We start from the raw sequence: 226544 nt of genomic DNA, 5'->3' as shown, positions 1-226544 counted from the left end.
AAGCTGGAGCGCAACGCCGCCAACGAGGCCACGGTGAACCAGATCTACGCGCAGGGCGCGGCGTCGGTGGCGCGCCAGGAAAACCCGCGTCGGCTGGAAACCTATCTCAACACGCTGCTGCCGCCGACGGAGCGCGTGAGCTACTTCGACTGACGGGTGACGCCATGCGACTGCTGATCGTCGGATCGCTCGAAGGCCACATCGCCACGGCCGGCCAGATCGCGCTCGACAAGGGCGCGAAGGTGGCGCACGTCGACGACGTGCCGGCCGCGCTGGACGCGCTGCGCAAGGGCCAGGGCGCGGATCTGGTCATGGCGGACGCCGCGCTCGACATCTCGGAGCTGACGGAGGCGCTGAAAAGCGAGCGCATCTCGGTACAGGTCGTCGCTTGCGGCATCGGCAACGACAGCCAGCGGGCGGTCCAGGCGATCAAGGCGGGGGCGAAGGAATACGTGCCGCTGCCGCCGGACCCGGAGATGATCGGCGCCGTGCTGGCGGCGGTGGCGGAGGAGACGACCTCCTTCCTCACCCACGACCCCAACATGGTGAAGGTTCTGCGCCTGGGCGAGCGCGTGGCCCCGGCCGACGCCAGCATCCTCATCACCGGCGAGAGCGGCACCGGCAAGGAGGTCATGGCGCGCCACGTCCACGCCAAGTCGAAGCGCGCGGACAAGCCCTTCATCTCCATCAACTGCGCGGCCATCCCGGAAAACCTGCTGGAAAGCGAACTCTTCGGGCACGAGAAGGGCGCCTTCACCGGCGCCGTCAGCCGGCGCATCGGCAAGTTCGAGGAGGCCCACGGCGGCACCTTGCTGCTCGACGAGGTGTCCGAGATGGACCCGCGCCTGCAGGCCAAGCTGCTGCGCGCGATTCAGGAGGGCGAGATCGACCGCGTCGGCGGCAACAAGCCGGTCAAGGTCAACATCCGCCTGATCGCCACGACGAACCGCGACCTGGAAGAAGCGGTGCGTCAGGGCGAGTTCCGCGAGGACCTCTACTTCCGCCTCAACGTGGTGACGCTGGACCTGCCGCCCCTGCGCGAGCGCCCGCAGGACATCGAGCTGCTGGCGCGGCACTTCATCGAGAAATACGCCGCCGCCAACGACCTGCCCGAGCCGGAGCTGGCGGAGAGCGCGCGCGAGGCCATGCGCGAGCACGACTGGCCCGGCAACGTGCGCGAGCTGGAAAACGCCATGCACCGCGCCGTGCTGCTGGCACAGGACGACCAAATCACCGAGGACTGCGTCATGCTCAAGCCGCGGCGCGAGCGCGAAAGCACCGACACGGCCAGTGCCGCGGCCGAGCAGCCCGCCAGCCAGCAGGGCGACGACGACGCCGGGGCCAACGCGGTCGCGGCGGCCGGCGGCGGCGCAGCGGCAAACGCGGACGACGGCGAAGACGGCGACGTTCGCGGGCTCGTTGGCCGCACGGTGGCCGACGTCGAGCGCGACCTCATCCTGAACACCCTGGAGCACTGCCTGGGGAACCGCACGCACGCGGCCAACATCCTGGGCATCTCCATCCGCACGCTGCGCAACAAGCTGAAGGCGTACAGCGAGGAGGGTGTGAAGGTTCCCTCGCCCAACGAAGCCGACCGGGCCTCGGCCTAAGGTCGAGCGCCGCCCGGCGCACCCTTCTGACCGCGCACGCACCGGCAGCGAACGGGGATCATGGCGGAGCAAGGCACCGGCCAGACGGGCACCCTCGCCAATCTGCTTCAGCCGAAGACGCTGCTGGACACCCTGCGCCGCAGCGACATCGCGCTGGGGCTCGGGGTGGTGGCGATCCTCGTCATCCTCATCATCCCGCTGCCGCCGTGGCTGTTGGACATCGCGCTGGCGCTGTCCTTCACCTTCGCGGTGCTGGTGCTGATGACCTCGCTGTTCATCGAAAAGGCGTTGGATTTCAGCGCCTTTCCCACGGTGCTGCTGATTGCGACGCTGCTCAGACTGTCGCTGAACCTGGCGTCCACCAGGCTGATTCTGAGCAACGGCAACGAGGGCACCGACGCCGCCGGCGAGGTCATCCAGGCCTTCGGCGGCTTCATCATGCAGGGCAACTTCGTGATCGGGATCATCGTGTTCGCGATCCTGGTGATCGTGAACTTCATCGTGATCACGAAGGGCGCGGGCCGCATCGCCGAGGTCACGGCGCGCTTCTCCCTGGACTCCATGCCCGGCAAGCAGATGGCGATCGACGCCGACCTGTCCTCCGGGCTGATCGACGAGCAGGAGGCCAAGCGCCGGCGCCAGGAGCTGGAGGACGAAAGCAACTTCTTCGGCGCCATGGACGGTGCCGCCAAGTTCGTGCGCGGCGACGCCATCGCCGGCCTGCTGATCACCTTCATCAACGTGATCGGCGGCATGATCATCGGCATGGCGCAGCAGAACATGGCCTTCACCGAGGCCGCGCAGACCTACACGCTGCTGACGGTCGGCGACGGGCTGGTGACGCAGATCCCGGCCCTGGTGGTGTCCACCGGCGCGGGCCTCTTGATCTCCAAGTCCACGGAGAAGGGCTCGGCCGACAAGGCGCTGTTCGGCCAGCTCGGCGGGCATCCGCGCGCGCTGGGCGTGGCCGCCTTCCTCACGGCGCTCCTGGCGCTGCTGCCCGGCCTGCCCTTCATCCCCTTCATGCTGCTGTCCGCCGGCGCCGGGACGCTGGCGTTCTTCAGCTACAAGCGCCAGCAAGAAACGACGGAAGCCGCCGGCACCGCCGGCGAGCAGGGCCAGGTGCCCGCGGAAAGCGGCGGCCAGGAAGGCCAGGGCGAGGAGTCGATCGCCGACGCGCTGGCCATCGACCAGGTGCGCCTGGAGATGGGCTACGGCCTGCTGACGATGGTGAACCGCGAGGGCGCGCGCCTGACAGAGCAGATCCGCGCCCTGCGCAAGCAGCTGGCCCAGGAGATGGGCTTCGTCCTGCCCTCGGTTCGTATTCAGGACAACCTGCAGCTGCCGGCGAACACCTACGTCATCCGCATCAAGGAGATCGAGGCGGCGCGCGGGGACATGCAGCCCAATCAGTTGCTGGTGATGGACCCCGGCGGCAAGGAGATCCCGCTGGAGGGCCAGAAAACGACGGAGCCGACCTTCGGCCTGCCCGCCATGTGGGTGGAGGAGTCCCAGCGCGAGGAAGCGCTCTTCCGCGGCTACACCGTCGTCGACCCGCCCACGGTCATCACCACCCACCTGACCGAGGTGGTGAAGGACAACATGGCCGAGCTGCTGTCCTACGCGGAGACGCAGAAGCTGCTGGACGAACTGGACCGGGACCAGCAGAAGCTGGTCAACGACCTCATCCCCAGCAGCATAAGTGTGGGCGGCCTGCAGCGCGTGCTCCAGAACCTGCTGTCGGAGCGCGTGTCCATCCGCGACCTGCCCTCCATCCTGGAGGCCGTCGCCGAGGCCACCGGCTATACGCGCAACATCAACATGATCACCGAGCACGTGCGCTCGCGCCTGGGCCGGCAGATCTGCAACGACCACACCAGCGAACAGGGCTACATCCCGATCATTACGCTGTCGCCGCAGTGGGAGCAGGCTTTCGCGGAATCCATCGTCGGCGACGGCGAGGACAAGCAACTGTCCATGGCGCCGTCCAAGCTCCAAGATTTTATTAACCAGTTGAAGCAAACATTCGAGCGGCAGGCCATGATGGGCGAGCTGCCGGTGCTGCTGACGAGCCCCGGCATCCGGTCCTATGTTCGCTCGATCGTGGAGCGCTTCCGCCCGCAGACGGCGGTGCTGTCGCAGAACGAGATCCACCCGAGGGCCCGGATCAAGACGCTGGGACAGATCTGATGGCAGGTAAGGCCTGACGCCCATGCGCCTGAAGACGTTCACAGCCGAATCCCTGCCCGCGGCCATGGAGCTGGTGCGGGAGCGTCTGGGCGACGACGCCGTCATCCTGTCGTCCCAGCCGGACCCCGACGGCGGCGGCTTCCGGGTCACCGCGGCGCTGGAAGGCGAGCAGGCCCAGACGGGCTTCTTCGACGGCGAAGCGGGGCTGGAAGCCTTCAACATCCTCTCGGAAACGCTGGACTACCACCGCGTTCCCACCGAGCTGATGGACGCCCTGCTCGACCACTGCGGGCGCACGCACGCCAACTCCCCGACGGAGGCGCTGGCGGAAGCGATCGCCACGGAGATGAGCTTCACCCCGCCGCCGCAAAAGCCCATGAAGACGCCGCTGCTGCTCATGGGGCCGCCGGGCGCGGGCAAGACCGCCACGGCGGCCAAGCTCGCCGCTCAGGTGCGCGTGCGCGGCGGCGGCGCCACGATGATCACGATGGACACCGGCAAGGCGGGCAGCCTGTCGCAGATCCAGGCCTTCGCGGAGGCCCTGGGCGCCCGCCTGAAGCAGGCGCACGACGCCGACTCGCTCAAGAAGGCGCTCCAGGGGGCGGGGCGGAACCACTTCGTGGTGATCGACGCCATCGGCGCCGGCCCCTTCGACCATGACTCCATGCAGGAGCTGGAGGAGTGGCTGGGGGTCAGCGGCGCCACGGGCGTGCTGGTCAAGCAGGCCGGCACCGACCCGGTCGAGGCCGTGGAGACCGCCCTGGCCTACGCGGATCTGGGCGTCTTCTACTACATTCCGACGAAGACCGACGCCACGCGGCGGTTGGGCGATGTGCTCAGCGCGGCCCACAGTGCCCGGCTCACGCTGATGGGCATGGGGGTGGCCCCCACGATCGGGGCCGGCCTGCGCGCTGTGGACGCACACCATCTGGCGAGGATGCTTCTGCCCGAAGACGTCGCCGCCGAGGAGGACGCCATCTCCGGCAATGGAGCCAGCGCATGACGGAGACCCCTGCAGCCCAAGCCACGAAGGCAGCCCACAGCCCGGCCGGCAACAACGTTGTCGCCGTGGCGTCGGGCAAGGGCGGCGTTGGCAAGACGTGGTTCGCGATCACCCTGGCCCACGCCATCGCCCGCTCGGGCAAGCGCAGCCTACTGTTCGACGGTGACCTCGGGCTGGCGAACGTGGACGTGCAGCTCGGGCTCAACCCCGAGAAGGACCTCAGCCGCGTGCTCACCGGGCGGCAGCCCATCACCCAGGCCGTGCAGGCCGTGACCGCGGGCGGCTTCGACGTCATCGCCGGCCGCTCCGGCTCGGGCACGCTGGCGTCGATGGCGCCGGGCCAGCTCGACACCCTGGGCCGCTCGCTGACCGACATCGCCCCGCGCTACGACCGCGTCATCCTGGACCTGGGCGCGGGCGTGGACCGCACCGTGCGCTCGCTGACGGGCCGCGCCGGGACGCTGATCGTGGTCATCACCGAGGAGCCCACGGCGCTCACCGACGCCTACGCTTTCATCAAGCTCACCAAGCGCCGCCGGCCCGACGTGGACGTGAAGATCGTGGTCAACCTGGCGTCCTCGCAGAAGCAGGGCGAGCAGATCTTCGGCGCGCTGCGCAAGGTGTGCGACAGCTTCCTCAACGTGCAGCCCGAGTTGCTGGGGGTGATCCGCCGGGATGCCTGGGTGCGCGATTCCATCAAGCGCCAGAGCCTGATCTTCGAGCGCCAGCCCAACGCCGCGGCGGCGAGCGACGTGGAAACCATCGTCAACCGCCTGCAGGACGAGGCGTGACCGGCCGCATCCTGCCGCCCATCCCCGGCACGGCCACGATCGACTCCCTCCCCGTGGCCGCATCGGCGCGCGTAACCGCCGACGTCCCCGAAGCCCCGCAGGAGCTGCGCAGCGCCCCCACGGGCCGCACGGTCGAGGGCACCGTTCTGGGCCGCAACAACCAGGGGCACCTCCTCGTGCGCACCCAGGCGGGCGTGGTCAACCTCGCCACGCGCTACGACCCGCCGCCGGGGACGCAGGTGATGCTGCGCCTCATCACCAACGGCGCCACGTTGCAGGCCCGCATCACCGCGATGACGACGCCGACGCAGGCGGCGCTCCTGGCCGCCTCGCGCGCGGGTGGGCAGCCGCCCGCGCAGAACCTGCTGGACGCGGCCAGCCTGACGCGCATCTGGCCGGCCCTCGACCGCGCGCTGGCGACGCCGGAGACCGCCCGCACCCTCAGCGGGGCGCGCACAAAGGGGAGTTCCGCGATCCCCACCGCCGGCACCGGCATGGCGGGCGGGCTCGCAGCCTTCCTGCAAGCGCTGTCCGCGGGCGAGGTTCGCGACTGGCTGGGATCGGCGCTGGACCGGCTCGCGCAGGCGGACGGGACGCTCGCCCGGCAGCTGGAGCGGGACTTCGGCCAGCTCAGCCAGCTCGCCCGCGAGCCCCAGGGCGACTGGCGGGTGTTCGCCTTCCCCGTGGCGGCGGAGACCGGGGTGCACCAGATGCGCCTCTTCGTGCGCGAGCACGACGGCGAGCACCCGCTGCCGGAGACCACCCATCACTTCATTGTCGAGGGCGAACTGCCCGCGCTGGGCGAATTCCAGCTCGACGGCCTGATTCAACCGGGCCGTTTCGACATGATTCTGCGCACACGCGCGGCCCTGGCGGATTCCGTCCAGTCGGACCTGACGGCGATCGCGGCGGAAGCGCGGCGCACGGCGCGCCTGGACGGCAGCTTCCAGCTCGCGGCGGGGCCGGACTGGCGGATGATGGCGGTCCCCGGCCAGGGCGGCGCCAGCATCGAGGTGTGACGCGACGGGTTCAGCCGCTGTTGTTGCGCTGGTGCAGCTGCAGGCCAATTTCGTCCATCTGCTTTTCCTCGGCCTTTTTCAGGCGCTCGGTCTCGCGCTGATCCTGGTTGGCCTTTGCCATCTCGTACTTCTTCAGCTCGCGGAAGGCCTCCGCGACCTCCTCGCGCGCGCTTTCGATCTCGCTCTGGACGTTGGCGATGGATTGCTCCAGCCGGCCGCGGCGCTCCATTTCCGCCTTGATGTAGGCCGAATAGGTTTCGCGGGCGCTGGGGTCCTCCTGCACCACGCGCTGTTCGTGCGCGATGGTGTCGTCCAGCTTGCGCAGGTCGTCGCGCAGGCGATCCGCGAGGCGCTCCAGATCGCCGAGTTTCTGGCGCTTTTCATCCAGATGCCAGCGGCTGATGCGGACGAGTTCGCTGAGCGCCGTCATGCGGCGTGCCCTCCTGGCAGCAGCCCGCGCGATTCGCGCGGTCCCGCGCGCCGGATCGCCCGGACCCGATGCGCTTGGGCCTGAACGGCCCGGGCGCTTCGATCAATCACCCCTGACGATCGCGTCGGCGCGCCTTCCGGCCACCACCCTGCGCGGCGCCCTGCTGGCCGGCCTGGCCGCCGCCCGCGGGCTGGCCGGCGCCGCCGGAATCGTTCGGGTCGTTCTTGGCGTCACCCCACGGCATGTCGAGCGCGCGCGCCAGCATGGCGTAGCCGTCGTCCAGACTCGTGCGCTCCTGCTTGTCCTGGTGGAGGAAGGACTCGATGCGGTCGACGTACTGGATGGCCTCGTCGACCTTGGGGTCGGAGCCCTTCTTGTAGGCGCCGATGCGGATCAGCTCGCCCATGTCCTCGTAGGTCGACAGCAGGCGCCGCGCGCGCTGGACCAGGTCCGTCTGCTCCTGGGTGTTGCAGGCCGGCATCGTGCGCGAGATGGAGCGCAGCACGTTGATCGCGGGATAGCGCCCGCGCTCGGCGATCTGGCGGTCCAGCACGATGTGGCCGTCGAGGATGCCGCGCACGGCGTCGGCGATGGGCTCGCTGTGGTCGTCGCCCTCGACCAGCACGGTGAACAGCCCGGTGATGTCGCCCGCCGTGGCGCTTGTGCCCGGCCCCGCGCGCTCCAGCACCTGCGGCAGCTCGCCGAAGACGGAGGGTGTGTAGCCCTTGCTCGCGGGCGGCTCCCCCGCCGCGAGCCCGATCTCGCGCAGGGCCATGGCGAAGCGCGTCACCGAGTCCAGCATGCACAGCACTTCGCCGCTGTGGTCGCGGAAGTACTCGGCGAGCGCCAACGTCATGTAGACGGCCTGGCGGCGCATCGGCGGCGGCTCGTCCGAGGTCGCGACCACGACCACCGAGCGCGCCAGCCCCTCGGGACCGAGTTCGTCCTCCAGCCACTCCTGAACCTCGCGCCCGCGCTCACCGATCAGGCCGATGACGTTCACATCGGCCTCGGTGTAGCGCGCCATCATCGACAGCGTGACCGACTTGCCCACGCCGGAGCCGGCGAAAATGCCCATTCGCTGCCCGCGGCAGCAGCTCAGGAAGGTGTTGATCGCGCGCACGCCCAGGTCGAGCTTGCCGCCCACGCGCCGGCGGCCGTGCGCCGAGGGCGGCTGCGCGCGCAGGGGATAACTCTCCCGGCCCTGCGGCAGCGGGCCCTTGCCGTCCACCGGCTCGCCGAGCGCGTTGACCACGCGCCCCAGCCAGGCATTGGTCGGGCGCACCGTGGGCTCGGCGGTGCTCAACTCCGCGGCGCAGCCCAGGCTGACGCCCTCGAGCGCACCGAAGGGCAACAGCAGCGCCCGGCCCTCGCGGAAGCCCACGGCCTCGCACGGCACGCGCCGGTTGTCGCGCGTCAGGATGTCGACGCGCCCGCCGATGGAGAGCACGCGCTCCAGCCCCGCGACCTCGACCAGCATGCCCAGCACCGAAGTCACGCGGCCGTAAAGCCGCTCGGCGGGCAGATGGTCCACGTCGTCGAGGAAGGTCTTGAGTGCGGAAGCTTCGCTCACGCCGTCCACTCGCCTGTCGTTGGTCGGCGCGCCGTCGCGCCGTGGGCACTGTGGGATCGCGCCTTTTAAGGTTGGGTTAAACCGCGAAACCGGCAGCCCGGCGAATTCTTGGCGGACACTCAGGGGTTTGCGCGCCATGCGACCACGCGCCGCGCGTTCCCCCTTGCGCACGGGACGGCGGCGTGGTCGGCTCGCGCGTGCACGGGTGGTTCCCCGTCCCGGCGACGGGGAGCGGCGCTGCGGCCTCTTAGGAGGTGGCGGCGTGAAGAGGGAACGCGGTGAGGCCCCGCGATGGGCCGAGTCCGCGGCTGCCCCCGCAACTGTGAGCGGCGAGCCGGCGCTCATGCCAGGGCCACTGGATCGCCCGCGATCCGGGAAGGCCGAGCGCCCCGGTGCACGGCACCGGGCTACGGCGACGACCCGCGAGCCAGGAGACCTGCCACCCGAGCGTCACCAAGCCCGGCGGACGGGGGTCGATCCACCGGGGCGGCGTTTTCGCTGGGGTGATGCACGATCACTTGGGGCTGTCGCGGCGCTCGGCAAGCACCGCCGGCGCCGGCCGCGCGCGTCGATCCACCGCGCGCGGTGTCCCGTTCGTGCCGCCGGTTCGCGCTGCGCCATCCCGCCCGATCGTGCCGCCGTTTGCCGGGGCGTGCGCACACCGAGCGGGAGGCTCACCCCATGCGATTCCAGTCCCGGCAGGTCCACGGCCTGCCCCTCACGGCCGCCGCGGCCGGCGTTGCCCTGACGGCCACGGCCCTTTCGCCCGACCCGGCTGCGGCCCAGGAGCAGCTTCAAGAAATCGTGGTCACGCCCACGCGCACCCCGACAAGCATCGAGCGTGTCGGCACCTCGGTTAGCGTCATCGACCGCCGGACCATCGAAGACCGGCAGTACCGTACGGTCGGCGAGGCGCTGCGCAGCGTCCCCGGCCTGCGCATGGTGCAACAGGGGCCACGCGGCACGGCGACATCGATCTTCATGCGCGGCGCCAACTCCAACCAGACGCTGGTGCTGCTGGACGGTCAGCGCATCGCCGACCCGAGCACACCCGCCGGCGCGTTCGACTTCGGCGGGCTGACGACCGAAAACGTCCAGCGCATCGAGGTGGTGCGCGGCGCGCAGAGTTCGCTCTACGGCAGCGGCGCCATCGGCGGCGTCGTCAACATTATCACGCGCGAGGCCAAGCAAGACGGCGTGCGCGGCGGCATCCGCGCCGAGGCCGGCACGCGCGAAACCATCGACGGCAGCGCCGAGCTGCGCGGCCGCTCGGGTGAGGTTTCCTTCGCCGCCACGCTCAGCGGCGTGGACACCGACGGCGACACCGTCACCCCGGCCCGCCTGCGCCCGGGCGGCGCCGGCAGCGAGGACGACGGCCACCGCCAGGTGAAGGGCACCGCGCGCCTGGGCGTGGACCTGACCGAGCGGCTGGAGCTGTCGATCTACGGTGAAATCTCCGACTCCCGCACGGAGCTGGACACCAGCCCCGAAGATCCCAACAGCGAGGGCGAAACGCGGCGCTACATCACCAATGCCGAACTCGCGGGGAGCTTCTGGGACGGTCGCTACCGGCCCACGGTGCGTGTGAGCTACAGCGACTTCACGCGCGACGACACCAACCGGCCGGACGCGCTGAGCCAGACCGAAACGGATACCCGCAACGAGGGCAGCCGCGCCGGCCTCAGTCTGGAAAACGAACTGGACGTGCACGCCGACCACACCCTCGTCTTCGGTGCGTCGGTGCGCGAGGAAAGCTTCGAGGCGAGCGGCTTCCGCGACTTCGGCGGCTTGCGGCAGACGCTTCAGTCCGACGCCGACGCCACCACCGCCGCCGCCTACGTGCAGGACGTGTTCCAGCTCACCGAGCGGCTGTCGGGGACCGTGGGCGTGCGCTTCGACAAGCCCGAGGACTTCGACGGCCAGGCCACCTGGCACCTCGCGCCCAGCTACACCATTCCGGCGACCGGCACGCGGCTGAAGGCCAGCGTGGGCACCGGCTTCAAGACGCCGTCGCTGTTCCAGCGCTTCGGCTTCACGCCCACCAACACCGGCACGGCGTTCCGCGGCAACCCGAACCTGGATGCCGAGGAGAGCTTTTCCTGGGAGATCGGCGTCGAACAACGCGTCTTGGACGAGCGCGTGCGGGCCGGCGTCACCTACTTCCAAAGCGACGTGGACGACGGCGTGGTGACCGTCTTCGACGCCAACTTCAACTCCACCACGGTGAACAACGAGGACCTGGACATCCAGGGCGTGGAAAGCTTCCTCGCCGTCACGCCCGTGCCGGCGCTCAACGTGCGCGTGGACCACACCTACCTCGACGCGGAAAACGCGGACACGGGCCAGCGCCTCGTCCGACGGCCGCGCCACAAGTTGAACCTCGAAGCGCGCTGGCAGCCGGGCGCGCGCTGGACGCTGACGGGCGGCCTGCGGGCGATCGCCGGCGGCACGGACATCGGCTTCACCGGCGGGCGCGTGGACCTGGACGACCACGTCGTCGCGCGCGCGGCGGCCCGCTACCGCCTGAACGACCGCGTGGCGCTGACGGCGCGCGTGGAGAACCTGACCGACACCGACTACGAGGTCGCCGACGGCTTCAAGGGCCCCGGCGTGGAAGGCTTCGTCGGCACCCGCGTGAGCTTCTGACCGCGATGACCCGCGCCCGGCGCACAGCGGCAGCCTTGCTGCTGACCCTGACGGTTGCCACGGCGGCCCCGGCGGGATCGCCCGCCGTGGCTGCGCCGGGACGCGTGGTCTCGCTCAACCTGTGCACCGACCTGCTGGCGTTGCGCCTGCTGCCGCGCGAGCGCATCGCCTCGGTGTCGGCGCTGGCGGCGGATGCGGGGTATTCGCCCATGGCCGAACGGGCCCAGGGCATCCCCGTGAACCACGGCCGGGCCGAGGAAGTGCTGCGCTTCGAGCCGGATCTGGTCCTTGCTGGCGCGTTCCGGCAGCGCAGCACGGTGCGCCTGCTGCGGCGGCTTGGCCACGAGGTGGTGACGCTGGCGCCGCCCCGAAGCATCGAAGACGTGCGCCGCCAGATCCGGCGCGTTGCCAAGGTGCTGGACGTTCGCCCGCGCGGCGAGGCCATGATCCGGCGCTTCGACGCACGGATCGCGCATGCAAGCCCGGCGACCGCCGCAGCCGGGGCGACAGCGGCGATCTACCAGCCCAACGGCGTGACCGTGGGTGCGAACCAACTGCCCCACGCCGCCCTGAAGGCGGCCGGCTTGACGAACGTGGCCGCCGAGATGGGCCTGGACGGCATGGTGCCCTTGTCCCTGGAAAAGCTGGTCACGGCCGAGCCAGATGTCCTGGTGTTGCCGGCATCGGCGCAGAACGCGGCCTCGCAGGCGGCGGCGGTGCTCGACCACCCCGCTCTTCGGGCCGTGCGCGCGCGGGCGCGCGTTGTGCGTATCCCTCGGCGGCTGTGGACCTGCGGCGGGCCGCAGCTCGCCGAGGCCGTAACGCGCCTCGCCCGCGCCCGGCGGGAGGTTCCCTAGCATGGCCGACCGCGCGCGCATCCTGCTCCCCTTGCTGGCGGTCGGCACCATGCTGGCGCTGGCGGGCTCCCTGCTGATCGGGCCGGCCGGGCTGATGCCGCGCGCGGTGCTGGGCGCGCTGGTGGACGCCGATGCCGGGACGGCGGCCGTGGTGGTGCGGGAGATCCGCCTGCCGCGCACGCTGCTGGCGGCGGCCATCGGGGCGACGCTCGGACTGTCGGGGGCGGCGCTCCAGGGCTACCTGCGCAACCCGCTCGCCGAGCCGGGGCTGATCGGCGTCTCCGGCGCGGCGGCCCTGGGGGCGGTGCTGACGCTCTACACCGGGGCCGCGGCGGCGTTCGCGCTGGCCCTGCCCCTGGGCGGGATCGCCGGGGCGATCGCGGCGGTGCTGCTGGTGCTGCTGCTTGCGGGGCGCCACGCTGACACCCTGACGCTGATCCTGGCGGGTGTGGCCGTGACCTCGCTGGCGGCGGCGCTGACCTCGCTGGCGCTCAATCTGGCGCCGAGCCCCTACGCGGCGCTGGAGATCGTGTTCTGGCTGCTTGGCTCGCTCTCCGGCCGCTCGATGGAGCACGTCGCCCTCGCCCTGCCCTTCATGGCCGTCGGCTGGGCGCTGCTGGCGAGCGTGGGTCGGGCGCTGGACGCCCTGGCCCTTGGCGAAGAGGCGGCGCAGAGTCTGGGCTTCCACCTGGCCGGCGTGCGCGTGCGCCTCGTGCTCGGCACGGCGCTTTCGGTGGGCGCGGCGACGGCCGTGGCCGGCACGATCGGCTTCGTCGGGCTGGTGGTGCCCCACGCGCTGCGCCCGCTCGTCGGCCACCGCCCCCGCGCACTGCTGCCCGTGAGCGCGCTGGGCGGCGCGCTGCTGCTGGTGCTGGCGGACATCCTGGTGCGCGCGGTGACGCCGACGAACGAACTCAAGCTGGGCGTGGTGACGGCGTTAATCGGCGCGCCCTTCTTCTTCGCCCTGGTGATCCGAACGCGGCGGGGGCTGGCGTGAACGGACGGCACCACACCGGCGAAGGGCTCGCGGCGCGCGGGCTGACGGTCGATCTCGGGGGCCGGCGTGTGCTCACCGGGGTCGATTGCGCCCTGGCCCGCAGCGAGATGGTGGGCCTCATCGGGCCCAACGGCGCGGGCAAGACCACGCTGCTGCGCGCGCTGGCGGGGCTGATCGCCCCCACCGCTGGTGAGGTCGTGCTGGACGGCCGCCCTGTGCGGCGGATGGACCGGCGGCGGCTGGCGGCGCAGCTGGCGCATCTGGCGCAGGGCGAACGCCCGCACTGGCCCATGGCCGTGCGCGAGCTGGTGTGGCTGGGCCGCGCCCCGCATCGCCGCGCCTTCGGCCGCGTGACGGCCGACGACCGAGCCGCCGTGGCGCGGGCAATGGCCGCAACGGGAACCGATGCGCTGGCGGACCGGCCGGCGAGCGACCTCAGCGCCGGGGAAACGGCGCGCGTGCTGCTGGCGCGCGCGCTCGCGGGGGAGCCGGACTGGCTGCTGGCGGACGAGCCGGTCGCGGGACTCGACCCCTACCACCAGCTCGACGTCATGGCGAAGCTGCACGGCCTGGCGGCGAGCGGGCGCACGGTCGCGGCGGTGCTGCACGACCTGACGCTGGCGGCCCGCTTCTGCGACCGCGTGATCGTGCTCACGGACGGGCGCATCGCCGCGTCCGGCCCGCCGCGCGAGATCCTCACCGACGCCCGCCTGCGCGCGGTCTACGGCGTGCGCGCGGTCACCGGGGAGCAGCACGGCGAGCCCTTCGTGCTGCCCTGGGCGCGCGCGGACCTGGGCACCCCCTGTTAATTCCCGTAAAAGGCCGAGAAAACGCGAAGAAGTCGGGACTTGATGAAAAAGCTGTTTGTAAACCAGACGTTAATGCGGCATACTCCTTACGGTTAACACAGCGGCGTTTACCACGCCGGCGCGATCGAACGGGGGAGCCACGATGCGAGTCCTCCTCGTGGAAGACGACAGCGCCATGGCGCAGAGCATCGAAACGATGCTCCGTTCGGAAAACTACATCTGCGACACCACGGACATGGGCGAGGACGGTCTGGAGATCGGCAAGCTCTACGACTACGACATCATCGTCCTCGACCTCATGCTGCCCGACATCGACGGCTACGAGGTGCTGCGCCGCATGCGCGCCTCGCGCATCCAGACGCCCATCCTGATTCTCTCCGGCCTTTCGGGCATGGACGAGAAGATCAAGGGCCTGGGCTTCGGCGCCGACGACTACCTCACCAAGCCGTTCGACAAGCGCGAGCTGGTCGCCCGCATCCAGGCCATCGTTCGCCGCTCGCGCGGCCACTCCGATTCCGTCATCCAGACCGGCAAGCTGAAGGTGAACCTGGACGCCCGCACCGTGGAGGTGGACGGGCAGCCGCTTCACCTCACCGGCAAGGAATACGGCATCCTGGAGCTGCTCTCGCTGCGCAAGGGCACCACGCTGACCAAGGAGATGTTCCTGAACCATCTCTACGGCGGCATGGACGAGCCCGAGTTGAAGATCATCGACGTCTTCGTCTGCAAGCTGCGCAAGAAGCTGGCGAACGCGACCGGCGGCGAGAACTACATCGAGACGGTCTGGGGCCGCGGCTATATGCTGCGCGATCCCGAGGAAGCTGAAGCTGGTTCGGATGTGACGGAAGAGGACGCCGCGCCCGCCGACCAAGCTCCCGCGCGCGTCAGCCCTGAGGCGGTGTGATCCCGGCGACGGGGCCTGAGCCCCCTCGCCGCGTCGGGTCAGGCCGCGTTGTCGCGCGCTTGCGCTTACCGCCCCGGCGCCGCGGCTTTCTTCTGCGCTGACGTGGGCGCGAAAAGCCCGCGATAGCCGGAGACGGCCTGGAATTTGTCGGTCAGGCCCAGCACCGTCTCGGCGCCGCCCAACGTCAGATAGCCGTCCGATGCCAAGACTTCCGAGATGTTGTCCAGCACCTGCCGCTTGGTGTCCTGGTTGAAGTAGATGAGGACGTTGCGGCAGAAGACGATGTCGAACTTGCCGAGCGGCCGGGCGCTGTCCAAGAGGTTGTGCGCGCGGAAGGTCACCATGTCGCGGATGTCGCGCTTGATCCGCCAGCGGTCGCCTTCCTGCTCGAAGTACTTGGCGAGGTACTGGATGGGCAGGCCGCGCTGCACCTCGAACTGGGTGTAAACGCCGTCCTGCGCCCGGTTCATGATCTGCTTCGACAGGTCCGTGGCCAGGATGTCGAAGCGCCAGCCGCTCACCTTCGCCCCCAGCTCTCGGATCGCCATGGCGAGCGAATACGGCTCCTGGCCGCTGGAGCACGCTGCCGACCAGATGCGGATGCGGCGCGTATCGGCCCGCGCCTTCATCAGGTTGGGCAACATGACGTCGCGGAACTGGTCGAAGGGCGTCTGGTCGCGGAAGAAGAAGGACTCGTTGGTGGTCATGGCCTCGACCACCGCCGAGAGCAGTTCCTGGCTCGCCCCGCTCCCCGTTCGGCGGACCAGCGCGCGCACCAAGTCGGTGGGACTGTTGAATCCCCAGCTGCGGGCGACCGGCGCCAAGCGGCTTTCCGCCAGGTACTCCTTGTCCCGGCCGAGCACGATGCCCGTGCGGTCCTTCAGCAACTCGGCGAGACGGCTGAACTCTTCGGGGTTCATGCGGCCGACCTCATCGCGATCTTGCGCATGTGATCGGCGATCTCCCCGAGGGGGAGCACAGCCGAACACAGCCCAGCCTTTGCCACTGCGCCCGGCATGCCCCACACAACCGAGCTTTCCTCGTCCTGCGCGATGACTTGGCCGCCGGCCTGCACGACCGTCTGGCAGCCGTAGTAGCCGTCGTGTCCCATGCCGGTGAGGATCACGGTGAGGAGCCGCCCGCCGAAGACGGTCGCCAGACTGCGCAGCATCGGGTCCACCGAAGGCTTGCAGAAGTTTTCCGGCGGGTCGTCGGAGAGTTTCAGGTGCAGGCCGTCACTGCCGCGCTCCACGACCATGTGCGAGCCGCCCGGCGCGACGTGCACGCGCCCGCCGACGAGGGACTCGCCCCCGGCAACCTCGATCGCGTCCAGCTTCGTCTGCCGCTTGATGTGATCGGCCAGCAGCGCCGTGAAGGTCTTGGGCATGTGCTGCGTGACCAGAATCGGCTGGCGCACCGGCCCCAACTCCGTCAGCACCTGGAACAGCGCCTGCGGCCCGCCCGTCGACGAGCCGATCGCGATCACCTCGGGTGTCTGGTTGCTGGCGGCGCGCTTCTGCACCGTGGCCGGCGCGGCGCTGGCGGCCGGCGCGCTCGCGGGCTTGTCCCGGCCGGTGCGCGCGGCCGTGCTCGACCCGACCGACGCTCGGTCTGTGGCCGGTCCCGGGCGCTCGCGCGCGCTCGCGCCGCCGGCCTTGCCGCCGCCCGCGCTGCGGCGGCGCGCGGCCCCCAGCGTCTTGACCTTGCTGCGCAACTCCTCCTGGAACTCGTCGGCCGTGTGCAGGCCGCTGTTCCCCGGCTTGGTGACGTAATCCGCGGCGCCCGCGCGCAGCGCCTTCAGCGAGATGTCGGCATTGGACTTCGTCAGCGTGGAGGAGACGAGAACCTGAACGTCGCCCTGCTTTTCCAGCAGCTTCGGCAGCGCCGTCAGCCCGTCCATCACGGGCATTTCGATGTCGAGCACGACCACGTCGACGGGCGCGTGGCGATCCAGTTGACTGATGGCGCGCTGGCCGTCGCCGACGGACGAGACGATCTGGATATCGTTGTCGCGCTCCAGAAAGCGCGTGGTCATGCCGCGAACGACGGCGGAGTCGTCCACGACCATAACACGATAAGGGTCGTTGCCCGCGGCGCCGCCGCGTGCCTCGCCGCGTGTCGACCGGCTCATCTCAGAGCAATCCCACCTGTTCGAATTTCGATTGGACGACGTCGCTGTCGAACGGCTTCATGATGTATTCGTTCGCACCCGCGCCCAGGGCTTCCTGAATGTGCTGCATGTCCGTTTCCGTCGTGCAGAACACGACGATCGGCCCGTCACCGCCATCCATTTGACGCAGGGCGCGGAGAAACTCGATACCCGACATGACCGGCATGTTCCAGTCGAGCAGGACAGCGTCCGGCAGCCCGCGCTGGCAGATCTCAAGGGCCTCCTGCCCGTCGCTCGCCTCCCAGATCTCGAACTCAAGGCCTTCGAGGATCTTGCGGGCGACGGAGCGGACGACCTGGGAGTCGTCGACAACCAAGACTCGTTTCATCGGACACCCGGGCTAAGCGGCCTGCGATACCTCGTAATCGAGCAGCCGTTCCACATCCAGCACGACCATGAGTTTCTCGTTGCGCCGGTAGATACCGGCCGAGAACTCGCGGATCTTCTGATCCAGCGTGGGCGGATTCCGGTCGAACGTGGTCGGATCGATGCTGTACACGTCCCCGACATCGTCCACCATCAGGCTGTAGAGTTCCCCGCCGTGGTCCACCACGAGCGACATGTCATCGCTGCGGCGCTCGCGCGGGGGCAGCCCCAGGCGCAGGCGCACGTCGATGGCCGTCACGATGCGCCCGCGCAGGTTGAGCACGCCGGCGATTTCCTTGGGCGCCAACGGTATCCGCGTGATCGTGCCGCCGGAGAGCACGTCCTGCACCTGCTTCACCGGGATGCCGAAAAGCTGGTCGGCGATCGTGAAGGTGACGTAGTCCGTGGCGTTTTCCGAGTTGTGCACGCGCGCCAGCGCCGTGTGCTCGGACCCGGCCGCCGCGTTCGTGTCGTCGCCTGCCTCGGTCATGCGGCCCCCCGCTGAGGTAGCTTTTCCTCGTTCAGAATCTCGCGCAGCGTATCAAGCAAGGTCTCGCGGTCGAACTTGGCCACATAGTCGCGGAAGCCCGCGGCGCGGCCGCGCTCCATGTCCTGCGGCTCGGCGTAGGAGGACAGCGCGATCATGGGCGTGCTGGCCCAGTCCGTCTGGTTCTGCACGTACTCGGCGAACTCGTACCCGCTCATGCCGGACATCTCGATATCCGAGATGATGACGTCGTACATCCGGCCTTCGTTGTGCAGCTCCAGGGCGCGCTCGGCGCTTTCCGCCGAGGTGACGTCGTAGCCGGCTGTATCCAGCACAGGCACGAGCATGTTGCGGAAGAAGGGGCTGTCGTCGACGAACAGCACCCGCCGTCCCAGGCCCCGCCGGCTCTGGCCACGGCGCTCCTCGCCGCGGAACCAGTCCGGATAGGCCTTGGTCAGGTAGTAGCCGGTATCGATGATGTCCGTGGCCTTGCCGGCGATGACCGCGCTGCCCAGGAATCCGGCCCGCTCGCCGCTCAGCTCGATATTCATGCTCTCCTGAACGATGTCGACGATCTCGTCCACGACCAGACCCATGGAACGGTTCTGGTCGGTGAAGACCAGCACGGGCTGCTTGCCCTGGCTTTCCAGGCCCTTGGCGCCGTCCATCAGGATCAGCGGCATCAGCTTCCCGCGGTACTGGATCACGCGCTGGCCGTTGGAGACCTCGACGTTCTCCAGGTCGATTTCCTCCAGGCGCGACACGAGGCCGAGCGGGACGGCCTTGGGCGCGTCGTCCACGGCACGGAAGATCAGCATGGACACGGCCTCGTCCTCGCTGACGGCACGCTCCTCCTCGCCCATGTCCTGGCCTTCGGAGACGGTGATCTCGCCACTCGCCTGGGCGATGCCGTTCGGGTCCAGGATCATGACGACGCGGCCGTCGCCCAGGATGGTGTTGCCCGAGAACAGCGGAATGTTGCGCAGGATGCGGGCAACCGGCTTCACCACGATTTCCTCGGTGTCGTAGACCTGATCCACGATGATGCCGAAGTGGTAGGTCCCCACCTGGCTGACGACGATGAAACCGTCGCGCTCCTCGCTCTGAGGATCGCCACTCTGTGTCGCCGTTTCCTGGCCCGCGCCGGCGGGGGATTCCAGCTGCGGCTGCTGGTCCTCGCCGTCGAGGCGCAGCAATTGGCGCAGGTTGATCAGCGGCAGCAGCCGGTCGCGCAGGCGCAGCACCGGCGTGTCCTTGATGCGTTCGATGGACTTCTCGCTGTCGCCCTTGGCGCGCACCAGCTCCTTCACGGAAAGCTGCGGGATGGCAAAGCGCTCGCCGCCGCATTCCACGATCAGCGCCGAGGCGATCGCCAGGGTCAGCGGGATCTTCACCGTGAACTTGCTGCCGCGCCCCAGCTTCGAGGACAGCTCGATGGTGCCGCCGATTTCCTCGATGTTGTTGCGCACGACGTCCATGCCGACGCCACGGCCGGACACGGCCGTGACCGCCGCTGCGGTGGAGAAGCCCGGCTTGAAGATGAACTGAAGGATCTGCTGCTCGGTCAGGTTGGCGCAGTCGGCCTCGGTCGTGAGGCCGTTGCGGATGGCCTTGTCCTTGATCTTCTCCGGGTCGAGCCCCTTTCCGTCGTCGGCGATCTCGATGATGATGTGACCGCCCTCGTGGTAGGCGTTGAGGGCGATCGTGCCGACCTCGGGCTTGCCCGCCTCGCGGCGCTCGTCCGGCGTTTCCAGGCCGTGGTCGCAGGAGTTGCGCACCATGTGGGTGAGCGGATCCTTGATCAGCTCGAGCACCTGACGGTCGAGCTCGGTGTCCTCACCCTTCTTCTTCAGCTCGATCTTCTTGCCCAGATCGGCGGAAAGGTCGCGCACGATGCGCGGCAGCTTCGACCATGCGTTGTCGATCGGCTGCATGCGCGTCTTCATGACGCCTTCCTGCAGCTCGGACACGACGTGATTGAGCCGCTGCAGCGGCGCGGCGAACTCGCTTTCGTTGTACTGGCGCAGGATCTGCAGAAGCTGGTTGCGGTTGAGCACCAGCTCCGAAACCGTGGTCATGAGGCTTTCCAGCAGGTCGACGCTGACGCGGATCGACTGCGGGCCGCTGTGGCCGCCGCCACCGCCGCCGCCCTGACGGCCACTGTCACCGCCGGACTTGCCGCCGCCTTGGCCGCTGCCGCCGCCCTGGCCGCCGCCACCGCTGCTGGCCGCCGGGGGCTGGCTCTCGCTCGTGGTTGCTGGCTGGGTCTGCGACGCCGGCGCGGGTGGCCCGCTGCTTTCCGGCTGGCTCTCCGAGTCCCCGGCGGGCGCGTCACCCTCGCCGCCCTGACCGGCATCCCCGGATTCCGCGGCGTCGGACTCGGCCTCGGCTTCGCTCGAGTCTTCGGCCTCCATGGCGGCCATGGCCGCCGCCATGTCGTCCTCTTCCGCGCCGGCGCCGGACTCCGCCTCGGCTTCGCCGCCGGCGGCCGCCTCGCCGCCGCTGTCGCCGGTATCCCCGGCTTCCGCCTTCTCGATCAGGGCGTTGAGCCGATTGATCAGCTCGGTGTCGTCGCCTTCCGGCTCTTCGCCGTTTTCCTCGAGCGCGCCGACGATGTCGCGAATGCGGTCGAGACATTCCAGGACGATGGAAACGCGGTCCTGGTTGATCTCCAGCTCGCCGTCGCGAACCTTGCCCAGGACAGTTTCGCCCGAGTGCGCCACCGCCTCAAGCCGCGGGAGCCCCAGGAACCCGCAAGTCCCCTTGATGGTGTGCATGACACGGAAAATGTTGTGCAGCAGATCCGGATTGTTCGGATTCTGCTCCAGGGTCACGATCTCCGTGTCGAGGACCTGAAGGCTTTCGTTCGTTTCCGTCAGGAACTCGCTGAGCAGGTCGTCCATCGATGCCCTCGATCGTGGCTTGGTCCTGCGCCAGCCGCAGGCGTCCCGCCCGGCGCAATGGTCGCTCGCCAATCAGCCTGACACGCTTCGATTAAAACTCCGTTGATTTCGCGGCCCGCTGACGCGCTCCGGCCGAGGCGATGCATGGGGTTGCGACCGCGCGCCGCTGCCAGACGAAATTGCGAGCCATTTGCATTCACAGACGGCGTTTCCAACTTTAAGAGTCGGCCCGACACGAACGGCAGGCGCGCATGACCGAAAGCACCTTCGACAGCTCCTGGGCCGCGGGCGAGCCGGCCGACCTTTCGCAGGTTCCGCAGCGGCGCGGCGGGCGCTCGCGCGGCAGCCGGGCGACGGCCGTGCTGGGCTGGGCGTCCGTGCTGATCGCGGCGGTGCTGAGCATCCCGGTGATCACGGTGGTCGCCCAGCTCGTGCTGCCCACGGACTCCGAGGTCTGGGGCCACCTCGTTCAGACGGTGCTGCCGCGCTATCTGTTGAACACGCTGTGGCTGGTGCTGGGCGTGGGGATCGGCGCGCCCGTGATCGGCACGCTCACGGCGTGGCTGGTGACGATGTACCGCTTCCCCGGCCGGCCGATCTTCGAGTGGGCGCTGATCCTGCCGCTCGCGGTGCCCGCCTACGTCATGGCCTACGCCTACACCGACTTCCTCCAGGTCACGGGGCCGGTGCAGACGGCGCTGCGCACACTGTTCGAGCTGGAAGCCGGGGCGATGTGGTTCCCGCAGGTGCGCTCGCTGCCGGGGGCCATCGCCATGATGACCTTCGTGCTCTACCCCTACGTCTACCTGCTGGCGCGCGCCTCCTTCCTGGAGCAGTCGGTGTGCGCGCTGGAGGTGGGGCGCACGCTGGGCTACGGGCCGTGGCGCAACTTCCTGCGCGTGGCGCTGCCGCTGGCGCGGCCGTCGATCGCGGGCGGCACCGCCCTCGTGCTGATGGAGGCGCTGTCGGACTTCGGCACGGTGAGCTACTTCGGTGTGCAGACCTTCACCACCGGCATCGTGCGTGTGTGGTCGTCGTTCGGCGATCCGGTCGCGGCCTCGCAGCTCGCGGCCCTGCTGCTGGCCGTGGTGTTCGCCGTGCTGCTGCTGGAGCGCCTGAGCCGCGGGCGGGCGCGCTACCACCACACCTCCGCGCGCTACCGCCGGCTGCCACGCACGACGCTGTCGCCCGGGAAGCAGGCGCTGGCCACGCTGGCGTGCGCGCTGCCCATCTTGGCGGGCTTCCTCCTGCCTGCAGGCATCCTGCTGGGCATGGCGATCACTGCGGCACAGCGCTCCTATTCCCTGAACTTCCTGGAGATGGCCGGGAATTCCTTTTCCCTGGCGGCGGTGACGGCGGTGCTGGCGGTGGTGCTGGCGACCGTGATGGTCTACGGCCGCCGGCTGCGGCCGGGCCGCGCCAGCCTGCTGGCGAACCGCGTGGCGGGGCTGGGCTACGCCGTGCCGGGGACGGTCATCGCCATCGGCGTGCTCGTGCCCTTCACCGCCGCGGAGAACGCGGTGGACGCGTGGCTGCGCGCCAACCTGGGCGTCTCCACCGGCCTGCTGCTGACGGGGACGATCGCGGCGCTGGTGTTCGCCTACCTCGTGCGCTTCCTGGCCGTGGCGCTCAACACCATGGAAGCGAGCCTCGCGCGCGTCCGCCCGACCATGGAAGACGCGGCGCGCACCCTGGGGCACGGGCCGACGAGCACGCTGCTGCGCGTGCACGCGCCGCTGGTGTCCGGCTCCATGCTGACAGCGGGACTGCTGGTGTTCGTGGACGTGCTCAAGGAACTGCCGGCAACGCTGGTGCTGCGGCCTTTCAACTACGATACCCTTGCCGTTCAGGCCTTCAACCTGGCCTCCGACGAGCGCCTGACCGAGGCGGCGACCCCGGCGCTGACGATCGTGGCCGTCGGCATCCTGCCGGTGATCATCCTGTCCAAGACGATCGCCCGTTCACGGCCCGGCGCCTGACGCGCGCACGAAAAACCCCGCGCCGGGCGAACCGGCGCGGGGTTCTGCGTCGAGGCAGGATGGACGGGGCTCACTTCCAGCCGACACGGTCAAAGATCTTCTGCGCCTGCGGCTGGTGTTCGCCGTAGAGCGCCACGTTGACGTCGTCGATCTTCACCGAGCCCAGCTCCTTGAAGGCTTCCAGATCCTCGGTGATGCCGGCGTCGGCGACGACGGGGTACTCGTTGTTGCCGGCCGGGAAGTAGCGCTGGGCGAAATCCGAGGCCAGGAACGCCAGAAAGCGGACGGCGTTCTGGCGGTTGGGGCCGTGCTTGACGACGGCCGCGCCCGAGACGTTGGCGTGCACGCCCCGGCCGTCCTGGTTGGGGAAGATCACCCCGACCTTCTCGGCGAGATCCGGATTCTTCTCCAGCATGCGCAGGTAGTAGTAGTGGTTGGCGACGGCCACGCCACACACCCCGGCGGCCACGCCCGCGATCTGGTCGGTGTCGCCGCCCTGGGGCTCGCGCGCGAAGTTGTCGACCACGCCGGCGGCCCAGGTTTCGGCCTTCTCCGCGCCGTGGTGGGCAATCAGGCTCGCCAGAAGGGACTGGTTGTAGACGTTGCCGCTGGAACGGATGCAGACCTCGCCGGCCAGCTTGTCGTCGGCCAGCCCTTCGTAAGTGGTCACGGGCGGCGCGTCGTAGTGCTCCTTGCTGTAGAAGATCAGCCGCATCCGGCGGGAAAAGCCGAACCACGCGCCCTCGGGATGGCGCACGCTGGCCGGCAGACGCTCGGAGAGGCGCTCCGAGTTGACGTTGGACAGGATGCCCGCCTGCTCGGCACGCCAGAGGCGTCCGGCATCCACGGTCACCAGCACGTCGGCCGGCGTGTTGCGGCCCTCGGTCTTGATGCGCTGGATCAGTGCGTCGCTGCCGCCCGAGAGCGTGTTCACCTCGATTCCCGTGCGCTCGGTGAACTCGCTGAACAGCTTTTCGTCCTGGGGATAGTGGCGGGCGGAATAGATGTTCACCGCCCCATCGGCCGCCGCCACCGCGCTCGTGGAAAGCGCCAGCGCGGCCGTGGCCAGGACCGTCCGGAAAGCGCGCGTCGCCATGGCTGTGTCCTCCCCGTGGCGCCAAGAGTGCATCCACCACCCCCAATAATGCAAATGATTTGCACTTGCAAGCCGTCAACGCCGCCGGTGGGCCGTGGAGAACCCTGTCCCGCCCATGCAAACCAGCGTCGCCCATGAAAAAAGGCCCCGCCGCACGTGGCGACGGGGCCGTGACAGAGACGGGAGAGATCGGTGCGTGCGCACCCGCTCCCGGGGCAGTGCGGCGGGCGGGTCGACCCGATCGGCGGGTGCGGGCCGCGCACGACACGGCGGAGCCTAGCCGCACCGCGCATCGGATGCAAATGCAAATCACTCGCATTAGTTGGTTTGCCGCCTTCAGTCGATGGGCGTCACGCCCGCTGCCGGGAGCGCAGCGGCCAGGCCGATCTCGTCGACGCCTTCGTCCACCGTCAGCCGCCCGCCGGCGCGGTGGGCCAGCACGGCCGTAAAGTGGGCGTGCACGGCGCGGGGCGAGAGGCTCGCGGGGTCGGCATCCGTGTCCAGGGCCGCACGCGCCTCGCCCCGTAGCGCCGCCCCCTGCCCGCGTGCGGTGACGCGGACCACCAGCGTTTCGCCGGGCTCGGCCGCGGCGGTGACCCTGCCCCCGCGCGGCAGCAGTTCCACGCCCAGCGCGAGCATGTTCAGCACCAGCTTGGCGCTGCCGGCGACGGGGGCCCGGCGCAGGCCCTGCAGATCCCATTCGGCGCGGCACTTGTGGAGGGTGGCGAAGGGCTCGCCAACGTCCGCCACGCGGCCCGGCTGGCCGTCCATCTCGTCGCCCGCCCGGCCGTAGGCGGCGCGGTAGAACTGCAAAACATCGGCGGCGCGGCGCGCCGAGGTCTGGGCCAGGGACACCGCATCCGCCATGTCGTCGCCGTCCGGGTCGTCGGCCAGCAGCTCCATGCCGTTGTTGACCGCGCCGACGGGGCCGACGAGATCGTGACACAGCCGCGATGCCAGCAGCTCCGCGACGCGCAGATCGATCGGAACGCTCATGACGGCTCCGGCTCGGTGGGTGGGACACAATGTCCCCAACTTTCTCGGGGCTGTGGTGTCGCTTCAACCCCCGGCGATGTCGGTTTGGGGCTGATCCTCGCGCCGGACGCCCGCCTAGACTGCTGGCGACCCGGCAAACGGGGGGGGGGGGGAATCACCACGGGATGGCCGGTGGGCAGCCCCGCCTCTCCGCCGCGCACGTGCCGCAGGCAACGGGATGGAAGCGGATGACGGACCATCTGGCGCCGGGTATGCTGGTTCGGAATCCGGACGCCCCCGAGTGGGGTGTCGGGCAGATCCAGTCGGTGATCGGCAACCGCGTGACGGTTAACTTCGAGCACGACGGCAAGCATCTGGTCGATGTGACGCACGCGCGCCTCCAGCCCGTGGACGACGAGCGCGAGCCCTGACGCCGGGCCGGCGCGCCGCGTGCACACACAACAAGACGGCGGGCCCAGCGGCGGCCGCCACGACATGCTAGGGGAAGGGACGGGAAAGCCAGACATGGCCGATGGCAACGCCACACCCACCACGAACGGCAGTGGTCAGGCGGGCGACAAGCGCCCCTTTGAGCGCCTGATCCATCCGGGCGGCAAGGGCAAGACCCGCAACACGCCCAAGGGGCGCCAGCTGCCGCCCGAGGCGCAGGACGAAATCCGCGAGCTGCTGGGCGACCGCTCGCGGCAGGGCGACATGCTCATCGAGCACCTGCACCTTATCCAGGACACCTACGGCTGCATCCACTACCGCCACCTGCACGCCCTGGCGGAAGAGATGCGCCTGCCCATGGCCGTGGCCTACGAGGTCGCGACCTTCTATGCCCACTTCGACGTCATCGAGGACGGCGAGCCCGCGCCGCCGCCGCTCACCATCCGCGTGTGCGACGGCATCGCCTGCGAGATGGAGGGCGCGCACGAGATCCTGAACCTGCTGCCCCGCGAGGTCGGTGAGCACGTGCGCGTGGTGCGCGCGCCCTGCGTGGGCCGCTGCGACACCGCGCCCGTCGCCGAGGTGGGCCACCGCTTCGTCGACCGGTGCGACGTGCAGACGCTCGCCCGAGCCGCCGAAAGCGGCGAGCAGGAGCCCGAGGTTCCCGAGCACATCGATTTCGACGACTACGTCGCCGGCGGCGGCTACACCGTCCTGCGCGAGTGCCTGAACGGCCAGCGCGCTCCCGACGACGTCGTCCAGGCCTTGTCGGATTCCAAGCTGCGCGGGCTCGGCGGCGCCGGCTTCCCCACGGGCATGAAGTGGGGCATCGTGCGCAAGCAGACCTACCCGCGCTATGTCGCCATCAACGCCGACGAGGGCGAGCCCGGCACCTTCAAGGACCGCTGGGTGATGGAGCGCGATCCGCACCGCTTCCTGGAAGGCGTGCTGATCGGCTGCTGGGCCACCGACGCGAGCGCCTGCTACATCTACCTGCGCGACGAGTACCCGCAGTGCTACGAGATCATGGAGCGGGCGATCGAGCGCGCCGTCGCCGAGGGGCTGAACGGCACCTGCGCCGTCTACCTGCGCCGCGGCGCAGGCGCCTACATCTGCGGCGAGGAGTCCGCGATGCTGGAAAGCATCGAGGGCAAGCGCGGCCTGCCCCGGCACAAGCCGCCGTTCGCCGCCGAGGTCGGGCTGTGGGGCAAGCCCACGCTCACCAACAACGTGGAGACGATGTACTGGGTCCGCGACATCCTGGAGCAGGGGGCGGACTGGTACGCCGGCCACGGCCGGCACGGCCGCCAGGGGCTGCGCCTCTTCTCCGTCTCCGGGCGCGTGAAGGACCCCGGCGTGAAGCTCGCGCCCATCGGCATCACCGTCCGCGAGCTGGTCGAGGAATACTGCGGCGGCATGCAGGACGGCCAGCAGCTCAAGGCCTACCTGCCCGGCGGCGCGTCCGGCGGCATCCTGCCCGAGAGCATGGCCGACATCCCGCTGGATAAGGGCACGCTGGAGGAATACGGCTGCTTCCTGGGCTCGGGCGCCATCGTCGTGCTCTCCGACCGCGACGACGTGAAGGCCGCCGCGCTCAACCTCATGCGCTTCTTCGAGGACGAGAGCTGCGGCCAGTGCACGCCCTGCCGCTGCGGCACCGAGAAATCGCGCAAGCTCATGGAGCGCGGCGAGTGGAGCCGCGACAAGCTGGGCGATCTCTCCACCGTCATGCACGACGCGTCCATCTGCGGCCTCGGCCAGGCCGCCCCGAACCCCGTGGACTGCGTCTTCAAGTTCTTCCCGGAGGACGTTCGATGAGCGATCGGGTGCGCTTCGAACTCGACGGCCGCGAGATCGTCGCGGAGCCCGGCGAGACGATCTGGACCGCCGCCGAGCGCGCGGGCTACGACATCCCCCACCTCTGCCATCGCCCCGAGCCGGGCTATCGGCCCGACGGCAATTGCCGCGCCTGCATGGTGGAGATCGAGGGCGAAGGCGCGCTCCAGCCCTCGTGCTGGCGCGAGCCCAAGGAAGGCATGAAGGTCAAGCTCGACACCGAGCGCGTCCGCAAGTCGCAGGAAATGGTGTTCGAGCTGCTGCTTTCCGACCAGCCGGAACGGGAGCAGCATCCCGATCCCTCGTCGAAGCTGTGGCAGTACGCTGACACCCTGGGCGTGTCCGGCAGCCGCTTCGACGCGCGCGGCGGCTGGCAGGCGGACCCGAGCCACCCGGCGATGGCGGTCAACCTGGACGCCTGTATCCAGTGCAACCTGTGCGTGCGTGCTTGCCGCGAGGTCCAGGTCAACGACGTCATCGGCATGGCCTACCGCGGCCACGACGCCAAGGTCGTCTTCGACTTCGACGATCCCATGGGCGAGTCCACCTGCGTGGCCTGCGGCGAGTGTGTGCAGGCGTGCCCGACGGGCGCGCTCATGTCCGCCAGCCTGATGGACGAAAGCAAAACCGTCCGCGAGAACTACGCCGAGGAGTCCGTCGACAGCGTCTGCCCGTACTGCGGGGTGGGCTGCGAGGTCACCTACCACGTCAAGGACGACTCCATCCTCTACGTGGAAGGCCGCAACGGCCCGGCGAACCAGAACCGCCTGTGCGTGAAAGGCCGCTATGGCACGGACTACTCGCGCAGCCCGCAGCGCCTCACCGTGCCCATGATCCGACGCGAGGACGCGCCCAAGGGCGCCGACGTCCAGGTCGATCCTGACAACCCGTGGACGCACTTCCGCGAGGCCAGCTGGGAAGAGGCGCTGGACAAGGCGGCGAACGGCCTCAAGACCATCCGCGACCGCGACGGCGGCGGCGCGCTGGCCGGCTTCGGCTCGGCCAAGGGCACGAACGAGGAGGCATACCTCTTCCAGAAGCTCGTGCGCGCCGGCTTCGGTACCAACAACGTCGACCACTGCACGCGGCTGTGCCACGCCTCCTCGGTGGCGGCGATGATCGAGAACCTGGGCACTGGCGCGGTGACGGCCCCCTTCACCGACGCCGAAAAGGCCGAGTGCATGATCGTCATCGGCGCGCGGCCGAACGAGAACCACCCGGTCGCGTCCAGCTACATGAAGCAGGCGGCCAAGAAGGGCACCAAGCTCATTGTCATGGACCCGCGCTACAATGAGCAGCTCGGCCGCTACGCCTACGCCAACGTGCAGTTCCAGCCGGGCACGGACGTCGCCCTGCTGAACGCCATGCTCCACGTCATCTTCGAGGAAGGGCTGGAGGACACGCAGTACATCCAGGCGCACGTCAACGGCGTCGAGGAGCTGCGCGAGAAGGCCAAGGAATTCCCGCCCGAGAAGATGGCCGACCACGTGGGCGTGTCCGCGGAAACCATCCGCGACATCGCGCGCACCTACGCCACCGCGCAGGCCTCCATCATCTTCTGGGGCATGGGCATCAGCCAGCACGTCCATGGCACGGACAACGCACGCTCGCTCATCAACCTCTCGCTCGTGACCGGCCACATGGGCCGGCCCGGCACGGGCCTGCATCCCCTGCGCGGGCAGAACAACGTCCAGGGCGCCTCGGACGTCGGCCTCATCCCCATGGTCTACCCGGACTACAAGCCCGTCACGAACAGCGACTTCAAGGACTACTACGAGGACTTCTGGGGCGCCGAGCTGGACGGCCAGGCCGGTCTGACGGTCGTGGAGATCGTCAACGCCATCCACGAGGGCCGGATCAAGGGCATGTACATCATGGGCGAGAACCCGGCCATGTCCGATCCGCACCAGAGCCACGCCCGCGAGGCCCTCGCCGATCTGGAACACCTCGTCGTTCAGGAAATCTTCCTGACCGAAACGGCGTACCAGGCCGACGTGATCCTGCCCGCCAGTTCGCAGCAGGAGAAGGACGGCACCTACACCAACTCCAACCGTCAGGTGCAGATCGGCCGCGCCGCCATCTCCACCCCGGGTCAGGCCCGACAGGACTGGGCGCTGGTGCAGGAGATCGCCAACCGCATCGGGATGGACTGGAATTACACGCATCCGCGCGACGTCTTCAACGAGATGGAACAGGTGATGCCCTCGTTGACGAACATCACCTGGGAACGTCTGGAACGCGAGGGCGCCGTCGCCTACCCGTGCGACGACCCGAAGTCCCACGGCAATCTCGTCATCTTCGACGAGGCCTTCTACACCTCCGACGGGCGCGGCACGGTCCGCCCGGTGGACATCGTCCCGCCGGACGAGATGCCGGACGACGAGTACCCCATGATCCTGTCCACGGGCCGGCAGCTGGAGCATTGGCACACCGGCGCCATGACCCGGCGGTCCGATGTCCTCGACCGCATCGAGCCCGAGGCGGTGTGCATGATGCACCCGCGCGAGATGCGCAAGCAGGGCATCCAGATGGGCGACTATCTGCGGGTCACCACCCGCCGCGGCACGATCGAGATCAAGGTGCGCGCCGACCGCGACGTGCCCTCCAACATGGTCTTCATCCCCTTCTGCTACGCGGAAGCCGCGGCCAACGTCCTCACCAACCCGCAGATCGACCCCTACGGCAAGATCCCCGAGTTCAAGTATTGCGCCGCCAAAATCGAGCGCATGCCCATGGAGGTCGCCGCCGAATAAAACGGGAGGCCGTTTTATCCCATCTGTCATTTGACACCAGCGTCAAATGGCAGATGGGTGGGGGCTCTCACGACCAAGAATGATTCTTGGAACCCTGTGTCATTCGACGTCGGCGTCACGCGGATATGAATGGGTCACTCACGACCGAAGATCATCCCTGGAGCCGTCTATCACGCGCTGCGCCTCCCCCTCTTCGGCGGAAGAGGGGGAGGTCGGCGGCCGACAGGCCGCCGGGTGGGGGTGATGGCCGGCAACGCCCTGGCGTGACGGACATCCGAACGCGCGGCGATTATACGACCGAGCCGACAAAATCAGGTGCGCCAGGACCGGACAGCTTTTCAGAAACAAGGCGTGGATTACCCGGATCAAGTCCGGGCACATGGGCCGTTACCACCGGATCGGGCTCCGGTGGCAGGCTCGGAACGGCCATGACGTGATGGTGCGGATTTTCCCGCCGCGTCACGCCCGCACACCGTTGCGGGCGTCCACACACCTGAACACGAATAAGTGTCCGGTCCTGGCGCAACCGAGTTCATAAGCGTGCTGGTATTATCCCACGATCTCGCGCAGCTCGCTCAGGCTGCTCAGGCGGTGATCCGGCGCGCCGCCGAACTTTTCCATCTGCATGCGCAGCATCTTGAACACCGTCGAGGGCGGCGTGGTCGCCTGCCCCGCCAACTCCTTGTGAAGCGCCGCGGCGGGCACGCGCTCGATCCACGCCACCTGCAACCCGTTCGCCTTGGCCGAGCAGGCGTCGAAGGCGTTGGCGGAGACGAACAGCGCCTCGTCCAGCGCCACGCCCAGGCGCGAGCGCACCAGCTCGTACACCGCCGGGTCGGGCTTGTAGCGCTGCACGCCGTCCACCGTGATCACGTCGTCCAGCACGGTGTCGAAGCCGGTGTGGCGCACCAGGGTGTCCAGGCTGCGCTGTTCGCCGTTCGACAGGATCGCCAGGCGGTAGCCCGCGTCCTTCAGCGCCTTCAACGCCTCGAACGCCTCGGGAAACGGCGCCAGCTCCAGATACTGGTTCAGGATCGTCGCCACCTGATCCGCCGTGTAGGCGACGCCCGCCGCGTCCAGGGTATATTCCAGCGATTCCCGCGTGACCGACCAGAAGTCGCGGAACTCGCCCATCAGGCTGCGCAGCCAGGTGTATTCGAGCTGCTTCTGCCGCCACACGGCGGTGATCAGCTCGCCGCGGCCTGGAAAGGTTTCTTCCGTCAGCGCCGCGACCGATTGCGTGTCGTAGAGTGTGCCGTAGGCGTCGAAAACAAGCGCGTTCACGGCCATGCCGCGCCTCCCCTGCTCTCTCGTTTTGACCACGCGGTCCAAGCTACCCGCTGACCGCGGCCAACGCATCCGCCGGGCCCATCACGATGCCGCGCGCGGCGCGCCCGAGCGCTCGCGCAGGCGGGTTTCGCGCAGCTCCCCGGCGGCTTCCAGCAGCGGGTAGGCCGTGGCGGTGATGTGGCTGTTGATGCGCTTCAGATCGCGCAGGACGTCGAGGTGCAGGCCGCTGCTCTCCACGCTTTCCGGCTTGCCCTCGCGCAACCGGTTCACGTGCGCGTCGGAGGCCGCGCGCTCTAGTTCCCGCAGGTGCGCCTTTTCGTTCACCAGCTGGCGGGCGCTCGCCACGTCGCGGGACACGAAGACGTTAATCGCGAGGCCCATGTTGGCGACCACGCGCTGATGGATGCGCTGAACCTCGGCCCAGCCGGCATCGGAGAAGTGCAGCCCGTGGTGCATCTTCTTGTAAGCCAGATCCATGAGGTTCGTTTCCACGATGTCGCCGATGTGCTCCAGGTTGATGGCGAAGGTCAGCAGCTCGGTGCAGCGCTCGCTTTCGCCGCTGTCGGGCGTGCCCTCGTGCGTGATGCGCGTGATGTAGAGCTTGATGGCGTCGAACAGGCGATCGACGGAATCGTCGCGGGCGACAATGTCGGACATCAGCTTGGCGTCGTCCTCGCGCACCACGCGCAGGCTGTCGCGCAGCATCCCCTCGACCAGATCGGCCAACCGCATGACCTCCCGCGTGGCGCAGGCGATGGCGACGGCCGGGGTGTCCACCGCGCTGTCGTCCAGGTAGCGGGGGCGCCCCGGATCGGTTTCGTCGCCGTGCCGCCGCCCGCGCACAGCGTACGCGGTCAGCCGCGCCACGCCGCCCACCAGCGGCAGCGCCACGGCCGCAAGCACGAGATTGAAGCCGGTGTGGAAGTTGGCGACCAGCCGCGCCGGCTCACCGCCCAGGGCGGCGAGATGCGGGGCCGCCAGCTGTACCAGCGGCAGCACCGCCACCGCGCCCAGCGTGCGCACCAGCAGGTTGCCGATGGGAATGCGCCGCGCGGGCGCGCGCTCGCCGAGCGTCAGGGGGATCGGGATCAGGCCGGAGCCCACGTTCGCACCGAGCACGAGGGCGAAGGCCAGCGGCGGCGCGATCGCCCCCGAGGCGGCCATGGACATGATGACCAGCACGATGGCGACGCTGGAATGCGCCCCCCAGGCGACCAGCGCCCCCAGCACCACGGCGAACACGGGGTCCGCGGCCAGCGGCGCGATCACGGCGGCCAGGGTGTCGCTGCCAGCCAGCGGCGCGGTCGCGGCGCCGATCAACTCCAGTGCCAGGAGCATCAGCCCCAGGCCGAGCAGGATGCGCCCGCTCTGCCGCCATCGTGTCGCGCCCGAGGGCATGAAGATCAGCACGCCGAACAGGATGAGTCCGGGCGCGATCACCGCGATGTCGAAGGACAGCACCTGCACGATCAGCGTGGAGCCGATGTCGGCGCCCAGCATGGCCGCCAGCGCCGGGGCGACGCCGATCATCCCGCGCCCGGCAAAGCCCGTCAGCAGCAGCGCCGTCGCGGCCGAACTCTGCAAAAGCGCCGTGACGCCCAGGCCGACGCCGAACACGCCCAGGCGCGAGCGGCTTGCCCCGGCGAGCAGGCTGCGCATCTCGCTGCCGAAGGCGCGCAGGACGGCCGTGCGCACCATGCGCGCCGCCCACACCAGCAGGGCGACCCCGCCGGCGAGCGTCAGCAGCAGCGTGTGCGGCGATGCGGCGGCGGGATCGAACAGCGCGGCACCTCGGTCGTCGGGTGGCGGGAATCGGAATCCTGAACGCGCCGGGCGCTAACTCTCCGGGTCGCCGGAATCACGCGGCAGGCCGTCGGCGAGATGGACCCAGGGAAGCTGCTCGTCGGCGAGGACGTGTTCCTGCGGCTGGAAGCGTTCGGGATGGTCCAGCGTGGCCGCGAAGAGGGCGATCTCATCCGGGGCGGTGTCCCGCTCGTAGCTCATGGGACTGCCGCAACGGGGACAGAAGGACCGCCGCACGCCCGGCGAGGACTCGTAGACGCGCACGGCCTCACCGGAGAAGCGCACCTGATCGCGCGCGACGCCGAAGGCGCTGATGAAGGGCGCCGAATGAAACCGCCGGCAGCTTTCGCAGTGGCAGTGCGCCGCCCACAGAGGCTCGCCGCTGCATTCGTAGCGAACGTCGCCGCACAGACAGCGGCCGGTCGTCACGGTCATGATGCCTCCCCTCGCCTGGAACCGAGCCTTTCCGCGGGAATGATCGCGCGACGGGATGCCGTGCGTCGAGACGGCGATGTGGTCGGCCGGCCAGTCCCTACGCCCCGGCGATGCGGGCATCCAGCGCCGCCACGCGCGCCTGCAACGCGCGCACGGCCCAGATCAAGCCCTTACACGGCGCCTCCCCGGCCGCCGAAGCGCGGTCGTGCATCGCCGCCTGCGCCGCGCGCTCGTCCACCTCGCGCGCCAACACCGCCACGGCCTCCGCGATCCCGCGCAATTCGACGATCTCGTTCTCCAGCGCCGTGAGCACGGTGTGGGATTCGTCGGCGTCGCCCTGTCCCGTCCGATCACGATTCGCGGACCCGGCACGCTCGCTCGCTTCACTCATGGCCCTCCCCTGAAAACGTTTTTCGTTGGCCTCACACTAATTCATTTGTCGCTAATGTCAACGAAAGGCATTGAGATTGACGGTCCACAGCGGCGACGCCAATCTCCGCGCATGTTGCGCAGGGACCAATGCCGGGCGGCACGCGGCTTTCTCGACTGGTCGCAGCAGGATCTGGCGGACGCCGCGAACGTGAGCCTCTCCACCGTCCGCGATTTCGAGAAAGGCCGCCGCGACCCGATCAGCAACAACCTCAACGCGATCCGGGCGGCGTTCGAGCAGGCGGGACTCACGTTCAGGAACGGCGATACGCCGTGCGTCTGTCGCGCCGCCGCCCAAACCGGCGACGCCCAAACACATACGACGACCACATGATCCGCCGCGACCAATGCCGGGCGGCACGCGGCTTTCTCGACTGGTCGCAGCAGGACCTGGCGGAAGCCGCGAATATCAGCCCTTCCCCCCTTACCTGATCACGCGCTTGTAGCTGCGATTATTCCCACAACCCTCGAAACAGTTCCACCAACTCTTCGTCACTCACCTTTTCCGGCTCTCGCAATTGCCTACTTCGCAAACCACCTTCATTCAGCTCTTGCTCGCCAGATTCCATCTCGGCTAGCTTCTCATTTAAAGTTTCAATACTCTCAGTCAGGCCCAATCCATATCGTTTTTCTAGCCTATCAAGTTGCTCCCCCAATTCTACAAGAGCATTTTCATCATCACATAACCTAATCTCTTCAACCGCACCTTCACGAACGTAATGTTCGACAGCACTATAAACAACTTCTTCTCCAATATAACGCTCGATCACATTCATATAATCACCTTCAAGAACGATCTCCCAATCTCCTGCACTCGTTTCGTTTAAATTATCTTCAATCGCACTTGTTATTCGTTCCTTTGCATCTACAATTCTATCGCTCTCAATATAACCTATTTCATCCATAAGACTTGTACAATCCACTAGAACATACTGAAAATGCGTCCAGTAATTAATTTCTTTCAATACCCGCTCTACTAAAAGTTCTACAATTTTATCAATATTATTAAGGCTGACCTCTCTTGTTAATCCTTTCAGGAATCCAATCTTATCTTCTGCATCGTCATCCACGACACTAGACAAAACACTACCATCTTTTTGCTCTATTTTAATCGGACTTTCATTTATAACTTCTACTAGCTTCTTGGACACATCGGACTTCTTTTCCCTAAACTTTTCTACAATACGGGCTCCATTGTATTTTTTCCTTAAATTCCATAAAACTCTCAACTGTTTCGTAGCAACACACGATTTAATAATATCATCAATATTTCCCGTATTCTCGACTAATCGGTATTCAATAAAGTCTTCTACCGACGGATTAATAAACGAGACCTCCTTTTTTCCTGTTTTTGTGAACGACCCTTCTATTTTTTTTATTCCAGACGAAAAATCATTTTTCCTCCAACTACAGTTGTATTGCTCTCGACAATATTTATGCAAACTTATGAACGCATGTTCTAAATGTTCGAGTGATGCTGTCGAATCCAAGGTGTAAAGGGTGAAAAGAATATTACGCGATGCATCATCAATTTGATGGTCAAACGCATGGTTCCATATCCTCTCGGGATAATCCATTAAATTTTTAATATGAGATTGATAATTTTTCAGGCCTACAGCATGCGCCTCCTCATAGTTTGATAGCCACTCAATCACACGAGGATTGAAATTTGGATGATCGATAATTTCCAAGAAAAAATTGTCTCGCATTATTTCTTCTAGAAACTGCGGTGGCACAGAACTGAAATATAAATGATTAAACAACATTTTTCCTTTATGCCATCGATCATAATCATCCAATGTAATTACACATTTCCGCTTTGACAAATTAATATGCGCGAATCGGTCCGAAATGCCAAGTGCATCTCGAAAAATATGCTCTCGGCTCGTAAGTATAAAACGCTTATTAGAGCTTCTTTGTACTATATCAATAAATCGTGAAACAGACTGGTCTTCATTTTTTCCAAGATACTCTTTTCGTTCGCCCAAAAATGTTCTTCCTAAAAAATCATCAAAATATATAACTTGTCTTTTGTCTTTCTTATACATATTTTTAGCCTCCTTTATATCAGATTCTACAATAATAGGCTCATAATTCATTTGTATATGACTTAATATAAGCATATCGGCCAAAGTACTTTTGCCAATTCCAGGCGCACCGGTAACAACAACAACATTATTTTCTTCAAGCTTTGTGAGCGCACGGCCGTACGCGTCAGTTTGGACCAAGACCGGTAACTTTTCCTGTATTCGCTCAATTTCAGAACTTATGTTGAAGCTCTCTGCCGCGTGAACTATATTCTCTAAGACTGCTGTGCTCGTTAGCCAAAGTTTATAATGCTTCTTTTCCACGTCCGGGTTTTGCCGGATCAGCGCCTCTATCTCGTCTCGTCCGTATATATCTTGGGGAGATTGTACGTACGGCTCTAACGATTCCTTAATCTCGTCCTTCTTATGCGGGGTTAGCGGTACAGACGTAACCACTATATATTGCTCTGGATTCAATGCTTTTATTTTCTTATACTCGTTTTCAATCAAATTGTTCAATAGCCGTTTATATCCAGATCTCTCGTAGTGCTTACATTGAACGATTACGGAACCACCTTTTAGAGAAGTATGGCGAAGATCGATTCCTTTGTCTTTTCCGGACGTAAAGGATTCGATTCGCACACTCCATTCTGCTTTCAGAAGATCAAGGATCAACTCCTCGAAGTCTAATGATGAAAGCTTTGATAAGTTATAGTCACTCATGTTGTCAGCCCTTTAGAAACCGCTTCTGGATCTTTTGGGTATGGAAAACAAAGATGCGCTCGTAGCGTCAATCTTATTTATCGCCCAACACCCGCTCCGCTTCGGCCAGATCGTCGGGGTGGTTGGTGTTGAAAAAGGGGTCGAGGGGGCCGGTGGGTGTGTCGATAAGGGGGAAGTCCACGGTCGTCAGGCGGTGGCGGGCGGTCCAGACGTCCACCTTGCGGATCTCTTCGTCCACCACGGCCGCACGCAGGTCGTCGCGCAGGCGCACCGGCCACAGCCCGAACACGGGGTGGCTGCGGCCCTGGCTGGCGGCGCAGGCGAGGTCCGCGTCCTCGCGGTCCACCGCGCGCAGCAGGCGGTCCACGATGTCCGGCGGGAAGAAGGGCGCGTCGCAGGCGAAGGTGGCGATCCAGCGGCAGTCGGGCGCGTTCGCTGCCGCCCATTCCATGCCCGTCAGCACGCCCGCGAGCGGGCCGGCGTAGCCCTCGACCACGTCCGGCGTCACCGGCAGGCCGTAGCCGTCGAAGCGCGCCGGATCGCCGTTGGCGTTGATGACGAGGCGGTCCACCTGCGGCGCCGCGCGGTCGCGGATGCGGGCCAGCAGCGTTTGGCCGTTGAGCTCGCGCAGGGCCTTGTCGCCGCCCCCCATGCGCCGCGACTTGCCGCCCGCCAGCAGCACGCCGCAGACCTTGTCCAGCCGTTCAGCCATCGCCGCGCCCCGCCTTGCGCTGGTGCTTGGGGTCTTCCTCGCTCACCTGCGACGGGTCGGCGTCGCGCACGATTCGGTGCTCGCCCGCCAGCGCCATGAAGCGCTTGCCCTTGGCGCGCCCGATCAGCGTCAGGTCGGCTTGGCGCGCCAGCTCAACGCCCCAGGCGGTGAAGCCGGAGCGCGACATCAGCACGGGAATGCCCATCTGCACCGTCTTGATCACCATTTCCGAGGTCAGCCGCCCCGTGGTGTAGAAGGTTTTGTCGCCCGCGGAAATCCCGTGCCGGAACATGTAGCCGGCGATCTTGTCGACGGCGTTGTGGCGGCCGACGTCCTCCATGTAGAGCAGCGGCCGGTTCTCCTTGCACAGCACGCAGCCGTGGATGGCCCCGGCTTCCAGGTAGAGGCTGGGCGTGGCGTTGATCGTCTTCGTCAACTCGTAGAGCCAGGAGGTGCGGATCTCCGTGTTCGTCGGCAGCGCGATGGACTCGAAGCTCTCCATGATGTCGCCGAAGACGGTGCCCTGGGCGCAGCCGGAGGTGCGCGTCTTCTTCTTCAGCTTTTCCTCGTAGTTCGTCGCGCGCTGGGTGCGCACGACCACCACCTCCAGCTCGTCGTCGTAGTCCACGCCCTCCAGCACGTCGTCGGGGCGCAGCATGTTCTGGTTCAAGAGAAAGCCGACGGCGAGGTATTCCGGGTAGTCGTTGACCGTCATCGCCGTGACGATTTCCTGGTCGTTGAGGAAGATCGTCAGCGGGCGCTCGATCACCACCGGCGTCTCGATGGGCTGATCGTCCTGGTCGACGCCGTGGACCCATTGCGTGAGCCTCGGATCCTGCGGCGCCGGCCGCACCCAGTACTGGTCCAGCGTGGCCTGATCGACCGTCTTGGGCTGGGCGCGCTTGACCGTGCGCGCCTCCGCCTCGCTGCGGCTGGCGGCGTCGTCAGGCATGGCGGCCTCCCCGCATGTGTCTCGTTGCCCCGCATATGCGCCCTGAGCGCCGGTGCGACAAGTTGTGCCGGCGCGTCGCCGCGCCCCCGTGCGAAATGCTAAGCTCTGCGGTGTTCGGGTGTGAGTCGCTGGAGGATGGCCGCCATGCGCGCGATGGTGCTGCACGACCAGGATGAGCCGCTTGCGGCGGAAGACGTCGCGGTTCCCGAGCCGGCCGCGAACCAGGTGCGCGTGCGCATTTCCGCCTGTGGAGTGTGCCGCACGGACCTGCACGTCCTCGACGGCGACCTGGCCCACCCCAAGCCGGACGTCATCCCCGGTCACGAGATCGTCGGCACCGTCGATGCCGTCGGCGCGAATGTCGCGGGCTTCGACCAGGGCCAGCGCGTGGGCATCCCCTGGCTGGGCTGGACCTGCGGCGAATGTGTCTATTGCCGCGCGGGCCAGGAAAACCTGTGCGAGAACGCGGGCTTTACCGGCTACACCCTGGACGGCGGCTACGCGCAATACGCCGTGGCGGACGCGCGCTACGTCTTCGCCATTCCCGAGAGCCAGCAGTCGGACGCCGAGATGGCGCCGCTGCTGTGCGCGGGGCTGATCGGCTACCGGTCGCTGCGCAAGGCGGGCGACGGCAAACGGCTGGGCCTCTACGGCTTCGGTGCCGCCGCGCACATCATCGCCCAGGTCGCCACCTGGCAGGGCCGCACGATCCACGCCTTCGTGCGCCCCGGCGACGCGGGTGCCAAGCGCTTCGCCAAGGACCTGGGCGCGGCCACGGCCCAGGACAGCGATCAGCCCGCGCCCGAGCCGTTGGACGCCGCGATCATCTTCGCGCCCGTGGGCGAGCTGGTGCCCGCCGCGCTGCGCGCCGTCCGGCCCGGCGGCACGGTGGTCTGCGCCGGGATTCACATGAGCGACATCCCGAGCTTCCCCTACGAGATCCTGTGGCGCGAGCGCGAGGTCGTCTCGGTCGCCAACCTCACGCGCCGGGACGGCGAGGAATTCCTACAGATCGCGCCCAAGGTGCCCGTGACCACGCAGGTGGAAACCTTCCCACTCGACCAGGCCAACGAGGCCCTGCGCCGCCTGCGCGAGGGCGAGCTGCACGGGGCGGCGGTTCTTGTAATGGAAATGCCTACAGAAGAGCCGAATAGAATTTAGAGCATCGTGCATGAAATCGTGTCTGCCGAGAAGGCCGGAAACCTCACGCTAGGTTCCTGTCTTTCCTGTGCGAGCAGATTCACGCACGAGCAAGCAGAATCACGCGGGTGATTCTGCTTTACGGCGATCTGCTCTAGCGAGTGCGCATCACATGAATCTGACATATAAAATAAGGCTTTTTAGGTGAATTTTGGATTGCATTTTTCCAGATATTGCCACAACGATTTAGCGTCCTTTGTGGTCAATATCCGAACCTCCCACTCACCTAGATTGTTTTCAGTGCATCCGAAAATATTATTTATTTTGTCAAAATCATAAAATCCGGAATCCAAAGCTGGCTTTCTTATATAAAACAAAATGGATTCTCTATTAACAATAAATGAAAATTCATCCTTTTCCGTTTTTACATTACGGATTTTGAAGCTTTTCTTATTTTTATCGTTTTTGACGGCTTTCGGTATACATTTGTATTTTTCTAACGAGGCAGAAATTCCAATAAGATAAAAAAACGCATCTCGAACGTCTTCTTGATTTATATAATCCGAGAACATTTTGACAAGCTTCGGATCAGCACGCTCGTCAATCATATCCAAACCCTCCATACTGCTTTATAGTATAATTTATAATTCTATAATAAAGCCGTGGGCAGCCGCAACGGAAGGCGACCGTAAAGAATTAAGAACGTCCGCCCCAAACCGTCATGGCCGTGTTATCTGGCTTTCAGGCGATGAATGCGTGTCGTCATAGCCCCCCACGCCTGTTTCCGAAAAAGAAGCCCGATACTGTAAAGGAGAAAGAACCCTGACGAGATCCCGCTGATACATCCCCGGCTTGTTGTCGTTGCCGCTCGGTGAGCACACCTATGAGGGACGGCGGATTGCCGCCTTGCGGCGGCGACGCCGCAGGCGGGCCTACGGCCAATCCGCCCTACCCCGGAATCGGGTTCAGAAATCCTTGGTTTCGCCCGGCTCCATGACGACGACCTCGCCGTCGTAGTCGCGGTCGTCGAGGGCGTTTTGGAACGCTTCGGGCGTGCCGGTGAGCATGTCGAAGGCGCTGTGGTGGATAGGCACCACGGTGTCCGTGCCGAGCAGCTCGGTCACGGCCGCGGCGCCATTGCCCGGCCCCATCGTGAAGCGGTCGCCGACGGGCAGGAAGGCCACGTCGGGCTCGTGCTGCGCGGCGATCCAGCGCATCTCGGCGAACGGCCCGGTGTCGCCGGCGTGGTAGAGCGTCGTCCCGTCCGGCAGGTCGATGACGTAGCCGGCCGGCTCGCCGCCGGGGAAGTTGTGCTTCTTGGCGCTGTCGTCGGCGCCGTACATCACGTTGGAGCTGTGCTCGGCCGGCACCATCGTCACCGAGACGCCGTCCAGCGGGGTGATTGTGCCGCCCTTGTTGAAGCGGATGAGCTGCTCGCCGGGGATGATGCCCTCGGTGCGGAAGGTGTTGCCCATGTCCGCGTTCAACGCCACGTCCGCGCCCGTTTGCTCGGCCAGCGCCGGCGCGTCGGCGATGTGGTCGAAGTGGCCGTGCGTGAGCAGGATCAGGTCCGTTTCGCCGTGGGTGCTCAGGTCCTTCGCCGCCTCCGGCGTCACCGGGTTCTTGCGCACGAAGGGATCGACCATGATCGTCTGATCGTTCTGCGTCTTGATCTTTAGTGTCGCCTGGCCAAGGAACTGGACGTCGGCCGCGTGGGCGGACGCGGCGAAGAGGCCGGCGGCGGCCACCAGACCCAGATGGCGCATCGCGTGCTTCAGCATCGATCCACTCCTTCTTGATCGCGAGCGCCAAGCTAGCAAACGGGCGCGGCCGCAACCACTCACGGGCCGTTCACCTGAACCGTTCCGAGAGACGCGATGTCGTAGCCGCCCAGGCGGGTGGCCTCGGCGCGAAACCCCGCCGAGCGCGCGAAGGCGAACAGCGCCTGCAGCGGCGGCTCGAAGGCGGCGCGGCGATCCAGCAGCAGGTCGAAGCGCTCCCAGGTCAGCGGCACGAAGCCCAGGCCCAGGCCGCGCGCCGCCGCTTCCACCGCCAGCCCGGCCCGCGCCCGGCCCTGGAGAACGGCCATGCCGACCTCGGTTTCGCCGTGGGCCGTGTCCTCGACAAAGCGCGGCGCGTCGACGCTGTAGCCGAGGTCCGCCAGCATCCGGCCGAGCAGCAGCCCGCTGCCCGAGTCCGCCTGCCGGCGCGCCAGCGGCAGGCCGCGCTCGACCACGTCCGCCAGGCCGGTGACGCCGTCCGGATTGCCCGCCGGCAGCACCAGCCCCTGCCGCCGCCACGCCCAGGTGAGCAGGACGCAGCCGCGCACCGCCGCGCTCGTGCGCACGGCGTGGACGTTGAAATCGCCGCTGTCGGGATCGTGCAGATGCAGCCCCGCCGCGGCTGCCCGCCCCTGCTCCACCTGGCGCAGGCCGTCCGTGCTGCCGCCCGGCATGAGCGCCAGCCCGCTCTCGCTGGCGCGCACCGCCCAACTCAAAAGCGGGTCGTGGCTGCCCGCGAGCACGTTCGCCGGCCGGGCCGCGCCGGGATCGGGGCCTTCGAGCTGCTCCACCAGCCAGCGGTCCACCATGGGGCGCGGAAACAGCCACTTGCCGGTGGCGCGCGTGCATGGAATGGCGCGCTGGCGCACCAGCTCGTAGACGCGGCGCTCGGTGATGCGCAGGTAGGCGGCGACCTCGCGCGTGGTCAGATAGGCGTTCACCCGCACCCTCCCGGGGTCGGTCCGCGGCCTGTTTGGCGCGGTGCGGCAAAGGCCCACATCGGCTATGGGCGACGTGCGCGCGCGGGCGCGTTAAAGTCAAGGCGTACACCCACGCTGCTGACCACCTGAGCCGCTGCAAGGGCGAGGCGAACCATGAGCCAGCTGGTCGATCCCTTCGGCCGCGAGATCACCTACGTGCGCGTGTCCGTGACGGATCGCTGCGACTTCCGCTGCGTCTACTGCATGGCGGAGGACATGACCTTCCTGCCCAAGCGGGAAATCCTCTCGCTGGAGGAGCTGGACCGCCTGTGCTCCACGCTCGTGCGCCTGGGCGTGGACAAGCTGCGCCTGACGGGCGGCGAGCCGCTGGTGCGCCGGAACATCATGTGGCTGATCGAGCGCCTGAGCCGCCACCTGGACAGCGGCGATCTGCGCGAACTGACGCTGACCACCAACGCCAGCCAGCTGGAAAAGCACGCCCACCGGCTGCGCGAGCTGGGCGTGGAGCGCGTCAACGTTTCCTTCGACAGCCTGGACCGCGAGAAGTTCAAGGCGATCACGCGCTGGGGCAACTACGACAAGGTGATGCGCGGGCTGGAAGCGGCGAAGGACGCCGGCCTGCACGTCAAGCTCAACACCGTGGCGCTCAAGGGCGTGAACGACGACGAGTTCGAGACGCTCATGCACTGGGCGCACGAGCAGGGCTGGGACATCACCTTCATCGAGGTCATGCCGCTCGGCGACGTGGGCGAAAGCCGGCTGGAGCAGTTCTACCCGCTGTCGATGCTGCGCGGCGAGCTGGCGAAAAAGTACACGCTCAGCGACATCCCCTACAAAACGGGCGGCCCCGCCCGCTACGTGCAGGTCGCGGAAACCGGCGGGCGCGTGGGCTTCATCACGCCCATGACCCACAACTTCTGCGAAAGCTGCAACCGCGTGCGCGTCGACTGCGTGGGCACGATGCACATGTGCCTGGGCCAGGAAGATTCGGCCGACCTGCGCACGCCGCTGCGGCAGAGCGACGACGACGGCCCGCTGATCGACGCCATCCACGAGGCCATCGCGCGCAAGCCCAAGGGCCACGACTTCGTCATCGACCGCCGCCACCAGCGCCCCGCCGTCAGCCGCCACATGAGCGTGACCGGCGGGTGATGGACTGGGCAAGCTACGCGCAACATGACGCCGTTGGCCTGGGCGAGCTGGTCGCCCGGCGCGAGGTCCACCCGCGCGAGTTGCTGGACGCCGCGCGGGATGCGGCGGACCGCCTGAACCCGGAGTTGAACGCCGTCGTCGCACGCCTGGACGACCGTGCCGAGCGCGCGGCGGATGTTGTCGACCCCGGCGCCTCGCCGCTGGCGGGCGTGCCCTACCTCCTCAAGGATCTTGGCGTGGGCATCGAGGGCGTGCCCACCAGCCACGGCTGCGGGCTCTTCCGGGACACGCCCATGCCGGAGACCAGCACCGCCGTCGCGCGCAGCAAGGCGGCCGGGCTGGTCATCTTCGGCAAGACCAACACCCCGGAATTCGGGCTGTCGCTGTCGACGGAGCCGCGCGCCTTCGGCCCCACGCGCAACCCGCACGACCTCCGGCGCAGCGCCGGCGGCTCCAGCGGCGGCTCGGCCGCGGCCGTGGCGAGCGGCATCGTCCCCGCCGCCCACGCGTCCGACGGCGGCGGCTCCATCCGCTGCCCGGCCTCGGTGTGCGGGCTCTTCGGGCTCAAACCCACGCGCGCCCGCGTGCCCATGGGGCCGACCGCCGCCGAGGCGTGGAACGGCATGGCGACGATGCACGCGATCACGCGCAGCGTGCGCGATTCCGCCGCCCTGCTCGACGTCGCCGCCGGCCCGGAACCGGGCGATCCCTACGCCGCGCCGCCGCCCGACCGGCCCTACCTGGATGAGGTCGGGCGCGACCCGGGCACGCTGCGCATCGCCCTCACCCGCGACGGCGACGTGCCCAGCGACGGCGCCTGCCGGGCTGCCGTCGAGCGCGTGGCGCGCATGTGCGAGGACCTGGTCCACCGCGTCGAGGAAACCGCGCCGGCCTTCGACCACGACGCGCTGCGCACGGCGCTGCTGACGCTCGTGACCGTGCATTCGGCCGCGCAGCTCGATCAGATCGCCGAGCTGCTGGGCCGCGAGCTTCAGCCGGGCGAGCTGGAGGCCTTTACCGAAGCTCTCGCCGCGCAGGGCCGGCCCGTGCCGGGCACGGAGATGGTGCGCATGCGCGACACCATCCTGGGCCTGGGCCGACGCTTCGGGCGCTTTTTCCAGGGCTTCGACATCTGGCTCACGCCCACCCTGGCGCAGCCGCCGGCCAAGCTGGGCTGGCTGGACCCGGACGGCGTGGACGCCGAAACGCTGCTGACACGGCACACGCTCTACGGCCCCTTCCTGCCCCTGGCGAACGCCACGGGCTGTCCGGCCGCCAACCTGCCGCTCGTGTGGTCGGAGGACGGCCTGCCGCTCGGCGTCATGGCGATGGCACCGTTCGGCCGCGAGGATCGGCTGCTCCGGCTCGCGGCGCAGCTGGAGGCGGCGCATCCGGACGCATGGGGGATCACGACGGCGCAGTAAGCGGTCCGGCGTCAGCGCCCAAGCGTGCGCTTGGCGAAGCCCATGGCCAGGTTGAGGCCCGACGCCGCCAGCTTGCGCGGCACGAAGTAGGGTGTCAGGACCGCCCGGCTGCCGGCGCCGCAGACGTGGACGGTGTGGCGGCCGAGCGCGCGCAGCCCCTGTTTCGCCACGTCCTCGGGCTCCGCGGCGAAGGGAACCTGACCGCGCAGCCCGGCGCGACCGGCGATGGCGGTGCGCGTAGCGCCGGGACACAACGCCAGCACATCCAGCGGCTGGCGGCACACCTCCTCCGCGAAGGCTTCCGTCCAGCTCAGGATGAAGGCCTTGCTGGCGCTGTAGGTCGCCACATAGGGCACGGGCGAGACGGCGAAGGTGCTGGAGACGTTGATGAGCCCGGCGTTGCGCCCCGTGACGCGGGCGCGCTCCAGCATCGTCGGCAGCAGCCGCACCGACAGCTCCACGGGCGCGGTGCAGTTGAGCACCGTGGTGTCGATCTCGGCCTGCGGATCGTTGTCCAACACCGCGCCGAACTGGCCCATCCCGGCGTTGTTGACCAGCAGATCGACAGCGTGCGCCTCGGCGCGCTCGATCAGGCGGGCACGGTCCGCGCCGCGCGTGAGGTCGGCCTGGAGGGTGTCCACGATGCGCTCGCCGACCTGAAGCTCGGCCCGCATCTGCTCCAGCCGCTCGGGGCTGCGCCCGGTCAGCAGCAGGTTGGTTTCGGCGGGCAGCGTGCGCGCGAACGCCGCGCCGATGCCGCTGGTGGCGCCGGTGACGAGGGCGAAGCGGTGGGCTGATGCCATGACGGTCCCCGCAGCGTGGCCGAGTGTCCGATCACAAGATCGCGCCGCGCAGGCGGGTGTCAAATGCGCCGCCGGGTGGCCGCCCGCCCGCGCGCCGGTTAGGGTCACGCGCACGCACCGAGGAGATGCCCATGCGCCGACGGCACATCGGCTTCGTCGCCTCCGAGGCCGAGGAAGCCCAGGACGCCCTGGCCGAGCTGCAGGCCCGCTACACCCATGTTCCGCCCGAAGAGGCCGACGTCATCGTGGCGCTGGGCGGCGACGGGCTGATGCTGGAAAGCCTGCACACCTACATGGACCAACAGATCCCGATTTACGGGATGAACCGGGGCACCGTCGGCTTCCTGATGAACGAATACAGCCCCGACAACCTGCGCGAGCGCCTGGACCGCGCCGACGAGGTGCAGCTGCATCCGCTACGCATGCTCGCCGAGCGCACCGACGGCACCGAGCGCGACGCCCTGGCAATCAACGAGGTGTCGCTGCTGCGCGAAAGCCGGCAGGCGGCCAAGATCGACGTGCGGATCGACCACGTCACGCGCCTGGAGGAGCTGACCTGCGACGGCATCATCGTGGCCACACCAGCGGGCAGCACGGCCTACAACCTCTCCGCCCACGGCCCCATCATCCCCATCGGCGCGCCCCTGCTGGCGCTGACGCCCATCAGCGCCTTCCGCCCGCGCCGCTGGCGCGGCGCCCTCCTGCCCCACAAGGCGCGCCTGACCTTCAACATCCGCGAAGCCCGCAAGCGCCCGGTGAGCGCCACGGCGGACTACACCGAGGTGCGCGACGTGCGCTCGGTGACGGTGTATGAGGACCGCGACATCACCTCGCACCTGCTCTTCGACCCCGAGCACAACCTGGAAGAGCGCATCCTGAAGGAACAGTTCCTGCCCTGATCCCGTCACTGGCGGAGCGCCTTCGGCGCTCTCCATGCGCCGGAAGCGCACCGGCACGTTACAAATTCAACCCTTTTTATGCGCTGGCGGTTGTCGTAGCGTGGGGTGCGGCGTCAGGGTTAAGACATTGTTACGGGTCGCGAGCCGCCGGCTTTGAGGTCATCCGAATACCCCGTGGATCTTGCCGAACAGGAGGTCCGCTCGCCCAGCATCCACGAAGCGCTGCGGTACTGGCGCGGCCGGATTCCACCGGGTCAGCGCGTGCCGCCGCGGCGCCACATTGATCCACTGGACATGCCGCGCCTGCTGCCGGCGATCATCATGCTGGACGTCCACCGGGACCCGCTGCGATTCGAGATCCGGTTGGCCGGCACGGCCATCCGAGAGATTTACGCGGCGGAACTGACCGGTATCACGATCGCGGCCGATGACGCGTCGCCGTTATCGACCGACGCCTACCCGCGCCTCATGCACGCTGTGAACGAAGCCGCACCGGTCTTCGCCCGCAACGCGGTGCACTGGCAGGGCCGCGACCACGTCCGCTACGATGTCGCCCATCTCCCCCTGGGCGCGGACGACCGCATCGAAAAGATCCTGACGCTGATCGAGCGGGTGTAGCCGGCGGCAGATATCGCCGAAAAACGCCTCCGCAACCGGGTCAGCGGTAACGTCGAGCAGGTCCCCGGACAAAAGCGGGCGGTGCCTGGGGAGCCCAGACACCGCCCGAGACATGGCTGAAGCCGCCGCAGCGTCAGTTCGGTTGCGGCTCGGGTTCCCAGCCGCCGGAGGTGCGGCCCGAGGTGGGAACGGACGAGCGGCGGCCGCGGGCCGGGGTGTCGTCCGGCTCGTCGCGGTCGATGGGCTCGTCGTTGATCACCTTCTGCACCTCGTCGGCACTGAGCGTCTCGTATTCCAGGAGCGCCTTGGCAAGCTTGTGCAAGTCGTCCAGGTGCTCGGTCAGGACCTCGCGCGCGCGCGCCTCCGCCTCGTGGATGAAGCGGTGGACCTCCTCGTCGATCAGGCGCGCGGTGTGCTCCGAAAGGTTCTTGTGCTGGCCGACCTGCTGGCCGAGGAAGATGTCCTGCTGGTTCTCGGAGTAGCGCAGCGGGCCCAGGCGCTCGCTCATGCCCCACTCGGTCACCATGCGGCGGGCGAGCTGCGTCGCCTGCTTGATGTCGTTGCCGGCGCCCGTGGTGACGTGGTCCGTGCCGTAGATCAGATCTTCGGCCACGCGGCCCCCGAACATCATCGCCAGCCGCCCGGTGATCTCGCTCTTCTTGTAGCCGTAGCGGTCCTTTTCGGGCAGCGACATTGTCACGCCCATGGCCTGCCCGCGCGGGATGATGGTGACCTTGTGCAGCGGGTCGTTGCCGCGAACGAAGAGGGAGACGATGGCGTGGCCGCCCTCGTGATAGGCGGTGAGCTCCTTCTCGTCCTCGGTCATGACCATCGAGCGCCGCTCGGCGCCCATGAGCACCTTGTCCTTCGCCGCCTCGAAGTCGTTCATCGTCACCACGCGCTTGTTGGCGCGCGCGGCGACCAGCGCCGCCTCGTTGGTTAGGTTGGCGAGATCGGCGCCGGAGAAACCGGGCGTGCCGCGCGCGATCACACGGGCGTCCACGTCGGGCGACAGCGGCAGCTTGCGCATGTGCACGCGCAGAATGCGCTCGCGGCCCACAACGTCCGGGTTGGGCACGGTGATCTGGCGGTCGAAGCGGCCCGGCCGCAGCAGCGCGGGGTCGAGCACGTCCGGGCGGTTGGTGGCGGCGACGAGGATGATGCCCTCGTTCGACTCGAAGCCGTCCATCTCCACCAGCAGCTGGTTGAGCGTCTGCTCGCGCTCGTCGTTGCCGCCGCCCAGGCCGGCCCCGCGCTGACGGCCCACGGCGTCCAGCTCGTCGATGAAGACGATGCAGGGCGCGTTCTTCTTTGCCTGCTCGAACATGTCGCGCACGCGGCTGGCGCCCACGCCAACGAACATCTCCACGAAGTCCGAGCCGGAGATGGTGAAGAAGGGCACGTTGGCCTCACCGGCGATCGCACGGGCCAGCAGCGTCTTGCCGGTGCCCGGCGGGCCGACGAGCAGCAGGCCCTTGGGGATGCGGCCGCCCAGGCGCTGGAACTTCGCGGGCTCGCGCAGGAAGTCGACGACCTCCTCCAGCTCCTGCTTGGCTTCCTCGATGCCGGCGACGTCCTCGAAGGTCACCGTGCCGGTCTTCTCCGTGAGCATCTTGGCCTTGGACTTGCCGAAGCCCATGGCGCCGCCACGGCCGCCGCCCTGCATCTGGCGCATGAAGAAGATCCACACGCCGATCAGCAGCAGCATCGGGAACCAGGAGATCAGCACCGACAGCAGCGGGTTCATCTCCTCCTTGGGCTTGGCGGAGATGTGCACGCCGTTGTCCTTGAGGGTCTGAACCAGACTGGAGTCCTCGGGCGCGTTCGTCTTGAACTGGCGGCCGTCCTGGAACTGCCCGGTGATGGTCTGACCCTGGATCGTCACGCTGTTCACACGGCCGTCGGTCACGCGCTCCATGAAGTTGGAGTACGCGATCTCCTGATGCGGGCCGCGCTGTTGCGAGCCCTGGAAGAGATTGAACAGGGCGAACAGCAGCAGGACGACGATGATCCACAGGGCCGCATTGCGCGAGAAGTTCACGGTTCCCGATCCTTTTCAGCCGTTTCGCGGCCGGCGCGCCCCGGAGCGGCGCCGCCATGATGGCTCACGTCTCTAGACATAATGTCGACAGGTCGCGGAGCAACTGTAAAGGCTGGCGGGGCCAGCCCGCACGCGGGGCTGTGACACCACGCCGCCAGCTCCCCGGCGCCGGCATCCGCGCGCGTCCAGCCCAGATCCGGGACGTGCCGCGGCCCGTGTTCGTCCCGCACGGCCATGAGCGCAGGCCGCGCCGGCGGGGGCACGGCCGTGGCGCGCAGCGACGGCGCATCCGCCGTGAGCCGCACCCAGCCGTCATGGCCGAGCGGCGCCGCAACCAAGCCGTCCGGCGCGTCCGGGGACAACCGTACGGTGAAGCGCCCGTCGACCCGGGTCGTCCGCCCGGGTTCGAGCGGCGTCGCCGGGGTCCGCCCGACCTCGCGCACGACCAGCCAGCCGTTCCGGTGCGGCACGATGCGGCAGCCGCCGAGCGTGCGCGCCTGTGTGAATCCCTCGGCCAGCGCCCCCGCCAGCCGGTCGAGCCGCTGTGCGCGCGGCGCCTGCGTCCGCCCGCCGACCGCGCAGATAAGGCGCGCCAGCGCGTCGCGGGCGAGCGGCAGCGGCGGCTCGCCCCATTCCTCCGCGTCAACGACGGCGTAACCCGAGGGTTCAAGGCGCGCCGCCCCAGCGAGCAGCTCGGTGCACGCCGTTTCCACCACCTGCCGGGCGCGGCCCATGCCGTGCGCGATCTCCGCCAGCGTCGCGGCGTCCAGGCCAGCCTCGGCGAGCGCCGGCATGGCGTGGCGGACGCGCGTGCGGGTGAAGCGGCGGTCCGCGTTGCTCGGGTCGCGCACCCAGTTTAGCCCGCGCGCCCGGAGCGTGGCTTCCAGCCGCGCCCGCGCCACCGGCAGCAGCGGCCGGATCAGGCGCACACCATCCCGCCGACGCACCGCCGGCATCCCGGCGAGGCCCGCCGGGCCGGTTTCGGCGCGCACGCGCAGCAGGACGGTTTCCGCCTGATCGTTCAGGTGGTGGGCCAGCGCCAGATCCGCCAGCCCGGCGTCCCGGCACGCGGCGATGAGCGCGGCGTAGCGCGCCTCACGGATCGCGGCCTGACCCGCATCAGGCGAGAGCGCCGGATCGGGATGCAGGATGGTATGCGGGATGCGGTGGGCGGCGCACACCTCGCCAACCCAGCGGGCCTCGGCGGCGGCCTCGGCACGCAGGCCGTGATCGACCGTGAAGGCGTGGATCAACCGGCCGTCCGCCACCGCCCAGTCGGCCAGGAGCGTCAGAAGCGCGAGGCTGTCCGCCCCGCCGGACACGGCGACCCCGATGGGCGCCCGGGCGTCATCGGGCGCGAGAGGCGCCATCAGGGAATCGAAGGTGTCCGGGCCGAGCGGCTCGGCGGTCCCGACCCGGCCGGGATCAGGACTCACGCCTTGGGACAGTCCAGCTTCTGTTGCTCGCGCTTGGCGCGCTGGCGGATGTTCGCGGGCGCGTCGGGGTAGCGCTTCATCAGTTCGCGGAAGATCCCGCACGCGTCCTCGGTGCGTTCCAGCGCGGCCAGCGACATCCCGAGCTTCAAGAGATTGTCGGGTGCCTTGTTGCCCTCTGGATAGGTCTTGTAGCCCTCCGCGAAGGTCGCGGCGGCCTTCTTGTAGTTCCCGCGAACGTAGTAGGTCTCGCCCAGCCAGTACTTGGCGTTGCCGGCGAGGTCGTGCTCGGGATGCGCCTTGACGAAGGCCTGGAGCGCCGTTTCCGCCTTGCCGTAGTCGGCCTGCTGCAACAGCCGGAAGGCATGCTGGTACTGCTTGCCCGGCGCCTTGTCGGGAAGGACGTCGCTGGCGTCGTTGCTCGGCCCGCTCGGCTGCTCGCTGCGCAGATCGTCGACCGTCTTCTGCGACACGCTGCCGAGCGTCTGCGTGTCCCCCTCGCCGTTCTGCTGGCCGCCGGCAGCCGAGGCCGAGCCGGCCTGCCCGCTGGCAGACGCCGTCTGCGCGCCGCCACCGACCGGCACGGCGGGCTTCTGGACGCCGCCGACCGACCCCGCGGCGGTGCCGCCGCTCACCTGCTTCTCCAGACGGCTCAGCCGGAAGTTCACGTCCTTTGCCAGCCGGTCGACGCGCTGGCTGAGCTTGCGCAGCTTGAAGCCGGTTTCCTCGATCTGGCCCGTGAGCCGCTGGAGCTGCTCGGTCAGGCTGGAGACGCGGCTTTGCAGCTGCGCCGCCGCGGCGGACGGCATGCCGCCGCCCTGCCCGCCGGCGTTTGCCTGCGATTGCGACGGCTCGGGCTCGGGCGGTTCCTCGCCCTTGTAGACGGCGCGCTGCAGCGTTTGAACCTCGCGCTGCAGGCGCTCGATCTTCTGCACGAGGTTCTGGAGGTTCCCGTCGCTCTGCGCCCCGGCCGGCATGGGCGCCAGCAGCGCCAGCACAACCGGCGCCGCCAGCACGAGCCCGCATCGGCCAACCGTGCCCCGTCGACTGCGTGGCATCGTCGTCACTCCTTGCCTCCGAGCCGTTTCAGGACCGGCGTGGCCGATCTTCATGGCACAAATGTGGACGCCAAGCGGCGCTCACCGCGATCAGGTCGTGCCCGCGGCCGTGTCGTCCACCTTGAAGACGGCGCGCCGGTTTTTCGCCCAGGCCTCTTCATTGGAGCCGAGCACCGCCGGGCGCTCCTCGCCGTAGGAGACCGTCTGCAGGCGATTGGGGTTGATGCCGAGCGCCACGAGGTAGTCCTTGACCGCGCTGGCGCGGCGGGCGCCCAGGGCGAGGTTGTACTCGCGCGTGCCGCGCTCGTCGGCGTGCCCCTCGATCGTGATCGTGGTGTCGGCGTTCTCGCGCATCCACGCGGCCAAGCGCTCGATCGTCTGCTTCGCCTCATCGCTCAGCGAGGATTTGTCGAAGGCGAAGAAGACGCGGTCGCCAACGTCGACGACGAGATCCTGCTGCGTACCCGGCTCGGGGCCCTCGTCCAGCTCCTCCTGCTGGACGTCGCCGGTCTCGGCCTTTTCACCCTGCGTCGTGCCCGACTGGTCGCCGCTGCTCTGCGTTTCGACCTGGGTTTCCGTGTTCGTGCTGGTCTGTTCGGCCTGCTTGTCCGGCGTGGTCGAGCACGCCGCCAGAAGCAGCGCGGCGGTCAGCGCGGATGCGAGTCGCCACATGGTTGTCCCCTTTGCGATCTGTCCCCGGCGGTTGGTGTGGTGAGCGCCCGCGATCCGGGTCGGCCCCCTTGGATGTGCGCCCTCGGGATGGCGGTGCGGCGCCCGACGCATCCACCGGTCCCCCGGTCCGATGGGCGGCGGGCACGGATGTCAGTCGGGCAGAGCCTAGCCACACCGCCAAGTCGCTTCAAGATCACCTGGAAGGCACCGGCACCCCGGTTTCGCGTAAACGACAAATCGAACCATTCGTCGGATCGCGCGCACCGGGGTGAATCCATGTCTTTCATCGAAAAAACGCTGCGCTTTCGACGGGCCCGGGCGACGCGCCGCGCTTACGGCAGCGGCGGCGACCAGGACGGATCGGAGGCATCCATGGGGGTTTCCAGCTCCTGTTCGTTGAAGCCGGTCAGATCGATGGTGCGCAGCGAACTCTTGAACTCGCCTTCGTCATTCGCCCGATCGCGGCGGAAGAAGCACAGCACGCGGCCGTTGGGCGCCCAGCTCGGCCCTTCCACGCGGTAGCCCTTGGTGAGCATGCGCTCGTCGGAACCGTCGGGGCGCATGACCCCGATGTAGAAGACGCCATCCGCCTGGCGCGTGAAGGCGATCAGGTCGCCGCGCGGCGACCACACGGGGGTGGCGTAGCGCCCGTCGCCGAAGGAGATGCGGGTCACGTCGGTGCCGTCGGCGTTCATCGTGTAGAGTTGCAGGCTCCCGCCCCGGTTGGAGTTGAACACCAGCCGATTGCCGTCGGGCGCATAGGACGCCGAGATGTCGATCGAGGGTCCTTCGGTCAGGCGCCGGCGCTCGCGCGTGCGCAGATCCAGCTCGTAAAGGTCGGCGTTGCCTTCGGTGTCCAGCGCCATGACGACGTGGTTGCCGTCGGGGTGGAAGCGCGGCGCGAAGGTCATGCCCGGAAACTCGCCGATCACCTCGCGCTGGCCGGTGTTGAGGTTGTAGAGGTAGACGCGCGGCATGCGCTGGACGTAGCTGACGTAGGTGATTTCCTGCGTCGTCGGCGAGAAGCGCGGCGTGAGCACGAGGTTGGCGCCATCCGTCAGGTAGCGGTGGTTGGCGCCGTCCTGGTCCATGATCGCGAGCCGCTTGGTGCGGTCGGTCTGCGGTCCCTCGGCGGCGATGTAGACGATGCGCGTGTCGAAGTAGCCCTGCTCGCCGGTCAGCTCGCGGTAGATGGCGTCGGAGATGATGTGCGCCACGCGCCGCCAGTTGTCCGGCTGCGTGGTGTAGGCCAGCCCCGTCATCTGCTGCTCGGCGAAGACGTCCCACAGCCGGAAGGCGACTCGCAGCTGGCCGTTCTCCGCCTCGCGCATGGAGCCGCTGACCAGCGCCTGGGCGTTGATCTGGCGCCAGTCGGAAAAGCGCGGGCCGCCCTGCAGGCTCGCCGGTTCCTGGATGAAGGCGCGCTGGTCGATGGGCTCGAACAGCGCCGAGCGTTGCATGTTCTGCGTGATGACGTCACGGATCCGCCCGCCGCGCTCGTGCAGCGCCGCGCTGGACCCGTGAAAGTCGGTCACCGCGATGGGCAGCGGCTCCACCTGCCCGCGCGTGATGTCCAGCTTCAGCGCCGCCCTGACCGCGGGTGCGAGCGTCATCGCCGGCGCGGCCGCGAGGGCGGTGCGGAAACTGGTCGAGAGAAAGCGTCGGCGGCTCCACGGCGCCATGGTGTCTCCGTTTGCGGCTCGGTCCCCGCGGCCGGGTGCGCCGGCCTTGGGCAAGGGATGGGGCACGGACGGGGCAAAAGTTTGGCCCGGCGCCAACGTTTTTGTGGTCACCCGCCATCAGGATGGCAAGCGACGGTCATGAGTCCAGCATCTCCTTGGGGTCAAAGGTCAGCTCCATGACGCGCCACGTGTCGTACGCATCCGGCGGGAGGCTTTCCAGCGGCGAGCAGATGTGCACCGCGCGCGCGGCGCTACGCGCGGCGGCGGAGAAGAAGGAGTTGTCCATGCGCTCGTCGTTCCGGATCTCGATCGAGCCCACCGAGCGGTCCGGGTTGAAGGTGACGCGCAGCTTCACCACCAGCTCTTCAGCGTCGCGCGCGCCCGCCGGGACGTTCCAGCACCCCTCGATCTCGCGGCGGATGGCCTGGCGCTGGCTGGCCGTGACGCGGTCGCTCTGCTTCTCGGCCGCGGCCTGCTGCTCGCGCGGTTCCTCGGGCGCCGGCTCGTCGGCCTTGGCCTGATCCGGTTGCGACTCGTTCCCCAGGGACTTTTCCACGTCCTTGAGGATCGAATCCAGGTTGCGTTCCGAGGACTCCTCGGACTTTTCGGCCATTTCCACGCGCGGCTTTTCCGGCGGCTGCGCGGGCGTGGGCTCGGGCTGCTGGTCCTGCGCTTCCGGCGCCGACTCCTCGGGCTCGGGTTCCGGATCGGGCTGCTCGGCGGGCTCCGGTTCCGGCTTCTCCGGGCGCTGCTGCGGCGTCGGCGGTGCTGGCTCCGCCTCCGGTTCCGGTTCGGGCGCGGGGTCCGGGGTCTCCGCCGGCTGCACCGCCGCCTGCTGCTTGGGCTCGGGCTCCGGTTCCGGCGCGGGCTCGGGATCGGGCTGCTGCGCACTTTCGGGCACGGCCGGCGCGCTCGACGTATCGGCCTGCTCCTGTGGCGGCTCAGGGGCGGGCTCCGCCGGCTCCTCCGGCGGATCGGGGGCCTGCTCTTCCGGCTCCTCGGGCTTTGCCTGCTTTGGCTCGCTTTCTTTCGGTTCCGGCGGCGCCTCGCCGAGCTGCTTCGCTAACTCCTCCTCGCTGACGACGCTGACGGGCACGGGCTGCTCCGCGGGCATGGGATCGCCGAAATCGGGGGCGCCCACGGTCAGGCCGACGGCCACCGCCAGGTGAAGCAACAGCGAATAGACCAGCGGCGAGCGCATGGGCTCACTGGCCCTTGCGGTTGGACACGAGCGCGACGCGCGTGAAGCCGGCGTCGTTGATGATCCCCATCACCTCCATGATCTCGCCGTAGGCCAAGCGCTCGTCCCCGCGCACATAGATGCGCGTACCCGGCTTGCGCTCGGTGATGGCGCGCAGCCGCGGGACCAGCTTGCCCGGTTCCACCTCGGTTTCCTGCAGGAAGATGGTGCCGTCCTGCTTGACCGTGACCACCAGCGGCTCGACGGGCTCGTTCACCGTCTGCGCATCCGTACGCGGCAGCTGCACGGGCACGGCCACGGTGATGAGCGGCGCCGTCACCATGAAGACGATGAGCAGCACCAGCATGACGTCCACGAAGGGCGTCACGTTGATCTGGCTCATGGGCGTGTGGCCGCGCCGGCGCCGCCCCCGGCGCCCGAGCTTGGGCCCGCCGTTCATGTCGCCGCCGGCCATGGCTTACTGCATCTCCTCGAGCTGACGCGACAGGATCGCCGAGAACTCCCCGGCGAAGGCCTCGGTGCGGTCGCCGAAGCGCGTGATATCCGTCGTCAGCTTGTTGTAGGCCACGACCGCCGGAATCGCCGCCACCAGGCCGAGCGCCGTGGCGAACAGCGCCTCCGCGATGCCGGGCGCCACCACGGCCAGCGAGGTGTTCTGCGACGCGGCGATCGAGGTGAAGGAATTCATGATCCCCCACACCGTGCCGAACAATCCCACGAACGGCGCGGCCGAGCCGACCGAGGCCAGGAAGATCATCTGGCGTTCCAGGCGCGACATCTCGCGCCCCATCGTGACGTCCATGACGCGCTCGACGCGCTGCTGCAGGCTCTGCACCGTCTCGTCCCTGGCCGAGGACGCGCGCGCGGTGAAGCGCCGCCACTCGCGCATGGCCGCCACGAACACCGCCGACAGCGGGTCCGTCGGCGCGAGCGCCACGCGGTCGTAGAGATCATCGAGCGAGCCGCCCGACCAGAAGATTTCCTCGAAGGCGTCGGCACGCCGGCGCAGACGGCGCAACGTCACGGCCTTCTCGAAGATGATGGCCCAGGTCCAGACGGACGCCGCGATCAGCAGCAGCATCACGAACTTGACCACGATGTCGGCGTCCACGAACAGCGACCACAGGGTCAGGTCGTTGGCCGCGGCGGGGCCCACGGTCTGTGCGGTCTCGACAGCGGCGTTCGCCATGGCGTGTCCGGCTCTTTCGTGTCGGTGGAACGGGATGGCTGCGGCCGGGTCAGCTTTCGGCCGGCGGCAGCGCGGTCAGCAGGCGCTCGGCGATGACCTCGGGGATGCGCGTCGGGCGTCCCTCGGCGTTCACCGCCACCACGCGCACGTCGACGGCGACGCGCGGCTCCGCCTCGCCGCTGGGGCCGATGGCCTGGTGCAGGCGCAGGCTGGTGCGCGAGCGCTGCGCGATCGTGGTGCGCACCTCCAGCAGCTCGTCCAGGCGGCAGGGGCGGCGGTAGTCCAGGCTGATGGCGCGAACCGGCAGGATGATCCCCGTGCGCTCGCGCAGCTCCGTCTGCTCGAAGCCGCACAGGCGCAGCGCCTCCGTGCGCCCGCGTTCGGCAAAGTGCAGATAGGCGGCGTGGTAGACGATTCCCCCGGCGTCGGTGTCCTCGTAGTAGACGCGCACCCAGAAGCGGTGCGCGCCGTTCTCCAACCGGCCCGACAGGGCCGCGTCGCCGGGCCCGCTCGCGTTATTTCCCGGTGCCGAAGGCGTGGTCACGAAGCGCTGTCCTCCGATCCGCTGAACAGATCCCGGGCCGGCGCGGCATCGCCCGGCGGCGCCAGCCCCATGTGTTTGTAGCCCGCGCCCGTGAGCAGCCGGCCCCGCGGCGTGCGCTGAACCAGCCCCTGCTGGATCAGGTAGGGCTCGATCACGTCCTCCAGCACGTCGCGCTGTTCGGACAGCGCGGCGGCCATGGTTTCCACGCCCGCCGGGCCGCCCGTGTAGGTCTCCGCCAGGCAGCGGAGGTAGCGGTGATCCATGGAATCCAGCCCCTGGGAATCCACCTGCAGCCGCCGCAGCGCCCGGTCGGCAACGGCCCCGTCGATCTCGGCCGCGCCCTCCACGGCGGCGAAGTCGCGCACGCGCCGCAGCAGGCGCCCGGCCACGCGCGGTGTCCCGCGTGACCGCCGGGCCACTTCGGCGGCGCCGTCGGCGGTCATCGTCGCGCCCAGCAGCTCGCCGCTGCGCCGCACGATGCGCTCCAGCTCCGCCGGGGTGTAGAACTCCAGGCGCAAGGGGATGCCGAAGCGCTCGCGCAGCGGGTTCGTGATCAGGCCCGAGCGGGTGGTCGCGCCGACGAGCGTGAACGGCGGCAGGTCGATGCGCACCGAGCGCGCCGACGGCCCCTCCCCGATCACAAGGTCGAGCTGGAAGTCCTCCATCGCTGGGTATAGGATTTCCTCCACTTGCGGCGAGAGGCGGTGGATCTCGTCGATGAAGAGCACGTCGTGCGGCTGCAGGTTGGTCAGGATCGCCGCCAGATCGCCCGGCTTGGCGATTACCGGGCCGGAGGTATGGCGGAAGTTCACCCCCAGCTCGCGCGCCACGATCTGCGCCAGCGTGGTCTTGCCCAGCCCAGGCGGGCCGAAGAAGAGGACGTGGTCCAGCGCCTCCCCGCGCGAGCGCGCCGCCTCGATGAAGACCTGCAGGTTGGCGCGCAGTTCCTGCTGACCGACGAAGGCCTCCAGGTGCTGCGGGCGCAGCGTGGCCTCGGCGGCGTCGGCCTCGGTGGCTTCCGGTTGCACCTCGCGGGCCTGCTGCTCGCTCATGCCGTCAGCTCCTTCAGGCCCTCGCGGATGATCGCGTCGAGCCCGGCGTCATCGCCCAAGCGCGTGCGCGCCGCCGAGACGGCGCCGAACGCCTGCGCCCGCTGATAGCCCAGATTGACCAGCGCGGAAACCGCGTCCTCGCTCACGCCGCCCCCGTCGTCGGCCGCCGCCTCGGCCGCACCGGCCTCCGGCGCCGCGGCCGCGGCCGGGGCCGCGAGGCCGGGCGCCTTGTCCTTCAGCTCGGTGACGATGCGGCCGGCCAGCTTCGGCCCCACGCCGTTCGCGCGCGAGACCGTGCGCTTGTCCTGGGCCGCGATCGCCTCCGCCAGCTTGCCCGGAGCCAACACGGACAAGATGGCAAGGGCGTGACGAACGCTGACGCCCTGCACCGTGCACAGCAGGTTGAACCAGTCGCGCTCCGCCCGGTCGGTGAAGCCGTAGAGGTGGATGTGGTCCTCGCGCACGTGGGTGACGATCACGAGCGTGGCGGTGTGCCCGCGCGGCGGCAGGTCCGCCAGGGTGCGCGAGGACGCGAAGACGAGGTAGCCGACGCCGCCCACGTCGAGCAGCAGGGATTCCTCGTCGATCTCGTCGATGGCGCCGCGCAGCTTGCCGATCATGACGCCCGCCCCTGCTGTGCCACGCTCGCCCAGCTGGTGCGCGTGCCGGCGTGGTGAGCGTGGCAGATGGCCACCGCCAGGGCGTCGGCGGAGTCCTCGTTGTCCACGGCGCAGCCGGGCAGCAGGCGCTGGATCATGGGCGCGATCTGCTGCTTTTCCGCGTGGCCCGTGCCCACGACCGCCTTCTTCACGATCATGGGCAGGTACTGCGTCACCGGCAGGCCCGCCTGCGCCGGCGCCAGGAGCACGACCCCGCGCGCCACGCCGAGCTTCAGCGAGGTCTTGGCGTTCTTGTTGGCGAGCGACTCCTCCACGGCCGCGGCGTCCGGCCGGTAGGTGCCGAGCACGGCTGACAGCCCCTCGTGCAGCTCGACCAGCCGCTGGGCCGTGTCCAGCGTGTTGTCCGTGGTCACCACGCCGTTGGCCAAGTGCGTCAGGCGCGTGCCCGCGCTCTCGATGACGCCCCAGCCGGTGCGGCGCAGGCCCGGGTCCAGGCCGAGCACGCGCATCTCAGGCCGTCAGCCGCTGCATCACGTCCGCGGACACCTCGAAGTTCGAGGTCACCTGCTGGACGTCGTCGCTGTCCTCCAGCGCGTCCAGCAGCTTGAAGAGGGTCTGGGCGTCCTCCTCGCTCACCGGCTGCGTCGACATGGGCCGCCAGCCGAGCCGCGCTTCGCGCGGATCGCCGAACTGCTCGCGCAGCGCCTCGCGCACCTCGGAGAAGTCCTCGGCCTCGCAGATGATCTCGTAAGCGCCCGTGGTCTCGTCCTCGCCCGTGGGCGGGGTGTGCTCGACGTCCTTGGCGCCGGCTTCCACGGCGCCCTCGAAGATGCTGTCGTAATCCGCCACGTCGTCGCCGTAGACGATGCGGCCGATGCGCTCGAACATGATGGCAGCGGTGTTCTGCTCGCCCATCTTGCCGCCGTACTTGTTGAACGCGGCGCGCACCTCGCTGGCGGTGCGGTTGCGGTTGTCCGTCAGCCCGTCGACGATGACCGCGACGCCGCCGGGCCCGTAGCCCTCGTAGCGCACCTCCTGGTACTCGCCGCCGGCATCCGCGCCGGTCGCCTTCTTGATGGCGCGCTCGATGTTGGTCTTGGGCATGTTGTTGTAGAGCGCCGTGGCGATGGCCTGGCGCAGGCGCGGGTTGGATTCGGGCTCGGGCCCGCTTTCGCGCACGGCGACGGTGATTTCGCGGTTCAGCTTGGTGAACAGCTTGGCGCGCTTTTTGTCCTGCGCGCCCTTGCGGTACATGATGTTCTTAAACTGCGAGTGGCCCGCCATGTCTCTCGATCTCCCTGCGCCTTCGGGTGTGCTCGCGCGGCGTGCGGCGACGGGCGCCGCCAGCGTGTCGCGGGCGGATGCGGCGGCGTCGCCGGTGCGCGCGTGTTCCTCGGATATTCCGCCCTATGCTGTAACAACACGGCGCACCGGGCGGAAAGGCCCGCACGCCGCCGATTAACCGGTGATTAATGCCAAACCCGGCACGGTCGCGGCGTGCTGTGCCACATGGGAGGACGGCACCATGGCCTCGACGACGAACGGCGGGCTGCAGCTTGCGGAAACCCTGCCGGCCGACCCCGTTGCGGCGGAAGCCACGCGTACCCGCGCGGCCGGAATCGTGGAGTCCTATGTGCAGGAAAACGCCGTGCCCGCGCTGGACGGGGTGCTGGCCGCGGCCGAACCGTCGCGCGCCAGCGGCTACGCCCGCGCCGCCCGCGATGCGGCCGCGTTGGTGGACGCCGAGGTGCGGCGATTCCGCGCGCTGGAGCGGTCCGGCTAACCGCCGTCACACCTCGGGCACGTGCTCGCCGAGCCGCCCGCCGAGGCGCACCGGCTCCGCGCGTTTGGCCAGGCCGGTGCGGTCGTCCGTTTCCACGAACAGCCCGCACAGCGTCGCCTCGCCCATCGCGGGGCCGAGCCGGTCCGTCGGCAGCTTCTTGGTGAAGCGGGCGATGGGGGCACGCTTGTCCATCCCGATCACCGAGTTGTAGTCGCCCGTCATCCCGGCGTCGGTCTGGTAGGCCGTGCCGCCGTCGAGGCGCATGACGTCCGCCGTGGGGACGTGGGTGTGCGTGCCCACGCATAGGGAGGCGCGGCCGTCGACGTAGTGGCCGAAGGCCATCTTTTCGCTGGTCGCCTCGCCGTGGAAATCCACGACCACCGCCGAGACGGTGTGGCCCAAGCGGTGACGCGAGAGGATCTGGTCCACGCCCGCGAAGGGGTCGTCCAGCGGGTCCATGAACAGCCGGCCCATCAGGTTGATGACCAGCACCGAGCGCTCGCCCGTCGTCTTGAACACCGAGGCGCCGCGGCCCGGCGTGCCCGCTGGGTAGTTGTGCGGGCGCAGCAGGCGCGGCTGGCGCTCGATGAAGCTCAGGGCCTCGCGCTGGTCCCAGGAGTGGTTGCCGCCCGTGATCACGTCGGCGCCGGATTCGAGAAGCTGCGTGCAGATCTTCTCGGTTATCCCGGCACCGTGGGCCGCGTTCTCGCCGTTGACCACGACGAAGTCCGCCTGCAGGCGCCGCCGCAGGCCGGGCAGCTCGCTGGCCACGAGGTCGCGGCCGGCGCGGCCCATCACGTCGCCGACGAAGAGGATGCGCATGGCGGCGGTCAGCCCTCCGCCTGGCGCAGCGGCATGGGACCGATTTCCGTCACGATGGCGTCGAGCGGCTGATCGTACGGCCCCACCGGCAGGTCGTCGACGCGCTGGCCGCTGTAGGCCAGCCCCACCGCCAGCGTGGCCGGGTTTTCGCCGCGCAGCTTTTCCAGGGTGCGGTCGTAGAAGCCGCCGCCGTAGCCCAGGCGGTAGCCCGCGCCGTTAAAGGCCAGCAAGGGCACCAGCAGCACCTCGGGCGTCACGACGGGCGCGGCCTCGGTGGGCATGCGCGTGCCGAAACCGCCGTCGGCGAGCGGCGCGTCCGGCCACCACTGGCGGAAGACCAGCGGCGTGTCCGCGCCCTGCATCACCGGCAGGCCGATGGTGTGACCGCGCTCGTACAAGGCCGTGATCGCCGGGCGCGGGTCGATTTCGTCCCCCATGGGCCAGTAGGCCGATACGGTGGCGCCCGGCCGGTCCGCGACCATCGCCAGCACGTGCGCCACCAGCCGCTCGCCCGCGTCGGGATGCGCGGCGGCCGCTTCCGCACGCTGGTGCTTGGCCTGCTTGCGCAGCGCCTTTTTCCGGCTGGCGGGATCCTGCCCGGAGGCGGGATCGGGGGCCGGCGTCTCGGCCATGGCGGGCTCCGGCTGGCTGGCGGATGGAAAGGGGTGGGCGGTGCCGCGCGGGCCGTCGGTCTGCCAGCCTCCTCAACGGGCCGGTCGACCAGGTGGGTGCCGTGCTACCGAGACCCGAGGGGTCCCGGCAGGGACAGCTCCCGTTCATTCAAGTAACGCCCCCGGGAGTCGCTCGACCGGTCGAACCCCGCAGCACGCCCACGCGGGAACTTAGGTGCCCTCGAAGCGCGCGGCAACACGCTCGACGCGCTCGGCGACCGCATGCAGGCGCTCGACGGTTTCTGCGTCCTCCGCGGAGGGCTGCCGCGCCGGCGTGCGGCCGGTCACCTGCCCCGTCTGCTCGTCGAGATCGTCGGCAAGCAGCAGCCCGGCCATGACGAGCAGCCGCATCTCGCCCACTTGGCCCACGGAGTCGACAAGCCGGCGCACGCGCTGGTCGATCTCCGCGCCCAAGGCGCGCAGGTGCGGTTCCTGCCCGTCGTCGCAGGCGACTTCGAAGCGGCGGCCGTTGATGTCCAAGGCGACCTGGGCCAAAGCTAGGCCTCCAGCACGTTCTTCAGGCGACCGATCGCAGCGTCCAGCCGGGCCGCGATGTCGTCGTTGGCTTCGCGCAGGCGCTCGTTCTCGCTCTTCATCGCGGAGAGCTGGCGCTCCAGCTCGTCCTTGTCCGTGTCGTGGGCGAGATGCGTCTCGCTGGCGCGTTCCAGCCGGTCCACCGCGGTTTCCAGCCGTTTCAGCGCTTGATCCAGCGTTGCCATGCGATCGTGGGATCCTCAGCCGCTCGCTTCGCGGAGCAAACTACACCAACGTGGGGCGGAATGGTCAATTGACAGCGGCGCACCCGTGTCGCCGTCACGCCACGCGGCTGTGTTGACGGCGCACGCCCCCGGCGTCATGGTCCGCACGCACGCCGCGGCCCGCTGGCCGGGGCGCGTTCGTGCGTTTTCCCAATATTCCAATGGGACGAGAACGGGGATATCCACCGTCATGGACGCGTCCACTCCCGCCCAGCCGGCCGCCGACGGCGCCGGCACCCCGCACGCCACCCACGACGAGATGGCCAACGCCATCCGCGCGCTGGCGATGGATGCGGTCCAGCAGGCCAACTCCGGCCACCCCGGCATGCCCATGGGCATGGCCGATGTGGCCACCGTGCTGTTCTCCAAGTTCCTGCGCTTCGACCCGCAGCGCCCCGACTGGCCCGACCGCGACCGCTTCGTGCTGTCCGCCGGCCACGGCTCGATGCTGCTGTACGCGCTGCTGCATCTCACCGGCTACCCGGAGATGACGCTGGACGAGTTGAAGCGCTTCCGCCAGCTCGGCAGCCGCACCGCCGGCCACCCCGAATACGGCGACGCGCCCGGCATCGAGACCACGACCGGCCCGCTCGGCCAGGGGCTGGGCAACGCCGTGGGCATGGCCCTCGCCGAGCGGCTGCTGAACGCGCGCTACGGCGACGATCTCGTCAGCCACCGAACCTTCGTGCTGGCCAGCGACGGCGACCTGATGGAGGGCATCAGCCACGAGTCGGCGGCGCTCGCCGGCCACTTGGGGCTGAGCCGGCTGGTCGTGCTGTTCGACGACAACCACATCTCCATCGACGGCGACACCGAGTTGGCCGACACCCAGGATCAGGTGGCGCGCTTCCGGGCCTACGGCTGGGACGCCGAGCGCGTGGACGGCCACGACCCGGCGGCGGTGGAAGCGGCCATCGCGCGCGCCTGCGAGAGCGACAAGCCCACCCTGATCGCCTGCCGCACCACGATCGGCTTCGGCGCGCCCACGCTCGCGGGCAGCGAGAAGGCACACGGCGCGCCGCTGGGCGAGGACGAGATCCAGGCCACGCGCGAGCGCCTGGGCTGGCCCTACGGCCCCTTCGAGATCCCGGACCACATCTACGCGGCCTGGCGCGGCGTCGGCGCCGGCGGCGGTGAGTTGACGGCGGCCTGGGACCGGCGCCTCGCGGCGGCGGACGAGGCCACGCGCAGCGAGTTCGAGCGCCGCCAGCGCGGCGAGCTGCCGGCGTCCATTGCCGACGCCATCCACGAGCTCAAGGAAAAGGCGGCCGAGGAGAAGCCGGAGACGGCGACGCGCAAGGCCTCCAACAAGGTGCTCGCCCGCATCGTCGACGAGATGCCGGAGCTGATCGGCGGCTCGGCGGACCTCTCGGGCTCCAACAGCACCAAGGTGGGCGCGCACCGTGCGGCCAGCCGGGGCCACTTCGACGCCAACTACATCCACTACGGCGTGCGCGAGCACGGCATGGCCGCGGCCATGAACGGCATGGCGCTGCACGGCGGCGTGGTCCCCTACGGCGGCACCTTCCTGATCTTCTCCGACTACTGCCGGCCGTCGATGCGCCTGGCCTCGCTCATGGGCGTGCGCTCAATCTTCGTGATGACGCACGATTCCATCGGCCTGGGCGAGGACGGCCCGACGCACCAGCCGGTGGAGCATCTCGCGGCCCTGCGCGCCATGCCGCGCCTGCGCACCTTCCGCCCCTGCGACCTCGTGGAAACGGCGGAGTGCTGGGAGCTGGCGCTGAACAATCACGACCGGCCCTCGGTGCTGGCGCTGACGCGCCAGAACGTACCCACGCTGCGCACGGACGGCGGGCGCGAGAATTCCTGCGCGCACGGCGCCTACATCCTGCGCCCGGCCGCGCAGCAGCGTGAGGTGACGCTGCTGGCCTCGGGCTCCGAGGTGCAGATCGCCGTCCAGGCGCAGGAGCAGCTCGCCGAGCAGGGTATCCAGGCAGCCGTGGTGTCGATGCCGTGCTGGGAGCTCTTCCTGGAGCAGCCCGCCAACTACCGCGACGAGGTGCTGGGCCCCAGCTCGCTGCGCGTGGCCGTCGAGGCCGCCGGCGGCTTCGGCTGGGAGCGCTGGACCGGGCTGGACGGCACCTTCGTCGGGATGAAGGGCTATGGCGCTTCCGGGCCCTACAAAGAGCTGTACCAGCACTTCAACATCACGCCCGAGGCCGTGGTCGCCACGGTGAAGGACTGGCTGTAACCGCGCCCGATCCGGGTGGACGCACACGACCCTGGCAGCTGGGAGCCGACGCGGGGAGACGGAGACCATGAACGTCGAGCGCATGAACGATACGGCGCGGGCCATCGTTGCCGACGGCAAGGGCCTGCTGGCCGCCGACGAAAGCACGAACACGATCAAGAAGCGCTTCGATCAGGTGAACGTCGAGTCCACCGAGCGCACGCGCCGGGACTATCGGCACATGCTGTTCTCCACGCCGGGGATCGGCCAGTTCATCTCCGGCGTGATCCTGTTCGACGAGACCATCCGCCAGGAAGGCCCGGACGGCCAGCCGCTCGTGAAGCAGATCGAGCAGGCGGGCATGATCCCCGGCATCAAGGTGGACCGCGGCGCCAAGCCCCTCGCGCCCACGGGATCGGAGAAGGTCACCGAGGGGCTGGACGGCCTGCGCGAGCGCTTCGCCGAGTACGGGGAGATGGGTGCGCGCTTCGCCAAGTGGCGCGCGGTCTTCTCCGTGGACGACGACAAGCCCAGCGAGAAGTGCATCCGCGCCAACGCGCACGCCCTGGCCCGCTACGCCGCGCTGGCCCAGGAGGCCGACATCGTGCCGATCGTCGAGCCCGAGGTGCTGATGGACGGCACCCACGCCATCGCCGACCACGCCGCGGCGACCGAGCGCGTGCTGCGCGGCGTCTTTGCGGAGCTGGCCGAGCAGGGCGTCGCCCTGGAGGGCATGCTGCTCAAGCCGAACATGGTGCTCTCCGGCAAGGAGGCGAGCCAGCAGGCCGGCGCGGCCGAAGTCGCGCGGACCACGCTGCGCACCTTCCGGCGCGTCGTGCCGGCGGCGGTGCCGGGCATCGTCTTCCTCTCCGGCGGGCAGACCGACGAGCAGGCGACGCGCAACCTGGACGCGATCAACAAGCTGGCGCAGGAAGACGGCGCGCCCTGGCCGCTCAGCTTCTCCTACGGCCGCGCGCTTCAGCAGGCGGCGCTGAAGACCTGGGCCGGCAACAACGACAACGCCAACCAGGCACGCGAAGCCTTCATGGCGCGCGCACAGCAGACCAGCGCGGCGGCCCAGGGCCGCTACGCCGCGTAGAACCGGGGCGCCTCACGCCCCGACAGGACGCCGCACTGGCCGCGGCCGGCCGGTGCGGCCACTTCCCCCGGACGCGATCATCCCAGGATGTGAGGATCAAGGAGGGCATCGGCCGTCATGGCGACGCGCGTGGCGATCAGCGGCTTCGGTCGCATCGGCCGGCTCGTGCTGCGGGCAATCCGCGAGCAGAGCCGTCAGGACGTCGAACTGGTGGCGGTCAACGACCGCTCGGGCCTCGACATCAACAGCTTCCTGCTGCAGCACGACAGCACGCACGGGGCCTATCCGGGCCCGGTCGAGCAGGTGGACGGCGGCCTGGACGCCGGCCTGGGCGCGCCGGTCCGCTTCTTCCAGAAGGAAGACCCGGCCGAGCTGCCCTGGGGCGAGCTGGACATCGACGTGGTGCTGGAGTGCACCGGCAAGTTCACCAAGCGTGAGGACGCCGGCAAGCACCTGGAGGCCGGCGCCAAGCGCGTGCTCGTCTCCGCGCCGTCCAAGGGCGCCGACCTGACGGTCGTGATGGGCGTGAACGAGGACAAGCTCGCGCCCGAGCACCGCGTGATCTCGAACGGCTCGTGCACCACGAACTGCCTCGCGCCCGTGGTGAAGGTGATGCACGACACCTTCGGCATCGAGCGCGGCTACATGACGACGGTGCATTCCTACACCGGCGACCAGCGCCTCGTGGACGCCACGCACAAGGACAAGCGCCGCGCCCGCGCGGGCGCCAGCAACATGATCCCGACCACCACGGGCGCCGCCCGCGCCGTGGCCGAGGTCATGCCCGAGTTGAAGGGCAAGCTGGACGGCGGCGCCATCCGCGTGCCCACGCTCAACGTCTCGCTCGTGGACTTCACCTTCGACGCCAAGCAGCCCGCGTCCATCGAGTCCGTGAACCACGCGCTGCGCGACGCCGCGGCGTCCAACAGGATGAAGGGCATCCTGGGCATCGCCGAGGAGCCGCTGGTGTCCGCCGACTTCAACCACACGGCCGAGTCCTCGATCGCGGACATCCCCGAGACGAACGTGATCGACGACAGCCTCGTGCGCGTCGTCGCCTGGTACGACAACGAGTGGGCCTTCTCCGTGCGCATGCTCGACGTCGCCGCGGAGATCGGCAAGCTCGACTGACGGGCATTTAGAGCAGATCGCCGTAAAGTGGAATCAGCTCTTTCGGACGCCCACTCCGCCGTGGCCGTCCCGGCGTGATTCTGCTTGCTCGTGCGTGGACAGCCGCAAGGCTCGCGCGCCGCAGGCGCGCAAACTGCTCGCACCGGAAAAGCACGAACCTATCCCTAGATTTCCGGCTTTCTCGGCAGACACGATTTCACGCACGATGCTCTAACGGTGGCAGCCGCCGAGCGCGGCTGCCGCCTATCCCGCCTGCCGCTGGCCGCGGGTTGTCACGAAAAGCTGCCCGCCGGTCTGGGGCGCCGGCACGCCCGTCGTCGCCGGCAGGGACATCGGCCAGCCGCGCAGCGAGCGCACCGCGAGGTAGGCGAAGGCCTCCGCTTCCAGCGCGTCCCCGTTCCAGCCCGCCGCTTCCACCGGCTCGACCGGCACGCCCAGCCGCTCGCGCAGCGCCCCCATGAGGGTCGGGTTGTGGCGCCCACCGCCGCCGACCAGCCAGCGGGCGGGCGCTTCCGGCAGGTGGTCGCGCGCCCGGGCCACGCTCGCCGCCGTGAAGGCGGTCAGCGTCGCCGCCGCGTCGGCCAGCCCCAGGGTGTCGGCGTGGCTGGCGTCGAAGGCGTCGCGGTCCAGCGCCTTGGGGGGCGGCCGGTCGAAGAAGGGGTCGGTAAGGAACCCGGCGACCATCTGCTCGTGCACGGTTCCCGCCGCGCCCAGCCGCCCGTCGCAGTCGAACCAGCCGTTGGCGCGCTGCCGGACCAGATCGTCCAGCAAGGCGTTCCCAGGCCCGGTGTCGAAGGCGATCACACGGTCGTCGCGGCCGATGAAGGTGACGTTGCCGACGCCGCCGAGGTTGAGCACCGCCAAGGGGCGCTCAAGCTGTTCGGCCAGCGCCCGGTGATACAGCGGCGCCAGCGGGGCGCCCTGTCCGCCCGCCGCCACGTCGGCGCTGCGGAAGTCCGCCACCACGTCGATGCCGATGCGCTCGGCGAGGCGCAGCCCGTCGCCCAGCTGGTGCGTCATGCCGCGCGCGGGATCGTGGGCGAGCGTGTGCCCGTGGAAGCCGGCGACGCGGACGGCATCGAGCCTGACGCCGGCCTGGTCCAGAAGCTGCTCGACCGCATCGGCGTGGCGGTCCGTCAGGTCGCGCGCAACCTCACCCCGATCCGCGTCCCCCGCGACCGCCGCGGCCAGGTGTGCGCGGAAGGCGTCGTCGTAGGCCCGTGTCGTGGCCGCCAGCGGGGCGACCGCGCGGTCGCCGTCCGTGCGGATGAGCGCCGCGTCCACACCGTCGCGCGACGTCCCGCTCATCAGGCCCAGCGCCAGGACCGGCTCCGCCCCCGGCATGTGTTCTCCCCCGGCTTTGGCAGACGCGCGGCAGTGTGCTAATGCCCCGTCATCGCCGCAACCCGAGCCCGCAAGATCCAGACCCGCCATGAGCCAGACCCAGATCGACCCGCCCGCCTCCACCTTCCTGCGCGACGCGCAGGCGCGCGGCTACATCCACCAGACGACCGACCAGACCGCGCTGGACGCGCTGCTGAGCCAGCACGCCCCGGTGGTGGCCTATGCGGGCTACGACTGCACGGGGGATTCCCTGCACGTCGGCCACCTGCTGTCGATCATGCAGCTGCGCCTGCTGCAGCGCCACGGCCACAAGCCGATCGTGCTCATGGGCGGCGGGACGACCAAGATCGGCGACCCCTCCGGCAAGGACGAGCAGCGAAAGCTGCTGGACGAAGGGCAGATCGAGGCCAACAAGGCCTCCATCAAGAACATCTTCCGCCAGTTCCTCACCTTCGGCGACGGCCCGAGCGACGCCGTCATGGTGGACAACGCGGACTGGCTGGACTCCCTCAACTACATCGCGTTCCTGCGCGAATACGGGCGGCACTTCTCCGTCAACCGCATGCTGGGCCACGAGTCCGTGCGCCAGCGCCTGGACCGCGAGCACCCGCTGAGCTTCCTGGAGTTCAACTACATGGTGCTCCAGGCCTACGACTTCCTGGAGCTGTACCGGCGCTACGGCTGCCGGCTCCAGCTCGGCGGCTCGGATCAGTGGGGCAACATCGTCGAGGGCATCGACCTCGGCCACCGCATCGAACACGCCGAGCTGCACGGCGTCACCTGCCCGCTGCTCACCACGGCCTCCGGGCACAAGATGGGCAAGACCGCCGACGGCGCGGTGTGGCTGAACGAGCGCAACTTCTCCAGCTACGCATACTACCAGTTCTGGCGCAACACCGAGGACGCGGACGTGGGCCGCTTCCTGCGCCTGTTCACCGAGCTGCCGCTGGAAGAAATCGCGCGCCTGGAAAACCTCCAAGGCGCCGAGATCAACGAGGCCAAGAAGGTGCTCGCGTACGAGGCGACCAAGCTGTGCCGGGGCGAGGACGCGGCCGAGCGCGCCGCCGAAGCGTCGCGCAAGGTGTTCGAGCAGGGCCAGCTCGCCGAGGACCTGCCGCAGGTCCGGGTCGAGCGCGAGCGGCTGGCCGAGGGCGTACACCTGTACGCCCTGCTGCACGAGGCGGGGCTGGCGGACTCGAACGGCGCCGCGCGGCGGCTCATCAAGGGCGGTGGCGCCCGCGTGAACGACGCCAAGGTCGGCGATCCCTACGTCACCGTCAGCACTGCGGACTTGCGCGACGACGGCGCCATCAAGATCTCCGCTGGCAAGAAGAAGCACGCCCTGGTGACGGTGCCATGAGGAACGGACGCCCATGACCGCCCCCGGCGTGTACGCCCGCGAGCCCGACGGCGGCTGGACGCCGCTGTACGCGGACGCGGGCGGCGAAACCTACCACCTGCACGACATCAAGGCGGTCGGCGGGGTCGGCACGCGCGGCCAGGACCCGGACGGCACGCCGCTGCTCGCCCTCTCGCGCACGGACGTGGAGATGGTGCTGCTCGATCCGCCGGACGCGCTGGACGAAATGCTACTGGCCCTCATCGCTGCCGTGCGTGAGCACCTGCGCGCCACCGGGCAGAAGCAGGTGACGCTGCGGCAGGTCTTTCCGGCCAGCGGGTGAGCACGGGCCCTGCTCAGGGCTCGCGCGGCACGTCGAACGGCCAGACCTCGAAGTCGTGGGCGTCGTAGATCCGGGCCAAGGTGCCGTTCGCCAGCAACGCCGGGATGCGGCGGTCCCAGATCGCGGCGAAGCGCCGACCCGCCTCCGTTCGCGCAAAGCCCGGATACAGCTTCAGATTGAAGGCGTGTTCCACCGTGAACGTGGAACGGCTCAGGTCGTCGGGCAGGCTTTCGAGGCTGTTCTCGATCTCGTAGGCGGCGCCCAGGAAATAGTCGATTCGCCCGGCCTTCAGCATCCGCAACGCGCTCACGTGCGAGGCCACGGCCGAAACGTGGTCCACCGGAACGTCGAGATACTGGTCCATGTTGTAGGCGGGCATCCAGGCGACCCGCCGGTTGCGCAACGCCGCCACGCCGGTCCAGGCGGCCGCCTCGGCCCGCATCATCACCGCGCTGACCCGGTCGGCGTCGTAGTGCCAATCCGGGTAGATCACGCCGGTTTGCTCGTGGGCATAGGACGCCAGCCAGGCGTCGGCTTCGCCGTTTTTCACCCGCACCACCGCGCGTTGGTAGGGCACGGTGTGGAAGCGCACCCGCACGCCGGCCGGCTCGTACACCGCGCGGACGACCTCCCATCCCATGCCGCTGCCGTCGGGGTTCGTGTAGCCCTCCCAGTGCGGGGCATAGACGTCGAGGGTCGGCGTGCCCGCTCGGGCGGGAACGGCCAGGGCCAGGGCAAAACCGGCGGCCAAGAGCAGTCGGGCCCAGTTGCCAAGCATCCCAAACCCCGCTGCTGGTCCCGCGGCGGTGGCGCCGCGCGTTTCGCGGGCGCACCCGGCTCGTGCCCGCGGCAGGCAGTGGGCCGAAAAATAACCCGGACGTGAACCCCTGATCGATGAATGAACGGTTGCGAAAGCGCTCTAAGCCGACACGCCTCCGCGCCGGGTCCGGCCGTTCGACGCCGACGCGGGTCAGGACGCCACGGCCGTGCGGGCCGCCTGGCCGCGCAGCTTTTGGCGACGGCGCTGGTTGGCGTAGATGCCGCCCAGCAGCAGCAGCGCCGGGATGTAGAACAGCTGCTTGGGCGGCTGATCGCCGGGTACCTGCAGGGCGGTCACGCGCCAGTCGAGCGAGATGCCCTTTTTGTCGGCCGGCGAGCCGAAGCGCACCCGCTTCACCACCACGCCCGCTTGCGTGGTTTCCACGGTCAGGCCGGCGCCCTGCCGCAGGCGCTCGGCGCCGTTGGCCCCGGTGTCGTCGCCGAGCGGGATAAGCACCGTCTTCGTGGCTTCCGTGCCCTCGATCGTCATGCCCTCGACCACGAGGCGCAGGGTGCCGCCCGCCGGCTGCTTCGCCGCCATCGTGTGGATCCGGCTCGGGTCCACGGTCCGCATCGAGGGGACGATCTGCTCCATGAAGTAGCCCGGCCGCAGCAGCGTGAAGGCCACCAGCAGCAACGCCAGCCGCTCCCACACGCGGCTGTGCGTGACCATGTAGCCCTGAAGCGCCGCGGCGAAGACGAGCAGCCCGGCCGTGCCCGCCGCGACGACGAGCGTGAACTCCAGCGGCCCCGCCACGTCGATGAGCAGCAACTGCGTGTTGAAGATGAAGATGAACGGCAGCAGCACGGTGCGCAGCGAGTAGAAGAAGGCGGTCACACCCGTCCGGATCGGATCGCCGCCCGACACGGCCGCGGCGGCGAAGGACGCCAGCCCCACCGGCGGCGTCACGTCCGCCATGATGCCGAAGTAGAAGACGAAGAGGTGGACGGCGATCAGCTCCACGACCAGCCCGGCTTCGGAACCGAGCTGCACCACCACCGGCGCCATCAGCGAGGCGACCACGATGTAGTTCGCCGTCGTCGGCAGCCCCATGCCGAGGACGAGGCTGAGCAGCGCGGTGAAGACCAGCATCAGGATGACGTTGCCGCCCGACAGCGTTTCCACGAACGCCGTCATCACCTGCCCGACGCCCGTCAGCGTCACCGTGCCCACGATGATGCCGGCGGCGGCCGTGGCCACGCCGATGCCGATCATGTTGCGTGCCCCGGTGACGAGGCCGTGCAACAGCTCGACGCCACCCCTCCGCGTTGCGGCGAGGATGTCGCCGCTGCGCAGGAAGAGCGCCCGCAGCGGCCGCTGGGTGAGCAGGATCAGCACCATGAAGGCCGCGGCCCAGAAGGCCGCGAGGCTGGGCGACAACCGCTCCACCATCAGCGCCCAGACCAGCACGCCCACCGGCGGCAGGTAGTGCAGACCCGCTTTGAGCGTGAGCCCGACGTCCGGCAACTGGTCGCCGTAGGCGCGAATGTCGTGGGCGAGCTCGGGCACGCGCGTCGACACCGCCACCAGCGCCACATAGACCGCCAGGACCAGCGCGGCGATGACGTAGACCGCCGCCGGGCCGGTCCAGGCGACCAGCAGCTGGACGAGGCCGTAGACACCCGCCGCGCCCAGCACGACGTTGCCGAGCACGAGCGCGCCGCCGGAAATGACGCGCCAGCGGCTTTCGGCGGGCACCGCGCGGCGCACGCCCAGGTACACCAGCGCCTGGAGCGCCACCACCGCGATCGCGCCCCAGAACAGGTTGCCGCCCTGGGCCAGCATGCCCGCCAACTCGAACAGCCACACCATCCCGCCGGCGAGCGCCGCGATCGAGGCCAGCGTCAGCCCCGTTGAGAGCAGCGTCCACACCAGCGGCTTGGGTGGGTGGCGGCGCGGCAGCCCCTCCATGCCGCCCTTCAGTGCCTCCAGGTGGACCATGTAGAGCAGCGCCACGTAGGAGATCACCGCCGGCAGGAAGGCGTGCTTGATGACCTGGAAGTAGGGGATGCCGACGTATTCAACCATCAGGAAGGCGGCGGCGCCCATGACCGGCGGCATCAGCTGTCCGTTGACCGAGGACGCGACCTCGACCGCGCCCGCCTTCTCGCGCGAGAAACCCACCTTGCGCATCAGCGGCACGGTGAAGGTGCCGGTCGTCACGACGTTGGCGATGGAGGAGCCCGAGATCAGGCCCGTCAGGCCGGAGGACACCACCGCCGCCTTGGCCGGCCCGCCGCGCATGTGGCCCAGCAGCGCGAACGCGATCTGGATGAAGTAGTTGCCCGCGCCCGCGCGCTCCAGCAGCGAGCCGAAGAGCACGAAGAGGAAGACGAAGCTGGTCGACACCCCCAGCGGCACGCCGAAGACACCCTCGGTCTGCAGCCACTGGTGCCACATCGCCTTGCCGAAGGACGCGCCCTTCCATTGCAGCGTGCCGGGCACGATGTCGGCGTCGCCGAAGAAGACGTAGCCCAGGAACACCAGGGCCACGACCATCAGCGCCGGGCCGAGCGCGCGGCGCGTCGCCTCCAGCAGCAGCACCAGGCCCGTCGCGGCGACCGCCTGATCGTACCAGGTGGGCACACCCACGCGGCCCGAGAGCGTGTCGTAGAAGAGGAACTGATAAGCCGCGCAGAAGGCGGCCACGGCAGCGATCAGCCAGTCCACCGCCGGCACGGTGTCGCGGCGCTGACCCTTGAACGCCGGATAGGCGGAAAACGCCAGAAAGATCGCGAAGGCCAGGTGGATGGAGCGCGCCTGGGTGCTGTTGAGCACCACCGGCCCGACCAGGAACGGCAGCGGCGAGGCGTACCAGAGCTGGAAGAGCGACCACAGAAGCGCGACGCAGAGCAGCACGCTCTTCGCCAGCGTGTTGGACGGGTTGCGGCCGCCGGTGTCCATGTCGGCGACCAGATGCTTCAGGTCCGTCTCGCTCGATGCCGTGCTCATCCGCCCTGCCCCGCCGGCTGGACCGTGCCGCAAGCCATCGTCATGTGCCGGATACACTGCGGGCGGCGTCCGAAACCGGACACCGCCCGCCGAGGAGCCTTACATCAGGCCGGCTTCCTTGTAGTACTTCTTGGCGCCCGGATGCAGCGGCGCGGACAGCGCCTCCGTGGCCATCTCCTCCTTGTCGAGGACCTTGAAGGCCGGGTGCAGGCTCTTGAACGTCTCGAAGTTCTCGAAGACGGCCTTCACCAGCTCGTAGACCGCCTTCTCGGACATGTCGGCGTGGGTCACGAAGGTGGCGCGCACACCGAAGGTCTTCGTGTCCTCGTCATTGCCCTTGTACATCCCGCCGGGGATCGTGGCCCAGCTGTAGTAGGGCCGGTTCTCGACGAGACTGGCCACTTCGTCGTTCTTCACGTCCACCAGGTTGGTGTCGCAAGTGGTCGTGGCCTCCTGGATGGAACCGGAGGGGTGGCCGACGACGTAGACGAAGGCGTCGACCTTGTTGTCGCACAGCGCCGAGGCTTGCTCGTCCGCCTTCAGCTCGGAGGCGAGCTGGAACTTGTCCGGCGTCCAGCCGAGGGCGTCCATCACCACGTCCATCGTGGCGCGCTGGCCCGAGCCGGGGTTGCCGATGTTCACGCGCTTGCCGGCGGTGTCCATAAAGGTCTCGATGCCGCTGTCTTTCCGGGAAACGACCGTGAACGGCTCCGGATGCAGCGAGAACACCGCCCGCAGGTCCTTGAACGGCTTGTCCGAGAAGCGCTTGGAGCCGTTGTAAGCGTGGTACTGCCAGTCGGACTGGACCACGCCGAAGCTCAGCTCACCGGCCTGCATGGTGTTCAGGTTGTAGACGGACCCGCCGGTGGATTCCACGGAGCAGCGGATGCCGTGGCGGTCGCGGTCCCGGTTCATCAGCTTGCAGATCGCGCCGCCCGCCGGGTAGTAGACCCCGGTCACGCCGCCGGTGCCGATCGTGACGAAGGACGTCTCCTCGGCGGCCCGGGCGTCGCTCGCCGGGTTCACCAGGGCGAGGGACGCCGTCATGGCCGCGCCCAGCGTGGCCGTCAGCAGTTTTCGCATTGTGGGTGCCTCCCTGTGGATTCGCCTGTGTGGCAGGTCGATTTTGCACGTGGTCCGATAACACGAGTGACCATCAGGGTACCAGATATTGACACCCACAATGGGCCTCCGCCGCACGGGTTATAGCCGGGCGGCGAGGTCAGCCACCGGCGCCGGGGTGCGCCCGATGGCGGTGGCTGCCCGCGCCGCCGCCGCGACCAGTGCGGCGTTGTCCGGTGCCCGCGCGCCATCCGGCAGGGTCAGGTTGTTTTCGAAGCCGACACGCACATCGCCGCCGAGCGCCATCGCCACGGCCGCGCAGGCGGTTTCGCGCGCGCCGAAGGCGCACACCATCCACGGCGCCCCGCTCCCGGCATCCGCCTGGCGAAAGGGGAAGAGATCGGCCGGGTCGGCCTGCGCGCCCGCATAGCTGCCCAGCACGTACAGCCGCGGCAGTCCGGCGATGCCGGGGAACCGCGTTTCCACGGCCCGCCAGCGCGCCACCTCGTCGGGCGTGTAGAGGATGATCTGCACGCGGATGCCCCGCGCCCGGCACCAGCGCAGGAAGGCGATCGCGGCGCGCTCGTGGCGGGCGTCCGGCGCCAGCTCGCGCCAAGCGACGCTAACGGCCTCCGGGCGCACGGCGCGCACCGCGGCGATCTGCTCAACGGGGCGGAAGCGCCCCGCCGATTCCGTCGTGATCTGGATGACGAGATCGTCGCCCACCCGCGCGCGCACGGCCGCGATGGCCTCGCGGTAGGCCGCCGGATCGAGCGTGTGCCGGCCCTCGCGGTCGCGGACGTGCAGGTGCAGCATCGCCGCGCCCGCGTCACGGCAGGCCGCCGCCGTCTCGGCAATGGCGTCCGGCGTCACGGGCAGCGCCGGGTGGTCCGCCGGCGTGCGCCGGGCGCCGTTGGGCGCCGCCGCGAGCAGCAGCGGCGGCCAGGTCACGCCCCGATCTCCGTGAGTGCACCCCCGATCGCGTCCGCCAGCTTGTCGACCAGCTCGGCGCGGTGCTCGTCGCCGATGATGAAGGGCGGCGCGAGCAGCACGTGATCACCCGCCTGCCCGTCGGCCGTGCCGCCGCCGGGGTAGCAGATCAGCCCGCGCGCGAAGGCCGCCTTCTTGATACGCGCGTTGAGCGCCAGGGCGGGGTCGAAGGGCCGCTTGCTCTCGCGGTCGGCCACCAGTTCAATCCCGAGAAAGAGCCCGCGCCCGCGGATGTCGCCGACATGCGGGTGGTCGGCGAACCGCGCCGCCAGGTCATCGCGCAGTGCTGCGCCCTGGCGGGTCACGTTCACCAGCAGGTCGTCGCGGTCGATCACGCGCTGCACCGCCAGCCCCGCCGCGCAGGCCGTGGCGTGGCCGACGTAGGTGAAGCCGTGCGGGAACGGCCGCGAGGCGGTTTCGATGGACTCCGCGATGGCACGGCTCATCAGCACCGCGCCCAGCGGCTGGTAGCCGCCCGCCAGCCCCTTGGCACAGGTCAACAGGTCCGGCGCGGCGCCGTCGTGGCTGCACGCGTAGCGCACCCCGGTGCGGCCCATGCCGCACATCACCTCGTCGAAGATCAGCAGCACGCCGTAGCGGTCGCAGATCTCGCGCACGCGCTTGAGGTAGCCCGGCACGGCCGGCACCGCGCCCAGGGTCGCGCCGACGACGGGCTCGCAGATGAAGGCGAGCACCGTCTCCGGTCCGGCCCCCAGGATGGCGTCTTCCAGCTCGGCCGCCATGCGCTCGCCGTAGGCGCCCTCGTCCTCGTCCGCGCGCTGGCCGCGATAGGGGTAGCAGGGCGAAATCCGCGTTACGCCGTCGGGTAGCATGGCGTCGAAGGGCACGCGCCGGCCCGGATTGCCGCTCGCCGCCAGGGCGGCAAGCGTGTTGCCGTGGTAGCTCTGGCGGCGCGCGATCACGCGCCGGCGCATGGGCTCGCCCCGGTTCACCGCGTGCTGGCGGGCCAGCTTGAGCGCGGTTTCCGTCGCCTCGGACCCGCCGGAGACGAAGTGCACCCGGTCCAGACTCCCCGGCGCGTCCGCGACGAGGTGCTCGGCCAGGGCTTCCGCCGGCTCGTTGGTGAAAAAGGCGGTGTGGCCGTAGGCCAGCCGCGCGGCCTGGTCCTGGATCGCGGCGACGACCTCCGGGTGGCCATGGCCCAGGCAGGACACGGCCGCGCCGCCCGAACCGTCGAGGTAGCGCGTGCCGTCGCGGTCGAAGAGGTACGGCCCCTCGCCGCTCGCGGCGACGGGATAGCTCGCCGCGGGGCTGCGGTGGAGAACGCGGGACATCGGCTCGATTACAGGTGCGGGCCGGGTTCGGCGATGCTGTAGGCCGAGAGCTGCTCGGTGATGTGGGCGTACGCCTCGTCCACGGAATCCGTGATCAGCATCAACTCCTTGTCCTTGGCGTCGATCGTGCCGTAGCGCACCAGCGCGTCGAAGTTCACCACCTCGTTCCAGAACGCGCGGCCGAACAGCACGATGGGCAGGTGCTTGCGGATCTTGTGCGTCTGCAGGAGCGTCAGCATCTCGAACAGCTCGTCGAGCGTGCCGAAGCCGCCCGGGAAGAACACCGCCGCCTTGGCCAGGTAGGTGAACCAGAACTTGCGCATGAAGAAGTAGTGGAACTCGAACCCGAGCTCACGGGTGACGTAGGGGTTTTCGTACGGCTCCGCCGGGATTGAGATCGACAGCCCGATGTTCATGCCCTTGGCTTCGGAGGCGCCGCGGTTGGCGGCCTCCATCATGCCCGGCCCGCCGCCGGTGCAGACGACGAAGCGGCGCTCGCGCGCGTCGAGCTGCTTGGACCAGGCCGTGAGCTGGCGCGCCAGCTCGCGCGCCGCCTCGTAGTAGGCGGACATTTCCAGGTCGCGCTCGGCCGTCTCGACATCACCGCCGTTCGCCTTGGCCTCGGCCAGCGCCGCCTCGGCCACGTCGCGCGGCTTGAGGCGGGCCGAGCCCATGAAGGCGATGGTGTCGTCGATCCTGTGATGCTCGAAGCGGCTGCGCGGTTCCAGGTACTCGGCCAGGATGCGCAACGCGCGCGCGTCCTTGCTCTCCAGAAAATCCTTGTTGGCGTAAGCCTTCACCGGGGTGCGGTAGGTGGATCGGTCGCCGGTTTTGGTCATCGTGCATCCGTGGTCGCAGGAGTGTTGGGCGGAACGGCGACGCCGCCATGCGGGCGCCGAGGAGATCAGTCTGCCACTGGTGAGCGGTCTGCTACCAGGGCGTTAAGCGGCGGGCCCCGCAGCTTCCGGGTAGGCGAACAGCCCCGGCAGGCCGCCCGTGTGCACAAAGACGACGGCGCCCTCGCCGGCCAGCGCGCCGGTGTCGAGCCCGTGCAGCAGCCCGGCCATGGCCTTGGCGCTGTAGACGGGATCGAGCACCAGGCCCTCGGTCCGCGCCGCCATGCGGGCCGCGGCCAGCGTGGCATCGGTGGGGATGCCGTAGGCGGGCCCGGCGTGGGCGCCTTCGATGTGCAGGCGCTCGCCCGGCGGCGGCTCGACGCCGAGCCGCCGGGCCGTGGACGCCGCCAACCCCGCGACCGTGCGCCGGGTCGTGGCCGCATCCGCCTCCACGTCGATCCCGATGACGCGGGCCGAATGGTTCAGCGCGTGCAGCCCCACCAGCAGGCCCGCCAGCGTGCCGCCGCTGGAGGCCGGCACCACGATCGTGCCGATGGCCAGATCGCGGTCCACCGCCTGGTTAACCAGCTCCAGCGCCGCGCGCACGTAGCCCAACGCGCCGGTTTCCGTCGAGCCGCCCGTGGGAATGACGAAGGGCGTGTGCCCCTGGACCCGCCGCCGCGCGGCGACGGCGTCCATGGCCTCGCCGCGGTCCGTGCCCACGGGATGGATCTGCACGTGCGCGCCCAGCAGGTGGTCGAGCTGGACGTTGCCGGTGGACTCGTAGCCCGCGTCGCGGTCGGGCACGGCGCGCGTCAGCACGAGATCGCAGCCCATTCCCAGGCGCGCCGCCGCGGCGGCGGTCTGGCGCGCGTGGTTGGACTGCACCCCGCCCGTGGTGACGAGCCAGTCCGCGCCCGCGGCCTTCGCCTCGGCGGCGAGATATTCCAGCTTGCGCGTCTTGTTGCCGCCGCCGGCGAGCCCCGTGGCGTCGTCCCGCTTCACCCACACCGCCCGCTCGGTGCCGAGCGCGCGGCGCAGGCGGTCCATGGGCTCCAGCGGCGTGGGCAGGTGCGCCAGCGGCACGCGCGGCCATGCGCCGAGATCCATGAGCACGTCTCCGACCCGTGTCCCGGGAGCCTATCCGCGTACGGGCCGGCGCCGAAACCGTCCCCAACCGAAAACGCCCCGGCCGCGATGGGCCGGGGCGCCTCCGTCCAGCCGTGTCGCCCGTGTCAGACCGCGAGCGCGGCCAGAAGCAGCAGCGCGACCACGTTGGTGATCTTGATCATGGGATTCACCGCCGGGCCGGCCGTGTCCTTGTAGGGATCGCCCACGGTGTCGCCCGTGACCGCGGCCTTGTGGGCCTCCGAGCCCTTGCCGCCGTAGTTGCCGTCCTCGATGTACTTCTTGGCGTTGTCCCAGGCGCCGCCGCCGGCCGTCATCGAGATGGCGACGAACAGCCCCGTGGTGATAACGCCGAGCAGCATCGCGCCCACGGCGGACAGGCCCGCGCCCATGCCGGCGATGGCCCAGATGATGACGAAAAGGACGATCGGCGAGAGCACCGGCAGCAGCGAGGGGACCACCATCTCCTTGATGGCCGCCTTGGTCAGCATGTCCACGCAGCGGTGGTAATCGGGGCGCGTCGTCCCCTCCATGATGCCGGAAACCTCGCGGAACTGGCGCCGCACCTCTTCCACCACCGAGCCCGAAGCGCGGCCCACGGCCGTCATGCTCAGCGCGCCGAAGAGATAGGGCAGCAGCCCGCCCAGGAGCAGCCCGACGACCACGTAGGGGTTGGACAGGGAGAAATCGACGCTGCCCTCGGCCACGGTGATCTGCCCGGCCTCGGCGAAGTGTGCCAGGTCCGCGGTGTAGGCCGTGAACAGCACCAGCGCGCCGAGCCCGGCGGAGGCGATGGCGTAGCCCTTGGTGACCGCCTTCGTGGTGTTGCCCACGGCGTCCAGGGTGTCGGTGGTGTCGCGCACGCTTTCGTCCAGGTCGGCCATCTCGGCGATGCCGCCGGCGTTGTCCGTGACGGGGCCGAAGGAATCCAGCGCGACCACCATGCCGGCCAGCGCCAGCATCGTCGTCACCGCGATGGCGATGCCGAACAGCCCGCCCAGCAGGAAGGTGGCGACGATGCCCGCCGCGATCACCAGCGCCGGGAGGGCCGTCGATTCCAGCGACATCGCCAGGCCCTGGATGATGTTCGTGGCGTGGCCGGTCTGCGATGCCTTGGCAACCGAGCGCACGGGCCGGAAGTCGGTGCCGGTGTAGTATTCCGTGATCCACACCATCGCGCCCGTGATCGCCAAGCCGATGAGGCCGCAGAAATACAGGTCCAGCCCGGTCACGGGGACGCCGCGCACGTCCAGCGTGGTGCCGAAGCCGACGATCCACTGCGTCACGGGAATCAGCAGGATCAGCGAAATCACGGCCGAGGCGATGAAGCCCTTGTAGAGGGCCTTCATGATGTTCTGGTCCCGGCCCAGCCGGACGAAGAAGGTCCCGGCGATCGAGCCCAGGATGCAGGCCCCACCGATCGTCAGCGGGTACATCATCATGTTCGCGGCCATCGCGGTGCCGGCGAAGAAGATCGAGGCCAGCACCATCGTCGCCACCACGGTCACCGCGTAGGTTTCGAAGAGGTCGGCGGCCATGCCGGCGCAGTCGCCCACGTTGTCGCCCACGTTGTCGGCGATCGTGGCGGGGTTGCGCGGGTCGTCCTCGGGGATGCCGGCCTCGATCTTGCCCACGAGGTCGGCGCCGACGTCCGCGCCCTTGGTGAAGATGCCGCCGCCCAAGCGGGCGAAGATGGAAATCAGCGAGGCGCCGAAGCCGAGCGCCACCAGCGGCTCCACGATGTCGCGCCCGCTCGCGTCCATGCCGAGCAGGATGGCGTAGTACCCACCGGCTGCCAGCAGCGCCAGGCCCGCCACCAGCATGCCGGTGACCGCGCCCGACTTGAAGGCGACGCGCAGCCCGTCATCCAGGCTGGTGCTGCAGGCGTGGGCGGTCCGCACGTTGGCGCGCACGGCCACGTTCATGCCGATGTAGCCGGCCGCGCCCGAGAGAATGGCGCCGATGAGAAAGCCGACAGCCACCTTCCACCCGAGCAACAGCCAGATGAGGATGGCGATCACCACGCCGACACCGCCGATCGTGGTGTACTGCCGGTTCAGGTAGGCGCGTGCGCCCTCCTGGATCGCGTCCGCGATCTCGCGCATGCGCTGCGTGCCCGCATCCGCGGAAAGCACGGAGATCGACGCCCAGACGCCGTAGGCCACGGCCAGAAGACCGCAGACCACGACGAAGACCATGGCAAGCGACATTGGAAGCCCCCCGTCGCACTTGGCCGCCGTGCGTGCCGGGATACGCACCCCTGCCCGGCACACCGGCGCTTGTTCTCACACGCGGACGCTGATACGTGGTGCGTTTTTTGTGCGTCCGCCGCGAATCAGCATGCCACGCTGACGGCGAGCGCCCAATGCACAGCGTTTGAGGACGCAACCAAAAGCACGGGCGCGAGAGGGTTCCCGCGCCCGCGCTGAGCGGGTGAATCCGCGTTGTCGGGGGGCGTCCGGGCCGGCGTCAGGAGGCGAGCTTCTGGGCGTCCCCGTTGAGCGCCTGTTGAATCAGCCGCGCCGCCTCGTGCTGGTCGCCCCAGCGGTCGACGCGCACCCACTTGTTGTCCTCGAGATCCTTGTAGTGCGCAAAGAAGTGGGCGATGCGCTGGAGCGTGAAGCCCTTGATATCGTCGAGGGATTCCACGTGCTTGAAGTCCGGGCAGAGCTTGGCCGGCGGCACCGCGATGATCTTCTCGTCCTGGCCTTCCTCGTCCTCCATGACGAGCACGCCCACGGGGCGGACGCGCACGACCGCGCCGGCGGCGACCGGAACCTTGTTGGGAATGCAGACGTCCACCGGATCGCCGTCGTCGGCCTCGGTATGCGGGATGAAGCCGTAGTCGCAGGGATAGTGCATCGGGGTGTGCAGGAAGCGGTCGACGAACAGCGCCCCCGACTCCTTGTCGATCTCGTACTTCACGGGGTCGCTGCCCATGGGCACTTCGACGACCACGTTCACGTCCCACGGCGGGTTCTTGCCCGCGGGAATCTTGCTGAGATCCATTGCGCTCCCCTTTCATGCTGCGCTGCGGCGTTCTCCGGGGGTGCGGAGCCTGCCGCCGGGGGCGCTTTCGTGCAAGGGTCGGCGTCAGTGTTCCCGTGCCCAGTAGCGCACCAGGGCGTCTTCCAGGTCCTTCGCCCGGCGCGTCCACGCCGAGGCGGACGCCTGCACGCTGCGCCGCCGCCGGTCGGGATCGCGGTCGTACGCGCGGCGAGCGGCCTTGTCGTTGACGAAGAGCGCGAACGCCAGCCGCCGCCCGCTTTCGGGATAGAGGTAGCCAGCCAAGCCGCTGGCGTAGAACATCGTCCCCGTCTTGGCCCACACCTTGTAGGCGGTCGCGGGGCCGTCGAGCCGCTCCGCCATGCCCGCCGAGCCGCCGCTGGCGGGCAGCAGCGACGGCAGGCCGCGCGAGACCCCGTCCGTGTGGCCGAGCGCCACGGGATCGCGAAGCATCGCCGCCACCTGCGCCGGCGTCAGGCGCGCGTCCGCCGACAGCCCCGAGTGGTTCGCCAGGTGCATCGTCGACCAGTCGATGCCGGTGCGGCGCTCGCGCCACCACGCCGACACCGTGGCGGCGGAAGCGCGCAGCGAGAGCTGCTTCCCGACCAACTCGCGCGAGGCGGCAAGCCCCAGCAACTCGGCCACGAGGTTATTGGAATACGCGAGCATGGCCTTGGCGATCTCGCGCACTGGCCGGCTCCGCACCCGCGCCAGCGGGCGGGCGTCCGCCGGTGTCTCGCCCTGGCGCGGTGCGGGCAGACGCACACCGGCCTGCTCGCACATGCGCTGGAAGACCTGCGCGGTGACGCGCCCCGGGTGCTTCACCGGGAGGTTGGCGCTCCCCCGCCGCGGCGCGTGGGGGTCGAGCTGCCAGACCGTGCGGCTGCCGTTGACCTCGGGCTGCCAGAGCTGGCCGGGGCCGTTGCCGCGTTCGGCCCGCGTCAGGTCGATCACGGGCACCGAGGGAATCAGGTTCGCCGCCACGGTCCCGTTGGCCCCTTTGGGGCGCCAGTCCACCCGGATCTGGTTGAAGCCCATCGTCAGCCCGGAAAGGCCGGGATTGTAGCGCGCGTCCGCGGGCTGGTCGGCGGCAATGTGCTGGCGGCGGCGAACGACGCCCGGGTCGTAGCGGAACGCCCCCGCGATGCGGCGGATGCCGGCCGCGCGGACGCGGCGGCAGAGCGCCATGAGATCCGCCGGTTCGAGCAACGGGTCGCCGCCGCCCACCAGCACGAGGTCGCCGCCCAACTCGCCCTTCCGCACCGGGCCGGTGCCGAACACCCGAGTCGTGAAGCGGTGATCCGGCCCCAGGGCGGCCAACGCGGTGACGGCTGTGGGGATCTTGGCCACGGAGGCGGGAATAAAGGGCGTGGCCGCGTTGTGCGCCGCGACGACCTTGCCGCTGTCGAGCTCGCGCAGGATGTAGCCGACGTTGCCGGGCTCGAAGCCGTGCTGCGACATGACGGCGCGCGGCGAGGACGCGGTGGGGTCCGGCGGCTCCGGCACCACCTCGTTGATCGCCGCGGCGGGCGTCCAGGCCGCCGTCAACGCCGCCACAAGACCACCGCGAATGCCCATCCGGCCGCCCATGTGCGCGCCCCGTTTACCCGGTCGCGGTGCTTCCACCGAACCTGTCTTCTGTATGACCGGGAAGGACGGCTGCTGGCAAGCGTCTTTGGAGGTACAACACAGCCGCGCGACGGGCTGGGCCGCCACGCCGCAGAGCGGTGAACCGGCCGCAGATTGATGGTCGCCGGGATCGACGCGGCAGGAATCAGATCATTGGCGCGAGTTCGAGGATGCCGAAGACGATCAGGAAGATCGCGACCAGATAGTGGGCCATCTTGGGTTGCAGCAGGATCAGCAGGCCGATCGCGATCGCCAGGATCGGCTGAACCATGTGCAGGGAAATGTACATTGCCTCCACTCCGTCCTGTGGTGCGAGGACGCGGGCGCGCGCTCGCGGCCCGCTTGGCGGTATGACGCGTGCTGTGGCAGCTTTTGCCACGCGCGGTAAACACCCGATGGGCGTTGTACGGTACCGCGCCCGTTCCGGCGAGCCATCGAGACAGCAGATCAGGCCACAAGGAGAGCAGCATGGCGCGTGTGAGCGAGTCGGCGCGGCTTTATGCCCCCGCCGAGCGCGTGTGGGAAGCAATCGGTGAGTTCGGGAGTATCGCGAACTGGCACCCGGGGGTGCTGGCGTGCGAGCTAGACAGCCACGGCACGCACACCGTGCGCAAGCTGGACGTGGGCGCCGACGAACCGGTGGTGGAGCGGCTGGACGTCCACGACACCAGGGCCATGCGCTACAGCTATTCGCTCGAAAGCGGACCGTTGCCCGTGCGCGACTACCGCGCGACGCTTAGCGTCCACCGCGACGATGGCAACAGCTGCACCGTGGAGTGGAACAGCGAATTCCAGCCCACCAGCGACGACCCCGGCGAGGCCGTCGAGGCCGTGCGGGACATCTACCGCAAGGGGCTCGAGCACCTGCGGTTCACGCTGGGCGCCTGACCAGGCCGCTTGGCGACCAAGCGGCCCGCCCCGCCCGCACCAGCGGGACGCGGGGCGGGCCTGATCGGTGTTACCCCGTGGACCGGCGCCACCACCCGCGGCGGCGCGGCCGGGGCGACTCCTTGACCTCGTCGACACCGGTGGGCGCCGCAACCTCCTGCGCCGCCGGCTCTTCGGCCTGCGCCGGTTCGGCGCGGCCAGCGGCCGGGTCCGCTCCGGCCTGGTCGTCAGCCGCGCTTTCCCCGGTATCGCCCCCGTTCGATGTAGCGGCCGTCGCGCCGCCGTCGTCCCGGCTTTCCATCGCGGGCTGGGCCGGCGCCACCGGTTCGCTGGCGTCCCGCGCCTCCACGGCGGACTCCGCCTCGGGGGCGGTGTCCGTCTGGGGTGCGGTGTCCGACTGAGCCGCTCCCCCGCTCGTTTCGGCGTCTGCAGACGCTGTGTCGGCCGCTGGGGACTGGGCCGGCGCGGACTCGCCCGCCGACCCGGTATCCGCCTGTTCGGACGCCGTCGTGTCAGCGACCTGGCCGCTCTTGCGGCTGCGGCTGGACCGGCTGCGCCCGCCGCTGGCGCGGCTGCTGCGCTTGCGGCCGTTCGACGACCGGCGGCTCTTGCCGCCGGTGCCGGATTGCGTCGCCTCGCCCTGCGCTTCGGTTTCACCGGCTTCCGTGGTCGTGGCCGCCGCCTCGTCAGGTGCCTGCGTCGTGGCCACCTCGGTTGTCGACGTTTCCGCACCGGTGGCTTCGGCCGGCGCGGTCCGGGCAACCGGTTCGGCTTCGGCGGCTGCCGTTTCCACCTCGGCCGCCGGGGCTTCGGCAGGCGTCGCGCTGTCGCCGCTCACCGGATTCGAGGCCGCCTCGGCGGACGCATCCGGTGCGGACGCCGCGAGTTCGGGCCCGGACCCGGCCGATTCCTGCGCCTGGACAGCGGCCTCACCGCCGGTTTCGCCCGGCTGCTCCTGGCGGCGCTTGGAGCGGCGCTGGCCGCCCCGCTTGCCGCGGCGGCGCCGGCGCGATTCCTCGCCTGAGCCGCCGGACTCCGCCTGCTGCGCGGCCTGCTCGCCGGAATCGCTGGCCTGGGCGGACTGCTGGCCGGCAGCTTCCTCCGCCGGCTCCGCCTGTCTCTTGCGGCCGCCGCGCTGGCCGCGCTTGCGGCCGTCCGTCTCGCTGTCGCCGCTCGCCGCCTGTCCGGCGTCGGCGTCGGCCGACTCCTCTTCGCTTTCCGCACGCTGCGTGGCGATGCGGTCCAGGCGGTACTGCGGCGGCACCAGATGGTCGTCGGTCTGGATGCGGGCGCGGAAGCCGTAGCGCTGCTCGATCCCGATGAGGCGGTCGCGCTTGTCGTTAAGCACGTAGAGCGCGACCTGCGTCGGGATCGTGAGCACCACCTCGCCGCCGCCGCGCTTGATGCCCTCTTCCTCCAGCGCGCGCAGAACGTGCAGCGCCGTGGAATCCTGCGAGCGCACGAAGCCGCTGCCGCCGCAGGTCTTGCACACGTCCGTCGAGGTCTCGTGCAGGCTGGGCCGCAACCGCTGGCGCGACAGCTCCAGCAGGCCGAAGGGACTGATGCGGCCGAGCTGGATGCGTGCCCGGTCCTGCTTCATCGCCTCCTTCAGGCGGTGCTCGACCTCGCGGTTGTTGCGCGCCGCGTCCATGTCGATGAAGTCGATGACGATCAGGCCCGCCAGGTCGCGCAGCTTCAGCTGGCGCGCGATCTCGTCGGCGGCTTCCAGGTTGGTCTTGAGCGCCGTCTCCTCGATGTGGCGCTCCTTGGTCGCCTTGCCCGAGTTCACGTCGATGGCGACCAGCGCCTCGGTCTGGTTGATGACGACATAGCCGCCCGACTGCAGCTGGACCGCCGGGTTGTGGATGTTGTCCAGCTGCGTCTCCACGCCGTGCTTGTGGAACAGCGGCACGCGCGGGTCGTCGTGCTTCTGCACCTTCTTGGCGTGGGAGGGGATGAGGGAGCGCATGAAGGACTTGGCGGCACGGTAGCCCTCGTCCCCCTCGACGATCACCTGCTCCATCTCGCGCGTGTAGAGGTCGCGGATGGTGCGCTTGATGAGGTTGGCTTCCTCGTAGATCAGGCACGGCGCGAGCGACTGCAGCGTTGTCTCGCGGATGTGGTCCCACTGGCGCAGCAGGTGCTCGTAGTCGCGCCGGATCTCCACCTTGGAGCGGTCCGCGCCGGCCGTGCGCACGATCACCGACATGCCGTCCGGGATGTTCAGCTCGGCCAGCACGCCCTTCAGGCGCTTGCGGTCCTTGGCGCTGGCGATCTTGCGCGACACCCCGCCGCCGCGGTCGGTGTTGGGCATGAGCACGCAGTAGCGCCCGGCGATGGAGAGGTAGGTGGACAGCGCCGCGCCCTTCGTGCCGCGCTCCTCCTTCACCACCTGAACCAGCATGACCTGGCGGCGCTTGATCACCTCCTGGATCTTGTAGCGCCCCAGCATGGCCGCGCGGCGGCGCGCGGCATCCTCCATCTCGTCACCGGTCAGCGTCTCGACGGCGTTGGCCGTCTCCAACTGCTCGATGTCGGCGTCCGCGCGCGGATCGCCGTCGCCCTCGTCCTGGGCGGTGCGCCGCTGCGCGCCCTCGGCCGCGGCCTGCGCGGCTTCATCGGGCTCGCCGCCGTCCCCGGCGGTGCCGTCGTCTTCCCCCTGCAGCCGCTGCTGCCGGGCCGCGCGCTCCTCCTCCATGAGCGCCTCGCGGTCCGCGACGGGCAGCCGGTAGTAGTCGGGATGGATTTCCGAGAACGGCAGGAAGCCGTGCCGGTTGCCGCCATAGTCCACGAACGCGGCCTGGAGCGACGGCTCCACCCGCGTCACCTTGGCGAGGTAGATGTTTCCCTTAAGCGGCTTGTTGTCGCGGCTCTCGTAGTCGAATTCTTCCAGGCGGTTGCCAGAAAGCGCGACCACCCGGGTCTCTTCCGGGTGGCCGGCATCGATGAGGATGCGTCTGCTCATCAGCCGGAATCCTTGTCTCGCGCTCGGCGGTTACGGCCATCGGGGCCGTCCGCGGCGCGCTGTGTTCACGGCGTGTGGGATGCAGGCACGTGCGCAGCCGGCCGCAGGGCGCGCCCACCGTGCGCACACTGGGTGCGAAGGGGTCGCGGACTGCCGCCGGCACACGCATCGTTGGGACGGGCACGGGCGCCTCGCCTGCCTTGCGATCGTGGGGCTGCGCGCCGCTCACGGGCGGCGCGCCATCGTGGTCCTGCGCGGTTGCAGCGGCGGCCGGCCGCCGGGGACGCGACGCCGGGCGGTGGAAATGACCGGGGGATGGCCATGACCGGCCGGTGGCCGGTTCGACCCGGCCGGATCGCCGTTTGCCGGTCCAGCCCGCCGAGCGGGCGGCTCGCTCCGGTCTTTCCGCGCCCTGATCGGGCGGCCTCGCTGTCGCCCGGCGGCGTGTGCGTCGAGCCATCGTGCAGGTGACGGCAAAATAAGCGAAAGCGCCACACAGCACAACGACGGACCCGCATGTGCCCGATCCGCGTTGACCGCGGCGGATTTGTGGTATTTTCTTAACCCTGACCCAATAGGCTCGCACCCGGCGCCGGTATCGTGCCCGGGGCGTCAACAGACGCGAAGGAGGCGTTCGTTTGGCGCGTGTGCTGCACCGCATGCGAGAGATGGCCGTGGCCCTGGCGGCCGCCGCCGCGCTGCTCGCAGCGACGGCCGCGGCGGCCCAGCCCCGGGTGAGCGCGGTGCGCCTTGGCGAGCACCCCGACAAGACGCGCTTCGTCGTGGAACTGTCGCAAGCCGCACCCTACCGCGTCTTCACGCTGGGAAAACCCTATCGTGTGGTGATCGACCTGCCTCAGGTAACCTGGAACATTCCCGAGCACCGCCAGGGGGAGGTCGATACCGGCGCCATCGAATCCTTGCGCTACGGGTTGTTCGCCCCCAACCGCAGCCGCGTGGTGCTGGACGCCAAGGGTCCGGTGCGGATCACGGACGTGTTTCGGCTGCCGCCGCAGGACGGCTACCCGCACCGCCTAGTCGTGGACGTAACGCGGGTGTCGCCGGAGAACTTCCTGCAGCCGCGCGAACGCGACCCCATTGCGTCGGCGAACCCGCTGCCGGAAGCCGAACAACGCCAGCGCGACGTTGCAGAAGCTGACGACGACCGCCTGACCATCGTCATCGACGCCGGCCACGGCGGGCCGGACCCGGGTGCGATCGGGGTGGACGGCACCTACGAAAAGGATCTGGTGCTGACCTATGCGCGCCACCTCAAGGAGCGGCTGGAGCAAGCGGGGCCCTACCGCGTCGTGCTCACGCGCAAGCGCGACATCTTCCTGAAGCTGAACGAGCGCGTGGAGATCGCGAACGAGGTGAACGGCGACCTCTTCATCTCGCTACACGCCAACGCCACGCGCAACGGGCGCGCCAGCGGCGCCTCGGTGTTCACGCTGTCGGAGACCGCCTCCGACGAAGAGGCCGCCGAACTCGCCGCCAAGGAGAACAAGAGCGCCGTCGTCGCCGGCATGGACCTGGAGGGCACGACCCAGACGGTCAGCCAGATTCTCATCGACCTCGCCCAGCGCGAGACGATGAACACCTCCAAGCGCTTCGCCGGGATGCTGGTGGACGAGTTGCAGAACGAGGTGCGGCTGCTGGAGAACAGCCATCGCCATGCCGGCTTCGTCGTGCTCAAATCCCCGAACGTGCCCTCGGTGCTGCTGGAGATCGGGTTCCTCTCCCACGAAGAGGAGATCCAGGAACTCAAGACCGCCTCGCACCGGCGCACGGTGAACAGTCAAGTGGTGGACGCGGTGAAGCAGTATTTCCAGTGGCGGCAGGCGCGGCGGTGAAACACCTTGGCACCGCATCAAACCGAGATCACATTCCCGTCGTGACATGGCCCCGGATGAGGCCGGACCGGCGCCGGTCCACGGCGAAGGAGTGAGTCCCACCCGTGCGCACGCTTGGCTACACGCTCGTCACGCTGGTCCTGCTGGGGGTGATCGCGACCGCCGGCGCGGTCAGCGTGATGTGGTACTTCGGCCGGCACCTGCCGGACTATCAGGCGCTCGCGCAGTACGAGCCGCCCACGGTCAGCCGCGTGCATGCCGGGGACGGCCGCCTGCTGGCCGAGTACGCCGAGGAAAAGCGCATCTTCGTGCCCATCGAGTCCATTCCGCGTAAGGTGGTGCACGCCTTCGTCGCGGCCGAGGACCAGAACTTCTTCGACCACGCGGGCGTGGATCCACTGGCGATCGTGCGCGCGGGCGTGACGAACCTGAAGCGGATGGGCACGAACCAGCGGCCGGTGGGCGCCTCCACGATCACGCAGCAGGTCGCCAAGAACTTCCTGCTGTCCGACCGCGTGTCGATCCGTCGCAAGATCCGCGAGGCCATCCTCGCGCTCAAGATCGAGCACACCTTCGACAAATCGCGCATCCTCGAACTCTACTTGAACGAGATCTACCTGGGCGCGGGGTCGTACGGTGTTGCCGCCGCCGCGTTGAACTACTTCAACACCTCGCTTGACGAATTGACGATGGCGCAGGCGGCGTATCTCGCGGCGCTGCCCAAGGGACCGGCCAACTACCATCCGCGCGAGGACCACCGCGCGGCGCTGGCCCGGCGCAACTGGGTGATCTCGCGCATGCACGAAGAAGGCTACATCACCGCGGACCGGGCACGGGAAGCGCGCGACGAGCCGCTGCGCATGCGCGAGCGCGCGCCGGCGGAGGTGACCGATGCCCCCTACTTCGCGGCCGAGGTGCGCGACAAGCTCGTAGAGCGCTACGGGCGGGATAAGCTGTTCACCGGCGGCCTTTCCGTGCGCACGACCGTGGACCCGGACCTTCAGGACGCCGCGACATCCGCCCTGCGCGAGGGCCTGATCGCCTACGACCGCCGGCACGGCTGGCGCGGGGCGCAGCGCTCCATCGAGCTGCCCGCCGACTGGGCCGCGCGGCTGAGCGAGATGACGCCGCCCGAAGGCCTGCCGGACGAATGGCGGCAGGCCGCGGTACTCAAGGTGCGCGCGGAGGACGCGCTGCTGGGCTTCGCCGACGGCACCACCGGCCGCTTGCCCATGTCGGCGATGCGCTGGGCGCGCCCGGCGCTGGACGAGCAGTACGTGGGCGAAAAGCCGGACAGCCCAGGCGATGTCGTTTCCCAGGGCGACGTGGTGCTCGTCTCGCCGGCCGAGGCAGAGAAGGCCTTCGCGCTGGAACAGATGCCGGCGGTGAACGGCGGCATCGTCGCGCTCGACCCGCGGACCGGGCGCGTGCTCGCCATGCAGGGCGGTTTCGATTTCGCGCGCACGCAGTTCAACCGCGTCACCCAGGCGAAGCGCCAGCCGGGCTCGGCGTTCAAGCCCTTCGTCTACCTGACGGCGCTGGAAAACGGGCTCACGCCGGCAACGATGGTGCTCGACGCCCCCTTCGTTATCGATCAGGGCGACGGCCTGGGCAAGTGGAAGCCCGCGAACCACACGGAGCAGTTCTACGGTCCCACGCCCATGCGCGTCGGCATCGAGCAGTCGCGCAACCTGATGACGGTGCGCATCGCCCAGACCGTCGGCATGAAGAAGGTGGCGAAGACGGCGGAGAGCTTCGGCCTCTACGACGACCTCCCCGAACAGCTCTCCATGTCCATCGGCGCCGGGGAGACGACGCTGTTGCGGCTGGCCAGCGCCTACGCCAGCTTCGCCAACGGCGGGATGAAGGTGACGCCCAAGCTGATCGACCGTGTGCAGGACCGGCGCGGCAGCACGATCTACCGCCCCGCCTACGCCGAGTGTCCGGACTGCAAGAACATCGAATGGTCCGGCCAGGAACCGCCGACGATTCGCGACACGCGCAAGCGCCTGACCGACCGCGCCAGCGCCTATCAGGTGGTGTCCATGCTGCGGGGCGTGGTGGAACGCGGCACCGGCCGGCGCATGCGCGCGCTGGACCGGCCCGTGGCCGGCAAGACGGGCACGACCAACGACAGCCACGACACCTGGTTTATGGGCTTCACGCCGAACTTGGTCGCGGGCGTCTACGTCGGCTTCGACTCCCACCGCACGCTGGGCGCGCACGCCTACGGCTCGAACGTGGCCGGTCCCATCTTCAAGGACTTCATGGCGCGCGCGCTGGAGGGCGAGCCGGCGATCCCGTTCCGCGTGCCGCCGGGCATCCATCTAACCCGCATGGACCTGGACACCGGCCGCCCGGCGGGTCCGGATTCCGAAACGGTGGTGCTGGAAGCCTTCAAGGCCGGCAACAGCCCCTCGGGCGAGCGCCGCGTGCTGGATGCCGGAACGCCCGGCAGCTATTCGAACGGCGGCAACGGAAGCAGCGGCGGTTCCTCCGGCGGCACCAGCGGGCTGTACTGACGGCCCGGGCTTGAAGGCACCACCCCGCGCCGACTAGGTCTGACACGGTGTATGGCCCGGCGGGCCGAACACACACCCACCCATCTCAAGCAACGAGCGAGGTTCACACGCATGCGTGCGGAAACCGAAAGCTTGGCGGGCGACATCCGTGAGTCGCTTGCCTTGCTGAGGAGGCATCTTTGACTGGGATAACGCGCTTCGCCGCCTCGATGAGCTGAACGCGCTCATCGAAGATCCCAGCATCTGGAACGACACCGGCCGCGCCCAGGAGCTGATGCGCGAGCGCCAGCGCCTGGACGAGGCCATTTCCACCGTCCGCGAGCTGGAAAGCGACATGGACGACGCCCTCACCCTCGCCGAGTTGGGCGAGAGCGAGGGCGACGAGGACTCCGTGGGCGAGGCCCAGGAGCAGCTTCGCCAGATCCGCGAGCGCGCCCGGCGCCAGGAAAAACGCGCCCTGCTGTCGGGCGAGGCGGACGCGAACGACTGCTACATCCAGGTCAACGCCGGCGCCGGCGGCACCGAGGCCCAGGACTGGGCGCAGATGCTGCTGCGCATGTACGTCCGCTGGTGCCAGCGCCAGGGCTACAAGACGGAGGAGATGGACGAGACGGAAGGCGAAGAGGCCGGCATCAAGTCGGCGACGGTGCGCGTCTACGGCGACAACGCCTACGGCTGGCTCAAGGGCGAGTCGGGGGTGCACCGGCTGGTGCGCATGTCGCCCTTCGATTCCGGCGGGCGCCGCCACACCTCCTTCGCCAGCGTCTGGGTGACGCCGGTGATCGACGACCGGATCGAGATCGACATCCAGGACAAGGACATCAAGGTCGATACCTTCCGGGCGTCGGGCGCGGGCGGTCAGCACGTCAACACGACGGACTCGGCGGTGCGCATCCACCACCTGCCGAGCGGCATCATCGTCCAGTCGCAGAGCAGCCGCTCACAGCACTCGAACCGGGCGGAGGCCTTCGCGTTGCTGCGCTCCAAGCTGTATCAGCAGGAACTCAAGCGGCGCGAGGAAGAGGCCAAGGGCATCCAGGAGCAGAAGTCCGACATCGCCTGGGGCAACCAGATCCGCTCCTACGTCCTGGAGCCCTATCGCATGGTCAAGGACTTGCGCACCGGGATCGAGCGCAGCGACACCGAGCGGGTGCTGGACGGCGACATCGACGAGTTCCTGGAAGGCGCCCTGGCCCAGCACGTCGCCCCCGGTCAGGGAAGCGACGGCGACGAGGCTGGAGCGCGATGAGACGACGTAGAATCGTCTTGCGATCCGCATCGCGCTCTATGCCTTTCGTTTGCGGGCATGATTTAGAGCCCGGGCCCTTTCGGTCCGATCTCATCATGCCCTAGGGCCTGATCCCGTTCACGGGGCCGGCCGGCGCGGCCGGCCCCTTCTTTGTGCGGCTCGACCCGTCAGAAATCGTAGCAGATGCCGCCGCGTTCCCAGTCGCCGTAGCGCGTGGGCTCGGGACCGTCCGGGCCGCCGACCTCGCCCGTCTCCGGGTTCACGCGGCGGCTCTTGTCCTCGCCCTGCGCCGACTGCGCGGGTTGGACGGTCTGCTGCTGCGCGTGCGCTGTGCGCGAACGCTGCTGCTTGGGCACGAAGCTGCGGAACACCTTGGTCATGGCGGAGATGGTGGCGCGCGCCCAGGCCGCTGGCAAGGCGTGGTGGGGTCGCAGGCCCGCCGGCGGCTCGCTTGATTTGCGCACGCGCCGCGCCCAAATTCTGTCCCGCAAACCAGCGGGATGCGGACACCCATGAACACGCTTCGCACCTTCACCCTGCTCGCGGCGCTGACGGCGCTGTTTCTCGGCATCGGCTGGCTGGTCGCCGGCACGACCGGGATCGTCATCGCCTTCGTCATCGCGGTGGCGATGAACGCGTTCAGCTACTGGAACGCCGACAAGATCGTGCTGCGCATGTACCACGCCAAGGAGGTGGACAAGGCCAGCGCGCCGGCCTTCTACGGCATCGTCGAGCAACTGGCCCACAACGCCGGCCTGCCCATGCCGCGCGTCTTCATCATCGAGACGGACCAGCCCAACGCCTTCGCCACCGGCCGCAGCCCCGAGCGCGCCGCCGTGGCCGCGACGAGCGGCCTCTTGAACCGCCTGAACGACCGGGAGATCGCGGGTGTCATGGCGCACGAGCTGGCGCACGTGAAGAACCGCGACACCCTGACGATGACGATCACCGCCACGATCGCGGGCGCCATCTCGATGCTGGCGAACTTCGCCATGTTCGCGGGAATGTTCGGCGGCGTGGGCGGCGACGACGAGGAAGGCGGCAGCCCGCTGGGCTTCGTCGGCATGCTGGTGATCGCCATGCTGGCGCCGCTGGCGGCCTCGCTGGTGCAGATGGCGATCTCGCGCACGCGCGAATACGCGGCCGACCGCGGCGGCGCGGAGATCTGCGGGCATCCCGAGTGGCTGGCCTCGGCGCTGGAGCGCATGAGCCGCTCGGCGGAGGAGACGGTGAACCGCGACGCCGAACGCAACCCGGCGACTGCGCACATGTTCATCGTCAACCCGCTGAGCGGGCGCGGCAGCTTCGCCTCGCTCTTCTCCACCCACCCGGACATGGAAGAGCGCATCCAGCTGCTGCGCCAGATGGCCGGGGAGACGGGCGGCGGCAGCACAGCACGCGCGGCCAGTCCCTGGGCCTGAATTCAAGCTCCCGCCGACTTTGTGCGCGCCGGCAGGCCCACCTGCCTGCGCGGGTGTTTCCTTGGCCGCCAAACGCCGCTAAACAGCGCCGCATGAGTGAACCGGAGTCCCCCGAGCCGGCGCCCGGCCGCGAGTCCCGCCGCGCGGCGCTGGAGTTGCTGCGCGGCGTGCTGCGCAAGCACCGCACGCTGGAAGACGCCATCGGCCACACGCCCCGGTGGCGGAACCTGGAGGCGCGCGACCGCGCCTTCGCCCGCCACCTCGCCGCGACGACGCTGCGGCGGCTGGGCCAGCTGGACGCCGTGATCGCGCGGTGCCTGGACCGCCCGCTCAAGCCCAAGCTGGCGGCGGTGCAGGATCTGCTGCGCCTGGGGGCGGCGCAGGTGCTGTTCATGGACACACCGGCCCATGCGGCCGTCGGCGAAACCGTGGCGCTGGCCGTGGGCGTGCGCGTGGGCGCGCACCGCAACCTGCTCAACGCCGTGCTGCGCCGCATCGCGCGCGAGGGCGACAGCCTGCTGGACGGCCTGGACGCGCCGCACCTGAACACCCCCGACTGGCTGTGGCAGGGCTGGACCGCCGCCTACGGCGAGGCAACGGCGCGCGCCATCGCCGAGCAGCACATGCAGGAGCCGCCGCTCGACTTCACCGTGGTCGAGCAGACCGACCGCGAAGCCTGGCGCGAGCGGCTGGGCGCGCGCGAGCTGCCCATGGGCACGCTGCGGCTGCCGCCCGGCACGCGCGATCCGCGCCGCCTGCCCGGCTACGACGACGGCGCCTGGTGGGTGCAGGACGCCGCCGCGGGCCTGCCGCCGAAGCTGCTGGGCGAGGTGCGCGGCAAGCGCGTGGTCGAGCTGTGCGCCGCCCCCGGCGGCAAGACGGCCCAGCTCGTCGCCCAGGGCGCGGAGGTGCTGGCGGTCGACCGCTCGACCGAGCGCCTGCGCCAGCTCGTCGACAACCTCAACCGCCTGTCGCTTGGGGCGGCCACGGTCGCGGCCGACGTCACGCAGTGGCAGCCGCCGGAAAAGCTGGAAAACATCCTGCTGGACGCGCCCTGCACCGCCACGGGCACGCTGCGCCGCCACCCCGACATCGCGCGCCTGAAACAGCCGGCCGACGTCCCGGCGATGGCCGAGCTGCAGATGGCGCTGCTGCGCTCGGCCGCGCGCATGCTGGCGCCCGGCGGCACGCTGGTCTATGCGGTGTGCTCGCTGGAGCCGACGGAAGGCGTGGAGCTGGTGGACACCCTGCTCGCCGAACACGGCGACATCGAACGCGTGCCGGTGGACCCCGCCGAGATCGGCGGGCTGCCCGAAGCGGTCACGGCCGCCGGCGACGTGCGCACCCTGCCCCACCACCTCGGCGAGCAGGGCGGCCTGGACGCATTCTACATCGCCCGGCTGCGCCGCAGCGCCTGAGCACTCGCCGCTTGCCGCACCCCGAGCCCGCTTGCCGCAACCCCAACCCGGTGGTACCGCGAAAACCATGCAGAACACCGTCCGAATCGCGCCATCCATCCTCGCCGCCGACTTCGCCCAGCTCGGCGCCGAGGTGCGCGCCGTGGCCGACGCCGGCGCGGACATGATCCACGTCGACGTCATGGACGGGCACTTCGTGCCCAACATCACCATCGGCCCGCAGGCGGTGGGCGCGCTGCGCCCGCACACCCGGCTGCCGCTCGACGTGCACCTGATGATCGCGCCGGTGGACGCCTACATCCCGATGTTCGCGGAGGCGGGCGCGGACATCCTGACCATCCATCCCGAGGCCGGGCCGCACCTGCATCGCTCCCTCCAGCTCATCAGGGACGCCGGAGTGAAGGCGGGCGTCGCGCTCAACCCGGCGACGCCGGTGTCGCTGGCGCTGGAGGTGCTGGACGAGGTGGATCTGGTGCTCGTGATGAGCGTCAATCCGGGCTTCGGCGGGCAAAAATTCCAGGAGCGCGCGCTCGCCAAGATCGCGGAATTGCGCCGCGCCATCGACGCCGGCGGTCACGACGTGGCGCTGGAGGTGGACGGCGGCATCAAGGCCGAAACCGGCGCGCGCGCGGTCACGGCCGGCGCCGACGTGCTGGTCGCGGGCTCGTCCGTGTTCAAGGGCGGGCCGGACGCCTACGCCGCCAACATCGCGGCACTCCGCGCCGGGGGCTGACGCGGTGGCGGGCGCGGACGGCCCCAAAGCCGCCGCGCGTCCGGGCCTCCCCGGCCGGTCCGCGCTGGGCCGGCGGGTGCGGGCCGAACTCGCCCTGCCCGGCGAGATGCTCGCCAGCCGCGCCGTCGAGGCGGCCAAGCGCCCCTGGCACACCAGCAAGCTCTACCACGCGACACTCGGCCGCAATCCGCCCGATTCCCTGCGCCTGGAGCCGACCGATCCCTGGCCCGGCGACGCCGAACGCGGCCGCCGCTTCCTCACCGACCGCATCGAGCTGGCCAACAGCGCCCTGGCCGCGCCCACGCCCTTCTGGGCGCCGCCGGAGGCGGAACCGGTGTGGCTCCGCGAGCTGCACGCCTTCACCTGGGTGCGCGACCTGCGCGCCTTCGGCAGCGAACAGGCCTGCCGCCGCGCCCGCGAGCTCCTGGCCGACTGGCTGGCGCGGCATCCCGGCCCCGGCGAACCGGCGACAGCCTGGCACCCCGTACCCATCGGGCGGCGCATCGCCATCTGGCTGGGCAACCAGCCGTTTCTGCTGCACGGCGCGGGCACGGCCTTTATGGCCGCGGTGCTCCTGTCCATCGGGCGGCAGGGGCGCCACCTGTACCGCGTGCTGCCGGGCAGCCTGCGCGGGGCGGAGCTGATCGCCGCCATCAAGGGCCTGATCCTGGCCGGGGCCTGTTTTCCCGACGGCTGGGTGTGGCTCAAACGCGGGCTGGCGCTGCTGGAGGAGGAGCTGGACCGCCAGCTGCACGCCGACGGCGGCCACATTGCCCGCAGCCCCTCCGAGCATCTAACCGTCCTGGGGGATCTGACGGACATCCGCGCGGTGCTGACCAGCGCGCAGACGGGCGTGCCGGAATCGCTCACCACCGCGATCGAGAGCATGGCGCCGGTGCTCAAGATGCTGCGCCACGGCGACGGCGGGCTGGGGTGCTTCAACGGCGGGCGCGAGGAGCGCTCGGCCGTGGTGGACGTGGCGCTGCAGCGGGCGGGGGTGCGGGCACGCACGCAGGACGCCGCGCCGCAGTCCGGCTTCCAGCGGCTCAACGCCCAGCGCACCGTGCTGATCGCCGACGCCGGGCCGCCACCGCCGCCGGGGTACGACCGGCACGCCCACGCCGCGCCGCTGGCGTTCGAGCTGAGCGACGGCGCCGACCGCGTCATCGTCAACTGCGGCGCCTACCCCGGCCATCCGGCGTGGCAGCTCCCCCAGCGGGCCACGGCCGCGCATTCCACGCTGACGCTCGCGGAAACCAACGCCGCCGAGATCCTGGCGCCGGGCGGCGGCCTGGGGCGCAAGCCCGAGCACGTGACCTGCCGCCGCGAAACCGGCGAGGGCATGGCGTGGCTGGCGATGAGCCACGACGGCTATCGGCCGCTGTTCGGTGCGGTGCACCAGCGCCGGCTCTTCCTCTCGCCCTTGGGCGACGACCTGCGCGGCGAGGACACCCTGACCGGGCCGGCGGACCTGCCCTTCACCGTCCGCTTCCACATCCACCCGGCCGTGCGCGTCGGGCTGGCGAAGGACGGCGAGACGGTTCAGCTCGTCACCTCGACGGGCGCCAACTGGAACCTGCGCGCCTCGGGCGCCGCGCTGGCGCTCGCCGACAGCGTCTACCTGGGCGGCCGCGGCGTGCAGCGCACCAGCCAGATCGTGCTGTCGGGCACCACGCGCAAAGGCGACACCGTCGTGAAGTGGGCGCTCAAGCGCGGGTGACGGCCCGGCGCGTCAGGTGTCCCGCACGTAGCCGAGTTCGCGCAGGCGGTCGAGGATGTCCTCGACGCACTCGGTCAGGCTGGCTTCAGCGGTGTCCACGCGCACGTCGGGCGCTTGCGGCGGCTCGTAGGGATCGTCGATGCCGGTGAAGTTGGTGAGCTGCCCCTGCCGCGCCTTCGCGTACAGGCCCTTGGTGTCGCGCGCCTCGCACACCGACAGCGGCGTCGCCACGTGGACCTCGACGAAGCCGCCCACGCCGGCGATCAGCTCGCGCACGTCCTGGCGCGTGTCGGCGTAGGGCGCCACGGGCGCGCAGATGGCGATGCCACCCGCCTTGGTGATCTCGCTGGCGACGTAGCCGATCCGGCGGACGTTGATGTCGCGGTCGCGTTTGGAGAACCCGAGCTCCGAGGACAGGTGCGTGCGCACGATGTCGCCGTCCAGCAGCGACACCGAGCGGTCGCCCTGCTCGCGCAGCTTGACGTGGAGCACGTTGGCGAGCGTGGACTTCCCCGCCCCGGACAGGCCGGTGAAGAACAGCGTGAAGCCCTGGCGGTGGCGCGGCGGATAGGTGCGGCGCAGCTCGCCCACCACCTCCGGAAAGGAGAACCACTCGGGGATGTGCTCGCCCTGCCGCAGCTTTTGCCGGAACTGGGTGCCCGAGATGTGCCGGACGGTGTGGTGCGGTTCCACCCGATCCGCCGGCAGGTAGGTGTCCAGCTCGGCGACGTAGCTCATCAACTGGAACGGCACCATGCGGATGCCGATCTCGTCGCGGTGCGCGTCCACCAGCTCCTGGGCGTCGTAGGGGCCGTACGGCTCGCTGCCGTCGCTGAGCTTGCCGGGCCCCGCGTGGTCGCGGCCGACGATGAAGTGGGTGCAGCCGTGATTGCGCCGGATCAGCGCGTGCCACAGCGCCTCGCGCGGGCCGCCCATGCGCATCGCCAGATGCAGCAGGCTCATGGTCGCCTGCCCCGGCTCGTACCGCCGCACCACGTGGTCGTAGCAGCGCACGCGGGTGTAGTGGTCCACGTCGCCGGGCTTGGTCAGCCCGACGACCGGATGCAGCAGCAGCCCGGCGCCGGTTTGCTCGGCCGCCTGGCGCGTCATCTCGACGTGCGCGCGGTGCATGGGGTTGCGCGTCTGGAACGCGACGACACGCTGCCACCCCAGTTCATCCAGGTGCTCCCGCAGCTGGCGCGGGCTGTGGCGGTAGCCCGGGAAATCGTGGTGGACCGGCGGTGCCACGCCGTTGAGCCGGCCGCCGACGTAGACCGGCTGCGACCACGAGAGCACGTGGTGGACGCCAGGATGCGCGTGATCGCCCGTGCCGAAGACGGCCTCCGCCTCCCACGGCCGGTCGGGCTCCCAGAGCTCCGCGACGTCGAGCGTCGCCACCAGCTGCCCCTCGGGGCCGCGCAGCGCCAGGCCGTCGCCCGGTGCCAGCCGCTCGGCCAGCTCGCGCGGGATGTCGAGCGTGATGGGCATGGGCCAGAGCGTGCCGTCGGCCAGCCGCATCTCGCGTACGCAGCGCTCGTAATCGGCGCGCGTCATAAAACCTTCCAGCGGCGAGAAGCCGCCGTTGAGCAGCAGTTCGGCGTCCGCCAGCTGGCGCGCCGTCAAGGTCAGTGACGGCAGGGAGAGAGCGCGCTCACGCTCCGCGGCCAGCGCGTCACCGCTCAGATAGCGCTCCGTGAGCACGCCGCCGTAGGGGGCGATCGGGCCGGGCAGGCTCATGAAGCGTCTCCTGGTCGTGCCACACACGCGTCGACGGTGGTAGCCGAGCCCCGCCAGCCCTTCAACCATATGGCGGTCGGACCGCGCGAAGTCTTCCGCGTTCGCTCAGAAGAGAGGCGGCGAGGTGCACAAACCCGTTGCACCACCGGGCGCGCTCGGTCTTCCTTCGGCGGCGGCGACCGTGAACCGGACAGCGACGGGAGCGACGATGACGGATCAGGAAACAAGCGTGCGCGTCGAGACGGACTCCCTGGGCGAGATGCAGGTTCCCGCCTGGGCCTACTGGGGCGCGCAGACGCAGCGCTCGCTGCAGAACTTCCGCATCGGCGGCGAGCGCATGCCCTCCCAGATCGTGCGCGCGCTGGGCATCCAGAAGCTGGCCGCCGCGCGCGCCAACATCGCCCTGGGCGTGCTGGACCGCGAGGTCGGCGACGCGCTGTGCACCGCGGCGCTGGAGGTCGTCGAGGGCAAGCTGGACGAGCACTTCCCGCTGGTGGTCTGGCAGACGGGCTCGGGCACGCAGTCCAACATGAACGCGAACGAGGTCATCGCCGGGCGCGCCAACGAGATCCTGACCGGCCAGCGCGGCGGCAAGCAGCCCGTCCACCCGAACGACCACTGCAACTACGGCCAGTCCTCCAACGACACCTTTCCCACGGTCATGCACATCGCCGCCGGGCGGCTGATCGTGAACGACACGCTGCCCAAGCTGGCCGCGCTGCGCGACGCGCTGCACGAGAAGGCCGAGGCGTTCGAGGCCATCATCAAGATCGGCCGCACCCACATGATGGACGCGACGCCGCTGACGCTCGGCCAGGAGTTTTCCGGCTACACGCAGCAGGTCACCAACGCCCTCGCTCGCATCGAGGACGCCTTCCCGCGCCTGCGCCACCTCGCCCAGGGCGGCACGGCCGTCGGCACGGGCCTCAACGCGCCCGACGGCTTCGCCGCGCGCTTCGCTGAGGAAGCGGCAACCATCACCGGGATCGAGTTCCGGCCCGCCGACAACACCTTCGAAGCGCTGGCCGCCCACGACGCCGTGGTGGAGATGTCGGGCGCGCTCAACACCGCCGCCGGCTCGCTGTTCAAGATCGGCAACGACATCCGCATGATGGGCTCCGGCCCGCGGGCGGGCTTCTTCGAGCTGCTGCTGCCGGCGAACGAACCCGGCTCCTCCATCATGCCCGGCAAGGTGAACCCCACGCAGTGCGAGGCGCTGACCCAGGTGTGCGCGCAGGTGATGGGCAACCACACCGCGATCTCGATGGCCGGGACTCAGGGCCAGTTCGAGCTGAACGTTTTCAAGCCGGTGATGATCTACAACCTATTGCAGGCGGCGCAGCTTCTCGGCGACGCGGCGCAGAGCTTCGCCGACAACCTCGTGCGCGGCATGGCGGCCAACGAGGCCCGCATCGGCGAGATGATGCGCAATTCGCTGATGCTGGTGACGGCGCTGAACCCGCACATCGGCTACGACCAGGCCGCCAAGGTCGCCAAGAAGGCCTACGCCGACGGCACCTCGCTCAAGGCCGCCGCCGTCGAGCTGGGCGTGCTCACCGAGGAGCAGTTCGACACCTGGGTGCGCCCGGAGCAGATGCTCGGCCCCACGCAGCGCTCGTGAGCGCGGAGCTGGACACGCGGCCCCGCAAGCGGTCCGTCACGGTTGCGGGGCACCGCACCAGCATCAGCCTGGAGCCGGCCGTCTGGGACGCGCTCTTCGCCCTGGCGCGCGCCCAGGGCCGGCCCGTCAACGCCGTCATCGCCGAGATCGACGCCGCGCGCACCGGCCCATTGTCGAGCGCCGTGCGCGTATGGGTGCTTCACCGGCTGCGCGAGCGCGCCGGGATTTGACGGATTCGGCGGCATACAGGCCTGGCTGGCGTGGTTAATACTCGCGCGGCGTGCCGACCCTGTCGAAATATGTTTCTTATGATTGTACCACTTTCGCGAAAGTGGCATTGTGTTCCTTGCGAACACGGGAACGGGTTCAAAGCCGCGCGATCAACGGTGGGATGGGGCTGCATGCAGGGCGAACTTCACGATCTGGTCGATGCGAAGGTTGGCCAAAAGGTCCGCGAGCGGCGGGCCATGCTGGGCCTTTCCCAGCGCGATCTGGCACAGTCGCTGGGGATCAGCCCCCAGCAGATGGCCAAATACGAACGGGGGACGTCCTCGTTGAGCGCCGGCCGGCTGTACCAAGTTGCGGAACGGCTGAACGTGCCGATCGCCTTGCTCTTCGCCGACGTCCACGAGCCAGCGGAAACACCGGCGACGGACGGCGGATCGGTGGCTGACGGCGAGGTTTCGCGCGAGCTTTTCGACATCGTGCGGACCTACGCCAGCCTGTCGGACGGCGGCGTTCAGACGGCCGTGCGCCACTTGCTGCGCGCCGTGGCCAGCGAAGATCGCGCACACCGGCTGAGGCGCGCGCAAGAGGGCTGACAGCCCTCGTTTCGCCTCGCAGGCCGTCGACGCGGGATTGCTCCTGAAGGGTCAGTCGGGTGCGTCCGGCGCATCGGCCTGGCGTGCCCTCGCCCCCTCACTCTCGGCGCGGACCAGGATACGCCAGATTTCCGACGCCTGCGCCAGGGAGAAGCCGTCCTTGAGAAGCGTGGCGATGGCGTCGCGCTCCGTGACGAGGTCGGGCTTACGGCGCGAGGGGTCGTTGTCGTTGTCCGGACGTCCGATCGGCACGTGCGTGTGACAGGTATCCGGCGTCATGCGCGTATCCTGCGATCAGCGTATGTCGTGCGGGGCGCGTGTCGGAGTCTGCCCGCGCCACGGCAGGCGTCGGTCGGGTAGCTTAAAGCCGCTTCGCGCGTCGCGCGCCGTCACCCACCCGCCACACGTCGACGGCGATGCGCGAATATGATAGCAAACTCTACACCACGTGCGAGGTACGTAAAACCACGTAGGCCAGTGCGGGACAGACGCCATGCACATGCCGGACGCGCTCGCACGCGCGAGCACTGCGTCAACCCTCGCGGAAATCGACGCGGTCTTTCGTGACTTGGCCGAAGCTATCGGCGGATGCGCCTGGGCATACGCGGACATCGCTCTTCTCCCGGACCAGCCAGGGGAGTACGTTGCCGCCTGTCGAGACACGATACCCGAAGACTTTCAGAAGACGTACGTCCAGAATAAATGTTTTTTTATTGATCCATGTATACGTCGAGCATATATCGGGTCGAATTTGTTCACATGGTCGCAACTTGCCGAATGGCGTATGGGTCACGCCCGTGGAAATTTACCAGATCGCCATGGCGCATCTGTCATGCGACTCGCTTTTGATCATGGTTTTTCAGACGGAATAGTGATTCCGTTGCATGGAGACACCGCTGACATTCGACCTTCCTGTGCATTACTCAGTGTTTTTTTGGATAGCTATGCTCAAGACGACGTTGACCCCAGCATTCGGGCATGGTTACCGGTCGTCTCGCAAGCAGCACATACGCGTCTTGGCGAGATCATGCCGGAGCGACTCGGCGCGATCCGCCGGGTCGCTGACTTGAGTGACCGGGAACGTGACATCCTGGGGTGGGCTGCGCAAGGCTACACAGCCGAAGAAACGGCTACCGGACTGACCATCAGCGCGCGCACGGTGGAAAAGCATCTCCAAATTGCAATGCAGAAACTGGGGGCCGCACACAAGGCGCATGCCGTCGCCCTGGCCCTCTCGCGCGGCCTGATTTCGCTTTAGATCGCTGCGGCGCCCCTCACCCGTCGGAACGATGCGGTGCATCACCCCGCTTGCACCGTGTCCGGCCAGCCGGGCGCGGCGCTATCGTGCCGGTCTCACACTTGGCCTTTGTGGAGATCGGACGATGACAGCGGTGGATGCGGACCGCCTGGACCATTTGCTGCACAAGATGGTCGGCGACATGGGCGCGGCGGTGAACGGGGCCCTGGTGGTGCTGGGTGAGCGCCTGGGGCTGTTCCGCGCGCTCAGCGGCATGGAGCGTGCAACGCCCGCCGAGTTGGCGGAAGCGGCCGGCGTGGGCGAACGCTACGCCCGTGAGTGGCTCGGCGCCATGACGGCGCAGGGCTATGTGACGCCCGACGAGACAGCCACGCGGTATCACATGACGCCCGAACAGGTGGCCGTGTTCGCGGACCCGGAAAGCCCGGTGCTGCTGACCGGTGGATTCGAGTCCGTGGGCGCGATCTACCGGGATCTCGACCCCCTGCAAGCGGCCTTCGCGCGCGGCAGCGGCCTGGGCTGGGGGGAGCACAACGCCTGCCTGTTCTGCGGCACGGAAAAGTTCTTCAAGCCCAACTACAAGGCGCATCTGGTGCCGGAATGGCTGCCAGCGCTGGACGGCGTGACGGAGAAGCTGGAAGCCGGCGCGCGCGTCGCGGACGTGGGCTGCGGCCACGGCGCCTCGACGGTCTTGATGGCGGCGGCCTACCCGGCCAGCCGGTTCGAGGGCTACGATTTCCATACGCCCTCGATCGCCACGGCGCGGGAGCGTGCCGACGCGGCGAATGTCGACAATGTCAGCTTCGAAGTCCGCGCGGGCAAGGAAATTCCGAACGGCGGCTACGATCTGGTGTGCTTCTTCGACTGCCTGCACGACATGGGCGATCCCGAAGGCGCGCTGCGCCGGGCCCGCGAAGTGCTGAAGCCGGACGGCGCGGTGATGTTGGTGGAGCCGATGGCTGGCGACACCGCAACGGAGAACCTGAACCCGGTCGGCGCGGTCTACTACGGCTTTTCCACCAGTGTGTGCGTGCCCTGCTCGCTGGCGCAGGAAAAGGGCGCGGCCCTGGGGGCACAGGCCGGCGAGGCGCGGCTGCGCGACGTCGCTGAAAACGCGGGCTTCGGCCAGTGGCGCCGGGCCACCGAAACGCCGTTCAACATGATCCTGGAAGCGCGGCCGTAGAAACGAACAGGCGGGCCCGAGGACCAAGCCCCTGCCAATCGACCGAAACGGAAAAGGCGGGCTGCCGCGTTCGCGGCGAGCCCTACAAAACGACTTGGAATGGCTTGGCCAAAAGGATGGCCTCATCCCCCTCTGACTTTCGCGCAGCGTGTGCGCGAACGTCATCTCCCCCTTCTCCTCGAAGGAGAAGGGGGAGATTGTAGAGCGGCTCAAAGCGTGCGCCTTTATCAGCGCCAGTGTGTCAGAAGCCGTCGCAAGCGACATTCGTCCCCGAGATCGTAACGGGCGGCGCGGACGAGTCCGCAAAGGCTTCCCGACACCGGTTTCCAAAGATCATCTTTGGTCGTGAGAGGCCCCATCCGTTCGCCACGCGACGCCGGTGTCGCGTGACAGGTGGTTCCAAGAATCATTCTTGGTCGTGAGAGACCCATTCATATCCGCGTGACGCCGATGTCGAATGACACAGGGTTCCAAGAATCATTCTTGGTCCAAGGATCATCTTTGGTCGTGAGAACTCCCACCCGTCCGCCACGCGACGCGGGTGTCGCGTGACAGATGGTTCCAAGGATCATCCTTGGTCATTCTTGGGTGAGCTTGCCCTCTTTCATCCAGGGCATCATGGCGCGGAGCTTTTCGCCGACCTGCTCGATCTCGTGCTCGGCCCAGCGGCGGCGCTCGGCCTTGAACTGGGGCTGGCCGGCCTGGCATTCGAGCACCCACTCCTTGGCGAAGCGGCCGGACTGAATGTCCTCCAGCACGCCCTTCATGCGCTCCTTCACGCCCTCGTCGATGACGCGCTGGCCGCGCGTGTAGTCGCCGAACTCGGCCGTGTTGGAGATGGAGTAGCGCACGTTGCGCAGACCGCCCTCGTACATGAGGTCGACGATGAGCTTCACCTCGTGCAGGCACTCGAAGTAGGCCATCTCGGGCTGATAGCCGGCCTCGACGAGCGTCTCGTAGCCCGCGCGGACGAGCTGGGAGATGCCGCCGCAAAGCACGGACTGCTCGCCGAAGAGGTCGGTCTCCGTCTCCTCGCGGAAGGTGGTCTCCAGCACGCCGGCGCGCGCGCAGCCCAGCCCGGCGGCGTAGGCGAGCGCGACGTCGTGCGCCTGGCCGCTGGGGTTCTGCTCCACCGCGATCAGGGCCGGGGTGCCGGCGCCGCGCGTGTACTCGTTGCGCACGGTGTGGCCGGGGGCCTTGGGCGCGATCATGAAGACGTCGAGATCGGGGCGCGGCTCGATCAGGCGGTAGTGGATGTTGAAGCCGTGCGCGAACGCGATCGCGGCGTGTTCCTTCATGTTCGGCGCGAGCTTCTCGGTGTAGAGCGACACCTGCAGCTCGTCCGGCACGAGGACCATGACGAGGTCGGCCCACTCGGCGGCCTCCTCGGGCGTGACCACGGTGTGGCCGGCCTGCTCGGCCTTCTGCGCCGTCTTGGAACCCGGCCGCAGGGCGACGCGGAGCTGCTCGACGCCGCTTTCCTTGAGGTTGTTGGCGTGGGCGTGGCCCTGGCTGCCGTAGCCCACGATGGCGACCTTCTTGCCCTTGATCAGGTTCAGGTCGGCGTCCTGGTCGTAGTAGGCGCGCATGGTGTGCTTCCCCTTCTAGCGCTCCCGCCGCCGGTGGGCGATCCCGACCGCGGCGGTTCTCGTCGATGAAACGGCGCGGCGGCACGCCCGGCCGTGCCGCGCGTTACAACGCCTCCGGCCCGCGCTGGATGGCGACGACGCCCGTGCGCGAGACGTCGGTGAGGCCCAGCGGACTCATCAGCTCGATGAAGGCGTCCAGCTTGTCGCTGCGGTTGGTGAGCTGGAAGACGAAGTGCTCCAGCCCGGTGTCCACCACCTCGGCGCCGAAGATGTCGGCGATGCGCAGCGCCTCCACGCGCTTGTCGCCGGCGCCGCGCACCTTCACCAGCGCCAGCTCGCGCTCCACGTAGGGGCCTTCGCGCGTCAGGTCGGAGACGCGGTGCACGGGCACCAGCCGGCCGAGCTGCGCCTTGATCTGCTCCAGCACCATGGGCGTGCCGCTGGTGACGACCGTGATGCGCGAGAGGTGGTTTTCCGGGTCCACCTCGGTCACGGTCAGGCTTTCGATGTTGTAGCCGCGCCCGGAGAAGAGGCCGATCACGCGCGCCAGCACGCCGGGTTCGTTGTCCACCAGCACCGCGATCGTGCGCGATTCCGTATCCGTCCTCGAGCGCAGCTCGTCCGGGCTCTCCGCCATCGTCCCCGCCTGCGTTTTCGAATGGGCCCTCACCGCGGCGCGCGCGGACGCACCGGCGGGCGGAGAGAAAACGACCGGCGGTCGGGCGTCAAGGCGGGAAAACCGGGCGCCCGGGGCCGATCATCCGACGGGCCGTGTCAGGATCCGGATCCCTTCGACGCTGGCACTGCTGCCGCCCTCGCGGAAGGTCGCCGGCGCGCCGTCACGCAGGTAGCAGCCGAGCACCTGATCCGTGGCGCCGCCGTCGGCGCTGAGCGGCACGGCCAGCGCCTCCACCGGCGCCCACTCCTTGCCCGGAACCCAGACCGCGCGCCCCGTTAAGCCGAGCGGCGCGCCCGAGGCAAGCACGCGCTGGAAGAAGGCGTTCACCAGCGGCGCCACCGGGCCGTGAAGGTCTTCGCTGACGTACTTGCCGGTCGGGTCGTCGCCGCGCAACTCCACAAGGCGCGTGCCCACGAGCCGCATGTAAAACGCGTCGCAGGCCGGATCGTGCTGGACGATGTAGATGTGCGGCAGCAGCCGCGGGATGTCGATCGGATCGATGTCCGCGCGGTGGGGGATGCTCCCGCGCGCCTCGGCCTTGTGCGACCAGTAGGCGTGCAGCTCGTGCAGCATCGGCTGGCTCAAGCGCTCTTCAGCCGATTCCGCAACCTGTGCGAGATCGCCCTCAATCATGACGCTACCCTGTCCCGGCGGTTAACGGATTGTCAATCGTCCCGCGCCCCTGGCCGCGCCGGGTGGACCCACCCTACATTCCCGGCAGCCACCACCGGAGCCACGTCCATGGCGAGCGACACCCCGACGCAGGACACCGCGGCCGCCGACACCTCGCTCGGCGACACCGTCGCGATTCCGGGCACGCGCATGCCCGCGGGCGAGAAGCCGGAAACGCGGCCATTCCAGATCCAGTCCGAGTATGCGCCGGCCGGCGACCAGCCGCAGGCGATCGAGGAGCTGTCCGAGGGGCTGAACCAGGGCGAAAACGGCCAAGTGCTGCTGGGCGTCACGGGCTCGGGCAAGACCTACACCATGGCACAGGTGATCCAGCGCGTGCAGCGGCCGACGCTGATCCTGGCGCCGAACAAGACACTCGCCGCGCAGCTCTACGCGGAGATGAAGGGCTTCTTCCCCGAGAACGCGGTGGAGTACTTCGTCTCCTACTACGACTACTACCAGCCCGAGGCCTACGTCCCGCGCACCGACACCTACGTGGAGAAGGAATCCTCGATCAACGAGCAGATCGACCGCATGCGCCACGCCGCCACGCGCGCGCTGTTCGAGCGCGAGGACGTGGTGATCGTGGCCTCGGTGTCCTGCATCTACGGCATGGGCGCGCCCGAGACCTATTCGCGCATGACGGTCGAGCTGCACACCGGCGACGTCATCAACCGCGACGAATTCCTGCAGAACCTCGTCGCGCTCCAGTACAAGCGCAACGACATCTCCTTCACGCGCGGCACCTTCCGCGTGAAGGGCGACACCATCGAGCTCTTCCCCGCCCACCTGGAGGACACGGCCTGGCGCATCTCGCTGTTCGGCGACGAAATCGACAAACTGTCGCAGTTTGATCCGTTGACTGGGAAATCCGCGGGAGACCTCGACCGCATCAAGATCTACCCGAACAGCCACTACGTCACGCCGCGCCCCACGCTCCAGCAGGCGATGAAGGACATCCGCGCGGAGATGAAGGAGCGCGTGAAATACTTCCACGACCAGGGCAAGCCGCTGGAGGCGGAACGGCTGGAGCAGCGCACCACCTTCGACCTGGAGATGATGGAGGCCACGGGCTCCTGCCCCGGCATCGAGAACTATTCGCGCTACCTGACGGGGCGCAATCCGGGCGAGCCGCCGCCAACGCTGTTCGAATACCTGCCCCAGGACGCGCTGCTTATCGTGGACGAAAGCCACGTCACCGTGCCCCAGATCCAGGGGATGGTGCGCGGCGACATGTCCCGCAAGGGCACGCTGTCGGAATACGGCTTCCGCCTGCCCTCGTGCATGGACAACCGGCCGCTGTCGTTCGAGGAGTGGAACGCCATGCGGCCGCAGACGGTCTACGTCTCAGCCACGCCAGGCCAGTGGGAGCTGAACCAGACCGGCGGCGTGTTTACCGAGCAGATCATCCGCCCCACCGGGCTGATCGATCCCGTCACGCACGTGCGCCCGACCTCGGATCAGGTGGACGATCTGATCGCCGAGGTGCAGCAGGTCAAAAGCGAGGGCTACCGCGCGCTCGTGACCACGCTGACCAAGCGCATGGCGGAAGACCTGACGGAGTATCTGCACGAGGCGGGGCTGAAGGTGCGCTACATCCACTCCGACGTGGACACCCTGGAGCGCATCGAGATCATCCGCGACCTGCGGCTCGGCGAGTTCGACGTGCTCGTCGGCATCAACCTGCTGCGCGAGGGCCTGGACATCCCAGAGTGCGCGCTGGTCGCCATTCTGGACGCCGACAAGGAGGGCTACCTGCGCTCCGCCACGGCGCTGATCCAGACCATCGGCCGCGCGGCGCGCAACGTGGACGGGCGCGTCGTGCTCTACGCCGACAAGCGCACCAAGGCGCTGCAGCAGGCGATCGACGAGACCGAACGCCGGCGCGAGAAGCAGCAGGCCTACAACGCCAAGCACGGCATCACGCCGGAGACCATCCGCAAGCAGATCTCCGACGTCATGGAGAGCGTCTACGAGCGCGGCGACCACGTGGACGTCTCCACCAGCACCGAAGCGGAGCCCGCCAGCGGCCACAGCCTCCAGCAGACCATCAAGGATCTGGAAAACCGCATGAAGGAGGCCGCCGCCAACCTGGAGTTCGAGGAAGCGGCGCGCCTGCGCGACGAGATCAAGAAGCTGGAGGAAGCCGACCTGGGCGTGCCGCAGGGCGATGACGGCAAGGGCGGCGCGGACCGCTTCGCGCAGCAGGTCGCCAAGGCGGACGCCGCCAGCAAGAGCCGCAAGCAAAGCGGCACGGGCGCCGACAAAGGCAAGAGCGGCAAGGCCAAGGGCAAGACCCGGTCCGGCAAACCAAAGGGCGGGCGCGGCTCCCGATAAGCACGGGCGTGGAACCCGATGCGTGTGGGCGTGGGGCGCGGCCGATCCCGACGGCGCGCTCTACCGCGGTGCGAACGGCACGCGGCTGTGCCGTGCCGGCGCCGCCGACCGTCCGGCCGATGCATCCCCACGCCGCGACGGGCCGCTTCCGGCCAGGGGCCTGATTCCCGCAACCCTTTGACTGCGAAATGCTTTTGGCTATGCGCTGCTTGCAGTTCTGCCTTGCGCCTCGCGAGGGGCTACGCTATCGTGCCTCCGGTTTTCGCAGCGCACCACGCCTGCGGTAACCTTTTCCGAGCATGCCGGCACCGCTCCGGTGCCAAGAGGCAAAAGACATCAGGGAGGTTCGATGTCCGTGGCGAAGCGATTCACCGCTGTCGCTGGCGCCCTTGCGCTGGGCAGCGCGCTTGTGGCCGGCGCCACCGGTGCCCAGGCCGAGCAGATCCGCTGGAAGATGCCGATCGCCTTCCCGTCGGACCTGCCGGGGCTGGGCACGCCGTCCAAGTTCGTGGAAAAGCGGCTCAAACAGATCAGCGGCGGCCAGACGCAGGTGCGCGTCTTCGAGCCCGGCAAGCTGGTGCCGCCGTTCGACATCCTGCAGGCCGTTGATTCCGGCAAGGTTTCGGCCGGCTACACCTGGATCGGCTACGACCAGGGCAAGATCCCGGCGATCCCGCTGTTCGCGGCGACGCCGTTCGGCCTGAAGCCCTGGGCGTTCACCGCGTGGTACTACTATGGCCCCGGGCACGAGATGCTGCAGGAGGTGTACGCCAACAAGGGCTACAACGTGCACGCGCAGCTGTGCGGCATCATCGGCCCCGAGACGGCCGGCTGGTACTCCTCGCCGATCGAGAGCCTGGAAGACTACAAGGGCATGAAGATCCGCTTCGCCGGGCTCGGCGGCAAGATCCTGGAGAAGCTGGGCGCGTCCGTCACCATGATGCCCGGCGGCGAGCTGTATCAGGCGCTGCAGCAGGGCACGATCGACGCCACCGAGTTCTCCATGCCCGCGATCGACCAGAACCTCGGCTTCAACGAGGTCGTGAAGTACAACCTCTTCCCGGGCTGGCATCAGCCGTTCACGGCGCAGTACATGCTCATCAACGGCGATGACTGGAAGGCCGCCAGCGACATGCAGAAGGCGCAGATCAAGACGACCTGCACCGCGGCCACGATGCGCGGCCTGGCCGAGGGCGAGTACAAGAACCCGAAGGTGCTCGCCGGCTTCCGCGACAAGGGCGTGACGCAGTCCCTGATCCCGCGCAAGACCCTGGCCAAGCTCCAGGAGACGGCCGACGAGGTGCTCGCGACCGAGGCGGAGAACGACGAGGACTTCGCCCGCGTCTACGAGTCGCAGCAGAAGTTCCAGGAACTCTACCAGGAGTGGGAGCGCCGGGCTTACCTGCCGCCCACCCTGGGCGAGAACAACTAAGCTGACCTCTCGCCAGCAGCGCCGGTGGATGGTACGCCGTCCACCGGCGCCTTGTGCCTGTCCGGCAGCCGGTGCGGCCCGGTTGCCCGGCGCGCGCCGCCGCGCAGCCCGACCGCATCCGATCTAGGGTTCCCAGGACCAGGGGACGGACGCCATGACGGACACCACCCACGACGCCCCACACGGCGGTCCCGGCGACCTCAGTCACCACACCGAACTGCCCACGACCCGCCCGTCGGCCGCCGTGGACCGCGTGGTCCAGGCGATCGGGCACGCGTTCTCGTGGCTCTGGATCGTCGTCGTGGTCGCCATCCTGGTCGGGGTCTTCGGTCGCTACGCCTTCGGCATGGGCTCGGTGCTCTGGGAGGAGATCCGCTGGCACATCTCCAGCGCCGTCTGGCTCGTCGGGCTGGGCTACACCCTGGTGCACGACGCCCACGTGCGCGTCGACGTGCTCCACGAGCGTTTCGGGCTGCGCACCCAGGCGTGGATCGAGCTGCTCGGGCTGGCGGTTCTTTTGCTGCCGTTCGTCGCCGTGGGCATCTGGGAATCCTTCCCGTACTTCTTGAACTCCTACAACGTCGGGGAGACGTCGCAGTCGCCCGGCGGCCTACCCGCGCGCTACGTGCTCAAGTTCTTCCTGTCCGTGTCCTTCGCGCTGATCCTCGTGGCCGGGGTCTCACGCCTGTTGAAGTGCACCGCGCTGCTCTTCGGCGTGCCCAGGCCCATGAAGCGCCGCCAGCAATAAGCCCAACAACGAGCCGCCGTCCGGGGGGAAGGCGCCGTGCTGCTGTCCGAAATCTTCGTCGCCGGTATGTTCCTGACCTTCGGGATCCTGCTGTTCACCGGCTTCCCGGTGGCCTGGGTCCTGGGAGGCACGGCCGTGATTTGGACCGTGGTCGGCATGATCGCGGTGAACTGGTTCGGCGCGGGGCTCTGGTTCGACTGGGGCAGTTCCCTGGGGCTGCTGCCCGAGCGCATCTGGGGCATGGTCAGCAACGACGTCCTGGTCGCGCTGCCCATGTTCATCTTCATGGGCATCATGCTGGACCAGTCCGGCGTCGCCGAACGCATGATGAACAACATCGTCAAGCTGTTCGGCGTCGTGCGCGGCGGCTACGCCATCACGGTCGTCGTCATCGGCGTGCTGCTCGCCGCAACCACCGGGATCATCGGCGCCGCGGTGGTGCTGCTGGGCATGCTGTCGCTGCCGGTGATGATGAAGAACGGCTACGACAAGTCGCTGGCCGTGGGCACCTCCTGCGCCACCGGCACGCTCGGCATCCTGATCCCGCCGTCCATCATGCTGGTGCTGATGGCCGACCGCCTGGCGACGCCCAAGGCCTCGGTCGGCGACCTCTTCCTGGGCGCGCTCTTCCCCGGCCTGCTGCTGGGTGCGCTCTACATCGCCTACATCCTGACGATCGGTGTCATCAGCCCGCGCAAGGCGCCGCTGCCGGCGGACCTGCCCAAGATCACGCCGCGCGTTTTCCTGGACGTGCTGGTGGCGGTGCTGCCGACGGTGGCGCTGATCCTCGCCGTGCTGGGCACGATCTTCTTCGGCATCGCCACGCCCACGGAGGCCTCGGGCGTGGGCGCGGCCGGCGCCACGGTCCTGGCCGCCTTCAACCGGCGGCTGAACTGGGAGGTCCTGCGCCAGTCCGTGACGCAGACCACGCGCACGGCTTGCTTCATCTTCGCCATCTTCGTCGGCGCCACGGCGTTCTCGGTGGTGCTGCGCGGGCTGGGCGGCGACCGCGTCATCGAGGAGCTGCTGCTCGGCCTGCCCTTCCCGCCCGTTGGCATCCTCGCGACCATTCTGATCGTGGTCTTCTTCCTCGGGTTCTTCCTGGACTGGGTGGAGATCACGCTGATCATCCTGCCCCTGGTGGCGCCGGTGGTGACCGACCTGGGCTTCGACCTGGTGTGGTTCACCATCATGTTCGCCGTGACGCTGCAGACCTCCTTCCTCACACCGCCGGTCGGCTTCGCCATCTTCTACGTGAAGGGCGTCTGCCCACCCGAAATATCGGTGAAGGACATCTACAAGGGCGTGGTGCCCTTCATCCTGCTGCAGCTGCTCGGCCTGCTGCTGGTGTTCATGTTCCCGTCGATCGTCACTTGGCTGCCCAGCGTCGGCGCGGTCTGAGCCAACGCCGGCGCCGCCCGGCGGAACCGCGTGGGCCGGGCTTGGCGCGCGACCGTGACCGCCCATATTCGTGGTGGCAACCAGGGGAGCGAGCGATGGCCCAGGACACCACGAACAAGGTTCACAAGAGCGACCGGGAATGGCGCCAAGTGCTGACCGAGGAGCAGTACCGCGTCACGCGCAAGGGCGGCACCGAGCGCCCCTTAACCGGCGCCTACCACGCCACGAAGACACCCGGCACCTATCACTGCATCTGCTGCGGCCAGGCGCTCTTCGGCTCGGACACGAAGTACGACAGCGGCACGGGCTGGCCGAGCTTCACCCAGCCCGTCAGCGAGGATGCCGTCGCCTACCGCGACGACCGCAGCCTGTTTCAGCGCCGCACCGAGGTGCTGTGCAGCGGCTGTGACGCCCATCTGGGCCACGTCTTCGACGACGGCCCCGCCCCCACGGGCAAGCGCTACTGCATGAACTCCGCCGCCTTGAAGCTGGACGCCGAGGACGCGTGAGCACACCCGCGCCCACGGACCGACCCGGCGCGCTCGTCACCGGCGCCGCCCGGCGCATCGGGGCGGCCATCGCGCGCGATCTCGCCGGCCAGGGCTGGGCGGTCGCGGTCCACTACAACTCCTCCGAAGCCGAGGCCGCGGAAACCGTGGCCGCCATCCGCGCCGCCGGCGGCGTGGCGGCGGCCGTTGCCGCGAATCTGTCCGACGAAGCCGAGACGCAGGGCCTCGTCCCGCGCGCGGCCAACGCCCTCGGCCGCCCGCTGACGTGTCTGGTCAACAACGCGTCCGTCTTCGAATGGGACGACGTCCACACGGCCGGCCGCGCCAGCTGGGACCGCCACCTGGACCCCAACCTGCGCGCGCCCTTCGTGCTCACGCAGCGCCTCGCCGAGCAGCTTCCCGACGACGCCCGCGGCGCTGTCATCAACATCCTCGACGCCAAGGTGTGGAACCTGGCACCCGGGTTCACCAGCTACACCGTCTCGAAGGCGGGGCTGTGGGCGCTGACGCAGACTCTGGCGCTGGAGCTGGCGCCGCGCATCCGTGTGAATGCCGTCGGCCCCGGCCCCACCCTGCCTTCGGTTCGCCAAACCCCCGCCGATTTCGCCCGCCAGGCCGGGCAGATGCCGCTCGGCCACGGCAGCTCACCCGAGGAGATTTGTCAGGCCGTGCAGTTCATCCTTGCCGCGCGGAGCGTGACCGGGCAGATGATTGCGCTCGACGGGGGCCAGCACCTCGGCTGGGCTCAGCCGGGCGCCGACCCCACGGTGGAGTAACCGGGTCCGCAGCCGAATCAGGAGGGGCGATGCCGGCGGAATCCGCGCGGATCCCAACGCAAGTCAGCGATCAACGCATCCTGGTGCGCGATCTCGTGGTCAGCGGCCACCTCGGCGTCACGGCGAGCGAGCAGGCCAAGGCTCAGCGCATCCGCGTCAACGTGGACCTCACGGTGCGGCCCGAACATCCGGCCGACGACGACCCCGCGCACGTCGTGGACTACCGCGACATCGTTCCGACCATCCGCCACCTGGTGCGCACCGAGCGGCCGAAGCTGCTGGAAACCCTGGCCGAGCGCATCGCCCAGGCCTGTTTCCACGACCCGCGTGCCCGCAGCGCCCGCGTGCGCATCGAGAAGCTGGACCTCTACGCCGACACCAGCTCCGTCGGCGTCGAGGTGGAGCACACCCGGAGCGACTGATCGCGGCGTTCCCAGCCGCCTTTCCACCGCCGGGCGGAAGCCGTCCCGCCCCGGCCCTATTGGGGCTTCGGGGGTACGTCGTGCGTGTGTCGCAACGTCGGGGCGCAACCGCCTGAGCGCGCTCGTTTTCCACACAACACCCGGATTTTGTCCACAGCCCGGGCGGAAGCGGGACGGCGCTCATACCGGTGGTTCAAATTCGCAGGCGCATCCCGCCCAAACCCGCTTGACGCCCCCATAATTTCCGTTTTTCAGGGACTTGGAAAATCTGCCCAGTGATTGGGCACGCCAGCGCGAACCGCCGCACACCGGGGGCTTGGCGGTTTCATCACGCAGCTTTCCACACGTTTGTCCACAACTTCCGTGGATGTTTCCACCGCGTGACAGGAATCGGCGCAGCGGCCCGATTCACACGAACGGCTGAGCCAACGCGAGCCTGCGCGTTGACGCCGTGCCCCGGACAGCAAAAATAGCGATGCGATGACGCGACCCACCCAACAGCGGCGGCCCGACGACCCCTCGGCCGGCGGCAAGCGCTCCGGCATGCGCCCCGAGGAGGACCCGGGCGATTCTTTCACCCAGATCGCCACGCTCGACGGCTCGACGGAAGCCGGCGGCGAGCACCCGGCCGTGTCCACCGAGCGTGGCCTGGATGTGCTGCGCCGCGCGGTGAAGACGCTGCCCACGGGGCCGGGCGTCTACCGCATGCTCAGCCGCACGGGCGAGCCGCTGTATGTGGGCAAGGCGCGCAACCTGAAGCGCCGCGTCACCACCTACACGCAGCTGCAGCGCCTGCCCTACCGGCTGCGGCGCATGGTGGCGCAGACCGCCAGCCTGGAGATCGTCACGACCCACACCGAGGTCGAGGCGCTGCTGCTGGAAAGCAACCTGGTCAAGCGCTTCTCGCCGCCGTTCAACGTCCAGCTGCGCGACGACAAGTCCTTCCCCTACATCCTGCTGACAGGGGACCACGACTTCCCGCGCATCGTGAAGCACCGGGGCGCGCAGACGCAGCCGGGCGACTACTACGGCCCGTTCGCCTCCGCCGGGGCGACCAACCGCACGATCACGGCGCTGGAAAAGGCCTTCCTGCTGCGCTCGTGCACGGACCACGTTTTTTCCAACCGCCAGCGCCCGTGCCTGATGTACCACATCAAGCGCTGCAGCGCCCCGTGCGTGGATTACATCTCCAAGCCCGAGTACGAAGCCCTGGTGCAGCAGGCGCGCGACTTCCTGGCCGGGCGGGATCAGGCCATTCAGCAAGACCTCAAGGCCGCCATGGACGCCGCGGCGGCGGAGCAGGACTTCGAGACGGCGGCGATCTACCGCGACCGCCTGCGCGCCCTCGCCCACATCCAGGCCCACCAGGACGTCAACGTCACGGGCGTCGATGACGCCGACGTGGTGGCGCTGCACCAGGAAGGCGGGCAGACCTGCCTCCAGGTGTTTTTCGTGCGCGCCGGGCGCAACTACGGCAACCGCGCCTACTTCCCCGCCCACGACGACGACATGCGCCCCGGCGCCATCCTCGCGGCCTTCCTGGCGCAATTCTACGACAACAAGCCGGTGCCGCGCCTGCTGCTGCTCAGCCACGGGCCGCACGACCGCGAGACGCTGCGCGAGGCGCTGAGCCAGCGGGCGGACGCCAAGGTGGACATCCGCGTGCCCCAGCGCGGCGACAAGCGGCGGCTGGTGGACCACGCCCTCACCAACGCGCGCGAGGCCCTGGCGCGCCAGCTCGCGGAAAGCAGCAGCCAGCGCAAGCAGCTCGACGGCCTGGCGGAGCGCCTGGGCCTGCCGGCCACGCCCGAGCGCATCGAGGTCTACGACAACAGCCACATCCAGGGCAGCGAGCCCTACGGCGCCATGATCGTCGCCGGGCCCGAGGGCTTCATGAGGAAGCACTACCGCACCTTCAAGATCAGGGGCGAGGGTGGCAGCGACGCCGAGCAGGGCGACGACTACGCCATGATGCGCGAGGTGCTGACCCGGCGCTTCCGTCGCGCGGTCAAGGAGGACCCGGACAACGAGCGCGGCAGCTGGCCCGACCTTGTGCTCGTGGACGGCGGGCGCGGCCAGCTCAACGTGGCGCTGGAGGTCTTCGCGGAGCTGGGGATCACCGACGTGGCGGTGGCGGGCGTCGCCAAGGGGCCGGAGCGCGAGGCCGGGCGCGAGGAGATCGTGCTGCCCGAGCGCGAGCCCATGCTGCTGCCCAAGGACGATCCCGTCAGCTACCTGATCTCGCGGCTTTCGGAAGAGGCCCACCGCTTCGCCGTGGGCACGCACCGCTCGGGCCGCCAGAAGGCGCGGCTGCGCTCCAGCCTGGACGACATCCCCGGAATCGGCGCCAAGCGCAAGCGCGCGCTGCTGCTCCACTTCGGCTCGGCGCGCGAGGTGGCGCGCGCGGGCCTGGCCGACCTGGAGGCCGTGGAGGGCATCAGCGAGACCGTGGCGCGGCGCGTGTACGACTTCTACAACAGTGGCTGAGCGGGCGGCGCTTGGCCGGCGGGGCCGTGCTGGCTACAACGGGGCGGACCGCCGCCACCGACGCGGAGCCCGCCCCATGACGCTGACCCTGCCCAACACGCTCACCCTCTCGCGCATCGCCGTCATTCCGCTGCTCGTGGGGCTTCTCTACTTCACGGGCTTCTGGGCGAGCTGGCTGGCGCTCGTGCTCTTCGTCGCAGCGGCGGTGACTGACTGGCTGGACGGCCACCTGGCGCGCAAGTACGGCGACACCTCGCCCGTGGGCCGCTTCCTGGACCCCATCGCCGACAAGCTGATGGTCGCCGCCGTGGTGGTGATGCTGGTGGCGAGCCAGCGCGTCACCGGGCTGGTGGTGCTGCCGGCGCTGGTGATCCTGTGCCGCGAGATCCTGGTGTCCGGCCTGCGTGAGCACCTGGCCGAGATCCGCGTGCCCATGCCGGTGACGCGCATGTCCAAGTGGAAGACCACGCTGCAGATGGTGGCCCTCGGCGTGCTCATCGTCGGCGAGGCCGGGCCGGGGTTCCTGCCCGTGCGCCTGCTCGGCGAGATCGGCCTCTGGGCGGCCGGGGGCCTGACGCTCGTGACCGGGGCCGACTACCTCATCAACGGCCTGAAGCGCATGCAGACCGCCCACGGCGCCTGAGGCGCCCGCACGGCCGCCGCGCAGCGCTCACGCCGTCCGCTCGGGGACGTGCTGGTAAAGCCAGGTTTCCGTTAAGGCGCGATCCCCCTGCCGGAGATACAGCCGCAGCTCCACGGGCGCGGTGCCGTTGGCGGCCAGATCGAAGATGGCTCGCCAGCGCCCCGTCTCGGGCACGTGTTCCGCGCGGATGTTCAGGAGCTTGCCCCGCGAGGCCTCGACGATGCAGCGGGGCTGCGCGTAGCTGCCCAGGGTGTCCAGCACCCCGCCCGCGAAGGCCACGGCAAATCGCGTCGTTCCCACCAACGCCGGCGCGCCCCGCTCGCCGCCGGCCCCGACCCAGGTCCCGACACAGCGCGCCAGGGACTCGCTGGGATGGGGATGGTCGGCCACCCAGTGCAGCCGGTACCGGAAGGTCAGTTCGTCGCCGGCCCGGATGGGCTGCGCCGGCCGCCATGCCGCGACGATGTTGTCGTGGATTTCGTTGTTCGTCGGCAGTTCGATCAACTCGACCGCGCCGTCTCCCCACGGCGCCAAGGGCTCGACCCAGGCGCTGGGCCGGCGCTCGTAGTGGACGCCGTCGCGGTAGTTGGCGAAGTCGCGGTCGCGCTGAAACAGGCCGAACCCGCGCGGGTCCGTATCCTGAAAGCTCGAAACCCGCGGCTCGGCCGGATTGTTCAGCGGCCGCCAAATGCGCTCGCCGTTGCCGCGCCAGAGACACAGTCCGTCGGAATCGTGGACCTCGGGTCGCCAGTCCGCCCGATACGGCTTATCGTGTTGCGCGTACCAGAACATCGAGGTCAGCGGGGCGATCCCGAGCCGCGTGACGGCTCGCCGAAGGAAGAGATGCGCCTCCACATCCATGACCACGCCGGCCGTGCGGGACAGCTCGAAGCGGTACGCCCCGGCGATGCTCGGCCCGTCGAGCAAAGCATGCACCGTGACCGGGTCCCGCGGCGTCGGCGCCGGTTCGATGTGGAACTCGACGAAGGCCGGGAATTCCTCGCCCGTGGCCGTGGCCGTGTCGACGGCGATCCCCCGCGCGGACAGGCCGTACTGCTCCAACGCCCCGATGGCGCGGAAATACGAGGCGCCCAGAAACGCCGCCCAGTCCGTGTGCGCCCAATCGCCGCGCTTGCGCCACTCGTGAACGCGGAAACCCGCGAACCCGGCGTCCGCCGGCATCCGCCGGGCCGGATTGTCCTGCGGAATGTCGAAATATGCCGGATCGTACCGGATTGCGGCGCTCCGGCCGCCGTCGACGACGTGCATCTGGACCGGTTTCTGGAAAAGTCGTCCCAGATGAAAGAAGGTCACCGGAAATGCCCCCGTGCCGTCGGCAAACAGGGCCGCATCACGGCGATAGCCGATTTCGCCGTGCGCGTCGTAATCGATTTTCGACGCAATATCCGATGCCGGCGTCGCGCGCGGTGAAAAGGGTGCATTGGCCAGATCGCGTGCTCGGGCTTTCAAGCGTTCAAAGCTGAACGGCGTCCCGGCGCCCAGGGTGGGCGCGGTGCCCGCCCCTGCCACCGGCACGGAGAAGCTTTGGGACGAAGCCACCAGCAGCGTCCCGAGCACGCGGCGTCGCGTCCAAGCTGTCATGATCGGAGATCCATTCGCCCGCGGGTCGGCGGGTCCGGTTGTCGTCGACGATCCAACAGCGCCGGCCGCACGCGGTTCCGTGCCCGACAGGCCGGATCGCTGGCCTGTGGATCGGTTCGTGTGCGTTGCTCGGCTGCCACACGCCGATCGTGCCGGGCCGGCGGCCGGGCGCAACGAGGCGGTGGGGCGGACCACGGCTCGGCCCGATGACCGTGGAACGTCCATTCGCGTGACATTTTCATGGCATTAACGAAATTCCTTTAAACGAATAACATTTCCAATCTGCACACGGATAAGATCTATATTGACACCCATTCGATTACACACGCAATAAACACAAAGACGCATTCGGCCCGGCAGCCGCATTCTTCCTTAACGACTTGAATATTCTGGGTATCCCTTTTGTTGACCGAGGGGCCCAAATGCTTCGCCACCGTTGGGGGCACCCGCACAGACCGGTCCGGGTGACGCAGCGGCGCCGAGGGACGCTGTGTCCGGCGGCGCGTCGGTATGGTTCTCCGAGACGGCCAAGTCGGTTCGCCGCGCAGCTTCTTCGCACGCGGCGACCAAGCGGCATCTGCCGGATACGGAACACATCCCGCGGCGCCGATGTTGCTGTGGAAAAGCGGTCCGTTGCGGTCGAACGTCTCTTCGCGCGCCTCGCGACAGCCCGGGAGCAATCCTGATGACCCTGCTCGATTCCGCATCGCCGGTTCGGGACACGTGGCGCGGCCAGCCGGATGCCGGTGCGATGGACGCGTATCTGGTCGCGCTGGACGTCCACGACAGGGAGGTTCGCACCGCCTTGATCGCAAGCGTCGCGAGCACGGACGCGCACGGGTCGGGAGATGATGCCCGCACCATGGCCGTTCGGCGGCTGCTCGCCCTCCGCTGTGCCCGCGCCCTGGGCCGCCCCGCCCCGCGGTCCGGGGCCGAGGAAGCAGAGGTCATTCTCGCGCTGGTTCTCTCCGGCACGATGCGGCGGCATCCCAGAGCCCTCCTCGACGCCCACGGCCCCGACGCCCGCTGCGCGCGGCGGCGGGCGGCTGGCGTGTCCGTCGTCGTGCCGCCGGAACGTCGATGCCCGATGCCGCGGCAACGCCTGCATCCCATTTCGGTGCGACAGCCCTTTGCGCGGGGGCTCGCGCACCTTGGCCGCACGCTGGGCAGCGTTTTCCGTCGGGCTTGGTGATGCGGAAGGGCCGAGACCGTCTGCTCGCGCTCGCATTCGCCGGCTTGCTCGCGGTATCGACCGCTTTGGCGGCGTGGATGTTCCGCTGCGAACTCGCGGTCACGGGCACCACGGGCGCGGAATGGTTGCTGCTGGTCTTGTACACCACGCTCATCGCCTGGATCGGGTCGAGTTTCTGGATTTCCGTGATCGGCGCCGGGCACATCCTGGCGCGGGGGCGCGATGCGCACGCCCCATCCGCGACGGCCCTTTCGGCGAAAACCGCGCTGGGCGCTCCCAGGGTGGCGGTGGTGATGCCGATTTTTCACGAGGATGCCGACCGGGCGTTGGACGGGCTTCGAGCCATGTACGAGCGGCTCGAGGCCAGGGACGTGATCGCGGGGTTTCACTTCTTCGTCCTCAGCGACAGCCAGGACCCCGCCATCTGCGCGCAGGAACAGGCTGCCTGGATCCGGTTGTGCCGCCGGCTGGAGGCGGGCGGCCGGCTCTTCTACCGCCGGCGCGTGGAGAACGCGGGCAAGAAAGCGGGCAATCTCGCCGACTTCTGTGAGCGGTGGGGCCGCCGCTACGACTACATGGTCGTCCTGGACGCGGACAGCCTGGTCGCCGAGGAGACCCTGCTCGGGATGGTCGAGCGCATGGACCGCGAACCCGAGTTGGGCCTGCTGCAGGCCTGGCCCGTGCCGGTGAACGGAACGACGCTGTTCGCCCGGATGCAACAGTTCGCCGCGGCGGCCCACGGCCGCCTGATCGCCGCGGGATTGGCGGCGCTGATGGGGCCGTCCGCCACCTATTGGGGCCACAACGCGATCGTTCGCGTCAGCGCGTTCGTGGAAAGCTGCGGCCTGCCTCAGCTTCCGGGCCGCGAGCCACTCGGGGGCGACATCCTCAGCCACGACTTTGTCGAGGCGGCGCTCCTTCGCCGCCGGGGATGGCGCGTGCGGATCACGGTGTCGCCCGAGGGCAGCTATGAGGAGGCGCCGCGCAACCTCCTGGATCACGTCAAACGGGACCGGCGCTGGTGCCAAGGCAATCTGCAACACGGCCGATTGCTGTTCGTCGAAGGCTTCACGACGGCCAGCCGATTGAACTTCGTGCTCGGCATCATGTCGTATTGCGCCTCGCCCGTGTGGCTCGCGTTCGTCGTCACGGCCGTCGTGGTCGCGGCGGATGCCACGCACGCCCAGCCGGACGCGCTGCGGGCGTGGGCGGCGACGGTGGGGGACGTGGCGATTCCGCACGGCGCTGTCTGGCTGATCGGGCTGACGGCGATGCTGCTCGTCGGCCCCAAGCTGCTCGGCATCATCACGCTGGCAGCGGCCCCTTCGCGCCGCCGGGCCGCGGGCGGGGTGCTGCGGCTCACGGTCGGCGGCTTGGTGGAAATCGTCTTCACGGCCCTGATCGCGCCCACCATGATGCTGCTCCACACGGAATTCGTGGGGGCGATCCTGAGCGGCCGGTCGATCCAATGGACCCCGGCGTGTCGCGACGGACGGGGCGTGGACTGGCCGACCGCGATGCGGGCCCTCGGCCCGCGATGCCTCGTCGGGATCGGCCTGACCGCCGCGGCATCCTGGTGGGCCCCGGCCCTCGTCTGGTGGATGACGCCGCTCGTCGCCGGCTTCGCGACGACCGTGCCGCTCGCGGTCTGGTCCAGTCGCGACACGGTCGGGCACTGGTGTCAGCGGATCGGAGTGTTGCGAACACCCGCCGAGGCGCTGCCGGATGCGACGCTGCACCGCCTGATCGAGTTGCGGCGCGCCGGACATCGCCAGAGCCCAACGGATGCGCATCCCCTGGTGCAAGAACTGCGAACACTCGGGGACACCGGCCCGACCGCGTCGGACTCGTGACCGGCGCAGCCAGGCTACGGGCACACGCACCGGCCCCGCTCCCGTGCGGTGCCCGCCCGCGCCACGATCGGCCCGCTGGCGGCCACCCATGAAAGGCTTCAGCGATCGCGGCGTGCGTGACTCTCGCCCGCCGAGCTTCCACAGTCCCGCACGAGACCACCGGAGCGCAGGCAGATGTCCCACCTCCCGCCCGTGTTCGGCATCACGGGCTATTCCGGCAGCGGCAAGACGGCGCTGGTGCGCGCGCTGCTGCCCGAGCTGACGGGGCGCGGGCTGCGCGTCTCGACGCTCAAGCACGCCCACCACGGCTTCGAGATCGACCAGCCCGGCAAGGACTCCTACGAGCACCGCGCCGCCGGGGCGCAGGAGGTGCTGGTGGCCTCCGCCCGCCGCTGGGCGCTGGTGCACGAGCACAGAGACGACGCCGAGCCGGGCCTTTGGGATCTTCTCGGCAAGTTCGCGGCGTGCGACCTCGTGTTGGTCGAGGGCTACAAGCGCGAAAGCCACCCCAAGGTGGAGGTCCACCGGCCCAGCGTCGGAAAGCCGCTGCTGCTCGACGAGATCCCCAACGTGCTCGCGGTCGCGAGCGACGAAAGCATCCAGCGCGTGGACGTGCCGGTGTTGAACCTGAACAACGTGGCTGCCATTGCCGATTTCGTCCTGATGCAGACCAAGGCGGCCTGAGATGGCGCAGCTGAGCAGCGACTGCTTCGCCCACGGCGGCGCGCTGATGACCGTGGACGAAGCCATCGCCGCGATCCGCGAGCGCGTGACGCCCGTGGCGGACCCGGAAACCGTGGCCCCGCGGCACGCGCTCGGCCGCATGCTGCTGCGCGACGTCGTCGCCGGGCACGACGTGCCGCCGCACGCCAACTCGGCGGTGGACGGCTTCGCCGTCCATTTCGACGACCTGAAGGCCGAGGGCGAGACGCGCCTGCCCGTCACGGCGCGCGTCACGGCCGGGCACCCGCTCGACCGCCCCGCCCGGCGCGGCGAGGCCATCCGCATCTTCACCGGCTCGCGCATGCCCGACGGGCCCGACACCGTCTACATGCAGGAGGACACGCGCGCCGAGGGCGACGAGGTCGTGCTCATGCCGGGCATCGCGCGCGGCGCCAACGTGCGCGGCCGGGGGGAGGACATCCGCACCGGCGACACCGTGCTGGCCGCCGGCCGGCGCCTGCGCCCGCAGGACCTGGGGCAGGCCGCCGCCGTCGGCTGCACGGGGCTGACGGTCGCGCGGCCCCTGCGCGCGGCCCTCTTCTCGACGGGCGACGAACTGCGCGAACCCGGCCAGCCGCTCGATGCCGGCTGCATCCACGATTCCAACCGCTACACGCTGCACGGGTTGCTGCAGGCCGCGGGCTGCACGGTGACCGACCTGGGCATCCTGCCCGACCACCACGACGCGGTTCACGACGCCCTGGCCGGCGCGGCGGCGGATCACGACGTGATCCTGACCTCCGGTGGCGTTTCCGTCGGGGAGGAAGACCACGTCAAGCAGGCCGTCGAGGCCCAGGGGTCGATCCACACCTGGAAGCTCGCCATCAAACCGGGGCGGCCCATCGCGCTCGGTCAGCTCGGGCGGACGCCCTTCGTGGGCATGCCCGGCAACCCCGTGGCCGTCATGGTCACCTTCATCACTGTCGTGCAGCCGATGCTGGAACAGATGCTGGGCGGCACGGCGGATCGCCCGCGCGGCTACCGCCTGCCCGCCGCGTTCGACCACCGCAAAAAGCCCGCCCGCCGCGAGTGGCTGCGCGCGCGCCTCGTGCCGGGGGCCGACGGCACGCCGGCCGTGGAGAAGGTGGAGCGCCAGGGCTCCGGCGTGCTCTCGGCCGTGGTGGAAAGCGACGGGCTGGTGGAACTGGCCGAGGACACCACCCATGTCGAGGCGGGCAGCGTCGTGGATTTTCTGCCCTACAGCGAGGTGGCGGGATGAAGGTGCTGTATTTCGCCTGGCTGCGCAGCCACACGGGCGTCGGCGAGGAAGCCGTGACGCCCCCGGCGGAGGTGGCGACCGTGGACGCCCTGCTCGACTGGCTGGCCGGTCGGTCCGAGGGACACGGCGCGGCGCTGGCCGACCGCGGCCGCATCCGCGTGGCGGTGAACCAGGAATACGCCGGCCCGGACGACGGCGTGGGGCCGGACGACGAGATCGCGCTCTTTCCGCCCGTCACCGGGGGGTGACGCCATGATCCGCGTGCAGCGCGAGGCCTTCGACGCGGGCGCGGAGATCGCCGCCGCCACCGAGGGCAACCCGCGCATCGGCGGGGTGTGCAGCTTCATTGGCCTGGTGCGCGAGATGAACGACGGCGCCGGCGTCAGCGCGATGACGCTGGAGCACTACCCCGGCATGACGGAAAAGATGCTGACGCGCGTCGCCGAGCAGGCGCGCGAGCGCTGGCCCCTGGAAGCCGTGCGCATCGTTCACCGCTACGGGCGCATGGAACCCACCGAGCCCATCGTGCTCGTCGTCACCGCCAGCCCCCACCGGCACGCCGCGTTCGAGGCGTGCCAGTTCCTCATGGACTGGCTGAAGACCCAGGCCCCCTTCTGGAAGCGCGAAGAGACGCCGGACGGCCCGCGCTGGGTGGACGCCCGCCGCAGCGACGACGAGGCCGCCGCCAGGTGGCTGATGCCGGAGTCCGGAAGCGGCACCTAAAGCTCGCACCCCCGACGCCACAGCGCTCCGCTGACGCCCCAACCGCCCGTTCGCATTTGATGCGAAATAATCTTCATCGATTGTGCGAATTCGTCCGGTATGCTATCCAAATTTATGTGAACGAGAGGAAGGAGGGGCGCTGATGCGCTGCTTTGCCATCGCCAGCGGTCAGGCGGCCCCGGAAGCGGGTGAGCACGCGGTCCCGGCCCCGGACGAGATGCAGCCCTTCGACGACCCGAAGCTGGCAGCGTTTTTCGCGCACTGGCGGACGCGGCTGCGCGGCTCGGCCTGGCCGCGCCGGGCGGACCTGGAGCCGACCGAAATCCCGAAGCTCCTGCCGCACCTGATGATCACGCAACGCACGCTTGAAGGCGGCGAGCGCCTGCGCCTGGTGGGCACGCACATCGTCGATCATCTGGGCTTCGACCCGACGCGCCGCGACCTTTGTGAAATGGCGGGCGACGGCAATTTCGCCGACCTGTGTCTGGAGCTTTTGGCCGAAACCCGGCGCACCGGCACGGTCCTGCACGCTGGCGGTCGCCACCTCAGTCCCGGCGGCGCCACACGGCTCTGCCAACGGATCGTCTGCCCGCTCAGCGACGGCGGCCACGGGATCGACGCCACGGTAAGCTGTGTCGTGTTTTCCGCCTCCCGCGATGGCGCGCCGATCGGCGACGGCGGCCCGGCCTACCTCGAGTTCACGGCACCCGTGCCCCTCCACGTCCTGGCCTAGAGGTTCGTTCAGCGGCCTTCGGACAAAACACCGACCGGTCTTTGGGCCGGACCGATAAGAAACGTGTTTCCTATCTTTGGTTGTGCGCAGATCACCCGGATGTTATCCAAATTCGAACGATCGGGCGCGGCGCCCACGCTTGGCCGGCGCCCCGCATCACGGGACAGGCCGCTGATGTGAAAGCATGTTTGCGTCCGGAACGCGATGAATCGGCCGGCACCATGCTTTCGTGGTCCGGGATGACAACGGCACGGGCGGTGATGACGGTGCTGAACGGTCCCAATCCGACGCAGGCGAGCACCAGCGGGGCGGCGGCCACGGCGTCCGACGACGTCGTTGCGGAGGCCGACCTCGCCGCGTTCCTGGCCTACTGGCGCAAGTTGCTGGCCGGGGACGCCTGGCCGCGCCGCGCGGACCTGGACCCCGTGGCGATCCCGCGTCTGCTTCCGCATGTGATGATCACGAAACTGACGCCGGACGGGCGCGACCGCGTCCGCCTCGCGGGGACGCGGATCGTCGATCACCTCGGCTTCGATCCGACGGGAAGCGACCTGCACGACGACCGCGACGGGCGGCGCTTCACCGACATGTGCCGCCGCCTGAATCGGCACATGTATCAGGCCGGGGCGCCCATCTACGCTGCCGGGCGGCACGTCTCCGCGCTGGGAGCGGCGCGCGAATCCCGTGAAGTCGTCTGCCCGCTCAGCGATTCCGGCGACCGGGCCGACGCCGCCGTGCGCTGCGTGGTCTTCCTGGGCAGCAACGACCCGACGGCAGGGCGACGCGATCCGGCCGGCGAGATCGTGTTCGTGCACCCCCTCGCCCTCGCCGCCTGACGTCACCGCCACATGTGCGCGCGCAGATCCGCGGCCGTGTCCACGTCGGACAGCGTTTCCAGATAGCCCACGCGCAGGCCGGCGTTTTCCAGGTTGGCGGCCGTGTCCGCCAGGGCGTGCGGTCCGCCCCAGCGCACCCCGTCGAACGGCGCCCGCACCACCGGGCGGCGCTTGAGCCCGATCAGCCAGTAGCCGCCGTCGTCCGCCGGGCCCAGAACCGCGTCGTCGCGCCCCAGCCGGTCGAACGCGCGCGCCACGTGGCGCGGCCGGATGTCGGGCACGTCGGCGCCGATCACCACCATCGGCCCCTTGGGCAGGGTATTCGCGGCCCGGGCCAGGCGGTCGCCCAGATCGCCCTGCCCCTGCGGCATCACACTGACGGGCGCGCGCCACAGGCGGCCGGGCCGGTTCACGGCGCTGTCCGGCGTCACGGCCAGCCAGGTGCGCCAGCGCGGATCGCCCGCCAGCCGGCGCAGCAGACGCGCGGTGGTCAGGCGGTGAAAGCGCCACGCGGCCACGTCGCCGAGCTCGCGGGCGAGCCGGCGCTTGCCCTTGCCGAGCCGCGGCTCGCGCGCGAAGAGAACCAGATGCTGTTCCAGGCTCATCCGTACAATCGCTTCAGGCGGTCGGGCGAAACGCCGAGAAGGTGGAGCGTGAGAATGGAAAGGTTGCGCAGCGGGCGCGCCCACCAGCCGTCGCGCTCGTAGCGCGCCCCGGAGGTGACGGCGTCGGCGTCCAGCACGCGCACGCGCGCCCGGCCAAGCTGGCGGACGAGCATGACGTCCTCCATCAGCGGCACGTCGGGGAAACCGCCGAGCGCGTCGTGGGTGGCGCGGCGGATGAGCAGCCCCTGATCGCCGTAGGGCAACCCCAGCCAGCGCGTGCGCCGGTTGGCCCAGCGCGCCACGCGCCGCGCGCCCGGCGTGTCACGGTCGTAAGCGAGGCGGAAGACGCCGGCACGGTCGCGGTTCGCCGGATCGGCCACGAAGGCGCGCACGGCATCCGCCCATCCCTCGCCGAGCCGCGTGTCCGCATGCAGGAACAACAGCCAATCCCCTTCGGCCGCTTCGGCCCCTGCCGCGAGCTGCCGCCCCCGGCCCGCGCGCGTTTCCACGAGGCGGCAGCCGTGCCGGCGCGCGAGATCGGGCGTGCCGTCGCTGGAACCGCCGTCCGCGACGAGGACCTCGCCCACCAGATCCTCGCCTTCCGCCAGCGCGGCCAGACACGCCGGCAGACCCGCCGCCGCGTTGAGCGTGGGGATCACGACCGAGAGCGAGGGCGCGTCGGGATCCGCCATGCCCGTCTATTCCGCCGCGCGCGGGGCGCGGTCGGTATCGCCCGTCTCCGGCAGACTGAAGAAGGACCGCAGCGTGGGTTCGTCCATCGTCTCGTCCTGCAAGAGCCGCTGCGCCGCCGTATCCAGCTCGTCCTTGTGGCTGCGCACGTACGCCAGCGTGCGGTCGAAGGCGTCGTCCACAAGCGTGCGCACCGTGGCGTCGATCTCGCGCGCCGTGGCCTCGGCGTAGCTCGGGCCGCTCTCCTGCGGCATGGGCAGCCCGCCGACGGACTGGCGCTTGCGCTCGTAGGTCACCTGCCCCAGCGCGTCCGTCATGCCGTACTGCGTCACCATGGAGCGCGCAACGTCGGTGCACTTCTCCAGATCGTCGGAGGCGCCCGTGGAGACGTCGTCGAAGAAAACGTTCTCGGCCGCGCGCCCGCCGAGCAGCACACACATCTTGTTGGTCAGCTCGGCGCGCGTCATCAGATAGCGGTCACCCGTGGGGCGCTGCATCGTGTAGCCGAGCGCCCCCACGGAACGCGGGATGATGGAGATCTTCTGCACCGGGTCCACGCCGGGCAGCACGAGCGTCATCAGCGCGTGGCCGAGTTCGTGGTAGGCGACACGCCGCCGCTCCTCGTCGGAGAGCACGCGGTTCTTTTTCTGCAGCCCGGCGACGACGCGCTCGATGGCGTTGGTGAAATCGCTCATCGTCACGGCGCGGCCGTCGCGCCGGGTGGCGAGCAGCGCCGCCTCGTTCACGAGGTTCTCCAGGTCCGCGCCCGTGAAGCCGGGCGTCAGCTCGGCCAGGCGCTCGATGTCCACGTCCTCGCCCAGCACCACCTTCTGGGCGTGGACGCGCAGGATGGCGGCGCGGCCCTTCTTGTCCGGCCGGTCGACGATAACGCGGCGGTCGAAGCGGCCCGCGCGCAGCAGCGCCGGGTCCAGAATTTCCGGGCGGTTGGTGGCACCGATCAGCACCAGGCCGCTCGTGGGATCGAAGCCGTCCATCTCCACGAGCAGCTGGTTGAGCGTCTGTTCCTTCTCGTCGTGGCCGCCGCCGCCCATGCTGCCGCCACCGCCGCGCACACGGCCGAGCGCGTCCAGCTCGTCGATGAAGATGATCGCTGGAGCCTTCTCCTTCGCCTGGTTGAAGAGGTCGCGCACGCGGGCCGCGCCCACGCCGACGAACATCTCCACGAACTCGGAGCCGTTGATGTAGAAGAAGGGCACTTCGGCCTCGCCCGCCACGGCGCGCGCGATCAACGTCTTGCCGGTGCCCGGCGGTCCCGCCAGCAGCACGCCCTTGGGCACCTTGGCGCCCAGGCGGCCGTAGCGCTCGGGCTCGCGCAGGAACTCGACGACCTCCTCCAGCTCCTCCTTCACCTCGTCGATGCCGGCGACCTCGTCGAAGGTCGTGCGCGTCTTCTTCTCGTAGTAGACGCGCGCCTTGGACTTGCCGATCTGCATCAGCCCGCCGCCGGCCTGGCGTTCGATGACGCGGCGAAAGACGAAGTACCACACCCCCAGCAGCAGGGCGATCGGGATCACCCACGACAGGATCTGCTGCAGGAAGGTGTTCTCGACCTGGCCGTTGTACTCCACGCCGTGCTGGCGCAGCGTCTCCAGCACGTCGCCCTCGACGCGGCGCGTGGTGAAGCGCTGCTTGCCGTCCACGGGCTCGGTGAAGGTGCCCGTGATGGTCTCGCTGCCCACGCGCACGCTTTCGATGCGCCCCTGGTCCAGGTACTCTTCGAAGGCGGAGTACGGGATGTCGGCGACCTGGGTGGTCTCGACGTAGATGTACTGAACGATGAAGACCGCGAACAGCGCGGCCGCCAGATAGCCCAGGTGCCAGCGCTGCTTGCGCGCCTGTTCGTCGTTCGGGTCGTTCGTGCCGCCAGCCATCCGACGGACCTCCGGTTCACCGCGCCAATCGGTACGCCCCTAAAGCTGGGGAGTCGCCCCGCTCAGGTGGAGAGGCCCACCAGCGCGCGGGCGTAGTCCTCGGCGTCGAAGGGCCGCAGATCGTCGGCCGTCTCGCCCACGCCGATGGCGTGGACCGGCAGGCCGTAGCCGTCGGCCAGCTGCACCAGCACGCCGCCGCGCGCCGAGCCGTCGAGCTTGGTGAGGACCAGCCCCGTGACGTTCACCAGCTGCTCGAACACCTGGACCTGGTGGACGGTGTTCTGGCCGATCGTGGCGTCCAGCACGAGGACGGTGTCGTGCGGGGCTTCCGGGTCCAGCTTCTGGATGACGCGGATGATCTTTTCCAGCTCCGCCATCAGGTTCGCCTTGTTCTGCAGGCGCCCGGCGGTGTCGATCAGCAGCACGTCCTCGCCGTTCGCGCGCGCGGCTTCCAGCGCGTCGTAGGCCAGCCCGGCGGCGTCCGCGCCCGTGTCCTTGGCCGTGACGGGGCAGCCCGTGCGCTCGCCCCAGATCTGGAGCTGCTCCACGGCGGCGGCGCGGAAGGTGTCGCCCGCCGCCAGGCGCACGCTGTGCCCGGCCTCGCGGTAGTGCTGGGCGAGCTTGCCGATCGTCGTGGTCTTGCCGCTGCCGTTGACGCCCACCACCAGCACGACGTGCGGTTTGCACGCGGTGTCGATCTCCAGCGGCTGCGCCACGGGGCCGACGATCTCGGCGATGATCTCGGCCAGCGCCTCGCGCACGCTCTCGGCGTCCACGTCCTTGGCGAAGCGCTTGCCGCGCAGGCGGTCGATCACCTTGGTCGCCGTCTCCACGCCCAGGTCGGCGGAGATCAGCAGCTCCTCCAGTTCGTCCAGCGTCTCGTCGTCCAGCTTGCGCTTTGTGACGATCGAGCCGATGCCGTCGCCGACCTTGCTGGAGGAGCGCGACAGCCCCTGCCGGAGCCGGCGCAGCCAGCCGCCCTTTTCCGTGCCGTTGTCCTTGCTCATGCCGGGCTCGCGGTCGTTGGGATATCCGATGTGTCGGTGTTGGCGGGTGTCGACGCCGCGCGCACCACCCCTCACGCGGGGGCGAGCGCCTCGCCCGTCAGGTGGCCGTCCGCCACGCCCGTGAGGCGCACGCGCACGATCCCGCCGGACGTGCCCCCGTCCGGGTGCACAGGATCGACGCGCACGGGGGCGAAATGCTCGGTGCGCCCCTTGAGGCGGCCGTCGCCGTCCGTCTCCTCCAGCAGCACCGTGGCCTCGTGGCCGACGCAAGACTCGAGGAAGCGGCCCACGGCGGCGTGGCCCTGCTCCCGCAGCTCGCGGGCGCGCGCCTTGCGCGTGGGCTTGGGCACCTGCGGCATCTTCGCGGCGGGCGTGCCGGGGCGCTCGTCGTAGGGGAAGACGTGCAGGTAGGTCAGCCCAAGCCGCTCGATGGTGCCCAGCGTGCGCGCGTGCGCCTCGGCGTCCTCCGTCGGGAACCCGGCGATCAGGTCGGCGCCGAAGACGACGTCGCTACGGCACTGCCGCGCCCGCTCGACCGCGCGCTCGGCGTTGGCAACGGAATGCCGCCGCTTCATGCGCTTGAGGATGAGGTCGTCGCCGGCCTGGAGCGAGAGGTGCAGGTGCGGCATCAGCCGCGGCTCGGATGCCAGGAGCGCGAACACCTCGTCGTCCAGCTCCGCCGGGTCCACGGAGGACAGGCGCAGGCGCGGCAACTCCGGCACGTTGGTGAGCAGGCGGCGGCAGAGCTGGCCCAGGCGCGGCCGGCCCGGCAGGTCGTCACCGTAGGCGGTGATGTCGACGCCCGTCAGCACGACCTCGCGCACGCCGTCGGCGACCATGCCGCGCACCTGCCGCACCAGCTCCCCGATGGGCACGGAGCGGTTGTTCCCGCGCGCGTAGGGAATGATGCAGAAGGTGCAGCGGTGGTCGCAGCCCTGCTGGATCTGCACGAAGGCGCGCGTGCGCGTCTCGAACGCCTCGACGAGGTGGGAGGCGGTTTCGCGCGCTTCCATGATGTCGTCGACAACGACGCGCTGCGGCGCCTCCGGCGCGAAGCTGTCGGGGCGCAGCTTGGCTTGGTTGCCCAGCACGCGGTCCACGCCGGGCATGTCCGCGAACTGATCCGGGTGGAGCTGGGCGGCGCAGCCGGCGACGACGATGCGCCGGTCCGGGTGGTCGCGGTGCGCGCGGCGGATGGCCTGGCGCGCCTGCTTTTCCGCCTCCCCCGTGACGGCGCAGGTGTTCACGATGACGGCGTCGCCGAGCCCCTGCTCGCGCGCGTGGCGCAGCATGACCTCGGACTCGTAGGCGTTCAGGCGGCAGCCGAAGGTCACGATCTCGGGCTGCGCGTCCTCGCGCGCGTCGGCTGTCTCGGGCGGTGTCGCGGTTGTCATGCTGCGATCGCGCTTTCGTCGACCTGGCCGGTGAAGCTGACGGCTGCCGGGCCGGTTTTGATGACATGGCCGTCGCGCTCGCGCCACGCAAGCTCCAGCGGCCCGCCGTCGAGGTGGACCGTCACCTGACGCCCCGTCAGCCCGCGCCGCACCGCCGCCACGCAGACCGCGCAGGCCGCGGTGCCGCAGGCCCGCGTGATGCCGGCCCCGCGCTCCCAGACGCGCAGGCGGATGGTTTCGCCGTCCAGCACGGTGGCGAAGCTCGCGTTGGCGCGCTCGGGAAACATGGCATGGTGTTCGACCCTGGGGCCGAGCGTGTCCAACGCCACCGCTTCGGCATCGGGCACGAAGGCGACGGCGTGCGGGTTGCCGACGTTCACGGCCACGACCTCGGGCACGCCCGGCACGCCCAGGTCGAGGTGCAGCGTGTCCGCGGGCTCGGCCAGCGGGATGGCGTCCCAATCCGTGCGCGCGGGGCCCATGTCGACGCTGATGCGGCCGTCGCCGCTCGGCCAGGCGGTCAGCACGCCCGCGCGCGTCTCGATGAGGAGCGGGCTGCTGGCGCCGTGCGCGAACAGCCGGGCGGCGACGCAGCGCGTGGCGTTGCCGCAGGCGCTCACCTCGCCGCCGTCGGCGTTGTAGATGCGCATGAAGACGTCGCCGGTGTCGTCGGCCGGCTCGATGACGATGAGCTGGTCGAAGCCGATGCCCTCGCGGCGGTCGGCCAACGCGCGCACGCGCGCCGGCGACGGGGCGAACGGCTCCTGACGGGCATCGACCACGACGAAGTCGTTGCCCAGCCCATGCATCTTGACGAAATCCCGGCGCGCGCTCATGGCGCGGATATAGACCGCGCGCGCGGGTGGTGTCCACCGCGCCGCACACCGGCGGTCGGGCCCGTTGTCATGCCGGGGGCTCGGTGCTAGCGTCCGCGCCGCTTCAGCGGCCGGGGTATGCCGGACCGCGCGAACCCGATTCCAGAACCGTCAACGGAAGACGCGCAGCCATGCCGAAGATCGAGGGCAACGACATCCGCGTCGGCAACGTCCTGGAGCACAAGGGCCGCGTGTGGCGCGTGATGAAGACGGATCACGTCAAGCCCGGCAAGGGCGGCGCCTACATGCAGTGCGAGCTGCGCGACCTCTTCGACGGCTCCAAGACCAACGAGCGCTTCCGCGCCCAGGAAACGCTGGAGCGCGTGCGCCTGGAGCAGCGCAACTACCAGTTCCTCTACCAGGACGGCGACGAGTTCGCCTTCATGGACCTGGAGACCTTCGATCAGATCACGGTCGGCCGCGAGCTGATCGGGGAGCCGGCGCGCTTCCTGGTCGAGGGCATGCAGTGCGAGATCGAGTTCTACGAGGACAAGCCGCTCAACGTCACCCTCCCCGACACCGTGACGCTGGAGGTCACCTACGCCGAGCCCGTCGTGAAGGGGCAGACGGCCACGGCCTCCTACAAGCCCGCCGAACTGTCCACCGGCGCGCGCGTGATGGTGCCGCCCCACGTGGAGACGGGCGATTGGGTGACGGTGAAGACGGCCGACGGCAGCTACGTCGAGAAGAAGCGTCAGTAAGGCGCATCGCCACGACACCCGGCGCCGCCGCGAGCGGCCGCGTCCGCCCGCGCCTCGCGCGGCGCGGACGCGACGTCGTTTGACGGCGCCCGCGATCAGCCCGAAGCGGAGCACGCCATGGCGACGCGTTCGCCCGTTCTCAACGTGATGATGCGCGCCGCCGACAAGGCCGCGCGCGGGCTCAAGCGCGACTTCGGCGAAGTCGAGAACCTTCAGGTTTCGCGCAAGGGTCCGGCCGACTTCGTCTCCGCCGCCGACCGCCGTGCGGAGGAAACCATCCGCCGCGAGCTGACGCGCGCCCGCCCCGAGGCCGGGCTGCTCATGGAGGAAGGCGGGGGCGAGCCGGGCTCGGACGAGCGCCGGAGCCGCTTCATCGTCGACCCGCTCGACGGCACCAGCAACTTCCTGCACGGCCTGCCCCACTTCGCCATCTCCATCGCCCTGGAACAGCGCGGTGAGCTCGTCGCGGCCGTGGTCTATGATCCCATCAAGGAAGAGCAGTTCTACGCCGAGAAGGGCGGCGGCGCCTTTCTCAACGACCGGCGCCTGCGCGTCTCCGCCCGCGACCGCCTGGACGCGGCGCTGATCGCGACGGGCGCGCCCTACAAGGGTCACGGCGACCGGCCGACCTTCCTCGCCGAGGTGGACGCCGTGATGGCGGAAACCGCCGGCATCCGGCGCATGGGCTCGGCCGCCCTCGACCTCGTCTACGTCGCCGCCGGCCGCTACGACGGCTACTGGGAGCGCGACCTCTCGCCGTGGGACACGGCCGCGGGGGCCCTGATCGCGCGCGAGGCGGGCGCGGTCGTCACGCAGATCGACGGCAAGCCGTTCAAACCGGAAAGCCAGAGCATCCTGGCCGCCAACGTGGACCTGGAGGTGGCCCTCCAGCGCCTCATTTACGCGGCCAGCAAGCGCGCGAAGTCGGCCTGAGCTTGCTCGTGCCGTGCGCGACGGCTACGCTCGCGGCCGATGCGCATCCGCTATCTGCCCGAGTTAACCCGATGACGCACCGGCTCACCGTCTCCCCGCGCCGTCTCGCGGCGGGCTTCGCGGGCGTGTGCCTGCTCGCGGCCAGCCCGACGGCCGCCCAGGAAACCACCTACATCGGCGGGTCCGGCGAAGGCGGCAGCGACAACGTCAGTGTTAATCTGGACGTGATCGGGGGCGACGGGGGTGGCAGTACGCGCGAACGCGCGGGGCCAAGCGGCGGCTCGGGCGAGCTGCAGCTCCGCATGCCCGGCGATGGTGACGACGGCGGTGAGCGCCCCGAGAAGCCGGACATCAAGCCCGGGGAGGTCGTGCGCGCCCCGGGCGGCGCCCGCTTGCGCTTCCCGCTTCTGGACGAGCCGCAGAGCCGCCTGACCGTCGATATGGCGCAGTTCCAGGCGCGCCAGCAGCCCGAGCGCCAGCCCACGGAAAAGCCCGAGGAACGCGGCGGCGAACCGGCCGGCGAGCCGATGGTCGAGCAGCAGGAGCCCGACCGGAAGCCCGAGACGGCCACCACCGCGGTCGCCGGCACGCGCGAGACGGAGGCGCAGACCGACACGGCCACCGCGGACACCGGCAGCGAATCGCAAGCCACCGCCGGCGCCGAGGAATCGACCGCCGCGGCGACGGACACCGGAAGCCTGGACACAAACACCGGAACCCTGGACGCGGACACCGGCGGCGCGGCCGAACCGGAGCGCGACCAAGAGGCCGCAAGCGCCGCCGCGGAGCGCGGCGAGCGCGACGAGGGCGAGCCCGTGGAACTTCAGCCCGGCACGAAGCCCGACGACGAGACGCGAACCCGGACCGCCGCGGCCGAAACCGGTGAGGCGGGCACGCAAAGCGCCGACACCAGCGCGGACACGCAGCCGGATACGGGCGGGACCGCGTCGGACACCGGAACCGGCCAGACGGCCGGGGAGGAGCCGGCGGAAACCCAGACCGCCACACGCACCGACACAACCGACGGCGCGCCGTTGGAAACGCAGCTCACCTTCGCCACCGGCTCGGCGGAGCTGGGCAGCGAAACCCGCCGGCAGCTGGACCGCGTGGTCGCGGCGCTGAAGAAGGACAGCGACAGCCGCATCGAGCTGACCGCCTACGCCGACGTGCCCGGCGATTCGCCGAGCCGCTCGCGGCGCTTGTCGCTGTCGCGGGCACTGGCGGTGCGGTCCTACCTGATCGAAAAGGGCGTGCGCTCCACGCGCATCGACGTCCGCGCGCTGGGCAACGCGGTGGAAAGCGGTCCCGCGAACCGCGTGGACATCGCGCCGGCGTCGCGCGGATGATGTCACAGTTTCGTCGCGTTTCCCCGCGAGCGTCACGGTGCCGCCTGCCGGACCCCAACACCCCTGCATGACGTGAGGCCGCCAGCATGAGCCTACGGCGCTACATCATCCGGATGGTCATCTTCCTGGTGATCGTGGCGGCGGCCTGTGGCGCGCTGCTGCCGCAACTGCGCGACGCCTTCCTGGCGAACCCGCTGTTCAACGGCCTGATCCTGGGCGTGCTGCTGCTCGGCATCCTGTTCGTCTTCCGCCAGGTCATCTCCCTGCGCCCCGAAGTGGCCTGGATGGAGAAGATCCGAAGCCAGGCCGGCGGCGGGCTGCAGTTCCCCGGCGCGCTTCAGGACGAGAAGCCACCCCGCCTGCTGGCACCGCTGGAGCGCATGGTGGGCGAGCGCAAGGGCCGGCTGACGCTCTCCGCCACCTCGATGCGCTCGCTGCTGGACAGCATCCAGAGCCGCATCGGTGAACAGCACGAAATCTCGCGCTACCTCGTCGGCCTGCTGGTCTTCCTGGGCCTGCTCGGCACCTTCTGGGGCCTACTGGAGACGGTGAACGCCGTCGCGGGCGCGATCTCGGACATCGAGGTGACGGGCAACGAGCCCGCCGCGATGTTCAGCCAGCTCCAGGCCAGCCTTCAGGAACCGCTGTCCGGCATGGGCACGGCCTTCTCCTCCTCCCTCTTCGGCCTCGCCGGCTCGCTCATCCTGGGCTTCCTGGAACTCCAGGCCGGGCAGGCGCACAACCGCTTCATCAACGAGCTGGAGGAGTGGCTGTCCTCGATCACGAAGCTCTCCGGCGGCGGCGCGGCCGAGGGCAGCGGCGAGTCCGTGCCCGCCTACATCCAAGCCCTGCTGGAGCAGACCGCCGACAGCCTGGACAGTCTGCAGCGCACGATCGCGGGCGGCGAGGAAGACCGCGAGAACATCAACAAGAACCTGATGCAGCTCACCGAGCGCGTCTCCACGCTCACGGACCAGATGCGCACCGAGCAGTCCGTACTGATGAAGGTGGCGGAGACGCAGTCGCAGCTGAAGCCGTTGCTGTCGCGCATCGCCGACGCCAGCGAAGGCCAGCAGCAGGCCGGCGGACTGGACGAAACGACCCGCGACCACATCCGCAACCTTGACGTGCGCCTGGAGAAGCTGGTGAGCGACAACGCGCACGGCCGCGATCAGGTCATCCGCGAGATCCGCAACGAGATCCGCCTGCTCGCCCGCACGATCGCCGCCATGGCCGAGGAAGGCGAGACGGAGCGCCAGAGCTAACCCCATGCAGCCGCTCGGGCGCCGCGACCGGCAGCAGAACACCGTCAACATCTGGCCCGGCTTCGTCGACGGCCTGGCCAGCCTGTTGCTGGTCGTCATCTTCGTGCTGATGGTCTTCTTCGTCGCGCAGTTCTTCCTCTCCGTGGCGCTGTCCGGACGCAACGAAGCTCTGAGCGACCTGCAAAGCCGGGTGAGCGAGCTGTCGCAGCTGCTCAGCATGGAGCGCGACGCCAACCAGGAGTTGCGCAGCAACATCGAGGAGCTGTCCAGCGAACTCCAGGCCTCGATCCGCAAACGCGAGCAGCTGTCCGATCAGCTCTCGCAGGTGAAGGAAGAGCGCGCCAGCCTCAAGCAACAGCTGGCCGCCGCGCGCGACGACCTGCAAAGCACCGAGCAGGACCTCTCGGCCGCCCGTCAGGAGCTCTCCAGCACCAAGGAACAGCTGGCCGACGCGCAGGACAACGTGAAGGCCAACAAGGACACGATCGAGGCCCAGCTCCAACAGATCCAGGCGCTCAAAAGCCTGCGCGAGGAGCTGCGCCGCGAGGTGGCGTCGCTGGAGTCCCGCCTGAACGCGGCGCAGGAAGAGGCCAAGGAGCGCAAGGAAGAGCTGGCGAACCTTCGCCAGACCGCCGAGCAGCGCCAGCAACGCATCACTACGCTGCAGGACAAGCTGCAAGCCGCGCGCGAGACGGCGGTAGAGCGCAAGGAAAAGGTGGCTTCCCTTCAGACGACGCTGTCCAACCAGCGCGATCAGGCCAAGACGCTGGAAAGCAAGCTGGAAAAGCAGCAGAAGCTGACCGAGGAACAGGCCGCCAAGATCGACGTCCTCAACAGTCAGCTGTCCTCGCTGCGCCGGCAAGTCGCCCGCCTCAACGCCGCGCTCAACGCCGCGGAAGCGACCATCGAGGAAAAGGACGTGCGCATCGCCAACCTGGGCGAGCGCCTCAACACTGCCCTCGCCCAGCGTGTTCAGGAGTTGGCCGAGGCGCGCTCGGAGTTCTTCGCCGAGCTAAAAAAGGTGCTGGGCGACCGCGAAACCATCCGCGTGGTGGGCGACCGCTTCGTCTTCCAATCGGAGGTGCTTTTCCCTTCTGCTTCCGCGCAGCTCGACGAGGACGGCCAGCAGCAGATCCGCCAGCTTGCGGACACGCTTCAGAACATCATCCCGCAGATCCCGGACGACGTGGACTGGGTGCTGCGCGTCGACGGTCACACCGACAAGCGCCCGATCGACACCGAACGCTTCCCCTCCAACTGGGAACTCTCCACGGCGCGCGCTGTGGAGGTGGTCAAGACACTGATTGCCGAAGGCATTCCCGCGCGCCGCCTCGCCGCCACCGGCTTCGGCGCCAACCGTCCCCTCGCGGAAGGCAATTCCCCCGAAGTCTACCGCCGCAACCGCCGCATCGAGTTCAAGCTCACCCAACCCTGAACTGTCGGCAGTTCAATCCCATCAGTTGGCCATAAATGGGGGCTTGTCAGGCACCAGGCCCTTTCAAAAGCACCCAGGGTCGGCCTTCCGCCAGGGCTTCGGCGTTTGGTTGGCCGTGGTCGTCAGCCACACGCACAACATACCCTTTCCTTCAGCAGAGGGTCGCCCAGCCAGCGAGCAAGCTCGCTGGCTGGGCGGGGTAAGGCGCTGCCATTCGCCCAACCACGCGTCGTCGCCGCAGCGCGTGGAAAGCGTGCTCACTTTGCGGGGCTGCCGCCGCGCTGGCCGCTCTTGCCAGCGCCGCTGCCGCCGGAACCGCCGATCCAACGGTCGAGTTCGCGGGCGGCAAGGTCGCGCCCGCCCAGGCCGAAGGCCACGGCCGCGGCCACGGCGACGGCGCCGAGCAGCAGCCCGAAGGCCAGATTGATGATCTGATCGGCCAGCCCCATCTGCTGCAGGCCCATGGCGCCGGCCAGCGCGATCACGGCAACGCGCGCGATCAGTGCCAGCCGCTCCGCCTGCCAAGCCTTGCTCGCGCGGATGGTGTGGGCGGCGACGCCGGACAGGAAGATGCCCACGCCGATGACGATCAGGCCCATCAGGATCTCCCCGAAGAAGACCAGCAGCTGCTCGATCAGCCCGGCCAAGTTGCCGAATTCCAGCAGCGCCAGGGCTTCCATCGCGGCGAAGAGAAGCACCGCGACCACCACCAGATAGCCCGCCACCTGCGAGGGCGTGCGGCCGGTCTCCGGCACCTCCTGTGTTTCCATGCCCAGGCGCACGAGCACGCGGTCGAACCCGATGGCCTGAAGAAGCTGGCTGACCAGCTTCCCGGCGATGCGCGCGGCGAAATAGGACAGCCCGAGCAGCACGGCCGCCGCGAAGATGCGCGGAATCGCGGCGATGATCAGGTCCAGCATGTGCTCCGCCGGGCCCGTAACGGCCGCGATCTGAAGCGCGTTCAGCGCCGCCACCACGATGGGCAGCAGGATCAGCACGTGCACGACGATCCCGATCGCCTGGGACGGCGTGGTGCCGCGCCCGACAACGGTGTCCACGCGGTAGGTGCGGGCCGCCCCGTCGAAGCCGGCCGACGCCAGAAGCTGGGTGACCAGCCGCTGCACGAGGCGCGCCACCAGCCAGCCGACGGCCAGGATGAGGCCCGCGACGGCGACGTTCGGCAGATAGCCGAGCACCTTGTCCACCATGCGCTCGACCGGCCCGAGCAACCCCTCGATTTGGAGCACGCCCAGCACGGCCGGCACGAACAGCAACAGCACCAGCCAGTAAACCGTGTTGGCGATGGTCTGCGCCAGCGTCGCCTGATCGGCGGGAAGCGCGTCCTCACCCAGGCGCCGGTCGAGCTTGAGCGCGCCCAACCCCCCCGCGGATGAACGCACGGAACACCGTCGCCAACAGCCAAGCCACCGCGATCACGGCCGCCGCACCAGCAATACGCGGCGCGTAGTCCAGCACCACGGTCAGCATTTCGCTCAGCGGCGCGGTGATGGATTGCAGCAGCAGGGCCTCGAAAACGGCGATGAGCACGAACACCATCAGCACGATGAACACAGCCCGCGCGATCCAGCGATCCAGCGTGACGGCGCGATCCGGCGACTCCCCCGTGACCTCGCCCGCCACCCATTCGTTCAGGCGTGTCCGCCGCAGCCCATTGCGAACCAGCGCGGCGATGATCCAGGCCAACACCCAGCCGACGACGAGAATCACGACCGCGGCGGCGACGTTGAGCGCATATGCCGTCGCGGTCTCGACGAAGCCGCTCCAGGTCTCCATGTTCAATCTCCACGAAAATGTCACAGACAATTAGTGCAATTCTCACCTTACATGCGCGAACTGCAAAATACTCCTTCGTGGTAAACCGCGGACCGGTTGGTGGACTCCCAATCGGATTGAATTGCCGGTGCCCTGAACCGTGGAAGGACAGCACCGGGGCTGGCGGGGTCGCGGGCGCCGTCCGCGGCCTCCGGGTGTCATCGAAGCGTCATTGCATCTGGAAAAAGGTTTAACCGTCGCGGTGCAGGCTCGGAGCCGACCCAGCCGGACTTTGACACAATCGACGCTGTTCCCGGTCGGCGCGATCCACACGCGGCCACGGGCGGCGTTCGTGGCGCTGTACGAGATGGAACGGGGAACTCGCGCCATGTTGATCGGTTCGATCGCCCACCCGCTGCCCGCGATTTCCAGCGACATGGCATGCAGCGACGTCCTCGCGCTCATGCACGAGCTGGATGCGACGGCCGGTCTGGCCGTGGTCGAGGACGGCCGCCCCATCGGGATGGCGGGGCGCACGGCGCTGATGCGCAACCTGGCGCATCCCGTGACCTACGCGCTTTATGAGCACCGGCCCATCTCGCTGTTGATGCGCGGCAACCCGCTGGTCGTGGAGAGCGGCACCACGATCGACCGCGTCAACGAGCTGATCGCCACGGAAAAGCAGTGGGCGCTGGAAGAGGGCTTCATCGTCGTCGAGGGCGGCCGTTACGCTGGCGTCGGCACGATCCAGGCCCTTCTCAAGCGCTCGGTCAGCGACGCCCGCACCCAGATCGCCGAGCTCGACCACGCGCGCAAGCAGGCGGAGCGCGCGAACGAGGCGAAGACGACCTTCCTCGCCAACCTCAGCCACGAGCTGCGCACGCCGCTGAACGCCATCATGGGTTTCACCGATATGCTGGCCGCCGGCGCGGCGGGGCCCGTGAACGACAAACAGGCGGAATACCTGCGCGACATCCACGGCAGCGGCAAGCGTCTGCTCGACCTCATCAGCGACCTGCTGGACCTCTCCCGCGCCGAGGCCGGACGGATGGAGCTCGACGAGGGCGAGGTGGACGTCCCTGCGGTGGTCGAGGAGGCCGCCCGCATCCTTCAGGTTCGCGCGCGGGACAAGCAGGTCACGCTCACCACGCAGCTGCGCAGTCGCACCCGGCTGTGGGCGGACGAAGGCAAGCTGCTTCAGATCATCCTCAACCTGGGCAACAACGCCATCAAATTCACCCCCGCGGGCGGCCGCGTCGCGCTAACAGTGGACGACGCAGCCGACTGCGGCGTGGTGCTGCACATTTGCGACACCGGCCCCGGCATTCCCGAACACGAGATCCCGCGCATCAAGGAGCCGTTCGGGCGCGGCCGCACCGCCCGGCGCCAGAAGATCGAGGGCGCCGGCATCGGGCTGGCCCTGACGCAGACCCTCACGGCCATGCACGGCGGCCACCTGGACATCACCAGCACGCCCGGCGAGGGCACCTGTGTTCACGTTCACATGCCCGGCGGACGAGCCGTGGCACGGGTTGAAACCGAACCGCCGGCGGCACGCCTCGCGGCCGAGTAGCATAGCGACTCGCAAAAAGGGCTTGCAGGTGCTTTCCGGTTTTCTCAGAATACCGCTATCGCCGCACGCAGCCCTCCCCGGCAGCGGCGATATCGACCCTTTGCTCCCAGGCCCCGGCGCATGCGCCGGGGCCAACCTTTTTCGGCCACCTGGTGTCCGGGCCATATCGAGCGGCGCGCGCTTGACGCCGCGTCCGGATCGGCGCGGGATCGCACGCCACGGCGCGCGAGCGGGAGGCAAACACGATGTGGCCGGCCACCGACCTCACCGAGGAACTGGGCGTGCGCGCCCCCATCCTGCAAGCACCCATGTGGGGCGGGATCGCCACGCCCGAGTTGGCGGCCGCCGTGGGTGAAGCCGGCGGCGTCGGCGCGCTCGGCACCGCGGACATGCCCTCCGACCGCATCGCCGACGCCGTTGCCGCGGTGCGCGCCCGCACCGACGCGCCGCTGCACCTCGACCTCGCGCTGGCGCCGCCCACCGGCGACGGGGCGCCGGTGGCGCGTGCGTCGGCCGCGCTCCACCCCTTCCGCGAGGAGCTGGACCTCGACGCGCCGGATGTGTCGCCCGAACCGGAACCGCCGACGCTCGAGCGCCAGGTCGAGGCCGTGTGCGGCGCGCGGCCGGCGGTCGTCTCCGTCACCGGCGGCGTGCCGCCGGAGACCGTGCTGCGCACCGTGCGATCCACGGGCGCGCTCGTGCTTGCCACCGCCACAACGGTGACGGAGGGCATCATGCTGGCGGACACGGGGCTGGTCGACGTGATCGTGGCCCAGGGCGCGGAGGCCGGCGGGCCGCGCGCCACCTTCGCGGTTCCGGCCGACCACGGCCTGGTGGGCACGCTGGCGTTGGTGCAGGGGCTGCGCGCGGCCGTGCGCCGGCCGGTGATCGCCGCGGGCGGCATCATGACCGGTGAAGCCATCCGCGCCGCGCTCGCGCTCGGCGCGGTCGGCGTGATGATGGGCACCGCCTTCGTGGCGGTGGACGAAAGCGGCGCCGACGGGACCTACGCGAACGCCGTGAAGACGGCACGCGACGACGGCACCGTTGTCACCCGGGCCTTCACGGGGCGGCCGGAGCGCGTGGTCCGCAACCGGTTCGTGATGGAAGTGGCGGATGCCCCCATCGCCGATTACCCTGCGCAGGCGGCGTTGACGGCGCCCATTCGCCGGGCCGCGGCCGAGCGGCGCATGCCCGAGTTGCGGGCCCTCCGCGCCGGTCAGGGCGCCGCCCTTGCCCGGCGCGTGCCCGTGGGCGACCTTATGACGGCGCTCGAGGCCGAAACCGGGATGGCCTGACAGCGCGTTCCCCCGGCCGGCGCATCCGGACGGCTAGCTGTCGGCGCCCGGCGGCGCCTGCTAGGATTCCGAGTATGGCAGCCAGCCGGCGGCAAGAGGAGCGGCACACGTGACCGCGAACGACGTGGACGGTGGCGCCAGCGTCACCTTCTTCAGCCGGACCTACGACGAGGCGCTGCAGCTTACGCGCGAAGCGCGCGACTACATCGCGGGCCGCGGCGCGCAGGAACGCGCCAGGCTCAGCCCCGGCGGCAAACTGGCGGCAAGCTGCGAGGAGATGCGCCTGACCGCACGGCTGACCCAGGTGATGGCGTGGCTGCTCACCCAGCGCGCCGTCCACGAAGGCGAAATCACGCGCGCCGAGGCCGCCGAGCCCGAACACCGGCTGGCCGGCGAGGCCGCGTGCCTGGCCGATCCCGTCGTGCCGAAGGAGGAGTTGCCGGAGCGGCTGGGGGACCTGCTCGACCGCTCGCGCAACCTCTACGAGCGGGTGCAGCGGCTCGACGCAACGCTCGACCAGGACCGCGAGAGCGGATCGCCGTAAACCGGGATCAGCTTCTTTCGTTCGCGCACGCCGCCACCGCCACAAACACCGAACGCCCCTGCATCCGGATCGCAGGGACCCGAACACAAGGGCGCGGCCGACTCGCGGCGAAAACGGCGGGGCGCTCGGACGACCCCGCGTTCGCGCGCTTACTTCTTGCGGGCGGACATGTTGGCGAGGTTGCCGCCGAAGCGCTGGTTGAACTTGGCCATCTGCCCAGCGGTGGTGTTCAGGCGGTGCTCGCCGGTCCAGGCAGCGTGGGTCTTGGGGTCGATCTCCAGCCGCAGGCTCGCGCCTTCCTGGCCGTAGGTCGACCGGGTCTTGAACTCGCTGCCGTCCGTCATGACCACGTTGATCTCGTGGTAATCGGGGTGGATGCCCTTCTTCATGGCGCGCCCTTTCCGTTCGCTCGTTCGGGCCGGAGCGCGTACTCCGGCGGCTATGGGGCGAAGCGGCGGCGTGCATCCCGCGAATGCAACGCGCCGCCCTGGCCCGGCCGGCCGGGACGACGCTTCGCCCGCCTGTTCTCGGAGGATTGTCCAGGGGCAGGTGTATAGAGAGCGCGGCGCCAGGACGCAAGGGATGCAGCTTGCCGACGGCGGTGGCCGCCGATAGGTCTTGCGCGCGACGACAAACCGCGAGGCCCGCCATGCGCGATGCGCAAGATCCCGGCGGCGGCACGCCGTCCGCCCGTCCCGGCACCCGCAACCTCCGCGCCCTGCGCCACCTGTGGGGCTATCTCCGGCCCTACCGGACACGCATCGCCGGCGCGGTCGTCGCGCTGACGGTTGCGGCCGGCACGGTGCTGGCGCTCGGCCGCGGGCTGCGCACCCTGGTGGACCGCGGCTTCGCCCAGGGCAACGCGGCGCTCCTGGATCAGGCGCTGATGGTCCTGGTCGCGGTGGTGGCGGTGCTGGCCGCGGCGAGCTTCGCCCGCTCCTATCTGGTGGCGTGGCTGGGCGAGCGCGTGGTGGCCGACGTGCGCCGCGACGTTTTCGACCACGTGATCGCCCTCTCGCCCGGCTTCTTCGAAACCACGCGCACGGGCGAGGTGCTCTCGCGCCTGACCACCGACACGACGCTGCTCCAGCTCGTCGTGGGCACCTCCGTTCCCATCGCCCTGCGCAACCTGCTGATGATCGCGGGCGGGACGGTGCTGCTGATCGTCACCTCGCCCACGCTGACCGCCATCGTCTTCCTGGTGACGCCGTTGGTGCTGGTGCCGGTGCTGGTGTTCGGGCGGCGCGTGCGACGCCTGTCGCGCGCCAGCCAGGACCGCATCGCCGACGTGGGCGTCTACGTCGACGAGTCGCTGTCGAACATCCGCACCGTCCACGCCTTCAACCACGAGCCCGTGGACCGCGCGCACTTCCGCGAGCGCGTGGAGGACGCCTTCGCCGCCGCCATCGGGCGCAGCCGAGCGCGCGCCTTGCTGTCGGCGGTGGTCATCATGCTGGTGTTCTCCGCCATCGCGGTCGTGCTCTGGGTGGGTGGCCACGCCGTGCTGGACGGGCGCATGACGGCGGGGCAGCTCGCGGCCTTCGTCTTCTACGCCGTGGTGATCGCCAGTTCCGTGGGCGCGCTCTCGGAGGTCGTGGGCGACCTGCAGCGCGCGGCGGGCGCCACCGAACGCCTGCTCGACCTGCTGCACACCCCGGTCGCCATCGATGCGCCGCGCCACCCCACGCCCCTGCCCGAGCCGCCACGCGGCGCGCTCGGCTTCGAGCACATCGACTTCCGCTATCCGGCCCGGCCCGACGCCCCAGCCCTGGCGGATTTCAGCCTGGACGTGCGGCCGGGCGAGACGGTGGCGCTCGTGGGCCCGTCCGGCGCGGGCAAGACCACCGTCTTCCACCTGCTGCTGCGCTTCTACGACCCGGAAGGCGGCACCGTGCGGCTGGACGGTGTGGACCTTCGGGCGGCCGATCCGCGCGCGGTGCGCGCGCGCCTGGGCCTGGTGCCGCAGGAACCGGTGATCTTCTCCGCCGACGCGCGCGAGAACATCCGCTACGGCAACCCGGACGCCGACGACGCGGCCGTGCTGGCGGCGGCGGAAGCCGCGGGCGCGCGCGCGTTTCTGGAAGAGCTTCCGGACGGCCTGGCCACCCACCTGGGCGAGCGCGGCGTGCGCCTCTCCGGCGGACAGCGCCAGCGCATCGCCATCGCGCGCGCCATCCTGCGCGATCCCACGGTGCTGCTGCTGGACGAGGCGACCTCCGCCCTGGATTCGGAAAGCGAGCGCGCGGTGCAGGCGGGGATCGACCGCCTCATGGCCGGCCGCACGACGCTCATCATCGCCCACCGCTTGGCCACGGTGCTTAAGGCCGACCGCATCGTGGTGATGGACCGCGGGCGCATCGTGGAGAGTGGCACCCACCGGGAGTTGATGGCGCGCAACGGCCTCTACGCCCACCTCGCGGCGATGCAGTTCCAGGCGGAGCCCGCGGCTCAGACGGAAACGGCGGCGGGGACGGTCTGACCGGCGTGCGCGGGGCCGTCGGCGGCCGGCTGATCGGCAACGGGATAGCCGTAGGCCCCGAGCGGCAGGCCGTGGCGCGCGGCCAGGCGCGCGTTGCCCGGCGCATAGTGCTGCTCGATCCGCTGCCGCGTGGCGGCCGTCAAAAGATCGCGCGCGAGGACACGCCGCCCCCCGAGCGGCGTGCGGTTGATCGGGTCGAGCAGCCGCCGGATGACGATGTGCGACGGGATGACGTTCAGGACGCACCGCTTGTCGGGGATGTTGCGCGCGGTGAAGTGGTTCAGCAGCCGGGTCAGCGTCAGGGTGGCGCGGCCCAGCGCCACGTTCTCGGCGGTGTCGGGAAGCGCGTCGACGTCCACGTCCAACCCCAGGCGCTCGGCCATGTCCCGCAGGAAAGCGCGCGGGTCGGCCTTGAAGGCTTCGTAGAGGAAAACGAACACGCGGTCGTGCCCGAAAAGCTCCTCGTAGAAGCCGATCAGCCGGTCATAATTGAAATGTTCGAACGAGAAGCCGGGCATCTTGCGCGGCTTGTCGATCGCCATGCCGTGCAGGTTCGGCCCGTACAGGTAGCGCTCGATGCCGTGGGTACCGCCCACCCGCACGTACTGCTTATAGGTCGCGGGAATGCTTTCGAGCTGATTGCGAAGCACCACGACGATGCGCGCATCCGGCAGCGTGGCGCGCAAGCGTTCGGCCATTCCGGTCGAATAGAAGCCCTGAAACCCACCCAGATGGGGCGTGCCGGAAAACGCCTCGTGGCTGAGGATGACGTTCGCCGGCGTTGTCCCGCCCTGTACCGGGTCGGTCCCGCCCCGCAGCAGCCGCGCGCGGGCGTCCGCCGGGTCGTATGCGAGCGCGTGTTCGTTCAGGATCGCAGATTCCAGCGCCGCCTTGCCCGCGTGGCGGTAATTGCGCACCGCCGGGAAGAAGTGGGTCTGCAACCACGTCGTCGCCGTCTTGTGATAGCCGATGTGGACGATGGGTGCGGACATGCCGACCGCCGGTTCCGATTGCGTACCGCGCCAGGATCATAGCGGCGCGCGGCGGTCGTGTCACAACACGCGTGGGGCGGCTCAGGCGGCCAGATCGGCGGCGACGTTGTCCGCGTCCGCGGGGACCAGGTGGCGCACGGCTTCGCGCACATCCTCGCAGTTGTGGCGGAAGAAGATGTCCAGCGCCCCCGCCAGGGCCGGCATGGACACCAAGCCCTTGTCCATCAGCGTCTTCTCCAGCTTCTTCTGGAGGCTGGGATTGCGCCAGGGCGGGTTGGAATCGTCCCAGAGCATGGACTCGCCCTCGGACTGGATGTGCTGCCAGGGTTCCAGCATCTCCGCGCCGCCCTGGCCGTCCACGCGCCACAGCGGGCAGCGATCGCGCGAGAAGAAGACGTAGGCGCCGCTGGGTTCCTTCCACACACCGTGCGGCAGCCGCAGGCGCATGGGGATGAAGGGCTCGCGCGGTGTCCTCGACGGCTGGACGTCGTATTCCTGCACCACCGACAGGCCGGCATGGCCGAAGATCTTTACGCCCGGCGCGTTGGGATGAACGACGTAGGCGGGCACGACCTCGTCGCCGTTGCCGCCGGCGGTGCGCAGTTCGACGATCTCGCGGGTCTTCAGCATCGGGATCGCTCGCTGCGGTGGACCGGCGCCGGACCGCGGGCGTGGCAAGGCCGCCAGCGCCGCGCCGGCCGTCCGGATCGCCTCTTCGGGGGCGGGGGCCCGCGCAACCGCCAGCGGCAACGAGCTGCCGGCGTCCGGCGGGACCGAAGGGGTCGGGGCGCCGGGCCGACGCCCCGACACAAAAAATCCCGGCGATCAGCCGGGTTCCAACTCGTGCTGCATCCGCTGGATCTCGTCCTTGATGCGGAGCTTCTGGCGTTTGAGCGAGGCGATGCGGGAGTCGTCGGGGATCGGACGGTTCGTTTCCTGCTGGATCTGGGCTTCCAGGCTGCTGTGGCGCTCGCGGAGCGCCCGGATGCGGTCTTCAAGGGCCATGGCAACCTCCCTTGTCATCGCCAACACCAAAAGCGTACGCCCAGAGGGCGGCGGTTGCCAAGAAGTCCCCGCGCATCGGTGTTGGTACTGCACACGCACGCAGGCACGCTGCTCGGCGGGGCGCCGATTCCATTGCGCCGCCGTGTGACGTAAAATTCGGCCATTGGCCCCCTGCGCCGGAAGAGAGACGCGGCCATGACCGACGGCGATCAGCAGGCCCTGCGCGAACAGCTCGAAGCCCTGAAGTCCGAACACCGCGACCTGGACGACGCCATCGCCCGGCTGTCGGAGACCAATCCCGTCGACCAGCTTCAGCTGCGGCGGCTGAAAAAGCGCAAGCTGCAGCTCAAGGACCGCATCGAAAAGCTGCAAAGCGACCTGCTGCCCGACATCATCGCCTGACCGGCGACGGGGTCGCCGGCTTGTCCGCCGCGCGCCCCTTCGCCAAAATGCGCGCCCTCCGCCATCACGGCATCAATCGCCCACCAACGGGACGACGAAAGGGGCGCGCATGACGGGCACAGCGCCGGCGGTCGGGATCATCATGGGCAGCCAGAGCGATTGGGCTACGCTCCGCCACGGGGCGGAGCTGCTGGACGAGCTGGGCGTCGCGCACGAAACGCGCATCGTCTCCGCCCACCGCACGCCCGATCGGATGCGCGACTACGCGCACACCGCGCGCGAGCGCGGCCTACAGGTCATCATCGCCGGTGCGGGCGGCGCCGCCCACCTCCCGGGCATGGTGGCCTCGATGACGACGCTGCCGGTGTTCGGCGTGCCCGTGGAGAGCAAGGCGCTTCAGGGCATGGACAGCTTGCTGTCGATCGTCCAGATGCCCGGCGGGGTGCCCGTGGGCACGCTCGCCATCGGCCGCTCCGGCGCCAAGAACGCCGCGTTGCTGGCGGCGCAGGTGGTCGCCCTGCAGGACGACGCGGTGCGCCGGGCCGTGGACGCCCACCGCCAGCGGCAAACGGACGGCGTCGCCGAGGTTCCCGAGGACGAGGGCTGAGCCCGATGAGCAGCGATCCGCTTCCGCCAGGCTCCACGATCGGCATCCTGGGCGGCGGCCAGCTGGGCCGCATGTCCGCGATGGCGGCCGCGCAGCTCGGCTACCGCGTGCACGTCTACGCGCCCCAGGCCGACAGCCCGGCCAGCCACGTCGCGCCGCGCACCACGGTCGCGCCCTACGACGACGCGGGCGCGCTGACCTCCTTCGCCGCCGACGTCGACGTCGTCACCTGCGAGTTCGAGAACGTCCCGGCCGCCACGGCGGAGACGCTGGAGAACCAGGGCGCCCTGCTGCGCCCGCGCCCCGGCATCCTGGCGGCGTGCCAGCACCGCCGGCGGGAAAAGGACACGCTGCACGAACTGGGCGTTCCGACCGCGCCCTACGCCGCGGTGCACGGGGCGGACGACCTGATCTCCGCGCTCGACGCCATCGGCCGCCCGGCGGTGCTGAAGGCCGCGCGCATGGGCTACGACGGCAAGGGCCAGGTCGCCATCGAGGCGGGCACGGACACCGCGGCCGCGTGGGAAGCCATGTCGGGCACCGCCCCCGAGCCCGAGGGCGTGCTGGAAGGCATGGTCGATTTCGCGCTGGAGGTTTCGGTCGTCGTGGCGCGCGGCGTCGACGGCACGACCGCGGCCTATGTGCCGGTGGAGAACCGCCATCCCGGCCATGTCCTCGCGCGCACCGTGGCGCCCGCGCCCGTCGGCCCGGCAGTGGCCGAGCGCGCCGACGCCATCGCCCGCCGCATTGCCGTGGGCCTGGACCTCGTCGGCGTCATGGGCGTGGAGATGTTCGTCACCAAGGACGGCGAGGTGCTGGTGAACGAGCTGGCGCCGCGCCCGCACAACTCCGGCCACTGGACGCTGGACGCCTGCCCGGCCTCGCAGTTCGAACAGCACGTGCGCGCGGTGACGGGCCTTCCCCTCGCCCCGGCGCAGCGCCATTCCGACGCGGTGATGGACAACCTGCTGGGCCACGACGCCGACCGCTGGCGCGAGATCGTGCACGAGCCCAACGCGCGCCTGCACCTCTACGGCAAGGCCGAGGTCCGGCCCGGCCGCAAAATGGGGCACGTCACCCGGCTTGCCCCCAAGGGCGCGCACGGCGGCGAACTGTAATCAGGAATCGAGGGGATCGGCGTCCGCCTCCGGCGCCGGGCCGCCCGGCAGCGGCAGGGCGGCGGGCGCCGCCTCGCGCAGGCGGCGCGGCAGTTCGCTGGCGCGCGCCAGGCCTCGGTCGGCGAGGCTGCCCGCGCCCGTCAGCGGTCGCAGCCGGCGGTGCAGGAAATCCCAGGTGACCTCCCGCCCCTCGGAGGCATCCTCCAGCCACACCAGCAGTGTCGCCGAATAGACGCTGGCGAGCGCGTTGCGCCGCGCCATGCCGCGCAGCCCCGTGGCGGTGTCACCCGCGGCCGTGCGGACGGCGTCCACGGTTCGCATCAGCAGCCGCCACGCCGAGCGCGTGTTGCCCGGCATCGCCAGGAAGGCGAGGCCGCGCCGCACGGCGTCCTCGTGGCCGGCGTTGTATTCCAGGCGGATGCGAATGGCCTCCGCGAGCCGCTCGGCCGGATCGCCGTCGCCGCCGTGACGCTCCATCGCCGAGAGCATGGCGGCATCGGCCTCGGCCGCCGTGGCCGCCAGGACGTCGGCCGGCCCGTTCGGGAAAGCGTCGCGCGCGAGCACCGGGTCCACGCCCGTGTCCTCCACGGCGAGCTTGAAGGCATCCCACGACCAGCCGTCGAAGGGCACGTGGCCGAGCATGGCCTCGCGGATGGTGCGGCGGATTTCGCTTGGGGAATCGGGTGCCGTCATGGCGTCTCGCGACCGAGTTCAGTGGTGAAGGCGAGCGACGTCAGCTCGGGCATGCGGTCGAGGTAGAGGATGCCGTCCAGGTGGTCGCATTCGTGCTGCACCACGCGGGCGTGAAAGCCCACGGCCTCGCGGCTCAGGGGCTGGCCTTCGAGGTCCCAGCCCCAGTAGCGGATGCGGTACCAGCGCGGCACTTCGCCGACGAGGCCCGGAATGGAGAGGCAGCCCTCGCGCCCCTCATCGACGGTGTCGTCGAGGGGCTCCCAGTCCGGGTTGAGCAGGATCGTCTCGGGCGCGTGCTCTTCCAGCGGCGCATTCGCCGGCGCGGGCGCATGGAACACGATCATGCGCAGCGACTCGTGGATCTGCGGGCCGGCAAGGCCGACACCGCCCTCATCCCGCATCGTGGCCAGCATGTCCGCCGCCAACTCACGCACGCGCGCATCGACCGGCAGCCCCACCGGCGCGGCGGGCGTGCGCAGCACGGGATGGCCCATGCGGGCGACTTTGCGAATGGCCATGGGACTGCCGCTCCCGAGCCGATGACGCGCGGGACTATGGCGCGGGCGCCCCGACCGGACAAGGCGGGCGCGATCGCGTCTTCACACGCCGCGGTGAACACGTTATATGACCGATGGCGGCTTGATGCCGCAGCCTGATCGGAACGAGCCGGCCGGCCGGCCCTGGATGGGGCCGCTCGGTCGCGTTTTCTGTTGTGTGGCTGCGTCAGCAAACGGGAAAGGAGCGTGAGTCCGTCGTGCAAGTCCATGTCCGTGACAACAACGTCGACCAGGCCCTGCGCGCGCTGAAGAAGAAGATGCAGCGCGAGGGTGTCTTCCGCGAGATGAAGCTCCGGCGGCACTACGAGAAGCCTTCGGAGCGCCGGGCGCGCGAGCGCGCCGAGGCGGTGCGCCGCCTGCGCAAGCTGGAGCGCAAGCGCCGCGAGCGCGAGGGCTTCTAAACCGTCGGCGATACACGGCGGTCATGAAACGGGGTGGTCCTGTGGCCGCCCCGTATCGTGTTTCGGGCAGGTGAACACCGGCGGTCCCGGCCGCACAAGCGATCGGACGACCATACCTCAGGGCGGGAGGGGCCTGCCCCGCTATTCCGCTCCCTTGGCGCTCAGGCGCGCGATGCGGCCTGCCATGATGTCCTTGTAGGGCACCTGCGTCAGGCCGTCGTTGAAGGCCGAGCGCAGCGCCTTGCCGCGCGGGCTGTTGCGGAAGCACACGAAGAGCGGCATGCGCCCGAGCAGGGTGTCGTCCATCACCACCTCGTCGCGGTGCGGGCGCAGCTCGGGGTCGGTGTTCAGCAAATACGTCATGACGTGCTTGTCGATAACGGCGTAATCGAGCCGCCCTTCGATCAGCTTGTGCAGGTTCCGCCGATCCGAGTGGGATTCGATCGTCCACAGTTCCTCGGCGGCAACCTTGCGGTCGAAGGTGCGCGTGTTGGCGTAGCCCACGACCGTCCCGATGCGGAACCCTTCCAAATCCGCCAGACTCGTCCAACTGAACGCCGCGTTCGCGCGTTTCGCCAGGCCCAGCGGCCGCATCCCGATCACGTAGGACCGCAGGAAGCCGGCGTCCGGGCGGTGATTGCAGTGGTAGCCGGGATAGTAGGCGACGACGCCGGTGCTCTCCGCCTTGGCCAGCGCGATGGCCCGGTTCCACGGGCGGTAGCGGACCCGCACGTCACGCCCGACGGCATCGAAGGCAGCGCGCACCACCGCCGTGACCGCCCCACCCTTTGGCAGGGAGCGCTTGGTGTAGGGCGGCCAAGTGAGCGTGGCCACCGTAACGTCCGGGCGGGCGTCGGGTGGCCCGGATTGCGCCGGGACGGGCTGGGCGGCGGCGGTCAGCCCCAGCCCGAGCAGCGCCGATCCGAGGAGAGCGCCACGCCGGGCGAGGCGTGTACATCGCAACATGCCATCGTCTGTAGGCGCCGCGGATGCGACATGCAACCCGTTTGTGGTATCCGCGGCAGGCCGCTTGACCCGCGGCGTCGACAAAGCCGGCGGATCAGCCCTGCTCTTCCAGCGCCTTCACGATGCCTTCGACCATCTGCTTGGCGTCGCCGAAGAGCATCATCGTGTTGTCCTTGTAGAAGAGCGAGTTGTCGATGCCGGCGTATCCCGGCGCCAGGGAGCGCTTCACGAACAGCACCGTCTTGGCGTCGGCCACGTTCAGGATGGGCATGCCGTAGATGGGCGAGGCCGGATCGTCCTGCGCGGCCGGGTTGGTGATGTCGTTGGCGCCGATGACGAAGGCGACGTCGGTGGACTGGAAGTCGCGGTTGATCTCTTCCATCTCGTAGACGTCCTCGTAGGGGACGTTCGCCTCCGCCAGCAGCACGTTCATGTGTCCCGGCATGCGCCCGGCGACCGGATGGATGGCGTAGCGCACGCTCACCCCGTGCGCCTTGAGGATGTCCGCCATCTCCCGTAGGGCGTGCTGCGCCTGCCCGACGGCCATGCCGTAGCCCGGAACGATCACCACCGAGCCCGCGTTGCCCAGGATGAAGCCCGCGTCGTCGGCGGAGCCGCTCGTGACCGCCTTCTCGCCCGTGTCCTGGGCGGCGGCCGCGCTCTCGCCGCCGAAACCGCCAAGGATCACGTTGATAAAGGAGCGGTTCATCCCCTTGCACATGATGTAGCTGAGGATGGCACCGGAGGAGCCGACGAGCGCGCCCGTGATGATCAGCAGGTTGTTGGTGAGCGTGAACCCGATCCCGGCGGCCGCCCAGCCGGAGTAGGAGTTCAGCATCGACACCACGACCGGCATGTCGGCGCCGCCGATGGGCAGGATCAGCAGGAAGCCCAGCGCCAGCGTGATAAGCACGATCAGCCACAGGCTCCAGGCCGGCTGCGCGGCGGCGAACACCGCGATCAGCGCCACCGTGGCGATGCCCAGCCCCAGGTTGAGCATGTGCTGGCCGCGGAAGGTCAGCGGCGTGCCGCCCACGATCCCGGCGAGCTTGGTGAAGGCGATGATGGAGCCGGTGAAGGTGATGGCGCCGATGCCCGCGCCGATCGCCATCTCGATGCGGGAGCTGACGTGGATGGCCTCCGGCGTCCCGATGCCGTAGCTCTGCGGCGCGTAAAAGGCCGCCAGGGCGACGAACACCGCCGCGAGCCCGACCAGGGAGTGGAAGGCCGCCACGAGCTGCGGCAGCTGCGTCATGTCGATGCGCCACGCCACGGCCGCGCCGACCGCCCCGCCGATGGCGATCGCGATCAGCGGCAGCACGAAGCCCGTGATCTCCGGCGTGGCGAGCGTGGCGAGAATCGCCAGCGCCATGCCGGCCATGCCGAAGAGGTTGCCCTGCCGGCTGGTCTTGGGATGCGACAGCCCCCTGAGCGCCAGGATGAAGCAGACGGCGGCCAGGAGGTAGACGAACGCGATCAGGCCCTGCGCCATGGCGACCTACGACTTTGTGCGCTGTTTTTGCATGAACATCGCCAACATGCGCTGGGTGACGATGAAGCCGCCGAAGATGTTCACCGCCGCCAGCAGCACCGCGACCAAGCCGAAGCCCTGGCTGACCGCCGCCTCCGCGGCGCCCGCCGCGATCAGGGCGCCCACGATGATGACGGAGGACACGGCATTGGTGACCGCCATCAGCGGCGAGTGCAGCGCCGGCGTCACGCTCCACACCACGTGGTAGCCGACGAAGATCGCGAGCACGAAGACCGTAAGGCCGATGATCAGCTCGTTGCCGCCGCCGGCGGCTTCGGCCGCACCCTGCCCGGCGTTCGACGCCGCCGCCTCCTGCGCCAGGGCCTCGGCGCGCTCGGCGAGGCCGCGGGCGGACTCCGCGACGCCCTCCGCGCGTTCCTGAAGGCCTGCTCCCTCGGCCATGCTCACCCCCCGCTCGGCTGGAAATCGGGATGGACGATGCGGCCCCCGCCGGTCAGGCGCGTGCCCGTCAGCAGCTGGTCCTCGCCGTCCGGCGACAGCCCGCCGTCCTCGGCCACCATGAGCTTGAGGAAGCTGACGAGGTTGCGGGCGTAGAGGCTGCTCGCGCTGACCGGGATGCGCGCGGGCCAGTTCGTATGGCCCAGGATGGTCACGCCGTGCTGGACGCTGACGCTGCCCGGCTCGGTGAGCGCCACGTTGCCGCCCTGCCCGGCCGCCAGGTCGGCGATGACGGACCCCGGCTTCATGCTGGCGACCATCTCGGCGCTGACGAGTTGCGGCGCCTTGCGCCCCGGCACCTGCGCCGTGGTGATGACGATGTCCTGCTTGGGCACGGTTTCGGCGATGAGCTGCGCCTGCTTCTGCTTGTAGGCGTCGCTCATCTCCTTCGCGTAGCCGCCGGCGGACTCGGCTTCCTTGAACTCCTCGTCCTCCACGGCGACGAACTTCGCGGCGAGGCTCTCCACCTGCTCCTTGGCGGCCGGGCGGACGTCGGTGGCGCTGACGGACGCGCCCATGCGCCCGGCCGTGGCGATGGCCTGCAGCCCGGCGACGCCCGCGCCCATGACCAGCACCCTGGCGGGCGGCACGGTGCCCGCCGCCGTCATCATCAGCGGAAAGGCGCGGCCGAACTGGTGGGCGGAGTCGATCACCGCGCGGTAGCCGGCGAGGTTCGCCTGGCTGGACAGCACGTCCATGGCCTGCGCGCGCGTGATGCGCGGCATCAGGTCCATGGCGAAGGCGTGGACGCCCGCATCGGCGCAGGCCTGAATGGCGCCGCCGGCCTGCCAGACGTCGAACACCGCGATGACGACGGCGCCCTTGGGCAGGTCCGCCAACTCGTCGGCTTCGGCGTCCTCGCCGGCCGTGACGGGCCGGTTCACCTTCAACACAACGTCGGCGCCGGCGACGGTCTCTTTGTAGCTTTGGGCGATCGTCGCGCCCGCGTCGCTGAAGGCCTGGTCGGGAATCGACGCGCCGGCCCCGGCGCCCGTTTCAACGACCACCTGCGGCTCGGTCAGCCCGAGCCCGAGCAGTTTCTTGACGGTTTCCGGCACGGCCGCGACGCGGGTTTCCCCGGCGCGGCGCTCCCGCGGTATGGCGAGCTTCATGCTGGCGTGGCCCCTTGCCGTCCGGCTTGGCAGCCGGCTCCCCCGAGCAGGCGCACCGGATTATTGCGTTTTGCAGAACAGCAAACAAGGGATAAGGGTGGCGCCGACCCGGAGACAGCGCGGCACGCGACAGGTCGCGCTGGGGCAACCGCGGGCGTCAGGCGGCGTCGGCGGTGCTGTGCAGGCCCATGATCTCCAGCATCTTGTCGGCGACGGCGCGGGCTGAGCGCGGGTTCTGCCCCGTCACGAGCGGGCCGTCGCTGACCACGCAGGCACGGAAGGGCGAGGACTTCTCGAAGCGCGCGCCCAACTCTTTCAGGCGGCTTTCCAGCAGGAAAGGCACGACGCGCGCCAGGCCCACGCGCTCTTCCTCGGCGTCGGTGAAGGCGTTGAGACGGCGCCCGGCGATCAGCGGGCAGCTATCCTCCTCGCACGCCGCCAGCAGACCCGCGGGGCCGTGGCACACCGCGCCGACCGGCGCACCGCGCGCGTGGCAGTGCCGGAGAAGCCGGCCCAGCCCGGCGCTGTCCGGAAAATCCCACATCGTGCCGTGCCCGCCCGGGAGGTAGACGGCATCGAAGCCATCCGGGTCGACGGCATCCACCGCGGGGGTGCCGCTGAGCTTGCCCCGCGCCGTGTCGTCGTCCAAGAACCGCTGGACGCTGCCGGGGCGATCTGTGGGCTCGTCGGCCAGGCTGCTCGGATCCATCGGCGCGTCGCCGCCGGCGATCGAGGCGATCTCGGCCGTGAAGCCGGCGTCCACGAAACGCCAGTAGGGTGCCGTCAGCTCCTCCATGTGGTAGCCGGTCGGCCGACCGGTGTCCCCAAGCGCGTCGTGCGAGGTGAGAACGAAGAGCACGCGGCCGGTGCGATCCACCATGACGGGCGTCTCCCTTGCTTGTGCCGGCGGCTTGTGGGCTGCCCCCTATACCCCTGACCAGATCGCGCCTCGCCCCTTTGTTTCAAGAGGAGTCAGCCGAACGCGACACCTTCTCGCCGCAAGCGTTAGCCGGGATTCTGTTGAGTTTCGCCCCGTTTTCCGCAACGATTCACCTGGGGACGTTACAAAACAACCGTGCAGTGGGAGATCGGGCCATGGGCGCCATCCACGCACGCCGGGCCGCGCCGTTCGGGATCGCGGCCGGCATAGCCGCCATGCTGGCGGCGGGGCCGGCATCGGCCTCGGGCTCCGACGTGAAGATCGACGAGGTCACCTTCGGCCATCCCGGCGGGGTGCCGAGCTACAGCCTGGACGCCGTGCGCGCCGGCTTCCGGGGGGTGCCGCGCATCACGCGCAGCGGCCTGCCGCCCGTCCTGCCGTTCGTCGACCAGGTGGAGCGGCGCAAGCGCATCTTTCTGAAGAGTGTGCTGCCCGCCGTGCTCAAGGCCAACGCCGACATCCGCGAGGCGCGCAGCTTCCTGCGCACGGTTCAATCCACCGACGTGCCGCGCAAGTTCCTGCCGGGCGTGTGGCGCACGCGCCTGCGCCAGATGGAGGCGCGCTACCACGTCGAGCCGGGGGAGATGGACAAGCTCCTGCGGCGCGTGGACACCGTGCCGCCGTCGCTGGTGCTGGCGCAGGCGGCGCTGGAAACGGGTTGGGGCACCTCGCGCTTCGCCCAGCTGGGCAACGCGCTCTTCGGCCAGCACGTCACGGAAGCGGGCGCCCCCGGCATGGTGCCGAACGGGCTGGACAATCCGGGCTTCAAGGTGCGCGCCTTCCCCACGCTGGAAGCCGCCGCCGCCGCCTACCTGCACAACATCAACAACACCACGGCCTACGCCGAGCTGCGCCGCGACCGAGCGCGCGCCCGCCGGCAGGGCGAGCCGCTGGACAGCGTGGAGCTGGCCGGGCACCTGACGGACTATTCCGTGCGCGGCGAGGACTATGTGTCGGATGTCCGGGCCACGATCCGGGCCAACGACCTGCGCGATTTCGACGACGCGCGCCTCGTGCCCGGCCCGTCGCACGTGGTCCAGCGCTGACCGGACCGCCCGTGCCGGATCAGGTGTGGGCCGGCACGCCGCAGGTCTCCAGGGCTTCGTGCTGGCGCTTGGCCAGGGCGTCGGCGTCGAAGTCCTGGATCAGCTCCTGGAACAGGCGGTGCCAGTTGATCTCGGCGTTCAGGTGCATGAACACCGAGCCCAGGCCGATCGCCGCGCGGTCCATGAGCACGAACTCGCGCGGCGGGCGCACGCCGCCCAGGCGCTTGAGTTCCTTGTGCACCTTGTTGGCGAGTTCGGCGCCGTAGGCCGTGCCCTGCTCGCCCTCGATCGTGCGGGGGCGGTCCTCCAGCAGCGGGCCGTAAAGATAGCTGGCCCACATGTTGAGGACTTCCAGCACGTCCTCGTTGAGGTTTTCGAAGCCCCAGGTGCGGTAGGCGTGCTTGGCCAGCTCCCAGTCGCCCGTGTCGAGCGCGTGGTAGAGGTCGATCACGCCCTTCACGAAGGACGGGCGGAAGGTGCGGATGCAGCCGAAATCCAGCAGGTTGATTTGCTGGGTGTCGCGCTCGACCGTGTAGTTGCCCAGGTGCGGGTCGCCGTGGATGACGCCGTAGTAGTAGAAGGGCACGTACCACGCCCGGAACATGTTGTAGGCGACGCGGTTGCGCACCTCCTGATCCGACTCCTCTTCCAGGAAGCGCATGATGCGCGAGCCGCCCACGCGGGTCATCGTCAGCAGGCGCGTGGTCGAGAGCTCCGGCACGGTCTCGGGCACGAAGACCGTCGGCTCGTCGCGCAGCATGTAGCGGTAGAGCGCCATGTGCCGGCGCTCCAGATCGTAGTCCAGCTCTTCGCGCAGCCGGTCGCACAGCTCGTCGTAGATGTCGCTGGTGTCGATGGCGTTGTCGTAGCGCCGGTAGATCGCGAGAATCCAGCGAAGCTGCTTGAGGTCCGCCTCCACGGCCGACTGCATGTCCGGGTACTGGAGCTTGCACGCCAGCTCGCGGCCCTCAGTGTCCTTGGCGGCGTGGACCTGGCCGAGCGAGGCGGCGGCGATGGCCTCGCGCGAGAACTCCGTGAACTTGCGCCGCCAGCCGGGGCCCAGCTCGGTGGTCATGCGCCGCTTGACGAACGGCCAGCCCATGGGCGGCGCGTCCGCCTGGAGCTGCTGCAGCTCCTGGGCGTACTCGCGCGGCAGCGCGTCCGGGATCGTTGAGAGGATCTGGACCGCTTTCATCAGCGGTCCCTTGATGCCGCCCAGCGCCTGGCGCAGCTCGCTGGAGTGCTTCACGGAGTCCAGCTCGACGCCGAGGTAGCGGTTGCCCACGAACTGCGCCGCCAGGCCCGTCATGGACCGGCCGACCTGGGCGTAGCGCCGCAACCGCCCGCGAAAGCTGTCGTTCTCGGACGTCTGCCCGGCGCCCAGGTCGTCGTACTCGGCGCTGGAATAGGTTTCCTCGGTGCGCCCGGCCGTGCCGGCGTGCTCGCGCTCGTTCTCGCTCATGCGTTCGCCTCTCCCGCCGCGGCCGGCGCCGTGTCGCAGCGCCAGCCACCGGGATATTGCGCTTCAAGGGGCGTCGTCCAGGCGTGCCTGTGTTCGCGCGGGCTCAGTCGTACTGCTCCAGCTCGTCGATGAAGCGCTCGATAAGCCCCAGCCCCTTGTACCAGAAGCCAGGATCGGCGGCGTCCAGCCCGAAGGGCGCCAGCAGCTCGCGGTGGCGCTTGGTGCCGCCGGCCGCCAGCATCTCCAGATACTGCTCGGCGAAGCCGCTCTCCGCCTGCTCGTAGACGGCGTACAGCGAGTTCACCAGGCAGTCGCCGAAGGCGTAGGCGTAGACGTAGAAGGGCACGTGGATGAAGTGCGGGATGTAGGCCCAGAAATTCTGGTACTCCTCGTCGAAGCTGAACACCTCGCCCAGCGCCTCGCGCTGCGTCTCCAACCAGATCTCGCCGATGCGCGAGGCCAGGATCTCGCCGTGCTTGCGCTCCTCGTGCAGGCGCGCCTCGAAGGTGTGGAAGGCGATCTGGCGGACGACGGTGTTGATCATGTCCTCCACCTTGCCCGCCAGCATGACCTTGCGGCGCCCCGGGTCGCGCTCGTTGGCGAGCATGCGCTGGAAGGTCAGCATCTCGCCGAAGACGCTCGCCGTCTCCGCCAGGGTCAGCGGCGTGTCCGCCATCAGCGCGCCCTGGTGCTGACCCGCGAGGTACTGGTGCACGCCGTGGCCCAGCTCGTGCGCCAGGGTCATCACGTCGCGCGTGCGCCCCTGGTAGTTGAGCAGCACATAGGGATGCGCGCTCGGCACCGTGGGATGCGAGAACGCCCCCGGCGCCTTGCCCGCGCGCGTCGGCGCGTCGATCCAACTCTTGTCGAAGAAGTGCTGGCCGATCTCGGCCATGCGCGGGGAGAAGGCCGCGTAGGCGTTGAGCACCGTGGACCGCGCCTCGCCCCACGGCACAGTGCGGTCGTCGTCCTCCGGCAGCGGCGCGTTGCGGTCCCAGTACGCCAGGGTGTCCTTGCCCAGCCACTTCGCCTTGAGGCGGTAGTAGCGGTGCGAGAGGCGCGGATAGCTCTCGCGCACGGCCGAGACGAGGGCGTCCACCACCTCGTCCTCGACGTGGTTGGCGAGGTTGCGCGAGGACACCGGCCGCTCGAAGCCGCGCCACTGGTCCTCGATCGCCTTGTCCTTGATCAGGGTGTTGTGGATGTGGGCGAAGGTGGGCACGTGCTCACCCAGCTTTTCGCCGAAGGTCTTGCCGGCCTTGCGCCGTGTCTCCTCGCTGGGGCTGGACAGCTTGTTCAGGATCTCCGAGGAGGTAAGCTGCTCGCCGTCCAGCGGGAAGCGCAGCGACGCCATCGTCTCGTCGAACAGGCGGGTCCAGGCACCGCGGCCCGTCACCTGCTTGTCGTTGATGAAGCGCTCCAGCTCGTCGGAGAGCTGGTACGGCCGCATGGCGCGCACGTCGCGCAGCCACGGCCAATAGTGCGCCAGCCGTGAGCTCTCCGCGACGCGGGCGTTGAGCGCCTCGTCGGACAGCGCGTTGATCTCCAGCGTGAAGAAGATCAGGTCGCTGGAGATCGTGGTCGCCTCCTCCTGCATGCTCTGGAAGAAGCGCCCCGTCTCCGGGTCGGTCATGTCGCCGGAGTAGGTGAGCTGCGCGTAGCTCATCAGGCGGCCGAGCATCTCCTCGATCGCCTCGTAGCGCTCCACCGCCACGGCCAGGCTGTCGCCGTGCAGCTCGGCGATGCGGCCCTCATAGTCCTGGCGCAGCTGGCGCGCCTGCTGGCGCGCGCGCTCCAGGTCGCCCTGCAACTCCGGCGAGTCCGGCGCGGGATAGAGGTCGCGCAGATCCCACTCGGGCAGATCGCCCAGCTCGCTGTCCGTGTTCGCGCTCGCGGTGCCGGCCATGTCTCGTTCCCTCTCTTGACCCCCGGCAAAGGTGGCCCCGATAAGGCCCGAACCAAGGCCCCACACGGCCACAACCGGGGCGCTGTGCGGAGGGAGCATGGCGGACGCGCACGCGGGCGACAAGGCGGCGACGCGCACACAGGATGCGGGCGCGGACACCCCCGTGCAGCCGGCCGGGGAATGGCCCAACCTGCCGGCGGCTTTCTTCGACCTCGCCCACCGGCACGGCGAGCGGCCCTTCCTGTGGTCGCGCCGCGGCGGGCAGTGGACACCGTCGTCTTGGACCGAGATCGCGCGCCAGGTGCGCGCACTGACGCACGGGCTCATCCGGCTGGGCCTGGAACCCGGCGAGCGCGTGGTTCTGGTCGCCGACAACCGCCCGGCGTTCTTCGTCGCCGACATGGCGATCATGACGGCGGGGGCCGTCACCGTCCCCGCCTACACCACCAACACCCGGGCCGATCACGAGCACGTCCTGGCCGACAGCGGCGCGGCGCTCGCCATCGTCGCCACACCCCAGCTCGGTGAGCGCCTGCTGCCGGCCGCCGCCTCCGTGGAAAGCTGTCGCCGGGCCATCCTCATCGACAATCCGGACAAGGCACCCGCGGACGCACCGCCCCTCAGCGCCTGGGCCGACGTCATGGCCGACGGCGCCAAGGACGACGACGGCGCGGCGCCCGGCACACCGGCGGCGCCCGACGACACGGCGTGCTTCATCTACACCTCCGGCACGGGCGGCGCGCCCAAGGGCGTCATGCTCTCACACGCCAACGTGTTGGCGAACTGCCGCATGGCGGAGACGCTGCTCAAGCCGGTGCTCGACGACGAGATCTTCCTCTCCTTCCTGCCGCTGTCGCACTCCTACGAGCACACGGCCGGGCAGTTCCTGCCCATGATCCTGGGCGCGCAGATTTATTACTCGCGCGGCGTGGAGCACCTGGCCTCGGAGATGACCGAGGTGCGGCCGACGATGATGACGGCCGTGCCGCGCCTCTACGAAAGCATGCACCAGCGCATCCGGCGCGGCGTGCGCAAGGGCTCGCGCCTGCAGCGGCTGCTGTTCCAGCGCGCCCTTCAGCTCGGCAAGCAGCGTTACCGCCACGGCCGCCTGCCCCTGTGGCTGCGCCCGGCGGACGCGCTGCTGGACCGGCTGGTGCGCGACAAGGTGCGCGCGCGCTTCGGCGGCCGGCTGAAGGGCATGGTGTCGGGTGGCGCGCCGCTGGACCCCGAGATCGGGCTGTTCTTCACCGCGCTGGGGCTGCGCATCCTGCAGGGCTACGGCCAGACCGAGGCCTCGCCCGTCGTTGCGTGCAACCCGCCCGCCAAGCCCAAGCTGCACACCGTCGGCCCGCCGCTCGACGGCTGCGAGGTGCGCATCGCCGAGGACGGCGAAATCCTGGTGCGCGGGCCCAACGTGATGAAGGGGTACTGGCGCCTGCCCGAGGAAACCGCGCGCACCGTCCACGACGGCTGGCTTTACACCGGCGACATCGGGGGCTTCGACCACGAGGGCTACCTCATGGTCACAGACCGCAAGAAGGACATCGTCGTCCTCTCCGGCGGCGACACCCTCTCCCCCGCCCGCGTGGAGAACGTGCTCACGCGCCAGCCCGAGGTCGCGCAGGCCATGGTCCACGGCGACGGCCGCCCGCACCTCGTGGCGCTGCTGGTCCCCGACGAAACCTTCCTGCAGCAGTGGGCGGCCGCCAACGGCAAGCCCCACGACCTCGCCAGCCTGCACGACGACCCCGCGCTCGCCGACGCCCTGGAGACGGCCGTGCAGCGCGTGAACGGCGAACTCAGCGTCAGCGAAAAGGTGCGGCGTTTCGCGATCCCGCCGGAGGCGTTCACGATCGACAACGATCTTTTGACGCCCACGATGAAGATCCGCCGGCACAAGATCCGGGCGGCGTATGGCACCCTGCTGGAGCAGCTGTACTAAACCGCGCCACGCTCGCGGGCGGACCATCGAGGGAGGATCACCATGAGCGCCAAGGCAGCCATCGTCGTCGGCGCCGGGCCCGGGCTCGGCAGCGCCCTGTGCCGCCGCTTCGCCCAGGGCGGCCTGGCCGTCGCCGCCGCGCGCCGGCAGGGCGACAAGGCGCAGCCGCTGGCCGAGGAGATCGGCGGGCGCGCCTACAGCTGCGACGCCGGGAAGCAGGACGACGTGGAAACGCTGTTCACCCGCGTCGAGCGCGAGCTGGGCACGCCCGAGCTGGTCGTCTTCAACCCCGGCGGCTTCCAGCGCGCCGGCATCCTGGAGATGAACGCCGAGCAGGTGACCGCGCACTGGCGCGACGGCTGCCTGGGCGGCTTCCACGTCGGCCAGGCGGCGGCCGCCGCGATGAATTCCCAGGGCCGGGGCACGATCATCTTCACCGGCGCGACGGCCTCGCTGCGCGGCGGCGCGGGCTTCGCCAACCTCGCCATGCCCAAGTTCGGCCTGCGTGCGCTGGCCCAGGCGATGGCGCGCGAGCTGTGGCCGCAGGGCATCCACGTCGCCCACACCATCATCGACGGCCAGATCCGCAACGAATCGCGCGGACCGCAGTATTCCGAGGCCGAGCGCGGCCGGGACGCCCTGCTCCACCCCGAGGCCATCGCCGAGGCCTACTGGGACCTCCACCAGCAGCCGCGCAACGCCTGGACCCACGAGCTCGACCTGCGCCCCTGGGTTGAAACCTTTTAAATCAAGCCTGAGGCAGCGAGGGCGCTTCCGGTCGAATCGGCCCGCCGGCCCGATCGGATGCCGGGTTCACCCAGAAGCTTGCAAGCGCTCGCGGAACAACACCCAGTGCGTGTCAACGGTTTACGCATGTGACACGTGCATTTGGCGTCAGCTATACGTGTCCGGCGTTTAAGCCGTTCTTAAGTTTCCTCACGCCACCATGCCTACGAAACAAGCGTCCGGTGGCTTGGAGGAAGCGATGGAGCGCCTTGGCCGTCGCCGTGTTCTGGCGGGGTTGACGGGGTCAGCCGCAGCCGGTCTGCTCGGCCCGCGCATCGCCGATGCCGTGACGACCTATGAGCCGCTGCGCCTGCGCGACGACGATGTGGGCGAGCATCTCGCCGAGCCGCTGGCGCCCGGCTCCCACGTGAAAGTGTTTCTGCCGAACCTGCCCTACATCTACACCTCGCACGCCATCAATGCGGGGCTGCTCCGTCCCGCGCCCACCGCGCAGGGCTGGGAATACGACCTCGCCACCGAGCTCACCCAGGTGGACGAGCGGACCTACGAGGCCACGCTGCGCGAGGGCGTGACGTTTCAGGACGGCTCGCCGTTCACCGCGGACGCCGTGGTCGAGAACGTCGAGCACTTCGTGAAGGCGCCCTTCACCTTCACCAAGCTGCACAAGACGCTGGAGGGCGCGGAAAAGCTGGGCACCCACCGCGTCCGCTTCCACCTGAGCGAGCGCTACGGCCAGTTCGTCAACGACCTGCTGTGGCTGCACTTTTACACCAGCGCCTACCTCGCCAAGCACGGCTGGAACGGCAAGGCGGTGTGCCCGAACCTCGCCGAGCCGGGTCCCTACGGCCTGGGCCCCTTCATCCTGCGCGAGGGCTACCTGGAAGGCGACCGGCAGACCTCGATCGCCAAGCTCGAAGCCAATCCTCACTACTGGCGCGAGGACGAGCCGCGCGTCGAGAAGGTCACGATCTTCACCGAACTGACGACCCGGGAAGCGCTCACGCGCGTGCAGGAAACGGAAGGGGACCTGGATATCGCGCCCATCCCCTTCCACAAGAAGATCCAGACGATGCGCACGCCGCACAGCAAGGTGGTGGCGACGAAGAGCACCAACAATTTCGCCATCCACATGAACCTGCACAACGGCCACGAGGCCCTGCAGGACCGCGAGGTGCGCGTCGCCCTCAACCGCGCCATCCATCAGGCGCACCTCCTCACCTTCGTCTACATGAACGAAGGCGTTACCAAGCCCACCACCGCCGCCCCCTACTTCCCGGGCGTCAAGGACGTGGTGGACGACCTGCGACCCTATTCCGAACGCGAAGACCCCTACGATCCGGCCGTGCAGGAAGAGTTGCGGGGCATTTTGGAGGGCCTGACGCTCAAAGTCTTCACCCAGGAAACCTTCATGTGGCTGTGGCGCGGCATCGCCTATCAGCTCTCACGCGTCGGCGTGACGCTGGATGTCGAGACGACGACGAGTGAAAAGGACATCTTCAACCAGCTCTTCACCACCAACAACGACAACAACACCAAGAACTGGGATCTGCTGATCTGGGGGATGGACGACTGGTACTACAACCACCCCTGGTCGGTCTTCCTGGTCTACAGAACGACGAGCGTGTGGAGCACGATCTTCCGCGACGAGGTGCTCGACGGCCACATCCAGCAGCTCTTCAAGGAGCGGGTGGGCACCGACGCCTTCGACCGCGTCACGGAAAAGATCATGCGCCGCGTCCACGAGCAGGGCTACATGCTGTTCGTGCCGGCGCCCAATCAGGTGATGGGGGTCAACAAGGAGGTCAGCTACCTCCCCTACCCCATGGCGACGACGCCGCTGTGGAAGGTCCAGGTCTCCAAATACCACTGGTCCGTGCGCCAGGGCGAGCTGCCGGACGAACGCCGCGCCCCCATCAAGATCGTCCGCCGCGACGCCGATTACATGCGCGAGGAGTGACCCCGCCATGCCCGTCCCCGGTTTCCGCCCCGTTCAAAACGCGCTGAGCAACATCCGCATCGGCCCAAAGCTGCTGGCCCTGGTCGTCATCGCCGTGGCCGGCATGGCCGGGCTGACCGGCCTTAACATGGCGACCTCCAGCCACAACATGCACGGCCTCGAACGCGTGAACACGGCCAGCAACAACGTGGCGAAGATCGGCCAGACCATCGCCCAACCCCTGGGGCGGTTGCGCGCGCTGACGTTGTCGCTGGTGCTGGCCCCGGACGCGGAGACGCGCTCGCGCATCGCCGAGAAGATCCCGGCCCAGGTGAAGATGCTCGACGGCGCGTTCGACGCGTGGGGGGAGCGCGTGCCGGACGCCATGCGGGATCACTACGAGGCCACGCGCGAGCACTGGCAAGCCTACAAGAAGCTGATCGCCCACACGCGCGAGCAGATCGACAAGGGCTACCGCGAGGCCGCCTTCCTGAACGAGGTGGAGAAGGCGCGCGCGCAGTTCGAGACGCTCAACACCCACGTCGCCGACGCGATGCGGCGCACCAACGAGCGCTCGGCGGAGCTTTATCAAAGCACGATCGCCAACGCCGAAAACATGCGCGCCATGACGCTCACGATCGGGGCCGGCGCCGCCGTGCTTCTAGCCCTGGTCGGCTTCGTCATCGCCCGCAGCATCGGCCGGCCCGTGACCGCGCTGACCGACAGCATGACGCGCCTGGCCGACGGCGACACCGAGACCGAGGTGCCCGGCACCGACCGGCGCGACGAACTCGGCGGCATGGCGCGGGCCGTCCAGGTCTTCAAGGACAACACCCTGGAAATGCAGCGGCTGTCGCGCGAGAAGGAGGAAGCGGACCGGCGCGCCAGCGAGGAGCGCAAACAGGCGCGTCAGGATCTCGCCAACCGCTTCGAGCAGAGCGTCAAGCGCGCCTTCGAGGAACTGACCCAGGCCGCGCAGTCGATGCAGGACAACGCCCGGACCATGACGCAGGTCACGGCCACGGTTCGGGAAAAGACCGACTCGGTCAGTCGCAATACCGAGACGGCCGCGGAAAACGTCAAGACGGTCGCCAGCTCGGTTTCGCAGATGGAAAGCTCCATTCAGGAAATCAGCTCGCAGATCCAGCAATCCACCGAGATGACCCGCAGCGCGGTGGACGAGAGCGAGCGGGCGAACGAACGCATCGAAACGCTGAACCAGAGCGCGCAGAGCATCGGCGAGGTCGTGACGCTCATTCAGGACATCGCCGAGCGCACCAACCTGCTGGCCCTCAACGCCACGATCGAAGCGGCGCGCGCCGGCGAAGCGGGCAAAGGCTTCGCCGTGGTGGCCGATGAAGTGAAGTCGCTCGCCAACCAGACGCAGAAGGCGACGGAGCAGATCTCGCAGCAGATTCAGGCGATCCAGAGCGAGACGCGGCAGGGCGTCGAGGCGATCCGCAGCATCGGCGAAACCGTGCGCAAGGTGAACGAAATCGCCTCCGCCATCGCCAGTTCGGTGGAAGAGCAGGCGTCGGCGAGCAGTGAAATCGCCCGCAACATCGAGGCCGCGTCCAACGGCGCGGAACAAACGCGCCAGGACGTGGAAGCGCTGGAAAGCTCGGCCGGCGAAGGCGAACGCACCGGCCAGCAGGTCGCCGACAGCGCCGACCGCGTCGCGGCTCAGGCCGACACCGTGCAGCAGGAGATCGACAACTTCCTCGGCCAGATCCGCGCAACCTGATCCCGCCGGTGCGGCGGCGCGGCGGGGCGTGGTTCCGCGCGCTCACGCCTGCTATGACGCGGCGCGGAACCGTCCGGACCGGGGATCATGCGGGCACACCATCTGGCCGCCGCGGTGCTGGTCGCCGCGCTATGGGGCTTCAACTTCGTCGCCATCGACGTGGGCCTGGACAGCCTGCCGCCGCTGCTGTTCGTCGCCCTGCGCTTCGTGCTGGCGGCGTTGCCGGTGGCGGTGCTGGCGCCGGTCTACGGCCCGCCGGCGCCGTGGCGCTACATCGCGGCCATCGGGCTGTCGATGGGCTTCCTGCAGTTCGGCGTGCTCTTCGTGGGCATGGACGTCGGCGTTCCCGGCGGGCTGGCCTCGCTGGTGCTGCAAACCCAGGCCTTCTTCACCGCCATCTTCGGCTTCCTGGTCTTTGGCGAACGCCCGCGCCCGCGGCAGATCGCGGGGATGGCCGTGGCCTTCACCGGGATCGCCCTGCTGGGCCTGGACCTGGAGTCCATCGCGGCCACGGCGCTGGGGCTGACGCTGGTGGTCGCCGCCGCGGCGGGCTGGGCGGTGTCCAACCTGCTGATGAAGGCGGCGCGGCCGCGCAACACGCTGCATCTGATGTGCTGGATTTCGCTGATCGCCCCGGTGCCGCTGCTGGCGCTCTCCGCGGCCGTCGACGGGCCGGCGGCGATGGCGACGGCGCTGCGCGGCGTCACCCTGGAAACGCTGGGCATCCTGGTCTACGTGGCGCTCTTCACGACGCTGGTCGGCTTCGGCATCTGGGCGTATCTGCTGCGCGTCTACACGGCCGCGACCGTGGCGCCATTTTCCCTGCTGGTGCCGGTGTTCGGGATGAGCTTCTCCGCCCTGCTGCTGGACGAGCCGTTCACGGCGCTAAAGCTGGCGGCGGCGGTGCTGGTGATCGTGGGGCTGGCGCTGAACATAGGCCTGGTGCCCGGTCGGATCGTCCCGCAGCGGTCTGCACGCACATGAATGACGTTTTTTTGGGCTCACAATCTTGTGCCTCGACGCGGCGCCGTCTCACGCGGTTAAGGTGACCCAAATGTCAGGGATCCGGGGAAGGCGAGCATGCCCATCAGTCCGGCGACGACCTATCACAAGCGGTATCTGACGGTGCACGGCCGGCGCATGGCCTGCGTCGATTCCGGCAGCGGCGAGGCCATCGTCTTCCTGCACGGCAACCCGACGTCGAGCTACCTCTGGCGCAACGTCATGCCGCACCTCGACGGCCGGGGGCGGCTGATCGCGCCCGACCTCATCGGCATGGGCGATTCCGACAAGCTTCCGGACTCCGGCCCGGACCGCTACCGCTTCGTCGAACACCGGCAGTACCTGGACGCGCTGCTGGATGCGTTGGAGCTGGGCGACGCCATCACCTTCGTCGTGCACGACTGGGGGTCGGCGCTGGCGTTCGACTGGGCGCACCGGCACCCGCACCGCGTGCGCGGCATCGCGCACATGGAATCCATCGTCACGCCTTTGCAGTGGACGGACATGCCGGAGTCCATCCGGCCGCTCTTCGAGGGCTTCCGCTCGGATGCGGGCGAGGAGATGGTGCTGACCGACAACACCTTCGTTGAGCAGGTGCTACCAGGCTCCGTGCAGCGTTCGCTGTCGGCGATCGAGATGACGGAATACCGCCGCCCCTTCGCCGAGCCGGGCGAAGGCCGCCGGCCCACGCTGACGTGGCCGCGCGAGATCCCGCTGGACGGCGCGCCCGCGGACGTCCACGAGATCGTGGCCGCCTACAGCGCGTGGCTGCAAACGACGACCATTCCCAAGCTGCTCGTGCGCGCGGAACCCGGCGCGATCCTGCGCGAGCGCACGCTGGACGTGGCGCGCAGCTTCCCCAACCAGGAGGAAGTCACCGTTCCCGGCATCCACTTCGTGCAGGAAGACGCCCCCGACGCCGTCGGCGAGGCCGTGCGCGCGTGGCTGCCAAACTGAGCGCGGTTTGATCCGTTCAGGACGTGCAGTCTCCGCAGCCGTCGTGACGGCCGGCTACGCTTTCCGGCGCGTGCGGGACTCGCGGTTGTGAGATACGGCTCGTGCTCGGACGGCAGCCGACCCGGGCAAGACGCCGCGCTGAGCTTCAACCGGCTTGGGCTAAGCGGCCAATACCGTCTTGAGGACCACAGTCATGGGCGACGCGATGGCGGTGTCGAGCCACAAAAACGATTAATACGCACGCTCACAGAGTGGAACACATGGCCTCATTCTGTCTTTCTCCTAAAGGAGAAAGGACCGTGGCGAGGCTCCGCTGCTACCCCCCCCGGCTTGTCGTAGGTTCCGCTCAATGAGCGTCCGCATAAACGCCGACCGGTCGTGAGAGCCCCATACACATCCGCGTGACGCCGGAGTCGAATGACAGATGGGATTAAACGCCCTCGCGTTTATTCCATGCCGAGGGCGTTTTTGTAGAGGTCCAGCATGCTTTCTTCCTGCTGGCGATCTTCGTGATCTTTTTTGCGCAGGCGGATGAGCTGGCGCATGATCTTGGTGTCGAAGCCGTTGGCCTTGGCTTCGTTGTAGACTTCCTTGATGTCGGACTGCAGGGCGGCCTTTTCCTCTTCCAGCTTTTCGATGCGCTGGATGTAGTTCTGCAGCTGCTCGCCCGAGATGCCGCCGTAGCCCGCGTCCACCATGGAAGCGTTCCCCTCACGTGTCGGAAAGCCGCCGCGGCCGGCTGGGGCCACGGCGGGCGCGGAGGGTAGTCAGGCGCTCGGGTGGGCGCAATGGGGTAAGCGGTTGCGGTTACCACGCGAGGGAGAGCGGCGCGAAGACCTCGCCCTTGGGGCCACGCGGATCGTGCCCGGTTTCCAGCACGCCGCTTTCGTGGCGCTCGATGGCGCAGAGGTAGCCCTCGGTCCAGTCGGCGGCGACATCCAGTTCGTGCCCGCGCGCGGCGAGATCGCGGCGCACGTCCTCGCCGATGCGGGGCTCGATGCGGACACGCTGCGGGAAGCGCGTGTGGGGCGCGAAGAAGCCGGGGAAGTGCTCGGAGGAGACCTTGGGCGCCTCGATCGCGGCCTGCGGCGGCATGTCGAAGACGACGCGGTTAAGGAAGTACTGCAGCTGCCACTGGTCCTGCTGGTCGCCGCCCATCGTGCCGAAGACGGTCCAGGGCTCGCCGCCGCGCTCGGCCAGCGACGGGCTGATCGTCGTGCGCGGGCGCTTGTGCGGGGCCAGGATGTTCGGGTGGTGGGGCGGGTCCAGGTAGAAGGTCATCATGCGGTTGCCGAGCGGAAAGCCCAGCTCTGGGATGACCTCGTTGGACTTGAGCCAGCCGCCGGAGGGCGTGAAGGCGGCCATGTTGCCCTCGGCGTCGACGGCGTCGATATGCATCGTGCCGGGGCCCCAGGCCACTCCGCCCAGACGCTCGGCCACCGGCAGCTCGGCGCCCGCGTTGGCGGGGTCGCCGGGCCGCAGTTCATCGTCGGCGCGAGCGGGATCGAGCAGCCCGGTTCGGGCGGCCGTGTAGGCGTCGGCCAGCAGGCCGTCGGGCACGTCCGTGTGGTCGGGATCGCCGTAGTACTGCTCGCGGTCGGCGAAGGCGAGCTTCATGGCCTCCACGAGGTAATGGAGGTAGTCCGCCGAGTTGTGGCCCATGCCCGCGAGGTCGAAGCGCTTGAGGATGGCCAGCGCCTGCAGGAAAACCGGGCCCTGGTTCCAGAAGCCGCACTTGTGGATGCGGGTGCCGCCGAAATCCAGGTGCAGCGGCGTTTCCTCGCGCGTCTCGAAAATCTCCAGATCGCGCTTGGCGAGAAAGCCCTCGCGCTCGCGCGAGAAGGAATCGATCTCGGCCGCCACCTCGCCGCGGTAAAAGGCATCCAGCACCGCCTGGAGCCCGGCATCGCGGCTGCCGCCGGCGCGGCGCTCGGCGGCGACGAGGTGGTCCAGCGTGCGCGCCAGCGGCGGGTTGGTCAGCAGCTCGCCCACCTCGGGGACACGGCCGTCCGGCAGGTAGACCGCCGCGGTGCCCGGCCAGGTGTTGCGCACGCCGTCGGCGATGGCGGCGAGGCCGAACTTCTCCTGGCGCACCAGGCCAGCGTGGGCGGGAAAGCCGTCGCGGCAGAGGTCGCGCGCGGGCGCCACGACGGCCTCCAGCGGGCGCCGGCCGAAGCGCATGAGCGCGGTGACGAGCGCCCCGAGGGTCGCCGGCACGCCCGCCGCGAGGATGCCGGACTCCGGCACCTCGCTGTGGCCGAGCGCCTTGTACGCCTCGGCCGTCGCGCTGCCGGGCGCGGCCATATTGCCGTTGAGGGCGGCGACGCCGGACGCGCCCGCCATGCGGATCAGCGCGGGACACTCGCCGCCCAGCGTGCCCATTTGCGGGTTCGTCACGGTTTCCACGAAGGTGGCCGCCACGGCCGCGTCCACGGCGTTGCCGCCGTCCTTCATCACGTCCGCGCCGGCCTGCGTGGCGAGCGTGCTCTCGCTGGCGACGGCGCCGCGACGGCCGAAGCTGCGCGGCACGTGCGTGGTGGTGTCCGTGGGCGCGGTGCGGAAGGCGCGCGTGCTGACCATGGCGTGCAGCCCGTTCGTGTTCGTGGTGATTGTGGTGCGCGGCCCAGGATGCCTGGCCGCCCGGACGGCGCCAAGCCGGTGCAGCATCGGCCCCACGCCGTCCCTGTTTGACCGACCCTGCGCCGCCGGGGCACACTCATTTCATAACAGGAAATGGAGGTTCGTGCCATGACTGCCGAACCAGGGCGCCACGGCGGCTCCGTGATCGTGGTCTTCGAAGTGAAGATGAAGGAAGGCTGTTCGCAGGACTATTTCGACCTCGCGGCGGCGCTGAAGCCGGAACTCGAAAAGATTGACGGCTTCATCTCCGTCGAACGCTTCGAGAGCATGGTGGAGCCGGGCAAGTACGTCTCGCTCTCGGAATGGCGGGACGAGGCCGCGGTCCTAGCCTGGCGCGAGCACGCCGAGCACCAGATGGCCCAGCGCCGCGGCATTGCGGAGATCTTTTCGGATTTCCGCATCCGCGTGGCGCACGTGGCGCGCGACTACACCCTGACCGACCGGCAGCACCGGGCGGCGGAGGTCGTGACCTGACGCGCGCGGGCCGGCGGGCTTTAGAGCATCGCGTTTGAAATCTTTTTTGCAGAGAACACTGGAAATCTGAGGATATGGGACGTTTTTCCAGTGCGAGCAGATTCACGCACGAGCAAGCGGAATCACGCGGGGTGATTCCGCTTTACGGCGATCTGCTCTCTAATGCCCGCCGCCCTGATGCTCGAACTGCTGTTTTTGATCCGCCGTGGCCTCGGTCTGGTACTTGGCCTTCCACTCGTTGTACGGCATGCCGTAGACGATCTCGCGCGCCTCGTCGTAGGACAGCTCGTGCCCCATCTCCTCGGCGGCGGCGCGGTACCACTTGGACAGGCAGTTGCGGCAGAACCCGGCCAAATTCATCAGGTCGATGTTCTGCACGTCCGTGCGCTGTTGCAGGTGGCTGACCAGATCGCGGAAAACCTGGGCCTCGATCTTTTCGCGGGTCGCATCGTCGAAACGCTCGTCGCTCATGGCGGCTCTCCTGTGCTGTGCCCGCCCATTCGTTTGGGGCCGCGCAGCGCGCATTCAACACCGTGCGCTTTGCGGGATTGTGCGGCCCGGGTGCCGGGTGCAACCTGACGGTGCCGAAATCGCGGTGTTTCGTGCGCGCCCCGCAGGCCCGCCGCCCCGTTTCGTCCGGCGCCGCGGGCGCCCGCCGGCACAATCATCAAGTCCAAAAAATCGAGCAGTCAGGATGTCTTCCGGTCGGGTTTCCAGCACTGGCCGGATCGCGTCCGGCGTGGCCCGATCGTGCCGGTGCTTTTCGCCTTCGGCATCAAGTTCTGCAATGGGATCGACCGGCCACCGCAATAATTCAACGGGCGGCGCGCGGTTCTCGACTACCCGAACGCGGTTTCCTGATCTTGACACGCCGGTGAACATGCCCACGATGCGCTGTGTGCATAGCGACATCGGCGGCGGTCGGCCAAGCAGCCACCCGGCCCCGCATGGCCGGTCCGGCGCCCGGCTCGGCGATCGCCGCGCCCCGTGAAATCGCCGGCGTTGCCGGGCTGCCGCGGGCCGGCGTGAAACCGCCACGACCGCCGGTGGGCCGTTCGCCCCGCCGCCCATCCGCATTGTGTGAAACCAGAGGGCCGCCGTGGATATCCTGCTCTACATTGTCGACAACCTGGACCTGATCGGCGAGCGCACGGTGGAGCACATCTCGCTCGTCATCGTCGCGGTGGGCGCCGCCATCGCCACGGGCGTGCCCATCGGCATCGCCATCACCCAGAACCGCCGGGTCGCCGACGCGGTGCTCTACGTGGCCGGCATGATCATGACCGTGCCGTCGATCGCGCTGTTCGGCGTGATGATCCCGATCCTCTCGCTGATCGGCCAGGGCATCGGCTACGTGCCGGCGGTGATCGCGCTCTTCCTGTATTCGCAGCTGCCGATCATCCGAAACACCTACACGGCGATCGACAACGTGGACCCGGCTCTGCGCGAGGCCGCGCGCGGCATGGGCATGACGGCGGTCCAGCGCCTGCGCACGGTGGAGATCCCCATGGCCGTGCCGGTGATCGCGGCGGGCGTGCGCACGGCCGTCGTCATCAACATCGGGATCACCGCCATCGCCGCCTACATCGGCGCGGGCGGCCTGGGCGACTTCATCGCGCGCGGCATCTCGCAGACCGACCCGCGCCAGCTCGTCACCGGGGCGCTCGGCGTCAGCATCCTGGCGGTGCTGGCGGACTACGGGCTGCTCTGGGTGCAGAACCGCCTCACCCCCGCGGGGCTGAAGACCTGACCTGCGCGAACCCGGCCAAGACGCAAAGGACGGACGAACGCCCATGATCCGCCTGGAAAACCTCTCCAAGAGCTTCGACAGCCCCGAGGGCACGGTGCGCGCCGTGGACAACGTCACCCTGGAGGTGCCGGAGGGCGAGATCGCCGTCCTGCTCGGCCCTTCGGGCTGCGGCAAGACCACCACGATGAAGATGGTGAACCGGCTGGTCGCGCCGACCTCGGGCAAGATCTACATCAACGGCCAGGACACCGACACCTACGACGTCATCCAGCTCCGCCGCGAGCTGGGCTACGTTATCCAGCAGATCGGGCTGTTCCCCAACATGACGGTGGAGCAGAACATCTCGGTCGTGCCGCGCCTGCTCGGCTGGTCGCGCCAGGCGCAGAAGGACCGCGCCGGAGAGCTGATGCGCATGGTGGCCCTGGACGAGCGCCTGCTCTCGCGCTTCCCGAAGGAACTCTCCGGCGGCCAGCAGCAGCGCGTCGGCGTGGCGCGCGCGCTCGCCGCCGACCCGCCGGTGCTGTTGATGGACGAGCCCTTCGGCGCGATCGACCCCATCAACCGCGAGGTCATTCAGGACGAGTTCCTGAAGATGCAGGCCAAGCTCAAGAAGACGATCATGTTCGTCAGCCACGACATCGACGAAGCCGTGAAGATGGGGGACAAGATCGCCATCTTCCGCGAAGGCCGGTTGGAGCAGTACGACGACCCCGACATGCTGCTCTCCCACCCGGCCAACCCCTTCATCGCGGACTTCGTGGGCGGCGACCGCGAGCTCAAGCGCATGCGGCTCACCCGCGTCGAAACGGCGATGGACACGCGCGCGCCCACGGTCCGGGCGGACGATACTGTCGCCAACGCCCGTGCCATCATGGAGCAGGCGGGGGCCGAACACATCGTGGTGCTGGACGACAGCAACCGTCCGATGGGCCTGATCGAGCACGTCCACGCCGGCGACGGCGCGACGGTCTGCCGGGACGCGGCGCGTCCCCTGCCCGAGCCCGTCACGGCCGACCGCGACCTGCGCACGGCCGTGTCCAGCATGTTCACCTACGACGTGGACTGGATGCCGGTGGTCGACCCCGACGGTGGCTTCGTCGGCATCGTCACGCAGGACAGCATCCGCAACACGCTGGCGCACAGCCGGCGCTCGGCGCCGCAGCAACAGGGGACGGCGTGATGGCGATCCCGGGTCTCGACCGCGCGCTGCGCGCCGGGGCGATCATCGGGCTGCTCGCCGCCGGCGCCCTGGCCCAGAGCAGCGGGCTGCTGCCCGAAGTCCTGAGCCACTGGGGCGACATCCTCTATCTGGGCCGGGAACACCTCTACCTCGTGCTGATTTCCGGGGGGCTCGCCATCGGCATTGGGGTTCCGCTCGGCATCGTGCTGACGCGCCGGCGCATGCGCGGGATCGCCGAGTCCGTCATGCAGGTGGTGAACCTGGGCCAGACCATCCCCACCCTGGCGGTGCTGGCGCTGTCGATGAGCGTGCTCGGGATCGGCGCGGTGCCCGCGATCTTCGCGCTGTGGATCTATTCGCTGCTGCCCATCGTGCGGAACACCTACCAGGGCATCCTGGCGGTCGACCCCGCCATCCTGGAGGCCGCGAACGGCATGGGCATGCGCCCGCTGCAGATGCTGTGGCAGGTGGAGCTGCCCAACGCCCTCTACGTGATCATCGCCGGCATCCGCACGGCGCTGGTCATCAACGTCGGCACCGTGCCGCTGGCCTTCCTGATCGGCGGCGGCGGCCTGGGCCAGCTGATCTTCACCGGCATCAGCCTCTACAACACCGGCATGATGCTGGCGGGCGCCATCCCCACCGCCATCCTCGCCGTCATCATCGACTTCCTGCTCGGCATGGGTGCCTACTGGGGTGTGCCGCGCGGCGTGAACCCGCTGCGCTGACGCCAACCGCGACGGGCCGCTCTTGGCCGTCGGGCGTGTGCGCGCTACACGGGTCGCGCCGCACACGTCCGGCGTTTTTGCGCCGCACCACACGCAGTGGCACGGTGTGCGCGGGCCAACAGGACGCGGATTGGGAGGCGCGCCATGCTTCAGGGGCTGACCGCCCTGGTTACGGGATCGACGAGCGGCATCGGCCAGGCCATCGCCGAACGCTTCGCCACGGCCGGCTGCAACGTGGTGCTCAACGGCTTCGGCGACGCCGACGCCATCGAGGAGATGCGCAAGCGCATGGCCGAGGAGAACGGCGTCGAGGTCACCTACAGCGACGCCGACATGGCCGACCCGCAGGCGATCGCGGACATGATCCGCGAGGCCGAGAACCGCTTCGGCGCCGTCGACATCCTGGTCAACAACGCCGGCATCCAGCACGTCGCGCCCGTGGACGAGTTCGCGCCGGAAAAGTTCGATTCCCTGATCCAGATCGACCTGAACCACGCCTTCCACACCATCCACCACGCCCTGCCCGCGATGCGCCGCAAGGGCTGGGGCCGGATCATCAACATCGCCTCCGCCCACGGGCTCGTGGCTTCGGCGGGCAAGGCCGGGTACGTGGCGGCCAAGCACGGCATGATCGGGCTGACCAAGGTCACCGCGCTGGACACGGCCGGCACCGGCGTCACCTGCAACGCCATCTGCCCGGGCTGGGTGAAGACGCCGCTGGTCGTCGCCCAGATCGAAAAGAAGGCGGAGGAGCAGGACGTCTCCATCGAGGAGGCGGAGCGCCGCCTGCTGGCGGAAAAGCAGCCCGCGGGCGAGTTCGTGACACCGGAGCAGATCGCGGAGTACGCCGTCTTCCTGTGCGGCGACAGCGCGCGCACGATCACCGGCTCCCAGGTGCAGATCGACGGCGGCTGGACGGCGCAGTAACGGCGGTTACGTCCAGATCTCCATGCGCAGGCCGCGGGCGTCCCGCGGCGGTTCGCCGTCGGGCAGACGCCCGGCGGTCCCTGCCGCCACGCGCGCGGCCGTGAGCGCGCACGCCGCCGCGTCCACGACGTCGTCGGGCTTGACGCGGCTTCGCGGATAAACGTCCATGAGCCCGGCCGGGTCCGGCACCCCCGCGCGGCGCAGGACCGCTTCCCGGGCTCTGCGGCCGGCCGCGGTGGTCTTGCGGCCCAGGTCCGCGCCGTGCGCCAGGCCGTGGAACAGCACCTCCGGGTGGGCTTCCACGATGCGGACCTGATCCGCCGGTGACAGCGCCGCGTCCAACTCGGCGATACGGGGCAGCAGCATCCCCGCCTGCTTCGACAAGCCGACCCCCTCGCGCGCCTTGCCCGCCACGTTCGCGTCGGCCCAGTCCAGACCGAGCATATAGCGCCGCGGCGGCGGAAACACGCTGGCCCGGCGCGGCCGTGGCAGCGTGCGGCGGGCGGCGCGATCACATGCGCGCGGGCCGACATCCGCAAGACCGATGGGCATGTCGACGGCAACGACAGCGGCATCCAGGGCAAGCGCACGCAACCCCGCGGCGAGCCGCAGCGACAGCCCGTCGTCGCCCCAGATCACAGCGATCCAGCCGCCGCGGCAGCCGTCAACACCCGCAACGCGCATGTGTATTCCCCCTGCCGCGCCCATATCGTAGCCGTTTCGCAGTTAATTAGCAAAAAATAGCGGTATCTCACACAACGCTTAACCCTTTTTCAACTTGCCGATTTCATGATGACACTGCGGGTCGAGGAACCGGGATTGCTGTGAAGGCCTCCGCTATCCCGGTCCACCTCGGGTCTCGCCGTGGCCGGGCATTCCGGCTGCATGGCGATGGCACGCGTTCCTTAAGCCTCCCTGTTCACTTGCCGCCGGTCCAGGCCGGCGGCATTTTTTTGCGTGCGTGCCCGCTTGCCCCCGGGGCACCTGCTCGTTCGTGGGAGGCGATACCTCTTTCGCCGAAATCGCCACAAGATTTCTTGACCGGGTGTGAGCGCTCACCTACGGTTTCACCCGCGGCAAGTTGACAGGGAAGGCTTGGGGGACGTCTTGCCCGTCCCCGAAAACCGGCAGCGGACCGGGGATCCAACCCACGGCCGCACGCCGGTTTTTTCTTTGTGTCCTTGCCCGATCCCGCGATCACGACCCGGACGGGTCGGCGCGTCCCGGCCCGATGCCCAGAACCTCGCGGGCGCGCTCACGCAGCGCGTCGTTCGAGTGCGTGGGGGGAGTCAGCACGGTATCGATGCCGTGGGCGATGCCGTTCTCGGCGCGGCGATCCGGCGCGACCACGGTTGCTCCGTTCACCCGCAACGCGCCGTCGGTCCCGTCGAGCCGCAGATCGCCTCCCTCGAGCGAAACCACGGTCCGCTCGCGCCCGGCCAGCGCTTCCATCGGGACCTCCCGCGGCACCATGTGATAGGCCACGAGCTCGCGCAGGCGATTCCGCCTCTTCGGATCGAACAGCTTGTCGCGCTGTGGCCCCGGCAGCGCTGCGAACGCCGCGTCGGTGGGCGCAAAAACCGTGTAGGGCTCGTGACGGCCGAGCGCGACGTCGAGTTTCACGCTTCGCGCCGCCTTGACGAAGGTGGAATACCGGTCATTCGCCGCGAGCCGGTCCAGCAAGCTTTCCGCGGGCGCGCCCGCCGCACACCCGTTTGTCAGCCCCACCACCACGATCACGCTCACAATGGCCCGCAGCATCGCACGATCCTTGTTAACCCGCTCGCCAGCCTAGCGCGCACCGGCGGGCTGTCCGACCGCCGCGGGCGGGGAAGCGCAGCCCGCTTTCGAGGGAGGCCGGACGCGCAAACGCCCCGCCCGGACGGGGCGGGGCGCGCTCGGCACACTGTGTGGATGCCGGCTACATCTCCTCTTCCTGCATCTCCTCGTCCTGCATTTCCTCTTCCTGCATCTCTTCGCCTTCCTCGGGCATCTCACCGACCTGGGCGCGCGGGTTGAGGACGCCGTCGATGGCGTGGATGACGCCGTTGGAAGCCTCGATGTCCGCTTCCACGACCTGGGCGTCGTTCACCGTCACGGCACCGCCTTCGGGGGCCCCCTCGGCGGCAACACCCTCGGTGCCACCTTCGGCGGTCTCACCCTCGGCACCGGCCTCGGCGGAGGCGCCTTCCATGCCCTCTTCGGCGGTGCCCTCGGTTGCGCTCGCTCCTTCCGCGCCGGCGCCGCTGGCATCGATGCGCAGTTCAGCGCCCTGAACCGACGCCACGTTCTGCCGGCTGCCCGCGATGTCGCTCGACATCAGCTTCTGGCCGGAAACCACGTGGTACGTCAGGATGTCGCGAAGCTGATCCTGGTTCTCCGCGCTCAGCAGGGAGTCCAACTCACCCTCGGGAAGCTGCTCGAAGGCTTCGTTGGTGGGGGCGAACACCGTGAACGGCCCCTCGCCCTTGAGGGTTTCGCCCAACTCGGCGGCCTTCACGGCCTCCACCAGAGTGGAGAACCGCTCGTCGCCCGCGGCCGTGTCGACCACGTCCTTCATCTCGCCGGCCATGGCCGCCGTTGTCATCGAAGCTGTCAGAGCAGTCGTCAAAGCCAATTTGCGTAGCATATCGCTCGCCTCCTTTGGGTAACGCCGCTTTGCGTTCTTGCCCCGCCGACAATTGTTTTACGAAACAACCTGCGCGCCGACAAGGTCCGACTTGGCGGTCTTTCGCAGCAACACGGTTGGAGACAAAAAAGCCCCGCCGACGAACGGCGGGGCATAAAAGACTATACCGACGAGATAGGTGCGATCAGTCGCTGGGACCGCCTTCCTCGGCCTCCTTGGGCGGGCGCTCGCCGAGCTGGGCACGCGGCATGACGACGGCGTCGATGGCGTGGATCACACCGTTGCTGGCTTCGATGTCCGCCTGCACGACGCGGGCGTCGTTGATGCGCACGCCGTCGCCCGTGGCATCCACGCGCAGCGCGGTGCCCTGCACGGTGTCCACGTTCTGCTCGGTACCGGCGATGTCGCCCGACATCACATTTCCGGCCACGACGTGGTAGGTGAGCACGTCGCGCAGAGCATCGCGATTTTCCGGCTTGAGCAGGCTGTTCAGGCGATCCTCGGGAATCTCGTCGAAGGCCGCGTTCGTCGGCGCGAACACGGTGTAGGGGCCTTCGCCCTTCAGTGTCTCCACGAGGCCCGCGGCCTGAACGGCCTCCACGAGCGTCGAGAAGCGGGTGTCACCCGCCGCCGTGTCGACGAGGTCCTTCATCTGCCCCGCCACCGCGGCGGAGGTCAGGCCGGTCGTCACGACGGTCGCCATGAGGAATGTGCGCAGCATCTCGCTCGCCTCCTGTTGCAGCAATGCTCTATCTACGTCCGCCCGCACGGAACGGATGGCCGCAACGACAGGCGCATTGGGGTTACCCCGGAATCCTGCCGCGTCACCCGTCGCCCTGGGGGCAGGCTGCGACTGGAACGAAGAAGCTGCACGGGGTCATTCGGACGATCCGGCGCACCGTCCGGGGCTTGGTCGTCTCCGCCCGGGTGGGCTAGCCTCCCCGCCAGAACGAACGGGGAGGCACCGATGCTTTTCATGATCCACTGCGTGGACAAGGCGGACAGCGCGGCCATCCGCCAGGACAATCGCGACGCCCACCTCGCCTATCTCAACGACCATCGCGACAAGATCCACGCCGCCGGGCCGCTGCTGGCCGATGACCAGGGTGGCGGCCCGGCGGGCAGCCTGTTGCTGATGGAGTTCCCGGATCAGGCGTCGGCCGAGGCGTTCGCCGAGGGCGACCCCTACAACAAGGCGGGTCTGTTCGCGCGCGTGGAGATCAAGCCGTGGAAGCAGGTGCTTCCGTAACCCCGCCGAATGAGATCGACCACGACACCGACCGCGCGAGCGAGGCACGACACGAGCGACATGGCGTACTGGCTGATGAAGTCCGAGCCGGGCACCTGGTCCTGGGACGATCAGGTGCGCGACAGCGTGGCCGAATGGGACGGCGTGCGCAACAATCAGGCGTCCAACAATCTCAAGGCGATGCGCGTGGGGGACCGCGCCTTCTTCTACCACTCCGTCAACCAGAAGAAGGTCGTCGGCATCGTCGAGGTGGTGCGGGAATACTATCCCGATCCGACCGACCCCGCCGGGCGCTTCGGCATGGTCGACGTGAAGGCGATCAAGCCCATGAACCGGCCGGTGTCGCTGAAGGAGATGAAGGCGGATCCGCGCCTTCAGGACCTGCCGCTCATTCGCCAGCCGCGGCTCTCCGTCATGCCCATCAGCGAGGACGCCTGGCGCGTCATCTGCGAGCTGGGCGAAACCGACGCCTGACGGCGTCCACACCCACACCGCGCGCCGCCCGGGTTGTGCATCGCGGCACCGGTTCCGATATCGTGGGCAAAACACCCCACGGCCGACCGCGCGAGCGTGCCCCGGCCGCGCAAACAGGGAGGGCGACACCACCATGACACAGGTCGAAACCTACGACGTTCCGGACTCCATCGCGCAGCGCGCCTGGGTCGACCGCGCGAGCTACGACGAGATGTACCGCCAGTCGGTCGAGGACCCGGAGGGCTTCTGGGCCGAGCACGGCAAGCGCATCCACTGGTTCAAGCCCTTCACCAAGGTGAAGGACGTCTATTACGGCACGGACGACGTGCGCATCCGCTGGTTCTACGACGGCACCACGAACGCCTGTTACAACTGCCTGGACCGGCACCTGCCCCAAAAGAAGGACGACCCGGCCATCATCTGGGAGGGCGACGAGCCCGACCAACACCGCACGATCACCTTCGGGCAGGCCCACGACGAGGTCTCGCGCTTCGCCAACGTCCTTAAGGCGAACGGGGTCAAGAAGGGCGACCGCGTCACGATCTACATGCCCATGATCCCCGAGGCCGCGTTCGCCATGCTGGCGTGCGCCCGCATCGGGGCCGTGCACTCCGTCGTCTTCGGCGGCTTCTCGCCGGACAGCCTGGCCGACCGCATCCTCGACGCCGACGCGCGCGTGGTCATCACCGCCGACGAGGGCGTTCGCGGCGGCAAGACGATCCCGCTCAAGGCCAACACCGACGAGGCGCTGGAGCGCTGCCCCGACGTCGAGCGCGTCATCGTGGTCAAGCGCACGGACGCCGACATCCCGTGGAACGGCGACCGCGACCGCTGGTACCAGCAGGAGTTGGAGAAGGTCTCCAACGACTGCCCGGCGGAGGAGATGAACGCGGAGGACCCGCTGTTCATCCTCTACACCTCCGGCTCCACCGGCAAGCCCAAGGGCGTGCTGCACACCACGGGCGGCTATCTCGTCCACACCTCGATGACGCACCAGCACGTCTTCGACTACAAGGACGGCGAGGTCTACTGGTGCACGGCGGACGTCGGCTGGGTCACGGGCCACAGCTACATCGTTTACGGCCCGCTGGCGAACGGCGCGACCACGCTGATCTTCGAGGGCACGCCGACCTACCCCGACGCCTCGCGCCACTGGCAGGTCGTCGACAAGCACGGCGTCAACATCTACTACACCGCGCCCACGGCCATTCGCGCGCTGATGCGCGAGGGCAACGGGCCGGTGCAGAAGACCAGCCGCAAGAGCCTGCGCATCCTCGGCACCGTCGGCGAGCCCATCAATCCGGAGGCGTGGCGCTGGTTCTACCGGACGGTCGGGGACGAGCGCTGCCCCGTCGTGGACACCTGGTGGCAGACCGAGACGGGCGGCATCATGATCTCGCCGCTGCCCGGCGCGACGCCGCTGAAGCCCGGCTCGGCGACGCTGCCCTTTTTCGGCGTCCAGCCCATCCTGGTGGACAACGAGGGCAACGAGCAGACGGGCGCCACGCGCGGCAACCTCTGCATCGCCGATTCCTGGCCCGGCCAGATGCGCACGGTCTACGGCGACCACGACCGCTTCATCCGCACCTACTTCACCACCTTCCCCGGCCGCTACTTTACCGGTGACGGCGCCATCCGCGACGAGGACGGCTACTACTGGATCACCGGGCGCGTGGACGACGTGCTCAACGTCTCCGGCCACCGCCTGGGCACGGCCGAGATCGAGAGCGCGCTGGTGCTCCACGAGAAAGTGGCCGAGGCCGCGGTCGTCGGCTTCCCGCACGAAATCAAGGGCCAGGGCATCTACGCTTACTGCACCCTGGTCGCCGGCGAGGAAGGCGACGAGCAGACCAAGAAGGAACTGGTGGAGTTGTGCCGCCACGAGATCGGGGCGCTCGCCAAGCCGGACATGATCCAGTTCGCCAGCGGTCTGCCCAAGACGCGCTCGGGCAAGATCATGCGCCGCATCCTCCGCAAGATCGCCGAGGACGACACGAGCAACCTCGGCGACACCTCCACGCTCGCCGACCCGTCGGTGGTCGACGAGCTGGTGCGGGGCCATCAGCAGTCCAAGTAAGCCGGGCTGCTGGGCTCCGGTCCAACCCCTTGCACGACGATCGCCCATCCCGGGCCGGTGCGGGTTCGCCCGCGCCGGCCCTTTTTCATGGCCACCGCATTTTTAGGGTCGACGTGCGTGCGCTGGCGTTGATCGTGCGGTCGTGCCCGATTAGGTCCCCGGAACCATGAGCCAAGCGCCCGATCCCCGCCTCTACCTCATCGTCCCCGGAACCACGCCGGCCGAGCAGCTCGCCGCGGCCGTGGAAGCCGGCGACGTCGCCTGTGTGCTGCTCACCGACGCCGGCCGCGACGCGCGCCAGCTGGTCGAGGCGGCGCAGGCGCGCGGCGTGGCCGTGCTGGTGGCGGACGATCCCACCCTCGCCCGCGCGCTCGGTGCCGACGGCGTCCACCTCAACGGCGAGGCCCCGGTGAAAAAGACGCGCGACGCCCTGGGCGGCGACGGCATCGTCGGCGTGCAGTGCGGGCGCTCGCGCCACACCGCCATGGTCGTCGGGGAAGCCGGGGCCGACTACGTGGCCTTCGCCGGCACCGAGGACGCCCCCGACGGCCCAGCCGACCCCGAGGCATTGCGCTGGTGGCAACTGATGATGACGGTGCCCTGTGTCGCCATGGGCGGCTGCACGCCCGACGACGCGGGCCGGCTGGCCCAGGCGGGCGCGGATTTCGTCGCCCTCGGCGCCGGCGTCTGGGACGACCCCGAGGGCCCGGCCGCCGCCGTGGCGCGCGCCCAGGCCGGGCTCGACACGCTCATCTGATCGCTTTCCGCGGTCACGGCGCGAGCACGGGCCCATGACGGACGCGGTCATCCACACCCTCGGCCACAGCAACCACGACCTCGGGGACCTCCTGGCGCTGCTCGGGCATCACGGGATCGAGGTCGTGGTGGACGTGCGCGCGGTGCCGCATTCGGGGCGTTTCCCGCAGTACCGCAAGCGGGCGCTGGAGCGCTCCCTGCCCGAGCACGACATCGGCTACCGCTGGATGGGCGACACCCTGGGCGGTGTGGGCAAGCGCTCGGACGCCGCGACCTTCGCCGAAATCGCCCGGCGCCGGGATTTCCACGACGCCCTCGATGCCGTGGTCGATCTCGCCGCCGCGCACCGGCCCGCGCTGATGTGCGCCGAGCGCGACCCGGTGCAGTGTCACCGCACGGCCCTGATCGCCCGCCAGCTCCGCACACGCCCCGGAGTCGCGTTGCGGCACATCCTTGCCGACGGCAGCGTGGAGCCGCAGGCGTCGCTGGACGCGCGCCTGGTGGCCGAGCTGCTGGGCGACCAGGGCGAATTGTTCGCGCCCCGCGACGACGCGGTGGAACGCGCCTATGCCGAACTCGCCGCACGCATGACCGGCGAGCGCCCGGCCGGTTAAACCGTCAACCAGCCCTCCAGCGCCTGCCCGGCCTCGACCGGCCACGCGAGTCCGTGCGCCAGCGAGGGCGCCACCACGCGGTGCACCGGCCAGCCGCGGTCGCTCATGCCGATGCCGTGGTGCATCCCGGCGGCGACGACCCCGAGCAGGTAGGCGGCAGCCAGCAGTGTTACGAACCGTTCCATGCCACGGGCACTCCACCCGGTCGCTTCGCCTGTCCAATCGAGGTACCATTTTAACAGCGGTCGCGTTCCTGAATCCATGTATCGAATCGATGTCTTCACTTCTCTCAGTGATAAACATACATGCCGTGAAATTTTTTAACTGAATCTTGAATAGGTTATTCCGCTGTTTTCGTTCTGTGACTTTTTCGCGTCATTTGCGCTCGGTCCCACGCGCGATCGCACAACTCTCTGTAAAACCCGAACGATCGAGCCGGCGGCGGGACTGGCCGCGACCGGGGCGTCCACACGCCCAACCCGGTGCGCCTGTTGCGCCCAGGGGTGCCGTGCTCCGATGGTGGTAGCCTGGACCGGGCGGTTCCGGAGCCGATGACAGAAGGAATGCAGGCATGGTGTCAGGACGGCGCGGACGCAAACTGGCCGGTATGGCCGCAGCGGTGCTGCTGGTGGCGGGATGCGCGCCCAGGCCGGGCACGGCCCCGCACTCCACGACCGAGACCACGCCCAGCCTCGCCGAGCTGATGCGCCTCGCCCGCAAGAGCGAGTCCGGCGGCAACCTCGGCGCGGCGGCCGACATCTACGAGCGCGCCGTCACGAGCTATCCCGACGCCGGCAAGGCGCGGCTGGGACTGGGCCGCACCGCCTACGCGCTCGGCCGCACGAAACAGGCGGTGAAGGCGTACAAGGCAGCGACGGAGCGGCTCGCGGAGTCGGCCGACGCGCGCTACGGGCTCGGCAAGGCGCTGCTGGCGGACGACCGCCCCCAGGCCGCAATCCGCGCCTTCGACAAGCTCATCGCGGCGGGGGAAGGCGACCACCGCCCCTACCTGGGCAAGGGCGTCGCGCTGGACCTGCAGGGCCGCCACACCGCGGCGCAGATGGCGTACCGCGCCGGCCTCAAGCGCGCGCCCGACAACACGGCGCTGCGCAACAACCTCGGCCTCTCGCTCGCCCTGGGCGGGAAGCCGAAGCGCGGCATCCGCGTGCTGGAAAAGCTCACGCAGGACCCCACCGCGCCGCCGCGGGCGCGCCAGAACCTGGCTCTCGTCTACGGCCTTGCGGGACGGATGAAGGAAGCCGCCCGCGTTGCCGGCCAGGACCTCTCGCGCGAGGGCGTGGAAACGAATCTGGACTACTACCGCGTCCTGCGCAGCCTGCGCGAAACCGCCACGCCGCAGACGCCGAGCACGGAACCGGCGCCGGCCCCCGAGACCCAATCCGGAACCGCGCCCGACGACGCGCCCGCCGGCGAGCCGAAAACGCTCGTGCCGGACGCGTAAAGCTATCACCACCACCGCAACCACGCCCGCACGAAAACGGGCCGGTCCGCTGGGGACCGGCCCGTTCGCGTGTCAGCAAAATGGTCGGGGAGACTGGATTCGAACCAACGACCTCCGCCTCCCGAAGGCGGCGCTCTACCAGGCTGAGCTACTCCCCGACAGCGAGGCCGTCTATAACCGCCGTGGCGGCGGTGTGCAACCGCTTCAAAACAGCGTTTACACGTCCACAGCTAGTCACCACGGCGTCTGCGTCAAGGCTGATCGAATGATGGCGTCAGCCGGGCACCAAACCGGCGCCACGCCCATGCCGCAAAGGGCCGCCACCCTCGCGGGCAGCTGGCAGTGGTGTGACCGGGCGTGACTTTGCTGTGCCACGCGGCCTTGCCAACCTCCCGGCGCCGTGCACATCGTGCACCAGGGGGAACGGCATCCGCCGCGGCGGGCCCGCAATCGGGGTCCGGTCCGGCACGCCAACGCCCATCCACGCGCACCCGTCAGCCACGATAGCCATCCCGGATGCGGCGGAAGGGGAGACGCCATGCGGGCACGCCGCGCAGGACATCTCGCACGTAGCCTCGGTGCCGTCGCCGTGCTGGCGCTCGGCCTCACGGCCTGTGCCAGTCAGGAGCCGGAGTCCGAGGAAGCGGCGCTGTTCCAGTATGACCAGCCCAACGACCCGCTGGAAGAGGTCAACCGCGGCATCTTCCAGTTCAACCGGGCCGTGGACACCGTGCTGCTCAAGCCCGCCGCCCAGGGCTACGACCAGATTCCCGAAGGCTTCCGCAACATCATCGGGAACGTTCTCAACCATATCTCCCTGCCGGTCATCCTGGTGAACGACCTTGCCCAGGGCGAATGGGAGCGTGCCGGAGACAGCGCCACGCGGCTGTTCGTGAACACCTTCACGCTCGGCACCGGCGACCTGGTGCCGAAGCGCCATCCCTACCACCAGGAGGACTTCGGCCAGACCATGGCCGTGCACGGGGTCGACGACGGCTTCTACCTCGTCCTGCCCATCTTCGGGCCGTCGTCCGCGCGCGACGGTGTGGGAATCGTCGCCGATATCTTCCTGACCCCGTGGACGTACGTGGACGGCACCACCACGTTTTCGCTGACGACCCTCGGCGTCGACGGCGTGCGCCAGCGCCACGCCGCGTTGGGCAAGCTGGAGGAGCTGGAACGCGATTCGGTAGACTTCTACGCACGAATGCGCAGCTTGTACTACCAGCGCCGCCAGATGAAAATTGACAACACGCTCGACGCCGGACCGGACATCGCGACCACCGAGGAAACGATCGTCAGCACCCGGTGACGCCACGCCCAAGGAGAGGCCCCATGTCGCGTCTGCGCTCCCTTATCAACCCGGTTCTTGCCCTGGCGCTGGCCGCCGGGCTGGCGACGGCCGGCACGGCACGCGCGGCCTCCCCGGATGCGGCGGCCAGTTTCGTGCAGGATCTGGGCGATCGCGCCATCGCGAAGCTCAGCGACACCGAGCTTTCCGAAGAGCAGCGCGAAAAGCGCTTCCTTAATATGCTCGACGAAGGCTTCGCCATGGAGGCGATCAGCCGCTTCGTCCTCGGGCGCTATTGGCGCGTGGCCTCGGAAGAGGAACAAAAGACCTTCCGTGCGACCTTCAAGCGCGTCCTCGCCGAGCGCTTCGTGCCGATGTTCACCAACTACGGCACGGACGACTTCAAGGTGCTGGAAGGCAAGCCCGATCCGAGCAACCCGAGCCTCTACCGCGTCACCACGCGCATCAAGGACCCCACCAGCGGCAACATGGTGACCGCCAATTGGCGCGTTCGGCACAAGGACGGGGAGTTCGCCATCGTCGACGTCAAGGCCGAAGGCGTGAGCATGGCGATTACCCTGCGCGGCGAGTACAACTCCGTCATTCAGCGCAACAACGGCAGTGTCGCTGCCCTGATCGACAGGATGCAGAAGGCCCTGGAGCGCGACGGCACCAAGGGCGACAGCTGAAATCAAAGCACGGAGCGGGCCGGTTCGACGGATGCGGCACGATCCGTTTTCACCGCATCACGGCACGTCGAGCTTAGAGTATCGTGCGTGAAATCGTGTTCGCCGAGAGAGCTGGAAGCCTCGTGATAGGTTCCTGTTTTTCCTGTGCGAGCAGTTACGGCGCCTGCGGCGCGCGACACGTCAGTCCCACACCTTTGGCGTGGTAGCCTTCCGGCTGTCCACGCACGAGCAAGTGGAATCAGGCGGGGACGGCCACGGTGGTGTGGGCGTGACACCCTGAATAAAGTGATTCCACTTAACGGCGATTTGCTCTAGCGCACCCCGCGATCAACAGCACGCGTTGCCTCGCCCCGCGCATGCCGCCATCGAATGCGCAGGGCGAGGCCACTTTTTGAAGCGCCGCGCGTTTACCGCTCCAGGCGCTTGTACTTGATGCGGTGGGGCTGCACCGCCTCCTCACCGTACCGGCGGATGCGGTCCTTCTGGTAATCTTGGAAATTTCCCTCGAACCACTCGACGTGGCTGTCGCCCTCGAAGGCCAGGATGTGGGTGGCCATGCGGTCGAGGAACCAGCGGTCGTGGCTGATGATCATGGCGCAGCCGGCGAAGTCCTCCAGGGCGTCTTCCAGGGCGCGCATCGTGTCCACGTCCAGATCATTCGTGGGCTCGTCCAGCATCAGGAAGTTGGCGCCGGACTTCACGATCTTGGCGAGGTGGACGCGGTTGCGCTCACCGCCTGAGAGGTCGCCGACCTTCTTCTGCTGATCGCGCCCCTTGAAGTTGAAGGCGGCGACGAAGGCGCGCGAATTGACCTCGCGCTTGCCCAGGTCGATCACGTCCTTGCCGTCGGCGATCTCCTCCCAGACGGTGTTGGAGGGGTTGAGGGTGTCGCGCGACTGGTCGACGTAGCCGAGCTTCACGGTGTCGCCCACCGTCAGCTGGCCGGCGTCCGGCTCCTCCTGCCCGGCGATCATCTTGAACAGCGTGGTCTTGCCGGCGCCGTTCGGGCCGATGATGCCGACGATCGCTCCCGGCGGCACGGTGAACGTCAGGTCGTCGATGAGCAGGGTGTTGCCGTAGCCCTTGCGCAGATTTTCGGCCTCCACCACGCGCTGGCCCAGACGCGGCGGCGTGGGGAAGACGATGCGCCCCGATTCGGCGGCCTGCTTGCTCTTGTCGGCTTCCTGCTGCTGGAGCAGCTGCTCGTAGCGATCCAGGCGAGCCTTGGCCTTGGTCTGGCCGCCCTTGGGGTTGGACTTGACCCAGTCCAGCTCGCGGTTGAGGGCGCGCTGGCGCGCGCTCTCCTCCTTCTCCTCCTGCTCCAGGCGCTGGCGCTTCTGCTCCAGCCACTCGGAGTAGTTGCCCTTGAAGGGGATGCCGCGCCCGCGATCCAGCTCCAGGATCCAGCCGGCGACGTTCTCCAGGAAGTAGCGGTCGTGGGTGACGCACACGACCGTGCCGTTGTACTGCTCCAGGTGCTGCTCCAGCCAAGCCACGGACTCGGCGTCCAGGTGGTTCGTTGGCTCGTCCAGGAGCAGCAGATCCGGCTTCTGCAGAAGCAGGCGGCACAGCGCCACGCGGCGCTTCTCACCGCCGGAAAGGCGCGAGACGTCGGCCTCGCCCGGCGGGCAGCGCAGGGCGTCCATCGCCACCTCGACCTTGCGGTCCAGGTCCCAGGCGTCGGCGGCGTCGATCTTCTCCTGCAACTCCGCCTGTTCGGCGATGAGCTGGTCCATCTCGTCCGGGTCGACATCCTCGGCGAAGCGGGCGGAGACTTCCTCGAAGCGGTCCACCAGGGCCTTGGTTTCCGCCAGGCCCTCCATGACGTTGCCGGCGACATCCTTGTTGGGGTCGAGCTGCGGCTCCTGCGGCAGGTAGCCCACCTGCACGCCGTCGGCGGCCCAGGCCTCGCCGTGGTAATCGGTGTCGATCCCGGCCATGATGCGCAGCAGCGTGGACTTGCCGGCGCCGTTCAGGCCGACCACGCCGATCTTGGCCCCCGGCAGGAACTGCAGGTTGATGTCGTTGAGGACGTAGCGCCCGCCCGAAACGACCTTCGTCAGTTCCTTCATCACATAGATGTATTGGTACGCCATCGGCGCTGTCGCCCTCGCTCGCGTGGTCTTCACTGTACACCCACGGACCATCCCGGGCGGCTGCCGTGCGCGGGCCGGCGCCGGCGACGATCCGTCGTTCCGCCCTGTCGTGGAGGTTGCGGTGTTCTAGCAACGCCGGCGCGCGAACGCAAAGCCGGTGGGCGGCCGCAGTCAGTACCCTTCCCGCCGCTGCGCGGCGCGGATTTCGGCGCGGCGCTCCTGCAGCTCGATGGCGCCGCCGAGCGTGGTGATGCCCAGATCGCGCAGCATGGGCAGCAGCCGCTGGTAGAGCTGCGCCGTCACCAGCACGTCGCCCAGGGCGGTGTGGCGGCCCTGCACCTCGATCCCGAACAGATCCGCCAGCTTTTCCAGGCGGAAGTCGTCGTGGTCGGGCATCGCCGCGGCCGACAGCAAGAGCGTGTCCAGCGCGTAGGGCGGCGTCCAGTCGATGCCGTTGCGCTCGCACTCGCGGCGGACGACCTCGATGTCGAAGCCGATGTTGTGGCCGATCCACACCGTGCCCCCGGCCAGCCGGCGCAGTTCCGCGATCACGGTCGGCGCCGCCGGCGCATCGATCACCATGTCGTCGGTAATGCCGTGGACGGCCGTGGAGTGGGGCGGAATGGGCACCTCCGGGCGCACCAAGCGGTCCATCATGGCGGCGCGGTACAGCTGCTCGCCATGCACCCGGATGCCGCCGACGGACACGATGCGGGCTTCCTTCACGTCCAGCCCGGTCGTTTCGGTGTCGATCACGGTGGCCGGCAGGCTGTCCAGGCGCGTGTCCCGGTCGGGTGCTTCGGCGGCGGGGGGCCGGTCGTGCAGCTCCAGGTCGTCCTCCAGCTCCTGCGCGCTGGTCTCCACCGCCTCCGCGACGAAGGAGAGCACCGCGCCGCCGTGCTCGACCAAGGGCGTTACGCGCGTCTGCACCCGCAACCCTTCCACCATGCGCAGCTCGGTGCTGAGCGGCGCGCCCTGCATGCGCGCCCGGCGAATGGCGCGGATCACGGGCCGGCGGACCAGGGCGGCGAACACCGAGGTGCCGACCTTGACCCGCTCGCCGCCCAAGAGCGAGCGCGCGGGGCCGTTGACAAGGCTGACCTGCCCGCTGTCGGTGACGACCACGATGGGCTCCGACACCGCGCCCAGCACGGCGCGCAGCCGCATGTCCGGCCGCGCGCGCCAGGCGGCGTAGCGCCCGGCCAGGTCGCCAAGGGATTCCCAGAAACTGGCCAGTTCCGTTTCGTTGGAAAACTGGAAGCGCGGGGGCACGGCGTCGGGATCGCCCGCCATCGTGACCACGCAGCCGCGCAGCCGCTCCAGGTGGCGGAAATGGCGGTGCACCAGCACCGCCAAGCCGATCAGCGCGCCCGCACCGAGCGCCAGCCCGCCGATCAGCACCACCCGCACCATCGCCGGATCGGGCTCGTGGCCGAGCATGATCTCGCCGATCAGCGCCGCCAGGGCGCCGAGCGCGATCAGCGCCAGGGTGACCAAGGCATACAGCGTGTGCCGGCGCCCGCGTGGCATCGTCCCCCGCCCCTTTGTGGCGCGCGTCGAGCGCAATGAGACGACGCGAATCCGCCGCCGAGCCGCATCGCGCTCGATCTCGTTTCTGTGCGGGCACGATCTGGAGCCCGGGCCGGTGCGGCCCGACCTCATCGTGCCCTAGCGCCCGATTCAGCTGAAATCCGGGCAACTTGATTGGATGACCGGTCCGCGCCGCCCGCCGCGCGCGGCGAATCCGGTGTCAGAGCTTGTTGCGCAGCACGTCCCGGTTCACGCGGCGGGCGAGCCGGTTGATCGCGCGCAGGCTGTCGCGAAGGATGTCTTTTTCCCGCCGCGTCAGGGCATCCAACGGAACTTTGTAGCCCACATCAAGGTTGGCGCGGCTGTCCGCGATCTGCTGGCGCAGCAGCAAATGCGTGATGTGCCGGTAGGCGCCGCGCAGGTAGTCCGCCTCGTCGCCCGAGATGCGGCTGACCTCGGTCAGCGCGTCCAGGCGCGCCAGGGTGCCCGTCACCGTCAGGCCGTCGCGCAACGACAGCAGCCGCAGATTCTGCACCAGCGGCAACAGCCCGGCGTGCTTGAGGTTGAGCGCCGTGCGCCCGTCCTGGTCGCGCTTGGTGGTCTTGAAGCGGCCCAGAACCCCCACGGCCGCGCGCTTGTTGCCGGAATTGACGTGCAGCTGCCCCAGGAAGGTCGGGTTGCTGCGCAGCGAGGTCGCGACTTCCTGACGCAGTTCGTGGGCGAAGTCCTCGCGTCCGGCCACGGGGGCGAAGTCGAAGAAGAGGTCGGCCATGCAAATGGCATTGTTGGACGAATGCCGCGCCCACTGGCGCACCTGGTCCCGCCACTGGCTGCGCGTCTTGCGCCAGAGCGGGTTGATCATCATCACGTAGCCCTTGCACCAGGGAAAGCCGATCTCGTGCAGCTCCGTGCACACACGCTCGGCGAGTTCGCGGAACCAGCCGTCGATGCGGTCGTGCTCGGAATCCGGGTAGTCGTCCAGGATCAGGCCGTTGTCCTGGTCCGGGTTGAGCATGCTTTCCGCGCGCCCGCCCGAGCCCATCACGATGGCGGTGAAGGCCACCGGGGGCTCGCCGTAGCCCTCCGCCTTCATCTGCGTGAGCTGGCGGTCGATGACGCGCTGGTGCAGGTCGCGGTTGATGTCGGTGATCAGCGCCTGGACGTCCGGCGCCGGCACGTTGTCTGCCAGCAGCGAGCCGGCCACGTTGACCTGCGACGCCTTCGTGGCCTGGAGCCCCGTGGTGGTGTCCTCGTGCGTCAGCCGCTCGATCAGGTCCAGGCTCTGCTCCGCCGCCGTCGCCAGGGCGTCCGTCATGCGGATCATGCCCACGGGCCGGTCGTGATCGTCCACCACGGGCATGTGGCGCCAGCCGAAGCGGCGCATGCGGCCGATCGCGGTGTAGAGCCGCGCGGTCGCGCGCACGGTGCGGACGGGCGCCGACATGAACGCCGTCACCGGCTCCTCGCCGCCCTGCATCGCCAGGGTGACCCCGTGGACGACGTCGTGCTCCGTCAACACGCCGACGATGGCGCCCGCGTCGTCCACCACGGCGACGCTGGTGGCGTGCTGGCTGCGCATCGCCGCCACGGCCTCGCGCACGGGCGTGTCCGCCGCCGCCACGATGGGTTTGCCGCGCATGTGGTTGCGGACGGTGTGGACGAGGATCTTGGTCTGGGACTGGACCGGGGGCTGGGTGAGACTCGCCGTCAGGGAGTCCGGCTGCGCGCCCGGGCTGGCGGCCGGTTGCAGCATGGTGTCCGCTTCCTGCGTGTCGCGGCGGGTGGTGGCCGGGAGAATGGTGCAGTGCGCGCGTGCGTCGCAAGCCCGGCGGGGTTGCCACGCGCGGATGGCAGGCATGTGGCGGCGTTGCCCGACCGTCCGTCCGACCGGGCGATTGCCGGCCGCGCGGACGCGGCCGATCTTCCGGCGACACGATGATTTCACGGGCCAATCGCGATGCCTGCCCCATCCCGGCGCAAGCGACCGATGACACCACGCGCCGCCGCGATCTGTGCGCTCGCGGCGCTTCTGGCGGCGTGTGCGCGCGCACCGGATCGCCCGCCGCCGCTTGCCGCCGGCGCGACGCTGATTCTGGAGAAGGCAGTCTCGGTGCCCGCCGGCAGGCGCTTCGTGTGGCTCCAGAAGGGTGAGGTGAAACTACGCCGCCACGTCCGGCTGAGCCCCTATTGCCAGCTCCACCTGCGCGGATCGGCGGACACGGCGCGCGAGATCGCGCCCGGGCGCTTCACCGTCGCCTGGCTGCGCGAAGATTTCCAGGCCGCCGCCGCACCCGACGGCATGCAGCTCGCCGGGATCGGCTTTGGCGACGGCGGGGGTGTGGGCGGCGACCCGCTCTCGATTTCGAACGAGCTGGTCATGGGGCTGGAGGCCGAGGCGCAGCCGAAGGTCGACCGCCTGATCTGCGGCCAGCACCAGGCGGTCGGGCCCTACCTCCCGCCCACGGTCGAGCAGATCAACGCGGCGCTGGGCGGCTACGGCCGTCTCGACACCACGACCGCAGCCCCCGAATAGCAGGCGTTTAGAGCATCGTGCGTGAAATCGTGTTTGCCAAGAAAGTCGGAAACCTCACGCTAGGTTCCTGTTTTTCCTATGCGAGCAGTTTGCGCGCCTGCGGCGCGCGAGCCTTGCGGCTGTCCACGCACGAGCAAGCGGAATCACGTGAGTGATTCCGCTTTACGGCGATCTGCTCTAGACGGCCTTGCGCAGCCCGCGCGGAACGTCGGCGAACTTGACCGCGCCCTGCTCGGTGACGCGGAAGGGCTCGGAAATCTCGATGCCCCAGTCGTCCTGCCAGATGCCGGGCATGAAGTGGAAGCACATGCCGGGCTCAAGCACAGTGGTGTCGCTGGGGCGCAGGCTCATCGTGCGCTCGCCCCAGTCCGGCGGGTAGCTGAGCCCGATGGGATAGCCGACGCGCGACTCCTTCTCCAGGCCGTGGCGCGCGATCGTGGTGCGCCACGCCGCCTCGACGTCGGCGCAGGTGTTGCCGGGCTTGGCAACTTCCAGCGCGGCCTGCGTGCCCTCGTCAACGATGGCAGCGGTCTCGGCCATGACCTGCGGGGGCTCGCCCAGGTAGAGCGTGCGCGACATGGGCGTGTGGTAGCGCAGGCGGCACCCCGCCAACTCCATCACCGTCAGCTCGTTGGCGTTGAAGGGCGCGTCCGACCACGTCAGGTGGGGCGTCGAGGTGCCCGGCCCGCTCGGAATCATGGGCACGATGGCCGGATAGTCGCCGCCGTGGTCCGAGGTGCCCTGGACCTGGGCGCGCATGATCTCGGCGGCGGCGTCGCACTGGCGCACGCCCGGCTCGATGGCGCGGAAGGCCGTGTCCATGACGTGTTCCAGGATGCGCGCGGCCTGGCGCATGACGGCCAGCTCCTTGTCCGACTTCACCGCGCGGATCCAGTTCACGAGCCCCGTGGCGTCGGCGAAGCGGGCGTTCGGCATGCCTTCCTGCAGCGCGTGGTAGCCGCGCGGGGAGAAGTAGTAGCCGTCCATCTCCACAGCGATGACGCCGCCGTCCAGCTTGCGCGCGCGCAGGGCGTCGGCGGCGACGTCCATGGGATGGCAGTCGCTGGCCTGCACGTAGCGGTCGGAGTAGGCGACGATGTTGTCGTCCGGCAGGAAGGTGGTCGCGCGCGCGCCGTTCTCGTCGATGCCGCGGCCGATCCACAGCGGCTCGGCCAGCTCCTGCGCCACCACCACCATCTGCGGCACGTAGAAGGACCAGCCGTCGTAGCCGGTCAGGTAGTGCATGTTGGACGGGTCGGTGGCGATCAGGACGTCCATGCCGCGGGCCAGCATGCGGTCCTTCGCGGCCTGGACGCGGGCGTCGAAATCGGCTTTCTCGAAAATGCTCATCGCGGGGTCATCCGTCGGTTAGCTATTGGGGTCGTCACGCCTGGACGCGCGTGCCCAGGCCCAGCTCCGTGGCACGGCGCTCCGCGCGCACGGCGATGGCGGTGTCCTGCACGCCGGTGCCGGTCAGGTCGGCGACCGTGACCTCATCAGCAGCCTGCCGGCCGGGAAGCTCGCCGTTGATCACCTGCCCGAGTTCCGCCGGCTGGATGTCCGCCGGCAGCGCGCCCTGGGCGATGGCGTGGTGAAGCTCGCCCATGGCCGCGCATTGGCTGCGGCTGTCCACCACCAGGCCGTCGGCGTTGGCCAGCACGGCGGGCGCGACCTCGTTCTTGCTGTCAGCGTCGGAGCCCATGCAGGTGACGTGTGTCCCGGGCTGGAGCCAGTCCCAATGCAGGATGGGCGAGCCCGCGGGCGTGGTCGTGATGACGGCCTGCGCCTGCTCGACGGCCGTTCGGGCGTCGGCGGCGGCCTCCACCGGGATGCCCAGCTCGTCCGCCAGCTCGCCGGCGCAGGCGCGCGCCTTCTCCCCGTCGCGCGCCCAGATCACCGCGCGCTCGACCGGGCGCACGAGCGTCAGCGCCTTGAGCTGCAGGCGCGCCTGCACCCCCGCGCCCAACACGGCGGCCGTGCCGACGCGCTCGGGCGCGAGGTGGCGGGCCGCGACCGCCCCGGCGGCGGCGGTGCGCACGTCGGTCAGGTAGCCGTTGTCCAGCATCACCGCGCGGACCACCCCAGTGCGGGAATCGTGCAGGATCATCAGGCCGTTGACACTCGCCAGCCCGAGCTTCGGGTTGTCGAAGAAGCCGGGCGAGACCTTGATGGCGAAGCCGTCGAATCCGGGCACGTAGGCCGTCTTCACGTCGACCTCGCCATTGTGCTCGGCCACGTCCAGGCGCATCACGGGCGGCATCTGCACGCCGCCGCGCGCGAGGCGCGAAAAGGCGTCGCTGACGATCTCCACCGCGCCCGCGTCGACGGCGGCGCACTGGCGCAGCTCCTGCTCCGTCAGGATGGTGATCTCCGGCATCCCGGGTCGTCTCCTCTGTTTCCGCGAAAACGGGCGCCGCTCAGCTCGCGCCGAGGAGGGTTTCCACCGGCTCTTCGGCGAGCACGCGCCGGAACAGCTCGGGGTCGATGTTGCGGCCGGTGATGGGCACGCCGATCGCGCCCTCGGCCGCCACACGGCCGGTCATCAGCGCGGCGATGCCAACGGTGCAGGCACCCTCGGCGACGACGCGCTCCTCCCGGTAGATCAGCCGCATGGCCGCGGCGATTTCCGCCTCCGACACCAGGACCACGTCGTCCACCAGCTCGCGGGTCATGGCGAAGGTGTGCGCGTTGTCCAGGCCGATGCCCCCGCCCAGGCTGTCGGCCAGGCTCGGCCCCTCGGTCACGGCCACCGGCTTGCCCGCGCGCAGGGATGCCGCCATGGCCGCGCCGTGGTCCATCGAGATACCGACCACCTTGATGTCCGGCGCGATGGCCTTGGCCGCGATCGCCATGCCGGCGATCAGCCCGCCGCCCGAGAGCGGCACCAGCAGCGTATCCAGATCCGGCCGGTCGGCCAGCATTTCCAGCGCGATCGTGCCCTGCCCCGCGATGACGTCGGGGTGGTCGAAGGGCAGCACCGGCGTCAGGCCTTCCTGGGCCTCCAGCTCGGCCTGGCGCTCGAACGCTTCGTCCTGGCTGTCGCCGTGGATCTGCACCTCGGCGCCCAGATCGCGGATGGCGCGGATCTTGTTCTCCGGCACCAGGCGCGACATCACGATCACCGCGCGGATGCCGAGACGCTTCGCGGCGTAGGCGACGCCGCGGCCGTGGTTGCCCGTGGACACCGCGACGACGCCGCGCTGGCGCTTGTCGGCCGGCAGGTTGGCAACCGCGTTGGTGGCGCCGCGCTGCTTGAACGCCATGGTGTCCTGAAAGCATTCCAGCTTGAGCGAGATGTCCGCCCCGAGTTCGCGCGACAGCCCGAACGCGGGCACCAGCGGTGTGCGCTGAACCCGGCCGGCGAGGGTTTGTTGCGCGCGGTAGACGTCGCGCGGCGTGACGGCGAACGCGGTCATCGCGGGGAAGGCTCCTTTCGTGTGTGACGAGCGGTCAGCGGAAGGCCAGGTCGCGCAGGCCCAGCGCGATTTCCGGCACGAAGATCAGCAGCACGGCCACCGCCAGCAGCATCAGGATGAAGGGCGGCGTGCCGCGGATGACGTCGAAGTACGGCCGGCGGAAGACCGCGATGGCCGTGAAGATGTCGCACCCGAACGGCGGCGTCGCCGAGCCGATCGCCACCTGCAGCGTCACGATGATGCCCACGAGCACGGGGTCGATCCCGGCCGCCTGCGTGATGGGCGCGAAGATCGGGGTGAGCACCAGGATGACGACGATCGGGTCGACGAACATGCAGCCGATGAAGAAGGCGATGGCGATGGCGAAGAGGATCTCGTAGCGCCCCGCCTCCGTCAGGCCGATGCCGCTCAGGAGCTGCTGCGGGATCTGCTCGAAGGAGATTGCCCAGGAGAAGGCGGCGCCGGCGGCGACCAGGATGAAGACCACCGCCGTGATCATGCCCGTGGACAGCGCCAGGCTCGGGATTTCGCTGAGCTTCACCGAGCGGAAGATGCCAACTTCCAGGATGAGGGCGTAGACCACGCACACGGCCGCCGCCTCGGTGGGCGTGAAGATGCCGCCATAGATGCCGCCCACGATGATCGCCGGAAAGCCGAGCGGCAGCAGCGCCTTGCGCATGCTGGTCAGCCGCTCGCGCCAGGAACTCGCGGCCTCCACCGGAATGCCGTCGCGCTTGGCCTTGATGTAGCAGTAGCCGGCGAACAGCAGCAGGATCAGGATGCCCGGCCCCAGGCCGGCGATGAACATCTCGCCGATGGACGCGCCGGAAACCACGCCGAAGACGATCATGGCGATCGACGGCGGAATCAGCATGGCGATGTCGCTGGCGTTGATGGTCAACGCCATGACGAAGTCGTCCTTGTAGCCGGCGCGCAGCATGCGCGGGCGCAGCGGCCCGCCCACGGCGACCACGGCCGCCTGCGTCGAGCCGGAGACGGCGCCGAAGAGCGTGCAGGTCACGGCCGAGGTGATCGCCAGCCCGCCGCGCACGTGGCCGACGAAGCTCATCACCATGTCCAGCAGGCGCTGAACCACCTGCCCCTTGGTGACGATATCCGCGGCAAAGATGAACATCGGAACCGCGATGAGCGAGGTCGGCGAGATGCCCGACACCATCTGCTGAACCATGATGGTGGGGGTAAGCATCGGATTGAAGACGACGAACGCCAGAATCGCGGCCCCGAAAAGCGGGATCATCATGGGAAAGCCCAGCACCAGCAGGGTCACCATGAGGATGATCATCGCCGTTGCCATCGCCGCGCCCCGTCCTGCTGTTCTGGCTTAAACCGATGCGTCCGCGCCGGTATGGGCTTCCGGGTCCTCGTAGGCGTCAACCTGCGAGAAGGAGACGTAGACGTCCTCGGAAATCAGGTTGCGAACCAGCGTGAGCACGTATTGGATGCCGGTGATCGTCAGCCCCACCGGAATCCACAGCAGCGTCCAGTAGACCGGAAGCCGCAGCGAAGACGTCACCTCCCCGCCTTGGGCCACGTCGATCACATACACGGCCGAGTAATAGGCCAGGAAGAACATCACCGCCGCCGTGCCCGCGCAGATGACGACCATGAGGATCTTGCGGCCGAGGTGATTGAGCTGATCGTACAGCGCCGACATGCGGATGTGCCGGCCGTGGCGGGCAGCGTAGCCGGCGCCCACGAAGGTCACCAGGACGATCAGGAACTGGTTCAGCTCTTCCGAGAAGAAGATCGACTGCTCGAAGACCGTGCGCCCGACGACGTTGGCGACCGTGTTGCCCGCCATCAGCAGGATGCCGAGGCCGAGCAGCACGGCTTCCAGATGGCCGATCGCCGTGTCCACGAAACCCAGCACCCGGACGAGGGCGCTCAGGGCACCCTTGGACCGCGGCCGCGACACCGAAAGCTGTGATTCCATGACAGTGGGCACCTTTGTGCCGTGACACCAACCGGTCCGCAGGGTAGCCCGGGCAAGAAACCTGTCAATTGCAAGCTGGACAACCTGGACAAACGGCCAGGACGGTGGCGGCTCACACGTTCAGATAGGCGGGCTCCGGGCCCACCGCGAGCACCTCGGTTATCGTGGTCAGCGCGCGCTCCACCTCGTCGTCGTCCAGCAGCGCGCCCAGGCACAGGCGCACGGCGTGCGGCTCCCCGCCCAGGCCGACGACGAAGGGCTCCAGCGTGGTCACGGCCACGTCGCGCAGGCGCACCTGCTGGGCGAAGTTGTCGGCGCGCCAGGGCTCCGGCAGGTCCAGCCAGATGTGCAGCCCCTCGCGCTGCCCGGCGAAGGTGTAGCCGGCCAGCAGCTCGCGGGCGCGGGCGTTGCGGCGGGTCATTTCGCGCCGCTGCCAGGCGATCAGCTCCTCGATCGTGCCGTCGTCCAGCCAGCGCATGGCGATCTCGGCCGTGAGCGGATTCGCCATCCAGCTCGTCGCGCGCAGCCGCGCGGCCATGCGGTGCTGGAGCGGGCTCGCCGCGGTGAGGTAGCCCACACGCAGCCCGGGCATGACGCTCTTCGTGAAGGTGGTCAGGTAGCACACCCACTCCGGCGCGTGCGCCCACACCGGCGCCGGCGCCTCGCTCAGCAGCGGGCGGAAGACGTCGTTCTCGATGACGACGACGCCGTGGCGCGCCGCGATCTCGGCGATGGCCGCGCGGCGCTCGGCGCTCATCGTCGCCGTGGTGGGGTTCTGCAGGTTCGGCGTGAGCACGATGGCCTTCACGCGCTGCGTGGCGCAGGCCTGCTCCAGCGCATCCGGGCGCATGCCTTCGCCGTCCATAGCCACACCGCGCAGCCGGAAGTGCAGCACGTTAGCGAGCGCGATCGTGCCGTGATCCGTTAACGATTCCGTGAGCACGATGTCGCCCGGCTCCACGAGTGTGGCCAGCGCCACCGTCAGCCCGTGCGCCGCGCCGTTGCAAACGAGGACGTTGTCCGCGGGCACCTTCACGCCGAGCCGGCCGAGCCAGCGCGCCCCAGCTTCGCGGTGCGGCGGCAGCCCGGCGATGGGCCGGCAGGCCAGCATGCTGGTGTGGTCGCTGTCCGCCGCCAGCGCCGCGTAGGCCGCGCGCAGGCGCTGGCTGTGCACCGGGCCGGTGACGGGCCGCACCACCGAGAGGTCGAGCACCCCTGCCTGGCGCTGTTCGGTGACGGAGGTGCCGGTCAGTTCGCGCCGCGGCCACTGCACGAAGGTTCCGCGCCCGGTTTCACCTGCGACGTAACCCCGGCGGGACAGTTCGGCGTAGGCTTGCGAGACGGTGTGGACGCTGACGTCCAGCCGCTGGGCGAGCCGGCGGTGCGTCGGCAACCGGGTTCCCGGCGCCAGATTCCCCGCGTCGACGGCCTCGACAACCGCGTCGGCGATGGCGCGGTAGCGCGGTCCCGGCCGTCCCTCGATATCCGGTTGCCATTCTGTCATGGGACAATGCTTCTCTTGAACCGGAACATTGAAGCTGCCAAGGATACTTCATTGCGTGTAGCCGACACGGTGCACGGGTCGCAAGCAAGGAGCGGCCCGGTGGGGAAATTCCCGGGATCAACCGCGGCCCCAACCGGGCTATAACCCACAGGGAGGTAGCTCTTCCATGCGTAAGCGCTTTTCGTTCACTGCCACGGCCGGTCTCGCCGCGCTCGCGCTGGCGGCCGGGTTCGCCGCGCCCGCCAAGGACGCGCAGGCCGAAACCTGGAAGTTCGCCCTCGAGGAGGTCGACGGCAGCGTTCAGGACGCCTTCGCCGAAAAGTTCGCGGAGCTGGTGAAGGAGAAGTCCGGCGGTGACATCACCGTCAGCATCTTCCCCTACGGCCAGCTCGGCACCTCGGGCGATCTGACGGAGCTGGTGCAGACCAACGCCGTCCAGATCACCAACGCCTCGCCCGGCCACCTCGGCTCGGTCGTCGAGGAGATGCAGGTCTTCTCCATCCCCTATCTGCTCTCCCAGAACGACGAGGCGACCAAGAAGGTCCTCGATTCCGCCGACGTGATCTACGACGATCTCGGCGATTCCCTGCGCAAGAAGGGCCTGGAGATCCTGACCATGTATCCCGAGGGGGAGATGGTCTGGACCGCCAACAAGAAGATCACGAAGCCCGCGGACTTCGACGGCTTCAAGATGCGGACGATGACCTCGCCGCTGCTGACCGAGGCCTACAAGTCCTTCGGCGCCACGCCGACCCCCATGGCCTATGGTGAGGTCTACTCCGCGCTGCAGCTCGGCACGATCGACGGCCAGGTGAACCCGATCTTCGCGATCCAGGAGATGAAGTTCTACGAGGTCCAGAGTCACATGATCTGGGCCGGCCAGCAGGAGTTCACCACCTCCGTCGTGACAGGGAACGACTGGTACAATGGTCTTTCCGAGGAGAAGCGCCAGATCCTCGACGAGTCCATCGAAGAGGCGACGGACTACATCTTCCCCAAGCAGCGCGAGTACAACAAGGAGCGCCTGGAGAAGATCAAGGAAGCCAAGCCGGAGCTCGAGATGATCCGGCTGTCCGAGGAGCAGCGCGACGTCTTCCGCGAGCGTGCCGAGCAGGTGCGTGACAAGTACGTCGAGATGACCGGCGAGGACGGCAAGCGCATCCTCGAGAAGCTCACCAAGGCGTTCGAGGACGCCGAGGCCGAGGTGACCAACTAAAAGCACGCCGGGCGACAAGCCGGGACGTGTGCGGCCGGGGCTCGCCCCGGCCGCTTCATGTCCGGCGTCCGCATCGGCACCGAACCCATCGTCTAAACCCGTGGGGAGGTCGGGAATGGATATGAGCGCATCGGGGTATCACCCCTACGCGGACGAACTGCCGCCACGCGTCACAGCGACCGTGGACTGGAGCGCGGAGGGCAAGCAGCACGGCCACCTGAACGTCCCCTACTCGTCGAACGAGTCCGCGTGGGGCGCGGTGCGGGTGCCGATCACACTGATCCAGCGCTTCGCCGACAACCTCGGCAACGCGGTCATGCTCACCGGCGGCAACCACGGTGACGAGTTCGAGGGTCCCATCGCGCTGAGCAAGCTCGCCCGCGAGCTGCGGCCGGAGGACGTGAACGGCCGCGTCATCATCATTCCCGCCCTCAACCCGCCGGCGGTCCGCGCGGCCACGCGCGTCTCGCCGCTGGACGGCGTGAACATGAACCGCGCCTTCCCCGGCGCCCGGACGGGCACGGTGACGCAGATGATCTGCCACTACGTCACCAGCACCCTCCTGCCGATGGTCGACGGCGTCCTGGACCTCCACGCGGGCGGCAAGACGCTGTCGTTCGAGCCGCTGGCGGCGATGCACTACCTGCACGACCAGCGCCAGTTCCAGCGCAACCTGGACACGCTCAAGGCCATCAACGCCCCGCACTCCCTCATCATCGACGAACTCGACGCCGAGGGCGAGATCGACGGCGTCGTCGAGGGCGCGGGCAAGGTCTTCGTCTTCACCGAACTGGGCGGCGGCGGCACCGCCACCCCGAACAGCATCGCCCTGGCCGAGCGCTGTGCGCGCAACATGCTCAACCACTTCGAGATCACGCAGGCCGACGGGCACGGCAGCCCGGCGGCGCAGCCGCGCACGCGCATGATGGATACGCCCGACGCCAACTCCTACGTCATCGCCGACGACAACGGCCTGCTGGAGCCGCTGGTGGACCTGGGCGAGCAGGTGGAAGCCGGGCAACCGGTCGCGCGCATCCACAACATCGAAAAGACCGCCGCCGAGCCCGCCGTTTACCACGCCGGGCGCTCGGGCATGCTGATCGGCCGGCGCTGGCCCGGCGTCGCCAACTCGGGCGACTGCCTGGGCGTGATCGCGATCGACACCGACCGCTGACGCGGCGGCGCGGCAGCGCACACAACGCCGAGCTTGCCCGCCCCCGGGGAAACGGGGACAAGATCGCCCGGATGGGAATCGCCCGGCCCATGGGTCCGGGCGGCAGGGAACACGGCTAGAGCGCTATGAGACGACGGAGAATCATCTGACGAGCCGCATCGCGCTCTATGTCATTCATGTGCGGGCATGATGAAGAGTCCAGGCTTATGCAGCCTGACCTCATCATGCCCTAGGGACCGGCCGGCGCTCGCACCATCAGGGCGCCGGCCGCCACCCGGGCGGAGGACCATGACCGGCGGCACGCAGCCCAGGCTGGACGCGCTCGACCTGCGCATCCTGACGGTGTTGCAGCGGGAGGGGCGGATCACGAAGCTCCGCCTCGCCGATGCCGTGGGGCTGTCGCCCAGCCCGTGCCACGAGCGCGTCAAGCGCCTGGAGCGCGCCGGCTACGTCCGCGGCTACCACGCCGACATCGACCTCGACCGCCTCGTTTCGGCGGCGACCATCTTCGTCGAGGTCACGCTGGCCAAACACGCCGCCCACGACTTCGAGCGCTTCGAAGCCACGATCATGGAGATTCCCGAGATCGTGGCCTGCCACGCCATCGGCGGCGGCATGGACTACCTGCTCCAGGTGGTCGCGCGCGACATGGGCCATTACCAGCAGCTGATCGAGGACCTGCTGGCGCGCGACATCGGCATCGAGCGCTATTTCACCTACGTCGTCACCAAGGCGATCAAGCAGACGCAGCCGCCGCTCGACACCCTGCTCCGCCAACCCGCCGACACCGGGTCGACCGTCTGAATCCGGCCGCAGAAAATTTTTCTGCGCCGGGCGCGCAGCGCCAAAAACTTTCCCGAGCACCCGGTGCGGTTTGAAAACCTTTTCGGGGCCGGTGCGCCTATGATCCCGGCAGGTTCAGCGGGGGCCGCCAAAGGCCCCGAATGGGCATGGGAGGCACCGTCATGCGGATCGGGACGCCGAGGGAAATCAAACCGGAAGAGAACCGCGTCGGGCTGGTCCCGGCGAGCGTGCGCGAACTCACGCGCCGCGGCCACGAGGTCGTGATCGAAAGCGGCGCGGGTGCCGGCATCGGCATCGGCGACGAGGCCTATCGCGCCGCCGGCGCGAAGATCGCCGCCGACGCCGACGAGCTGTTCGACAACGTCGAGCTGATCGTCAAGGTGAAGGAGCCGCAGCCCGTCGAGGTCGGCCGCCTAACGCCGCGCCACACACTCTTCACCTTCCTGCACCTGGCCGCCGAGCCGGCGCTGACGCGCGGCCTCATGGACAGCGGCGCCACCGGCATCGCGCTGGAGACGGTCACCGACGACCACGGCGCCCTGCCCCTGCTGGCCCCGATGAGCGAGATCGCGGGCAGCATGGGCGCCCAGGTCGCCGCGCGCTGCATGGAGGCGCACGAGGGCGGTCGCGGGCTGCTTATGGGCGGCACGCCGGGCACGCCGCCGGCGCAGGTCACCGTCATCGGCGGCGGCATGGCGGGGAGCAACGCCGCCCAGGTCGCCATGGGCATGGGTGCGGAGGTCACCATCCTCGACACCAGCCTGCCGCGCCTGCGCGAGCTGCGCGGCACCTTCGGCCCGCACGTGAAGCTGATCCACGCCACCGCCGACACCGTCGAGCACCAGGTCACCGAGAGCGACGTCGTCATCGGCGCGGTGCTCGTGCCGGGCGCCGCCGCCCCGCGCCTGATCGACCGCTCCACGCTGGCGAAGATGCGCCCGGGCGCGGTGCTGGTGGACATCGCCATCGACCAGGGCGGCTGCTTCGCCACCAGCCAGCCGACCACGCACGCCGAGCCCACCTACACCGTGGACGGCATCGTCCACTACGCCGTCACCAACATGCCGGGCGCGGTGCCGCGCACCTCGGCCTTCGCCCTCAACGCCGCGATGACGCCCTACGTCCTGGCGCTGGCGGACAAGGGCCCGACCGCGGCCATGCAGGCCGATCCGGGCCTCGCCGAGGGCCTGAACGTCCACAAGGGGGCGGTGGTCAACCGCGCGGTGGCGCGGGCGCTCGACCTGCCCCAGCATGCCAACCCCATGCTGCACGACCAGCGGGAGGCCGCGTGATGGCGAGTCCGGCGGAACGCCCCGAGCAGCCGGCGGGGCTGCGCGCCATGCTCGGCGACAGCGAGCTGGTGCGCGAGCAGGCCTATCTGGCGGGCGTCTGGTGCGACGCCGACAGCGGCGAGACGGTGTCCGTCACCAACCCGGCGGACGGCGCGGAAATCGGCCGCGTTCCCGCGATGGGCGCGGGCGAGACCGAGCGCGCCATCGCCGCCGCCCAGGCCGCCTTCCCGGCGTGGTCCGAGCGCACGGCCCGCGAGCGCGGGCGCATCCTGCGCCGCTGGTTCGAGGCCATGATGGACCACCAGGAGGATCTGGCGCGGCTGATGACCCTGGAGCAGGGCAAGCCGCTGGCCGAGGCGCGCGGCGAGATCGCCTACGCCGCCAGCTTCCTGGAGTGGTTCGCCGAGGAGGGCCCGCGCGCCTACGGCGAAACCATCCCGGCCCACAACGCCGGCGCGGAGAGCATCTGCGTGCGCGAGCCCATCGGCGTCGTGGCGGCGATCACGCCCTGGAACTTCCCCAGCGCCATGCTCACCCGCAAGGCGGGCGCGGCGCTGGCGGCGGGCTGTCCCGTGGTCGCGCGGCCGGCGAGCGAGACGCCCTTCTCCGCCCTGGCCCTGGCGGTGCTGGCGGAGCGCGCGGGCGTGCCCGCGGGCACCTTCTCGGTGCTCACCGGCTCCGGGCGCGCCTTCGCGGGGGCCGTGATGGATTCCGACGCCGTGCGCGCGGTGAGCTTCACCGGCTCCACCGAGGTCGGGCGCCAGCTGATCAGCCAGTCGGGCGCCACGGTTAAGCGCATGGAGCTGGAGCTGGGCGGCCACGCCCCCTTCCTGGCGTTCGACGACGTGGACGTGGACAGGGCCGTGCAGGGCGCGGTCCAGGCCAAGTTCCAGACCACCGGGCAGGACTGCCTGGCCGCCAACCGCATCCTCGTCCAGCGCGGCGTCTACGACGCCTTCTGCGAGCGCTTCGCCCACCGCGTCGCCGCACTCAACCTGGGCGCCGGCCTGGACTCGGGCGTCGACCAGGGCCCGCTCATCAACGCCGACGCCGTCGCCAAGTGCGAGGAGCACGTCGCCGATGCCGTGGCGCGCGGGGCGCGCTGCCTGACCGGCGGCAGCGTCGACAACAGCCTGGGTCCGCGCTTCTTCCAGCCCACGGTGCTGGCGGACGTGCCGCCGGACGCGAAGATCTTCCAGGAGGAGACCTTCGGGCCGGTGGCCGCGGTCGCGGCCTTCGACACCGAGGACGAGGCCATCGCGCGCGCCAACAGCACGCCCTACGGCCTGGCGTCCTACGTCTACACGCCCGACCTGGGCCGCGCCTGGCGCGTGACGCGCGGGCTGGCCTTCGGCATGGTCGGCGTGAACGCCGCCAAGATCACGGGCGCGCCCATCCCCTTCGGCGGCGTCAAGCAGTCGGGCCTGGGCCGCGAGGGCAGCCGGCACGGCCTGGAGGCGTTCACCGAGCTGAAGTACGTCTGTCTCGGTAGCTGGCAGACGTAGACGTCTGCGGGCTCGGTGGCTGGCAGACGTAGACGTCTGCGGGCTCGGTGGCTGGCAGACGTAGACGTCTGCGGGCTCGGTGGCTGGCAGACGTAGACGTCTGCGGGCTCGGCGGCTGGCAGACGTAAACGGCGGCGGAACACCGGCCGACGGAACGGACATTTCGAACGAGGGAGATTTCCCATGCAGGCCGATCGCCAACAGCTGGAGACGATGGACCGCGGGTCCATGCTCCACCCCTTCACCAACCTGCGCACCTTCTCCGGCGGCCAGATGCCCGAGCGCGTGATGACGGGCGGCTCCGGCTGCCACGTCTATGACGCCGACGGCCGCGACCTGCTGGACGCCTTCGCCGGGCTGTACTGCGTCAACATCGGCTACGGGCGCACCGAGATCGCCGACGCCATCGCCGAGCAGGCGCGCGAGCTGGCCTACTACCACGCCTACGCCGGGACGGGCAGCGAGCCGGCCATCCGCCTCGCCGACCGGCTGAAGGCCATGGCGCCGGGCAAGATGTCGCGCGTCTTCTTCGGCATGTCCGGCTCGGACGCCAACGAGACCCAGGCCAAGATCGTCTGGTACTACAACAACGTCCGCGGCCGGCCCGAGAAGAAGAAGATCATCTCGCGCCAGCGCGCCTACCACGGCAGCACGGTGGTGTCGGGCTCGATGACGGGCCTGCCCATCTTCCACAAGGCGTTCGACCTGCCCGTGCCGCAGGTGAAGCACACCACCACGCCGCACGCCTACTGGAATGCCGAAGCGGGCATGAGCGAGCGCGACTTCGCCCGCAAGTGCGCCGACGACCTGGACGCCATGATCCAGGCGGAGGGCCCGCAGACGGTCGCGGCCTTCATCGGCGAGCCGGTGCTGGGCACGGGCGGCCTGATCCCGCCGCCGGAGGGCTACTGGCAGGAGATCCAGAAGGTGCTGAAGAAGCACGACGTGCTGCTGATCGCCGACGAGGTCGTGTGCGGCTTCGGGCGCCTGGGCACCGAGTTCGGCTGCACCATGTACGGCATCGAGCCGGACCTCGTGACCGTCGCCAAGGGCCTGACCAGCGCCTACCAGCCGCTGTCGGCGGCCATCGTCAGCGCCGAGATCGCCGAGGTGCTGGAGCAGGGCTCGGAGCAATTCGGCACCTTCGCCCACGGCTACACCTACACGGCGCACCCGACCTGCGCCGCCGCAGGCATGGCCAACCTGGACCTGCTGGCGCGGGAAAACGTGACGCAGCACGTCGCCGACGTGGGCCCCTACCTGAACCAGCGCATGCAGGAGACCTTCGCCGACGATCCGCTCGTAGGCGAGGTGCGCGGCGTCGGCATGCTGGCGGCGCTGGAGTTCGTCGCCGACAAGGCCAACCGCAAGCCCTTCGACCCCGCGATCGGCGTGGGCAAGCGCATCAGCGCCGCGGCGTTCGAGGAGAACATGATCGCCCGCGCCATGCCGCACGGCGACATCCTGGGCTTCGCGCCGCCGCTGGTGCTCACACGCGACGAGGCGGACGACGTGGTCGCCCGCACCAAGCGCGCCGTGGACCGCGTGCGCGACGAGCTGACCCGCGAGGGCATCACGATCGCGGCGTAAAGCCCCTGGAACCCTTCTCCCCGCGGGAGAAGGGAAGGGGCCCGGCCATCCGCATAGAGTGCGATGAGACTACGTGGAATCAGTTTACGAGCCTCATCGCACTCCATCTCTTTCGTTTGCGGGCATGATTCAGAGCCCGGACCATTTCGGTCCGACCTCATCATGCCCGTGGATGGCTGGGAGGGATGAGGCCCTGTTGGGAAAAGACGGGGCCGTCGCCCCCTGCTTGCCGTTTTTTTCGGGTGGCGGGACCATCACCCCCACCCGAACGCTTCTCGGCGTTCGACCTCCCCCTCTTCGCCGAAGAGGGGGAGGTTTGTTTTTTGGGCTCCTCCCGTCCGACCTCAGTACGTCCCGCTCGGCGGCGCGTGGCCGGTGCCGGAGACGAGGAAGCGGCCGAGCGTGACGGCGTCGTAGACCGGCACGCCCGCGGCGGCCTCGAAGACGTGGGCGTAGGGCGGCAGCACCGCGCATTCCAGCACCAGCGCTGTCAGGTCCGGGTGCGCCGCCGCCATGCGCCGGCCCAGATCGTCCGCCGCCGCCGCCAGGGCGTCGGTATCCACCCAGCCGCAATCGGACAGGAAGGGCTCCGCGAAGGCCGGGTAGTCCTCCATGCCGTAGACGGGCACGGGGGCGTCGCGGGGAATGCCGGCGGCGTCGAGCAGTTCCCGCGACAGCGTGGCCGCCGAAGCCGTGATCACGCCCACGAGGCCGCCGCCCGTGAAGGCCAGCACCGGCGGCACCTGGAGCAGCGCCGAGAGGCCCACGGGCACATTGACGGCCCGCGCCACGGCGTTCTGGAAGCGCGCCAGGAAGCCGCAGTTGGAGATGATCGCGTCGACGCCCTCGCCTTCCAGGGCGCGCGCGGCATCCACGACAGTGGGCTCCAGCGTGCGGTCGCCTTCCAGAACCAGGCGCTGGATCGAGCAGCCCTCGATGCGGTGGTACAGCACGGGCCAGGGCCAGGTGCTGGCGTTGCCGGCATCGCCGGGCACGAAGGGCTGCTCGCAGTCGATGGCGAGGACGCCCAGGCGGAAGCCATAGGCGAGCGCACCCGGGCGCGTGCGATAGATCGGCATGATCACCTCGGTCGTGCGCGCTGGCGCGGAAACAGCGCGGGGGCGGCCTTGTTGCTGGGCGCCCGCCGCATATCACGGGCAGGCGCGCCACGGCCCATCCTGCATCAGATGGCCGGCACCACGCATCCTGGTCTGGCCGCCGCGAGCGGCGACACGGCTGGCTTACTGCTGACCGCCACGGCGCTTGCCGTTGCACGCACCCTTGTCGTCGCCTTGCCGCTTGCCGTGACCCTGGCCCATGCCACCGCGCTTGCCGTGGCCGCGCTGCATGCTTTGGCGCGCCTCCTCGCGGGTGACGCTGCCGTTCCCATCAGCGTCCGCGCGAGCGAACATGCGAAGGATGCCGGACGTGACCTCGACTTTCTGAAGCGCGCCGTCCTCGTTGGCGTCCAGCCGCTTGAACATGCCGCGGCCCATGGGGCCGCCGTGCTTCCCGCGCTTGCCCATGCGGGCGGGCGCGGCCTTGGCGAACTCCTTCTTCGACACCATGCCATCGCCGTCGGCGTCCAGTTGGTCGAAGCGCGCCATGCGGCGCAGATGGTGCATCTGCTTCATGTGGGCGCGGACCTCATCCTGGCTGATGGTGCCGTTGCCGTCGGCATCGAGGTTCGCGACATGCTGGTCGGCGAAGGCGCGCACCTCCTCCACCGTCACGGCCCCGTCGTTGTCGGCGTCCGCCTTGTCGAAAACGGGCGGCATCGCGCCGCCACCCTTCTTGCCGTGCTCCCCCGCGACGGCCACACCCGGGCCGCCGACAAGACCAAGGGCGAGGGTCGCCGCGACGGCGGGGCGCAGCACCTTCTTGCGGTGCGTCATCGAAACCTCCGGGGCTGGCAAAGGATGGGTCGGCCGGACGATCGCGCGTCCGTCACCGTGCATATGGTCACGCGGTTCATGCCCGGAACCGCGCCAGCGTGTCGCAGGTGGATACCGCCGGGCCGCCCTTTCGTGGAAACTTGACCCATCAAGGCCGACCCGGCCGACAACAAGATCTCATCACGCCTCCACCGGGTCATGTCCGGCCGAAGCACGCCATGCGTGTCACCCCACGACAGAAAATTGGTGGCCGCACCGGCCGGACTCTATACTGTATCCAGCATCACGCACGCGATAACCGGAACGCGATTGTCATGGCGAACGCACGCGACATCGAGGAACTTTCCAACGTCTGGATTCCCATGCCCGACGGCACGCGCCTGGCGGCGCGGATCTGGCTGCCGCCGGGCGCGCGCACGGAGCCGGTGCCGGCGATCCTGGAGTACATTCCCTACCGCAAGGCGGATCATACCGCCCCGCGCGACAGCAGGATGCATCCCTACTTCGCCGCCAAGGGCTACGCCGCGCTGCGCGTGGACCTGCGCGGCAGCGGCGATTCCGAAGGGCTGCTGCAGGACGAGTACCTGGAACAGGAGCTTCAGGACGGCTGCGCCATCCTGCGCTGGCTGGCCAAGCAGCCCTGGTGCACCGGCAAGGTGGGGATGATCGGCATCTCCTGGGGCGGCTTCAACGGCCTCCAGATCGCCGCCAAGCAGCCGCCGGAACTGGGCGCCGTTGTCTCGGTCGCCTTCACCGACGACCGCTACAGCGACGACGTCCACCACATGGGCGGCTGCATGCTGGTCGACAATCTCACCTGGGCGGCCAACATGTTCGCCTCCACCTCGCAGCCGCCGGACCCGGCGACCGTGGGCGAGAGCTGGCGCGAGCAGTGGCTGGACCGCCTGCGCCACAGCGGCTTCTGGCTGGACACCTGGCTGCGCCACCAGCGCCGCGACGCCTACTGGCAGCACGGCTCGGTGTGCGAGGACTATTCAGCGATCAAAGCGCCCATCTACGCCGTCTCCGGCTGGGCCGACGGCTATTCGGACGCGGTCTTCCGCCTGCTGCGCAACCTGGACGCGCCGTGCAAGGGCCTCGTGGGGCCATGGAGCCACACCTACCCGCACCTCGGCGAGCCCGGTCCGGCCATCGGCTTCCTGCAGGAATGCGTGCGCTGGTTCGACCACTGGCTGAAGGGCGTTGACACCGGGATCATGGCCGAGCCGCGCCTGCACATGTGGATGAAGGACAGCGTGCAGCCCGCAACCTCCTACGAATGCCTGCCGGGCCGCTGGATCGCCGAGCGCGACTGGCCCGCCCCGGACATCGCCCGCCAGCGCCACGCCCTCACCGCCTGCGGGCTGGAGCTGAACCCTGACGCACAGGCCGCCGAAACCGAACCGACCTGGGTGCGTTCCCCCCTTCATGTCGGGCTGTACGCTGGCAAGTGGTGCGCCTACGCCAACGGCCCCGACATGCCGCACGACCAGCGCCTGGAGGACGGCGGCGCGGTCGTCTTCGACGGGCCCGAGCTTGAGCTGCGCACCGAGATCTGCGGGGCGGGCGAGGTGACGCTCGATCTCGCCAGCGACAAGCCGGTGGCGATGGTGGCGGTGCGCCTGTCCGACGTGCAGCCGGGCGGCGAGGCCACGCGCATCACCTACGGCCTGCTCAATCTGACCCACCGCGAGCGCGACGACGCGCCCGAGCCGCTGGAGCCCGGCCAGCGCACCCGCGTCACCGTGCGCCTGCACGAGATCGCCTACGCCCTGCCGGCGGGCCACCACCTGCGCCTGGCGATCTCCTCGTCCTACTGGCCGCTGGTCTGGCCCGCCCCCGAGCCCGCCAAGCTGACGATCTGGCCCGGCACCTCGACGCTGGACCTGCCCGTGCGCCCGATCAAAACGCAGGATGCGGAGGGTCTGAACCCGTTCGGGCCGGTGGACATGGCCGACGGAGACCCGATGACGGTCGACGCCAAGGCGGAGCAGAACTGGTGGATCGTCCACGACCTCGCCAAGGACCGCGTGCGCCTGACGGTGCGCCAGAAGGACGGCCCGACGCACCTGCTCAACCAGGGTATCACCTACGCCGAAAGCAACGACGAGCACTACGCTTTCACGGGCAACAAGTACGACAGCGTCCGCGCGGAAACCTGGTACCGGCGCGAGCTGCGGCGCCCCGGCTGGGCGGTGACGACGCTGACGCACTGCGTGCTGACCTCGGACAGCGAGGCTTTCGAGCTGCACGCGGACATCGACGCCTACGAGGGGGAGCAGCGCATCTACACCCACTCGATCCACAACCGCATCCCGCGGGATCTGGTGTGAGCGTGGTCAGGCATCGTCGGAAAGCGGCGGGATGCGGTCGCCCAGCAGGGCTTCCAGCTCGCCGATGTCGGCGATGACGAAATCGGCGGCGTCGGCGAGTTCGGGGCCGCCGGTGCCCGTGCGCACGCCCACCGTGAGCCCGCAGCCCGCCGCCTGACCCGCGTGGATGTCGTGCAGGTTGTCGCCGACCATGGCGACCTGCGCGGGGTCGAGCCCCGTGGCGGCGCAGAAGGCGTGCACCATGCCCGGATCGGGCTTGCTGCCGTGGCCGCTGTCGTAGCCGTAGGCGTGCACGCGCTCGCCCGACACCCCGAAGCCGGCGAGGCTGGCCGCGATGGCGGCCTCGCTGTCGCTGGTGGCGATGCCCAGGTGCAGCCCCCGCGCCCACAGCCGCCGGAACAGCTCGGCGATGTTCGTCACGGGCACGGCGTCGTGCATCCCGGCCTGGAAGATGCGGTCCATCGCGGCCGCCAACTCGTCGACGCCGAACGGCGCCCCGGCGTCGACCCACGCTTCCGCCACCTCGCGCGTGTCGGCCTGGGCGAGCAGGCTGGCGCCGGTCACGCGGCCGGTTTCGGCGTCGTAGCCGCCGATCTCCAGCAGCCTGGCCCGCAGCGCCGGATCGCCCTTCGCGGCCACGTCGGCCGCCTGAACGTTGAGCGGCACCCAGGTCGCCTGAAAGTCGATGAGCGTGCCGTCCTTGTCGAACAGCAGCCCGCGGATGGTTGGGTCCGTCACCTCGGCTGGCTCCCGGAAAGAAAAAATGCCCCGCTCGCCGTGGAGCGGGGCTGAGGTGCAGGGAGGAGGCTTATCGCTTCTCACGCACAGCGCGGACGTGGTCGCTGAACTCGGGCCGGTTCATCAGCTCCTTGCAGCGGGCGAAACGCTCCGTGGAATAGGCCCAGAAGTCCTCCACGGTGTTGCCGTGCGCGTACTGGATGAGGCCCCAGAGCGTCCAAAGCAGGTCGCTCATGGCCTTGTAGATGACCATGCGGCCGTACTGCCCATCGCTGGGCTCGCCGCCCAGGTAGGCGCGCAGCATCTCCAAATCCTGTTCGGCGCTCAGCCCGGCCTCGACCGAGAGATCGCCGATGTCCCAGAAGGGGTCGTTCATCCCCGAATACTCGAAGTCGAGGATGTACATGCGCCGACCGTCGTCGATGAAGTTCTCGGTCAGCGGGTCGCAGTGGCAGGGTTTGAGCGCGATGGGGTTGGCGTCCAGCGCCTCGCGCACGGCCTCGGCTTCCTTGACGGCGTCGTGGTAGCCGTCCGGCAGCGGGGCGTTCTCCTTCTGCAGGACGTTCAGATACTCGTCGATCATGCTGAACATCTCGAAGGTGAAGCGGAAGGACTCGCCGCACGCGTGCAGCTGACGGAACGCCTCGCCCGCGCGCTTGGGCGCCCCCGGCCGCGTCTGGAAGGTTTCGGGGCTCATGGTGTCGCCGCCCTCGATGAAGCGGGTCACCATCAGGCCGTCGCCGGTGTCGAAGTAGACGACCTCGGCGTTGACCCCCGCGCGCTCGGCGACGCGGGCGTTGTGCTCCTCGATGGTGCGGTCGATGTATTCCTCTGTGCCCTCGCCGGGGAGGCGCATGACGAAGCGCTCCCCGTCGGCGTCGATGAGGTAGTTGAGGTTGGTCAGGCCGCCGAGGCGCTCGACGGTGATGCGGTCCTCGGACACGCCCTGCAGGGCCGGAATGCGGCTGACGTGGGACCGGACCTCCTGCGGGATGGACATCGGGAACCTCCCTTGGGTGGCTGGCGTCGATGGCTCGTATTGGGGCCGGCGCTTACGCCAGCCCGAGTTCGCGCTTGCGCCGCGTCGCGGCCGCCTGGATCAGCCGGTCCGCCGTCATGGCGATGCAGGCCACCGACAGGCCCGCGGCCAGGCCACGGCCCGGATCGGCCTTGGTCAGCGCGATGTAGGTTTCCTGGCCCAGATCGCTGGTCCCGATCAGGGCGGTGATGACCAACATGGACAGGCCCATCATGATGGTCTGGTTGACGCCCAGCATGATGTCGGGGAAGGCCAGCGGCAGCTGGACCTTGAACAGCTTCTGCCGGCGCGTGCAGCCCGAGACGGTCGCGGCTTCCAGCACCTCGGGCGACACCCCGCGCAGGCCGTGGTCCGTGTAGCGGATGGCCGGGGCGATGGCGTAGGCGACGATCGCCAGCAGGGCCGAGAACTCGCCTACCTGGAAGAGCATCACGGCCGGGATCAGGTAGACGAAGGCCGGCAGGGTCTGGAGCACGTCCACGATCACCTGGGCGACGTGGTGGACGCGCTGGCTCATCGCTGCCGCGACGCCGAAGCTCACGCCCAGGATGACCGCGATCGCGACCGCGAAACCCGTGAGGTAAACCGAGATCAGGCCCTTTTCCCAGTTGCCCGTCACAAGGATGAAGAGCGTGAAGCCGGTAACCGTCGCGGCGAGCCGCCAGCCGCCCAGCCGGAAGCCCGCAAGCGACACCAGCCCCACGATCAGGACCCACGGCACGTCCATCAGGAAGCGCTTCACGGGGATCATGATGAAGATCAACATGAAGGACTTCACGCTGTAGAGAACGGCACCCAGGTTCATGTTGATCCAGTTGACGGCCTGGTCCCAGTAGGAGGCCGTCGTCACCTGCGCCCACGCCGGGTAGGGCGCCAGGCCGGGGATGATCAGCCCCGCCAGCGTCGTGCCCACGAGCACCGCCAGCGCGATAAGCACGTAACGGTGGCGCTGGGCGAAGCTGAGCTTGGCGGTGTCCTCGTCCGAGGTCGGCTGGAGTTCCGTGACCGCGCGCGTGAAGCGGTCCATGGCGATCGCGATCAGGCTGATGGCCAGGCCGGCCTCGACGCTCTCGCCGATTTCCAGCTGACGCAGCGCGTTCAGCACGTCGTAGCCGAGGCCGCCCGCCCCGATCATCGAGGCGATGATGACCATGTTCAGCGTGAGCATGATCACCTGGTTCACGCCCACCATCAGGCGGTAGCGCGCCACGGGGACGAGGATCTTCCACGTCATCTGGGCGCGCGAGCAGCCGACCATCTCACCGAACTCGCGCACCTCTTCCGGCACGCCCTTCAACGCGAGGATGGTCACCCGCACCATCGGCGGCATGGCGTAGATCACCGTCGCCACCAGCGCCGCCACGGGCCCGAAGCCGAACAGCGCCAGCACCGGAACCAGGTAGGCGAAGATCGGCACGGTCTGCATCATGTCGAGCACGGGCGTCAGCGCGCGCTCGAACGCGGGCGAGCGGTAGCTGACGATGCCGAGCAGCAGCCCGCCGACGACGCCGAGCGGCACCGCGACCAGCACCGAGGAGAGCGTGATCATGGCGCCGTCCCACTGGCCGAAGACGGCCAGGTAGAGCAGCGCCGCCGCCATCAGAACGGCGAGCTTGCGGTCGCCGACGCTCCACGAGGCGTAGACCAGCACCCCCGTCACGGCGACCCACGACAGGGGCGGCAACTGCACGCCGACGCCCAGCAGCGAGACCTCCACGCCCTTGGAAAGCAGCGCCAGCAGGATATCCAGCGGCACATCGAGGACGGCCGCGAAGGCGCGGGTCAGCTCCTTGAAGGTGAACAGGCCGAAGCTGAACTCGTTCAGCAGCCAGTCCATGAAGACGTTGATCCACGCCTGCAGCGGGATCGTCCAGCCCTCGGGGTAGTCCACCAGCGGCTTCAGCGCAGGCGCCGTGCGCAGCAGATGAAAGAGGGCGCCCGCGCCGAGAAGCGCGACCAGCCACACCACCCACGCGGGCGCGTTCCGCCAGTTGGCCGACCGTTCAAGCACCTCGCCCTTGACGCTCATGACCGCTGCTCGCGCTCCAGGAGGATGTTCATGACACTCTCGGGGTGGACATGGCCGAGCGCCGCGCCCTGATCGTCCACGACCGGAACCGGCGCATTGCGGTCCACCACGCGCGAGGCGAAATCCTCGACGCGCTCGGCCGCGCTGACGGGCTTCACGTCATCGGGGCTCGACCCGGGAATGCCGTCGGCGCGGCCAGGGACCATCACCGAGCGCGCGGACAGCACTTTGGCGCGCGGCACGTCCTTGGTGAACTCGGCCACGTAGTCGGTGGCCGGCTGGGTCACCAGCTCCTCGGACGTCCCGATCTGGTCCACCCTGCCGTCGTGCATGATGGCGATGCGGTCGGCGAGCTTGATCGCCTCCGAGAAGTCGTGGGTGATGAAGACGACCGTCTTGTCCAGCATGTTCTGGAGGCGCAGGAACTCGTCCTGCATGTCGCGCCGGATCAGCGGGTCCAGCGCGGAAAAGGGTTCGTCCAGGAACCAGATGTCGGGTTCGATCACGAGCGCGCGGGCGATGCCGACGCGCTGCTGCTGGCCGCCGGAGAGCTGGCGCGGGAAGTTGTGTTCGCGCCCTTCCAGGCCAACCATGCGGATGGTCTCGCGCGCCTTTTGCTCGCGCGTGCGCTTGTCGACGCCCTGAATCTCCAGGGGGAAGGCCACGTTCGCCAGCACGGTCAGATGCGGCAGCAGGGCGAAGTGCTGGAACACCATGCCCATCTTGTGCCGGCGCAGCTCCATGAGCTGCTGGGCGCTGATGCCGTTGAGGTCCTGGTCCTCGACGAAGATGTGGCCGCCGGTGATCGGGATCAGCCCGGACATGCACCGCACCAGCGTCGACTTGCCCGACCCGGACAGGCCCATGATGATGAAGATCTCGCCCTGGCGGATGTCGAGCGAGACGTCCTGCACGGCGCCGACCAGCCCCTCCGCGGCGAGCTGGTCCTGGCTCATGTGGCCGCCGTACCGCTGGAGGGCGCGCTCGGCGTTCTCGCCGAACACCTTCCAGACATTCGAACAGGTCAGCTTGTTTTGACCCGCGTTGGCGTGCGCGCCCCGCCCCGTGGCGGCGGGCGCGGCGCCCGTGGGCGCGGTTGCGGGGTCGATGGTCGCCTCGTTTTGACTCATGCCGCGTCCATCCATCCGGGACGGGCTGCGGAACCGGCTGAGACACCGGCTCCGCAGCGATCTGGAACGGGAAAGGTCTCGGGGGCCGGCACACGCCGGCCGTCACGTCGGGCGGCGGGCGTCAGCTACCCGTCGCAGCCTTGGCGTCGGCCACCCACTCGGACCAGACGTCCTCGTTGTTGGCGACCCACTCCTTGGCCACCGCCTTGGCGTCACGGCCCTTCAGGCCGACCTCGCCGGCTAGCGACCCGACTTCCTCGGTGCTGAGGTTGAAGTTCTTGATGGCCTCGTAGGCCGTGGGCCACTTGTCGGCACCGCCGGCCCAGCCGATCGCCTTGATCCAGCCGCGCGGCTTGCCGCAGTCGTACTTCTTGTTCGGGTTCGGGCCCCACTCGGGATCGTTGTAGCAAGCCTCGGTATACTCGGGGAACTCGATCCACTTGCCGTCGAATTTTGCCGGCAACCAGTGCGGCTGGTAGACCCAGGCGATGATCGGCTTCTTGCGCTGGATGGCCGACTTGATCTCGGCCTGGAGGGCGGCGTTCGTGCCGGCGTGGACGACCTCGAACGGCAGGTCGAGCGCCTCGACACGCTCGGGATCGCGGCCTTCCCAGGTCACCGGGCCGCCCAGGTAGCGCCCCTTGGGATAAGTCTGCGGCGTGGCGAAGACCTTGGCGCAGTCGCGCAGCGCCTTCCAGTCCGGCAGGCCCGGGCACTTCTCTTCGACGTAGCTGGGATACCACCACTCCTCGATGGCGCGCACGCCGATGCTGCCGAGGTCCACGGCCTTGCCGCTGCCGACCGCCTCCTCGAAGTTCTCCTTGGCGGTCGTCTCCCAGATCTCCATGGCGACCGTCAGGTCACCCGACTTGATGCCCTGAAACTGGGCGATGTAGTCGGCGCTCTGGTACTCGACGTTGTAGCCCATCTTTTCCAGAACGGTGCCCATGATGTAGGTGTTGATCTTCTGCGTTCCCCAGTCATTCAGGGTGAACGTCAGCGGATCCTTGGATTCCGGCACCTCGGCATTGGCGGGCGCCATGGCGAGCCCCGTGGCGGCCGCGAGGCCGACGGCAAGGGCTTTCCAGGCCGTCCTGGGCTTTGTCTCACCCATCGTGTCCTCCCATCGAACGTGGTGGCCGGCGGCTTGTCTTGGTCTTGTCCGGCCGGTGGTCGCCTTCCGTTTTCCCATGCCGGCGGCGCCGGCCGGGATCACGCCTTGACCCGCGCGTTGGCGGGATCGTGCAGCGGCGCGTCGTGCCGCGCCGCGGTGTAGCGCTCTGTGAATGCCTCGATTTCCACGCTGTCGGCCTGCATCGCCGAGACGGGCAGATAGCCCATCGCGATGGTGCGGCCGACGGTGAAGCCGAAGTTGGCGCTGGTGGTGAGTCCGACGGCCTCGCCGTTCACGCGGATGGGCTCGCCGCCGTAGAGCGGCACGTTGCCGTCGATGCTGAAGACCGCGAGCCTGTGGTCCGTGCCCTCGGTCTTCTGGCGCTCCAGCACGGCGCGGCCGAGGTAGTCGCCCTTGGTGCGCAGGGCGACGCGCGAGCCCAGGCCGGCCTCGACGGGCGTGGTGTCCGGGCTGACGTCGGCGCTCCAGTACACGTAGCCCTTTTCCAGGCGCAGGCTGTCGATCGCCTTGTAGCCCACGTCGCGGATGCCGTGGCGCGCGCCGGCCTCGGCCAACTGCGTGTAGACGTGCTCGGCGTAGGGGGTGGCGATGTGCAGCTCCCAGCCGAGTTCGCCGGTGTAGCCCACGCGCAGGGCCAGCACGGGCGCGCCGCCGATGTGGATGCGCCGGGCCGTGGCGAAGGGGAAGGCGTCGGCGCCGACGTCCGTTTCGGTGACGGCGGCGAGCACGTCCCGCGCGTGGGGGCCGCAGACGTTGAGCACGGCGTAGCCGTCCGTGACCTCGCGCGTTTCCACGCTGCCGTCGCGCGGCAGGTTGGCGCGGATCCAGTCGAAGTCGTGCTCGCCGAAGCCCGCCCCGGTGACGATGTAGAAGTGCTGCTCGCCCAGGCGCGTGATCGTCAGGTCGGCTTCCACGCCGCCGCGCGCGTTGCAGAGCTGGGTGTAGACGACGCTGCCGACGGGCTTGTCCATGTTGGACACGGCGAGGTGCTGCATCGCCGCCAGTGCGCCCTCGCCCCACAGCTCCATCTTGGCGAAGGAGGTCTGGTCCAGCAGGCCGACGGCGGTGCGCACGGCCAGCGCTTCCTCGCGCGCGGCCGGGAACCAGTTCGTTTCCTCGCGCTCGAACGCCAGCTTCTCGTCGCGCGGGCCGGCCGGGACGGTGAACCAGTTGGGCCGCTCCCAGCCCATCTTCTGCCCGAAGACCGCGCCCTTGGCGTCGAGGACGTGGTGCAGCGGGCTGAGCCGCAGGTTGCGCGCGACCTCGCTCTCCGTGCCCGGATAGCTCAGGGTGTAGTGGCTGGCGTAGTGCTCCACCGCCCGCGGGAAGAGGACGTGGCGGGTGTTGTGGATGGGGTGGAAGCGCCGCACGTCCAGCGACCAGAGATCGCGCGCGGGTGCGCCTTCGACGATCCACTCCGCCATGGCCTCGCCGGCGCCGCCCGCCGCCGCGATGCCGTAGAGGAAGCCTGTGGCGGCATAGAAGTTGTCGAACCCGGCGGCCTTGCCCATGACGAAATCGCCGTCGGCGGATTCCGGGATGGGCCCGTTGATGACCTGGCGGATGCCGACCTCGCCGACGACGGGCGTGATCTCCGCCGCCTTTTCCGCGAGCTGGCTGAAGCGGTCCAGGTTGCCGGGCAGCAGCGTGCGCGCGAAGTCCGCGGGCACGCCGTCCTCGCCAAAGGGCACGGTGTCCGGCTCGTAGCCGCCGATCGCCAGGCCGCCGACCTCGGGCTTGTAGTACACCAGCCGGTCCGGATCGCGCATCGTCGGCATCTCGCGCGGCAGATCCGGGATCGGGTCGGTGACGACGTACTGGTGCTCCACGGAGCAGGCGGGCACGCACGCGCCGGCGAGCTGGCCGAGTTCACGCCCCCACATGCCGGCCGCGTTCACGAGGACATTGCACGTATAGGTGCCGTGGTCCGTAACGACCTCGTCGACGCGACGGTTGACGGTATTGACCGCTTCCACGCGCACGCCCTCGCGGATCGTGGCGCCGTTGTGCCGGGCGGCGCGCGCCAGGGCCTGGGTGATGCTGTTGGGATCGGCGTAGCCGTCGCCGGGAATGTAGGCGGCGGCTTCCACGCCCTCGGTGGTCATGGCCGGGAAGAGGCGCTGGGCCTCCTCGGCGCCGATGAGCTCGACGTCGACGCCGAAACTCCGCGCGGTCGTGACCAGCCGCTTGATTTCCTTGAGGCGTTCAGGCGATGAGGCGAGGCGCAGGCTGCCGGCCTTCTTCCAGTCGACGTAGAGGCCGCTTTCCTCACCCAGCCAGTCGTAAAGCTCCACGCTGCGCTGGATCATGCGCGTGGCGTTGCGCGTGCCGCGCACCTGCCCGATCAGCCCGGCGGCGTGCCAGGTCGCCCCCTCGGTGAGCCCCGCCTTTTCGAGCACGACGACATCGCGCTTGCCGGCGCGCGTGAGGTTGTAGGCGATCGAACACCCGACGATGCCCCCGCCAACAATCACGACGTCCGCGTGGTTTTTCGCCGCCACGGAACCTCCCTCTTTTGCGGCTTCTTGTCGGCCAATCTGTGGAAACCCTCACAGACAACCCGCAGATACGCAAGAGGTTTCGCCGTGTTTTTGCGGCTTTTCGTTTCCTTTTGTGGCTTTTTGCTGCGCAGGTGCCACTTCGTGCCGGCGCATGGCCTTGGCACCGCCAAGATCCCCAAACGTCCGTGCGCCGCGGGCTTTGCCCGGAATGCCCACGGCGCGGCGGATCGCGGCCAGCGCCACCGCCCCGACCTGCGCGGTCGTTTAACATACCACAATCGGTGCGGACGCATGCCCACACCGCGGCATTTCACGGATTTTCGGGATGGATTCGCGCGGCCGCGAACCGGTCAGCTGGGCTCGTGCGCCTCGGGCTCGCCGGCGTGAACGAGTCGGCAGTTTTCGAACCTGCTCAGGTAGTTGGCGAAGACGTGCGGCGGCGGGCGATTCGTGATGATGAGGTGCACGTCCTCCAGCCCGCAGACGCGGATCGGCGCCTGCCGCCCGAACTTCGTGTGGTCCGCCACCACGATCACGGAATCTGCACGCGCCATGATCGCCTGGGCGAACTCCGCCTCCTCCATGCTGAAGTCGAGGATGCCGTCGTCCACGGCGATGGCGCCGACCGAGAGGATGGCCTTGCGCACGCGGAACTGCTCGACGAAGCGCACCGCGGAGCGGCCGAACACGGCGCCATCGTCGGGGCGCAGGTGGCCGCCGCACAGGTAGACTTGGTTGTTGCCGCCCGTGCCCAGGGTGCGTGCGATCTCCGTGTTGTTGGTGATGGCGAGGAGGTCGTTGATCCCCTCCAGCGCGTGCGCGACGTAGAGGTTGGTGCTGCCGCTGTCCAGCATCAGCGAATCGCCGGCCGCGACGTGGCTGGGGATGAGGTTGGCGATCGCCTGCTTTTCCTCCGCCTGTTGGCGCATGCGCTCGCGGAAGGCGGGCTCCTGCAGGGCCTCGTAGAAATCGGGCAGCACGGCGCCGCCGTGCACCGTCCGCAGCAGCCCCTCGCGTTCCAGCACCTTGATGTCGCGGCGCACCGTTTCGCGCGACACCCCCAGCTCGTCCGCGACGTCCGCGACCGAGCAATTCCCGGTGCGCCGCAACTGGGTCAGGATGGCGTTGTGCCGTTCCGAGCTGTGCGGTCGCCGCCGCGTCATGCCCGCCTCCGCGCGCAGGTTTTCAAACATCGCAACAAAAATGGACGTTAAAGCGGCACTTCCCAAGAGAAAGCTGCACCGGATCCGCCACACACTGAAATCGGGCAGTTTGCCGCGACCGCACCAGCCGGCCCCACCAGCCTGCACATACACGTGCAGCGCTTTTCGCGACACCTCTTCTCACTCGCTGCCCGAATCTTTGCCGGTTTATGTGTTTTTCTGTGTGTTTTTGGGGTTCCTGTGTTGACGTGCTTGGCATCTCGTGCCTAACCGTGTTGGCGGACGAGCCGATCGCAATCGGCCCCGCCAGCGGGAGGTGACGATGTCCGAGGGTGCCCACGCGGCCGCGCAGCGCGTGCGCGACCTGCCGATCTGGTCCGGCAACGTCGAGCCGGAAGCGCTCAGCGGCGGCATCACCAACCTGAATTACCGGGTGCGCGACGCCAGCGGGGCGTACTTCGTCCGCGTCGGCGACGACATCCCCATCCACCTCATCCAGCGCAGGCAGGAACACGCGGCCACGCGCGCCGCCCACGCGGCGGGCCTGGCGCCGGAGGTGGTGCACACCGGGGACGGCATCCTGGTCCTGCGCTTCGTCGAGGGCCGCACGCTCGACGAAGCCGACGTGCGCGATCCCAGGACCCTGCGCCGCCTCGTCCCGGCGCTGCGGCGCTGCCACCACGAGATCCCGAAGCACCTTCGCGGCCCCGCGCTGATGTTCTGGGTGTTCCACGCCATCCGGCACTACGCCGGGGAGTTGCAGGACCGCGCCAGCCCCTACACCGACCGCCTGCCCGAGCTGCTGGACAAGGCGCGCGAGCTGGAAAACGCGATCGGCCGCATCGAGGTGGTCTTCGGCCACAACGACCTGCTGCCCGCCAACTTCATCGACGACGGCGAGCGCATCTGGCTGATCGACTACGACTACGCCGGCTTCAATTCGCCGCTCTTCGACCTGGGCGGCCTCGCCTCCAACGCCGAGATGCCGGCCGAGCTCGAGGACGACCTGCTCACGCAGTACTACGGCGAGCAGCCCGACACACAGCTCAAGCGCCGCTTCAACGCCATGAAGTGCGCCTCTCTGCTCCGCGAGAGCATGTGGAGCATGACCTCCGAGCTGATTTCCGAGCTCGATTTCGATTTCGCGGCCTACACGCAGGAAAACCTCGATCGCCTGGAACGCGCCTGGGACGTCTACGCGCGCACCTGAGCGATCGGCCCGTGCACACCGGAGTTTTGCCAGCATGAGCACGCTTCCCGACCAGGCCCGCACGGTCATCATCGGCGGCGGCATCGTCGGCTGCAGCACGGCCTATCACCTGGCCAAGGAAGGCGAGACGGACGTCGTCGTGCTGGAGCGCGGCAAGCTGACCTGTGGCAGCACCTTCCACGCCGCCGGGCTCGTGGGCCAACTGCGCTCCAACGCCAACATCACGCGCCTGCTTAAATACAGCGTCGAGCTGTACGAGCGCCTGGAAGCCGAAACCGGCCTCAATTCCGGCTGGAGCCGCGTGGGCGGGCTGCGCCTGGCGTGCAACCGCGAGCGCCTGACCGAGCTCAAACGCGGCGTCACCACGGCGCGCAGCTTCGGCGTCGAGGTGCAGATGCTCTCGGCGGCGGAGGCGCAGAAGCTGTGGCCCATGATGGCCACGGACGGCGTCATGGGCGCGGCCTTCTTCCCGAACGATGGGCACGCCCAGCCCTCCGACCTGACGCAGGCGCTGGCCAAGGGCGCGCGCCAGCAGGGCGCGCGCATCCTCGAGGACACGCCGGTTAAGCAGATTCACACCGACGGCGCGGGCCACGTGACCGGCGTGGAAACCGAGCACGGCACGATCCGCTGCGAGCGCCTGGTGCTGTGCACCGGCCAGTGGACGCGCGAGATCGGCCGCGGCATCGGCATCGACGTGCCGCTGCACCCCATGCAGCACCAGTACATGGTCACCGAGGCCGTCGAGGGCATCGAGCGCGGCATCCCCACGCTGCGCGACCCCGACGGGCTGGTCTACTTCAAGGAGGAAGTCGGCGGCCTGGTCATGGGCGGCTACGAACGTTCGCCC

The 226544-nt window shown here is 69.2% G+C and carries 205 protein-coding genes, 1 tRNA gene and 1 riboswitch (2 of these 207 running past the window's edge); of the genes, 100 read left to right on the top strand and 106 right to left on the bottom strand.

Going from position 1 to position 226544, the window contains the following annotated elements:
- The 6 genes in view from BLQ43_RS02330 to BLQ43_RS02305 are tightly spaced (at most 60 nt apart) and all read left to right on the top strand, a layout consistent with a single transcriptional unit that may run on beyond the window.
- Positions 1 to 153, top strand: partial view of a motility protein A gene (locus BLQ43_RS02330; RefSeq protein WP_090018493.1) — the end only. Its footprint begins 696 nt before the window's first position; only the last 153 of its 849 coding nucleotides appear in the window; its start codon lies beyond the left edge, outside the window; its stop codon occupies positions 151 to 153.
- Positions 154 to 164: 11 nt separating this feature from the next.
- Positions 165 to 1610: a sigma-54-dependent transcriptional regulator gene (locus tag BLQ43_RS02325; RefSeq protein WP_090018492.1), complete on the top strand. Its 1446-nt coding sequence runs from the start codon at positions 165 to 167 to the stop codon at positions 1608 to 1610.
- 60 nt (positions 1611 to 1670) lie between these two features.
- Positions 1671 to 3800, top strand: a complete 2130-nt coding sequence (flhA, locus tag BLQ43_RS02320) for a flagellar biosynthesis protein FlhA (RefSeq protein WP_090018491.1) — start codon at positions 1671 to 1673, stop codon at positions 3798 to 3800.
- 22 nt (positions 3801 to 3822) lie between these two features.
- On the top strand, positions 3823 to 4803 hold the full coding sequence (locus BLQ43_RS02315) for a flagellar biosynthesis protein FlhF (protein WP_090018490.1): 981 nt from the start codon (positions 3823 to 3825) through the stop codon (positions 4801 to 4803).
- On the top strand, positions 4800 to 5594 hold the full coding sequence (locus tag BLQ43_RS02310; RefSeq protein ID WP_090018489.1) for a MinD/ParA family protein: 795 nt from the start codon (positions 4800 to 4802) through the stop codon (positions 5592 to 5594). Before BLQ43_RS02315 ends, BLQ43_RS02310 begins: the two co-directional genes overlap by 4 nt.
- Positions 5591 to 6613: a hypothetical protein gene (locus BLQ43_RS02305; RefSeq protein WP_090018488.1), complete on the top strand. Its 1023-nt coding sequence runs from the start codon at positions 5591 to 5593 to the stop codon at positions 6611 to 6613. Before BLQ43_RS02310 ends, BLQ43_RS02305 begins: the two co-directional genes overlap by 4 nt.
- 10 nt (positions 6614 to 6623) lie before the next feature.
- On the opposite strand, the gene BLQ43_RS02300 is transcribed toward BLQ43_RS02305, so the two are convergent.
- Positions 6624 to 7043 carry a flagellar export protein FliJ gene (locus tag BLQ43_RS02300; protein WP_090018487.1) on the bottom strand — a complete coding sequence of 140 codons (420 nt, stop codon included), beginning with the start codon at positions 7041 to 7043 and terminating at the stop codon, positions 6624 to 6626.
- A gap of 106 nt (positions 7044 to 7149) precedes the next feature.
- On the bottom strand, positions 7150 to 8616 hold the full coding sequence (gene fliI, locus BLQ43_RS02295; RefSeq protein ID WP_281217554.1) for a flagellar protein export ATPase FliI: 1467 nt from the start codon (positions 8614 to 8616) through the stop codon (positions 7150 to 7152).
- A 235-nt stretch (positions 8617 to 8851) separates the two neighbouring features.
- Positions 8852 to 9074: riboswitch (cobalamin riboswitch) on the top strand.
- Between the two features lie 223 nt (positions 9075 to 9297).
- Here fliI and BLQ43_RS02290 point away from each other — a divergent pair.
- The 5 genes from BLQ43_RS02290 (at position 9298) to ctrA (ending at position 14829) form a co-directional block, all read left to right on the top strand.
- Positions 9298 to 11262, top strand: coding sequence for a TonB-dependent receptor plug domain-containing protein (locus BLQ43_RS02290; protein WP_090018485.1), 1965 nt, complete (start codon positions 9298 to 9300; stop codon positions 11260 to 11262).
- A gap of 86 nt (positions 11263 to 11348) precedes the next feature.
- The gene (locus BLQ43_RS02285; protein ID WP_176758473.1) at positions 11349 to 12119 is read left to right on the top strand and encodes an ABC transporter substrate-binding protein; all 771 of its coding nucleotides are present in this window, start codon (positions 11349 to 11351) and stop codon (positions 12117 to 12119) included.
- Position 12120: 1 nt separating this feature from the next.
- Positions 12121 to 13116: a FecCD family ABC transporter permease gene (locus tag BLQ43_RS02280; RefSeq protein ID WP_090018483.1), complete on the top strand. Its 996-nt coding sequence runs from the start codon at positions 12121 to 12123 to the stop codon at positions 13114 to 13116.
- Complete coding sequence (locus tag BLQ43_RS02275; RefSeq protein ID WP_245659415.1) at positions 13113 to 13925, top strand: ABC transporter ATP-binding protein; 813 nt, start codon at positions 13113 to 13115, stop codon at positions 13923 to 13925. Before BLQ43_RS02280 ends, BLQ43_RS02275 begins: the two co-directional genes overlap by 4 nt.
- Before the next feature lie 142 nt (positions 13926 to 14067).
- The gene (gene ctrA / locus BLQ43_RS02270; RefSeq protein WP_090018482.1) at positions 14068 to 14829 is read left to right on the top strand and encodes a response regulator transcription factor CtrA; all 762 of its coding nucleotides are present in this window, start codon (positions 14068 to 14070) and stop codon (positions 14827 to 14829) included.
- A gap of 65 nt (positions 14830 to 14894) precedes the next feature.
- Here the strand turns inward: ctrA and BLQ43_RS02265 are convergent, their stop codons facing one another.
- The 5 genes from BLQ43_RS02265 to BLQ43_RS02245 are packed head-to-tail and all read right to left on the bottom strand — an operon-like array spanning position 14895 to position 20755.
- Complete coding sequence (locus BLQ43_RS02265; RefSeq protein ID WP_090018481.1) at positions 14895 to 15749, bottom strand: CheR family methyltransferase; 855 nt, start codon at positions 15747 to 15749, stop codon at positions 14895 to 14897.
- Entirely contained in the window at positions 15746 to 16960 is a 1215-nt protein-coding gene (locus BLQ43_RS02260) for a protein-glutamate methylesterase/protein-glutamine glutaminase (RefSeq protein WP_218119089.1), read from the bottom strand. The genes BLQ43_RS02265 and BLQ43_RS02260 overlap by 4 nt, the downstream gene beginning before the upstream one ends.
- A 1-nt stretch (position 16961) precedes the next feature.
- Positions 16962 to 17327, bottom strand: a complete 366-nt coding sequence (locus BLQ43_RS02255; protein ID WP_090018480.1) for a response regulator — start codon at positions 17325 to 17327, stop codon at positions 16962 to 16964.
- Between the two features lie 12 nt (positions 17328 to 17339).
- Complete coding sequence (locus BLQ43_RS02250) at positions 17340 to 17855, bottom strand: chemotaxis protein CheW (protein WP_090018479.1); 516 nt, start codon at positions 17853 to 17855, stop codon at positions 17340 to 17342.
- Positions 17852 to 20755, bottom strand: a complete 2904-nt coding sequence (locus BLQ43_RS02245) for a hybrid sensor histidine kinase/response regulator (protein ID WP_090018478.1) — start codon at positions 20753 to 20755, stop codon at positions 17852 to 17854. The genes BLQ43_RS02250 and BLQ43_RS02245 overlap by 4 nt, the downstream gene beginning before the upstream one ends.
- Before the next feature lie 251 nt (positions 20756 to 21006).
- On the opposite strand from BLQ43_RS02245, the gene BLQ43_RS02240 reads away from it, so the two are divergent.
- Positions 21007 to 22734 carry an ABC transporter permease gene (locus BLQ43_RS02240; RefSeq protein ID WP_090018477.1) on the top strand — a complete coding sequence of 576 codons (1728 nt, stop codon included), beginning with the start codon at positions 21007 to 21009 and terminating at the stop codon, positions 22732 to 22734.
- A 70-nt stretch (positions 22735 to 22804) separates the two neighbouring features.
- Here the strand turns inward: BLQ43_RS02240 and BLQ43_RS02235 are convergent, their stop codons facing one another.
- Both BLQ43_RS02235 and BLQ43_RS02230 read right to left on the bottom strand, forming a co-directional pair.
- On the bottom strand, positions 22805 to 23830 hold the full coding sequence (locus BLQ43_RS02235) for an extracellular solute-binding protein (RefSeq protein WP_090018476.1): 1026 nt from the start codon (positions 23828 to 23830) through the stop codon (positions 22805 to 22807).
- 336 nt (positions 23831 to 24166) lie between these two features.
- Entirely contained in the window at positions 24167 to 24826 is a 660-nt protein-coding gene (locus BLQ43_RS02230; protein ID WP_090018475.1) for a histidine phosphotransferase family protein, read from the bottom strand.
- Positions 24827 to 25053: 227 nt separating this feature from the next.
- Here BLQ43_RS02230 and BLQ43_RS02225 point away from each other — a divergent pair, with 227 nt between their 5' ends.
- From BLQ43_RS02225 to fdhF, 3 genes are all read left to right on the top strand, one after another.
- Positions 25054 to 25236: a DUF3553 domain-containing protein gene (locus BLQ43_RS02225; protein WP_090018474.1), complete on the top strand. Its 183-nt coding sequence runs from the start codon at positions 25054 to 25056 to the stop codon at positions 25234 to 25236.
- Between the two features lie 94 nt (positions 25237 to 25330).
- A complete protein-coding gene (locus BLQ43_RS02220; protein ID WP_090018473.1) occupies positions 25331 to 27073 on the top strand; it encodes an NAD(P)H-dependent oxidoreductase subunit E in 1743 nt (580 codons plus the stop codon).
- Positions 27070 to 29844, top strand: coding sequence for a formate dehydrogenase subunit alpha (gene fdhF / locus BLQ43_RS02215; protein ID WP_090018472.1), 2775 nt, complete (start codon positions 27070 to 27072; stop codon positions 29842 to 29844). The genes BLQ43_RS02220 and fdhF overlap by 4 nt, the downstream gene beginning before the upstream one ends.
- A gap of 549 nt (positions 29845 to 30393) precedes the next feature.
- On the opposite strand, the gene BLQ43_RS02210 is transcribed toward fdhF, so the two are convergent.
- From BLQ43_RS02210 to BLQ43_RS02195, 4 genes are all read right to left on the bottom strand, one after another.
- Positions 30394 to 31134: a haloacid dehalogenase type II gene (locus BLQ43_RS02210; protein WP_090018471.1), complete on the bottom strand. Its 741-nt coding sequence runs from the start codon at positions 31132 to 31134 to the stop codon at positions 30394 to 30396.
- 81 nt (positions 31135 to 31215) lie between these two features.
- The gene (locus BLQ43_RS02205) at positions 31216 to 32847 is read right to left on the bottom strand and encodes a Na/Pi cotransporter family protein (protein ID WP_281217553.1); all 1632 of its coding nucleotides are present in this window, start codon (positions 32845 to 32847) and stop codon (positions 31216 to 31218) included.
- A 123-nt stretch (positions 32848 to 32970) separates the two neighbouring features.
- Entirely contained in the window at positions 32971 to 33372 is a 402-nt protein-coding gene (locus BLQ43_RS02200; RefSeq protein ID WP_176758472.1) for a GFA family protein, read from the bottom strand.
- A gap of 97 nt (positions 33373 to 33469) precedes the next feature.
- Entirely contained in the window at positions 33470 to 33763 is a 294-nt protein-coding gene (locus BLQ43_RS02195) for a hypothetical protein (protein WP_090018468.1), read from the bottom strand.
- Between the two features lie 111 nt (positions 33764 to 33874).
- On the opposite strand from BLQ43_RS02195, the gene BLQ43_RS02190 reads away from it, so the two are divergent.
- Positions 33875 to 34135 carry a helix-turn-helix domain-containing protein gene (locus BLQ43_RS02190; RefSeq protein WP_090018467.1) on the top strand — a complete coding sequence of 87 codons (261 nt, stop codon included), beginning with the start codon at positions 33875 to 33877 and terminating at the stop codon, positions 34133 to 34135.
- A 118-nt stretch (positions 34136 to 34253) separates the two neighbouring features.
- Here BLQ43_RS02190 and BLQ43_RS02185 read toward each other — a convergent pair whose 3' ends face one another.
- The 3 genes from BLQ43_RS02185 to BLQ43_RS02175 all read right to left on the bottom strand — a co-directional run bounded on the left by BLQ43_RS02185 (position 34254) and on the right by BLQ43_RS02175 (position 38215).
- Complete coding sequence (locus BLQ43_RS02185; protein ID WP_090018650.1) at positions 34254 to 36551, bottom strand: nSTAND3 domain-containing NTPase; 2298 nt, start codon at positions 36549 to 36551, stop codon at positions 34254 to 34256.
- Positions 36552 to 36624: 73 nt separating this feature from the next.
- Positions 36625 to 37263, bottom strand: a complete 639-nt coding sequence (gene mobA, locus BLQ43_RS02180) for a molybdenum cofactor guanylyltransferase MobA (RefSeq protein WP_090018466.1) — start codon at positions 37261 to 37263, stop codon at positions 36625 to 36627.
- Positions 37256 to 38215 (bottom strand): formate dehydrogenase accessory sulfurtransferase FdhD, encoded by a 960-nt coding sequence (locus BLQ43_RS02175; protein WP_090018465.1) that lies wholly within the window; start codon positions 38213 to 38215, stop codon positions 37256 to 37258. Before BLQ43_RS02175 ends, mobA begins: the two co-directional genes overlap by 8 nt.
- 144 nt (positions 38216 to 38359) lie before the next feature.
- On the opposite strand from BLQ43_RS02175, the gene BLQ43_RS02170 reads away from it, so the two are divergent.
- The gene (locus BLQ43_RS02170) at positions 38360 to 39376 is read left to right on the top strand and encodes a zinc-dependent alcohol dehydrogenase family protein (protein WP_090018649.1); all 1017 of its coding nucleotides are present in this window, start codon (positions 38360 to 38362) and stop codon (positions 39374 to 39376) included.
- A gap of 179 nt (positions 39377 to 39555) precedes the next feature.
- Here the strand turns inward: BLQ43_RS02170 and BLQ43_RS14225 are convergent, their stop codons facing one another.
- The 3 genes from BLQ43_RS14225 to BLQ43_RS02160 all read right to left on the bottom strand — a co-directional run bounded on the left by BLQ43_RS14225 (position 39556) and on the right by BLQ43_RS02160 (position 42077).
- Positions 39556 to 39963 (bottom strand): hypothetical protein, encoded by a 408-nt coding sequence (locus BLQ43_RS14225; RefSeq protein WP_143006125.1) that lies wholly within the window; start codon positions 39961 to 39963, stop codon positions 39556 to 39558.
- 357 nt (positions 39964 to 40320) lie between these two features.
- Positions 40321 to 41136, bottom strand: a complete 816-nt coding sequence (locus BLQ43_RS02165) for a metal-dependent hydrolase (RefSeq protein ID WP_090018464.1) — start codon at positions 41134 to 41136, stop codon at positions 40321 to 40323.
- Between the two features lie 59 nt (positions 41137 to 41195).
- Positions 41196 to 42077, bottom strand: a complete 882-nt coding sequence (locus BLQ43_RS02160) for a substrate-binding domain-containing protein (RefSeq protein ID WP_218119087.1) — start codon at positions 42075 to 42077, stop codon at positions 41196 to 41198.
- 153 nt (positions 42078 to 42230) lie between these two features.
- Here BLQ43_RS02160 and moaA point away from each other — a divergent pair, with 153 nt between their 5' ends.
- Positions 42231 to 43229, top strand: a complete 999-nt coding sequence (gene moaA / locus BLQ43_RS02155) for a GTP 3',8-cyclase MoaA (protein ID WP_090018462.1) — start codon at positions 42231 to 42233, stop codon at positions 43227 to 43229.
- On the top strand, positions 43229 to 44653 hold the full coding sequence (locus tag BLQ43_RS02150; protein WP_218119086.1) for an amidase: 1425 nt from the start codon (positions 43229 to 43231) through the stop codon (positions 44651 to 44653). Before moaA ends, BLQ43_RS02150 begins: the two co-directional genes overlap by 1 nt.
- A gap of 11 nt (positions 44654 to 44664) precedes the next feature.
- Here the strand turns inward: BLQ43_RS02150 and BLQ43_RS02145 are convergent, their stop codons facing one another.
- A complete protein-coding gene (locus tag BLQ43_RS02145) occupies positions 44665 to 45456 on the bottom strand; it encodes an SDR family NAD(P)-dependent oxidoreductase (RefSeq protein WP_090018460.1) in 792 nt (263 codons plus the stop codon).
- Positions 45457 to 45587: 131 nt separating this feature from the next.
- Between BLQ43_RS02145 and BLQ43_RS02140 the strand changes: the two genes are divergently transcribed.
- Complete coding sequence (locus tag BLQ43_RS02140; RefSeq protein ID WP_090018459.1) at positions 45588 to 46355, top strand: NAD kinase; 768 nt, start codon at positions 45588 to 45590, stop codon at positions 46353 to 46355.
- A gap of 174 nt (positions 46356 to 46529) precedes the next feature.
- Entirely contained in the window at positions 46530 to 46973 is a 444-nt protein-coding gene (locus BLQ43_RS02135) for a PAS domain-containing protein (RefSeq protein WP_176758471.1), read from the top strand.
- Between the two features lie 133 nt (positions 46974 to 47106).
- Here the strand turns inward: BLQ43_RS02135 and ftsH (BLQ43_RS02130) are convergent, their stop codons facing one another.
- The 13 genes from ftsH (BLQ43_RS02130) to BLQ43_RS02070 all read right to left on the bottom strand — a co-directional run bounded on the left by ftsH (BLQ43_RS02130) (position 47107) and on the right by BLQ43_RS02070 (position 59749).
- Positions 47107 to 49014: an ATP-dependent zinc metalloprotease FtsH gene (gene ftsH / locus BLQ43_RS02130; RefSeq protein ID WP_090018457.1), complete on the bottom strand. Its 1908-nt coding sequence runs from the start codon at positions 49012 to 49014 to the stop codon at positions 47107 to 47109.
- Positions 49011 to 50450, bottom strand: coding sequence for a tRNA lysidine(34) synthetase TilS (gene tilS, locus BLQ43_RS02125; protein ID WP_143006124.1), 1440 nt, complete (start codon positions 50448 to 50450; stop codon positions 49011 to 49013). Before tilS ends, ftsH (BLQ43_RS02130) begins: the two co-directional genes overlap by 4 nt.
- Complete coding sequence (gene ybgF / locus BLQ43_RS02120; protein ID WP_143006123.1) at positions 50447 to 51505, bottom strand: tol-pal system protein YbgF; 1059 nt, start codon at positions 51503 to 51505, stop codon at positions 50447 to 50449. Before ybgF ends, tilS begins: the two co-directional genes overlap by 4 nt.
- 90 nt (positions 51506 to 51595) lie before the next feature.
- Entirely contained in the window at positions 51596 to 52177 is a 582-nt protein-coding gene (gene pal / locus BLQ43_RS02115) for a peptidoglycan-associated lipoprotein Pal (RefSeq protein WP_090018454.1), read from the bottom strand.
- Between the two features lie 332 nt (positions 52178 to 52509).
- Complete coding sequence (gene tolB, locus BLQ43_RS02110; RefSeq protein ID WP_090018453.1) at positions 52510 to 53859, bottom strand: Tol-Pal system beta propeller repeat protein TolB; 1350 nt, start codon at positions 53857 to 53859, stop codon at positions 52510 to 52512.
- Positions 53860 to 53995: 136 nt separating this feature from the next.
- Complete coding sequence (gene tolA, locus BLQ43_RS02105; protein WP_090018452.1) at positions 53996 to 55060, bottom strand: cell envelope integrity protein TolA; 1065 nt, start codon at positions 55058 to 55060, stop codon at positions 53996 to 53998.
- A gap of 4 nt (positions 55061 to 55064) precedes the next feature.
- The gene (gene tolR, locus BLQ43_RS02100; protein WP_245659414.1) at positions 55065 to 55514 is read right to left on the bottom strand and encodes a protein TolR; all 450 of its coding nucleotides are present in this window, start codon (positions 55512 to 55514) and stop codon (positions 55065 to 55067) included.
- A 3-nt stretch (positions 55515 to 55517) separates the two neighbouring features.
- Positions 55518 to 56249 carry a protein TolQ gene (tolQ, locus tag BLQ43_RS02095; protein WP_090018451.1) on the bottom strand — a complete coding sequence of 244 codons (732 nt, stop codon included), beginning with the start codon at positions 56247 to 56249 and terminating at the stop codon, positions 55518 to 55520.
- A 49-nt stretch (positions 56250 to 56298) separates the two neighbouring features.
- Positions 56299 to 56793, bottom strand: coding sequence for a YbgC/FadM family acyl-CoA thioesterase (locus tag BLQ43_RS02090; RefSeq protein ID WP_218119085.1), 495 nt, complete (start codon positions 56791 to 56793; stop codon positions 56299 to 56301).
- Entirely contained in the window at positions 56790 to 57845 is a 1056-nt protein-coding gene (gene ruvB, locus BLQ43_RS02085; RefSeq protein WP_090018450.1) for a Holliday junction branch migration DNA helicase RuvB, read from the bottom strand. The genes BLQ43_RS02090 and ruvB overlap by 4 nt, the downstream gene beginning before the upstream one ends.
- Positions 57842 to 58465, bottom strand: a complete 624-nt coding sequence (ruvA, locus tag BLQ43_RS02080; protein ID WP_090018449.1) for a Holliday junction branch migration protein RuvA — start codon at positions 58463 to 58465, stop codon at positions 57842 to 57844. Before ruvA ends, ruvB begins: the two co-directional genes overlap by 4 nt.
- Complete coding sequence (gene ruvC / locus BLQ43_RS02075; protein WP_090018448.1) at positions 58462 to 58974, bottom strand: crossover junction endodeoxyribonuclease RuvC; 513 nt, start codon at positions 58972 to 58974, stop codon at positions 58462 to 58464. Before ruvC ends, ruvA begins: the two co-directional genes overlap by 4 nt.
- A 1-nt stretch (position 58975) precedes the next feature.
- Positions 58976 to 59749 (bottom strand): YebC/PmpR family DNA-binding transcriptional regulator, encoded by a 774-nt coding sequence (locus tag BLQ43_RS02070; protein ID WP_090018447.1) that lies wholly within the window; start codon positions 59747 to 59749, stop codon positions 58976 to 58978.
- Between the two features lie 241 nt (positions 59750 to 59990).
- Between BLQ43_RS02070 and BLQ43_RS02065 the strand changes: the two genes are divergently transcribed.
- A complete protein-coding gene (locus BLQ43_RS02065) occupies positions 59991 to 60248 on the top strand; it encodes a hypothetical protein (RefSeq protein WP_090018446.1) in 258 nt (85 codons plus the stop codon).
- A gap of 6 nt (positions 60249 to 60254) precedes the next feature.
- Here BLQ43_RS02065 and BLQ43_RS02060 read toward each other — a convergent pair whose 3' ends face one another.
- From BLQ43_RS02060 to BLQ43_RS02045, 4 genes are all read right to left on the bottom strand, one after another.
- A complete protein-coding gene (locus BLQ43_RS02060; RefSeq protein ID WP_090018445.1) occupies positions 60255 to 61070 on the bottom strand; it encodes a TIGR00282 family metallophosphoesterase in 816 nt (271 codons plus the stop codon).
- An 8-nt stretch (positions 61071 to 61078) separates the two neighbouring features.
- Positions 61079 to 61702, bottom strand: a complete 624-nt coding sequence (locus tag BLQ43_RS02055; RefSeq protein ID WP_090018444.1) for a 5-formyltetrahydrofolate cyclo-ligase — start codon at positions 61700 to 61702, stop codon at positions 61079 to 61081.
- A gap of 210 nt (positions 61703 to 61912) precedes the next feature.
- Entirely contained in the window at positions 61913 to 62236 is a 324-nt protein-coding gene (locus BLQ43_RS02050; RefSeq protein ID WP_090018443.1) for a cell division protein ZapA, read from the bottom strand.
- Between the two features lie 2 nt (positions 62237 to 62238).
- Entirely contained in the window at positions 62239 to 62460 is a 222-nt protein-coding gene (locus BLQ43_RS02045) for a DUF4164 family protein (protein WP_090018442.1), read from the bottom strand.
- A gap of 229 nt (positions 62461 to 62689) precedes the next feature.
- Here BLQ43_RS02045 and tkt point away from each other — a divergent pair, with 229 nt between their 5' ends.
- The 3 genes from tkt to gap all read left to right on the top strand — a co-directional run bounded on the left by tkt (position 62690) and on the right by gap (position 66923).
- Positions 62690 to 64714: a transketolase gene (gene tkt / locus BLQ43_RS02040; RefSeq protein WP_090018441.1), complete on the top strand. Its 2025-nt coding sequence runs from the start codon at positions 62690 to 62692 to the stop codon at positions 64712 to 64714.
- A 67-nt stretch (positions 64715 to 64781) separates the two neighbouring features.
- Positions 64782 to 65792, top strand: a complete 1011-nt coding sequence (locus BLQ43_RS02035) for a class I fructose-bisphosphate aldolase (RefSeq protein ID WP_090018440.1) — start codon at positions 64782 to 64784, stop codon at positions 65790 to 65792.
- Between the two features lie 117 nt (positions 65793 to 65909).
- A complete protein-coding gene (gap, locus tag BLQ43_RS02030) occupies positions 65910 to 66923 on the top strand; it encodes a type I glyceraldehyde-3-phosphate dehydrogenase (RefSeq protein WP_090018439.1) in 1014 nt (337 codons plus the stop codon).
- Between the two features lie 243 nt (positions 66924 to 67166).
- Here gap and BLQ43_RS02025 read toward each other — a convergent pair whose 3' ends face one another.
- Complete coding sequence (locus BLQ43_RS02025; RefSeq protein ID WP_090018438.1) at positions 67167 to 68267, bottom strand: anhydro-N-acetylmuramic acid kinase; 1101 nt, start codon at positions 68265 to 68267, stop codon at positions 67167 to 67169.
- Between the two features lie 103 nt (positions 68268 to 68370).
- Here BLQ43_RS02025 and tyrS point away from each other — a divergent pair, with 103 nt between their 5' ends.
- Positions 68371 to 69627: a tyrosine--tRNA ligase gene (gene tyrS / locus BLQ43_RS02020; protein WP_437123467.1), complete on the top strand. Its 1257-nt coding sequence runs from the start codon at positions 68371 to 68373 to the stop codon at positions 69625 to 69627.
- A gap of 13 nt (positions 69628 to 69640) precedes the next feature.
- Positions 69641 to 69949, top strand: coding sequence for a hypothetical protein (locus BLQ43_RS02015; protein ID WP_090018436.1), 309 nt, complete (start codon positions 69641 to 69643; stop codon positions 69947 to 69949).
- Positions 69950 to 69962: 13 nt separating this feature from the next.
- On the opposite strand, the gene BLQ43_RS02010 is transcribed toward BLQ43_RS02015, so the two are convergent.
- The 11 genes from BLQ43_RS02010 to BLQ43_RS01960 form a co-directional block, all read right to left on the bottom strand.
- Complete coding sequence (locus BLQ43_RS02010; protein ID WP_090018435.1) at positions 69963 to 70727, bottom strand: substrate-binding periplasmic protein; 765 nt, start codon at positions 70725 to 70727, stop codon at positions 69963 to 69965.
- Positions 70728 to 70919: 192 nt separating this feature from the next.
- Positions 70920 to 73721, bottom strand: coding sequence for a TRAP transporter permease (locus BLQ43_RS02005; RefSeq protein WP_090018434.1), 2802 nt, complete (start codon positions 73719 to 73721; stop codon positions 70920 to 70922).
- Positions 73722 to 73820: 99 nt separating this feature from the next.
- A complete protein-coding gene (locus tag BLQ43_RS02000) occupies positions 73821 to 74804 on the bottom strand; it encodes a TAXI family TRAP transporter solute-binding subunit (protein WP_090018433.1) in 984 nt (327 codons plus the stop codon).
- A 120-nt stretch (positions 74805 to 74924) separates the two neighbouring features.
- The gene (locus BLQ43_RS01995) at positions 74925 to 75734 is read right to left on the bottom strand and encodes a beta-keto acid cleavage family enzyme (protein ID WP_090018432.1); all 810 of its coding nucleotides are present in this window, start codon (positions 75732 to 75734) and stop codon (positions 74925 to 74927) included.
- Entirely contained in the window at positions 75731 to 77068 is a 1338-nt protein-coding gene (locus BLQ43_RS01990; RefSeq protein ID WP_090018431.1) for an aspartate aminotransferase family protein, read from the bottom strand. The genes BLQ43_RS01995 and BLQ43_RS01990 overlap by 4 nt, the downstream gene beginning before the upstream one ends.
- An 8-nt stretch (positions 77069 to 77076) precedes the next feature.
- Positions 77077 to 77907, bottom strand: coding sequence for an LOG family protein (locus tag BLQ43_RS01985; protein ID WP_090018430.1), 831 nt, complete (start codon positions 77905 to 77907; stop codon positions 77077 to 77079).
- Positions 77908 to 78009: 102 nt separating this feature from the next.
- The gene (locus BLQ43_RS01980) at positions 78010 to 79014 is read right to left on the bottom strand and encodes a D-cysteine desulfhydrase family protein (protein ID WP_090018429.1); all 1005 of its coding nucleotides are present in this window, start codon (positions 79012 to 79014) and stop codon (positions 78010 to 78012) included.
- Positions 79015 to 79139: 125 nt separating this feature from the next.
- Positions 79140 to 81242: a sodium-translocating pyrophosphatase gene (locus tag BLQ43_RS01975; protein ID WP_090018428.1), complete on the bottom strand. Its 2103-nt coding sequence runs from the start codon at positions 81240 to 81242 to the stop codon at positions 79140 to 79142.
- Between the two features lie 259 nt (positions 81243 to 81501).
- Entirely contained in the window at positions 81502 to 82041 is a 540-nt protein-coding gene (gene ppa, locus BLQ43_RS01970; protein ID WP_090018427.1) for an inorganic diphosphatase, read from the bottom strand.
- Positions 82042 to 82125: 84 nt separating this feature from the next.
- A complete protein-coding gene (dacB, locus tag BLQ43_RS01965; protein WP_090018426.1) occupies positions 82126 to 83628 on the bottom strand; it encodes a D-alanyl-D-alanine carboxypeptidase/D-alanyl-D-alanine endopeptidase in 1503 nt (500 codons plus the stop codon).
- A gap of 184 nt (positions 83629 to 83812) precedes the next feature.
- Positions 83813 to 83956: a DUF3096 domain-containing protein gene (locus tag BLQ43_RS01960; RefSeq protein ID WP_090018425.1), complete on the bottom strand. Its 144-nt coding sequence runs from the start codon at positions 83954 to 83956 to the stop codon at positions 83813 to 83815.
- Between the two features lie 179 nt (positions 83957 to 84135).
- On the opposite strand from BLQ43_RS01960, the gene BLQ43_RS01955 reads away from it, so the two are divergent.
- Entirely contained in the window at positions 84136 to 84555 is a 420-nt protein-coding gene (locus tag BLQ43_RS01955) for an SRPBCC family protein (protein ID WP_090018424.1), read from the top strand.
- A gap of 70 nt (positions 84556 to 84625) precedes the next feature.
- On the opposite strand, the gene BLQ43_RS01950 is transcribed toward BLQ43_RS01955, so the two are convergent.
- Positions 84626 to 87520 carry a ribonuclease E/G gene (locus BLQ43_RS01950; RefSeq protein ID WP_090018423.1) on the bottom strand — a complete coding sequence of 965 codons (2895 nt, stop codon included), beginning with the start codon at positions 87518 to 87520 and terminating at the stop codon, positions 84626 to 84628.
- A 647-nt stretch (positions 87521 to 88167) separates the two neighbouring features.
- Here BLQ43_RS01950 and BLQ43_RS01945 point away from each other — a divergent pair.
- From BLQ43_RS01945 to prfB, 3 genes are all read left to right on the top strand, one after another.
- The gene (locus tag BLQ43_RS01945; RefSeq protein WP_090018422.1) at positions 88168 to 89373 is read left to right on the top strand and encodes an N-acetylmuramoyl-L-alanine amidase; all 1206 of its coding nucleotides are present in this window, start codon (positions 88168 to 88170) and stop codon (positions 89371 to 89373) included.
- Between the two features lie 104 nt (positions 89374 to 89477).
- Positions 89478 to 91895 carry a penicillin-binding protein 1A gene (locus tag BLQ43_RS01940; protein WP_218119084.1) on the top strand — a complete coding sequence of 806 codons (2418 nt, stop codon included), beginning with the start codon at positions 89478 to 89480 and terminating at the stop codon, positions 91893 to 91895.
- A gap of 111 nt (positions 91896 to 92006) precedes the next feature.
- Positions 92007 to 93144 (top strand): peptide chain release factor 2 gene (prfB, locus tag BLQ43_RS01935; RefSeq protein WP_143006121.1). Its coding sequence is split into 2 segments (ribosomal slippage): positions 92007 to 92075 and positions 92077 to 93144, totalling 1137 coding nucleotides; the frame shifts between segments, so codons are not numbered across the junction.
- Between the two features lie 167 nt (positions 93145 to 93311).
- On the opposite strand, the gene BLQ43_RS01930 is transcribed toward prfB, so the two are convergent.
- A complete protein-coding gene (locus BLQ43_RS01930; RefSeq protein ID WP_143006120.1) occupies positions 93312 to 93608 on the bottom strand; it encodes a succinate dehydrogenase assembly factor 4 in 297 nt (98 codons plus the stop codon).
- Between the two features lie 48 nt (positions 93609 to 93656).
- On the opposite strand from BLQ43_RS01930, the gene htpX reads away from it, so the two are divergent.
- From htpX to BLQ43_RS01910, 4 genes are all read left to right on the top strand, one after another.
- On the top strand, positions 93657 to 94565 hold the full coding sequence (gene htpX / locus BLQ43_RS01925; RefSeq protein ID WP_090018420.1) for a zinc metalloprotease HtpX: 909 nt from the start codon (positions 93657 to 93659) through the stop codon (positions 94563 to 94565).
- 92 nt (positions 94566 to 94657) lie between these two features.
- A complete protein-coding gene (locus tag BLQ43_RS01920) occupies positions 94658 to 95983 on the top strand; it encodes an RsmB/NOP family class I SAM-dependent RNA methyltransferase (RefSeq protein WP_090018419.1) in 1326 nt (441 codons plus the stop codon).
- 67 nt (positions 95984 to 96050) lie between these two features.
- Positions 96051 to 96716, top strand: a complete 666-nt coding sequence (gene rpe, locus BLQ43_RS01915) for a ribulose-phosphate 3-epimerase (RefSeq protein ID WP_090018418.1) — start codon at positions 96051 to 96053, stop codon at positions 96714 to 96716.
- Between the two features lie 4 nt (positions 96717 to 96720).
- Complete coding sequence (locus BLQ43_RS01910) at positions 96721 to 98436, top strand: heparinase II/III family protein (protein ID WP_090018417.1); 1716 nt, start codon at positions 96721 to 96723, stop codon at positions 98434 to 98436.
- Positions 98437 to 98448: 12 nt separating this feature from the next.
- Here the strand turns inward: BLQ43_RS01910 and BLQ43_RS01905 are convergent, their stop codons facing one another.
- Positions 98449 to 100173, bottom strand: coding sequence for a bifunctional sulfate adenylyltransferase/adenylylsulfate kinase (locus BLQ43_RS01905; RefSeq protein WP_090018416.1), 1725 nt, complete (start codon positions 100171 to 100173; stop codon positions 98449 to 98451).
- A 208-nt stretch (positions 100174 to 100381) separates the two neighbouring features.
- On the opposite strand from BLQ43_RS01905, the gene fumC reads away from it, so the two are divergent.
- The 3 genes from fumC to BLQ43_RS01890 all read left to right on the top strand — a co-directional run bounded on the left by fumC (position 100382) and on the right by BLQ43_RS01890 (position 102615).
- Positions 100382 to 101794: a class II fumarate hydratase gene (fumC, locus tag BLQ43_RS01900; RefSeq protein ID WP_090018415.1), complete on the top strand. Its 1413-nt coding sequence runs from the start codon at positions 100382 to 100384 to the stop codon at positions 101792 to 101794.
- The gene (locus BLQ43_RS01895; RefSeq protein WP_245659413.1) at positions 101791 to 102024 is read left to right on the top strand and encodes a ribbon-helix-helix domain-containing protein; all 234 of its coding nucleotides are present in this window, start codon (positions 101791 to 101793) and stop codon (positions 102022 to 102024) included. Before fumC ends, BLQ43_RS01895 begins: the two co-directional genes overlap by 4 nt.
- Before the next feature lie 171 nt (positions 102025 to 102195).
- Complete coding sequence (locus BLQ43_RS01890) at positions 102196 to 102615, top strand: helix-turn-helix domain-containing protein (protein WP_176758470.1); 420 nt, start codon at positions 102196 to 102198, stop codon at positions 102613 to 102615.
- Positions 102616 to 102666: 51 nt separating this feature from the next.
- Here the strand turns inward: BLQ43_RS01890 and BLQ43_RS01885 are convergent, their stop codons facing one another.
- A complete protein-coding gene (locus BLQ43_RS01885; RefSeq protein WP_090018413.1) occupies positions 102667 to 102894 on the bottom strand; it encodes a hypothetical protein in 228 nt (75 codons plus the stop codon).
- A gap of 214 nt (positions 102895 to 103108) precedes the next feature.
- Between BLQ43_RS01885 and BLQ43_RS01880 the strand changes: the two genes are divergently transcribed.
- Together BLQ43_RS01880 and BLQ43_RS01875 are read left to right on the top strand one after the other, a co-directional pair.
- Positions 103109 to 103873, top strand: coding sequence for a helix-turn-helix transcriptional regulator (locus BLQ43_RS01880; RefSeq protein ID WP_090018412.1), 765 nt, complete (start codon positions 103109 to 103111; stop codon positions 103871 to 103873).
- Between the two features lie 124 nt (positions 103874 to 103997).
- Positions 103998 to 105056, top strand: coding sequence for a class I SAM-dependent methyltransferase (locus BLQ43_RS01875; RefSeq protein ID WP_090018411.1), 1059 nt, complete (start codon positions 103998 to 104000; stop codon positions 105054 to 105056).
- Between the two features lie 578 nt (positions 105057 to 105634).
- Here BLQ43_RS01875 and ilvC read toward each other — a convergent pair.
- The 3 genes from ilvC to BLQ43_RS01860 form a co-directional block, all read right to left on the bottom strand.
- Positions 105635 to 106645 carry a ketol-acid reductoisomerase gene (ilvC, locus tag BLQ43_RS01870; RefSeq protein ID WP_090018410.1) on the bottom strand — a complete coding sequence of 337 codons (1011 nt, stop codon included), beginning with the start codon at positions 106643 to 106645 and terminating at the stop codon, positions 105635 to 105637.
- Positions 106646 to 106748: 103 nt separating this feature from the next.
- On the bottom strand, positions 106749 to 107282 hold the full coding sequence (ilvN, locus tag BLQ43_RS01865; protein ID WP_090018409.1) for an acetolactate synthase small subunit: 534 nt from the start codon (positions 107280 to 107282) through the stop codon (positions 106749 to 106751).
- Positions 107283 to 107402: 120 nt separating this feature from the next.
- Positions 107403 to 107957 carry a PAS domain-containing protein gene (locus BLQ43_RS01860; protein WP_090018408.1) on the bottom strand — a complete coding sequence of 185 codons (555 nt, stop codon included), beginning with the start codon at positions 107955 to 107957 and terminating at the stop codon, positions 107403 to 107405.
- 189 nt (positions 107958 to 108146) lie between these two features.
- Here BLQ43_RS01860 and uvrB point away from each other — a divergent pair, with 189 nt between their 5' ends.
- The 9 genes from uvrB (at position 108147) to pgsA (ending at position 118751) form a co-directional block, all read left to right on the top strand.
- Positions 108147 to 110333, top strand: coding sequence for an excinuclease ABC subunit UvrB (gene uvrB / locus BLQ43_RS01855; RefSeq protein WP_176758491.1), 2187 nt, complete (start codon positions 108147 to 108149; stop codon positions 110331 to 110333).
- Positions 110334 to 110682: 349 nt separating this feature from the next.
- Positions 110683 to 111765 carry a TRAP transporter substrate-binding protein gene (locus BLQ43_RS01850; protein WP_090018406.1) on the top strand — a complete coding sequence of 361 codons (1083 nt, stop codon included), beginning with the start codon at positions 110683 to 110685 and terminating at the stop codon, positions 111763 to 111765.
- 154 nt (positions 111766 to 111919) lie between these two features.
- Entirely contained in the window at positions 111920 to 112513 is a 594-nt protein-coding gene (locus BLQ43_RS01845) for a TRAP transporter small permease subunit (RefSeq protein WP_090018405.1), read from the top strand.
- Between the two features lie 36 nt (positions 112514 to 112549).
- Positions 112550 to 113914 (top strand): TRAP transporter large permease, encoded by a 1365-nt coding sequence (locus BLQ43_RS01840; RefSeq protein ID WP_090018404.1) that lies wholly within the window; start codon positions 112550 to 112552, stop codon positions 113912 to 113914.
- Between the two features lie 95 nt (positions 113915 to 114009).
- Entirely contained in the window at positions 114010 to 114423 is a 414-nt protein-coding gene (gene msrB / locus BLQ43_RS01835; protein WP_090018403.1) for a peptide-methionine (R)-S-oxide reductase MsrB, read from the top strand.
- Positions 114420 to 115199, top strand: a complete 780-nt coding sequence (locus BLQ43_RS01830; RefSeq protein WP_090018402.1) for an SDR family oxidoreductase — start codon at positions 114420 to 114422, stop codon at positions 115197 to 115199. Before msrB ends, BLQ43_RS01830 begins: the two co-directional genes overlap by 4 nt.
- Before the next feature lie 29 nt (positions 115200 to 115228).
- On the top strand, positions 115229 to 115621 hold the full coding sequence (locus BLQ43_RS01825; RefSeq protein ID WP_090018401.1) for a dihydroneopterin aldolase: 393 nt from the start codon (positions 115229 to 115231) through the stop codon (positions 115619 to 115621).
- A gap of 543 nt (positions 115622 to 116164) precedes the next feature.
- Entirely contained in the window at positions 116165 to 118108 is a 1944-nt protein-coding gene (gene uvrC, locus BLQ43_RS01820) for an excinuclease ABC subunit UvrC (protein WP_090018644.1), read from the top strand.
- A 76-nt stretch (positions 118109 to 118184) separates the two neighbouring features.
- Positions 118185 to 118751, top strand: coding sequence for a CDP-diacylglycerol--glycerol-3-phosphate 3-phosphatidyltransferase (gene pgsA / locus BLQ43_RS01815; RefSeq protein WP_090018400.1), 567 nt, complete (start codon positions 118185 to 118187; stop codon positions 118749 to 118751).
- Positions 118752 to 118778: 27 nt separating this feature from the next.
- Here pgsA and BLQ43_RS01810 read toward each other — a convergent pair whose 3' ends face one another.
- Positions 118779 to 120353 carry an OpgD/OpgG family glucan biosynthesis protein gene (locus BLQ43_RS01810; protein ID WP_090018399.1) on the bottom strand — a complete coding sequence of 525 codons (1575 nt, stop codon included), beginning with the start codon at positions 120351 to 120353 and terminating at the stop codon, positions 118779 to 118781.
- 685 nt (positions 120354 to 121038) lie between these two features.
- Between BLQ43_RS01810 and BLQ43_RS14220 the strand changes: the two genes are divergently transcribed.
- From BLQ43_RS14220 to BLQ43_RS01775, 8 genes are all read left to right on the top strand, one after another.
- On the top strand, positions 121039 to 121545 hold the full coding sequence (locus BLQ43_RS14220; RefSeq protein WP_143006119.1) for a hypothetical protein: 507 nt from the start codon (positions 121039 to 121041) through the stop codon (positions 121543 to 121545).
- The gene (gene mdoH / locus BLQ43_RS01805; protein ID WP_176758469.1) at positions 121545 to 123398 is read left to right on the top strand and encodes a glucans biosynthesis glucosyltransferase MdoH; all 1854 of its coding nucleotides are present in this window, start codon (positions 121545 to 121547) and stop codon (positions 123396 to 123398) included. The genes BLQ43_RS14220 and mdoH overlap by 1 nt, the downstream gene beginning before the upstream one ends.
- A gap of 174 nt (positions 123399 to 123572) precedes the next feature.
- Positions 123573 to 124082: a molybdopterin-guanine dinucleotide biosynthesis protein B gene (mobB, locus tag BLQ43_RS01800; RefSeq protein WP_090018397.1), complete on the top strand. Its 510-nt coding sequence runs from the start codon at positions 123573 to 123575 to the stop codon at positions 124080 to 124082.
- A gap of 1 nt (position 124083) precedes the next feature.
- Positions 124084 to 125340, top strand: a complete 1257-nt coding sequence (gene moeA / locus BLQ43_RS01795) for a molybdopterin molybdotransferase MoeA (protein WP_090018396.1) — start codon at positions 124084 to 124086, stop codon at positions 125338 to 125340.
- Positions 125337 to 125588, top strand: coding sequence for a molybdopterin converting factor subunit 1 (gene moaD, locus BLQ43_RS01790; RefSeq protein WP_090018395.1), 252 nt, complete (start codon positions 125337 to 125339; stop codon positions 125586 to 125588). Before moeA ends, moaD begins: the two co-directional genes overlap by 4 nt.
- Before the next feature lie 4 nt (positions 125589 to 125592).
- Positions 125593 to 126063 carry a molybdenum cofactor biosynthesis protein MoaE gene (locus BLQ43_RS01785; protein ID WP_090018394.1) on the top strand — a complete coding sequence of 157 codons (471 nt, stop codon included), beginning with the start codon at positions 125593 to 125595 and terminating at the stop codon, positions 126061 to 126063.
- A 142-nt stretch (positions 126064 to 126205) separates the two neighbouring features.
- The gene (locus tag BLQ43_RS01780) at positions 126206 to 126796 is read left to right on the top strand and encodes a PAS domain-containing protein (protein ID WP_090018393.1); all 591 of its coding nucleotides are present in this window, start codon (positions 126206 to 126208) and stop codon (positions 126794 to 126796) included.
- Between the two features lie 239 nt (positions 126797 to 127035).
- A complete protein-coding gene (locus BLQ43_RS01775) occupies positions 127036 to 127632 on the top strand; it encodes a PAS domain-containing protein (RefSeq protein WP_176758468.1) in 597 nt (198 codons plus the stop codon).
- A gap of 2 nt (positions 127633 to 127634) precedes the next feature.
- Here the strand turns inward: BLQ43_RS01775 and BLQ43_RS01770 are convergent, their stop codons facing one another.
- From BLQ43_RS01770 to dapF, 6 genes are all read right to left on the bottom strand, one after another.
- Positions 127635 to 128237: a TIGR04282 family arsenosugar biosynthesis glycosyltransferase gene (locus BLQ43_RS01770; protein ID WP_090018391.1), complete on the bottom strand. Its 603-nt coding sequence runs from the start codon at positions 128235 to 128237 to the stop codon at positions 127635 to 127637.
- Positions 128234 to 128929: a TIGR04283 family arsenosugar biosynthesis glycosyltransferase gene (locus BLQ43_RS01765; protein WP_090018390.1), complete on the bottom strand. Its 696-nt coding sequence runs from the start codon at positions 128927 to 128929 to the stop codon at positions 128234 to 128236. The genes BLQ43_RS01770 and BLQ43_RS01765 overlap by 4 nt, the downstream gene beginning before the upstream one ends.
- A gap of 6 nt (positions 128930 to 128935) precedes the next feature.
- A complete protein-coding gene (gene ftsH / locus BLQ43_RS01760; protein ID WP_090018389.1) occupies positions 128936 to 130819 on the bottom strand; it encodes an ATP-dependent zinc metalloprotease FtsH in 1884 nt (627 codons plus the stop codon).
- Positions 130820 to 130881: 62 nt separating this feature from the next.
- Positions 130882 to 131826 (bottom strand): signal recognition particle-docking protein FtsY, encoded by a 945-nt coding sequence (gene ftsY / locus BLQ43_RS01755; RefSeq protein ID WP_090018388.1) that lies wholly within the window; start codon positions 131824 to 131826, stop codon positions 130882 to 130884.
- A gap of 71 nt (positions 131827 to 131897) precedes the next feature.
- A complete protein-coding gene (gene mtaB, locus BLQ43_RS01750; protein ID WP_090018387.1) occupies positions 131898 to 133220 on the bottom strand; it encodes a tRNA (N(6)-L-threonylcarbamoyladenosine(37)-C(2))-methylthiotransferase MtaB in 1323 nt (440 codons plus the stop codon).
- On the bottom strand, positions 133217 to 134029 hold the full coding sequence (gene dapF, locus BLQ43_RS01745; protein ID WP_245659410.1) for a diaminopimelate epimerase: 813 nt from the start codon (positions 134027 to 134029) through the stop codon (positions 133217 to 133219). Before dapF ends, mtaB begins: the two co-directional genes overlap by 4 nt.
- Before the next feature lie 197 nt (positions 134030 to 134226).
- Here dapF and efp point away from each other — a divergent pair, with 197 nt between their 5' ends.
- From efp to BLQ43_RS01720, 5 genes are all read left to right on the top strand, one after another.
- The gene (gene efp / locus BLQ43_RS01740) at positions 134227 to 134796 is read left to right on the top strand and encodes an elongation factor P (RefSeq protein WP_090018385.1); all 570 of its coding nucleotides are present in this window, start codon (positions 134227 to 134229) and stop codon (positions 134794 to 134796) included.
- A gap of 117 nt (positions 134797 to 134913) precedes the next feature.
- Positions 134914 to 135729, top strand: coding sequence for an inositol monophosphatase family protein (locus BLQ43_RS01735; RefSeq protein ID WP_090018384.1), 816 nt, complete (start codon positions 134914 to 134916; stop codon positions 135727 to 135729).
- Between the two features lie 71 nt (positions 135730 to 135800).
- On the top strand, positions 135801 to 137075 hold the full coding sequence (locus BLQ43_RS01730) for an OmpA family protein (RefSeq protein ID WP_090018383.1): 1275 nt from the start codon (positions 135801 to 135803) through the stop codon (positions 137073 to 137075).
- Positions 137076 to 137161: 86 nt separating this feature from the next.
- Positions 137162 to 138340 carry a flagellar motor protein MotA gene (locus tag BLQ43_RS01725; RefSeq protein ID WP_090018382.1) on the top strand — a complete coding sequence of 393 codons (1179 nt, stop codon included), beginning with the start codon at positions 137162 to 137164 and terminating at the stop codon, positions 138338 to 138340.
- A 4-nt stretch (positions 138341 to 138344) separates the two neighbouring features.
- On the top strand, positions 138345 to 139775 hold the full coding sequence (locus BLQ43_RS01720) for a peptidoglycan -binding protein (protein ID WP_090018381.1): 1431 nt from the start codon (positions 138345 to 138347) through the stop codon (positions 139773 to 139775).
- A 257-nt stretch (positions 139776 to 140032) separates the two neighbouring features.
- Here the strand turns inward: BLQ43_RS01720 and BLQ43_RS01715 are convergent, their stop codons facing one another.
- Both BLQ43_RS01715 and BLQ43_RS01710 read right to left on the bottom strand, forming a co-directional pair.
- Entirely contained in the window at positions 140033 to 141175 is a 1143-nt protein-coding gene (locus BLQ43_RS01715; RefSeq protein WP_143006118.1) for a mechanosensitive ion channel, read from the bottom strand.
- Positions 141120 to 141569, bottom strand: a complete 450-nt coding sequence (locus BLQ43_RS01710) for a mechanosensitive ion channel family protein (RefSeq protein WP_090018379.1) — start codon at positions 141567 to 141569, stop codon at positions 141120 to 141122. The genes BLQ43_RS01715 and BLQ43_RS01710 overlap by 56 nt, the downstream gene beginning before the upstream one ends.
- A gap of 367 nt (positions 141570 to 141936) precedes the next feature.
- Here BLQ43_RS01710 and BLQ43_RS01705 point away from each other — a divergent pair, with 367 nt between their 5' ends.
- From BLQ43_RS01705 to BLQ43_RS01695, 3 genes are all read left to right on the top strand, one after another.
- Positions 141937 to 143121, top strand: a complete 1185-nt coding sequence (locus BLQ43_RS01705) for an ATP-binding protein (protein WP_176758467.1) — start codon at positions 141937 to 141939, stop codon at positions 143119 to 143121.
- A gap of 245 nt (positions 143122 to 143366) precedes the next feature.
- Positions 143367 to 144419 carry an NAD(P)H-dependent flavin oxidoreductase gene (locus BLQ43_RS01700; protein ID WP_090018377.1) on the top strand — a complete coding sequence of 351 codons (1053 nt, stop codon included), beginning with the start codon at positions 143367 to 143369 and terminating at the stop codon, positions 144417 to 144419.
- Positions 144420 to 144528: 109 nt separating this feature from the next.
- On the top strand, positions 144529 to 144963 hold the full coding sequence (locus BLQ43_RS01695) for a DUF1465 family protein (protein WP_218119083.1): 435 nt from the start codon (positions 144529 to 144531) through the stop codon (positions 144961 to 144963).
- 149 nt (positions 144964 to 145112) lie between these two features.
- On the opposite strand, the gene rpmE is transcribed toward BLQ43_RS01695, so the two are convergent.
- Positions 145113 to 145352, bottom strand: coding sequence for a 50S ribosomal protein L31 (gene rpmE, locus BLQ43_RS01690; RefSeq protein ID WP_090018376.1), 240 nt, complete (start codon positions 145350 to 145352; stop codon positions 145113 to 145115).
- 260 nt (positions 145353 to 145612) lie between these two features.
- Here rpmE and BLQ43_RS01685 point away from each other — a divergent pair, with 260 nt between their 5' ends.
- Positions 145613 to 147442, top strand: a complete 1830-nt coding sequence (locus BLQ43_RS01685; protein WP_090018375.1) for an ABC transporter transmembrane domain-containing protein — start codon at positions 145613 to 145615, stop codon at positions 147440 to 147442.
- Here BLQ43_RS01685 and BLQ43_RS01680 read toward each other — a convergent pair.
- The 3 genes from BLQ43_RS01680 to BLQ43_RS01670 form a co-directional block, all read right to left on the bottom strand.
- Positions 147412 to 148434 (bottom strand): sulfotransferase, encoded by a 1023-nt coding sequence (locus BLQ43_RS01680; protein ID WP_090018374.1) that lies wholly within the window; start codon positions 148432 to 148434, stop codon positions 147412 to 147414. The genes BLQ43_RS01685 and BLQ43_RS01680 overlap by 31 nt on opposite strands.
- Positions 148435 to 148515: 81 nt before the next feature.
- A complete protein-coding gene (locus tag BLQ43_RS01675; protein WP_090018373.1) occupies positions 148516 to 149064 on the bottom strand; it encodes a hypothetical protein in 549 nt (182 codons plus the stop codon).
- Between the two features lie 195 nt (positions 149065 to 149259).
- On the bottom strand, positions 149260 to 149439 hold the full coding sequence (locus BLQ43_RS01670) for a YdcH family protein (RefSeq protein ID WP_090018372.1): 180 nt from the start codon (positions 149437 to 149439) through the stop codon (positions 149260 to 149262).
- Between the two features lie 195 nt (positions 149440 to 149634).
- Between BLQ43_RS01670 and BLQ43_RS01665 the strand changes: the two genes are divergently transcribed.
- The 3 genes from BLQ43_RS01665 (at position 149635) to BLQ43_RS01655 (ending at position 151566) form a co-directional block, all read left to right on the top strand.
- Positions 149635 to 149841, top strand: a complete 207-nt coding sequence (locus BLQ43_RS01665; RefSeq protein ID WP_090018371.1) for a YdcH family protein — start codon at positions 149635 to 149637, stop codon at positions 149839 to 149841.
- A 109-nt stretch (positions 149842 to 149950) separates the two neighbouring features.
- A complete protein-coding gene (gene purE / locus BLQ43_RS01660) occupies positions 149951 to 150448 on the top strand; it encodes a 5-(carboxyamino)imidazole ribonucleotide mutase (RefSeq protein ID WP_090018370.1) in 498 nt (165 codons plus the stop codon).
- A gap of 5 nt (positions 150449 to 150453) precedes the next feature.
- Positions 150454 to 151566, top strand: a complete 1113-nt coding sequence (locus tag BLQ43_RS01655) for a 5-(carboxyamino)imidazole ribonucleotide synthase (protein ID WP_090018369.1) — start codon at positions 150454 to 150456, stop codon at positions 151564 to 151566.
- On the opposite strand, the gene BLQ43_RS01650 is transcribed toward BLQ43_RS01655, so the two are convergent.
- Together BLQ43_RS01650 and def are read right to left on the bottom strand one after the other, a co-directional pair.
- Positions 151567 to 152259: a COQ9 family protein gene (locus BLQ43_RS01650; protein ID WP_090018368.1), complete on the bottom strand. Its 693-nt coding sequence runs from the start codon at positions 152257 to 152259 to the stop codon at positions 151567 to 151569.
- On the bottom strand, positions 152256 to 152777 hold the full coding sequence (gene def, locus BLQ43_RS01645; RefSeq protein WP_090018367.1) for a peptide deformylase: 522 nt from the start codon (positions 152775 to 152777) through the stop codon (positions 152256 to 152258). The genes BLQ43_RS01650 and def overlap by 4 nt, the downstream gene beginning before the upstream one ends.
- Positions 152778 to 153013: 236 nt before the next feature.
- On the opposite strand from def, the gene rpsU reads away from it, so the two are divergent.
- Positions 153014 to 153217 carry a 30S ribosomal protein S21 gene (rpsU, locus tag BLQ43_RS01640; protein WP_090018642.1) on the top strand — a complete coding sequence of 68 codons (204 nt, stop codon included), beginning with the start codon at positions 153014 to 153016 and terminating at the stop codon, positions 153215 to 153217.
- Between the two features lie 141 nt (positions 153218 to 153358).
- Here the strand turns inward: rpsU and BLQ43_RS01635 are convergent, their stop codons facing one another.
- The 5 genes from BLQ43_RS01635 to BLQ43_RS01615 form a co-directional block, all read right to left on the bottom strand.
- Positions 153359 to 154183, bottom strand: a complete 825-nt coding sequence (locus BLQ43_RS01635; protein ID WP_090018366.1) for a substrate-binding periplasmic protein — start codon at positions 154181 to 154183, stop codon at positions 153359 to 153361.
- A 94-nt stretch (positions 154184 to 154277) separates the two neighbouring features.
- Positions 154278 to 155675 carry an NAD(P)(+) transhydrogenase (Re/Si-specific) subunit beta gene (locus tag BLQ43_RS01630; protein ID WP_090018365.1) on the bottom strand — a complete coding sequence of 466 codons (1398 nt, stop codon included), beginning with the start codon at positions 155673 to 155675 and terminating at the stop codon, positions 154278 to 154280.
- A 6-nt stretch (positions 155676 to 155681) separates the two neighbouring features.
- Positions 155682 to 156116, bottom strand: coding sequence for an NAD(P) transhydrogenase subunit alpha part 2 (locus tag BLQ43_RS01625; RefSeq protein WP_090018364.1), 435 nt, complete (start codon positions 156114 to 156116; stop codon positions 155682 to 155684).
- Positions 156117 to 156118: 2 nt separating this feature from the next.
- Positions 156119 to 157285: a Re/Si-specific NAD(P)(+) transhydrogenase subunit alpha gene (locus BLQ43_RS01620; protein WP_090018363.1), complete on the bottom strand. Its 1167-nt coding sequence runs from the start codon at positions 157283 to 157285 to the stop codon at positions 156119 to 156121.
- A 157-nt stretch (positions 157286 to 157442) separates the two neighbouring features.
- Complete coding sequence (locus BLQ43_RS01615) at positions 157443 to 158165, bottom strand: type 1 glutamine amidotransferase domain-containing protein (RefSeq protein WP_090018362.1); 723 nt, start codon at positions 158163 to 158165, stop codon at positions 157443 to 157445.
- A 215-nt stretch (positions 158166 to 158380) separates the two neighbouring features.
- Between BLQ43_RS01615 and BLQ43_RS01610 the strand changes: the two genes are divergently transcribed.
- Positions 158381 to 159271: a glucosaminidase domain-containing protein gene (locus BLQ43_RS01610; RefSeq protein ID WP_090018361.1), complete on the top strand. Its 891-nt coding sequence runs from the start codon at positions 158381 to 158383 to the stop codon at positions 159269 to 159271.
- Positions 159272 to 159290: 19 nt separating this feature from the next.
- Here the strand turns inward: BLQ43_RS01610 and BLQ43_RS01605 are convergent, their stop codons facing one another.
- Together BLQ43_RS01605 and BLQ43_RS01600 are read right to left on the bottom strand one after the other, a co-directional pair.
- The gene (locus tag BLQ43_RS01605) at positions 159291 to 160580 is read right to left on the bottom strand and encodes an ABC1 kinase family protein (RefSeq protein WP_437123466.1); all 1290 of its coding nucleotides are present in this window, start codon (positions 160578 to 160580) and stop codon (positions 159291 to 159293) included.
- Between the two features lie 256 nt (positions 160581 to 160836).
- Positions 160837 to 162639, bottom strand: coding sequence for a M3 family oligoendopeptidase (locus tag BLQ43_RS01600; protein ID WP_090018359.1), 1803 nt, complete (start codon positions 162637 to 162639; stop codon positions 160837 to 160839).
- 97 nt (positions 162640 to 162736) lie between these two features.
- Here BLQ43_RS01600 and BLQ43_RS01595 point away from each other — a divergent pair, with 97 nt between their 5' ends.
- The 6 genes from BLQ43_RS01595 to BLQ43_RS01570 all read left to right on the top strand — a co-directional run bounded on the left by BLQ43_RS01595 (position 162737) and on the right by BLQ43_RS01570 (position 170967).
- Positions 162737 to 164581 carry an AMP-dependent synthetase/ligase gene (locus BLQ43_RS01595; protein ID WP_090018358.1) on the top strand — a complete coding sequence of 615 codons (1845 nt, stop codon included), beginning with the start codon at positions 162737 to 162739 and terminating at the stop codon, positions 164579 to 164581.
- 42 nt (positions 164582 to 164623) lie between these two features.
- On the top strand, positions 164624 to 165328 hold the full coding sequence (locus BLQ43_RS01590) for an SDR family NAD(P)-dependent oxidoreductase (protein WP_090018357.1): 705 nt from the start codon (positions 164624 to 164626) through the stop codon (positions 165326 to 165328).
- Between the two features lie 238 nt (positions 165329 to 165566).
- Positions 165567 to 167285: an ABC transporter substrate-binding protein gene (locus tag BLQ43_RS01585; RefSeq protein ID WP_176758466.1), complete on the top strand. Its 1719-nt coding sequence runs from the start codon at positions 165567 to 165569 to the stop codon at positions 167283 to 167285.
- 7 nt (positions 167286 to 167292) lie between these two features.
- Positions 167293 to 169008: a methyl-accepting chemotaxis protein gene (locus BLQ43_RS01580; RefSeq protein ID WP_090018355.1), complete on the top strand. Its 1716-nt coding sequence runs from the start codon at positions 167293 to 167295 to the stop codon at positions 169006 to 169008.
- 87 nt (positions 169009 to 169095) lie between these two features.
- A complete protein-coding gene (locus tag BLQ43_RS01575) occupies positions 169096 to 169992 on the top strand; it encodes an EamA family transporter (protein ID WP_090018354.1) in 897 nt (298 codons plus the stop codon).
- A gap of 96 nt (positions 169993 to 170088) precedes the next feature.
- Positions 170089 to 170967, top strand: coding sequence for a haloalkane dehalogenase (locus BLQ43_RS01570; RefSeq protein ID WP_090018353.1), 879 nt, complete (start codon positions 170089 to 170091; stop codon positions 170965 to 170967).
- A 446-nt stretch (positions 170968 to 171413) separates the two neighbouring features.
- On the opposite strand, the gene BLQ43_RS01565 is transcribed toward BLQ43_RS01570, so the two are convergent.
- Together BLQ43_RS01565 and BLQ43_RS01560 are read right to left on the bottom strand one after the other, a co-directional pair.
- Positions 171414 to 171665 carry a DUF2312 domain-containing protein gene (locus BLQ43_RS01565; protein ID WP_090018352.1) on the bottom strand — a complete coding sequence of 84 codons (252 nt, stop codon included), beginning with the start codon at positions 171663 to 171665 and terminating at the stop codon, positions 171414 to 171416.
- Positions 171666 to 171774: 109 nt separating this feature from the next.
- Positions 171775 to 173634: a gamma-glutamyltransferase family protein gene (locus BLQ43_RS01560; RefSeq protein ID WP_090018351.1), complete on the bottom strand. Its 1860-nt coding sequence runs from the start codon at positions 173632 to 173634 to the stop codon at positions 171775 to 171777.
- Between the two features lie 81 nt (positions 173635 to 173715).
- Here BLQ43_RS01560 and BLQ43_RS01555 point away from each other — a divergent pair, with 81 nt between their 5' ends.
- Positions 173716 to 174081: an antibiotic biosynthesis monooxygenase family protein gene (locus BLQ43_RS01555; protein WP_090018350.1), complete on the top strand. Its 366-nt coding sequence runs from the start codon at positions 173716 to 173718 to the stop codon at positions 174079 to 174081.
- A gap of 159 nt (positions 174082 to 174240) precedes the next feature.
- On the opposite strand, the gene BLQ43_RS01550 is transcribed toward BLQ43_RS01555, so the two are convergent.
- Positions 174241 to 174552, bottom strand: coding sequence for a DUF1244 domain-containing protein (locus BLQ43_RS01550; RefSeq protein WP_090018349.1), 312 nt, complete (start codon positions 174550 to 174552; stop codon positions 174241 to 174243).
- A gap of 628 nt (positions 174553 to 175180) precedes the next feature.
- On the opposite strand from BLQ43_RS01550, the gene BLQ43_RS01545 reads away from it, so the two are divergent.
- The 4 genes from BLQ43_RS01545 to BLQ43_RS01530 all read left to right on the top strand — a co-directional run bounded on the left by BLQ43_RS01545 (position 175181) and on the right by BLQ43_RS01530 (position 178666).
- A complete protein-coding gene (locus BLQ43_RS01545) occupies positions 175181 to 175831 on the top strand; it encodes an ABC transporter permease (protein ID WP_090018348.1) in 651 nt (216 codons plus the stop codon).
- Between the two features lie 43 nt (positions 175832 to 175874).
- A complete protein-coding gene (locus tag BLQ43_RS01540; RefSeq protein WP_090018347.1) occupies positions 175875 to 177011 on the top strand; it encodes an ABC transporter ATP-binding protein in 1137 nt (378 codons plus the stop codon).
- A complete protein-coding gene (locus BLQ43_RS01535; RefSeq protein WP_090018346.1) occupies positions 177011 to 177739 on the top strand; it encodes an ABC transporter permease in 729 nt (242 codons plus the stop codon). The genes BLQ43_RS01540 and BLQ43_RS01535 overlap by 1 nt, the downstream gene beginning before the upstream one ends.
- A gap of 144 nt (positions 177740 to 177883) precedes the next feature.
- Positions 177884 to 178666, top strand: coding sequence for a 3-hydroxybutyrate dehydrogenase (locus tag BLQ43_RS01530; RefSeq protein WP_090018345.1), 783 nt, complete (start codon positions 177884 to 177886; stop codon positions 178664 to 178666).
- Positions 178667 to 178672: 6 nt separating this feature from the next.
- Here the strand turns inward: BLQ43_RS01530 and BLQ43_RS01525 are convergent, their stop codons facing one another.
- The 4 genes from BLQ43_RS01525 to BLQ43_RS01510 all read right to left on the bottom strand — a co-directional run bounded on the left by BLQ43_RS01525 (position 178673) and on the right by BLQ43_RS01510 (position 182016).
- Complete coding sequence (locus BLQ43_RS01525; RefSeq protein ID WP_176758465.1) at positions 178673 to 179350, bottom strand: DUF429 domain-containing protein; 678 nt, start codon at positions 179348 to 179350, stop codon at positions 178673 to 178675.
- Positions 179351 to 179863: 513 nt separating this feature from the next.
- Positions 179864 to 180427 (bottom strand): fasciclin domain-containing protein, encoded by a 564-nt coding sequence (locus BLQ43_RS01520; RefSeq protein WP_090018343.1) that lies wholly within the window; start codon positions 180425 to 180427, stop codon positions 179864 to 179866.
- A 160-nt stretch (positions 180428 to 180587) separates the two neighbouring features.
- Positions 180588 to 181253 carry a fasciclin domain-containing protein gene (locus tag BLQ43_RS14790; protein ID WP_245659406.1) on the bottom strand — a complete coding sequence of 222 codons (666 nt, stop codon included), beginning with the start codon at positions 181251 to 181253 and terminating at the stop codon, positions 180588 to 180590.
- A 226-nt stretch (positions 181254 to 181479) separates the two neighbouring features.
- On the bottom strand, positions 181480 to 182016 hold the full coding sequence (locus tag BLQ43_RS01510; protein ID WP_090018641.1) for a fasciclin domain-containing protein: 537 nt from the start codon (positions 182014 to 182016) through the stop codon (positions 181480 to 181482).
- A gap of 246 nt (positions 182017 to 182262) precedes the next feature.
- Here BLQ43_RS01510 and BLQ43_RS01505 point away from each other — a divergent pair, with 246 nt between their 5' ends.
- The 5 genes from BLQ43_RS01505 (at position 182263) to BLQ43_RS01485 (ending at position 186465) form a co-directional block, all read left to right on the top strand.
- A complete protein-coding gene (locus tag BLQ43_RS01505; RefSeq protein WP_090018342.1) occupies positions 182263 to 182544 on the top strand; it encodes a YciI family protein in 282 nt (93 codons plus the stop codon).
- A 60-nt stretch (positions 182545 to 182604) separates the two neighbouring features.
- Entirely contained in the window at positions 182605 to 183018 is a 414-nt protein-coding gene (locus BLQ43_RS01500; RefSeq protein WP_090018341.1) for an EVE domain-containing protein, read from the top strand.
- A gap of 133 nt (positions 183019 to 183151) precedes the next feature.
- Complete coding sequence (gene acs, locus BLQ43_RS01495) at positions 183152 to 185095, top strand: acetate--CoA ligase (RefSeq protein ID WP_090018340.1); 1944 nt, start codon at positions 183152 to 183154, stop codon at positions 185093 to 185095.
- Between the two features lie 166 nt (positions 185096 to 185261).
- Positions 185262 to 185852 (top strand): thiamine phosphate synthase, encoded by a 591-nt coding sequence (locus BLQ43_RS01490; RefSeq protein ID WP_090018339.1) that lies wholly within the window; start codon positions 185262 to 185264, stop codon positions 185850 to 185852.
- Between the two features lie 34 nt (positions 185853 to 185886).
- A complete protein-coding gene (locus BLQ43_RS01485; protein ID WP_090018338.1) occupies positions 185887 to 186465 on the top strand; it encodes a DUF488 domain-containing protein in 579 nt (192 codons plus the stop codon).
- Here the strand turns inward: BLQ43_RS01485 and BLQ43_RS01480 are convergent.
- Positions 186462 to 186650: a hypothetical protein gene (locus BLQ43_RS01480; protein WP_090018337.1), complete on the bottom strand. Its 189-nt coding sequence runs from the start codon at positions 186648 to 186650 to the stop codon at positions 186462 to 186464. The two genes, BLQ43_RS01485 and BLQ43_RS01480, sit on opposite strands and share 4 nt — an antisense overlap.
- A 422-nt stretch (positions 186651 to 187072) precedes the next feature.
- On the opposite strand from BLQ43_RS01480, the gene BLQ43_RS01475 reads away from it, so the two are divergent.
- Positions 187073 to 187927 carry a tetratricopeptide repeat protein gene (locus BLQ43_RS01475; protein WP_176758464.1) on the top strand — a complete coding sequence of 285 codons (855 nt, stop codon included), beginning with the start codon at positions 187073 to 187075 and terminating at the stop codon, positions 187925 to 187927.
- An 81-nt stretch (positions 187928 to 188008) separates the two neighbouring features.
- On the opposite strand, the gene BLQ43_RS01470 is transcribed toward BLQ43_RS01475, so the two are convergent.
- Positions 188009 to 188085 (bottom strand) — tRNA-Pro (locus BLQ43_RS01470).
- Positions 188086 to 188465: 380 nt separating this feature from the next.
- On the opposite strand from BLQ43_RS01470, the gene BLQ43_RS01465 reads away from it, so the two are divergent.
- Positions 188466 to 189239, top strand: coding sequence for an MlaA family lipoprotein (locus tag BLQ43_RS01465; RefSeq protein ID WP_090018335.1), 774 nt, complete (start codon positions 188466 to 188468; stop codon positions 189237 to 189239).
- Positions 189240 to 189262: 23 nt separating this feature from the next.
- Positions 189263 to 189907 carry an MlaC/ttg2D family ABC transporter substrate-binding protein gene (locus tag BLQ43_RS01460; protein ID WP_090018334.1) on the top strand — a complete coding sequence of 215 codons (645 nt, stop codon included), beginning with the start codon at positions 189263 to 189265 and terminating at the stop codon, positions 189905 to 189907.
- Positions 189908 to 190314: 407 nt separating this feature from the next.
- Here BLQ43_RS01460 and ettA read toward each other — a convergent pair whose 3' ends face one another.
- The 3 genes from ettA to BLQ43_RS01445 form a co-directional block, all read right to left on the bottom strand.
- Complete coding sequence (gene ettA / locus BLQ43_RS01455) at positions 190315 to 192003, bottom strand: energy-dependent translational throttle protein EttA (RefSeq protein WP_090018333.1); 1689 nt, start codon at positions 192001 to 192003, stop codon at positions 190315 to 190317.
- A 171-nt stretch (positions 192004 to 192174) separates the two neighbouring features.
- Positions 192175 to 193533 (bottom strand): 3'-5' exonuclease, encoded by a 1359-nt coding sequence (locus tag BLQ43_RS01450; protein ID WP_090018332.1) that lies wholly within the window; start codon positions 193531 to 193533, stop codon positions 192175 to 192177.
- A 220-nt stretch (positions 193534 to 193753) separates the two neighbouring features.
- Positions 193754 to 195286 (bottom strand): DUF294 nucleotidyltransferase-like domain-containing protein, encoded by a 1533-nt coding sequence (locus tag BLQ43_RS01445; protein WP_176758463.1) that lies wholly within the window; start codon positions 195284 to 195286, stop codon positions 193754 to 193756.
- A gap of 234 nt (positions 195287 to 195520) precedes the next feature.
- On the opposite strand from BLQ43_RS01445, the gene BLQ43_RS01440 reads away from it, so the two are divergent.
- Positions 195521 to 196066, top strand: coding sequence for a hypothetical protein (locus BLQ43_RS01440; protein ID WP_090018330.1), 546 nt, complete (start codon positions 195521 to 195523; stop codon positions 196064 to 196066).
- A 177-nt stretch (positions 196067 to 196243) separates the two neighbouring features.
- Here BLQ43_RS01440 and BLQ43_RS01435 read toward each other — a convergent pair whose 3' ends face one another.
- The 6 genes from BLQ43_RS01435 to ehuR all read right to left on the bottom strand — a co-directional run bounded on the left by BLQ43_RS01435 (position 196244) and on the right by ehuR (position 202940).
- A complete protein-coding gene (locus tag BLQ43_RS01435) occupies positions 196244 to 197416 on the bottom strand; it encodes a M24 family metallopeptidase (protein ID WP_090018329.1) in 1173 nt (390 codons plus the stop codon).
- Between the two features lie 34 nt (positions 197417 to 197450).
- A complete protein-coding gene (locus BLQ43_RS01430; RefSeq protein WP_090018328.1) occupies positions 197451 to 198443 on the bottom strand; it encodes a cyclodeaminase in 993 nt (330 codons plus the stop codon).
- A gap of 40 nt (positions 198444 to 198483) precedes the next feature.
- The gene (gene eutB / locus BLQ43_RS01425; protein ID WP_090018327.1) at positions 198484 to 199482 is read right to left on the bottom strand and encodes a hydroxyectoine utilization dehydratase EutB; all 999 of its coding nucleotides are present in this window, start codon (positions 199480 to 199482) and stop codon (positions 198484 to 198486) included.
- 34 nt (positions 199483 to 199516) lie between these two features.
- On the bottom strand, positions 199517 to 200797 hold the full coding sequence (locus BLQ43_RS01420) for a TRAP transporter large permease (RefSeq protein ID WP_090018326.1): 1281 nt from the start codon (positions 200795 to 200797) through the stop codon (positions 199517 to 199519).
- Between the two features lie 27 nt (positions 200798 to 200824).
- A complete protein-coding gene (locus tag BLQ43_RS01415) occupies positions 200825 to 201436 on the bottom strand; it encodes a TRAP transporter small permease (RefSeq protein WP_090018325.1) in 612 nt (203 codons plus the stop codon).
- Between the two features lie 112 nt (positions 201437 to 201548).
- Positions 201549 to 202940 (bottom strand): MocR-like ectoine utilization transcription factor EhuR, encoded by a 1392-nt coding sequence (ehuR, locus tag BLQ43_RS01410; RefSeq protein ID WP_090018324.1) that lies wholly within the window; start codon positions 202938 to 202940, stop codon positions 201549 to 201551.
- Between the two features lie 166 nt (positions 202941 to 203106).
- On the opposite strand from ehuR, the gene BLQ43_RS01405 reads away from it, so the two are divergent.
- The 6 genes from BLQ43_RS01405 to BLQ43_RS01380 all read left to right on the top strand — a co-directional run bounded on the left by BLQ43_RS01405 (position 203107) and on the right by BLQ43_RS01380 (position 210521).
- Positions 203107 to 204156, top strand: a complete 1050-nt coding sequence (locus BLQ43_RS01405) for a TRAP transporter substrate-binding protein (RefSeq protein ID WP_090018323.1) — start codon at positions 203107 to 203109, stop codon at positions 204154 to 204156.
- 115 nt (positions 204157 to 204271) lie between these two features.
- The gene (locus BLQ43_RS01400) at positions 204272 to 205330 is read left to right on the top strand and encodes a succinylglutamate desuccinylase/aspartoacylase family protein (RefSeq protein WP_245659404.1); all 1059 of its coding nucleotides are present in this window, start codon (positions 204272 to 204274) and stop codon (positions 205328 to 205330) included.
- A gap of 288 nt (positions 205331 to 205618) precedes the next feature.
- Positions 205619 to 206134: an Lrp/AsnC family transcriptional regulator gene (locus BLQ43_RS01395; RefSeq protein WP_090018321.1), complete on the top strand. Its 516-nt coding sequence runs from the start codon at positions 205619 to 205621 to the stop codon at positions 206132 to 206134.
- Positions 206135 to 206295: 161 nt separating this feature from the next.
- Entirely contained in the window at positions 206296 to 207426 is a 1131-nt protein-coding gene (ald, locus tag BLQ43_RS01390) for an alanine dehydrogenase (RefSeq protein WP_090018640.1), read from the top strand.
- Positions 207426 to 208931, top strand: a complete 1506-nt coding sequence (locus BLQ43_RS01385) for an NAD-dependent succinate-semialdehyde dehydrogenase (protein ID WP_218119082.1) — start codon at positions 207426 to 207428, stop codon at positions 208929 to 208931. The genes ald and BLQ43_RS01385 overlap by 1 nt, the downstream gene beginning before the upstream one ends.
- Before the next feature lie 183 nt (positions 208932 to 209114).
- A complete protein-coding gene (locus BLQ43_RS01380; RefSeq protein WP_090018320.1) occupies positions 209115 to 210521 on the top strand; it encodes an aminotransferase in 1407 nt (468 codons plus the stop codon).
- Between the two features lie 344 nt (positions 210522 to 210865).
- Here the strand turns inward: BLQ43_RS01380 and BLQ43_RS01375 are convergent, their stop codons facing one another.
- Together BLQ43_RS01375 and BLQ43_RS01370 are read right to left on the bottom strand one after the other, a co-directional pair.
- On the bottom strand, positions 210866 to 211600 hold the full coding sequence (locus BLQ43_RS01375; RefSeq protein ID WP_143006116.1) for an aspartate/glutamate racemase family protein: 735 nt from the start codon (positions 211598 to 211600) through the stop codon (positions 210866 to 210868).
- A gap of 162 nt (positions 211601 to 211762) precedes the next feature.
- Positions 211763 to 212416: an EF-hand domain-containing protein gene (locus BLQ43_RS01370; RefSeq protein ID WP_176758462.1), complete on the bottom strand. Its 654-nt coding sequence runs from the start codon at positions 212414 to 212416 to the stop codon at positions 211763 to 211765.
- A gap of 314 nt (positions 212417 to 212730) precedes the next feature.
- Here BLQ43_RS01370 and BLQ43_RS01365 point away from each other — a divergent pair, with 314 nt between their 5' ends.
- Positions 212731 to 214749, top strand: coding sequence for a CocE/NonD family hydrolase (locus tag BLQ43_RS01365; RefSeq protein WP_090018317.1), 2019 nt, complete (start codon positions 212731 to 212733; stop codon positions 214747 to 214749).
- 6 nt (positions 214750 to 214755) lie between these two features.
- On the opposite strand, the gene BLQ43_RS01360 is transcribed toward BLQ43_RS01365, so the two are convergent.
- The 8 genes from BLQ43_RS01360 to BLQ43_RS01330 all read right to left on the bottom strand — a co-directional run bounded on the left by BLQ43_RS01360 (position 214756) and on the right by BLQ43_RS01330 (position 224484).
- Positions 214756 to 215487, bottom strand: a complete 732-nt coding sequence (locus BLQ43_RS01360) for an HAD family hydrolase (protein WP_090018316.1) — start codon at positions 215485 to 215487, stop codon at positions 214756 to 214758.
- Positions 215488 to 215557: 70 nt separating this feature from the next.
- On the bottom strand, positions 215558 to 216487 hold the full coding sequence (locus BLQ43_RS01355) for a choline kinase family protein (RefSeq protein WP_090018315.1): 930 nt from the start codon (positions 216485 to 216487) through the stop codon (positions 215558 to 215560).
- Positions 216488 to 216539: 52 nt separating this feature from the next.
- Positions 216540 to 218555, bottom strand: a complete 2016-nt coding sequence (locus BLQ43_RS01350; protein WP_090018314.1) for an ABC transporter permease — start codon at positions 218553 to 218555, stop codon at positions 216540 to 216542.
- Positions 218552 to 219685, bottom strand: coding sequence for a quaternary amine ABC transporter ATP-binding protein (locus BLQ43_RS01345; protein ID WP_090018313.1), 1134 nt, complete (start codon positions 219683 to 219685; stop codon positions 218552 to 218554). The genes BLQ43_RS01350 and BLQ43_RS01345 overlap by 4 nt, the downstream gene beginning before the upstream one ends.
- Before the next feature lie 121 nt (positions 219686 to 219806).
- Entirely contained in the window at positions 219807 to 220799 is a 993-nt protein-coding gene (locus tag BLQ43_RS01340; protein ID WP_090018312.1) for an ABC transporter substrate-binding protein, read from the bottom strand.
- Between the two features lie 98 nt (positions 220800 to 220897).
- Positions 220898 to 223321, bottom strand: a complete 2424-nt coding sequence (locus BLQ43_RS01335) for a GcvT family protein (protein WP_090018311.1) — start codon at positions 223319 to 223321, stop codon at positions 220898 to 220900.
- A gap of 48 nt (positions 223322 to 223369) precedes the next feature.
- Positions 223370 to 223564, bottom strand: coding sequence for a hypothetical protein (locus tag BLQ43_RS14210; protein WP_143006115.1), 195 nt, complete (start codon positions 223562 to 223564; stop codon positions 223370 to 223372).
- Positions 223565 to 223671: 107 nt separating this feature from the next.
- Entirely contained in the window at positions 223672 to 224484 is an 813-nt protein-coding gene (locus tag BLQ43_RS01330) for a DeoR/GlpR family DNA-binding transcription regulator (RefSeq protein WP_176758461.1), read from the bottom strand.
- A gap of 322 nt (positions 224485 to 224806) precedes the next feature.
- Between BLQ43_RS01330 and BLQ43_RS01325 the strand changes: the two genes are divergently transcribed.
- Both BLQ43_RS01325 and BLQ43_RS01320 read left to right on the top strand, forming a co-directional pair.
- A complete protein-coding gene (locus tag BLQ43_RS01325; protein ID WP_090018309.1) occupies positions 224807 to 225694 on the top strand; it encodes a phosphotransferase in 888 nt (295 codons plus the stop codon).
- Between the two features lie 34 nt (positions 225695 to 225728).
- A protein-coding gene (locus tag BLQ43_RS01320; protein ID WP_090018308.1) for a GcvT family protein crosses the window boundary here: on the top strand, positions 225729 to 226544 show its 5' end (the start). It continues 1632 nt past the right edge of the window; only the first 816 of its 2448 coding nucleotides appear in the window; its start codon is at positions 225729 to 225731; its stop codon lies beyond the right edge, outside the window.

The sequence above is a fragment of the Limimonas halophila genome (genome assembly GCF_900100655.1).
In the GTDB taxonomy this organism is placed as follows: domain Bacteria; phylum Pseudomonadota; class Alphaproteobacteria; order Kiloniellales; family Rhodovibrionaceae; genus Limimonas; species Limimonas halophila.
This window is presented reverse-complemented; position numbering and strand designations above follow the sequence as displayed.

Bases quoted from the DNA above. Each gene is read 5' to 3' on its own strand.
- BLQ43_RS02325 (WP_090018492.1), top strand. From the start codon at position 165: ATGCGACTGCTGATCGTCGGATCGCTCGAAGGCCACATCGCCACGGCC.
- flhA (WP_090018491.1), top strand. From the start codon at position 1,671: ATGGCGGAGCAAGGCACCGGCCAGACGGGCACCCTCGCCAATCTGCTT.
- BLQ43_RS02315 (WP_090018490.1), top strand. From the start codon at position 3,823: ATGCGCCTGAAGACGTTCACAGCCGAATCCCTGCCCGCGGCCATGGAG.
- BLQ43_RS02310 (WP_090018489.1), top strand. From the start codon at position 4,800: ATGACGGAGACCCCTGCAGCCCAAGCCACGAAGGCAGCCCACAGCCCG.
- BLQ43_RS02300 (WP_090018487.1), bottom strand. From the start codon at position 7,043: ATGACGGCGCTCAGCGAACTCGTCCGCATCAGCCGCTGGCATCTGGAT.
- BLQ43_RS02290 (WP_090018485.1), top strand. From the start codon at position 9,298: ATGCGATTCCAGTCCCGGCAGGTCCACGGCCTGCCCCTCACGGCCGCC.
- BLQ43_RS02280 (WP_090018483.1), top strand. From the start codon at position 12,121: ATGGCCGACCGCGCGCGCATCCTGCTCCCCTTGCTGGCGGTCGGCACC.
- ctrA (WP_090018482.1), top strand. From the start codon at position 14,068: ATGCGAGTCCTCCTCGTGGAAGACGACAGCGCCATGGCGCAGAGCATC.
- BLQ43_RS02265 (WP_090018481.1), bottom strand. From the start codon at position 15,749: ATGAACCCCGAAGAGTTCAGCCGTCTCGCCGAGTTGCTGAAGGACCGC.
- BLQ43_RS02260 (WP_218119089.1), bottom strand. From the start codon at position 16,960: ATGAGCCGGTCGACACGCGGCGAGGCACGCGGCGGCGCCGCGGGCAAC.
- BLQ43_RS02255 (WP_090018480.1), bottom strand. From the start codon at position 17,327: ATGAAACGAGTCTTGGTTGTCGACGACTCCCAGGTCGTCCGCTCCGTC.
- BLQ43_RS02250 (WP_090018479.1), bottom strand. From the start codon at position 17,855: ATGACCGAGGCAGGCGACGACACGAACGCGGCGGCCGGGTCCGAGCAC.
- BLQ43_RS02245 (WP_090018478.1), bottom strand. From the start codon at position 20,755: ATGGACGACCTGCTCAGCGAGTTCCTGACGGAAACGAACGAAAGCCTT.
- BLQ43_RS02240 (WP_090018477.1), top strand. From the start codon at position 21,007: ATGACCGAAAGCACCTTCGACAGCTCCTGGGCCGCGGGCGAGCCGGCC.
- BLQ43_RS02235 (WP_090018476.1), bottom strand. From the start codon at position 23,830: ATGGCGACGCGCGCTTTCCGGACGGTCCTGGCCACGGCCGCGCTGGCG.
- BLQ43_RS02230 (WP_090018475.1), bottom strand. From the start codon at position 24,826: ATGAGCGTTCCGATCGATCTGCGCGTCGCGGAGCTGCTGGCATCGCGG.
- BLQ43_RS02225 (WP_090018474.1), top strand. From the start codon at position 25,054: ATGACGGACCATCTGGCGCCGGGTATGCTGGTTCGGAATCCGGACGCC.
- BLQ43_RS02220 (WP_090018473.1), top strand. From the start codon at position 25,331: ATGGCCGATGGCAACGCCACACCCACCACGAACGGCAGTGGTCAGGCG.
- fdhF (WP_090018472.1), top strand. From the start codon at position 27,070: ATGAGCGATCGGGTGCGCTTCGAACTCGACGGCCGCGAGATCGTCGCG.
- BLQ43_RS02210 (WP_090018471.1), bottom strand. From the start codon at position 31,134: ATGGCCGTGAACGCGCTTGTTTTCGACGCCTACGGCACACTCTACGAC.
- BLQ43_RS02200 (WP_176758472.1), bottom strand. From the start codon at position 33,372: ATGACCGTGACGACCGGCCGCTGTCTGTGCGGCGACGTTCGCTACGAA.
- BLQ43_RS02195 (WP_090018468.1), bottom strand. From the start codon at position 33,763: ATGAGTGAAGCGAGCGAGCGTGCCGGGTCCGCGAATCGTGATCGGACG.
- BLQ43_RS02190 (WP_090018467.1), top strand. From the start codon at position 33,875: ATGTTGCGCAGGGACCAATGCCGGGCGGCACGCGGCTTTCTCGACTGG.
- BLQ43_RS02185 (WP_090018650.1), bottom strand. From the start codon at position 36,551: ATGAGTGACTATAACTTATCAAAGCTTTCATCATTAGACTTCGAGGAG.
- mobA (WP_090018466.1), bottom strand. From the start codon at position 37,263: ATGGCTGAACGGCTGGACAAGGTCTGCGGCGTGCTGCTGGCGGGCGGC.
- BLQ43_RS02175 (WP_090018465.1), bottom strand. From the start codon at position 38,215: ATGCCTGACGACGCCGCCAGCCGCAGCGAGGCGGAGGCGCGCACGGTC.
- BLQ43_RS02170 (WP_090018649.1), top strand. From the start codon at position 38,360: ATGCGCGCGATGGTGCTGCACGACCAGGATGAGCCGCTTGCGGCGGAA.
- BLQ43_RS14225 (WP_143006125.1), bottom strand. From the start codon at position 39,963: ATGATTGACGAGCGTGCTGATCCGAAGCTTGTCAAAATGTTCTCGGAT.
- BLQ43_RS02165 (WP_090018464.1), bottom strand. From the start codon at position 41,136: ATGCTGAAGCACGCGATGCGCCATCTGGGTCTGGTGGCCGCCGCCGGC.
- moaA (WP_090018462.1), top strand. From the start codon at position 42,231: ATGAGCCAGCTGGTCGATCCCTTCGGCCGCGAGATCACCTACGTGCGC.
- BLQ43_RS02150 (WP_218119086.1), top strand. From the start codon at position 43,229: ATGGACTGGGCAAGCTACGCGCAACATGACGCCGTTGGCCTGGGCGAG.
- BLQ43_RS02145 (WP_090018460.1), bottom strand. From the start codon at position 45,456: ATGGCATCAGCCCACCGCTTCGCCCTCGTCACCGGCGCCACCAGCGGC.
- BLQ43_RS02140 (WP_090018459.1), top strand. From the start codon at position 45,588: ATGCGCCGACGGCACATCGGCTTCGTCGCCTCCGAGGCCGAGGAAGCC.
- ybgF (WP_143006123.1), bottom strand. From the start codon at position 51,505: ATGCCACGCAGTCGACGGGGCACGGTTGGCCGATGCGGGCTCGTGCTG.
- pal (WP_090018454.1), bottom strand. From the start codon at position 52,177: ATGTGGCGACTCGCATCCGCGCTGACCGCCGCGCTGCTTCTGGCGGCG.
- tolB (WP_090018453.1), bottom strand. From the start codon at position 53,859: ATGGCGCCGTGGAGCCGCCGACGCTTTCTCTCGACCAGTTTCCGCACC.
- tolA (WP_090018452.1), bottom strand. From the start codon at position 55,060: ATGCGCTCGCCGCTGGTCTATTCGCTGTTGCTTCACCTGGCGGTGGCC.
- tolR (WP_245659414.1), bottom strand. From the start codon at position 55,514: ATGGCCGGCGGCGACATGAACGGCGGGCCCAAGCTCGGGCGCCGGGGG.
- tolQ (WP_090018451.1), bottom strand. From the start codon at position 56,249: ATGGCGAACGCCGCTGTCGAGACCGCACAGACCGTGGGCCCCGCCGCG.
- ruvB (WP_090018450.1), bottom strand. From the start codon at position 57,845: ATGAGCGAGCAGCAGGCCCGCGAGGTGCAACCGGAAGCCACCGAGGCC.
- ruvA (WP_090018449.1), bottom strand. From the start codon at position 58,465: ATGATCGGCAAGCTGCGCGGCGCCATCGACGAGATCGACGAGGAATCC.
- ruvC (WP_090018448.1), bottom strand. From the start codon at position 58,974: ATGCGCGTGCTCGGCCTGGACCCGGGCCTGCGCCGCACCGGCTGGGGC.
- BLQ43_RS02070 (WP_090018447.1), bottom strand. From the start codon at position 59,749: ATGGCGGGCCACTCGCAGTTTAAGAACATCATGTACCGCAAGGGCGCG.
- BLQ43_RS02065 (WP_090018446.1), top strand. From the start codon at position 59,991: ATGGCCTCGACGACGAACGGCGGGCTGCAGCTTGCGGAAACCCTGCCG.
- BLQ43_RS02060 (WP_090018445.1), bottom strand. From the start codon at position 61,070: ATGCGCATCCTCTTCGTCGGCGACGTGATGGGCCGCGCCGGCCGCGAC.
- BLQ43_RS02055 (WP_090018444.1), bottom strand. From the start codon at position 61,702: ATGGCCGAGACGCCGGCCCCCGATCCCGCCTCCGGGCAGGATCCCGCC.
- BLQ43_RS02045 (WP_090018442.1), bottom strand. From the start codon at position 62,460: ATGGCAACGCTGGATCAAGCGCTGAAACGGCTGGAAACCGCGGTGGAC.
- tkt (WP_090018441.1), top strand. From the start codon at position 62,690: ATGGACGCGTCCACTCCCGCCCAGCCGGCCGCCGACGGCGCCGGCACC.
- BLQ43_RS02035 (WP_090018440.1), top strand. From the start codon at position 64,782: ATGAACGTCGAGCGCATGAACGATACGGCGCGGGCCATCGTTGCCGAC.
- gap (WP_090018439.1), top strand. From the start codon at position 65,910: ATGGCGACGCGCGTGGCGATCAGCGGCTTCGGTCGCATCGGCCGGCTC.
- BLQ43_RS02025 (WP_090018438.1), bottom strand. From the start codon at position 68,267: ATGCCGGGGGCGGAGCCGGTCCTGGCGCTGGGCCTGATGAGCGGGACG.
- BLQ43_RS02015 (WP_090018436.1), top strand. From the start codon at position 69,641: ATGACCGCCCCCGGCGTGTACGCCCGCGAGCCCGACGGCGGCTGGACG.
- BLQ43_RS02010 (WP_090018435.1), bottom strand. From the start codon at position 70,727: ATGCTTGGCAACTGGGCCCGACTGCTCTTGGCCGCCGGTTTTGCCCTG.
- BLQ43_RS02005 (WP_090018434.1), bottom strand. From the start codon at position 73,721: ATGAGCACGGCATCGAGCGAGACGGACCTGAAGCATCTGGTCGCCGAC.
- BLQ43_RS02000 (WP_090018433.1), bottom strand. From the start codon at position 74,804: ATGCGAAAACTGCTGACGGCCACGCTGGGCGCGGCCATGACGGCGTCC.
- BLQ43_RS01990 (WP_090018431.1), bottom strand. From the start codon at position 77,068: ATGTCCCGCGTTCTCCACCGCAGCCCCGCGGCGAGCTATCCCGTCGCC.
- BLQ43_RS01985 (WP_090018430.1), bottom strand. From the start codon at position 77,907: ATGACCAAAACCGGCGACCGATCCACCTACCGCACCCCGGTGAAGGCT.
- BLQ43_RS01980 (WP_090018429.1), bottom strand. From the start codon at position 79,014: ATGGATCTCGGCGCATGGCCGCGCGTGCCGCTGGCGCACCTGCCCACG.
- BLQ43_RS01975 (WP_090018428.1), bottom strand. From the start codon at position 81,242: ATGTCGCTTGCCATGGTCTTCGTCGTGGTCTGCGGTCTTCTGGCCGTG.
- ppa (WP_090018427.1), bottom strand. From the start codon at position 82,041: ATGGATCTCAGCAAGATTCCCGCGGGCAAGAACCCGCCGTGGGACGTG.
- dacB (WP_090018426.1), bottom strand. From the start codon at position 83,628: ATGGGCGGCCGGATGGGCATTCGCGGTGGTCTTGTGGCGGCGTTGACG.
- BLQ43_RS01960 (WP_090018425.1), bottom strand. From the start codon at position 83,956: ATGTACATTTCCCTGCACATGGTTCAGCCGATCCTGGCGATCGCGATC.
- BLQ43_RS01955 (WP_090018424.1), top strand. From the start codon at position 84,136: ATGGCGCGTGTGAGCGAGTCGGCGCGGCTTTATGCCCCCGCCGAGCGC.
- BLQ43_RS01950 (WP_090018423.1), bottom strand. From the start codon at position 87,520: ATGAGCAGACGCATCCTCATCGATGCCGGCCACCCGGAAGAGACCCGG.
- htpX (WP_090018420.1), top strand. From the start codon at position 93,657: ATGAACACGCTTCGCACCTTCACCCTGCTCGCGGCGCTGACGGCGCTG.
- BLQ43_RS01920 (WP_090018419.1), top strand. From the start codon at position 94,658: ATGAGTGAACCGGAGTCCCCCGAGCCGGCGCCCGGCCGCGAGTCCCGC.
- rpe (WP_090018418.1), top strand. From the start codon at position 96,051: ATGCAGAACACCGTCCGAATCGCGCCATCCATCCTCGCCGCCGACTTC.
- BLQ43_RS01905 (WP_090018416.1), bottom strand. From the start codon at position 100,173: ATGAGCCTGCCCGGCCCGATCGCCCCCTACGGCGGCGTGCTCACGGAG.
- fumC (WP_090018415.1), top strand. From the start codon at position 100,382: ATGACGGATCAGGAAACAAGCGTGCGCGTCGAGACGGACTCCCTGGGC.
- BLQ43_RS01890 (WP_176758470.1), top strand. From the start codon at position 102,196: ATGCAGGGCGAACTTCACGATCTGGTCGATGCGAAGGTTGGCCAAAAG.
- BLQ43_RS01885 (WP_090018413.1), bottom strand. From the start codon at position 102,894: ATGACGCCGGATACCTGTCACACGCACGTGCCGATCGGACGTCCGGAC.
- BLQ43_RS01880 (WP_090018412.1), top strand. From the start codon at position 103,109: ATGCACATGCCGGACGCGCTCGCACGCGCGAGCACTGCGTCAACCCTC.
- BLQ43_RS01875 (WP_090018411.1), top strand. From the start codon at position 103,998: ATGACAGCGGTGGATGCGGACCGCCTGGACCATTTGCTGCACAAGATG.
- ilvC (WP_090018410.1), bottom strand. From the start codon at position 106,645: ATGCGCGCCTACTACGACCAGGACGCCGACCTGAACCTGATCAAGGGC.
- ilvN (WP_090018409.1), bottom strand. From the start codon at position 107,282: ATGGCGGAGAGCCCGGACGAGCTGCGCTCGAGGACGGATACGGAATCG.
- BLQ43_RS01860 (WP_090018408.1), bottom strand. From the start codon at position 107,957: ATGATTGAGGGCGATCTCGCACAGGTTGCGGAATCGGCTGAAGAGCGC.
- uvrB (WP_176758491.1), top strand. From the start codon at position 108,147: ATGCCCGCGGGCGAGAAGCCGGAAACGCGGCCATTCCAGATCCAGTCC.
- BLQ43_RS01850 (WP_090018406.1), top strand. From the start codon at position 110,683: ATGTCCGTGGCGAAGCGATTCACCGCTGTCGCTGGCGCCCTTGCGCTG.
- BLQ43_RS01845 (WP_090018405.1), top strand. From the start codon at position 111,920: ATGACGGACACCACCCACGACGCCCCACACGGCGGTCCCGGCGACCTC.
- msrB (WP_090018403.1), top strand. From the start codon at position 114,010: ATGGCCCAGGACACCACGAACAAGGTTCACAAGAGCGACCGGGAATGG.
- BLQ43_RS01825 (WP_090018401.1), top strand. From the start codon at position 115,229: ATGCCGGCGGAATCCGCGCGGATCCCAACGCAAGTCAGCGATCAACGC.
- uvrC (WP_090018644.1), top strand. From the start codon at position 116,165: ATGCGCCCCGAGGAGGACCCGGGCGATTCTTTCACCCAGATCGCCACG.
- pgsA (WP_090018400.1), top strand. From the start codon at position 118,185: ATGACGCTGACCCTGCCCAACACGCTCACCCTCTCGCGCATCGCCGTC.
- BLQ43_RS01810 (WP_090018399.1), bottom strand. From the start codon at position 120,353: ATGACAGCTTGGACGCGACGCCGCGTGCTCGGGACGCTGCTGGTGGCT.
- BLQ43_RS14220 (WP_143006119.1), top strand. From the start codon at position 121,039: ATGACCCTGCTCGATTCCGCATCGCCGGTTCGGGACACGTGGCGCGGC.
- mdoH (WP_176758469.1), top strand. From the start codon at position 121,545: ATGCGGAAGGGCCGAGACCGTCTGCTCGCGCTCGCATTCGCCGGCTTG.
- mobB (WP_090018397.1), top strand. From the start codon at position 123,573: ATGTCCCACCTCCCGCCCGTGTTCGGCATCACGGGCTATTCCGGCAGC.
- moeA (WP_090018396.1), top strand. From the start codon at position 124,084: ATGGCGCAGCTGAGCAGCGACTGCTTCGCCCACGGCGGCGCGCTGATG.
- moaD (WP_090018395.1), top strand. From the start codon at position 125,337: ATGAAGGTGCTGTATTTCGCCTGGCTGCGCAGCCACACGGGCGTCGGC.
- BLQ43_RS01785 (WP_090018394.1), top strand. From the start codon at position 125,593: ATGATCCGCGTGCAGCGCGAGGCCTTCGACGCGGGCGCGGAGATCGCC.
- BLQ43_RS01780 (WP_090018393.1), top strand. From the start codon at position 126,206: ATGCGCTGCTTTGCCATCGCCAGCGGTCAGGCGGCCCCGGAAGCGGGT.
- BLQ43_RS01775 (WP_176758468.1), top strand. From the start codon at position 127,036: ATGACAACGGCACGGGCGGTGATGACGGTGCTGAACGGTCCCAATCCG.
- BLQ43_RS01770 (WP_090018391.1), bottom strand. From the start codon at position 128,237: ATGAGCCTGGAACAGCATCTGGTTCTCTTCGCGCGCGAGCCGCGGCTC.
- BLQ43_RS01765 (WP_090018390.1), bottom strand. From the start codon at position 128,929: ATGGCGGATCCCGACGCGCCCTCGCTCTCGGTCGTGATCCCCACGCTC.
- ftsH (WP_090018389.1), bottom strand. From the start codon at position 130,819: ATGGCTGGCGGCACGAACGACCCGAACGACGAACAGGCGCGCAAGCAG.
- ftsY (WP_090018388.1), bottom strand. From the start codon at position 131,826: ATGAGCAAGGACAACGGCACGGAAAAGGGCGGCTGGCTGCGCCGGCTC.
- mtaB (WP_090018387.1), bottom strand. From the start codon at position 133,220: ATGACAACCGCGACACCGCCCGAGACAGCCGACGCGCGCGAGGACGCG.
- dapF (WP_245659410.1), bottom strand. From the start codon at position 134,029: ATGCATGGGCTGGGCAACGACTTCGTCGTGGTCGATGCCCGTCAGGAG.
- efp (WP_090018385.1), top strand. From the start codon at position 134,227: ATGCCGAAGATCGAGGGCAACGACATCCGCGTCGGCAACGTCCTGGAG.
- BLQ43_RS01735 (WP_090018384.1), top strand. From the start codon at position 134,914: ATGGCGACGCGTTCGCCCGTTCTCAACGTGATGATGCGCGCCGCCGAC.
- BLQ43_RS01730 (WP_090018383.1), top strand. From the start codon at position 135,801: ATGACGCACCGGCTCACCGTCTCCCCGCGCCGTCTCGCGGCGGGCTTC.
- BLQ43_RS01725 (WP_090018382.1), top strand. From the start codon at position 137,162: ATGAGCCTACGGCGCTACATCATCCGGATGGTCATCTTCCTGGTGATC.
- BLQ43_RS01720 (WP_090018381.1), top strand. From the start codon at position 138,345: ATGCAGCCGCTCGGGCGCCGCGACCGGCAGCAGAACACCGTCAACATC.
- BLQ43_RS01710 (WP_090018379.1), bottom strand. From the start codon at position 141,569: ATGGAGACCTGGAGCGGCTTCGTCGAGACCGCGACGGCATATGCGCTC.
- BLQ43_RS01705 (WP_176758467.1), top strand. From the start codon at position 141,937: ATGTTGATCGGTTCGATCGCCCACCCGCTGCCCGCGATTTCCAGCGAC.
- BLQ43_RS01700 (WP_090018377.1), top strand. From the start codon at position 143,367: ATGTGGCCGGCCACCGACCTCACCGAGGAACTGGGCGTGCGCGCCCCC.
- rpmE (WP_090018376.1), bottom strand. From the start codon at position 145,352: ATGAAGAAGGGCATCCACCCCGATTACCACGAGATCAACGTGGTCATG.
- BLQ43_RS01685 (WP_090018375.1), top strand. From the start codon at position 145,613: ATGCGCGATGCGCAAGATCCCGGCGGCGGCACGCCGTCCGCCCGTCCC.
- BLQ43_RS01680 (WP_090018374.1), bottom strand. From the start codon at position 148,434: ATGTCCGCACCCATCGTCCACATCGGCTATCACAAGACGGCGACGACG.
- BLQ43_RS01675 (WP_090018373.1), bottom strand. From the start codon at position 149,064: ATGCTGAAGACCCGCGAGATCGTCGAACTGCGCACCGCCGGCGGCAAC.
- BLQ43_RS01670 (WP_090018372.1), bottom strand. From the start codon at position 149,439: ATGGCCCTTGAAGACCGCATCCGGGCGCTCCGCGAGCGCCACAGCAGC.
- BLQ43_RS01665 (WP_090018371.1), top strand. From the start codon at position 149,635: ATGACCGACGGCGATCAGCAGGCCCTGCGCGAACAGCTCGAAGCCCTG.
- purE (WP_090018370.1), top strand. From the start codon at position 149,951: ATGACGGGCACAGCGCCGGCGGTCGGGATCATCATGGGCAGCCAGAGC.
- BLQ43_RS01655 (WP_090018369.1), top strand. From the start codon at position 150,454: ATGAGCAGCGATCCGCTTCCGCCAGGCTCCACGATCGGCATCCTGGGC.
- BLQ43_RS01650 (WP_090018368.1), bottom strand. From the start codon at position 152,259: ATGACGGCACCCGATTCCCCAAGCGAAATCCGCCGCACCATCCGCGAG.
- def (WP_090018367.1), bottom strand. From the start codon at position 152,777: ATGGCCATTCGCAAAGTCGCCCGCATGGGCCATCCCGTGCTGCGCACG.
- BLQ43_RS01635 (WP_090018366.1), bottom strand. From the start codon at position 154,183: ATGTTGCGATGTACACGCCTCGCCCGGCGTGGCGCTCTCCTCGGATCG.
- BLQ43_RS01630 (WP_090018365.1), bottom strand. From the start codon at position 155,675: ATGGCGCAGGGCCTGATCGCGTTCGTCTACCTCCTGGCCGCCGTCTGC.
- BLQ43_RS01625 (WP_090018364.1), bottom strand. From the start codon at position 156,116: ATGGCCGAGGGAGCAGGCCTTCAGGAACGCGCGGAGGGCGTCGCGGAG.
- BLQ43_RS01620 (WP_090018363.1), bottom strand. From the start codon at position 157,285: ATGAAGCTCGCCATACCGCGGGAGCGCCGCGCCGGGGAAACCCGCGTC.
- BLQ43_RS01615 (WP_090018362.1), bottom strand. From the start codon at position 158,165: ATGGTGGATCGCACCGGCCGCGTGCTCTTCGTTCTCACCTCGCACGAC.
- BLQ43_RS01610 (WP_090018361.1), top strand. From the start codon at position 158,381: ATGGGCGCCATCCACGCACGCCGGGCCGCGCCGTTCGGGATCGCGGCC.
- BLQ43_RS01605 (WP_437123466.1), bottom strand. From the start codon at position 160,580: ATGACGGGCCTGGCGGCGCAGTTCGTGGGCAACCGCTACCTCGGCGTC.
- BLQ43_RS01600 (WP_090018359.1), bottom strand. From the start codon at position 162,639: ATGGCCGGCACCGCGAGCGCGAACACGGACAGCGAGCTGGGCGATCTG.
- BLQ43_RS01595 (WP_090018358.1), top strand. From the start codon at position 162,737: ATGGCGGACGCGCACGCGGGCGACAAGGCGGCGACGCGCACACAGGAT.
- BLQ43_RS01590 (WP_090018357.1), top strand. From the start codon at position 164,624: ATGAGCGCCAAGGCAGCCATCGTCGTCGGCGCCGGGCCCGGGCTCGGC.
- BLQ43_RS01585 (WP_176758466.1), top strand. From the start codon at position 165,567: ATGGAGCGCCTTGGCCGTCGCCGTGTTCTGGCGGGGTTGACGGGGTCA.
- BLQ43_RS01580 (WP_090018355.1), top strand. From the start codon at position 167,293: ATGCCCGTCCCCGGTTTCCGCCCCGTTCAAAACGCGCTGAGCAACATC.
- BLQ43_RS01575 (WP_090018354.1), top strand. From the start codon at position 169,096: ATGCGGGCACACCATCTGGCCGCCGCGGTGCTGGTCGCCGCGCTATGG.
- BLQ43_RS01570 (WP_090018353.1), top strand. From the start codon at position 170,089: ATGCCCATCAGTCCGGCGACGACCTATCACAAGCGGTATCTGACGGTG.
- BLQ43_RS01565 (WP_090018352.1), bottom strand. From the start codon at position 171,665: ATGGTGGACGCGGGCTACGGCGGCATCTCGGGCGAGCAGCTGCAGAAC.
- BLQ43_RS01560 (WP_090018351.1), bottom strand. From the start codon at position 173,634: ATGCTGCACCGGCTTGGCGCCGTCCGGGCGGCCAGGCATCCTGGGCCG.
- BLQ43_RS01555 (WP_090018350.1), top strand. From the start codon at position 173,716: ATGACTGCCGAACCAGGGCGCCACGGCGGCTCCGTGATCGTGGTCTTC.
- BLQ43_RS01550 (WP_090018349.1), bottom strand. From the start codon at position 174,552: ATGAGCGACGAGCGTTTCGACGATGCGACCCGCGAAAAGATCGAGGCC.
- BLQ43_RS01540 (WP_090018347.1), top strand. From the start codon at position 175,875: ATGATCCGCCTGGAAAACCTCTCCAAGAGCTTCGACAGCCCCGAGGGC.
- BLQ43_RS01535 (WP_090018346.1), top strand. From the start codon at position 177,011: ATGGCGATCCCGGGTCTCGACCGCGCGCTGCGCGCCGGGGCGATCATC.
- BLQ43_RS01530 (WP_090018345.1), top strand. From the start codon at position 177,884: ATGCTTCAGGGGCTGACCGCCCTGGTTACGGGATCGACGAGCGGCATC.
- BLQ43_RS01525 (WP_176758465.1), bottom strand. From the start codon at position 179,350: ATGCGCGTTGCGGGTGTTGACGGCTGCCGCGGCGGCTGGATCGCTGTG.
- BLQ43_RS01520 (WP_090018343.1), bottom strand. From the start codon at position 180,427: ATGCTGCGGGCCATTGTGAGCGTGATCGTGGTGGTGGGGCTGACAAAC.
- BLQ43_RS14790 (WP_245659406.1), bottom strand. From the start codon at position 181,253: ATGACAACGGCGGCCATGGCCGGCGAGATGAAGGACGTGGTCGACACG.
- BLQ43_RS01510 (WP_090018641.1), bottom strand. From the start codon at position 182,016: ATGCTGCGCACATTCCTCATGGCGACCGTCGTGACGACCGGCCTGACC.
- BLQ43_RS01505 (WP_090018342.1), top strand. From the start codon at position 182,263: ATGCTTTTCATGATCCACTGCGTGGACAAGGCGGACAGCGCGGCCATC.
- BLQ43_RS01500 (WP_090018341.1), top strand. From the start codon at position 182,605: ATGGCGTACTGGCTGATGAAGTCCGAGCCGGGCACCTGGTCCTGGGAC.
- acs (WP_090018340.1), top strand. From the start codon at position 183,152: ATGACACAGGTCGAAACCTACGACGTTCCGGACTCCATCGCGCAGCGC.
- BLQ43_RS01490 (WP_090018339.1), top strand. From the start codon at position 185,262: ATGAGCCAAGCGCCCGATCCCCGCCTCTACCTCATCGTCCCCGGAACC.
- BLQ43_RS01485 (WP_090018338.1), top strand. From the start codon at position 185,887: ATGACGGACGCGGTCATCCACACCCTCGGCCACAGCAACCACGACCTC.
- BLQ43_RS01480 (WP_090018337.1), bottom strand. From the start codon at position 186,650: ATGGAACGGTTCGTAACACTGCTGGCTGCCGCCTACCTGCTCGGGGTC.
- BLQ43_RS01475 (WP_176758464.1), top strand. From the start codon at position 187,073: ATGGCCGCAGCGGTGCTGCTGGTGGCGGGATGCGCGCCCAGGCCGGGC.
- BLQ43_RS01465 (WP_090018335.1), top strand. From the start codon at position 188,466: ATGCGGGCACGCCGCGCAGGACATCTCGCACGTAGCCTCGGTGCCGTC.
- BLQ43_RS01460 (WP_090018334.1), top strand. From the start codon at position 189,263: ATGTCGCGTCTGCGCTCCCTTATCAACCCGGTTCTTGCCCTGGCGCTG.
- ettA (WP_090018333.1), bottom strand. From the start codon at position 192,003: ATGGCGTACCAATACATCTATGTGATGAAGGAACTGACGAAGGTCGTT.
- BLQ43_RS01450 (WP_090018332.1), bottom strand. From the start codon at position 193,533: ATGCCACGCGGGCGCCGGCACACGCTGTATGCCTTGGTCACCCTGGCG.
- BLQ43_RS01445 (WP_176758463.1), bottom strand. From the start codon at position 195,286: ATGCTGCAACCGGCCGCCAGCCCGGGCGCGCAGCCGGACTCCCTGACG.
- BLQ43_RS01440 (WP_090018330.1), top strand. From the start codon at position 195,521: ATGACACCACGCGCCGCCGCGATCTGTGCGCTCGCGGCGCTTCTGGCG.
- BLQ43_RS01435 (WP_090018329.1), bottom strand. From the start codon at position 197,416: ATGAGCATTTTCGAGAAAGCCGATTTCGACGCCCGCGTCCAGGCCGCG.
- BLQ43_RS01430 (WP_090018328.1), bottom strand. From the start codon at position 198,443: ATGCCGGAGATCACCATCCTGACGGAGCAGGAGCTGCGCCAGTGCGCC.
- eutB (WP_090018327.1), bottom strand. From the start codon at position 199,482: ATGACCGCGTTCGCCGTCACGCCGCGCGACGTCTACCGCGCGCAACAA.
- BLQ43_RS01420 (WP_090018326.1), bottom strand. From the start codon at position 200,797: ATGGCAACGGCGATGATCATCCTCATGGTGACCCTGCTGGTGCTGGGC.
- BLQ43_RS01415 (WP_090018325.1), bottom strand. From the start codon at position 201,436: ATGGAATCACAGCTTTCGGTGTCGCGGCCGCGGTCCAAGGGTGCCCTG.
- ehuR (WP_090018324.1), bottom strand. From the start codon at position 202,940: ATGACAGAATGGCAACCGGATATCGAGGGACGGCCGGGACCGCGCTAC.
- BLQ43_RS01405 (WP_090018323.1), top strand. From the start codon at position 203,107: ATGCGTAAGCGCTTTTCGTTCACTGCCACGGCCGGTCTCGCCGCGCTC.
- BLQ43_RS01400 (WP_245659404.1), top strand. From the start codon at position 204,272: ATGGATATGAGCGCATCGGGGTATCACCCCTACGCGGACGAACTGCCG.
- BLQ43_RS01395 (WP_090018321.1), top strand. From the start codon at position 205,619: ATGACCGGCGGCACGCAGCCCAGGCTGGACGCGCTCGACCTGCGCATC.
- ald (WP_090018640.1), top strand. From the start codon at position 206,296: ATGCGGATCGGGACGCCGAGGGAAATCAAACCGGAAGAGAACCGCGTC.
- BLQ43_RS01385 (WP_218119082.1), top strand. From the start codon at position 207,426: ATGGCGAGTCCGGCGGAACGCCCCGAGCAGCCGGCGGGGCTGCGCGCC.
- BLQ43_RS01380 (WP_090018320.1), top strand. From the start codon at position 209,115: ATGCAGGCCGATCGCCAACAGCTGGAGACGATGGACCGCGGGTCCATG.
- BLQ43_RS01375 (WP_143006116.1), bottom strand. From the start codon at position 211,600: ATGCCGATCTATCGCACGCGCCCGGGTGCGCTCGCCTATGGCTTCCGC.
- BLQ43_RS01370 (WP_176758462.1), bottom strand. From the start codon at position 212,416: ATGACGCACCGCAAGAAGGTGCTGCGCCCCGCCGTCGCGGCGACCCTC.
- BLQ43_RS01365 (WP_090018317.1), top strand. From the start codon at position 212,731: ATGGCGAACGCACGCGACATCGAGGAACTTTCCAACGTCTGGATTCCC.
- BLQ43_RS01355 (WP_090018315.1), bottom strand. From the start codon at position 216,487: ATGTCCATCCCGCAGGAGGTCCGGTCCCACGTCAGCCGCATTCCGGCC.
- BLQ43_RS01350 (WP_090018314.1), bottom strand. From the start codon at position 218,555: ATGAGCGTCAAGGGCGAGGTGCTTGAACGGTCGGCCAACTGGCGGAAC.
- BLQ43_RS01345 (WP_090018313.1), bottom strand. From the start codon at position 219,685: ATGAGTCAAAACGAGGCGACCATCGACCCCGCAACCGCGCCCACGGGC.
- BLQ43_RS01340 (WP_090018312.1), bottom strand. From the start codon at position 220,799: ATGGGTGAGACAAAGCCCAGGACGGCCTGGAAAGCCCTTGCCGTCGGC.
- BLQ43_RS01330 (WP_176758461.1), bottom strand. From the start codon at position 224,484: ATGACGCGGCGGCGACCGCACAGCTCGGAACGGCACAACGCCATCCTG.
- BLQ43_RS01325 (WP_090018309.1), top strand. From the start codon at position 224,807: ATGTCCGAGGGTGCCCACGCGGCCGCGCAGCGCGTGCGCGACCTGCCG.